The organism is Cellulosimicrobium sp. BMG9.23, from assembly GCF_059159985.1.
In genome coordinates this window covers 1-230686 of record NZ_JBZGBZ010000009.1, presented here as the reverse complement: position 1 = coordinate 230686, position 230686 = coordinate 1, and the positions used below count along the sequence as shown (strand labels likewise).

Genomic DNA, 230686 nt, shown 5'->3' with positions numbered 1-230686 from the left:
ACTTCTCGGCGGGTCGGGACCGCAGTGCTGCGCGGACCCGCCGCACCAGCCGTTCCGGGTGGAGGAAGACGTCGTCCGCCGTCACGACGATCACCCGCCACCCGAGCTCTTCGAGCCGCTGCTTGCGAGCGATGTCGCGGCGCCAGGTCCGCCGGTCGGTCCGGTGCACGTCGCCGTCGTACTCGATCGCAACCTTCGCGTCGGGGTACGTCATGTCCGGCATCGCGACGAACGCTCCCGCGGCGTCGTGGACCGGCACGTTGACGCGCGGGCACGGCAGGCCACCCGCGACCAGCAGGAGCCGAGTCCTCGACTCCATCGGGGAGTCCGTCCCGGGGCGGACCAGCTCGAGCGCGAGCCGCATCCGCGTGACGCCCCGGGTCCCGGCCGGCGCGTCGCGCACGGTCCGGCGCAGGGCGGCGACGGTGGTCGGCGGCCGCCGACGGCGCACGACGGCGTCACCGAGGACCGTGAGCTCGTCGCACGACAGCGTCGCCGCCAGCTGACGCCACGCGTGCTCCGGCGTCACGGCCGCGACCCCACGCACGATCCGCGTCGGGACGCCCGGCGCGTCGAAGGTGTGGCTGACGAGCCCGTCCCGTCGGGGGACGACAGCGCTCGACGGGACACTCACGTGGAGGCGTCCGTCGGTCGCGAGCGGGTGCGGCAGGTCGACGTCGTGCAGCAGCAGCGCGGTGGCGTGGCTGATCGCCGACCCAGGCGGTGAGACGCGCAGCATCGCGCGTGCACGGAGAGCGAGGTCGTCCGCGAGCGGCGCGGGGAGCCGGAGGCCGCGCGTCGGTGTCGCGAAGCGCGGATGGCGCATCGCCTTGTCGGAGAGGCCGACGACGCGACCCTCGGCGAGCGTGAACGGTGGTCGGGGTGGCAGGTGCATGGTCCGAGAGGGTGGCGTCTCGCGCCCTGCTCGAGCACGGGAGGCGTCGTCGCCTGGGGAAAGGGCCCCGCGGCGTCGGGCCTGTGGACGGCCACGAGACCTGGTGCACCCGCCGAGAAGTGACCTGCGGCCCTGGAATCACGGAGATCGAGGGCGGAAGGTCACTTCTCGGCGGTCGTGCTGTCGGACGGGGCCGCGGCCCGCTTCGCTCGTCGCCGTCGGACCGCCTCGACGGCGACGTAGGCGAGGAGGCCGTAGAGCATGCTCCGCGCGATCCACAGGAGGACGGGGTTCTCGACGGAGTAGCCCACCGGGAGGCCGAGCAGAGCGAGGACGGCCTTCCCCCAGGCCGCGCGTCCGCCGGTCCCGAGGTCGAGACCACCGGCGGTGGCGAGCACGAAAGTCGTGAGCGCCCCGATGTACAGCGCTCCCCGGAGATAGCCCTTCCCGTGCTCCCTGTCGGCGGGGCGGCGAGCCCGCACCAGCGTGACGAGACCGCGCACGAGCAGCTCGAGCGGGACGAGCACGGCCGGGACGGCGAGGAGTCCGAACCCCGCAGCCAGGACGAACAGGAGGAAGAGCATCCAGAGGTCCCCGGCCGCGCTCAGCCCGAGACCCAAGACGCCACCGAGGGCCCACGGCAGCGCGAGCACCACGGCGAGGAGCGGCGTGAACGGGGTGAACCACCAGCCGCGGAAGGGGGCCTTGCGCTCCAGGCGCCTGCTCGCCGGCCGAGTGATCTCGCGCCAGCCCAGCCGCAGCATGAGGGCCCACTGGAGGCCGATCGCGACCATGATCCCTGCGATCGCCCGGGTGACCTCGTCGGAGTGATCGTCCGCACCCGCGGGCACGGAGAGCAGGATCGCCAGGATCACGATCACGGTCAGCACGGCGACCAGAGCCTCGGTGCGCCGGAAGCGCCGCTGGCTGCGGAGCCGTGCCTGGAGCAGCTCGGCCTCCGTCGGGGCATCGGTGGTCGGCACCGCAGCAGTATGCCCGCACACACCTACGCCGACGCCGGTGTCTCGGAGTGTCGCGGTGCACGCTACTGCGGAGAGCGCGGTAGTGTGCACAGCACGGTCGCGCGGGCGCGGCTGACGGAGCGACAGGGGAGAGGATGCGGTGGACGCCACACAGCTGCTCAAGGGGGTGCTCGACGCCGCGGTCCTCGCGGCCGTCGCGGACGAGGACGGATACGGGTACGACGTCGTGCGCCGGCTGCGCGCCGCCGGCCTCGAGGACGTCGGCGACGCCTCGGTGTACGGGACGCTGCGCCGTCTGTACGCCAACGGCGCGCTGACCACGTACGTCGTCCCGTCCGACGCCGGCCCGCACCGCAAGTACTACGGGATCAACCCGCAGGGCCGGGCGATGCTCGACCTGCACCGCAAGGAGTGGCAGACGTTCGCGGGCACCGTCTCCGCGATCCTGCGCACACGAGAGGTGGCCGCCTGATGAGCACGACGACGCCCGCCGGGCCGCCCGCCGGCCTCGCCTTCTACGACCTCGTCAGTGCCTACGCCGACCAGGTCCGCGCACACCTCGGGGACCTGCGTCCCGACCAGGTCGAGGAGCTCGCCGACGGGCTCGAGGCCGACCTCGCCGAGGCCGTCGTCGACGCGCCCGGCGCCCTGCCCCGGACGACCCGCGCGCCTGGCGCGGTCGGCGTGACGGACGTGACCGGCGTGGCGGACGACGCCCGTTCCCGCCCGCACGACGGCGCGGAGCTCGACCTCGTGGCCCTCTTCGGGCCGCCGGAGGACTACGCGCACGAGCTGCGCACGGCAGCAGGTCTCCCGCCGCGCGCGGCGCCGCACGCGGCGAGGCCCCGGATCGGCCTGCGGGGTCGGATGATCGTGCTCGGCGGGATCTTCGAGTCCGGCTGGCGCTCGCTGTGGCGACCCGTCACGTCGACGCCGCAGTGGGCGACCGTGCGCGAGTTCTTCCGCGCGCTCACGCCGGTGTGGTGGGTGCTGCGCGGCTGGGTCGCGGCGACGGTCGTCCTCTGGGTGTTCGGCGGCTACGCCGTCGCCGTGCTGCCGCCCGACCTCTCGGCACGGCTGTTCGTGCTCGCCGCGGTCGTCGTCAGCGTCCAGTGGGGGCGGGGTCGCTGGCTCCCGCTCGCCTGGATGCCCCGCGCCGTGCGGTACGTCTCCGTCGCGGCGGCGGTCCTGGCGTTCCCGCTCGCCGCCACGGCGAGCGCCGGTCCCGCGAGCCTCTCGTACGAGCAGGGCTACCAGCAGGGCGTGCAGGCGGCGTCCGGGGGCTCGTGGGGCGGGCAGCCGGTGTCGTACGACGGCGGCGTCGTCCACGAGGGGTCGGACGGCGTGTGGGTCGACGGGGTCCAGGTCTCGAACCTGTTCGTCTACGACGCGGACGGGAACCCGGTGCGCGACGTCCAGGTGTTCGACGACCGCGGCCGTCCGGTGCGGACCGTCGGCGTCGACGCCGCGTACCAGTCCTGGGCCGTCCCCGACGTCGACGGGTCGTGGTACTTCCAGCCGACGCTGTCGACCGACGGTCGCGAGCGGTGGAACGTGTACCCGCTGCGTGCGGTCGCCGAGGAGGACGTCGAGTACGCCGAGGACGACGGGCGGCCGGTCCCCGCGACCGGTACCCGGACACGCGACATGCCGTGGCCGTTCCTCAAGGCGCCCACCGAGATCCCGGCGACCGAGTCGCCCGACGCACCGGGTACCGACGCCCCGGGGACCGAGGGCCCGGCGACCGACACCCCGGGGACCGACGCCCCGGGGACCGACGCCCCGGGGACCGAGGGCCCGGCGACCGACGCCCCGGCGGGCGTCGTCCTGCCCCCGACGGCGACGCCCACGCCGGTCGTCGAGGCCGTCGGCTGAGCCTGCCGAACCCCGGGTTGCGCGGCGATCAGCCGGCTGATGCCCGCGTAACCCGGGGTTCGGCACGTCAGGTTCCGCACGATTTCGACCGCGGCGACCGATCTGGGCGGTCCGGCGTGCGCGGGATCACGCCCGTCAGGCGGACGTCCGGGCTCGCGTGGTCCGGGAGCAGTAATACTCTGGAACCATGCCTCAGAATGACCTGACCTCGGTCAGCCGTGCCCAGACCGCTTCGCCGCGGCCCCGCAAGGTGCCGCGCGTCGTCGTGCTCGGTGGCGGATCCGTCGGTCTGTACGCCGCGCGGCGCCTGCGCAAGAAGCTCGGTCGCCGCGAGGCGGCGATCGTCGTCGTCGACCCGCGCCCGTACATGACCTACGCGCCCTTCCTCCCCGAGGCTGCGGCCGGGTCGATCGACGCGCGCGACGTCGTCGCACCGCACCGCCGCGCGCTCAAGGGCGTGGACGTCCTGCAGGGCAAGGTCGTCGGGATCGACCACGGGAACCGCAGCGTGACGATCCGCCCGGAGGAGGGCGACGACTACTCGGTCACGTACGACCACCTGATCGTCGGCCTCGGCTCCGTCTCGCGCACGCTGCCCATCCCGGGTCTCGCGGAGAACGCGATCGGCTTCAAGAACGTGGAGGAGGCCATCGCGGTCCGCAACCACGTCATCAACCGGATGGACGTCGCGTCGTCCACGTGGGACGCCGAGCTGCGTCGCCGCATGCTGACGTTCACGTTCGTCGGCGGTGGGTTCGCGGGCGTCGAGGCGATCGCGGAGATCGAGGACATGGCGCGGCACGCGACGCGCGGCTACGCGACGATCGAGGAGCGCGACCTGCGCTTCGTGATGATCGAGGGCGCGGGCCGCATCCTGCCGGAGCTGAGCGAGCCCATGGCGGAGTACGCGCTCGAGGAGATGAAGAAGCGCGGCATCGAGTTCCACCTCAACACGTTCCTGTCCTCGTGCGTCGACGGCCACGTCGTCACGTCGACGGGCGTGGAGTTCGACTCGGACACGATCGTGTGGACCGCGGGCGTCAAGGCGAACCCGGTCATCAAGGAGGCCTCGGACCTCCCCGTCGACAAGCTGGGCCGCGTCATGGTCCTCCCGACCCTGCAGGTCGCGGACGCCGAGGGCGAGGTCGTGCCGAACGCCTGGGCCGCGGGCGACTGCGCCGCGGTGCCCGACGTGCTCAACCCGGGCAAGTTCTGCCCCCCGAACGCCCAGCACGCGATCCGTGAGGCGACGCGCCTCGCGGACAACCTCGCGCTCGAGCTGCACAGCGAGCCGCCGGTCGAGTACCGCCACAAGAACGTCGGTACGGTCGCGTCGCTCGGCTTGTACAAGGGTGTCGCGGAGCTGTTCGGCGTGTTCAAGCTGCGCGGCGTGCTCGCGTGGCTCATGCACCGCGCGTACCACGTCATGGCGATGCCGACGGGCAACCGCAAGATCCGCATCTTTATCGGCTGGATGGGCCAGTTCCTCATGGGTCGCGAGCTCGTGTCGCTCGGCTCGCTGCACGACCCGCGCGCCGAGTTCCGCACCGCGTCCGTGCCGCCGAAGAAGGACGGCGAGCCCGTGAAGCAGTCCGCGCAGGGTTCCGCCGCCGCGGCCGAGTCGGGTGCGGGGACGATCGACTCGGACTCCAGGACGCCGGCGGCCAAGGCCTCCTGACCGGTCCCGGGCGAGCCCCGGCACCCTGCCCGACGACGAGGGGCGAGCCGCGCGTGCGGCTCGCCCCTCGTCGCGCACCGGGTAGATTCGGGGCGCGCCCCCATGGCCCAACTGGCAGAGGCGGCCGGCTTAAACCCGGCATGTTCCGGGTTCGAGTCCCGGTGGGGGCACCCTCAGGAGAGGCCAGTCGGCCCGTCCGGCTCCGCGGGCGGCGCGGCCTCCTGGCCGAGGACCACGACGTTGCCGTCGGGGTCCTGCACGCGTGCGACGCGCTCGCCCCAGGGCTGGTCCGCCGGCGGCTGCACGACCGTCACCCCCGCGGCGGCGAGGTGCTCGACGGCGCGGTCGCAGTCGTCGACGTACACCCACAGCGTCGCGCCGCCGCGGACGTCCGCCTCGTCGGCGAGGCCGATCCCGAGCGGGGACCCGCCCACGTGCACGTTCACGTACACGGGCGTGCCGTCGTCGGGGAACGCGTACTCCACCGTGCCCCGCAGGAGGTCGCGGTAGAAGCCGAGGGACCGCTCGACGTCGGCCACCGTGAGGATCGGGAAGAGGCTCCGGAACATGCGTCCATGGTCGACCCGGAGGGGCGCTCCCGCGCGGCGGGATGCTCCCGCGCCGCAGGCGAGGGGCCTGCTAGGGTGCCGACGAACCACGCGGGGTGTCCCGCCCGGGCGAGTCCCGGGTCGAGGGACTGAGACGAGCGGTGAGGCCGCCCGGACCCGTCGAACCTGATCTCGCTAGCACGAGCGGAGGAACGTGGGCATGACGACGTCTGCCATCACCACCCTGACCACCCCCACCATCGAGGGCGCCGGCGTTCTCGTCGCGGACGAGGAGGGCGGCTTCACCGCCGGCCTCGGCCGCCGGTACGCGCACCTGTTCGCCGAGTTCTACGACCACCCGTTCCTCGCCGGGCTCCGGGACGGCACGGTCGAGCCGGCCGCCATCCGGCACTACGTGGGCCAGGACCACCAGTACCTGACGGCCTACCTGCGCTGCTACGGGCTCGGCATGGCGCTCGCCCCCGACCGTGCGTGGGCGGCGTGGTTCCACGGCAAGGCGGGCTTCCTGCTCGACGACGAGTCCCACGCCCACCACGCGATGTGCGACTTCCTGGGCGTGCGCTACGAGGACGCGCAGGTCTCGCGGCTCGCGCCGAGCGCGCAGGCGTACGTCGACCACATGCTCGCCGCGGGTCGCGACTCCCTCGGCGTGCTGCTCGCCGCGCTGCTCCCGTGCCCGTGGACGTACATCTGGTCGGCGCGGCGCTTCTGGCTCGACGAGCGCGCGACGACGCCGGGTGCGATCGCCGCCGACCACCCGCTCGCGGGGTGGTGGGAGTTCTACGCGGCGGAGCGCACCGAGGACGTGCTCGCCGACCTGCGGGCGCGCCTCGACGCCCTGGCCGCCGACGCCGGGGAGGCAGAGCGCGCCCGCATGGAGCGCGCGTTCGAGCTGAGCTGCCGGCACGAGATCCGGTTCTGGCAGATGGCGCACACGCTCGAGGACTGGTGAGCCTTACGCCGACAGCAGATCCGCGCCCCGGCCCGGCGACGACCGGACCGGGGCGCGGGTAGCGTGACCGGCATGGACGGACAGGCGGTCGCGACCGGGCACGCAGCCACGTCACGGCCGGGGGCGACGCGGCGTGCCGAGCCGCTCCTGCGCCACGTGATGGGCGGGATCCTGCGTCGCGCGCGGCTCGCGCAGGGGCGCACGCTCGTCGACGTCGCCACCGCGGCGCGGGTCTCGACGGCGTACCTGTCGGAGGTCGAGCGCGGGCGCAAGGAGGCGTCGTCGGAGGTCCTCGCGGCCGTGTGCGCGGCGCTCGGCATCCGGCTCGTCGACCTCGTCGCGCGGACGGGAGAGGAGCTGCGTCCCGTCGGTCCGGTGCTGGTCCTGTCGTCCGCCGGGGCGAGACCGCCGGAGCGCGCCGTCCTGGCGACGCGAGCGCGCGGCGAGCGGCCCGGTCGCGCCGTGTCCGCACGCGTCGCGCGGCACCGGTCCCTCCTCGCGGCCTGACCCCGGCCGCCGAGGTCGGCGCGGCCCCGTGTCGCTGCCCCCCGGGGTGCACCGGACGGGGCTACGTTCGATCCATGACCGAGCCGCCCGTCCTCCAGGATCTCGTCGACGACGCCGCGTTCCTGTCCCACGAGCACCAGCTGCACCTCGCAGACCTCTACGGAGACGACGCGTGGCACGCCGACCTGTCGACGGGCACGTTCACCTTCACGTCGACCACCGGCGTCACCACCGAGTGCCGGCTGCAGCTCCTCGGGACGTCCGCCTCCGGACCCGGGACGTGGCTGTGGGCCTGGCAGAACGTCAACGGCTTCCCCGACGCGGTCCTCGTGGCCGCGGAGAAGACGCGGGGTACCGGCCTGCCGGAGACGACGACCGCCGAGCTCTCGCTGTCCGGGGAGCTGCCGCACCGGCTCACCCTCGCGGCCAAGACGACGACGGGGTCGTTCGCGCACTACAGCGCGCCGGTCCGGAGCGGCACGCGCGCCTGGTTCCTCCTCGAGCACCCGACGCTCGAGCTGCCCCCGCCGACCGTGCCGCGCGTCGTGCGCTCGCTGAGCGAGGGGCTGCTGACCGTGACGGTCGCCGACCACCGCCGGGCGGTGCTCGCCTACGCGGACGGCAGGGGGCTCGCCGTCGAGCCGGGCGACGACGGGTCGGTCGCGCTCGTCGTCCCGGGCGGTGCGGTGACCGTGGCGTTCGACGACTCCGCCCGGATCACGCAGATCCAGGCGACGGCGCGACCCGCCGGCGAGCCCGCTGCCGAGCCCACGGCCGCCGAGGCCGACGCCGCCGAGGAGCCCACGGCCGCCGAGGCCAGGGCAGTCCAGCCGGCTGCTGCGGAGCCCGCCGCCGTGGCCGAGACCTCGGCCGCGGCGGCGGGTTCCGGCACGCCGAGCGAGCCGCCGCGCCGGCGGTGGTTCCGCCGGCACGGCTGAGGGGATCAGCCCCAGGTCACGCTGCGCGAGTCGCCGAAGGCGCTGGTCTTGATCCAGACCTGGGCGCCCGGCATCCCGTAGTGGCACCACATGGGCGCGCGGGCGAAGTTGCCGTTCGCATCCGTCCGCAGCGGGTTGCCGTTGCGGTCGCGGTCGTAGGTGCGCGTCCCCTCGAACTGGTGCCCACCGCCCTCGCTCGTCCAGCACGACGCGGTGAACGACGTGTTGGGCTCGGCACCGGAGATCGACAGGTCGACGATCGCGCACGACGAGTGGATGCACGTGACGGAGGGGTAGTTCGATCCCTTGTACGCCTGGAGGACGGGCTCGGGCTTCTTGTCGGACGTCGCGCTCCGGCAGGTCTGGTTCGCCGCGCCCTCGGTCGGCGTGACGGTCACGCAGATCTCCCGGGTCTCCGAGTAGCCGACGCTCAGCGTCCCGGCCCCGGACGCGTTGTTGGAGCTCACGGCACCGGTGACCGACGTGGTGTACGGGCGACCGTTGTCCGACGTCGACCAGCTGTAGGTGATCGCACGGTCGCCACCGGTCACCGTCAGGGCCGGCGCGGGGATCGGTCCGTACGGGGTGGCCGAGGCGCTCGACGCGGGTCCCGGCTCGTTCGCGCCGTCGACACCGGCGACCGCGCGGACCTGGATCGTCGCCTCGCGGCCGTCGGTCAGGCCACCGACGACCTTGTCCCCGCCGAGGGCGGCCCAGCCGCCGCCCGCGTCGTACTGGTACCGGATCTCGTCGGCGCGCACGCCGCTGCCGGTCGCCGCGCCGAAGGAGAGCTGGACCTGCCCGTCCGACCCTGTGGCGCGTGCGCTGAGACCCGAGACGGCGCCGGGAGCGGCGAACGCGCGGACCGGGTTGGACGCGGGGGAGGACTCGGCGTCGCCGAACTTGTCGGTGGCCTTGTTGTGCGCCCGGACGCGGAACGTGTAGCCGGTGGTGTCGGCGGGCAGGCCGACGGTCGTGCTCGTCGCACCGCCGCCCGCGGTCACCTCCCGCACGACGGAACCGCCCTGGAGCACGTCGACCGTGTACTGCGAGATCGCGGCACCGTTCGGGTCGGGAGCGGTCCAGGAGACCTCCATCTGCGATGTCGCGCCGATCGACGCGCGTCGCGCGGTGGGCGCGGCGGGCGCGGCGGGCTTGCCCGCGGGGGTCTCGGACGCGGACGGCTCGCCCCACTCGGACGGGTCGGGGGCGCGGTTCTCGGCCTGGATCTGGACGGTGTAGGCCTGGCCGTTGGTCAGGCCCTCCCACGTGGTGGTGGTCTCGGTCAGGCACGTCTTGTCGGTCGCGCCGCCGGCGGGGGCCGGCGAGATGCGCAGGTTGACGCACTCGATCGCGGACCGGTCGGTGTAGGTCGCGTTCTTCCACGTGACGGTGAGGGACTCGTCGCCGAACTCGAGCGTGGGCGCGGCGGGCGGGTCGGGCTTCTCGTCGGGGCGCGCGACGGCCGAGGGTGGGGAGGCGGGTCCGTCGTCGACGGCGTTGGTCGCGAACACGGTGAACGTGTACTCGACGTCGTTCGTCAGCCCGTCCAGGGTGCAGGTGGTCGTCCCGCACTGCTTCTCGTACCCGTTCTGGGAGCGCACGGTGTAGCCGGTGATCTCGGCGCCGTTGTTGTTCGGCGGGTCCCAGGACAGCACGACGGTCTCGGAGCGGACCTCCTCGACCTGCGGGGTCGGCGGTGCCTCGGGCTTGCCGAGCACGGTGAGCTGGACGCGGCCCTCGACCTCGCGGTCGGGGTCCTTCGTCGCGTCCTGCACGCGGTAGCGCACGACCATGACCCCGACGAAGTCCTCGCGGGGCGTCACGACGACGGAGTCCCCACGGACGACGGGCGGAGTGCCCTGACCGGTCTCGATCACCGCGTCGAGCAGCGTGAGCGGGGTGTCGGGGAAGGGGTTGGAGTCGTTCGCCAGGACGTCGACCGTGGTCTCCTTGCCCTGGTGCGCGTCGGCGACGGCGTCGTCGTTCGCGCGCGCCAGCGGGCGGGTGGACGCCACCACCGTGAGACGCGCCCGCGTGGCGACGGGCGGGTTGTTCTCGTCGGACACGGTGATCGGGACCTCCACGACCGTGCCCTGGGGGACCTCGGGCGTGGCCTGGGCATGCAGCGTCGAACCCTCCACCGTGACGGTGATCCCCTGGCCCGGCGGCGACGCCTCGAACGACAGGGTGTCGCCGTCGGGGTCGGTCGCGAACCGGGCGAGGTCGGCGGACGCCTCCTCACCCGCCGCGACCTCGAGGGTCGCGTCGCGCAGCTCCGGCGGGAGGTTCTCCGGCGGCAGCACGGTGATCGGGAGCGTGAGCAGCGCGACGTTGCCGTCGGGGTCGTCCGGACCCGAACCGTCGGTGACCTCGAACGTGACCGACGCCGGGCCGTGGTACTCCGGGCTCGGGGTGTAGGTGATCTGCGTGACCGACGTGACCTCGCGCGAGCCCTCCGTGGCCTTGACCGTCTCCTCGGTCGTCAGGCGCGGCGTGCGGCCCTCGACCACCAGCACGTGCTCGGTGATGTCGATGTCGAGGGACTGACCGGCGACGACCTCGAGGGACGTACCCGGACGCAGCGTCGGGACCTGGTCGGTCAGGCCGGGGACCTTGACGAACGCCTTGGCGGTGAGACCGTCGACGTCGGTCACGGTGTAGGTGAGCACCTGCCGCTGCTCGGTGAGGGTCACGACGAGGTCGCCGTCCTCGCTCACGGTCGCGGTCTGCGCGTCGGTCGACACGTCGAGCTCCGTCGCGGCGCCGTCGGGGTCCTCGTCGTTGTCCAGCACGGGGACGACGACCTCGCTCTCGCCGAGGATCTCCTCGACCTGGACCGCGTCGTCGCGCGCGACGGGGGGCAGCAGGGGTGCGTCGGCGGCCACGTTCACGGTGATCGCGCCGGTGGCGCGCGCGCCGTAGGTGTCCTGGATGCCGTAGTAGAACGTGTAGGCGCCGTCGTCCGCCGGTGACGTGATGACGATGCGGTCGGCGACGACCTCGGCGTCCAGGCCGTGCTCGTCCTCGACGGCGGCCGGGACGAGGGCGACCTGGTCGCCGTCGGGGTCGGTGTCGTTGCGCAGCGCCGCGACCGAGACCGTCCGGTCGGGCCGGACCGTGATCTCGTCGTCGACGGCGACCGGGGCCTGGTTGGTCTCTGCCGGCCGGGAGATGCCGACGCGCACGGTCCCCGTCGCGGTCGCGCCGCGGGCGTCGAGCACCGAGTACGTGAACGTGTCGAGCCCGGTCGAGCTCTTCGACGCCGTGTACTCGAGGCTCCCGTCGACCACTCGTGCGGTGCCCTTGCTCGGCGCCGAGGCCACGCCCGTGACCTGGACCGAGTCGCCGTCGGGGTCGATCCCGAGGAGGGGGACGTCAACCCGCACGGCCGCGCCGGACAGGACGCGGGCCTCGATGTCGCGGGGCTGCGGCGGCTCGTTGTCCTCGTCGTCGCGGATGCGGATCGTGACCTGGGCGGAGTCCTCCTGGCCGTTGGCGTCGCGCACGCGGTAGATCGCGTGCGCGGTCCCGGCCTCGGACCCTGCCCGGAAGCGGAGGGTGTCCTCGGAGACGAACGCCTCGCCCAGCGTCGGGTCGACGTCCTGCTCGAGCTCGGGCTGTAGGAACAGCTCGAGACCGTCCGGGTGGGTGTCGTTCTTCAGCACGGGGATTGTCACGACGTCCCCCGTGTGCACCATGACCTCGTCGGCGACGGCGTTCGGCGGCTGCAGCTTCGTCGGCGCGGGCACGGCGACGACGCGCACCTGCCCGGTCGACGTCTGCGTCCCGTTCGAGACCGTGTACTCGACCGTCACCGGGCCGTCCAGGCGGCGGATCTCGGTGATCCGCAGCATCTGGTGGGCCAGCACGGCGACCGACACGCCCGCGTCGTCGGGCACCGTGACGGACTGCACCACGAGGACCCCGCCCGCCGGGTCGGTGTCGTTCGCGAGGACGTCGACGAGCGTCGTGCCGCCGGTGGGGAGCAGCGCGGTGTCGGCGACGACGATCGGCGGGCCGCTCGCGGCTTCCGAGGGCAGGACGTCGACGCGGACGAGGCCCGTCGTGACACCCGGACCGTCGGTCACCTGGTAGGTGAGGTCGTACGAGCCGGGCTCGTCCGCCACGAACGCGAAGGTCCCGGCGTCGAGGTTCGGCGTGACGAGCGCGCGGTCGTGCTCCGAGACGGTCGTCAGGCGGAGGGCGTCCGAGTTCGGGTCGCTGTCGTTGCGCAGCGGCTCGACGGTGACGGACTGCCCGGCCGGCACGACCACGTGGTCGTTCACCGCGATGGGCGGCTGCGGGCCCGCGACCACGTCGACGAGGAGCTTGCCCTCCGCGATGCCGCCCAGGCCGTCGGCGACCGCGAGCGTGACGATCTTTCGACCGGTCGACCCGCCGCCGTCGCGGAGCTCGACGGTCCCGTCGGGCCGCGAGCGGACGTCGTCGCCCGCCACCGTCGCGTCCGCCGAGGCGAGGTACAGGTCGTCGCCGTCGGGGTCCTTGAAGAAGGGCAGCACCTTGATCGTGGCGGTCCCGCCCTGCGCGACCTTGAGCACCGGGTCGCCGGTCTGCTCGGGGATCTCGTTCTCGTCCCAGGGGGAGACCCTCAGCGAGACCCCGGCCTCCGCCGTCCCGCCGCGACCGTCGGAGACCGCGTACCGGAAGCCGCGCGTGCCCTCGGCGTCCTCGGGCACGACCGCCTGCAGGGCGGCACCGCCGAGGATCTGCTCGACCGTCACACCGTCCGGTCCGTCGCCCGCCACGCTCGCCGTCATGACGTCGCCGTCCGGGTCGACGTCGTTCGCGAGCACCGGGAGGATCGTCGTGCGGCCGGGTCGGACCCCGAACACGTCGTCCTTCGGCTGCGGCGGCTTGTTCGGCTGCGACCGGTCCGCGATGAACTGGTCCACCTGCTCCGGGTTCGTGAGCTCGGCGTCGGACTCCTCGCCCTCGGCCTCCTCCGGGATCTGCACGTCCCAGTCGTCGACCTTCTCGTACTCGTCCGCCGCCATCCACAGCGTCCCGGCCGCCAGGTCGTTGAGCACCACGACGTGCCGGTTCACCCGGTACTCCAGGCGCGCCTGCGGATCCACGCCCTCGAGCCGCTTGTCGAGGTCGCGGTCCGTCCCGGCGCAGTCGCGGACCACCTGCCCGGTGGAGCCCCACGCGCCGTACGTGCAGCCGTCGAGCTGGACGGGAGCCGACGGCGATCCCTGCGCCGCGCGCGTCAGCGCGTCGCCACCGTCGAGCGGTTGGGTGACGAGCCCCGCCGCCGTCGCGACGACCACGTCGTCCGACGCCGCGGACGACTGCTGCAGCCGCGCGCCGTCGCCGCCCTCGACCGGGACGGTCTTCCCGCCCGGGAGCACGAGCGTCGACGCCGAGCGGTCGAGGACGACGGGCTGGTCGCCGACGGCGGTCACCGCGAGGTCCGCACCGTGGCTCACCGGGAGGGTCGCGGTGCCGGGCGCCCCCTCGACCACGCCCTTGCCGGACGTCTCCACGGTCCACAGCGTCCCGGTCGACGGGACCGCGACGAACACCGTGCCGTCGCCCGCGACCGTCAGCGCACCGTCACCCTCGAGCTCCGCGACCGGATCCATCTCCTCCGGGTCGAACGAGGACGCGCCGTCGAACGGCAGGACCCACAGCAGACCCTCCTCGCCGTCGAGGACCGCCGTCGTCGCCCCGCCCGACGCGACCTGGGCGCCCGCCGGCACGCGCACCTGCCCGGCGAGCGACAGGTGCGCGACGTCGACCGGAGACGCCGTGCCCGTCCCGTCGTCGTCCAGCAGCACCCGACCCTCGTCCTGCTGCACGTCGAACGACGCCGATCCCGCCACGAGCACGCCGTCGATCGCCTGCGACTCGGAGTTGAACCGGCCCAGCTGCCCGGACGACGTCTTCGTCACCCACACGCCCGAGTCGTTCAGCTCCACGTCGGCCGTGGCCTCGCCCTCGTACCACAGGGCCAGCCCCACGACGGCGGTCGAGAACACCGACACGGTGCTCACCGACGCCACGGCGCGGCGGTTCTCGTTGAGACGTGACAGGAAACCCACGGAACTCCCCCGGTCGGTACCTCGGCTCGGCCTGCACCGGCGGAGCGAGAGGCCGGAACGGCGCGAGCGGCCCGGACGAGCATAGCCGGGACGGGAGAGCGGATCACAGGCCTCGAGGGGGCAGAGGTACCCACCCGGCAGACCCGGGGACGGCTCAGCGCAGGAGCAGGGGGTGGCTCTGCGCGGCGTTGTCGTCGAGCCGCTCGAGGTGGCTGCGGGCGAGCGTGTCCCGGGCGGCGAGACCCTCGGCCCGGGCGCAGCGCGCCGCGAGCACCACGGCACGGGCGGCGGCGCGCCGTCGGCCCAGCGCGGTCAGGTGGGAACCGACCCGGACGAGGAGCCGGTCGACCCCGCGCAGGTCGGCGGTGCGAGGCAGGGTGGGGGAGTACGCGCTCATGAGGGGTTCTCCGTGCCGTCGACGAGGGGAAAGAGGTTGAAGTGGACCTGGACGGGCCGGGCGCCCGGCGTCTGTTCCTGATGGCTGTACCGCTCGAGCGTCTCGGAGAACTGGTCCCACGCGGCACCGACCTCGGCCATCTGCTCCGCGGTCAGCCAGGTGGCCGTCGTCGTGAGCCGGGTGACGTCGAGCCACGCACGGCCGAGCGTCTGCGAGTTCTCCAGGAGCGACTGGATCTTGCGTGCGCGCGCCTTCTCGAACTCGAGGGCGACCGTGAGGGACGTCGCGATCGCCGCGACGTCCTCCGGGTCCTCGGGGAGCCCCAGTCGGAACCCGCCGGGCCGGCGCTCCCACCAGCGTTCGCGGCCGGTGCCGCGGTCGGCGACCTCCTGGATGAAGCCGTGGCGCGCGAGCTGACGCAGGTGGTAGCTCGTCGACCCGCTCGACTCGCCGACGAGCTCGGCGATCCCGCTGGCCGTGAGCGCGGAGTGCGCGGAGAGCAGGTCGAGGATCTGGATCCGCAGCGGGTGGGCCAGCGCCTTGAGCTGGGCGGGCCCGAGGGACTGCTCGGTGTCCCCGGTGTCCGCTGCGGCCGTCACGGCGTCGTCTGTGCTCATGACGACGACGCTACCGATCCAAAGAACTCTTTGCAAGGGTTTCTTTGCAGCGAGTTCTTTGGACCGGTAGCACGCCGTGCGGAGCCCTGCGTCAGGGCGCCGGCCAGGTCGTCCTCTCGTAGTGCTTGCCGTCGATCACGACCCAGGCCTGCGCCAGCCCGCCGTTGATGTAGGCGTTGCCCAGCACGCACGGCAGGTCGACCCAGCCGTTGGCGTTGAGCGTCGCCGAGTAGGAACGGCCCGGGCGGACGATGTTGTGGTCGTACCCGTCCGCGTTGCTCCAGCACTCGAACGTGTGCGAGCCAGACGGGAAGTCCGCGTTCGCGTACACGCGGACCTGCGTGCACATGTACCCCGAGCAGCCCGCGACGTTGCTCTGCGGCCCGCGCCCCACCCACGCGCGCGGGTTCGGCGGCGGCGGTGGCGCGTCGGTCGCGCCGGACGCCGAGACGTACCCCGAGCAGCCGGCGGCGTTGCACGCGCGCGCCTGCACGGTGTAGCTCCGCGAGTACCCGCCCGCGAGGTCGATGCGTCCCGTCCCGGTGCCGCTGTTGCTCTCCGAGCCGGACAGCGACCACTCGACGCGCGCGGCGTTGCCGCCGTCCGAGCTCGGCCCGCTCACGGTGAACCAGCCGTCGGTCGCCGACGCCTTCGTCCACGAGACCCCGGGCGTGCTCGGTGTCGTGTACGGCGTCACCGAGCCGGACAGGCCTGTCCACGTCGAGCACCCGGCGGCGTTGCACGCCTGCACGTCGAACGTGTACGGCTGCCCGTTCGTCAGGCCGGTGAAGGTGTAGGTCGTGGCGGTCGACTGGATGCTGCGACCACCGGCGCCGTTCGCGCGCACGGTGTACGTCACCGCGTCGCCGTTGGCGTCCGCCGCCCCGAAGGTCACGCGCGCCTTCCCGTTCGTGTCGCCGGAGATGAGCGCGGCCGACGGCGCCCCGGGCGCGCCCGGCTTGCCGTAGGGGATCACCGCGGCGGACGCGGCGCTCGCCGCGCCCTTGCCGGCCTTGTTCTCCGCGGTGACCGTGAACGTGTACGACGACTCGTTGTCGAGCCCGGTCGCCGTGTACGAGTTGCCGGCGACGGGCACGGCGGCGCCGTCGCGGGAGCCGTTCCGGATGCGCTGCACGTGATAGGTCTTCACGGCGTCACCGTTCTCGAACGGCGTGCTCCACGTCAGGCCGATCACGCCGCCGTTGACGGCACTGTCCGAGCGCGTCGCGCTGGGCGCGGCGGGCGCGTCCGGCACGCCGGCGGGGACCTCGGGGGCCGACTCCGCGCCCCAGTCCGACGGTTCCGGCGCCTCGTTGACGGCCTGGACCGTGACTGTGTAGGGCACGCCGTTGTCGAGACCCGACCAGACGGTCTCGGTGCCCGCGACGCACGTCTTGCGGAAGACGCCGTCGTCCGGGGCCGGGACGATCTCGAGGTTGACGCACCGGATGGGGGAGCGGTCGGTGTAGGTCGCGTTCTCCCACGTCACCGTGAGCGAGCGGTCGCCGAAGGTCAGGGTCGGCGCCGCCGGCGGGTCCGGCTTCTCGTCCGGCCGTGCGGGCGGCGACGGGGGCGACGCGGGCGACGGGCCGACCGCGTTCTCGGCGACGACCGTGAACGTGTACTCGACGTCGTTCGTCAGCCCGTCGAGGGTGCAGGTCGTCGTCGCGCACGCCTTCTCGTACCCGTTCTGCGACGTCACCGTGTAGCCCGTGATCTCCGCACCGTTGTTGTTCGGCGGGTCCCACGTCAGCACGACGGTCTCGGAGCGGACCTCCTGGACCTGCGGCGCGGTCGGTGCCTCGGGCTTGCCGAGGACGGTGACCGTGACGCTGCCCTCGACCTGCCGCTCGACGTCCTGCGTCGCGTCCTGGACCCGGTACCGCACGACGAGCACGCCCACGAAGGACTCGTCCGGGGTCACGAGGACCTCGTCGCCGGCGATCTGGGCGGACCCGTCGCCGGTGTCGACCGCGGCGCCCAGGAGCTCCAGCGGCCCGACCTCCTCGAACGGGTTCTTGTCGTTGCGCAGCACGGGCACCGAGATCTCGACCCCCTGGTGCGCGTCCTCGACGACGTCGTCGACGAGCGTCGCGAGGGGACGGGTCGACGCGACCACGGTCACGGCGAGCTCGCCGTCGACCCCGGGGTTCTCGCCGTCGCCCACCTGCACGGGGACGGTGAGCGTCGTGCCGCGCTCGACGTCGGCCGAGGCGCGGACGGTGACGGTGGACCTCTCGACGGTCGTCGTCAGGCCCGGGGCGGACCCCGTGACGGTGAACGTCAGGGGGTCCTCGTCCGGGTCGGTCGCGAACCGGGCGAGGTCGATCGAGGTCTCCTCCCCGGCCGCGACCTCCACCGTCGGCGCACCCAGCTCGGGCGGCAGGTTCTCCGGCGGGAGCACGCGGATCGGGAGGGTCAGGACGGCGGTCGCGCCGTCGGGGTCGTCCGGCCCGGTGCCGTCGGTGACCTCGAAGGTCACACCCGCCGCCCCGGCGTACTCGGCGCGCGACGTGTAGACGATCGTCGTCGCGCCCGTGACCTCGCGCGTCCCCTCGAACGCGGTGACCGCCGACTCCTCCGTGAGGCGCGGGGTGCGGCCCTCGGCGACGACGACGTAGTCGGCGACGTCGATCGTCAGGGGCTCGCCGCTGAGCACCTCGAGCGGGGTGATCCCGGCGCGCAGGACGGGCTTGCGGACGGGTTCCTCCGCAGTGCCGAGCCCTGGCACGCGCACGAACGCGCGCGTGCTGAGCCCGTCGACGTCGGTCGCGGTGTACGTGATCACCTGGGCTTCGGTCGTCAGCGGGACCGTCAGCACGCCGTCCTCGTCGACGGCGACGTCCTCGTCCGCGACCTCCACCGTGAGCTCCTGCGCCGTCCCGTCGGGGTCGACGTCGTTGTCGAGCACGGCGACGTCGACGCTCTCGCGGCCGAGCACCGCCTCGAGCGGGACGACGTCGTCGTGGGCGACGGGGGGCAGCAGCGGTGCGTCCCGGCGCACGACGACCGTCACGGCGGCCGAGGCGCGCGCCCCGAACGCGTCCTGGACGGCGTAGTAGAACGTCGACGTCCCGTCGTCGGGCGGCGTCGTGACGACGACGCGGTCGCCCACGACCTCGGCGGGCAGCTCGAGCGCGCCCTCGACCTCCGACGCGACGAGCGACAGCTGGTCGCCGTCCGGGTCGCTGTCGTTGTCGAGCACGTCGACGGCGACCGTGCGCCCCGGCCGGACCGTGACCTCGTCGTCGACCGCGACGGGCGGCTGGTTCGTCGCGGGCGGGACCGAGATGCCGACGCGCACGGTGCCGGTCGCCGTCGCGCCGCGGGCGTCGACCACCGCGTACGTGAACGTGTCCGTGCCGACGGCCGTGGCCGTGGCGGTGTACTCGAGGTAGCCGTCGACGAGCTCGGCGGACCCCTTGCCCGGCGGGGACGCGACGCCGGAGAGGGTCACCCAGTCGCCGTCCGGGTCGACGCCGCCGAGCGGGACCGCGATGCGGACCGTCGTCCCGCTGAGCACGCGGGCGACGACCTCGGGCGGCCGCGGGGCGGCGTTGTCCTCGTCCGCCCGGACCCGGATCGTCACCTGGGCCGAGTCCTCCTGACCGTTGGAGTCGCGGACGCGGTAGATCGCGTACGTCGTCCCGGCCTTGCTTCCGGCGCGGAACCGGAGGAGGTCCTCGGAGACGAACGCTTCCCCGACGGCCGGGTCGACGTCCTGCTCGAGCTCCGTCTGGAGCGTCAGCTCGAGCTGGTCGGGGTGCACGTCGTTGCGCAGCACCGGGATGTCGACGACGTCGCCGGCCTGCACCGTGACCTCGTCGGGCAGCGCCGTGGGCGGCCGCAGCTCGACCGGCGGCGGGACGGGGACGACGCTGACCTCGCCGACCGCGGTGCGGGAGCCGTTGGACGCCGTGTAGCGGAACGTCACGGGCTCCGACTGGCGTCGCACCTCGGTGACGCGCAGCACCTGGTGCGCCAGGACGGCGACGGAGATCCCCGAGCCGTCCGGCACCTCGACCGACTGGACGACGAGGACGCCGCCCGAGGGGTCGGTGTCGTTCGCGAGCACGTCGACGAGGGTGGAGCCGTCGGCGGGGAGCAGAGCGCGGTCGGACACGACGACGGGCGGGGCGTCGTCGTCGGCCGGGGCGACGACGTCGACGCGCACCAGACCCGTCGTGACGGACTGGCCGTCGCTCACGTCGTAGGTCAGGTCGTAGGACCGCGCCTCGGTGGAGCGCACGTCGAACGTGCCGGCCTCGAAGCTCGGAGTGATCTCCGCGGGCGCCTGCTCGGCGACCCCGACGAGCCGCAGGGCGTCGCCGTCCGGGTCGGAGTCGTTGCGCAGGGGCGAGACCGTGACGGTCTCGCCGACCGGGACGACCACGTGGTCGTTGACCGCGGTCGGGGGCTGGTCGGCGGGGACGGAGTCGACGAGGAGGCGGCCCTCGGCGGTGACGCGACCGTCGGAGACGAGCAGCTCGACGATCTTGCGCCCCGGCGCGGCGCCCGCGTCGCGGTACTCGACGGTGCCGTCGGGAAGGGTGCGGACCTCGTCGCCCGCGCCCGACGTGCTCGCCGAGGACAGGAAGAGCTCGTCGCCCTCGGGGTCACGGAAGTAGGGGAGGACCTTGATCGTCGCCGTGCCGCCCTGCACCACCTTCAGCACCGGTTCACCGGTCTGCGCGGGCGGCTCGTTGACGTCCCAGCCGAAGACCTCGAGCGTGACGTCGGCCTCGGCGGTCCCGCCGGCCCGGCCGTCGCTCACCCGGTACGTGAACGACGAGCGCCCCTCGGCGTCCGCGGGGACCGTCGCCTGGAGTGCCGCACCGCCCAGCACGGGCTGCACGAGCACGTCGTCCGGGCCGGCGCCGGCGAGCTCCGCCGTCATCACGTCGCCGTCGGGGTCGACGTCGTTCGCGAGCACGGGCAGGATCGTCGTGCGACCGGGGCGCACGCCGAGGACGTCGTCGTTCGGCAGCGGCGGCCGGTTGGGCTTCGAGCGGTCGGTGAGGACCTGGTCGACCTGTTCCGGCGAGCTCTCCTCGCTCTCGGACTCCTCGCCCTCGGCGTCCTCGGGCTTGACCTGGTCCCAGTCGTCGACGACCTCGAACTCGTCCGCCGCCATCCACAGGGTGCCCGCCGCCAGGTCGTTGAGCACGATCGCGTGCCGGTTCACCCGGTACTGCAGGGTCGCGCGCGTGTCGACGCCGTCGAGCGTGCGCTGCAGGTCGCGCTCGGTCCCCTCGCAGTCGCGCACGACCTCCCCGGACGACGACCAGGCGCCGTACGTGCAGCCGTCGAGCTGTACGGGCGGCGCCGGGACGCCGCTCGCACGCCGGACCACGGCGTCACCCCCGCGCAGGGGCTGGGTGACGAGCCCGGTGGCCGTCGCGACGACGACCGAGCCCGACTCGGCGGACGGCTGCTGGAGCCGGGCCTCGGACCCGTCCGCCACGCTCACCACGCTGCCCGACGGCAGCACGACCGTGGAGGCGGTCCGGTCGAGGACGACGGGGAGCTCGCCGACCGTCGTCAGCTCGAGGTCCGCGCCGGCGGCGACCGCGAGGGCCGACGACGTCGGCTCCTCGGCCACGCCGTCGGGACCGGAGCGGACCTCGTGCAGCAGCCCTTCGGCAGGGTCGGCGACGAAGACCGTGCCGTCCGTGGAGACGGCGAGCGTGCCGCCCTCCCCGACGGTGGCGACCGGCTCGGTCTTCTCGGGGTCGAGGCCGGTGGCGGCGTCGAACGGCATGACCCAGAGCGTGCCCTCGTCGGTGTCGAGCACGGCGACGGTGCCGCCGCCCGAGCGGACCTGGGACCCCGCCGGCGCGCGCACGGAGCCGTCGAGCACGAGGTGGGCGACGTCCACGGGGCTCGCGGTGGACGTCGCGTGGTCCTCGACGAGCACCCGACCCGCCTGCTGCTGGACGTCGAAGGACGCGCTCCCGGAGAGCAGCGATCCGTCGAGCGCCTGCGACTCGGCGTTGAACCGGCCGACGAGGCCGGTGGACGTCTTCGTCACCCACACGCCGGAGTCGTTGAGCTCGACCTCCGCGGACGCCTCACCCTCCGACAGCGCGGCGACGGCGACGAGCATCGTCGCGAAGAGGGCCACGACGGTCGCCGAGGCGACGGTCCGGCGGTTCGCCGCGACACGCGACCTGATTCCCACGACGTCCTCCGAGCACGTCCCGGACGACCTGCCGGCCGGTCCGGAGGCGCGCCCACGGGGCGCCGCCCGCGAGCACAGGATAGAGCCGCGATCGGGCCGTGGGGCTGCGTGCTCGCGCCATGGTGGGACGATCAGGACATGCTGGACGCTCTTTCACCCGTACGGCGCTCCGCGGGCGCGGCGATCCTCGCGCGCGTCGCCGGGCCCGACGCCGCGGCGACCCGCGCGCGCATCCACCACTCGCCCGGCGTGCGCTGGTTCGAGGAGAGCTCGCCGGTCCGGCGCGTGCACGGCGACGCCTCGATGTTCGTCGGCGGTCTGCGCGCGCTGCTGCTGCAGAGCCTGCACCCGCTCGCGATGGCGGGCGTCGCCGCGCACTCGGGGTTTCGCGGGGACCCGTGGGGCCGGCTCCAGCGCACGTCGACGTTCATCGCGACGACGACGTTCGGCACGGCGGACGACGCGCAGCGGGCCGTCGACGCCGTCCGTGCGGTGCACCACCGCGTGCGCGGGACGGCCCCGGACGGGCGACCGTACTCCGCGGGGGACCCGCACCTGCTGCGCTGGGTGCACGTCGCCGAGACCGAGAGCTTCCTCGTCGCGCACCAGCTGTTCGGCGCGGACCCGCTCGACCGCGCGGGGTGCGACGAGTACGTGGACCGGGCGGGCGACGTCGGGCACCGCCTCGGGGTCGAGGACGTGCCGCGCTCGTGGGCCGAGCTGCAGGCGTCGGTCGCGGCCTACCGGTCCGAGCTCGCCGTCACGCCGGCGGCGCTCGACGCCGCACGCTTCCTCCTCGTCGAACCGCCGCTGCCGGCCGCGGTCCGGCCCGTCTACGCCGGCCTCGCGGCGGCGGCCCGCGCGTCGTTGCCGCCGTGGGCACGCGACGGGCTGCCGCCGGTGCGGCTCGTGCCGCCGGCGCTCGCCGGTCCTGCCGGTGCGGTCGTCACGCGCGCGATCCGGTGGGCGCTCCCCGCCCCGTGACGGCTCAGTCGCGCGCGTCCTTCTCGGCGCGCGCGGCGTCGACCAGCGCGGAGATCCCGCGCACGAGCGCCCGCAGGTCGTCGAGGTCGAGACGCGCCAGGAGGTGCTGCGTCGGCTCCTCGCGCGCCGCGAGACGCCGGACAGCCTCCGCCCCGCGCTCCGTCGCCGCGACGAGGCGCACGCGCCCGTCGCTCGGGTCCGGACGGCGTTCGGCCATCTCCGCGGCGACGAGACGGTCGACGATGCCGGAGACCGTCGCCGCCGTGACGCCGAGGACCTCGGCGAGGTGGTGCGCGCCGGACGGCCCGTCGAGCTGCAGGACCGCGAGGGCGCGCAGCTGCTGCACGGTGAGCGGGGTGGTGAGGATCGGCTCGAGCCGCTGCGCGAGGAAGATCTCGCTGAGCACGGCGCCGGCGTCCTCGACGCGGTCGACGAGTCGACGGCGCTCGTCTGCCTGGTCGTCGTTGCGCGGCTCCCGCCGCTCGTCGTGCTGCTCTCCCACGACGTGACCGTACCGGGAACCCGTCGTGGATGCTTAGCGTTAGGCTAACGATCGACGACGGCGTCGAAGTCCTTTCCGACGATTCTTCCTCGCTGCCAGGAGGCACCGTGTCCCGACTCGCCCGGACGTCGCTCGCGAACCGAGCCGTCGTCGCCCTCGTCACGGTCGCGGCAGCGATCTTCGGCGTGGTCAGTCTCGGCTCGCTCAAGCAGGAGCTCATCCCGTCGTTGCAGATCCCGGCGGCGGCCGTCGTCGCCGTCTACCCGGGGTCCGCACCGGAGATCGTCGAGGACCAGGTCACCGAGCCGCTCGAGGCGGCCGTCCAGGGTGTCGACGGCGTCGCCGGCGTCAGCTCGACCGCGTCGACGAGCCTGTCCGTCACCACCGTCGAGCTCGACTACGGCACCGACATGGACGCGGCGGCCCAGCAGCTCCAGACCGCGGTCACGCGCGTCCAGTCCCAGCTGCCGGCCGACGTCGAGCCGCAGGTCGTCACGGGCTCGATCGACGACCTCCCGGTCATCCAGCTCGCCGCCGCGGGGGCCGAGGGCGGCGACGAGCTCGACGCGGCCGAGCTGGGCTCCGTCGTCGAGTCGGTCCTCGTGCCGCGGCTCGAGGAGATCGACGAGGTCCGGTCCGTCGCCGTCACCGGCGTCGCGGACCGCGAGGTCCACGTCGACCTCGACCCGCAGGCGCTCGCCGTGGCCGGGGTGTCGTCCGCCGACGTCTCCACGCTCCTCGACGACAACGGCGTGCTGATCCCTGGTGGCACCGTGGCCGAGGGCGACACCGAGCTCACGGTCCAGATCGGCTCGCAGATCACGAGCGTCGACGAGCTCGCGGCGCTCCCGCTCCAGGGCACGGCGGGCGTCGTGCCGCTCGGTGACGTCGCCGAGGTCGCCGAGGTCGACGCCGACGCGACGTCGTACTCCCGGCTCGACGGCGAGCCGTCGCTCGCGATCGCCGTGACCAAGACCCCCGCCGGGAACACCGTCGAGATCTCCCACGCCGTCCAGGACGCGCTCACCGACCTGGACGAGGCGCTCGCCGACCAGGGCGTGCGCGTCGCCGTCGTCTTCGACCAGGCGCCGTTCATCGAGGAGTCGATCGAGGGCCTCGCGACCGAGGGCGGGCTGGGGCTGCTGTTCGCGGTCGTCGTCATCCTCCTGTTCCTCACGTCGCTGCGATCGACGATCGTCTCGGCGATCTCCATCCCGCTGTCGCTGTGCGTGACGTTCATCGTCATGAACGCGACGGGCTACACCCTCAACATCCTCACGCTCGGCGCCATGACCGTGGCGATCGGCCGCGTCGTCGACGACTCCATCGTCGTCATCGAGAACATCAAGCGACACCTGTCGTACGGCGAGCCGAAGCGCGAGGCCATCCTCACCGCCGTGCGCGAGGTCGGCGGGGCCATCACGTCCTCGACGATCTGCACGGTCGCCGTGTTCGCGCCCATCGCGCTCGTGGGCGGCATGGTCGGTGAGCTGTTCCGGCCCTTCGCGGTCACCGTCGCCATCGCGATGCTCGCGTCGCTCTTCGTCGCGCTGACCATCGTCCCGGTGCTCGCGTACTGGTTCATCAAGGCGCCGAAGGGCGTCGTCGAGCACGACGGCTCCGAGGAGTCCGTCGCCCGCGCGGCCGAGGTCGCGGAGCGCACGCGCGCCGAGGCCGAGGCGAAGGAGCGCCGCGGCATCTGGCAGCGCGCCTACATGCCGACACTGCGCGCCTCGCTGCGCCGCCCGGTCGTCACGCTCGCGGTCGCCGTGCTCGTGCTCGTCGGGACGCTCGCGCTCGTGCCGCGCCTCGAGACGAACTTCCTCGGCGACTCCGGCCAGGACACGCTCACGGTCACCGAGTCGTTCGAGCCGGGCACGACGCTCGCCGCGCAGGACGAGGCGGCGCGCACCGTCGAGGACGCGCTGCTCGGTCTCGACGAGGTCGAGACCGTCCAGACGACGGTCGGCCAGGGAGACGTCGCCGCGGCGGCGTTCTTCGGCGGCGGGTCGACGCCGCAGGCGAGCTTCGCCGTGACGCTCGCCGACGACGCCGACGGCACCGCGGCGCAGGACACGATCCGCGACGCCGTCGCCGACCTCGGCACCGACGCCACCACGGAGATCACCGTCGCGGGTGGCGAGGCGCTCATGGGCTCCTCGACCGTCGACCTCGTCGTGCGGACCACGGATCCGGACACGCTGGCGGACGCCGCGCAGCAGGTCCAGGAGGCGGCCGCCGCGACCGACGGCGCGATCGAGGTCACCAACAACCTCGCCGCCGAGCAGTCGACCGTCCAGGTGAGCGTCGACCGCGACGCCGCCACCGCGGCGGGCCTCACCGAGACCCAGCTCTCCGGGCTCGTCGCGTCGGTCATGTCGCCGATGCCGGTCGGGAGCGTCGACCTCGGCGACGGTCCCGTGGACGTCGTCGTGTCGCAGGGCGAGGGGCCGGCCACGGTCGCCGAGCTCGAGGCTCTCGTCGTCCCGAGCGCCACCGGCCCGGTGCCGCTCACGTCCGTCGCCACGATCGAGGAGGTCGCGGTCCCGACCTCGATCACGCGCCTGGACGGCGAGCGCAGCGCGACGGTCTCCGTGACGCCTGCGGGCCAGGACCTCGGCTCGCTCACGGCCGCGCTCACCACGACGGTCGACGAGCTCGACCTGCCCGCCGGCGCGTCGGTGGAGATCGGCGGCGTCGCGGCCCAGCAGGAGGACGCGTTCGCCGACCTCGGCCTCGCGCTCCTCGCCGCGATCCTCATCGTCTACGTCGTGATGGTCGCGACGTTCCGCTCCCTCGTGCAGCCGCTCATCCTGCTCGTCTCGGTGCCGTTCGCCGCGACCGGTGCGCTCCTCCTGCTGCTCGCGACGTCGACCCCGCTCGGCGTGCCGTCGCTCATCGGGATGCTCATGCTCATCGGCATCGTCGTGTCCAACGCGATCGTGCTCATCGACCTCATCAACCAGTACCGCGAACGCGGGCGCTCGCTCGACGACGCGGTCCTGGAAGGGTCGCGCAAGCGTCTGCGCCCCATCGTCATGACGGCGCTCGCGACGATCTTCGCTCTCACCCCGATGGCGTTCGGCATCACGGGCGGTGGCGCGTTCATCTCCCAGCCGCTCGCGCTCGTCGTCATCGGCGGCCTGATCAGCTCGACGCTGCTCACGCTCGTCGTCGTGCCCGTGCTCTACCTGCTCGTCGAGCGTCGCGGTGAGAAGCGTCGGGCTCGTCGGGCCGCGAAGCAGGGGGCGTCCGCGCAGGCCGAGGCCGACAAGCTGGTCCCCGCGCAGGCCTGACGGTCGGGTCCGGGGTCCGGTCGGTCTGGGGTCCGGTCGGGTCCGCGGGCGGTGCGTCGTCGGTGCTCGGGCTGTCCGCGCCGTCACCTCGCGCGGTCGGCTGTCCGTCTCAGGAGCGCGGCCTTGACGCCCTTCGCATCCGACGTCGCACCGCCCGCTCGTCCTGCCCCTCGCCCTGGCGCCGTCCCACCCCACCCGGCCGGAAGCACCCACGACCGCACGACCGCACGACCGCGCGACCGCAGCGTCAGGACGGGCGGGCGACGCCCGTCTCGTAGGCCAGGACGACGGCCTGGACGCGGTCGCGCAGGCCCAGCTTGCCGAGGACGCGGCCGACGTGGGTCTTGACCGTCGCCTCCGAGAGCACGAAGCGGCCCGCGATCTCGGCGTTCGTCAGGCCTTCGCCCAGCGCTTCGAACACCTCGAGCTCGCGGGCCGTGAGGTGGGACAGGCGCGGGTCGTCGCGGCCGGTCGCGGCTGTCGTGGGCGCTGCGCCGTCCTGCGGGAGCTGGCCCGAGAACATCTCGAGCATCCGCCGCGTGATGCGCGGGGACATGGCCGCGTCGCCGCTCGCGACGGCGCGGATCGCCCCGACGAGCTCGCCCGGCTTCGCGTCCTTGAGGAGGAAGCCGCTCGCGCCCGCGCGGAGCGCCGAGAACGCGTACTCGTCGAGGTCGAACGTCGTGAGGATGATGACGCGAGACGATGGCGTCTCGGCGACGATCCGTTCCGTCGCCTCGATCCCGTTCGTGCCGGGCATGCGCACGTCCATGAGCACGACGTCCGGGCGCAGGGCCGACGCCTGCGCGATCCCGGTCGCGCCGTCCCCGGCCTCTCCGACGACCTCGATGTCGTCCTCGGCCGCGAGGATCATACGGAACCCCATGCGCAGGAGCGCCTGGTCGTCGACGAGCAGCACGCGGATCCTGCTCGTGCTCGGCGTCCCGTCGTCGTGACCCACCGGTCCTCCCGTTCCCGTCATCGATGTCCTCCGTCAAGGCGCAGGCGCGCCACGACCTCCCAGCCGTCGCCGACCGGTCCGGCCGTCACGGTACCGCCGTGCACGGCGGCGCGTTCGCGCATCCCGATGATCCCGCGCCCGGTGCCGAGGGGCACGCCCTCGGGGTGTGCCTCCGCGACCGACGGCGGCAGGGCGCGGACGTCGACGCTGTCGCCCTCGCCGGGGCGCCGTCCGGCACGGTTCACGACGCGGAGCTCGAGCCAGTCGCCCTCGCCGAAGGCGGAGCGGTCCCACCGCACGACCTCGAGGAGGACGATCGGCGCGAGGGGCGCGTAGCGGAGCACGTTCGTCAGCGCCTCCTGGACGATGCGGTGGGCTGCCTGCCGCACGGTGGGCTCGAGGGCCGGTTGCGGCCCGCGCCGCACGAGACGGACGGGCAGGCCCGCGGTGCGGAACCGTTCGACGATGTCCTCGAGCTCCGCGACGTCGTCGGCGGGGGCGAACGGGACCGTCCGACCCTCCTGACCGGGTTCGCGCAGCACACCCAGGACCCGGCGCATGTCGGCGAGCGCCGCACGCCCGGTCGCCGTGAGCTCGTCGAGGGCGTGGGCGGCGAGCTCGGGGTCCTTCTCGCCCGAGGCCCGGGCACCGTCGGCCAGGGCGACCATGACGGTGATGGAGTGCGCGACCACGTCGTGCATCTCGCGCGCGATGCGTGTGCGCTCCGCGGCGGCCGCGAGCTGAGCCTGCTGGTCCCGGTCCCGCGCGAGCGAGTTCGCCCGGTCGACGAGGTCGGTGACGTGCTGTCGGCGTGCCCGCACGTTCGAGCCGATCGCCATCGCGACGAGGCACAGGATCGTGGTCACGAGGATGCTCATGACCCGTTCGGCGGTGACCTGCCCCGCGTCGGCCGCCTCGCGCACGAGCTCGCCGTCCGCGTCGAGGATGACGTCGTACCAGAGGAGCGTGGCCGTGGTGAAGGGCACCACGAGGGCCGCGAGCACGGGCCACGCGACGCGTGGTGGGCGGGCGGCGGCGACGGTGTAGATCGCGAACATCGACGCGACGTCGTACCCGACGGTGTCGCCCGTCGTGGCGATGGCGACGACGCCGAGCACGGCGACGGCGAGCGCGACGAGCACGGGACGTCGCCGCCGCCACAGGAGAGCGGTACCGCCGGCCAGGACGAGGAGGACCGCGACGACGTCGGGCAGGCTCGCCGTCTCCGGGGAGAGCAGGACGTAGAAGAGGCCGGGGACCACGAAGATCGCGCTGACCAGCCAGTCCATGACGACCGGATGGCGGGCGAAGTAGCGGCGCACGGGGCCGAGACGTCGCGCGTCGAGCTCCGTGAACGGCTGCGGGGCCGGCCGCATGGCCAACGTGCGTGGTGACGGCGAAGCCTGCGCAGGGGGAGAGACGTCGGGGCGTGCAGCGGCCGACGCCGGACGAGCGGTGGGCTCGTCCGGCGTCGGCGGGGTGGTGTGCGGGGTGCTCACGCGTCCCGACGCTTGAGCACGAACGCCGCGACAGCGAGCGAGACGACGGCCCACGCGGCCATCGCGAGGCTCGCCGCGCCGGGGGTGAGGATCTCGACGCCACCGGCGTCGGCCTCCGTCACGGCCATCATGGCGGTCGCGAGGTTCATCGGGAGGAACTTCGCGACGTCCTGCACCCACTCCTGCGAGAGGAAGCTCGCGACGAGCGGGAGGACGAACAGGAAGGCCACGAGGGTGAAGATCGACCCGGCCGAGTGACGCATGATCGTCCCGACGCCGACCGCGAGGAGCGCGACGAGCGCGAGGTAGCCGGCGCACGCGAGGATCACGCGCTGGACGACGGAGTCGCCGAGGTCGGGGACGAGGTCGTTCCCGGAGAGCATCGGCGCGGTCACGAGGTACGAGAGCCCGATGCCGACCAGTGCCACGACGAACGTCACGACGCCGATGATCCCGGCCTTGGCCCACAGGGCGGGCAGGCGGGTCGGGACGGCGGCGAGGGTGGAGCGGATCATGCCCGTCGAGTACTCGCCCGTGACGACGAGGGCGCCGAGGACGGCCACCGCGAGCTGGGCGAAGATGAACCCGAGGACGATCGCCTGGACGGTCGAGATGTTGCCCATGCCCTGAGCCATCTCGGGGTTGGTGGCCGCGAGGTTGAACGACGCCGCCATGGACATGCTGAACAGCACCATGACGACGATCGTCGTGCCGATCGTCCACCACGTGGAGCGCAGCGAGCGGAACTTGATCCACTCGGAGCTCAGGACGTGGCCGAAGGTGAGGCGGTAGGGGGTGCTGCGGGTCGCCGTCGGGCCGGCGGAGACTGCGGTGGCGGTCATCGGTGCGCTCCTTCGGGGGTCTGGACGGGCGCGTCCTGCGCGACGGCCGCCGGCGCGGCGCCCGTGGCGCCGTGCCCGACGTGGATCTGCGCGGACTCGGTCTGGTACTCGACGGAGTCGGCCGTGAGGGCCATGTAGGCGTCCTCGAGCGTGGACGCGACGGGCGTGAGCTCGTGCAGCACGAAGCCCTGCGCGGCGGCGAGCTCGCCGATGCCCGCGGCGTCGGCGCCGGAGACGACGAGCAGGCTGGGCTCGTCGCTCGTGACGGTCGAGCCGTCGCGGGTGAGGAGCTCCGCGAGCTGCGTCGCGTGCGGGGTGCGGACGCGGACGGTGCGCTGCTGGGACCCGTTGACGATGTCGCCGACCGGGGCGTCCGCGATGATGCGGCCCTTGCCGATGACGATGATGTGGTCCGCGGTGACGGCGACCTCGCTCATGAGGTGGCTCGACAGGAAGACCGTGCGGCCCTCCGACGCGAGGTACTTCGCCAGGTTGCGGACCCACAGGACGCCCTCGGGGTCGAGGCCGTTGACCGGCTCGTCGAGAATGAGCGTCTTCGGGTCGCCGAGCAGCGCGGAGGCGATGCCGAGGCGCTGCCCCATGCCGAGGGAGAAGCCACCGACGCGCTTCTTCGCGACGGACTGCAGGCCGGTCATCTCGATGACTTCGTCGACGCGCTTCGTCGGGATGCCGTGCGTCGCGGCCATCGCGCGGAGGTGGTTGTAGGCGGAGCGCCCGGTGTGGACGGCCTTCGCGTCGAGCAGGGCGCCCACCTCGGTGAGGGGGGAGCGGTGCTGCGCGTACGGGCGTCCGTTGACGGTGACGGTCCCGGCGGTGGGGCGGTCCAGACCCATGATCATGCGCATGGTCGTGGACTTGCCGGCGCCGTTCGGGCCGAGGAACCCGGTGACGGTCCCGGGGCGGACGGTGAACGAGATGCCGTCCACCGCCGTCTTGGGCCCGTACCGCTTGGTCAGGCCGCGTGCTTCGATCATGGCTCGCCCCTTCCAGGGTGCTGCGCGGGCCTCGGCCCGCTCGGAGGTGTGTCGTGGGGTCGTCGCCGAGCCTAGGTCCGGTGCCCGACGCCGGGCAGCCACCTTGCGGCGTATGTTCGGCGCCCGGGGGTCGTGCGGCGTACTCCGTGCGGGGTACGCCGGTCAGGGTCCGTGGTCCTCGCGGCGCAGCGGTCCCGCGACCGGATCGCCCGCGGGAACAGTGACCGGGGCTCGCACGTTCCGTAGGATGAACGTCAGGCCAGCGACACCCGACTCGAGGCAGGAACGCCGATGACGAGGCCCGCTGCAAGAGTGGACGCCGCGACCAGGAGGAGCTCATGAGCAACCCCGTCTTCAACAACAGCGCGGTCTTCGGTGATCCGAAGAACCGGCGCGGAGGGGCCGCCACCCAGGCGGGGCCCGCGTACGGCACGCCGCCGGCGCAGGGTCAGAACCCCGCCTACGGCACGCCGCCCCAGGCGGGCCAGTGGGGGCAGCACGGCGCCCAGACCGCCGACGCGGCCACGCTGAACCAGATGTACGACGCACCGGCCGCTACGACCGCGGACACCAAGCGCCTCACCTACGACGACGTCATCATGAAGACGGGCGGCCTGCTGGCCCTGCTCGTGGTCGTCGGTGCAGCGACGTGGTTCGTCGCGCCGGGCCTGTGGCCGGTCGGCGCGATCGCCGGCCTCGTGCTCGGTCTCGTCAACGCGTTCAAGCGCAACCCGAGCCCGCTGCTCATCACGCTGTACACCGTGGCCCAGGGTGTGTTCCTCGGCGGCATCAGCGCGTACTACGAGAGCTTCTACAGCGGTGTCGTGCCGTCGGCCGTCGTCGCGACGGTCGCGACCTTCGCCGCGGCGCTCCTCCTGTTCCGCTCGGGCAAGGTCCGGGTCACGCCGAAGTTCACGCGCTGGCTCCTCATCGCGATGGTCGGCTACCTCGCGTTCTCGCTCGTCAACGTGGTGCTGCTCATGTTCGGCGCGCTCGACGGGTGGGGCCTGCGCGGCGGCACACTCGGCATCGTCATCAGCCTCGTCGCCGTGGGGCTCGCGGCCGCGTCGCTCATCGTCGACTTCGACTCGATCAAGCGCGGTGTCGAGGGCGGCGTGCCCGCCAAGTTCGCGTGGTCGGCAGCCTTCGGTCTGCTCGTGACGCTGATCTGGCTCTACCTCGAGTTCCTGCGACTCTTCGCCATCCTGCAGAGCAGCGACTGACGGTGGCGCGAGACTCTCGTGGACCGGCACCCGCGGCGGAGACGCTCCCGCCGCGGGTGCCGGTCTTTGCGGCCGGGCTCGTCGTCGCCGCGGCGGCGATGCTCGGCGTCCAGGTCGTGTACATGGTGCTGTCCGGCGCGCCGCCCGCGTGGCTGGCGTTCGCCGCGCTCCTCATCCTGCTCAGCGTCCCGACCGCCGGCGCAGCCGTCGCGTGGCTGGGCTCACGGGTCACGAAGGACGCGACCGACGGGCGGGCCGCGCTCGTCTTCGCCGTGCTCGGTCTGGTCGCGGGCGGCCTGTGGGGATCGCTCCTCGCGGGCGGTCTCGCGAACCAGCTCGCCGACGCCGGCGCGAGCCGCGGGGGAGCGCTCATCGCCGGGGCCGCCGTCGTGGTGGGGATCACCGCGGCGGTCGGTGCGGGGCTCGGCCGGCTCACGGCGCGCGAGGCGTCGGACCGCCCGCTGCTCGTCGTCGTGCTCGGTGTCGTGGTCGTGCTCGTCGCCCTGCTGGGCTTCCTCGGCTGACGCTGAGTGCATGAAACAGTCGCAGCCGGAGCCCCCGGCCGCGACTGTTTCATGCACTCAGCGGGAGGGTCAGGCGGGGAGACCGCGGCGCAAGGTCGCGGAGGCGAAGCCGAGCCACGTGTGGCGGTTGCCGGCCCAGCACCAGCCGACTTTCGGCGCACCGCGGCGCTCGCGACCGTCGCGACCTGTGCCGTTCGAGATCCAGATCGCGGGCGTGCGGGTGTCGAGCGTGCCACCGGGCTTGCGCAGGCGAGAGCCGATCGTCATGTAGCAGTGGTTGCGCGCGACGACGTCCGGTACCTGGAGCGCCCAGTGGATCCCCTCGGCGAGCAGGAGGGGCGTGCGACCGCGGCGCGTGATCTCCGGCAGCGCCTCGTCGGGCGACCAGTTCGCCATCTCGTCGCCGCGCTCGACGGCGGTCACGGCGTACACCGCACCGTCGGGGACCTCGAGGCCCTCCAGGGGCTCGAACCGGTCGACGTCCTCCATGTCGACCACGACGAAGCCCTCCTTCTCGCCGCCGCGGACCGGCAGCCGGAGCAGCGGAGCCAGCGCCGACGGCGGTGCGAGCGCGGGGTCGACGACGAGCAGCGAGCCGGGCGGCGTCGTCGCCGCGAGCGCGGCGGCCGCGGCGCGCACGGCATCGTCGGTCAGCCCGGCGAGCGCGGGCACGCCGAGCGCGACGAGCCGCTCGGCCTGGTCGGCGAGCGACGGCAAGGACGGGACGGCGGGCGCCGTCACCGGCGCGGTGGTGGTCGCAGCGGCAGTGGCGGTGGTGGTCGCAGGAGCGGTGGTGGGGGCGGTCGCGGTCACGGTCACGGAGCACCTCTCGATCGTGGTCGGGCGGAGACGTCCAACGCTCTACACCGTACGGAAATTCCCGGTCGGCGGAGGGCGGAGCCGTCGCGACCTGTCTGCCGCCCGCCGATCGGGGATGATCGGGGGATGAGATACGCAGAGCACATCTCCGAGCTCGTCGGCGGCACCCCGCTCGTCAGGCTGACCCGCGTCACGGAAGGGCTGTCGGCGACGATCCTCGCCAAGGTCGAGTACGTGAACCCCGGCGGCTCCGTGAAGGACCGGATCGCCCTCAAGATGGTCGAGGCGGCGGAGGCGTCGGGCGAGCTGAGGCCGGGCGGCACGATCGTCGAGCCGACGTCGGGCAACACGGGGGTCGGGCTCGCGCTCGTCGCCCAGCGCAAGGGGTACGAGTGCGTCTTCGTGTGCCCCGACAAGGTGAGCCAGGACAAGCGCGACGTGCTCCGGGCGTACGGGGCGCGCGTCGTCGTGACGCCCACGGCCGTGGCGCCGGACCACCCCGACTCCTACTACTCCGTCTCCGACCGGCTGGCGCAGGAGATCCCGGGCGGGTGGAAGCCCAACCAGTACGCCAACCTGAACGGGCCGCTGTCGCACTACGAGTCCACCGGGCCCGAGGTCTGGGCCGACACCGACGGACGGGTCACACACTTCGTCACCGGTGTCGGCACCGGCGGCACGATCACCGGCACGGGCCGCTACCTCAAGGAGGTCTCGTCCGACCGCGCAGCCGACGACGGCGGACGCGTGCGGATCGTCGGCGCGGACCCGGCGGGGTCGGTGTACTCCGGCGGGGACGGACGGCCCTATCTCGTCGAGGGCGTGGGCGAGGACTTCTGGCCCGACGCGTACGACCCCACGGTGCCCGACGAGGTCATCCCGGTGTCCGACGCCGACTCCTTCGCCATGACGCGGCGTCTCGCGCGCGAGGAGGGCCTGCTCGTCGGCGGCTCGTGCGGCATGGCCGTCGAGGCGACGCTGCGGCTCGCGCGCCGGCTCCAGGACGAGGACCCCGAGGCAGCGGCCCGTGCGGTGATCGTCGTGCTCCTGCCCGACAGCGGCCGCGGCTACATGTCGAAGATCTTCAACGACGCGTGGATGCGGTCGTACGGGTTCCTGCCCGCGGAGGAGGGCATCACCGCGGGCGACGTCCTGCGCGCGAAGGACGGACGGATGCCCGACCTCGTGCACACGCACCCCAACGAGACCGTGCGCGACGCGATCGAGATCCTGCGCGAGTACGGCGTCTCGCAGATGCCGGTCGTCGGCGCGGAGCCGCCCGTGAAGATCGGCGAGGTCGCGGGGTCCGTGAGCGAGCGCGAGCTGCTCGACGCCGTCTTCTCGGGGCGTGCGTCGCTCGCCGACCGCGTGGACAAGCACATGGAACCGCGGTTCCCGCTCATCGGGGCCGGCGAGGGCGTCGAGGCGATCCGCGAGGCCCTGCACGACGCCGACGCACTGCTCGTCGTTGAGGACGGCGACCCTGCGGGCGTGCTCACGCGCCACGACCTCCTGGGCTTCCTCGCGACCTGACGCAGCGAGGACCACGGGGCTGTCCACCGTCGACCACGGGGTCTGCCACCGTTTCCCTCGGGAATCGGTGGCAGATCCCGTGCTCGACGGTTGCCCAGAGGGGTCAGGGGCGACGGCGCAGGTGGTCCAGGCCGGCGAGGATCATCGCGACGTGCGTCGTGAAGCTCTCGTCGAGGCCGTCGGGAAGGCGGTAGCCGCCGCCGAGCTCGAGCTGCACGAAGCCGTGCAGGCTCGCACGCAGCGAGCGGATCGCGTCGATCGTGCGGTCCGGGGGCAGGTCGAAGCCGCGCAGGACCGCGGCGACGACCTGCACGCTGCGCGCCGCCGCCTCCTGCAGGGTCGCCGCGGCGGGGTCGTCCGGGTCGGGCGCGACCTGCGACGCCGCGTACCGGCCCGGGCGTGACCGTGCGACGTCGCGGATCGCGTGCGCCAGCGCGGCGACGGCGTCGGGGCCGGAGAGCCCGACGGTCGCGTCGGTCATCGCCCGCGTGAGGTCCTCGACGCACACGACGGAGACCTCGCGCCGAAGCTCGGCCAGGGACGCGACGTGCTTGTACAGGCTGGGCGTCGCGACGCCGGCCTGTGCCGCGACCTTCGCGAGCGAGAGGTCGGCGAACCCGGTCGGGCCGCCGTCGTCGACGAGGTCGAGCGCGATCCGGACGACCGCGTCGCGCGACAGCCCGGCCCTACCCACGGTCACCGCCGTGCACCGCGCCCTGCCCGCCCGCCACGGGCACGGCGTCGGGCAGCGCGGCGAGGAACGGGAGGACCGCCGCCACGACGTCGTCCGGGGCCTGGAGCTGGGGGTAGTGGCCGACCTCGGGCAGGACGAGCGTCGCTGCCCCGAGAGCCTCCTCGGCCCATGCGGCCTCGGCGACGGGGTCGGCGTAGTCGGGGTCGAGCGCGCCGAAGATCGCGAGCGCAGGGGCCTGCACGCGCGAGACCCGGGGCTCGACGACCGAGTGGTCGAGCTGCACGGTCAGGTGCCGGAACGAGCGGAGCCGGCCCGGCTCGGAGAGATTCGCGCGGATCGCTGCCTGGTGCGCGGCGAGCCGCGCGGGACGTCGGCCCTTGACGAGCGTCCCGTAGAAGGAGGCCCAGGCCGCGGCGCCCCACGGCCGCACGAAGAGCGCGCGATACAGGAGCCGCATCGCGCGCTGCTTCGCGGGCGAGGCAGGCTCGCGCAGGAACCCGTCGAGGAGCACGAGCCCGCGCACCAGGTCCGGCCGCTCGGCGGCGGCGATCACGGCGGCGGAGGCCGCCAACGAGCTCCCCAGGAGGACGGCGGGCCCGGCGTCGAGGTGCTCGACGAGCGCGACGTAGTCCGACGCGGTGGCCTCGTCGCCGTGCGTCGCGAAGGTGGTGTCGCTGTCGCCGTGGCCGCGGAGGTCCATGACGACGACGCGGTGCCCGTCGGCGAGGAGGGCGGGGACGACGTCGTCGTAGGTGGCGCGCAGGTCGCCCATGCCGGGGACGGCGACGACGAGCGAGCCCGCCCCCTCGTCGGTGTAGGCGAGCCGCCCTGCGGGTCGCGACAGGTGGTGGACGACCGGAGGTGTCTGGCGCAGTGTCATAGCCCATAGGCTAATTGCATTAGCCGCCGGTGGCAAGACCTCGGCCGGCGGCATCCCGGGCCGCCCCGGGACCACGCCGCGTAAGGTGGACGGGCCGCGTGCACGCGGTACACCCAGCTCACCGACGAGAGGCATCCTCGTGACCGACCAGCCCGCCGAGCAGACCGCTCTGCCCTCCGCCTCGGGTTCCTTCGGCGACAAGCCGACCCTGACCTTCCCGGAGTCCGGAGCGCCGGACGGCCTGCAGGTCGTCGTGCTCTCCGAGGGCGACGGCCCCGCCGTCACCTCCGGGCGCAACATCGTCGTCCACTACCTCGGCCAGACGTGGGGCGGCCAGGTGTTCGACAACTCCTACGACCGCGGCGACACCATCGCGTTCCCGATCGGCGTCGGCGCCGTCATCGGCGGCTGGGACAAGGGCCTCGTCGGGCAGAACGTCGGCTCGCGCGTGCTCCTGTCCATCCCGCCGGAGCACGGCTACGGCCAGCGCGGCGTGCCGCAGGCCGGGATCGGCGGCACGGACACGCTCGTCTTCGTGGTCGACGTCGTCGACGTCCAGTAGTCCTCCGCGAGCGAGCGACGAACCTCGCGAGACAGCGACGTCCGGCGCCCTTCGGTGCCGGGCGTCGCTATCTCGCGGGGCTCCGGACCGACCGGGTCACGGTGAAGCGCCTGTCGCGCCCGATCTGGACGGTCGGGCCGACCGCGCGCTCGAGCGCCGGTCGGTAGCGCAGGTGCGAGTTGCCCACGCACCACAGCTCGCCGCCCGGCCGGAGCACGCGGCCCGCCGTCGCGAACATCCGGTGCGCCGCGTCCGTGCGCAGCGCCGCGCCCTCGTGGAACGGCGGGTTGAGCAGCACGACGTCGGCGCTCGCGTCCTCGAGGGACGTGCCCGCGTCGTCCCGGACGACGCGCACGCGGTCGGCCACGCCGTTGGTTTGCGCCGTGAGCGCGGCCGACCGCACCGCAGCGTCCGAGCGGTCGGCCGCGACGACGCGCGCGTCCGGCCAGCGCCGCGCGGCCCACGCCGCCAGGATCCCCGTCCCGCAGCCCAGGTCGACGACGTCGCGCGGCTCGCCCGTGCGGGTGCCCGCTGGGCCGCCCGCTGGGCCGCCTGCTAAGGCGTCCGACGAGCCGTCCGACGAGCCGTCCGACGAGGCGCCTGCCGTCGCGCCGCCCGAGAGCCACCCGTCGAGCTGCTCGAGGAGGAACCGCGTGCCGAGGTCGAGGCTCGCCCCGGCGAACGCCGCACCGTACGCGGCCACCGCGAGGCCGACGTCGGGCAGGTCGACGGTGACGGGGTAGGTGAAGGGGGCTGCGGCGTCGGGCACCCGGGGGTCGCGCGCGACCAGGACGCGGGACTTGCCGCGCGCGAGGCTCGCGCGCACGTCGGCGAAGGACTCGCCGAGCACGGCGTTCATCGCGGGCGTCATGTGCTTGACCCGACCGCCCGCGAGCAGGACCACGCCGGGGTCGGCCTCGCGTGCGACGTGCTCCGCGACGTCGCGCAGGGCGGCGAGCCCGCGGGGGAGACGCAGCAGGACGACGCGCGCCCCGGCGAGCAGCCCCGGTCCCAGGGCGTGCTGCGCGTAGGCGCCGTGCCTCCCGGTCGACGCCGCGTTCACCGCGAGCGCCGCCTCGGCCGTGCACGCGTCCTGGTGGACCCGGACGACGCCGCCGGCGCGTCCTGGGCCGTCCGGCGCGCCCGCGGACGACCCCCCGACCAGGGCCGCGGCACCGAGCGTGAGCGCTCCGTGGCGGTCGTCGACGACGGCGACCTCCCCCGCACCCACGGCCGCGAGCCACGGGGCCGCCTCGTCGAGCAGCAGGCGGTCCGCGGCGTCCACGGCGACGGGGGAGTCCTCGCGCCGAGGGCCGTCGTCGTCGGTGCGGAGCCGGGCGAGCAGGTCGTCGAGGTCGGGGGTCGTCACGCCCCCAGTCTCCCCGACGGACCGGCGCGCGCTGCCCGCGTGCGCGCGCTAGCCTGCGGTTCCCGGTCCGAGGAGGCCACCATGGACGTCCCGAGGACGCTCGACGAGTCACGCGCCGCCGGCCGCTCCCTGCGGGACCGCGCGCCGCGCCGGGCCCAGGGTGAGCTGGTCCTCCCGGAGCGGGACCCGGTCGCGATCATCGAGGAGCAGAACCGCGACCGGCTGCAGGAGCTCGTGCCGCTCCGCATCGGTCGCATGCTCGAGTCCCCGTTCGCGTTCTACCGCGGCACGGCGGCGACGATGGCGCACGACCTGCGCGACGGCCCCCGGTCGGGGGCCCACGTCGTGGCGTGCGGTGACGCGCACGTGTCCAACTTCGGTCTCTTCGCGTCGCCCGAGCGGCGGGTCGTGTTCGACCTCAACGACTTCGACGAGGCGTGCGACGCGCCGTGGGAGTGGGACGTCAAGCGGCTCGCAGCGAGCATGTACGTCGGCGGGCGGGACAAGGGTCTGTCGGAGGACGAGTGCGCGGACGCGGCGCGCCTCGCCGTCCGCGGCTACCGCGAGTCGCTCACGGAGCTGGTGACCGGCAGTGCGCTCGACCGGTTCTCGTTCCAGGTCGAGACGGAGTCGATCGAGCCGTCGATGCGCAAGGCGGGGCGTGAGGAGCTGCGCCGCACCGTGCGCAAGGCGCGTCGGCGCACGTCGGAGCAGGTGGTCGAGCGGATCACGACGCGCACGGCGGACGGGCGGGCGCGGATCGTCGACCAGCCTCCCGTCACGCAGCACGTCGACCGGGTGTCCCTCGACGAGCTGACGACGCTCTTCGAGCGCTACCGCGAACCGCTGCGGGCCGACGTCCGCCTCCTGCTCGGTCAGTTCACGCTCGTCGACTTCGTGCTGCGCGTCGTGGGTGTCGGGAGCGTCGGCACGCGCTGCTACATCCTGCTCTTCGAGGGGCCGGCCGGTGAGCCGCTCGTGCTGCAGGTCAAGGAAGCGGCGACGTCGGTCCTCGCACGGTACGGAGGGATGGCGGACGCCCTGCCGGGAGGCCTCAGGCCCGCGCGGGACGTGCTCTCCCAGGGCCGGCGCGTCGTCGCGGCGCAACGCATCCTCCAGGCGCACTCCGACCCGTTCCTCGGGTGGGTCGACGTCGAGGCGCCGGAGCACACCGGGCGCAGGCGGGTCGACTTCTTCTGGCGTCAGTTCCGTGACATGAAGGGGTCGGTCGAGCTCGACCGGCTCACGGCCGGCCAGCTCTCCCGGTACGGGGGGCTGTGCGGACGCGTCCTCGCCCGGGCGCACAGCCAGTCGCCCGGGGCGCGCCTGGCGCTCGGCTACCTGGGGGGCGCCGACACGTTCGACGACGCCGTGGCGCGCTGGTCGCGTGCGTACGCCGACGTCGTCGAGAAGGACTACGCCGCCCTCGAGGCCGCGGTCGCGTCCGGTCGCCTGCCCGCCGAGCGCGGCACCTGACGACACGTGACGACGCCTGACGACACCGCGGCGAGCCTAGGCTGGGCGGCATGACGGACGACGCCGACCAGCCCCTGCCCGCCGGCGAGCCCGTGGAACCTCCCGCGACGGTCGTGCCTCGCGGGACGGCGCGCGTCGCGGTCGAGTACTGCACGCAGTGCCGCTGGCTGCTGCGCGCCGCGTGGGTCGCGCAGGAGCTGCTCCAGACCTTCCGGACCCGGCTCGGCGAGGTCGCGCTCGTGCCCGGGACGGACGGGGTGTTCCGTGTCACGCTCGACGCCGGGGACGGGCCGGTCGTGCTGTGGGACCGGAAGGCCGACGGCGGGTTCCCGGAGATCCCCGACCTCAAGCGCCGCGTGCGGGACGCCGTGGCCCCCGACCTGTCGCTCGGCCACACGGACCGCGCGGCGGGGAGCGCCTGACGGTCGGGAGGATCGGCGCCTCCGCCGCGTGCGCGGTGGGAGTCCGGCGCCCGGCAGGCGTGCCGACCGGGCGCTGTGACGACCGGGGGCTGGGACGTCCCGGGCTCAGGCCTTGCGGGACTGCTGCGCGGCGAGACGCTCTTCCTCGGCGCGCACCTTCTTGAGGACCTCGCGCTCCTGGACGAGCCACGCGGGCGGCTCCTGGCGCAGCTCGTCGATCTGCTCGGTGGTCAAGGGCTCGGTCAGCCCGCCGCGCGTCAGGCCGGAGATCGAGACGCCGAGGCGCCCCGCGACGACGGGCCGAGGGTGCGGGCCGTTGCGGCGCAGGTCGTCGAGCCACTCCGGCGGGTTCTTCTCGAGCTCCTCCAGCTCGGCGCGCGAGATCTCCCTCGCCCGGAACTCCTCGGGCGTCGCGGGCAGGTACACCCCGAGCTTCTTGGCCGCCGTGGCGGGCTTCATCGACTGCGCGGAGTGCTTCGGGCTCATGCGCCCAGGGTAGTTCCTCCGGGCGGGTCGGACCGCCCGGTCGGAGGTCGTCGGCCCTGGTGCCGGGCCCGGTCCGGCCCCGCCGCCCGGCCCGGTCCGGTCGCGGGGCGCCGTCGGACCTAGGGTGGTCGGGTGGACGACGACACGGGCGCGACCCCCGAGGACGACAGCGACGCGCCCCGCGAGGGTGACACGGGCGCGACCCCCGCTCACGGAGCCGGCGAGCAGGGCGGGCCCCGCTTCCGGCTCGCGTACGTCCCGGGGGCGACCCCGGCGAAGTGGGTGCGCACGTGGCGCGAGCGGCACCCCGACGTGCCGCTGGACCTCGTCGCGGCCGACGCCGGCGACGCCGAGCGCGTGCTGCGCGACGGCGAGGCCGACGCCGCGCTCCTGCGCCCGCCGGTCGACAGGGACGTGCTCGCGGCGATCCCGCTCTACGAGGAGACGCCCGTCGTCGTCGTCTCGCGCGACCACCTGCTCGCCGCGCTCGAGCCCGACGAGACGGTCACGCTCGACGACCTCGCGGACGACGTCCTGCAGCGTCCGCTCGACGACGTCGTCCCGTGGGCGGGCGAGCCGGGGGCCGCCGTCGACGCGCCGTCGCCGCCGGGCGTCGCGGCGGTGGAGCGGCCCGCGACGACGGCCGACGCCGTGGTCCTCGTGGCGGCCGGGGTGGGTGTCCTCGTCGTCCCGCAGTCGCTCGCGCGGCTGCACCACCGCAAGGACGTCGTGCACCGGCGGCTCGACGGCGCGCCGTCCGCGCCCGTCGCGCTCGCCTGGCTGGCGGAGCGCGACGACGACCTCGTCGAGGAGATGGTGGGCATCGTCCGCGGCCGGACCGTCAACAGCTCGCGCGGCCGGTCCCCCGCGCCCGACGCCGCGACGTCGGATGATCGCGCGACGTCGCCGCGGTCGGCGGACCGGCGTCGGGAGACGCCCGGCGGCCGGGGCGGCCGGGTCACCTCTGCGGGCCGTCGCGGCGGCGGCAGCGGAGCGGGCAAGGGCGGCGGTCCCGGGAAGAGCGGTGTCGGAAAGGGCGGCTCCGGCAAGGGCAAGGGCAAGGGCGGCGCCGGGAAGCGCGGGGGTCGCGGGCAGGGCCGAGGTCGCTGAACCCTGGGTCGCGTCGCCTGGGCGGAGCGCTTCAATAGTCCTTGACTTATATAAGCACTCACTTCCATACTGACGAGGTGGAAGCGTTCGACGTCCTGGGCGACCCCGTCCGCCGTCGCATCCTCGAGCACCTGGCCGAGGGCGAGCGGTCCGCGGGCGAGGTCGTCGCGCTCGTGGGGGCGGAGTTCTCGATCAGCCAGCCGGCCGTGTCGCAGCACCTGCGCGTCCTGCGCACGAACGGGTTCGCGACCGTGCGGGCCGAGGGGACGAGGCGCCTCTACGCGCTCGACCCCGAACCGTTGGGCGAGGTCGAGGACTGGGCCGCGGGGCTCCGGCGCTTCTGGGAGCAGCGGCTCGACGCGCTCCGCACCGAGCTCGCGCGCGGCGCTCGCGAGCGGCGGGCCCCCGACGAGAAGCACGACACCGACACCATCTGGAGGGCACGATGAAGGACCTCATCGCCGAGCTGGAGACGGTGCGACGCACCGTCGGGAGCGGGACGCTCCCCGCGGGGGAGGCGCGCGTCGTCAGCCTCACGCGGTCGTACCGGGCCGCCGTCGACGACGTGTGGGACGCCGTGACGAACCCTGAGCGCGTCTCGCGCTGGTTCCTGCCCGTGAGCGGCGACCTGCGCGCCGGGGGCACCTACCAGACCGAGGGCAACGCGGGCGGGGAGATCCGCGTCTGCGACGCGCCGCGCCACCTGCAGCTCACCTGGGGCATGGGGCCGGCCGGCCCGGAGGACTCGTCGATCGTCGACGTGCACCTCGAGCCCGTGGACGACGGGACGCGGCTCACGCTCGAGCACACCGCGGTGACCCCGCCCGAGATGTGGGGCCAGTTCGGCCCGGGCGCGGTCGGCGTCGGCTGGGACGGCGCGCTCCTCGGTCTCGCGCTGCACCTCGCCGGAGTCGAGGGGGCGATCGACCCCGAGACCCTCGCGACCGACCCCGCCGTGCGGGCGTTCAACACCGCGAGCAGCGAGTCGTGGGGCGCCGCGCTCGCCGCGGCCGACGGCCTGGACGAGGAGACCGTCGCGGCACGCGTCGCGGCGACCACCGCGTTCTACGTGCCGCCGCTCGGCCCGCAGGAGTAGCGCGCAACGGTCCGCCCTCGGTCGTGCGGCGACCCGTCCGTCGTCCGACCGAGGGCTGATGTTCATCTGCTGTTCACCTGTCTACCCTCGACCGGTGAGCTCGCCCGATTCGTCCCGTCCCGCACCTGTCCTCGACCGGGTCGTGCGTGTCCCGCATGTCCCGCACCCGGACGACACGCCGCCCGACGCCGGCGCTCCCCGCCCGGCGCCCGTCGTCACCCGGGCGCTCGCGTGGCTGGGTGGCGGGGCGCTCGTCGTGGTCCTGGCCCTGCTGCTGCGCGGCCCGAGCGAGGCCCTGTACGTCGCGGTGACCGCCAGGACGGGCGACCTGCCGTGGACCGGGCTCGTCGCGGAGGGTGGCGTGCTCGTTCTCCTCGCGCTGTGCGGCGTCGTCCTCCTGCGCTCGCGGCACGACGGTCACGCCGCTGTCGCGACGACGCTCACGGCGGGCCTCGGTGCCGTCCTCGCCTACGGTGCGAGCGAGCTCGTGAAGTCCGTGGTGCGGCAGCCGCGCGGGTGCTGGGAGCTCGTCGACGTCGCGCACTGCCCGGCGGCGGGGGACTGGTCGTTCCCCAGCAACCACACCGCGATCGCGTTCGCGCTCGCGACGGCGGTCGTCGTCGCGGGGGCTCCTGCGCTGCGCTTCCTCGGCGACCGGGCACCTCGCCACGCGGTCCGCGCGCGGCCCGTCGACGTCGCGGTGTGGGTCGTGCTGCCGGTCGTGCTGGCCGTGCTCGTCGGCGGCGCGCGGGTGGCGCAGGGTGCGCACTACCCGCACGACGTCGTCGCGGGCGCTGCGCTGGGCACGGGCGTGGTGGTCGCCACCGTGCTGGTGCTGGCGGGCCCGGCGACGACCGCGGTGCACGTGGCGTGCCGGGTCGACGGCGTGCGGCGCGTCCTTCTCGCCCGGCCCTTCTGACGCCGGAGCACGCCCGCGGCCCGTGACCGTCAGCGCGGGGCGGTGACGAACACGTCGAAGAGCTCCGGGTGGTGGGCGTGCACGAGCACGGCGAACACCACGAGGTCGAACAGCAGGTGCACGGCGACGACGTACGTGAACGACTTGCTCCACGAGAAGATCCAGCCCTGGACGAGCGCGAACGGGATCGTCAGGAGCGGGCCCCACTCGCGATAGCCGAGCTCCCACAGGAACGAGACGAAGACGGCTGCCTGCAGCAGGTTCGCCGTCCACAGGCCGAAGTGCTTGCGCAGCAGCGCGAAGACGACGCACACGAAGAACAGCTCGTCCCAGATCCCGACCGCGTTGACCCCGACGAACAGCCGCGCGATCTCGGCGCCGCCCGTGATCTCCGGCCAGTTGCGGTACGCACCGGAGCCGATGAAGTAGAACGGCAGGATCAGGTACCCCGCGACGACGACCACCGCGAGGTACACGATCTGTCCTCGCGACCAGCGGCGGCCGGTCGCGACGGGGAACGTGATCGTCCGGTCACCGAAGACGAACCGCGACAGCGCCCACGGCACGAGCACCGCGAGCGACAGCGCGACGGTGAACCGCGCGATCCCCGCGTCCGACAGGTCCGCCTCGAGCGAGATGGCCGAGATGATCCCCAGGCCCACGCCGATCAGGGCGAGGTCGCGCCCGAGCACCCGGTCGACCGCCCAGCCGAGCGCGACGCCCAGCACGAGCGGGACGTAGCCGAGCGGGCGCACGTGCACCGCGAACAGCAGCACCGCGGACAGCGACACGAGCGCGGCGGCGAGCAGGCGGGCCGGCGAGCCGACCGCCCAGGGCGGCAGGGCGGCGTCGGGCACGACGACGGACCGGCGTGGCGCGGGCGCGGGGGAAGACGTCACGTGCACACGGTGCCATGATGCGACGTGTGGAGCGACGCCCCGTCCGGCGCGGCGAGCTCGACGCGGTGCGTGCCTTCGTCGTGGTGGGTCTCGTGCTCTTCCACGCGGCGCTCGTGTTCGACGCCTCCGACGACTTCTACGTGAAGAACGACGACACGACCAGCGTGACGACCTACCTCGCCGCGCCCGTCGTGGTCTGGGCGATGCCGCTCCTCTTCGCCGTGGCGGGGACCGGTGCGTGGTACTCCCTGCGCAGCCGGACGCCCGGGGCGTTCGCGCGCGAGCGCCTGCTGCGCCTCGGGGTCCCGCTGCTCGTGGCGCTCGTCCTGCTGGTCCCCGTGCCGCAGTGGCTGCGCCTGCGCGCCGACCCCGACGCGGATCCGGTCCTCGCCGACAGCTACCTCGCCTTCTGGCCGCACTTCTTCGCCGTCCGGTTCGAGCCCGGCGACGTCCCGTTCTTCCTCGACGGCGAGCACTTCGAGTCGGGGCACCTGTGGTTCGTCGTCCTGCTGCTGACCTGGTCGTTCGTGCTCGCGGCCGTCGTGCGCCTCGTGCCCGACGACGTCTCCCGCCGCGCGCGCGAACGGCTCGCCCGGGCGTCGGGCCGGCGGGGAGCGGTGCTCGTGCCGGGCGTGCTCGTCGCCGCGGTGTGCGCGGTGCACGAGCTCGAGAAGGGGTTCGCCGTGTGGAGCCGATGGGCGTACCTCGTCTTCTTCCTCGCCGGGTTCGCGATCTCGTCGGACGAGCGGCTTCGCGCCGCAGTGCGGCGCGACGCGGGGCTCGCCGGGCTGGTCGGCCTCGGCGCCTTCGCCGCCGGGATGGCGCTGTTCCTCGGACCTGCGGACGAGATCGCGGCGTTCACCGCGCCGGGCTGGCCGGGCGTCGTCTTCCGGGCGCTCTACGGTCTCGCGGGGTGGTGCTGGGTCGTGGCGACCCTGGGCCTGCTCGACCGGTGGGGGACACGCAGGCGCCTGGCCCGGGGCGCGGACGAGGGCGACCCGACCGGGGCGGACGGGTGGCGGCGTCGGGCCTGGGCGTACCTCGGCGCTGCGGTGCTGCCGCTGTACGTGCTCCACCAGCCGGTCGTCGTCGCCGTCGCGTACCCCGTCGTGGGCTGGCAGGCGCCCGCGGTCGTGAAGTTCGTCGTGATCGTCGTGGTGTCGCTCGGCCTGCTCCTGGTCGTGTACGACCTGGCCGTGCGTCGCGCGCGCGTCACGCGCGTGCTGTTCGGCATGCGTGCGTGAGCGGTTCGACGGCGTGAGAGCGTGAGCGGGTGGACCCGAGAGGGGAGATGCCGATGCGCGAACACCTGTCGGTCGCCGTGCTGTCCGACGTGCACGGGGTGCTGCCCGTGCTCGACGCCGTGCTCGCCGAGCCCGACGTCCGGGCGGCGGACCTCGTCGTCGTGACCGGCGACCACGCCGCCGGGCCCCAGCCCGTCGAGGTGCTCGACCGCCTCGCCTCGCTCGGCGACCGCGTGCTGCTCGTGCGAGGCAACGCGGACCGCGAGCTCGTGGCGTGGGTGCGCGACGGCGCGGGCGCGGTCCCCGACCCGGTCGTGCCCTGGGCGGCGGCACAGCTCCGACCGGACCAGGTCGAGCTGCTCGCCCGGCTGCCGCACCCGGTGGAGATCGTCGTGCGCGGGTTCGGGCGCGTCGTGTGCTGCCACGGCACGCCGCGCGACGACGAGGAGGTCGTGCTCGTCGACTCGTCGTTGGAGCGATGGGCCGACGTCCTCGGCGCCCTCGACCCCGAGGTGCGGACCGTCCTGTGCGGGCACACGCACATGCCGTTCGTGCGGCTCGTCGACCGGCGGCTCGTCGTGAACCCGGGGAGCGTCGGCATGCCGTACGGGCGCCCCGGCGGCGCCTGGGCGCTGCTCCACGACGGACAGGTGTCGCTGCGGCACACGGAGGTCGACGTCGACGCGGCCGTCGCCGCGGTGGTCGCGGGCAGCGACTACCCGGCCGTCGAGGAGTGGGCCGACTACTTCGTCCGGTCGGCGGCGAGCGACGCCGAGGCGCTGCGGCTGTTCGGCCCGCGGGACGGGCGCTCGTCGACCGGGCAGCCCGCCTCCGAGGGGCAGGGTCAGAGCTCCTCGTAGACCGCAGGGTCCTGGTCGTTCGTCCGCCCCTCGACGCGCGCGAGACCCGTGAGCGCGTTCATCTCGTGCGTCGACAGCTCGAACGAGAAGACGTCGAGGTTCTCGCGCTGGCGCTCGGGCGACGACGCCTTGGGGATCGGCACGACGCCCAGCTGCACGTGCCAGCGCAGGACCGCCTGCACCGGGGAGACCCCGTGGGCTGCCGCGACTGCCGTGACGACCGGGTCGGTGAGGAGCTCGCCCGCCCGCCCGATCGGGCTCCACGCCTCCGTGACGACGCCGCGCTCCGCGTCGGCGTGGCGCTGGTTCGGCTGCGGGAAGTAGGGGTGCAGCTCGACCTGGTTCACCACGGGCGTCACGCCCGTCGCCGCGATGACCGCGTCGAGGTGCTCGGGCAGGAAGTTGGAGACGCCGACGTGGCGGACGAGACCCCGCTCACGGCACGCGACGAGCGCCTCGTAGGCCTCGACGTAGCGCCCGACGGCGGGGTTCGGCCAGTGGACCAGGTAGAGGTCGAGGTGGTCGAGACCGGTGCGGAACAGCGACTCCTCGACCGCGCGGACGGCGTCGTCGTAGGCGTGGTACCGCCCGGGCAGCTTCGACGTCACGAGCACCTCGTCGCGCGGCACCGACGACTGGCGGACGGCGGCGCCCACGGCACCCTCGTTCTCGTAGCTGAACGCCGAGTCGATGAGCCGGTACCCCGCCTCGATCGCCCGCACGACCGTCTCCGCGCCGCCTGACCCGCGCAGCGAGTAGGTCCCGAAGCCGATCGCGGGGAGGGTCGTGCCGTCCTGGGCCGAGAGCGGGGGGAGGGAGGTCATGCCCCCCATCTAGTCACGCCTCCGGACAGCTGGCATCCGGTCGGCGGGTCTCGCCCGCGCGCCGTCGTCGTGGGCGTTGACCGGCCCTGCGCACGACGGTCACGCTGTCGAGATGTGAGAAACCGCCCCGGATCCGTACGGATCCGGGGCGGCTTCTCACTTCTCGGTGACGCGGCGTCGACTACGCGGCGTCGGGGAACGGGACACCGGTGGTCGCGTGGCAGCGGTAGCCGTTCGGGTTCTTGTCGAGGTACTGCTGGTGGTAGTCCTCGGCGTAGAAGAACGGGCCCGCCTCGGACGCGGGGCGCCTCTCGGTCGTGATCGGGTCGTAGCCCTTCGCGTCGAGGACCTTCCCGTAGCGCTCGGCCGTCTCGCGGACCGCGGCCTCCTGCTCGGGCGTCGTCCAGTACACCGCGGACCGGTACTGGGTGCCGACGTCGTTGCCCTGGCGGTGGCCCTGCGTCGGGTCGTGGCGCTCCCAGAAGATCTTGAGGAGCTCCTCCTCGGAGACCTTCGTCGGGTCGTACGCCACGAGCGCCGTCTCGGTGTGGCCCGTGCGGGCGCTGCACGCCTCCTCGTAGGTGGGGTTCGGCGTCGTGCCGCCCATGTACCCGACGGCGGTGCTCACCACGCCCGGCACCTGCCAGAAGATCTCCTCGGCACCCCAGAAGCAGCCCATCGCGAGGTAGAGCACGCGTGTGCCGTCGGGCCAGGGCCCGGTGATCGACGTGCCGAGCACCGTGTGCGGGCGCGGGGTCTGCAGGACGGGGGACTGGCGCCCGGGGAGCGTGTCCTCCGGGGCGACCATCGTCGTCTTGGCGGACGAGCCGAAGATCGCGTCGAAGATCGAGTTCATCGCTTACCTCCTGAAGAGCCGGGGACGACCGGGGCGCTGGCCCACGACGCATCGTCCTGGCACGGGATAGAACGCGGCGCGGGCGGCGTGTGTTCCTGCGCCGAGAACGCGCCCCGGGCGCTCCGCCGAGCGTCTCACGGGACGATCGCGTCGATGTACCCGCCGTCGACGCGCACGGCCGCGCCCGTCGTCGCGGACGCGAGCGGAGAGGCCAGGTACGCGACCATGTGCGCGATCTCCTCGGGCTCGATGAGCCGCTGCAGCAGCGACTGCGGCCGGTGCTCGCGCATGAACACGCGCTGGGCCTCGTCCCACGGCAGGTCGTCGCCGACGAGGCTCCGCGCGAACGTCTCGACGCCGCCCGTGTGCGTCGGGCCGGCGAGGACGCTGTTCACCGTCACGCCCGTGCCCGCGGCCGCCTTCGCGAACCCGCGCGAGACGCCGAGCAGCGCCGTCTTCGTCACGCCGTAGTGGATCATCTCCGCCGGGATCACGACCGCCGAATCGCTCCCGATGAACTGCACGCGACCCCAGCCGCGGTCGATCATCCCGGGCAGGTAGGCCCGTGTGAGGCGCACGCCCGCGAGGACGTTCACCTCGAGGAAGCGGCGCCACGTGTCGTCGTCGATCTCCAGCGGGTCAGCGCTCTCGAAGATGCCGAGATTGTTGACGAGCACGTCGACGCGCGGCACCGCCTCGAGCATCGCCGCGGTGCCCTGGTCGGTCGCGAGGTCGGCGGCGACGCCCAGGACGTGCGCACCGGGCACGCGCTCGCGCACGTCCTCGGCGGCGCGCTGCGACGTCTCCTCCGACCGCCCGTTCACGACGACGCTCGCCCCGCACGCCGCGAGCGTCCGGGCGATCGCCAGCCCGATACCCTGCGCCGAGCCCGTGACGAGCGCCGTCCTGCCGTCGAGGTCGATCCTCATCCATGCCTCCCTCCACGTCGCGGGCACCACCGGTCGCGACCGGTCGGTGCCCTGGAGCTCCCACCGTGCCGTGCGCCGTCGGGCCGCGCCACCGCGGGCGACGCCGCGGGCGACGTCGCGAGCGCCGCCGCGGGCTGCGCCGCCGCGCGGACGGGCCGGAGCGGCGACCGTAGTCTGGGACGGTGAGCACCCCGACCGAGCACCCCGACTGGACCACGACCGGTTTCTCCACCCGCGCCATCCACGCGGGCCAGGACCCGGACCCGACGACGGGCGCCGTCGTCCCGCCCATCCACCAGGTGTCCACGTACAAGCAGGACGGCGTGGGCGGCCTGCGCGGCGGATACGAGTACTCGCGCTCCGCCAACCCGACGCGCACGGCGCTCGAGGAGGCGCTCGCTGCGGCGGAGTCCGGAGGCCTGGGCCCGACGGCGGACGGGTCGCCCGCAGCGCGCGGCTTCGCCTTCGCGTCCGGCCTCGCCGCGGAGGACACGCTCCTGCGCGCGGTGCTGCGCCCGGGGGACCACGTCGTGTTCCCGAACGACGCGTACGGCGGCACGTACCGGCTCGTCCACCGGGTCTTCGGGCCCTGGGGGATCGAGCACACCCCGGTCGACCTCACCGACCTGGCGAACCTCGACGCGGTGCGTGCCGCCGTCCGACCCGGGTCGACCAAGGTCGTGTGGGTCGAGACGCCGACGAACCCGCTGCTCGGGATCTCGGACATCGCTGCGCTCGCGGAGATCGCCCACGAGGCGGGCGCGCTGCTCGTCGTCGACAACACGTTCGCGACGCCGTACCTCCAGCAGCCGCTCGCGCTCGGCGCGGACGTCGTCGTGCACTCGACGACCAAGTACGTCGGCGGGCACTCGGACGTGGTCGGCGGAGCGCTCGTCGTCGCGGCGGGCTCCCAGCTCCCGGGCGGCCTCGTGTCGCCCGCAGGCGGGACCGACGTCGCGGGCGCGGTGGGGTTCCACCAGAACGCCTCGGGCGCCGTCGCCGGTCCTTTCGACGCGTGGCTCACGCTGCGCGGGCTCAAGACGCTCGCGGTGCGCATGGACCGGCACCAGGCCAACGCCGCGGCCGTCGCGGCGTTCCTCGAGCAGCACCCGGCGGTGACGCACGTGATCTACCCGGGGCTCGCGTCGCACCCGGGCCACGAGGTCGCGGCCCGCCAGATGAGCGGGTTCGGCGGCATGGTGTCGTTCCGCGTGGGCAGCGAGGCGACGGCGCTCGACGTGTGCGGGCGCACGCAGGTGTTCACGCTCGCGGAGTCGCTGGGCGGGGTCGAGTCGCTCGTCGAGCACCCCGGGCGCATGACCCACGGGTCGGTCGCGGGCACGGCGCTCGAGGTCCCGGACGACCTCGTACGCCTCTCCGTCGGCATCGAGGACGTCGAGGACCTGATCGCCGACCTCGACCGCGCCCTGTCCTGACCCGCACCCGCTTTCGCACCCGCGCCCTCGAGCGGGAGCTTCGGCTGTCGAGGTAGAGCCCTGGTCGCCGAGGTAGAGCCTTGGTCCAATGACCAGTGCTCTACGTCGGCGGGGTTCGCCGGTGGGGATCGTGCCGACGCGCGGTGCGGTCGACGGCATCCGGCGGGGCGCTCACCTAGTGTTGCGCTGTGAGCGCGCAGACCGACCAGCACGACCGTCCGGCCGGACCCGACCCGGCGCCCCTCCCGCCCGGCCCCGTCGGCGCGACCGCCGTCCCCGGTTCCGTCCGCTCGGCCGCGGCCTGGTCCTGGCGCCTGCTGCTCATCGGCGCGCTCGTCGCGGCGAGCCTGTGGGTGATCACGCAGCTCAAGGTGATCGTCGTGCCGATCGCCGTCGCGCTCCTGCTCACCGTGCTGCTCACGCCCGTGCAGCGGTTCTGCCAGCGCCGGCTCGGCATGTCGCGCGGGCTCGCGTCCGGGGTCGCGCTGCTCGGGCTGCTGCTCGTCGTCGCGGGGCTCGTGACGGTCGCCGGGCAGCAGATCGTCAGCGGGTTCCAGGAGCTGCGCGACCAGGCGGTCGAGGGCTTCGAGCAGTTCACCGCGTGGCTCGCCGACGGGCCGCTGAAGCTCGACTCGGTGACGCTCAACTCCTACGTCGACCAGGCGCAGTCGGCCCTCTCCGAGAACCAGAGCAGCATCGTCTCCGGTGCGCTGGGTGCCGCGACCACGGTCGGTCACGTCCTCGCCGGCGCCCTCATCGCGCTGTTCTGCACGTTCTTCTTCCTGCTCGACGGCCGGACGATCTGGTCCTGGGCCGTCGGCCTCCTCCCGCTGCGCGCGCGGGACCGCGTGCACCAGGCGGGGCGCCGGGGCATCATCACGCTGTCCGCCTACACGCGCACGCAGATCCTCGTCGCCGCCGTCGACGCCGTCGGCATCGGCATCGGCGCGGCGTTCTTCGTGCCGTCGCTCGCGCTGCCGCTGGCGATCCTCGTGTTCGTCGGCTCCTTCATCCCGATCGTCGGTGCCATCGTCACGGGGTCGATCGCGGTGCTCGTCGTCCTCGTCGCGCAGGGCTGGCCGCAGGCGCTGATCATGCTCGCGATCGTGCTGCTCGTGCAGCAGATCGAGGGCCACATCCTCCAGCCGTTCCTCATGGGCCACGCCGTCTCGCTGCACCCCGTCGCGGTGCTGCTCGTCGTCGCGGCGGGCAGCTTCGCCGCCGGCATCCTGGGGGCGCTGTTCGCCGTACCGATCGCCGCCGTCCTCAACACCGTGATCCTCTACCTGCACGGGCACGACAAGTTCCCCGAGCTGGGGACCGACGACCGTGTCGTCGTGCGAGGAAGTCCGCAGCCTCCCGTGATCGCGCGCGCCGAGGCCGACCTCGACGAGCCGGCCCGTCGCCGTCGGGCCGGAGACCGTCGCGCGGACCTGCACCGGGACCGGCGGCCCGACGAGGACTCGCCCGTCGCGAGCACCGAGGACGCCGGCGGCGCGCCCGCATGAGCGGTCCGGTCCACGTCACGCTCGACGACGTCCGGGACGCGGCGCGCCTGCTCGACGGCGTCGCGACGGTCACCCCCGTCCAGACCTCGCGCGCCATCAGCGAGGCGGCCGGTGTCCGCGTGCTGCTCAAGTGCGAGAACCTCCAGCGCGCGGGGTCGTTCAAGGTCCGCGGCGCGTACGTGCGCATGGCCCGGCTCTCGGCGGAGGAGAAGGCGCGCGGCGTCGTCGCGGCGAGCGCCGGCAACCACGCGCAGGGCGTCGCGTTCGCCGCGGGCCTCCTGGGCATCCGGGCCGTCGTGTACATGCCGGTGGACGCCGCCCTGCCGAAGGTCGCGGCGACCCGGCAGTACGGGGCCGAGGTCCGGCTCGTAGGGGAGGACGTCGACGCGACGCTCGCCGCTGCCTGGGCGGAGGCGCAGCGCACGGGCGCGGTGCTCATCCACCCGTTCGACCACCCTGATGTCGTCGCCGGGCAGGGGACGATCGCGCTCGAGATCCTCGAGCAGGTGCCCGACGTGCGGACCGTCGTCGCACCGCTCGGCGGCGGCGGGCTCGTCGCGGGGCTCGCGGTGGCGCTCGCGGAGGCGGCTCCGCACGTCCGCGTCGTCGGCGTGCAGGCCGCCCGTGCCGCGGCCTACCCGGCCTCCCTGGCGGCGGGCGAGCCGACGACGGCGCGCGTCGCCGCGACGATGGCCGACGGCATCGCGGTCGGCACGCCGGGCGACGTCCCGTTCGAGATCCTCGCCCGGCACGGGGTCGAGGTGCGCACCGTGACCGAGGAGGAGATCTCCCGCTCGCTGCTCATGGTGGCCGAGCGCGCGAAGCTCCTCGTCGAGCCGGCCGGGGCCGCGGGCGTGGCCGCGCTGCTCGCGGCGTCGCGCGCGCTGGACGTCACGGACCCGGCCACGGGTGTTGCGCCCCTCGAGGGGCCCGTCGTCGTCGTGCTCTCCGGCGGGAACGTCGACCCGCTCGTCCTGCTGCGCGTCGTGCGCCACGGCCTCGCCGCGGCGGGCCGGTACATCCAGCTCCAGGTCCTGCTCGACGACCGGCCCGGCGCGCTCGCCGGTCTGCTCGAGGTCATCTCCACGCTGCGCGGGAACGTCATGCACATCGACCACGACCGCACCGACGTCGGGCTCGCGATCGGCGAGGCGTGGGTGCGCATGCAGGTCGAGACGAAGGGTCCCGAGCACTGCGACGAGCTCGTCGAACGGTTGCGCGCCGAGGGCTACCGCGTCGAGCGGTCGGAGCGGACGTCGCCCGCCTGAGCCTGGGGTTCTCGCACGGGCTCGGCGAGATGCGACTCGTGGTCGCTCCGGCACGCTCGACGCCGACCACGTCTCGCATCTCGCGCGGCCGGCGAGAGCCGCCAGCGGTTCACGACCGCGGCCAGGACGGCGTCACGACGCGCGGCCGAGCGGCCACGTCCGGTGCGTCGGGTAGCTCCTCCGGGCGGACGCCGCGGTCGAGAAACGCCTGGAGCACGCGACTCTCCGTGCTGGGCCAGCGCCGCAGGACGTCGTGCGCGAACAGCACGATCACGCGCCAGCCCAGACGCTCGAGCTCCTCCTGGCGGGCGACGTCGTTGAGGCGCTGCGTCGCGGAGACGAGGTGGTGCGCGCCGTCGTACTCGACCGCGACCCGCAGTGCCGGCCAGCACAGGTCCGGACGGGCGACCCACCGGCCGTCGTCGTCGAAGACGTCCGCGCCGACGACCGGGCACGGGAACCCCGAGTCGACGAGCCGCAGTCGGAGCCGCGTCTCCATCGGCGAGTCCACGAACCGGCGCGACCGCCCGAGCGCCACGGCCAGCGACGTGGATCCTCGATGCCCCGACCACGCCGCGAGCCGTGCCTCGAGCAGCTCACGAGGGTAGGGCCGGCGTTGCCCGCGACCTCCGAGCAAGGCGTCCGTGACGACGACGAGGTCGCCCGGCCCGAGCAAGGCTCCGGGCAGCCGGCCGGCGACGAGGGCGCCGAGGTCGGCCCAGGTGCGGTCGGGCCGCGTGACACGAACCCCGTGCCGCACCGCGACGTCGGCCGGCGCCAGCCCGGTGTGGGAGGCGACGTGCCGGGCGTCGACGGGGCGCCGGCCGGCGGGGCCGGTCACGTGGACGGGACCGGTTCCTGTGACACCTCGCGGGAGCGGCAGATCCCACAGGGCGGCTGCGGTGGTGTGAGAGAACGCAGCCTCCTTCGGGAGGGCCAGCTGCACTGCCGCCGTCACGCTGCGGACGTCGTCGGCGAGGCGCGCGTCCATGCGCACACCGCGGATCGGTGCGTGCAGACGGGGCGAGCGCAGCTGGCGGCGGGACGCGCCGCGGGCGAGCGCGGTGGCGACGAGGAACGGAGGCTCGGGGAGGGGCGGCAGCACGTCGGACAGTGTGGCGTCGCCCGCCGGGCCGTGGTGGTCCGGAGCCGAGACTGTGGACGACAACGGCACCGGCCCACCGGAGCAGGGATCGAGATGCGAGAAGCGGTCGTCCGACGAGCGGCGCGAGCGACAACGAGTCGCATCTCAGGACGCGCGGCGCGGCCCAGGGGTACGACGTCGGCCCGGTACCCGAACGGGTACCGGGCCGTCGTGGCACGCGTGGGTGAGGGAGGTCCTCAGCCCTCGAACGGCTTCGCGCCGGTGATCTTCACGGCGATCTCGTTGCCGTTGGGCGCGGTGTAGCTCGTCGAGTCGCCGATCGACTTGCCGTCGATCGCGGCGCCGAGCGGCGACGTCGGCGAGTACACGTCGAGGTCGGTGGTCCCGGCGATCTCGCGCGAGCCGAGGAGGAACGTCATCTCGTCGCCCGCGACGACGGCGGTCACGACCATGCCGGGCTCGACCTTGCCGTCGTCCGGCGGCGTGCCGATCTGGACGTTGCGCAGCTTCTCGGTGAGCTCGCGGATGCGGGCCTCGTTCTTGGCCTGCTCCTCGCGCGCGGCGTGGTAGCCGCCGTTCTCCTTGAGGTCGCCCTCGTCGCGCGCGGCGGCGATGCGCTCGGCGATCTCGGTGCGGCCCTCGCCGGACAGGTGGGCGAGCTCGGCCTGCAGCCTGTCGTGCGCCTCCTGGGTCAGCCAGGTGACGGTGGTGTTGGTCACGGTTCGCTCCTTCCTTTCCATGGTCGACGGCCGCACCTCGGCGGCCGTGCAGGTGCGGGCAGCCGAGGCGCGAGCTCTCGCGGTGCGCCTGCCTGCCCGGGTCGGTGACGCTGCCCGGGTGGCAGCGCATGTGGCTGGTCTTCCGCGCGGTGCTCCGGTGCCCGACGGCGGTCGGCGCGTCGGTCTCGACGGCACGGCTCGTCCGGGCGCAGTCCTGCGCAGGAATCCCTCAGGATAGCAAAGGGCACCGACGAGCCCATGACGACGCAGGTCACGACGGCCGGGCGGACGGTCCTGGCGCGCTGCGAGAGGGCTGAGGGGTGGGCGAGAAGGGTCACTCCACGACGCGGCACGACTCGACGACGCCCGACGTCGCGAGCTCGGAGGTGCCGACGCTCACGGTCCAGCGCGACTCCAGGGTCTCCACGGGGCCGACCGTCACGTCGAGCGCACCCACCTGCGCGTGGCTCTCCGCGAGCGCATCGACGGTGCACTCCGCGGTCGTGCCGGGCTCCATGGAGACCTCGAAGGTCACGTCGACGCGCTCGGAGTCCACGACGTCGAACCCGACGAGCTTGTGCCGGACGGGCTCGCTCGCGACCCGGATGCCGATGGCGACGACGATCGCGAGCCCCACGACGGCGAGCGCGGCGATCGCGGCGATCGCCAGGCGTCGACGGCGCACGGTCGGCTCCGGTCCGTACCGTCCCGCGGGCGGCCGCGCGGGCGTGCCGGGGGCGGGCTGCGGGGCGGTGGTCTCGTTCGTCACGTCGGGTGTCCTGGTTCGGTGGCGCGCCCGTCCGCTGCTGTCGCGGTCGTCCTGCTGACGGCCGGGCCTCGGCCGCGGCGGGGTTCGTCAGCGGTGGGCGGGGTGGGGGATCATGGTCCTCGACCATCTTCGCAGAGCCCGGCAGGTGCCGTGGCACGGCCGGGACCCGACCGTGGCGCGCGCCCGGGCGCCTGCGCGGAGACGCACGACGTATCCCGGGAGGACCAGTGGCCGATACCACGGCCGGACCGACGCCCCGCCGCGACCACGGCGAGCAGGAGCCGTTGCGGCTCCTCGCCGTGCACGCGCACCCGGACGACGAGTCGAGCAAGGGGGCCGCGACCACGGCCCGCTACGCGGCGGAGGGCGTGGAGGTGCTCGTCGCGACCTGCACGGGCGGCGAGCGCGGCGACATCCTCAACCCGAGCTTCGGGACGGGCCCCGCGGACGTCGAGGGCATGCGGGCGCTGCGCCGCGAGGAGATGGCGGCGGCAGCGCGGGCGCTCGGCGTCCGCCAGCAGTGGCTCGGCTTCGTGGACTCCGGCCTGCCCGAGGGCGACCCGCTGCCGCCCCTGCCGGAGGGCTGCTTCGGCCTCGTCCCGCTCGAGGAGGCGGCCGCGCCTCTCGTCGAGCTGGTGCGCGAGTTCCGCCCGCACGTCATCACCACGTACGACCCGTCGGGCGGCTATCCCCATCCCGACCACGTGATGTGCCACCGGGTCGCGTTCGAGGCCTTCCACGCTGCGGGCGACCCCGACCGCTACCTCCGCGAGGGCGGCGCCGCGCCGTGGGCGCCGTTCAAGCTGTACTACAACCACGACTTCTCGATGAACCGCATCCGGACGCTGCACGAGGCGATGCAGGGTGCGGGCCTCGAGTCGCCGTTCGGCGACTGGGTCGAGTCCCGGTCCGCGCGGGAGATCCCGGAGCGCCAGGTCACGACGCGCGTGCCGGTCGCGCGCTACTACGCGCAGCGCGACGCCGCGCTCATCGCGCACGCGTCGCAGATCGACCCCGACGGCTTCTTCTTCGCGATCCCGCGCGACCTCGAGGTCGACGTGTGGCCGTTCGAGGAGTACGAGCTCGCGGAGTCGCGCGTGCCCGTCGACCTTCCCGAGGACGACCTGTTCGCGGGCGTGCGCGAGCGCGTCGGTACGTCGGGGAGCGCGGCATGAGCGCGACGACCGGGTCCCTCGGCGCGGGACCGCTCGACGGGAGCGTCCTCGACGCCGGGTCCCTCGGCACCGGAGCGGTCGACGCCGGGCTGCTCGACGGCGGGCTGCTCGACCTGGGTGTGCCGGGTACGGCGGCGCACGCCGGCGCGGGCGGGCCCGGGTGGGCCGCGGAGGTCGTCACGGAGACGGCGACCCCGAGCCCGTCCGACGACCCGCTGCGCGAGGACCTCGAGCCCACCGACGTGTCGCCCGGGCTCGCGGGGTTCCTCGCGATCTTCGCCGTCGCGCTCGCCGCGGTCGGGCTGTTCTTCGCGCTCTCGCGGCAGCTCCGCCGCATGCGGCACAACGCCGAGGTGCAGAACATCGGCCCGGACGGCCCGATCACGGGCGCGCCCGGCAGCGCGGGGCCGGACGACGACGGACCCGCGCCTGACGACCGGCCCGCCCTCGGCGACGGACCGGCACCGGGCGACGGCCGCGCACCGGGCGACGGCCGCGCACCGGGTGACGGCCGCGCACCGGGAGACGACGCGACGTCGGGCACGCCGCGGCGGGACGTCTGACGGTGACCGACGGCCTGCGCGTCACCCTCGGCCAGCTCGAGGTGTCGACGGACCATGCGGCGAACCTCGTCGCGGTGCGCTCAGCGTTCCGCGAGGCTGCGCGCGTCCACGCCGACCTCCTCGTCCTGCCCGAGTACGCTGCGGCGTTCGACCCCGGCGGGACGGGACCGGAGCACGCGGAGCCGCTCGACGGAACCTTCGTGACGGATCTCCGACGCCTCGCGCGCAAGCACGGGGTGGCGGCGGTCGCCGGGACGCTCCTGCCCGCGACCGCTCCCGGGAAGGCCGCCAACGCCGTCGTCGCGGTCGACGCGCAGGGCGAGCTCGCGGGCGTCTACCGCAAGGTCCACCTGTACGACGCGTTCGGCCACCGCGAGTCCGACCGGCTCGAGGCGGGCGACCCGTCGGCCGAGCCGCTCGTGCTGCGCCTCGGCGGTCTCACGTTCGGCGTCATGACCTGCTACGACCTGCGGTTCCCGGAGAGCGCGCGTCGCCTCGTCGACGCGGGCGCGGACGTCCTCGTGGTCCCGGCCGCGTGGGCGGCGGGCCCGCTCAAGGCCGACCACTGGCGCACGCTCGCCCGGGCGCGCGCGATCGAGAACACGGCCGTCGTGCTCGCGGTCGGGCAGGCCGGCAAGGGCGTGACGGGCCGATCTCTTTTGGTTGGCCCGGACGGCCAGGTCGGCCTCGAGCTGGGCGAGCAGGCCGAGCTGCGCAGCGCTGACCTCGACCCCGCCGCCCTCGCGGCCGTGCGCGAACAAAACCCCTCCCTCGCCAACCGCCGCTACGCCGTCGTCCCGCGCCCCTGACCACCCTGTCGGCTGCCGGCCGTCGGGTGCTGGTCGTGGTCGCGGCCCTCGACGCGCTGCGCCTGCCGGGCGTACGCGCGAGGTGCGATGCAGGACGAGGGGTGGTGCCGGACGAGGGGCGGCGGCGGGTCGTGGTGGGTCTGGCGGGAGCGGTCCGAGGAACGAGGACCGCGGATGGTAGACCCGTCGCCGCCCCTCGGGAGGCACCACCCCGAACCCACGCCGCGACCGACCACGGAACCACACCCGACCGGCTCAGCGAGCGGCGACCGCCGCCAGCGTGATCGCCGCGTAGTGGCACCCGAACCCGACCACGGTGAGCACGTGGAAGATCTCGTGGAACCCGAACCAGCGCGGGCTGGGGTTCGGCTTCTTGATGCCGTAGACGACGGCGCCCAGGGTGTAGGCGAGGCCCCCGATCGCGACGAGCCAGACGATCGCGGGCCCGTTCGTGGTGGTCCAGAACTGCGGCATGTAGCCGACGGCGACCCAGCCGAGCGCGACGTAGATGGGGACGTAGACCCAGCGGGGCGCGTCGAGCCACAGGATCCGGGCGAGGAGTCCGAGGAGGGCGCCGCTCCACACGATGATCAGCAGGATCGTGGCCGTGCGCTGGGGCAGGAGGAGGACGGCGAGCGGCGTGTACGTGCCCGCGATGATGAGGAAGATGTTGGAGTGGTCGGCGCGGCGGAGGATGCCCGCGACGCGGGGTGACCACGTCCCGCGGTGGTAGACGGCGCTCGTCCCGAACAGCAGGCACGCGGAGAGCCCGAAGATCGCGCAGGACACCTTGCCCGCGACGGGCGGGGCGATGGCGACGAGCACGATGCTGGCGACGAGGACGAGCGGGAACGTTCCGGCGTGGATCCAGCCGCGCAGCCGGGGCTTGACCGCCTCGGCGACCTGCGCGACGGCGTCGGTCACGGAGTCGCGCGCGTTCTCCAGCGGGCCCGTGGCGTGGTCGTCGGGCTGCGCGCGGCGGGGCGCGGGCGCGCCGGGGTCGGGTGCGGGGTCGCGGTCGGACGTCGCTCGTGCCACCGGTCCTCCAATGGTGTCGGTCAGCAGTCGGTCGGGGTGGTGCGGACGTGCTCGCCGCAGACCTACGCCATCGTAAGTTACGCAAGCGTAGGTTGATGCGCCAGGCATCGACCGCCGGTGTGAAGATCCTGGGCAGGGGGCCGTCGCCGCGACCCCACGGCCGTGGCCGCGGTGCGCCGAGGAGTACCGTGTGGCAGTCCGGTCGGCCGGACCGTCGCTCCGCGGCACCCTGCTGCCGACCATGACCAGACCACCCACCGAGCCCACCGCCGAGGAACCGTCGTGCGACTGCCCCATCCCGTCTACGGACTCTACGAGCGTCGCCTGGCCGCGTCTCTCTCGCGCGAGGGATTCCCGCGCCACGTGGGCGTCATCCTCGACGGCAACCGGCGCTGGGCGCGCTCGTTCGGCGAGACGGCCGCCACGGGTCATCGCCGCGGTGCGGACAAGATCGACGAGTTCCTGGGGTGGAGCGAGGACCTCGGCATCGAGGTCGTCACGCTCTGGATGCTCTCCACGGACAACCTCTCCCGCTCGCAGGAGGAGCTGTCGGCGCTCCTCGACATCATCGAGGACGCCGTCCGCGACCTCGCGCAGAGCGGGCGGTGGCGCCTGCGCGTCATGGGTCGGCTCGACCTCCTGCCCGAGCGCCTCGCGGCGGCGCTGCGCGAGGCCCAGCTGCGGACCGCCGCGGTGGACGGGCTGCAGGTCAACGTGGCCATCGGCTACGGCGGGCGGCACGAGATCGCCGACGCGGTCCGGTCCTACCTCCGCGAGCAGGCGGACGCCGGGGCGAAGCTCGAGGACCTCGCGGAGAACCTCGACGTCGAGCACATCGAGGAGCACCTGTACACCAAGGGGCAGCCGGACCCGGAGCTCGTCATCCGCACGTCGGGCGAGCAGCGCCTCGGCGGGTTCCTCCTGTGGCAGAGCGCGCACTCGGAGTTCTACTTCTGCGAGGCGTACTGGCCCGACTTCCGGCGCGTCGACTACCTGCGTGCGCTGCGGTCCTACTCCCAGCGTGAGCGTCGCCTCGGCCGGTGAGCCCCCGGCCGTCCCGGTAGGGTCGATGCGGATGCATCGACCGGAGGTGTCATGAGCGAGTCGGCCCGCGACGTCGGCAGTGCACGCCTCGCCGTCGAGACGTGGGAGTCGCTGTTCCGCGCCCAGGTCGCGCTCATGCGCCGCCTGCAGTCCGACCCCGTCTGGGACGAGCTGACGATGCGCGAGTACGACGTGCTCTTCTCGCTCACGAAGGGACCGCCCGACGGGATGCGGCTGCGCGACCTCAACGCGCTCATCCTCCTCAGCCAGCCGTCGCTCAGCCGCATGGTCGAGCGGCTCGAGCGCCGAGGCCTCGTGGACCGCTCGGTCGACCCCGGCGACGCGCGCGGCACGCTCGTACGCCTCACGCCGCTCGGCGTCGAGCGGCAGCGGGCGATCGGCCGCGCCCATGCGCGCGCGATCGCGACCTACGTCGGCGGAGCGCTGGACGACGCCGAGCTCGAGATCCTCGGCGCCCTGCTCGAACGGCTCCGCGCGGCGCAGGCGTCCATCCCGGCGGTGGGCCCGGGGTCCGGACCCCAGGCCGCGGGTGTGGCGGGAAACACGGTGGGCGAGCGCGCCGCCGACCCGGCCGCGACCGACCCGCCCGCATAGGATCGCCGCGTGTCCTCAGCGCCGAGCACCGAACCCGTCCGTCCCGCCGCGCGCGGGGAGAGCCCGCTGCGCGTCGTCGTCGCGCCCGACTCGTTCAAGGGCAGCCTGAGCGCCGTCGAGGTCGCCGACGCGGTCGCCGCCGGGGTGCGCAGCGTGGTCCCCGACGCCCGCGTCGTCGAGCTGCCGATGGCCGACGGCGGCGAGGGCACCCTCGACACGCTCCTCGCCGTGTGGGGCGTGCCCGCGCGCGAGGTGCAGACCGTCGACGCGATCGGGCGCCCGCACACCGCGCGCTACGGCGTGTCGGCCGACGGCCGCGTCGGCGTCGTGGAGCTCGCGGAGGCGAGCGGGCTCCCGCAGGTCAGCGACGTCGCCCTCCAGCCGCTGCACGCTCACACGCTCGGGACGGGCGCCGTGGCCGCGGCCGTCCTCGACGCAGGTGTCGAGGAGGTGATCGTGTGCCTCGGCGGCTCGGCCTCGACCGACGGCGGCGCGGGTCTTCTCACGGGGCTCGGGGCGCGGCTCCTCGACGAGGCGGGCGAGCCGGTGCCCGACGGTGGCGAAGGGCTCGCGCAGGTCGCGCACCTCGACCTCGCCCGCCTGCACCCCCGGGCGCGTGCGGTGCGGTGGCGGCTCGCGGTGGACGTGACGAACCCCCTGCACGGCGAGCGAGGGGCTGCCCACGTCTTCGGCCCGCAGAAGGGGGCGAAGGACGCCGACGTCACGTTCCTCGACGACGCGCTGCGCCGCTGGGAGGCGGTGCTCTCGCGGGAGACCGGCGCGTCGGTCGGGGAGCTCCCCGGCGCCGGGGCGGCCGGGGGCGTGCCCGCCGGGCTGGTGGCCGTCGTGGGCGCGGAGCTCGAGCCCGGGGCCCGGCTCGTCGCCGAGGCGATCGGGCTGCCCGAGGAGATCGGCAGCGCGGACCTCGTCGTGACGGGGGAGGGGTCCTTCGACTCGCAGTCCGTCCACGGGAAGGTCGCCGACGCGATCGGTGCGCTCGCCGCGCAGGCGCCCGGGCGACCGCCGGTCGTCGTGCTCGCCGGACGCGTGCTGCTCCCGGCGGACCAGGCCAGGGCCGCGGGGATCGCCGCGGCGTTCAGCATCGCGCCCGGCCCCATCGCGCTCGACGACCTGCTCGACCGCACCGCGTCGCGGCTCACGGACCTCTCCGCGACGGTGACGAGCCTCGTCCTGGCCGCGCGCGCCTGATCGGCCAAGATCGTCCTCGACCGCTCGTGGGTCGAGCACGAGGTTGCGCGCCCTCGAGAACGCGATGGATGTCGTATCCCGCCGCACGACGACTCTGATGTCGTGCTCGGCGGAAGGGGGTGGCTCAGCGCTTCGGCCAGTGCCACGCCGGCTGGTCGAGCAGACCCTCGCGGCCCACGACGACCGTCTCCCCCGACGCCTTCTCGAGCGCGACCTCCTGGAGATCGTCCGCGCCGGGCAGGTCGGCGGCGCGTGACGCTGTGCCCGACGCGGTGCCGGACGCGGTGCCTGACGCGCCGCCCGACGCCGCGGCGCGCCGGAGCACGTCGACGAGCGGCGCCGAGTGGGTCACCACGACGACCTGCGTGTCCCGCGCGGCGGCGTGGACGAGAGCGCCGAGCGCGGGCAGGAGCTCGGGGTGCAGGCTCGTCTCCGGCTCGTTGAGGACGAGCAGCGCGGGCGGTCGAGGGCTGAGCAGGGCGGCGACCCACAGCAGGTAGCGCAGCGTGCCGTCGGAGAGCTCGGTTCCGCTCAGCGGGCGCAGGAGGCCGCGCTGGTGGAACGCGAGCTCGAACCGGCCGTCGTCGGCGCGGACCTCGACCCGGGCGCCGGGGAACGCGCCCGTGACCGCGGCGTCGAGCTCGTCGGCCCGGCCGAGGTCGCGGATCGTCTCGAGCGCGGCGGCGAGGTCGGCGCCGTCGTGCGCGAGCACGGGCGTGCGTGTGCCGACCTGGACGGCGCGCGCGGGTGCCAGGGCGTCCGTGCGGAACTGGTCGTAGAAGCGCCACGACCGCAGCGTCTCGCGCACGGCGACGACCTCGGGTGCGCCCACGGGGTCGACGTGCTCGGTGAGCATGCTGTCGAACGTGCGGAGGCGCGCGGGCGACGTGACCCACGCGCCGTCGTCGTCCCGCAGACGTACCGCCGGCCCGCGCCGTTCGGCCTGGAGGGTCGCGGGGCCCAGCGTCGGGCCGGACCAGACGGCCTCGACCTTGATCTCGGGGTCGAGCGCGAACGCCGATCCGCCGTCCTGCGGGAGCCCGAGGTCGACGGCGTAGCCCAGCTCCGTCGGACCTACGCCCGCGAAGCCCAGCCGCACCGCGACGGGACCGGTGCGGAGGCGGCCCTGCAGGTCCCCGTCGCGCGTGGCGCGGGCGCCGTGCTCGGGCCCGGCCCACAGCGTCGAGCGCAGCCCGCCCTCGCGCGCGAGCGCCCCGACGGCGCCGTCGAGCGCGCCCTCGGCGAGCAGGCGCAGCGCCCGGTAGAGGTTCGACTTGCCCGTCCCGTTCGCCCCCGTCACGACGGTGACCCGCCCGAGCGGCAGCACGACGTGCCGCAGCGAGCGGTACCCCTCGACGGCGACGGTCCCGATCATGCCGCTGCTCCGGTCATGCGCAGGACCCTAGGCGGCCCCACCCACCTCTCCTCCCGCTGAGTGCTGGGTATTTGTCGTCGTAGGAGGCCCGGGACGACAAATACCCAGCACTCAGCGGCCGGGGTGGTCAGTCCGTGATCGCGAAGGCGTCGATCTCGACGAGCATCTCCTCGCGCGGCAGGCCGGTGAACACCGTGGTGCGGCTCGGCAGGACGCCGTTCGTGGTGTGGGCGGAGACGAACGCGCCGTACGCCTCGTTCATGACGGGGAAGTCCTCGCGCTTCGTGAGGTAGACGCGCAGCATGACGACGTCGTCGAACGTCGCGCCCGCTGCCTCGACGATGGCCCGGACGTTCTCGAGCGTGCGCGTCGTCTGGGCCGCGACGTCGCCCGGGTACAGGTACTCGTTCGTCGCGGGGTCCACCGGGCCCTGGCCCGACACCTGGACGAACGGACCCTTGCGCACGCCCTGGTGGAACGTGTGCGCCGGGGCGGGGGCGTCGGGGGTCGAGACGGCGGTCTTCTGGGTGCTCATGCGGGTCCTCCGGATGTCATGGCTGTCGGGCGTGTGTCGTGGATGAGGGGCGCGACGGCCCGTGTGCCGGGCCGGCGACGGTCAGAAGTCCGTCGTGACGAGGTCGACGACCTCGTCGCCGCGCACGACGGCGGCGACGTGCCAGCGGTCGAGCGTCGTGCACGGGTGGGAGATGCCGAACCCGATCACGTCGCCCGGCCGCACGTGCGCCGTCAGGGGCGAGTCCACGGACGGGTCGAGCGTGAGGTACAGGTGCTGGTCGTTGAGGGCGGTGACCTGCGCGCCGGCGAGGTCGCGGGCGGGCCGCAGCTCGCCGTCGTCGCCGAGGGAGCGCAGCACGAGGGCGACGGGCAGGTCGATGTCGAACGACACGTCCCGACGCCCGACGCCGCAGATCACCAGCCCCGGCTCCGGCACGGAGAGCACCTGTCCCCAGACCGTCGCCGCGGCGTGCAGGGGCTCGGCCCCGGGGATGCGGCTCCACGGGTCCATGCGCGCGCAGAACCCGTGGTCGTGCGTGAGGTAGGCGCCCGAGCGCACGACGACGCGCACGTCGCGGTCCGGGACGCTCGCCTCGTCCGTCCCGCCGCCGGTCTCGGCGGACGAGAGCGGGCCGGGCAGCTCGGCGAGCACGACGTCGAGGAACGAGCTGCCGCCCGCCGACAGCACGAGCGGCTCCGTGACCCCTGCCAGCCCGGCCCGCACGAGCGAGCTCCCGACCTCCCGCAGGTGGCGGCACCACGCGGCGACGGCGGCCAGCTGCTCGGTGCTCGTGCCGCCGGCGACGGAGCCCTCGTAGCCCGCGGCGCCGAGCAGGCGCAGCCCGGTCGCGTGCACGGCCCGCGCCACGTCGAGCGCCTCGACGTCGTTGCGCACGCCGGTGCGGCCGCCGGCGACGCCGATCTCGACGAGCACGCCGAGACGCGACAGGACCTCGGCGTCCGCGCCCGCGAACGCCCGGGCGAGCAGATCGACGCCGCGGGTCGAGTCGACGTACAGCCACACCTCGAGCGGTCCGCGACCCACACCGGCCGCCTCGAGCTCGCGGCGCAGCCACGCGAGCTCGCGCGGGTCGACGAGCTCGTTAGCGAGGAAGATGCGCTCGCTGCCCCAGTCGCGCACGGTCCGGAGCTGGCCCGGCGTCGCCACCGTCGCACCCCAGGCGCCGACCGCGACCTGGCGTGCGTACAGCCCGCGGGACATCGCCGTCTTCACGTGGGGCGCGTGCTCGACGCCGCGCTCCGCGCACAGGCGCGCCACGAGGCCGACGTTGTGGTCGAGCGCCGCGTCGTCGAGCGTGAGGAGAGGCCACGAGAAGCGGTCGTCCGTGACGCGAGGGGCGCGCGGTGCGGTGCCGTCGGCGTGGTCGGCGGTCACGGGCGCGAGCACCTCCGCGACCGTCGCGGGCGCGTCGAGCCGCAGGCCCTTCGTCCGCGGCCCGACGACGTCGCCCGCCCACGCGCGCAGGTCGCCCGGTGCGTTTCCGGTGGTCATGCGGTGCTCCTCTGGTCGGCTTCACGGTCGGGGACGACCCGGCCCGGACGTGGACGCAAAGGTCGTCCCGGGGTCGCGTCCGCCAGGGCGCCACCCACCAGGACCGGCACGCCCGCCACGAGCACGTCGTCGATGCCCGACGCCGGCACGCGCGGCCGCTCGTACGTCGCCTCGTCCTGGACCCGGTCCGGGTCGACGAGCGCGACGTCGGCGACCGCTCCCGGCACCAGGGTCCCGCGGTCGGCGAGGCCGAAGCGTCGCGCCGGGGCGGTGGACAGGTGCGTCGTGGCGTCGTGCCACGTCCAGTCCCCGAGCGTACGCACGTGCTCGGCGAGGAAGCGCGCGAAGGCGCCCCAGCCGCGCGGGTGCGGGCGACCCCCTCCGCCGAGGGGCGCGTAGATCGCGTCCGACCCGCCGACGTGCGCGGGATGCCGGAGCAGCGCGCGCACCGACTCGGGGGAGTTCGTCGGGGGCTGGGCGAACACGCAGCTCGCGCGCAGCCGTGTGGCGACGAGGAGCCGGACCGCGGCGTCGGCGGGGGAGAGGCCGAGCCGGGCCGCGACCTCGGGCAGGGCGAGGCCCTCCGTCCAGGCGAGATCCTGTCCGGTCCCTGCCGGATCTGCTGACTTGTCGGTCCGCTCCGGTGCGCCGGCCGCGGCCCCGGTGGGGACGGCGGCCATCGTCACGCGCGACCAGAGGTCGGCGAGCCCCGGGAAGTGCTCGCGGTGGAGGCGGTCGAGGACGGCCGGGTCGCGCAGAGCCGCGACGGTCGCGTCGGGGTCGGCGATCGGGAGCCACGTCGGCAGCGACACCATGGACAGGATGGAGCAGCCCCGCAGGTAGGGGTAGGAGTCGAAGGTGACGTCGAGCCCGGCGGCGTGCGCGTCGTCGACGTAGCCGAGGAGCTCGGCGGCGGGGCCGTGGTAGTGCGACACGTGCGTCGCGACGCCCGCGGCGCGCGCGATCCGGACGAGCTCGGCGAAGGCCGGCCCCGCCCGGTCCTCGTACCCGCGCATGTGGGACACGTGCGGCAGGCCGCGCGCCGCGACGACACGGGCGAGCGCGACGAGCTCGCCCTCGTCGGCGTACGCGGCCGGGACGTACTCGAGGCCGGTCGACATCCCGAGCGCGCCGTCGTCGAGGGCCGCATCGAGGAGCGCGACCATGCGGTCGAGCCCGGCGGGCGTCGCGGCGCGCGCCTCGGCGCCCAGGACGGCGTACCGGATCGTGCCGTGCGGGGCGAGGTACCCGACGTTCACGCGCGTGGTGCCGTCGTACGTGGCGAGCAGGTCGCCGACCGACCCGCCGCGGAACGTCGGGTGCTCGCCGTCGATCGCCGCGAAGTACGCGCTCGCCCAGGCCTGGGCGTCGTGCGGAGCGTCCGCCGGAGAGGGTGCGTGGCCGACGCCGTCCTGGCCGACCACGATCCCCGTGATGCCCTGGCGCAGCATCGCGAGCTGGACGTCGTCGTCGAGGACGGCGGCCGCACCGTGTACGTGGGCGTCGAGGAACCCCGGGAGCGTGAGGCGACCGTCGGCGTCGAGGACGCACGCGCCGTCGGGCAGCGCTGTCGCGCGGCTGGCCGGGGAGACGGACGTGACGCGACCCGCGGACGCGAGGACGTCGACCGGGCCGGACAGCCCGCCGTCCGGCACCGGCAGGCGTGCGCCCCGCACGACGAGCGGCGCGCCGGGAGGGACGGCAGAGGACCGGGCCGTCGGGCTCACGCCGGACCCCCGGCGGTCTCGTCCCGGTCCTCGACCCAGCCGCCGACGCCGCGCAGCCCGCCCGCGGCGAGCTCGGTCGCGAGGTCTCGCGGCCAGCCGTGCACGCCCGGTCGCGTCTGCCACGGGTGCGGGCCGTCGAGCGGCCGGTGCTCCACGCCGTATGCGGCGAGGCGTGGCAGGTGGTGGGCCTCCAGGCGCTCGCGGAACTCGCGCGAGGCGTCCGACCCGACGGTCCGGTCGACGGCGGGGGACCACAAGACCTCGGCGAACGCCGCGAGCCGGGGGAACGCGGCGTAGTCGACCCGCCGCACGGAGTCCAGGTGCTCGCTCCACAGCTGCGCCTGCCCGCCCAGAAGCGTTCCGGGCGCCGCTCCGTCGGGACCCGCGGACGACGACGAGGGCGCGTCGAGACCCGACGGTAGCGGTTCGAACGCGTAGACGTCGTCGAGGGTGCGCAGGAAGCCCACGGGGATCGGCTCGTCGGGGCCGTCGCCCTCGCGGTGGTCGAGGTACACGACCTGCTCGGGCGCCATGACGACGTCGTGGCCGGCGGCGAGCGCGTCGGCACCCGCGGCCCAGCCGCGCCACGACGTCACGACGACGTCGCGCGGCAGCGCCGGCCCGAACCCCTCGTCCCACACGACCGCGCGGCGGCCCCGCGACGCGACGTGCTCCGCGAGGCGCGCGAGGAACCAGCCGTGCAGGTCGGCGACGTCGTCGAGCCCGAGGTCCGCGGCGCGCGCGACGATCGCCGGGTTCTCGCGCCACAGCGTCGTCGGGACCTCGTCCCCGCCGAGCGCGACGAACGGTGCGTCAAAGATCTCCAGCACCTCGTCGAGCACGTGCCGGAAGAACTCGAGCGACTCGTGGGACGGGTCGAGGACCTCGGTGCTCACGCCCCAGGTCGTGCGGACCTCGTGCGGCTGCTTGCGCGTGCCCAGCTCCGGGTACGCCGCGACGGCCGCCTCGACGTGACCGGGGACGTCGATCTCCGGGACGATTGTGACGCCGCGCTCGCGCGCGTACGCGACGATCTCGCGCAGGTCGTCCTGCGTGTAGCACCCGCCGTGCGGTCGACCGTCGAAGACCCCCGCCCGCCACGTCCCGACACCCGACTCGCGCCGCCACCCGCCGACCTCGGCGAGCCGCGGATAGCGCTCGATCTCCACGCGCCAGCCCTGGTCGTCCGTGAGGTGTAGCTGGACGACGTTGAGCTTGTGCGCCGCGGCGAGGTCGACGAAGCGCAGGACGTCGGCCTTTGGCAGGAAGTGCCGCGCGACGTCGAGCAGCACCCCGCGCCACGCGAACCGGGGGTGGTCGGTGATCGTGACGTGCGGCAGCGCGAGCTCTCCGGGGCGGACGACGGCGCGGCGGAAGGCCGCCGGGCCGGCGAGCTGACGCAGGGTCTGGGCGGCGGCGTGCGCGCCGTCGAGGTCGGCGGCGTCCACGCGCACACCGGTGTCGTCCACCGTGAGCCGGTAGCCCGACGGCGGCAGGTCACCGTCGACCGCGAACCGCACCGACGCGGCGGTGCCGGTCGGGCCCGGTGCGGCCGCGCCGTCGGGCAGGGGGACGAGATCGAGGCCGAACGCGTCCTCGGTGACGCGGCGCCACCACCGCGCCGCGGGCCACAGCGCGGGATCGTGGGCGACGACGCTGCCCGAGGGAAGGGCCACGACACCCGGGGAAGGCGAAGGCGTCACCGACGCCGGGCGGGGGACCAGCCCTTGCGACATTTGGAAGGACACCGAACGAGCCTAACGGCACCCTCCGGACGGGCGAAACCGGTGTCGCCGGACCGCGGTTCAGCCTCAGTCGCCGAACCCCGGGTCATCGGGCGCGCAGCGCGGTTCGTGCCGCACAACCCGGGGTTCGGCAACGGCAGCCGCAGCGACGGCGCCACACCTCTCGCCGACGGCCGCGCAAGAAGTTCGTCGCGGCGCGGTCGTTCACGCAAGTGGCTTGCGTGCGGGCGTATAGTCGGCGACATGTCGAGACGTCTGGCCGAGGTCGCCACGAAGGTCGGAGTCAGCGAGGCCACGGTGAGCCGCGTGCTCAACGGCAAACCGGGCGTCTCCCAGGCCACGCGCGACGCGGTGCTCACCGCGCTCGACGTCCTGGGCTACGAGCGCCCGACCAAGCTGCGCGGCGAGCGCGGACGCCTCGTCGGGCTGGTGCTCCCGGAGCTCGTCAACCCGATCTTCCCGGCGTTCGCCGAGGTCATCGGGGGTGCGCTGGCCCAGCAGGGCTTCACGCCCGTGCTCTGCACGCGCACCGCCGGCGGCGTCACCGAGGCCGAGTACATCGACCTGCTCCTGGGTCAGCACGTCTCGGGCGTCATCTTCGCCGGCGGGTTCTACGCCGAGCGCCAGGCGGACCACGCGCACTTCCGGCGCCTCGAGACGCTCGGTCTGCCCGTCGTCCTCATGAACGCGTCGATCGAGGACCTCGACTTCCCGCGCGTCTCGTGCGACGACCTCGTCGCCATGAACCAGGCGCTCGGCCACGTGTTCTCGCTCGGGCACGAGCGCGTCGGGCTGCTGCTCGGGCCCGCGGACCACGTGCCGTCGGAGCGCAAGCTCGCTGCGGCGCAGTCGTTCGCGGAGCGCAACGGGCTCCGGCTCGACCCGGCGCTCGTCGCGCACAGCCAGTACTCGCTCGAGAGCGGGCAGGCCGCGGCGAACCGGCTGCTCGAGGCCGGCGCGACGGCGATCGTGTGCGCGAGCGACCCGTTGGCGCTCGGCGCGATCCGTGCCGTGCGCCGCGCGGGGCTCGACGTGCCGACCGACGTGTCCGTCGTGGGCTACGACGACTCGAACCTCATGAACTCGACCGACCCGGCGCTGACCACGGTGCGCCAGCCCATCGAGCCGATGGGTCGCGCTGCGGTCGACCTGCTCGCGAGCATGATCGCCGGCGCCGACGTGTCGCGCGACGAGCTGCTGTTCGAGCCCGAGCTCGTCGTGCGGCGGTCGACGGCGGCGGCCCGCTCGACCGGGCGCGAGCCGATCGCGTCGTAGCGCCGCCCGCTCGCCGCACTCGCCGCACTCCGCTCCGCCTCAGGCGGCCGGTCCCCGGACCGGCCGCCTCGTCGTCGACCCACCGGGGTTCCCGCGCGAACCCCGGGTTGCGCGGCCATCGGCGCCGTGAGAGCGCAACAACCCGGGGTTCGGCACCGAGCCGGTCACCTCCTCTGCGGTCGTCGCAAGGGGCCGTAGTCCTCTCGACGTCAAGAGATCGCATTTCGATAACAGAGATGTCAGGTTCTTGCGCTGATCCTGTCGTCTAGTTACTGTCATCCTCGACGACGCAGTCACCGCCCCGCGGACGACGGTCGTCCCGACGCCAGGAGACCGGCGACGGCGGCACGCAGCACGGCACCCGCACAGCAGCGGGAGCGCCGACCAGGAGGAAGAGGACCCGGTGAGCATGGATCAGCCCGGCCAGGAGTGGTGGCGCAGCGCGGTCATCTACCAGGTCTACGTGCGCAGCTTCGCGGACGGGAACGGTGACGGGACGGGCGACCTCGCGGGCGTCCGGAGCCGCCTGCCCTACCTGCGCGACCTCGGCGTCGACGCCATCTGGTTCACGCCCTGGTACGTCTCGCCGCTCGCCGACGGCGGGTACGACGTCGCGGACTACCGCGCGATCGACCGGCAGTTCGGCACCCTCGCCGAGGCCGAGCAGCTCATCGCGGAGGCGCGCGAGCTCGGGATCCGCACGATCGTCGACGTCGTCCCCAACCACGTCTCCTCGGAGCACGAGTGGTTCCGCGCCGCACTGGCCGCAGGTCCCGGCTCGCCGGAGCGCGAACGGTTCTGGTTCCACCCCGGCACGGGCGAGGACGGGGCGGGGATCCCGACGCACTGGGTCTCCGAGTTCCAGGGCTCCACCTGGACCCGCACGACGAACCCCGACGGCACGCCCGGCGAGTGGTACCTGCACGTCTTCGCTCCCGAGCAGCCCGACCTCAACTGGAACCACCCCGACGTGCGGCGCGAGCACGAGGAGATCCTGCGCTTCTGGTTCGACCGGGGGGCCGCGGGCATCCGCATCGACTCGGCCGCGCAGCTCGTCAAGGACCCGGCGCTGCCCGACGTGGTCCCCGCCCACCCGGCGCCCGGCGAGCACCCGCACGTCGACCGCGACGAGCTCCACGACATCTACCGCGCGTGGCGCGCGGTCGCCCAGTCCTACGACGAGCCGCGAGTCCTCATCGGCGAGGTGTGGCTCGCGGACCGGGCCCGCTTCGCCCAGTACCTGCGCCCGGACGAGATGCACACGGCGTTCAACTTCGACTTCATGGCCCGCCCGTGGGACGCCAAGGCGCTGCGCGAGTCCGTCCAGACGACCCTCGACGCCCACGCCCCGGTCTCCGCGCCGGCCACGTGGGTCCTGTCCAACCACGACGTCACCCGTCCGGTGACGCGCTACGGGCGCGAGGACAGCTCGTTCGCCTTCCTCAGCAAGCGCTTCGGCACGCCGACGGACCTGGCCACCGGCCGCCGTCGGGCACGGGCCGCGGCCCTGCTCACCGCAGCGCTGCCGGGCTCGCTCTACGTGTACCAGGGCGACGAGCTCGGCCTGCCCGAGGTCGAGGACCTCCCGCTCGACACGATCCAGGACCCGATGCACTTCCGCTCGGACGGCGTCGACCCCGGCCGTGACGGCTGCCGGGTCCCGCTCCCGTGGACGCGGGGCGGGACCACGTTCGGGTTCGGGCCCGACGGCGGCGCCCCGGCCTGGCTGCCCCAGCCCGCCGGGTGGGGCGAGTCGTCCGTCGAGGCCCAGGAGCACGACGACGCGTCGATGCTCTCCCTCTACCGTCGCGTGCTCGCGGCCCGCCGGGCCGAGCGCGCGCTGCACGGCGAGACGTTCCGCTGGCTCGACACCCTCGGTGGCGTCGTGCTCGGCGACGACGTGCTCGCGTTCTCCCGGGGGGACGTCGCGTGCGTCGTCAACCTCGGCACCGAGGACGTGCCGCTGCCCGCCGGCTCGCACGTCCTCCTCCGCAGCGAGCCGGACGAGGGCGACGACGCACCCGCCCGGCTCGTGACCGACACCGCGGTGTGGCTCCGGCTCTGAGCACCCAGCCCCAGCAGACCGGCCCCACCGCACCAGCACCACCGCACCCCGCACGCACCCAGCACACCCAGCACACCCAGCACCACCGGACACAGGAGTGACGATGAAGTCCACACGTCAGGCGATCGCCCTCACCCTCGCAGGGGCGCTCGCGATCAGCACGCTCGCCGCGTGCTCGAGCAGCGGCTCGGGCGACGAAGACGGCGGTGAAGGCACGGACGGGGACGGGAAGGTCACCCTCAAGGTGGTCTCCCTCCTCCCGGGCTCGGAGCAGGAGGCGATCGACGCCTTCAACGCGCAGGTCGAGGAGTTCGAGGCCGCGAACCCGGACATCGACATCGTGCCGGAGGAGTACGAGTGGAAGGCGACGACGTTCGCCCCCCAGCTCGCCGGCGGCACGCTGCCGGACGTCTTCGAGATCCCGTTCACCGACGCCAAGACGCTCGTCGAGAACGGCCAGCTCGCGGACCTCGACGAGCAGTTCCGCACGCTGCCCTACGCGGACAAGTTCAACCCGGCCATCATCGAGGCGGGCACCGGCTCCGACGGCCACGTCTATGCGATCCCCGCGAAGAACGTGTACGGCGTCGGCCTGCACTACAACCGCCAGCTCTTCGAGTCGGCCGGTCTCGACCCCGACAAGCCGCCGACGACGTGGGACGAGGTCCGCGAGTACGCGAAGAAGATCTCGGACGCCAACGAGGGCGTCGCGGGCTACATGCAGATGTCGCAGAACAACACGGGCGGCTGGCAGCTCACGGTCAACTCGTACGCCCGCGGCGGTCGTGTCCAGGAGGTCGCCGACGACGGCACCGCGACGTCGACCCTCACGAACGACGGGACCAAGGACGCGCTCGAGTGGCTCCAGGCCATGCGCTGGGAGGACAACTCCCTCGGGAGCAACTTCCTCCTCGACTGGGGCACCATGAACCAGGCGTTCGCGGCGGGCCAGGTCGCGATGTACACGTCGGGCTCCGACGTCTACACCGCGCTCGTGCAGACGAACGCGATCGACCCGGCCATGTACGGCCTCGCCGCGCTCCCGCTCGAGGGCGACGACGCCGGTGTCCTCACGGGCGGCACGCTCGCCGCGATGCCGGCGGACGTCGAGGAGTCGAAGAAGGCGGCCGCGATCAAGTGGATCGACTTCTTCTACCTCGCCAAGCTCGTCGACGAGGACCGCGCCGTCGCGGACGCCGAGACGCTCGTCGCGAACGACCAGCCCGTGGGCACGCCCGTCCTGCCGATGTTCTCGCAGGAGCAGTACGAGCAGAACCAGGAGTGGATCGCCGACTTCGTCAACGTGCCGCTCGACCAGATGACGAGCTACACCGACACGATGTTCGACCTCCCGCTCGTCGGCGAGCCGTCGCAGAAGACGCAGGAGATCTACGCCCTGCTCGACCCCGTGGTCCAGGCCGTCCTCACCGACGAGAACGCCGACGTCGACGCGCTCCTCGAGGGCGTGAACGAGGAGGCTCAGGCCCTGCTCGACCAGGGCTGACCCGCCCGGTCGGCCACGGGCCGACCGACCCGGTCCGGCCGGTGGCGCCCCCCACCGGCCGGACCGTACCCCGCCGGTGCCCGACGACGGGACGCACCTCCCGTCGTCGGGCACCTCCACCGCACCCGAAGGACATTCCGTGACCGCCACCACCGCACCGCCGCCACGGTCCCGCGCGACGCACGCGCGGACCGAGAGCGCCCCACCCGCCGGCCCTGCCGGCCGGCGTCGCAGCCCCGTGACGTGGCTGCGCGGCGGCGGCCTGCACAACCTGGTCTTCCTGCTCCCGCTGCTCGTGATCTTCGGGCTCTTCTCGTGGTTCCCCATCGTGCGCGCGGTGGTCATGAGCGTCCAGGAGACGAACCTCGTGAGCGACCCGACGTTCGTCGGGCTGGACAACTTCCGCCAGGTGCTCGCCGACCCGCTGCTGTGGACGGCGGTGCGCAACACGCTGTACTTCGCGTTCCTCGCCCTGCTGTTCGGGTACCCGATCCCGCTCGTCGCGGCGGTCCTCATGCGCGAGGTGCGCCGCGCGCGCGGCCTGTACTCGGCGCTCGCGTACCTCCCGGTCGTCGTGCCGCCCGTCGTGGCGGTCCTGCTGTGGAAGTTCTTCTACAACGGCAGCCCGACGGGCGTGTTCAACACGATCCTCGGCTGGGTCGGACTCGGTCCCTACCCCTGGTTGCAGGACGCGTCGACGGCGATGCCGTCCCTCGTGCTCGCGGCCACGTGGGCCGGTGCAGGCGGGACGATCATCATCTACCTCGCCGCCCTCACGAGCGTGCCGCCCGAGCTCTACGACGCCTCCGAGGTCGACGGCGCGGGGCTGTGGCGCAAGATCTGGCACGTGACGCTCCCGCAGCTGCGCGGCGTCCTGTTCATCACCCTCATCCTGCAGATCATCGGCACCGCGCAGGTCTTCCTCGAGCCGTACCTCTTCACCGGCGGCGGGCCCAACAACGCGACGCTGACCGTGCTCCTGCTGATCTACCGCTACGCCTTCCAGAACAGCCTCGGCGGCGACTACGGCGCCGCGACGGCCCTCTCGCTCATGCTCGCGGCCGTCCTGGCCGTCTTCTCGCTGATCTACTTCCGGCTCACCCGGTCCTGGAGCACGTCATGACCCTCTCACCCACCGACAACCCGAGCGAGATCGGCGTGGTCTCCCAGGACTCCGCGGTCGCCGCCGCGGCATCCTCCGGAGCTGCCGCGACCGGCGCAGACCCCGACGACGCGGGGCGCCGCGCGGCCGACGCGAGCCGCTCCCGCCGCGAGGCGGAGCAGAGGCGCCTGCGCGTCCGACGCCGCAGGGCGCTCGACGGTGTCGAGGACCGCGGCGCGCTGTCCCAGGCGGACTGGCGCCGCCCGGGGATCCGGTGGGGGATGGGCTCGACCCACGTGCTCCTGCTCGTGGCCCTCGTGATCGCCGGCCTGGGGCCCATGCTGCTCCTCGCCAAGTTCGCGGTGACCCCGACGCAGGACATCCTCCGGACGCCGATGGCGATCTTCCCGAACGGCATCGCGTGGGACAACCTCGACAAGGCCTGGAACGACGTCCAGGTCAGCCGCTACTTCCTCAACACGATCTGGCTCGCCGTCGGGTCGTGGGCGGCGCAGATCCTCGTCGCGACCACGGGAGGGTACGCGCTGTCGGTCCTGCGGCCCCGGTACGGCAAGGTCGTCCAGGCGCTCGTGCTGTCGACGATGTTCGTGCCGGCGATCGTGCTGCTCGTGCCGCTGTACCTGACGATCCTCGACCCGCCGCTGCTCGGGCAGTCGCTCGTCAACAGCTTCTGGGCCGTCTGGCTGCCCGCCGGCGCGAGCGCGTTCAACGTGCTCCTCGTGCAGCGGTTCTTCGACAGCCTCCCGCGCGAGGTGTTCGAGGCGGCGCGCGTCGACGGCGCCGGGCCCTACCGGCTCTTCTGGTCGATCGTGCTGCCGATGTCGAGGCCGATCATCGGGGTCGTGTCGGTGTTCGCGGTCATCGCGGCGTGGAAGGACTTCCTCTGGCCGCTGCTCGTGCTCAAGGACCCAGCCATCCAGCCGCTGTCGGTGCGCCTGCCGTCCATCGAGGCGACGACGGACCTCGGGGTGTTCCTCGCCGCGCTCGCGATCTCGACGCTCATCCCGGTGGCGCTGTTCGTCGTCTTCCAGCGCATGTTCCTCCAGGGCGCCGGTCTCGGGGGAGCGGTCAAGGGCTGACCCGGGCGCCGAGCCGCGCCGGCCCTGCGCGGTGGTGTGCCGAACACGGGGTTGGCGACCGGATCTCCGAGATTCCGGTGGCCAACCCCGTGCTCGGCGGTCGCCAGGCCCGTGTTCGGCAGTTCCGTGCGCCGCGCCCGACGGCGGGGCTCGCCGACGCGGGCGGCTCACCTCACGGTCGGCCCGGCCGAGCAGGGGACGAGCCCCGGCCGTGGGCCCGGCCGAGCGGTGAGCAAGCTCAGCCGCGAGCCCGGCCGAGCGGTGGACGAGTCTCAGCCGCGGCCCCTGCCCTGCATCGCCCGCAGGACCGCGTCGTAGACGTCGGTGTTGCGCTGCGCACCAGTGAGGCGCTCGGCACCGGGACCTTGCGCCGTGAGCGGCGTCGCCTCGCCCGTGTGGCCGCCCGTCGTCCAGTCGACGGTGAACTGCAGGTCGGAGCCCGCGAGGTCGAACGGGCCGTCCTCGGCGGTCGCGCCCTCGCCGCCCTCGTCCGCGTCGTCGACGTTCTCGATGGCGAGCCCGCCGGTGGCGTGGTCGCCCACGACGAGCACGAGGGTCCCGCGGTTCCTCTCGGCGAAGTCGATCGCGAGCGCGACCGTCTCGTCGAGCGCCTGCCCCGCCTGGATCGTGCGTGTCGCGTTGCTGCGGTGCGCGAACTCGTCCACGGCCTCCTCCTCGACCACGAGGAAGAACCCGTCGCGGTCGCGGGAGAGGGTGTCGAGCGCCTTGGCGGTCATGTCGACGAGCGGCACCTCGGGCTCGTACAGGTCGCCCTCGCCCTCGTTGCGCTGCTCGAACATCTCCTCGTTGGCGAACAGGCCGAGGAGCTTGCCCCGACCCGCCGCGTCGAGGCCCTCCGCGTCGCTCACGTACGTGTAGCCGAGCTGCTGCGCGCGCTCGACGAGGTTGCCCTCCGTGCTCTTGCTCTGCTCGGTCGGGTCCTTGGGTGGGTTGTCGGGCCAGGCGCCGGGGTCGCCCGCGGGCAGCCACCAGTCCTCGCCGCCGCCGAGGATGACGTCCGGCCGGGAGCTCTCGAGGAACTGCCGGGCGATCTCGCTCTGGTCGCCGCGGTCGGGCACGTGCGCGCCGAACGCGGCGGGCGTCGCGTCGGTGACCTGCGCCGTCGTCACGAGGCCCGTCGCCTTGCCGCGCTCCCGGGCACGCTCGAGGAGCGTCGGCACGGGGTTGCCGTCGGCGTCGACCCCGACCGCGCCGTTGTAGGTCCGCACGCCCGACGCGAACGCCGTCGCGCCGGCGGCCGAGTCGGTCACGGCCTCCTCGGGGTCGGCTGAGTCGGTCGTCGTCCAGCCCGCGTGCTCGAGCGAGTCCATGGCGAGCTGCCCGTCCTTGCCGACCGTGGCGAGCCGGATCAGCTCACGGTGCGACAGCCCGAGGCCGTCGCCCTGGATGAAGATCACGTTGCGGGCCCGGTCGCTACCCCCGCGGTCGTCCGGGCGGCCGTGGCCACCGCCCCGGTCGCCGTCCCCGCCCAGGGGCAGGACCGCGGCGAGCGCGATGCCGGCGGCGATGCCTGCTGCGCCGGACCTGAACGTGGTGCGTCGTGCATCCATGAGCTCTCCCTCGAGACTCTCGGCGTCGTCGGCCCGTGCGCCGCCGGGGTCCCCGGCGGTCGCGCGGCGGTGGGAGGCACCGTCGCGGGCCGGCGCCGACGGCGTCGTCGCCGTCGGACCCGACCCACGGTAGGTCCGGCCGGCGCGCCCACAACTCGGGACGACCCCGGCTCGGGACGACCCACCCGGGACACCACGCCCGGGACGCAGGTGCCGGTGACTGGTGACCGGGCCGGCTCCGGGAAGGTGACACGGTGTCTGGTCAATGTCACGTCCGTCGCGTCCGCTTCCCGGCGGGCGGGCCCGGCTCCAGGTGCCATGATCGAGACCATGCCCCCGTTCTCCCCCCAGGACGCCGCTGCCGCCCCCGCCGACGTCCCGTCCCCCCGTGCCGATGCCGCCGCGACCGCGGCCCCCGATCTCCGCCCGTACGACGCGCTGCTCCTGTACTCCTTCGGCGGGCCGAACCAGCCCGAGGACGTGGTGCCGTTCCTGCGCAACGTCACCGCCGGCAAGGGGATCCCGGACGCCCGGCTCGAGGAGGTCGGCGAGCACTACTACGGCTTCGGCGGCAAGAGCCCGATCAACGAGCAGAACCTCGCGCTCAAGGCCGCGCTCGAGGCCGAGCTCGCGCGCCGCGGCGTCGACCTGCCCGTCGTGTGGGGCAACCGCAACTGGGCGCCGTACACGGACGACGCGATCACCGAGCTCGAGGCGCTCGGCGCGCAGCGTGCCGTCGCGCTCGTGACCTCGGCCTACTCGTCGTACTCGGGCTGCCGCCAGTACCGGGAGGACCTCGCGGTGGTGCTCGAGAAGCGCGGTCAGCTCGGGCCGGAGGGCTCGACGGGCGTCCAGTTCGACAAGATCCGCTCGTACTTCAACCACCCGGGCTTCGCGGAGGCCAACGTCGACGCGGTGCTCGACGGCTTCGCGGCGCTCGCGGAGAAGGGCGGCGACGGCGCGGCTGCGCGGCTCGTCTTCGTCACGCACTCGATCCCGGACACCATGGAGGCGGCGTCGCGCATCGCTTTCGCGACGTACTCCGAGCAGCACCTCGATCTCGCGCGCGTCATCGTCGCGCAGGTCTCGGAGCGTCTCGGCCACGACGTCGCCTGGGACCTCGCCTACTGCTCGCGTTCCGGCCCGCCCAGCCAGCCGTGGCTCGAGCCCGACGTCAACGACCACCTCGAGGCGATCGCGGCCGAGGGCGTGCGCGACGTCGTGCTCTCGCCGATCGGCTTCGTGTCGGACCACATGGAGGTCGCGTACGACCTCGACACCGAGGCCCTGGAGACGGCAGCGAACCGCGGCCTGACGGCCGTGCGCGCCGGGACCGTCGGCACGCGGGAGCCGTTCGTGCGCGGGCTCGTCGACCTGCTGCTCGAGCGCGCGGCGATCGCGCGCGGCGAGGACGTCGCGGAGGCGACCGTGGGTCTGCTGCCCGCGTTCCGCTCCGTGTGCGCGCCCGGCTGCTGCCTGCGCCGCGACGGCGAGCCGAGCGGTGTCCCGGCGCTGTGCAGCACCGACCTGTACTCCTGAGCGCGTCCCGTAGTCGTCTCTCCACCCCAGACGAGGAGCCTGGCATCCCATGAGCACCGTTCCCGCCGGCGGCGAGCCCGCCGCCCGCGTCCCCGCCGACCACGACGAGATCAACGCGACGATCCGCTACGCGATGTGGTCGGTCTTCGCCACGGCCGCACCGCTGCCGTCGCACCCCGAGGAGCGGGCGGGGCTCGTGACCCAGGCGCTGGACGCAGTCGGCGGCGGCGACGACCCGGCCGCGACGGACGGCGACCTCGTGGTGCGCGGCTGGTACGACGTCGCGGGCCTGCGCTCGGACGCGGACCTCATGGTCTGGTGGCACGGTCCGACCGTCGAGTCCGTGCAGGGCGCCTACCAGCGCCTGCGCCAGAGCGGGCTCGGCGCCCACCTCGAGCCGGTGTGGTCGAACGTGGCGCTGCACCGCCCGGCCGAGTTCAACCGCGGGCACGTCCCCGCGTTCCTCGCGGGTGAGGCCCCGCGCGACTACCTGAGCGTCTACCCGTTCGTGCGCTCCTACGACTGGTACCTGCTGCCCGACGCCGAGCGCCGCACCATGCTGCGCGACCACGGCCTCGCCGCGAAGGACTACCCGGACGTGCGCGCCAACACGGTCGCGTCGTTCGCGCTCGGCGACTACGAGTGGATCCTCGCGTTCGAGGCCGACGAGCTGCACCGCATCGTCGACCTCATGCGCGAGCTCCGCGCGACCGAGGCGCGCCGCCACGTGCGCGAGGAGGTCCCGTTCTTCACCGGACCCCGCACCGCGCTCACCGCGTGGGCGGACCGCCAGCCGCTGGCCTGAGCCGGGCCGGTTCCCGCCGACCACGACATGGTGGCCGTCATCCACGGGGATGGCGACCGCCATGTCGTTCTCGGCAGCGGGTGGTGGTGTGCTCGTGACGTGAGCGGTTCCCGAGATGCTCAGCATGCTGAGTGATGCCAGGCTGGAGTCATGACGACCGCAGCCGCCCACCCGTCCGCCGCCACCTCGCCCGCTCCCTCCGACCGCGTCCGCCAGGTGGTGGTGCTCGTCGGCTCGCTCGTCGCCGCGGGTGCCGCGGCCTACGGCTCCGGCGCGTTCGGCGGGCAGGCGATCCAGGACGCCGCCGGGGGAGCGCTCTCGGCCACCGCCACGCCCGTCGCGCCCGACAACCCCGCGTTCCGCATCTGGTCGGTGATCTACCTCGGGCTCTTCGTCTTCGCGGTCTACCAGGTCCTGCCGCGCCGCGCGACGAACGCGCGCCTGCGCGCGACGGCCTGGTGGGTCCTCGCGTCCATGGTGCTCAACGCGGCGTGGATCGGTGTGGTCCAGGCAGGGTCGCTCGCAGGCAGCGTCGTCGTCATCGCGGCTCTGCTCGCGGTGCTGAGCGTGCTCGTCGTCCGGCTCGTGCGGACCGCACCGGACAGCACGGGCCAGGCTGTCGTGCTGGACGGCACGATCGGCCTGTACACCGGTTGGGTGAGCGTCGCGACGCTCGCGAACGTGTGCGCCGCGCTCTCGGACGCCGGGGTGGGCGAGCTCGGCCTCGGCGCGACGGGCTGGTCCGTGGTCGTCGTCGCACTGGCGGCCGCTCTGTCCGTGGCGTGGGCGGCGTACACCGCCCGACGCCGCGCGCTCGCCCTCGGCATCGGCCTCGCCATGTCGTGGGGGCTCGCGTGGGTCGCCGTCGGGCGGTTCACGGGTCCGCTCGAGGACACGACCGTGGCGTGGGCCGCCGTCGTCGCGTCGGTGGTCGCGCTCGGCGCGGCGCTCGTGGCGGTTCTGGTTCGCCGCCGCGGTTGAGCCGAGACCGGCCACGTCGACAGGACCGTTCGCCGACCACGGGGTCGGCCACCGGATCGGCCGATTTCCGGTGGAGAACTCCGTGCTCGGCGGTGGAGAACCCCGTGCTCGAGAGCTACGGGTACAGACCGCGGATCTGGTGCGCCTCCGCGACGCGCTGCACGCCGATGACGAGCGCGGCGTCGCGCAGGCTCAGCTCCTCGCGCCGCGCGAACGACGACACCTCGTCGTACGCGTGCTGCATGCGGTGCTCGAGCTTCTCGCCGATCTCCTGCGCGGTCCACCAGTACGCCTGGTTGGCCTGCACCCACTCGAAGTAGGAGACGACGACGCCGCCCGCGTTCGCGAGCACGTCCGGCACCACGGTCACGCCGTTCTTCGCCAGGACGCGGTCGCCCTCGGCGGTCGTGGGGCCGTTGGCACCCTCGACCACCCACCGTGCCCGGACGCGCCCGGCGGCGTCCTCGTCCAGCACGCCACCCACCGCGGCCGGCACGAGGACGTCGACGTCGAGCTCCAGGAGCGCGTCGTTGTCGATCGGAGCTCCTCGCTCGAAGCCGACCACGCTGCCCGTCGCGGCCACGTGCTCGAGCAGGCCGCGCACGTCGAGGCCGTCCGGGTCGTGCACGCCGCCGTACTGGTCCGACACAGCGACGACGCGTGCCCCGCGGGCCGCGAAGATCGCCGCGGCGTGCGACCCGACCTTGCCGAAGCCCTGGATCGCGACGCCGACCTCCGACAGGTCGGCGTCCTCCTCGGCGAGCGCGGCGCTGGTGACGTGCACGACGCCGGCCGAGGTCGCCGTCGTGCGCCCGAGCGAGCCGCCGACCGTGATGGGTTTGCCCGTGACCACACCGGGGATCGTGTACCCCTGGTTGACCGAGTACGTGTCCATGACCCAGGCCATCGTCTGCTCGTTCGTACCCATGTCGGGCGCCATGATGTCCCGCTCCGGCCCGATCACCGGCATGATCTCCGACGTGTAGCGGCGCGTGACGCGCTCGAGCTCGGCGTCGGAGTGCTCGCGGGGGTCGATCGTCACGCCGCCCTTCGCCCCGCCGTACGGCAGGTCGACGAGCGCGCACTTCCACGTCATCCACATGGCGAGCGCACGCACCTCGTCGAGGTCGACGCCGGGGGAGTACCGCAGCCCGCCCTTGCCGGGCCCGCGCGACACGTTGTGCTGGACGCGGTAGCCGTGGAACAGGACCGTCCGGCCGTCGTCGCGGCGCAGGGGGACGGCCACGTTCACCTCGCGCCGCGGTGTCGCGAGCATCTGGTGCAGGCCGTCGTCGTAGCCGAGGAAGCCGACCGCTCCGGCGAGCTGCGCGTGTGCGGTCGCGAGGGGCGAACCCGCGCCGGGGACGCGTCCCGCGAGCGGTGCGTCCTCGCGAGGGCCGGGCGCGGGAGGGGCCGCGGTCTCGGTGGGCAGGGTCGTCTGGGGTGCTGACGTCGTCGTCACTGGTCCTCCGGTTCGAGGTGGTCCCGGGCCCGGCGGGGGTGTGCCGGACCCGGGGCCACGCTACCGCGACGCGGGGGACACGCAGCGCGTCGTGGTTGGGGACCCGCTCAGCCCCCGAGGGCGTCGACCGCCGCGAGCTCCTCGGGTGTGAGCGAGAACCCCGTGACCTGGAAGTTCGCCTCGATGCGCTCCGGCGTGACGGACTTCGGGATGACCACGAAGCCGTGGTCGAGGTGCCAGCGCAGCACGACCTGCGTCGGCGTGACGCCGTGCGCCTCCGCGACCTCGGCGAGGACCGGCGCGTCGAGGTCGGTCCGCTTGAACGGGCTGTAGCCCTCGAGCAGGACGCCGCGCGTCGCGAGCTCCGCCGCCGTCTTCCGGTCGTAGTCCGCGGGGCTCCAGGGGATCTGGTCGACGGCGGGCGTCTCGCCGACCTGGTCGGAGAGGATGTCGACCTGCTCGACGGAGTAGTTGCTCACCCCGATCGAGCGCACCTTGCCCTCGTTGCGCAGCTCGACGAACTGCTCCCACACCCACGGCGACGCCTCGCCGGACGGCGGCCAGTGGATGAGCCACAGGTCGACGTAGTCGGTGCCGAGGTCCCGCAGCGACGCCTCGAGCGTCTCGCGCTCCTTCCCGGCGGCGTCCGGCGGGAGCTTCGTCGTGACGAACACGTCGGCGCGGTCCACGGTCGACTCCGCGAGCGCACGACCGACCTGCGACTCGTTGCCGTAGCCGGTCGCGGTGTCCACGTGCCGGTAGCCCACGTAGAGCGCGTGCCGCACGGAGCGGTAGGCGTCGTCGCCCTCGGACTGCCACGTGCCGAGGCCGAGGAGCGGGATGTCCCCGCCGGGGAGCGCCGCGGTGGGGATGCCGGATGTGTCGGGTCGTGAGGTGTCGGGTCCTGTCGTCATGGGCACCAGTCTTCGTGCCCGACGCCGACTCTCGCCACCCGGGGTTGGTCGCGTCTCGGCTGCCGAACCCCGGGTTGTGCGTCGCTGACGCGTGCCGCGCCCCGCCTGTCGGGTCACCGTCGCCCGCCGAACCCCGGGTTGTGCGTCGCTGACGGCCTCATGAGCCCGATAAACCGGGGTTCGGCGGCTGGCGGTGGCCGGAGACGGCGGCTCAGCGCGCGGTGCGGCGGCGGTGCTGCGCGGGGGTCTCGCCGGTGAGGCGTGCGAACGTGCGCGTGAACGACGGCTGGTCGTAGAAACCCGACGCCGCCGCGACCTCCGCGATCGTGCCCTCGCGCGCGGCGAGGAGCCGGGTCGCCCGGTCGACGCGCGTCCGCAGCACGAGCTGACGCGGGGTCACGCCGTAGACGCGCCGCACCCGCCGCTCGAGCGTCGCAGGGGTGCACCCCGCGGCGTCGGCGAGCCGCGCCGTCGTCCAGCGCGCGCCGAGGTCCGCCTCGACCGCCGCCACGAGCGCGGACAGCGAGGCCATCGTCTCGTCGTCGGCCGCACCGGCCCGGAGGTCGTGCGAGACGGACACGAGCCCGACGAGCCGGCCCGCGCCGTCGTGCACGGGCAGCTTCGCGGTGAGGAACCATCCGGACGTCCCGCCGAGGCGCCGGATGCGCTCGAGCTCACCGCGGAGCGGGCGGCCGGTCCGCAGCACCTCGGCGTCCTGCTCCTCGTAGCGCTCCGCGAGCTGCGGCACGAACAGGTCTCCGGCCCGTCGACCGACGACGGCGCGGCGCGAGCGCTCGGTCGTGCGCGCGACGAACACGGGGTTGACCGCGACGTAGCGCCCGGTGACGTCCTTCGCGCAGAACATGGTGTCGGGCAGCTCGTCCATGAGCGCGACCATCGCCGGGCTGAGCGCCGCGAGGAGCGCGTCCGCGGTCGCCGTGCCGGCGGAGGGCCGGAGCGGGTCGGCGTTGTCAGAGTGGGGTGCCATGTCGTCCCGGATCGTACAAGACAGGTCGCGCGCGGCGAGGCACGCTGGAGGGATGAGCGACGACGCCACGACGCGGCCTCTCCCCACCCCCGGAGCCGCTGCCGACACGACCATCACCTCGCCCGAGGACCTCGTCGACGACGCCGTCGCGCTGGCCCGCCGCTGGCTCGCCGCGAGCGAGAGCCCGGGCGACGCGCGGGCGCAGTCCCGCGAGCGACGCACGGCCGAGCGTCTGGGCGCGCTCGTCTCGGACCCCGCCGGGCTCGAGCTCGCCGTCCGGTTCGTCGACGACGTCGCGCGCCCCCACGACGCGCGCGTCGCCGCCCGTGCGCTCGCCCGGCTCGGCGAGCTCGTGGGCAGCGCGGGCTCGTTCCTCGGCCCGGTCGACCGCACGCTCCTGCAGGTCGGGGCGGGGGTCGCGCCCGTGCTGCCTTCGGTCGTGGTGCCGGCCGCGCGGTTCCGCCTGCGCCAGCTCGTCGGACACCTCGTGGCCGACGCCGGGAAGGGCCTCGGCGCGCACCTCGCCCGGACGCGGGCCGAGGGCTACGCGCTCAACGTCAACCTCCTGGGCGAGGCGGTGCTGGGCGAGGACGAGGCGCGCGCACGTCTGGAGCGCACGATCGCGCTCGTCGAGCGGCCCGACGTGGACTACGTGTCGGTCAAGGTGTCGTCGGTCGCGTCGCAGCTCGTCACGTGGGACCTCGAGGGGTCCCGCGACCGCGTCGTCGAGCGCCTGCTGCCGCTGTACCGCGCGGCGCGCGACCACGGCGTCTTCCTCAACCTCGACATGGAGGAGTACCGCGACCTCGCGCTGACGACCGAGGTCTTCCAGGCGGTCCTCGGCCGGGCGGAGTTCCGCGACCTCGAGGCCGGGATCGTCCTGCAGGCCTACCTGCCCGACGCGCTCGACGCCCTCGACGGGCTCACTGCGTTCGCGGCCGAGCGCGTCGCCGCGGGCGGGGCCCCGGTCAAGGTGCGGCTCGTCAAGGGCGCGAACCTCGCGATGGAGCACGTCGAGGCCGAGCTCCACGGATGGGCCCTCGCTCCGTACCCGACCAAGCCCGACGTCGACGCCAACTATGTCCGCCTGCTCGACCACGCCCTGCGCGCACCCCGCACCGACGCCGTGCGGATCGGCGTCGCGAGCCACAACCTGTTCCACGTCGCGCTCGCCGTGCTGCTCGGCCGGGCGCGCGGCGTGAGCCACGCGCTCGACGTCGAGATGCTCCAGGGCATGGCGCCGGGGGAGGCGCGCGCGGTCCGCGACGAGGTCGGCCGCGACCGCGTGGAGGCCGGACCGCACGCCGGGAGGGGCGGACGGGTCGTGCTCTACACCCCGGCCGTGCGCGACGAGGACTTCGACGTCGCGATCTCCTACCTCGTGCGGCGCCTCGAGGAGAACGCCGCCGAGCAGAACTTCCTCCACGCGATGTTCGCCGGCGACACGTCGGCCGACGGCGCACCGGGCGGCGGGAGCGGCGGCGCGATGAGCCGCCAGGAGGACGCGTTCCGCGCGTCGGTGCGCCACGGGGTGCACCACACCGAGGCCGACGTGACGCCGCGCCGCCGCTCGCGCGCGGAGGCGCCGTCCGCCGTCGGGCACCCCGCGGCTGCCGAACCCCGGTTTGCGCGGCCATCGGAGGTCGGATCGGGCGACAACCCGGGGTTCGGCAACGCACCTGACACCGATCCTGCCGTCGCCGAGCACCGCGCGTGGGCGCGGCGGGTGACGGGTCCGGACAGCGGGTTCGTGCCCGTCCGGACGCCGGAGCTGGCGACGACGGCCGAGGTGGACGACGTCGTCGCCCGGGCCGGCCGCGCCACCGCCGCCTGGTCCCGGGTCGCCCCGGCGGCGCGCGCGACCGCCCTGCGCGCCGTCGCGCGGCGCCTCGAGGAGGCGCGCACCGACCTCGTCGCCGCCATGGTGCACGAGCCGGGCAAGACCGTCGCCGAGGCGGACCCCGAGGTGAGCGAGGCCGTCGACTTCGCCGCCTACTACGCGGACCGGGCCGCCGAGCTCGACCCCGCGTCCGGTGCCTACCCGGGGGCGCGGTTCACGCCCGACGGCGTCACGCTCGTCACGCCGCCGTGGAACTTCCCCGTCGCGATCCCCGTCGGGGGCGTCCTCGCGGCGCTCGCGGCCGGGTCCGCGGTGATCGCCAAGCCCGCACCGCCCACGCCGCGCTGCCTCGAGGTCGCGGTCGACGCGATCCACGCGGGCCTGCGCGACGCCGTCGCGGCCGACCCCGCGCCCTTCGCCGCAGCCGGGCTGGTCGACCGGGCGGGCACCGAACCGGACGGCGGACCCGGCGCGCCGACGACCGACGACGTCGTGCAGTACGTCCGCGTGCCCGACGACGAGCGTGGCACCCACCTCGTCACGCACGACGGCATGGCGCGCGTCGTGCTCACCGGCTCCATCGAGACCGCCCAGCTCTTCGCGCGGTGGAAGCCGGAGCGCCCGGTCCTCGCGGAGACGTCGGGCAAGAACGCGCTCGTCGTCACGCCCTCCGCGGACCTCGACCTCGCCGTCGCGGACGTCGTGCGCTCCGCGTTCGGCCACGCGGGCCAGAAGTGCTCGGCGGCGTCGCTCGCGATCCTCGTCGGCTCGGCCGGCGACCCGGGCACGGAGACGGGGCGGCGCGTGCGGCGCCAGCTCGTCGACGCGGTCCGCTCGCTCGCGGTCGGTCCGCCGACCGACCTGTCGACGACCATGGGCCCGCTCACCGAGCCGGCGTCCGGCAAGCTCCTGCGGGCTCTGACGACTCTCGAGGAGGGTGAGTCCTGGCTCGTCGAGCCGCGCTGCCTGGACGCGGGCGAGGACGGGACGGGCAGGCTCTGGACGCCCGGCCTCAAGGAGGGCGTGCGGCCCGGGTCCGCGTTCCACCTCACCGAGTACTTCGGGCCCGTCCTCGGCCTCATGACGGCCGCGACGCTCGACGAGGCGGTCGCGCTGCAGAACGCCGTGCCGTTCGGCCTCACCGGCGGCATCCACAGCCTCGACGACGACGAGGTCGCGCGCTGGCTCGACGCGGTCGAAGTGGGCAACGCGTACGTCAACCGCCACATCACCGGTGCGATCGTGCAGCGCCAGTCGTTCGGCGGCTGGAAGCAGTCGGCCGTCGGGCCGGGCGCCAAGGCGGGCGGGCCGAACTACGTGGCGCAGCTCGGCCGGTGGGACGACGAGGTCGCGGGCGACCCTGCGTCGTCGCAGGACGTGCCCGACGGCGGACTGCCGCCCGTGCGCGACGTCTCGCCCGAGCAGTGGCTCGCGTGGGCGAGGGCCGACGACGCGCGGTGGTGGGCCCGGGAGTTCTCGGTCGACCACGACCCCTCGCACCTGGAGGCCGAGTCGAACGTGTTCCGCTACCGGCCGGTCGACCTCCTCACCGTGCGCGTGGGCTCCGACGCCCGGGCCGTGGAGGTCGAGCGCGTGCTGCACGCCGCGCGCACCGTGGGCGTGCCCGCGGTGGTCGTCCCCGCGCCCGGCGCACCGGGGGCGGCACGTGCGACGGAGGTGAACGACGAGGACTTCGCCGCGCGCGTGGCGGACGGCCGCGTGCACGGGCGGGTCCGCGTCGTCGGCTCCGCGCCCGGGCTGCACGACGCCGCGGCGGGCCGCGTCGGCGACGTGACGGTCCTCGACCACCCCGTCGTCGCGAGCGGTCGGCGCGAGCTCCTCGCGCTGCTGCACGAGCAGGCCGTGAGCCGCACGACGCACCGGTACGGCCACGTGCGACGCTGACGACGCGCCCGGGCGCGACCCGGCGGAGCGACGGAGGACCGGGCTCGTCGGCGAGGGCGTCAGTCGGAACGCACGACGTCCACCGTCGACGCCCCGCGGAAGGCGGCGAGCCGCTCGGCCTGGGCCACGACGGCGGCGTCGAGCGGCGCGTCCCAGGCCGTCCAGGGGTCGATGACCACGGTGAGGCGCCGACCCGACGCCCGGGGCCGCCACGTCCCGACCACCTCGGAGCCGGCGAGCACCGCCCCGGGACGCCCGAGCGTGCGCCACAGGTCCTTGGCTCGGGACGCGTCGGGGACCAGCAGGTGGCGGTCCCGGAGCTGGAGGTAGACGTCGTACGGACCGAGGAGCCGGACCCGTGGGGTGCCGTCACGGTCGGAGAGCCGGTCCGCCGCACCGGCGAACGCGTCCGCGTCGTCGGCGAGAACCCACCGCTGCGCGCGCCGGCCCTCCCCGGAGGCGTCCTCGTCCACCACGTCGACGGCGACGGCGTCCTCGGGCCACGCGGCGCGCACGTCGCGGACGGGCGCGTCGAGGAAGGCCGCGACGTCCTGCACGCTCGCCGGGCCGAGCAGGCGCAGGTACGCGCGCACGACGTCGAACCGCGGGTCCGCCTCGTCGGCCAGCCGCCGGTAGAGCGGAGCGTCGAGCCCGGCCGCGCGGCGCAGGACCGGCGGCGAGGTCCCGGGCTCGAGCTCGAGCCCGGCCTGCAGGGCCGCGAGACGGAACGTCATCTCGTAGCTGTGCGTCGCCCCGCACGGGCGGCACCAGCGCAGGAAGGGCTCGTCGAGCCGCTCGGTGAGCCGGGTGGACAGGTCGCCCTTGACGGTCGGCGCCGCCACGATCGCGCGCTCGTTCTCGGCGACGGTGCGCAGCGCGTCCAGCACCGAGATCCCGGCCGCGCGCAGGGGCCGGCTCGCGTCGTACACGCGCTTCGCGGCGTCGGCCTCCGACAGCGGCGCCGTGGCGACGGCGACGGACGCGAGGTCGGCGCGACGGTACGCGTGCGGCGCGCCGCGCAGCGTCCAGGCGAGCGCGAGGTCGCCGGGGTCCGCCGGGGGAGCCCCGCGCACCTCGAGAGCCCAGCGCGCGCCGTCGGGCCCGGTGTCCTGGACGCCCAGGTCGAGGACCGCCGCGTCGAGCGGAGAACGGGCTGCCCCGGCGTCGCGGTCCAGCTCCTGCGCGCGCCGACGGAAGGCGAGGACGGCGGCACGCGTGACGCGCCGCGGCGTGCCCGCGCGCGAGGCCGGGTCGTTCGTGGTCACGACCCCACGCTACGACCGGATGTCAGACCGAGTCGCGCTCCACGAGCTCGGGCGAGAGCACGCACGAGCTCACCTCGTCCGAGCGGTGCGCGACGAGGTCCAGCAGCAGGTCCGTCGCGTTGCGCACCATCTCGACCATCGGGTTCTGGACCGTCGTCAGCGGCGGCGAGGTCGTCGCGGCGTTCGCGAGGTTGTCGAAGCCGACCACGGAGACGTCGCCGGGGACGCTGCGCCCGTGCTGGGCGAGGACGCGCATCGCGCCCTCGGCCATGAGGTCCGACGCGGCGAAGAGGCCGTCGACGTCCGGGTGGTCGGCGAGGATCCGCTCCATCGCCGCGGCTCCGCCCGAGGCGGCGAAGTCGCCCACCTCGACGGCGTCGTCGGGCAGGCCGGCGTCGCGCAGCACCTCGCGCCACCCCGTGAGCCGGTCGACGCCCGCGGTCATGTCCTGCGGGCCGGCGATCGTGGCGATCCTGCGGCACCCGGCCTCGACGAGGCGCCGCGCGGCGAGCCGCCCGCCCTCGACGTTGTCCACGTCCACGTAGACGAGGTCGGGCGTGGGGCGGAACGGACGACCGACGAACACGGCGGGCAGGCGCGTCGCGAGCAGCGCCTCCTCGAGCTCGTCGTCGCGGTGGTGCGACGCCACGATCGCGCCGTCGACGTGACCGCTGCGCAGGTAGCGCACGATCCGCCCGGGCTGCTCGTCCGGTCGGGCGAACAGGAGGACGAGCTGGAGGTCCGTCCCGCCGAGAGCCGCGCTCACGCCCCGCATCGTGCCGGCGAGGAACGGGTCGGTGAGGATGCGCTCGTCGGGCTCGGGCACCACGAGCGCGATCGAGTCGGTGCGGCGCGTCACGAGCGACCGCGCGGCGCGGTTCGGCATGTAGCCGAGCTCGGCGACGGCCGCGTCGACCGCCGCCTGCGCCTCGGGGGAGACGCGCAGACCACCGTTGATCGCGCGCGACGCCGTCGACCGGGAGACCCCTGCCGCCTGGGCCACCTCGTCCAGGGTCGGGGCGATGCTCGGAGTGCTCATCCGACCAGTATCCCGCGTCCCGCCCCGAACGGACCCGGGGGCGGGACGAGACGGCGTCACGGCGCTCATCAGGGCCTCGAGTCGCCCTGCGAGTCGTCCTGCGCGTCGTCCCGGGCGGGGACGACGTTCGCCTGCGCGACGCGCGCGTACCACCGGCCGCTGGCCTTGACCGTGCGCTCCTGCGTCTCGTAGTCGACGCGGACGATGCCGAAGCGCTTGGTGTAGCCGAGGGCCCACTCGAAGTTGTCCATGAGCGACCACGCGAAGTAGCCGCGCACGTCGGCGCCGGCGTCGATCGCGTCCTTCGTCGCGCGCAGGTGCGCGTCGAGGAAGCCGAGCCGGTCCTGGTCGTCGACCGAGCCGTCGGCCTCCACCGTGTCGGGGTAGGCGGCGCCGTTCTCGGTGACGTACATGCTCACGCCGAGCGGGCCGGTGTACTCCTCCTGCAGACGGGTGAGCAGGCGGGTCAGACCCTCCGGCTGCACCTCCCAGCCCATGTCCGTGAGGGGCAGGCCGCGCGAGTGGCCGTGGACGCCGTCCGCGGCGGGGTAGGGCGAGGACGTCTCGCGCACGGGGACGCCGTCCGACGCCTCTCCGTCCTCCGGGCGCACTCCCTCGGGACGCGTGCCGCCGTCCGCCGAGCCGGTCTCCTGCGGGCGGGCCGAGAACGCACCGCCGTTGTAGTAGTTCACGCCGAGCGTGTCGATCGGGGTGGAGACGATCTCGAGGTCGCCGTCCCGGACGTGGTCGAGCAGCCCGTAGGGCGCGACGTCGTCGAGCAGGTCCTGCGGGTAGGCGCCGCGGAACAGCGGGTCGAGGAAGACACGGTTGAACTGGCCGTCGATCCGGCGGGCGGCGTCGACGTCGGCGGGGTCGGTGGGGTCGACGGGGTCCGCGACCGTGAAGTTCAGGGTGATCCCCAGGTTCGCCTGCGGGGCGCGCTCGCGCAGCGCCTGCACCGCGAGGCCGTGGCCCAGCAGGAGGTGGTGCGCGGCGGCGAGCCCGTCCGGGCGCGACCGGCGGCCCGGGGCGTGCGCGCCGGCGGTGTACCCGAGGAACGCGGAGCACCACGGCTCGTTGAGCGTCGTCCACACCCCGACGCGGTCGCCGAGCGCCTCGTGCATCGTCACGGCGTACTCGGCGAAGAGGAACGCGGTGTCGCGGTTCGTCCACCCGCCCTTCTCCTCGAGCGCCTGCGGGAGGTCCCAGTGGTAGAGCGTGATCCACGGGAGGATCTCGGCGTCGAGGAGCTCGTCGACGAGGCGGTCGTAGAACGCGAGGCCCTGGGGGTTCACCGCGCCACCGTCCGGGCGGACGCGGGCCCACGAGCTCGAGAAGCGGTACGCGCCGAGGTTCAGCTCGCGCATCAGCGCGACGTCCTCGCGGTACCGGTGGTAGTGGTCGCACGCGACCAGGCCGTCGTCACCGTTCACCACGGCGCCGGGGACGCGTGCGAAGGCGTCCCACACCGAGTCCTTGCGGCCGTCGGTCTGCCCGGCGCCCTCGATCTGGAACGACGCGGTCGCGGCACCCCAGAGGAATCCGTGCGGCATCTCGACGCGGCCGGTGGCCGTTGCCGGGTTGGGCGCGAGCGGCGTGGACGGGACGAAGAGGCTCATGGGTCGATTGTCCTTCGAGTGGTACGGGTGGACCTCCGGGCGGGCTCCGGTCAGGAGCCCGCCCGGCGGTCGGGTACGGAGTCGGGCGAGGCGGTCAGCCCTTGACGGCGCCCTGCATGATGCCCGCGACGAGCTGGCGCCCCGTGAACATGAAGATCACGATGAGCGGCAGCGTCACGAGGAAGATGCCCGCCATGACGAGCGAGTAGTCGACGAAGAAGTTCGACTGCAGGGACCGGACGACGAGGGGCAGCGTCGGATTGCTCTGGTTGAGCACGATGGACGGCCAGAAGAAGTTGGTCCATTGCTGCACGAACGTGAACAGGCCGAGCATCGCAGCGGCGGGCCGAGCCGCCGGGAGGGCGATCGACCAGAACGTGCGGAACATCGACGCGCCGTCGACACGCGCGGCCTCGATGAGCTCGTACGGCAGCGCCTCACCGAGGTACTGGGTCATCCAGAAGACGCCGAACGCCGTGACGAGGGCCGGGACGATGACCGCCTGCAGCTTGCCGATCCACCCCAGGTCCGACATGAGGATGTACATCGGGATGACGCCGAGCTGGGTCGGGACCGCCATCGTGGCGATGACGAAGACCAGCAGCGGGCCGCGCCCCTTGAACCGGAGCTTGGAGAACGAGAACCCGGCGAGCGTCGAGAACAGCACGACGGACAGGGACGTGATCACCGCGATGACGACGGAGTTCCACGCCGCCTTCCAGAAGTTGATCGCGTCCGAGCTGATGACCGCGCCGAACTGGGTGAACAGACTCGCGTCCGGCAGGAGCTGCGGCAGGCCGCTGCGGGAGATCTCCTCGGGCGTCGACGACCCCAGGATGAGGGTGAAGTACAGCGGGAAGACCGAGATCAGGATGACGATCCCGAGCAGCGTGTAGGTGACCCAGCGGGGGCGGCGCTGGGTGCCGCCGACGTTCTTGCCTGCGGAACGGCGGCGGGCGGCGGCGCGTGCGGCGCCCGGCCCGGCGGTCTGGGCGACGACGGGGACGGAGCTCATCGCTTCCTCCGATCGGTGGTGCTGGGCGTGGAGCCGCCTGCGGACGGTCCGACGTGACGGGCGGGGGAGGACGGCTGCGCCGACGCGGCGAGCTCGGCTCGTGCGCGGGCGGCGCGTCGCCGGCGATCTCGGCGGGAGTCGCCCGTGGGCGCCCCCGAGGTCGAGATCCGTCGCGTCACGAGGAAGTTGACCATCCCGATGAGCAGGATGAGGAGGAAGAGCAACCAGGCGATCGCGGCCGCGCGGCCGAAGTTCTTCTGGTTCCCCCACGCGACGTCGTAGAGGTAGAGCACCGTGGTCATCCACTGCCGGTCGGCGCCGCCGAGGCCCTGCGCGTCGTACATGCGCGGCTCGTCGAAGATCTGCAGACCGCCGATGGTCGACGTGATGACCACGAAGATGATCGTCGCGCGGATCTGCGGGACCGTCACGGAGAAGAACTGGCGGACGCGGCCGGCGCCGTCGATGATCGCGGCCTCGTAGAGCTCGCGCGGCACGGCCTGCATCGCGGCGAGGAAGATCAGCGCGTTGTAGCCGGTCCAGCGGAAGTTGACCATCGAGGAGATGGCGACGTGGCTCGCGAAGGTGTCGGCGTGCCAGCGGACCGGGTCGACGCCGACGACGGCGAGGATCTCGTTGATGAGGCCGTACTGGTCGGCGAAGAGGCGGCCGAAGATCATCGACACGGCGACCGGTGCGACCACGTAGGGGAGCAGGACGCCCATGCGCCAGAACGTCGCCGTGCGCAGGTTCTGGTCGAGCAGCGCGGCGATCCCGATCGCGGCGATGACCTGCGGCACCGACGAGAGGATGAAGATCGACAGCGTGTTGCGCAGCGACTTCCAGAACGTGGGCTGCGCGAGGACGTCGGAGTAGTTCTGGAGACCGACGAAGTCGCCCTGGCCGCCCAGGAGGTTCCACTCGAACACCGACACGACGGCCGTGTAGACGAGCGGGAACAGGCCGGTGATCGCGAAGATCACGAAGAACGGCGAGATGTAGAGGTAGGGGGACACCTTGACGTCCCAGCGGCTCATGCGCTGGGAGAAGCCGAGGCGGCGCGGTGCGCGCTCTTTCGGCCCGCGGAGCCCTGGTGAGGGCTGGGTGGGGGTGAGGACGGCCATGTGAGTTCCTGTGCGGCGGGTGGCGTCGTCGGTCCGGAGGACGAGCGACGCGGTGCGGTGGGCGGGCGGGTGCGCCCGAGGACGCACGGCGGGGACCGGGCCGGCGCGTGCGCGCCGGCCCGGCCCCGTCAGATCACAGACCCAGGTCCTGGAAGGCCTGGAGCGTCTTGTCCCACGAGGACGCGGCGTCGTCGGTCTTCTCGACGTCGACGCGCTTGATGCCGTCCTGCACCGTCGTGTGGATCGCGAAGTAGTTCGCACCCTTGAACGGGGCGCCGTCGATCGCGAGCGCACGGTTCACGAAGACCTCACCGACCGGAGCGGCGTTGAAGAACTCGTTCGTGAAGGACTGGACCGCCTCGGACTCCTGCGCCTCGACCTGCGACGGGAACGTGCCCGCGTTCTCGAAGGCCGTGGTCTGCTGCGCCGGGTCGGTCAGCCACGCGGCGAGCTCCTTGGCCGCCTCGGCGTTCGGGCCCGTGGCCGGGACCGTGAGGAACGAGCCGCCCCAGTTGAGGCCGCCGCCGGGGAAGACGTCGGCGACGTTCCAGCCGGTGACGCCGCCCGAGCGCTCCTCGACCGGGCCGGTCATCCACGCGGGGCAGATCATCGTGGCGAAGCCGTTGTTCTGGAACGCGGCGTCCCAGTCGGCGGACCACTGCTCGAGACCGGCGGACAGGCCGTTCGTCGTGGACTGCTCGAGGACGATGTCGTAGATGTCCTTGATCTCGGCGTTGTCCGCGAGGTCCTTCGGCGTGCCGTCGGACTCCTCGTAGGCGTTGTCGATCTGGTTGACCATGCCCTGGGAGATCGACATCGCCGAGTCGTACCAGGCGGCGTCGCTCGCTGCGACGAACTGCTCGCCGGCCGCGAAGTAGTCGTCCCACGTCGCGTCCTCGCCACCGAGCAGCTCGGCGACGGCGGCCGGGTCGCTCTCGAGACCGGCGGCCTCGAAGAGGTCCTGGCGGTAGCAGATCGCGCTCGGGCCGATGTCGGTGCCGTAGCCGATGAGCTTGCCGTCGGTCGTGGTCGCCTGCTGGACCTTCCAGTCCACCCAGCGGCCCTCGAGCGCGTCGTCGCTCAGGTCCTCGAAGAGGTCGGGGTACTGCATGAGCTCGGGGAGCCAGTCGACCTCGATCGCCTCGATGTCGGCGAGACCCTCGCCACCGGCGGCGAGCTTCGTCGTGAGGTTGGTGCGCGCGTCCTCCGACTTGGCGGCCTTCGTCTGCTTGACCGTGACGTTGGGGTGCTCCTCCGTGTACGCCGCGAGCAGCTCGTCGGTGTAGCCGAAGTCGTTGAACGTCGCGACGGTGAGGGTGATCTCCTCGTCGCTCGATCCGGTCGTCTCGTCGTCCTCGGAACCCGAGCCGCTCGCGCACGCGGTGAGGGTGAGGGTGATGGCCGCGAGGCCCGCAGCGGCGGAGATCGCCTTGCGGGACCGGCGGGTCGTACGGGTGCTGCTCAGCACGGTGACTCCCTTGTCGGTGGGACGGGATGGCAGCGCTCCCACCTCAGAGTGGTAGCGCTTCCATGAACGTGGGTCGATGGTGCTCGGACCGGGTGGGGCGTGTCAAGCGCCACCCGGCGAGGGGATCGCGGTGGTCGCGCTCCCATCACCGCATCCTTGCAGGCCAGCGTCGTGGTGATGGCACGCGGGCCGGCGATCTGGCCAAAATTGTTACCGGTTCGAGACCGCTCGTCAGGCCGTCATCGGGCGAGCCACTCGCGGCCTGCACGCTCCTCGGCGGCGAGCGCGCCGCGCACCGCCTCCGCCGCGGCCTCCTCGATCGCACCGCCGAAGAGCGGGACCGAGGCCTTGATCTCCCCCGCGTACGTCTGCACGGTGCACGTCGGGTCCTGGGGATCCGCCGTGAGCCGGACGGTACCGGTCAGCCGGACGGGCGCACCGGTGATCTCGAGCGACACCGTGCCGACGCGTGCGCCGTCGCGCTCCGACTCCCACGCCTCGGCCTGACGGATCTCCAGCCGGCCCCCGACGAAGGTGCGCACGTGCGCCGGGATCTGGTCCGTCGGGAGCTCGCGGCGCACCGCGACGGTGAACCCTGCCGCGGCGCTCCCCGTGACGTCGACCTGCTCGACCGCCCCGCCCGGCCCGCCCGACCGCTCGGCGCGCCACCGGACGAACGGCTCGTCGGCGAGCATCGCGCCGACCACGTGGACGGGAGCGGGATAGCGCAGCTCGACGCTCAGGTGCACGGGACCTCCTCGGGGTGCGCCCGGGGCACGGGCGCTCATCGGGACTCTAACGGGCCGCGCGCAACTACGCTGGGGTCCGTGTCTGCCATGAGTGACCTCATCTCCCGCCACGCCGACCTCAGCGCCGGTGACAACGAGTGGCTCCATCTGCTCGTGGGGGACTGGCAGGTGATCTCCGACCTCGCCTTCGCCGACCTGGTGCTCTGGCTCCCCACGCAGGACGGCAACTTCGTCGCCGTGTCCCAGTGCCGCCCCTCGACCGGTGCGACCGTCCACTACGACGACATCGTCGGCTCGCTCGCCCCCGACGGGCAGCGCCCCCAGCTCGAGCGCGCCCTCACGGAGGCGCGCTCGCAGCGCTCGCGCGAGCCCCGCTGGTTCGGGGCGTACGCCGTGCGCGAGGAGGCCATCCCGGTCGTCCACGAGGGCCGGGCGATCGCCGTCGTCGCGCGCCAGACCAACCTCGGCAGCGGGCGCACCCCGAGCCGGCTCGAGCTCAACTACGTCGAGGCGGCCGACGACCTCATCGCGATGATCTCGCGCGGCGAGTTCCCGTTCCCCAACGCCGCCACGGGGCCGCGACGCGGCGCACCGCGCGTCGGCGACGGGCTGATCCGCCTCAACTCCGAGGGTGAGGTGCTCTACGCGAGCCCCAACGCCCTGAGCTGCTTCCACCGCCTCGGCGTCATCGGTCCGCTCGTCGGACGGTCGCTCGTCGAGGTGACGACGGACCTCATCGAGCAGAAGACGCTCGTCGACGAGTCGCTGCCCCTCGTCGTCATGGGCCGCGCGCCGTGGCGCACCGACCTCGAGGCGCACCGCGTCGCGCTGTCGCTGCGGGCGCTCCCGCTCACCGAGTCGGGCCAGCGCATCGGCGCGGTGCTCCTGTGCCGTGACGTGTCGGAGCTGCGTCGCCGTGAGCGCGAGCTCATCACGAAGGACGCGACGATCCGCGAGATCCACCACCGTGTGAAGAACAACCTCCAGACCGTCGCGGCGCTCCTGCGTCTCCAGGCCCGGCGCATGGACGTGCCGGAGGCGCGCGCCGCGCTCGAGGAGGCGATGCGTCGTGTCGCGACGATCGCCCTGGTCCACGAGGGCCTCTCGCAGACCCTGGACGAGGAGGTCGAGTTCGACGACATGGTCGGCCGGGCGCTGCGCCTCGCCGCCGACGTCGCGTCCGCCGACACGAGCGTGCGCACCGTGCGCACGGGCAGCTTCGGGCTCGTCCCCGCCGAGGACGCGACCCCGCTCGCGCTCGTCCTCACGGAGCTGGTCACCAACGCGGTGGAGCACGGCCTGGCGAAGCGGGAGACGGGGACGGTCGAGGTGGCGGTCGAGCGCGAGGGGTCCGCGGTGCGCATCGTCGTCGCCGACGACGGGGAGGGCATGCCGGACGGCGGCGTCGCCTACGCGGGCAGGGTGGCGAAGAGCGGCCTCGGTTCGCAGATCGTCCAGACCCTCGTGACGAACGAGCTCGGCGGGTCGATCGAGTGGGGCTCGCGCCCGGGCGGCGGGACGCAGGTCATCCTGCAGCTCGTCCTGCGCGACGGCGCGGGGTCGCGGCACGGCTGAGGGCGCACTCGGGCCCTCGCGTCGGGGGCCTGCGGTGCTCGCGCGAGCCCGATCGTCACGAAGGGCCGCCACCCGGTGGGGTGGCGGCCCTTCGTGGAGGTGCTGCGGGGCGCGGCGAGGGTGCGTCAGCCGGCGCGGCGGGCGCGGGCGGTGCGGCGCTTGAGCGCGCGACGCTCGTCCTCGGACAGGCCGCCCCAGACGCCGGCGTCCTGACCCGACTCGATCGCCCACTTGAGGCACGTGTCGACGACGTCGCAGCGACGGCACACGGCCTTCGCCTCCTCGATCTGCAGCAGGGCCGGGCCCGTGTTGCCGATCGGGAAGAACAGCTCGGGGTCTTCGTCCAGGCAGGCTGCGCGGTGGCGCCAGTCCATGGTGGTCTCCTTGGTACGGGGGGAACCTGGACGCAGGTGATGACGCTGCGCGGTGGGCGCCGCAAGGCCAGGTTCCGAGCGGGGGGTAATTGATGCTTGAACCAGGTTCACACCTCGTGAAGAGGAGCACAAGGGGTTACGAGGAAGTTTCCTCCGGATGAATCGTGAGGTGTGCGTCACACGGAAGTGAAGGTGCAGGTCGCGGCGTACGCTGGGTGATCGTGCCCCCTCGACCCGCCCCGCAAGCCCGTCCGGAGACCGGCCCCGGGGAGCGCCCGGCAGCCCTCGTCGCCCTCGTCGTCGGCGTCCTCGTCGAGGCCCTCGCTCTCGCCGCGGGCGGGGCGGTCGTGCTCGTCGAGCTCCTCGCCGGTGGCTCGCGGTCGGTCGGCGTGAGCCTGTTCCTCGTGGTGTTCGCCCTCGGTGTCGCGACCCTCCTCGTCCTGTGCGTCCGGGGCCTGCTGCAGGGCCGCCGCTGGGCGCGCTCCCCGGTCGCGACCTGGCAGATCCTCCAGGTCGTCGTCGCGATCAGCTCGTTCCAGTCGGGGGCGACGGCGTGGGTCGCGGCGGCCCTGGTGCTCGCCGTGGTCGTCTTCCTGCTGCTCATGCTCCGGCCGGTCGTCGAGGCGACGACGCGCGACGCCCGCCCGGCCGCCTGAGCCCGGCGGGCCGCGCCGTCGTCACGCTCCGTCCGGGAGCGCGACCTGCACCGGTGCGAGCCGCGCACCCTCGACGAGCACGCCGCGCCCCGGTCGCGGGCGGCCCGGGTCGGTGAGCCACGACAGGTCGTGACCGAAGACCTCGCCGCTCCCGCGCTCCGCGGGTGCGAGCACGATCCCCGAGCGCCGTGCGCGCAGCTCGGCGAGCGGGCCGCGCATCGCCATGACGGCCGACCCGGTGGCCGCGGACGCCACGAGGCGCACGTCGTCGCGGCACAGCGCCGCGACGCGGTCCGCCTCGAGCACGCACAGCTGGGCGAGCTGGTCGAGGTCGTCGACGACCAGGACGGGAGCCCCGGCATCTCCTGACGTCCGGCCCGACGCGGCGACCGCATCGAGGACGCGCCCGACCTCGGCCGGCGAGAAGCGTCCCGCGACCGCGACGCCCGGCCCCGCCAGGTCCTGCAGCGACGTGTCGCGCGCGAGCACCCCGCGCAGCACGCCCGTGGCCTGCGCGTGCCGGGCGAGCAGCGCGAGCGTGGTCGTGCGCCCGCTGCCGGGCGGACCGACGACCAGCGCGCCGCGGCACGTGTCGAGCGCGAGGACGGCCGCGTCGTCGCCACCGATCCCGACGGTCACCTCGCCGGGCAGCCCTCGGTCGCCGGGACGGGCGTCGACGTGCAGAGCGCTGTCACGGACCGCGGCCGGAAGTGCGGCGAGGCGCAGGGGCGCCGGACCCGACCCGCCCGCTCCCGGGGTGGTCCCGTCCGGGAGGACGACCTGGCAGACGAGGGGTTCCCCCGGCCCGACCCACACCGCCCGGCCAGGAGGTCCGCCCCTCCCCGCCAGAGGGGCGGGCACGCCGAGGGACACGTCGTCGTGACGGTCGCGCGACGACAGGACCGCGCGGACCCCGACGTGCGCGGCCAGACCGGCGACGGTCGGTCCGGAGCCGGCGACCGCGAAGGCCGCACCGGAGTCCGTGAGCGCCTCGGCGAGCAGGTCGGCCCCCGCGCCGCCCGCGAGCGCCGAGAGCGTCGTGCGGACCGCCTCGACGTCGTCGACGAGGACGAGCGTCGGCGTCGTGCCGGACGCCCCGGCCGGCCGGACCTGTCCGTCGTCGTGCCCGGCGAGGAGCCGGAGGAGGCGCGCGACGCGCCGCGCGTCGGAGCGGTCGACGACGGTCCCGGCCGCGGGGTGCGCCGCGATCGCCCCGAGCCGCGCACCGATCGCGTGGACGTGCCAGCCCCGCGCGAGGGCGGTGTGCGCGAGGGCGACCAGGGTCGTGGTGCGTCCGGAGCGCGCGCGTCCGAGGACGGCGAGATGACCGTCGCGCGGGTCCCACCGGACGACGACGCGGCGCTGGTGGTCGGGGTCGTCGCCGAGGGCGAGGGGCAGCGTGGCGCGCGCGTCCGCCCCGCGCCGGTCCCGCAGGGCGTCGAGGTCCCGCGCGCGGACGTGTTCCGGCAGCGCGGGCAGCCAGGGCGGGCTGGGCGTCGTGATCCCCGCACCGGCGGCGACGGTCCGGGCCGCGTCGACGAGCTGTGCGAGCGTGTCCGGCGACGGGGTGGCCTCGGCCCCGTCGCGCGCGCGGGAGTCGTCGCCCGGGAGCGTCGTCGCGCCCCAGCCCGGAGCGGCGCGGACCCCGTCCGTCGGCGCCGGGACCGGTGCCCCGGCCCGGGCGCACTGCAGCGCGACGGGCGGGGCGGCGCCGCGACGCAGCACGAGCCGGCCCGGGGTCCCGGCGGGGATCAGCGCCGCGTGCGGCGACTCGACGACGTCGCGCGAGTCCGCGACGTCGACGACGCGCAGCGCGAGCCGCAGCGTGATGTTGGCGCGCACGTCGGCGCTCACCGCGCCCGCGGGGCGCTGCGTCGCGAGCACGAGGTGGACGCCGAGCGAGCGGCCCTGGGCGGCGAGGCGCAGGAGACCCGGGAGGAAGTCGGGCAGCTCGTCGGCGAGCGCGCGGAACTCGTCGATGACGACGACCAGCCGGGGGAGGGTGCCCGCGGCGAGGTCGTCGATGCTCGCGGCGCGCGCCGCGGCGAGGACGTGCTCCCGGCGGCGGAGCTCGGCGCGCAGCCCCGCGAGCGCGCGCCCGGCGAGACCGGCGTCGAGGTCGGTCACCTGACCGACGACGTGCGGCAGCCTGCCGCACTCGCCGAAGCTCGCGCCGCCCTTGAAGTCGACGAGCGCGAACGTCAGCTCGGCCGGCGATCGTCCGAGCGCGAGGCCCGCGACCAGGGACTGGAGGAGCTCGGACTTGCCCGCCCCCGTCGTGCCTGCCACGAGCACGTGCGGACCGTCGGTGACGAGGTCGACGACCACCGGCGTCCCGCCCGGCCCGACGCCGAGCGGGACGGGCAGGCCCCGGCCGTCGCGCGTCGCGGCGTGGCGCCAGCGGTCGGCGACCCACGCGACGGTCGCCGCGCCGTCCGGACCCGGCGCCGCCGGCGCACCGAGGAGAGCTCCGAGGGAGACGTCGTCGGGGAGGGTCGACGCGGCGGGGTCGCAGCCGTCGAGCGCCGTCGCGGCCCCGGGTGGGCGGAGCCGGTCGAGGTGCTCGGCCGCCGCGAGGTGGCGGGCGAGCTCCTGGGCCCACGGGACGTCCACGCCGACGTACGGGGCCACGGTGCCGACACCGTCCGCGGCGGTGAGCACGGCGGCGTCGTCCCCGACCGCCAGGACGGTGCGGCACCACGCGGGCACCGCCCGCACGTCGTGCACGACGAGGACCAGGCGGGACCCTGCCGGGCCGAGCCGTTCCCACGCGGCGGCCAGCTCGCCGGGGGCGAGGTCGCCGTCGACGACGAGCAGGCTCGCCGCAGCGGGCGCGGCGTCGTCGAGGCTCCGCACGAGCATGCTCCGCGGCAGCCACCGGCACCAGGACCAGTCGGACGCCGCACCGACGGCGTGCCGGACCGTCAGCGCGGTCCCGGAGGTGAGCAGCTCGGCGAGCACGGCGCGCGCTGCCCCGAGGGCCGCGGCCCGCGGGCCGACCACCGCGATGCAGCCGTCCGGGAGCCGGACGCCGAGCCCGTCGTCCGGGGCGGCCGCCGGGGCCGATCCGGTGAGTGCGCCCGGAGGCGGGTCGACCGGTCGGCCCGCAGGTGTGCCGGCACCGACGACGGCACGGTCGGGAGCGCACTGCACGGCGTTGTCGGGGGCGAGGTGGGCGACCGCCGCCCAGGTGAGCACGTCGGCAGGGCGGGGCTGCAGGGGGTCGGGGGGTCGAGGACCCGCCGCCGCTCCGCCCGCGGCCGCAGTTCGCGCGCCACCCGACCCACGGCCCGGCGCGCCACCGGGACCCGACCCCGGTCCGCCGGTCGCGGCGCGCCCGGCCGTGCGACGGCGTCGGGCGTCCAGGAGCGCCGGCAGCAGCAGGGCGAGCGGACCGACGAGGGCGAGCAGCGCGTAAAGCGGCTGGCGGAACGTCACCGCGAGGGCGACGGACGCCACGGCCGGGGTGAGCGCCGTCGTGAGGTGCGTGGCCCACCGCCGCGGTGCCTCGGGGGCGCCGGACGCCGCGGTGCCCACGTCCGGCGAGAGCACCCGGGGCGCGTGCGCGAGGCGCGGGCGAGGGCGCAGCGCATAGGTCGCCGACCCGTGCACGACGACGTGCCCCTCGCGCCAGCGCGTCGCGCGTCGGGGGGACAGCCGCCGGCCCCGGCGTCGCGACGGTCCGGTGACGACGGCGGCGGCCCGGTCCGGGTCGGCGGCCCGCACCCGGAACGCGCCCCGCGGGCCCCGGACCCGCACCGCGGGTCCCCGCCGGCCCCGGGTCGACCACACCTCGAGCACGTCGACCGCGACGACGCCGTCCCGCGTCCGCGCCCCGGCCCGCGGGCCCGTCCCGGCCGGGACGGTGACCGGCACCAGCCGGCCGGCACGAGGCCCGCTCAGCACGGCGACGTGCCACGGCGCGGCGAGGACGTCGACGGCTCGCGGGCGCGCTGCGCCCTGGCGCGCGTCGTCCGTCGCGAGCGTGGCGCCCGGCAGCAGGGGTCGGGTGCCGCACCTCTGGTCGTCGTCGACGCGGACGCCGTCGACGCGCAGCGGTGCGGTGAGGAGCTCCGGCCGGCACGTCAGGTCGGCGAGGGCCTGCCGCGCGTCGCCGAGGCGGACGCCGACGTCGAGCAGCACGTCCGTGCCCGGCCGCAGCGTCACGCGCACCGCGGCGCCCGCCGCCCGGGGAGCCGGGAGAGCGGTCCGGGCAGGAGCGGGCTGCGGGAGGGCGGGAGCGGTCGGGGCGGACACGTGCCGATCCTGCCGCGTCGGACGCCTCCCGTGCCGGGACGACGGACGCCCCTGTGGACAACCGTCCGCTGGGGCGTCCGCCGGACCTCCCGTCCCGGTCACGGACCGGGACGTCCGTCGCGCGTCAGTCCACCGCGAGCGCCGCGACCGGCGACGTGCGGGCCGCCGTCCGGCCGGGGACCACGGACGCCACGAGACCCGCGACGAGCGCCACGACGAGGACGAGCGCGATGTCCCGCCACGGCACCGTGAGCGAAACGTCGCCCATGATGCTCAGCGCGGTCGCCGACCCCGCCCAGCCGTAGAGCACGCCGAGCACGATCCCGAGCAGCGCGCCGACGCCCGCGATGAGCATGCCCTCGAGCGCCAGCATCCAGCGCAGCTGCGAGCGGCTGAGCCCGATGGCGCGCAGCGTCGCGGACTCGCGGCGCCGTTCGATGACGGACAGCGAGAGCGTGTTCGCCACGCCGATGAGCGCGATGACGACCGCCACGGCGAGCAGCCCGACGATCACCGCGAGGATCGTGTCGATGACCTGCTGCATCGTGGCGCGCTCGACGGCGACACCGATCACCTCCACGGGAGCGTCCGTGCCGACGATCGCGTCCTGGATCGCGGGCACCACCTGCATCGCGTCGTCCGGCGAGTCCAGGCCGACCCACAGCCGCGAGACCACGGCCGACGGGTCGACGGCCAGGGCGTCGGCCGTGGTCACGAGCCACCGGTCGCCGACCGCGCCGAGGTGGACCGTGAGCTCGACCGTCTCGCCGTCCGGACCGGTGAGCGTGAGCTCGTCGCCGTCGGTGACGCCGTACGACTCGGCGTCCAGCTCCGGGACCATGACCGTGCCGTCGCCGAACCCCTCGAGCGCCTCCGGCGACCGGACGACGTCGAGCGCCTGCGCGGGCTCCACCCCGTGCACCGAGGCGTACCCGCCGTCGGGCAGCGTGACCTCGGTCCCGGTGAGCTCCACGACGCGCGCGACGCCGTCGACCTCGGACACCGCCCGCACGACCGTGTCGGGCACGGGCTCGCCCGTCGACCCGTAGCTGTCGGCCGCGACCATCACGTCCACGGGGTACTGGTCGTCGAGGGCGGAGTCGAGGCTCGAGCGGGCGCTCGCGGCCCCCGTGGACATCATCGCGACGAGCGTGACGCCGATGAGCAGCGCGGTGCTGGTCGCCGTGGTGCGCCGCGGGTTGCGCAGCGTGTTCGCGGCGGCGAGGCGCGCCGTCGACCCGGTGCCCGCGAGCAGCCGCCCGACGAGCGCGACGACCTTCGGGAGCCAGAACACGGCGCCGACGAGCACGCCGACGAACGACAGCGCGCCGCCCACGACACCGACGAGGATCCCCGCCTCGGGGCTCTCGGCGCCCAGCACGATCCCGCCCGCGAGGAGCGCCGCGCCGCCGAGCGTGAGCAGGGCCGCGAGCACGAGGCGCACCCGTCCGCCGCCGCGCACGGTCGGCGCGTCGGCCGGCCGCAGCGCCTCGAGCGGCGCGACGCGGGTCGCCGCGCGGGCCGGGGCCAGCGACGCGACGAGCGTGACGAGCGTGCCCACGAGGAGCGGCACGAGCACGACCACCGGGGTCACGGCGATGGTCGCGGGGATGGGCACGCCGAGGTCGGCACCCCGTGCGACGAGCAGCGCGACCTGCGTGAGCAGGGCGCCGAGCAGGACGCCGCCCACGGACGACGCGACGCCGAGGATCGTCGCCTCCGAGAGCACCGAGCGCGCGAGCTGCGCCTTGTTCGCGCCGACGGCGCGCAGCAGCGCGAGCGTGCGTGTGCGCTGCGCGACGAGGACCTGGAACGTGTTCGCGATGACGAGGGCGGCGACGATCAGCGCGACCGCGGCGAAGCCGAGGATGACGAACGTGAACACGTCGCGGTCGCCCGTCATGGTGCGCGCGGTGTCCTGCGCGTGCTCGTCCGGCGTGACGGCCTGCGCCCCGTCGGGTCCCTGCGCGACGAGGGCGGAACGGGTCGCCTCGAGGTCCGCGCCGGGCGCGAGCCCGACCATCGCGGCGGAGTACGTGCCGCCGGGGTCGTCCGGGGTCCGCTGCGCCTCCTCCCACGCGGACAGGTCGTCGGCCGACACGACCGCCGCGCCACCCATCTGCGCGTAGGCGCCGTACGGGTCGTCCGTCGTGCCGACGACCGTCAGCTCGTCGCGGACCTCCGAGAACTCGTTGCCCTCGGTCGCGGTGTCGTCCCACACGTTGCGCAGGCTCGTGACGGTGTCGCCCACCCCGACGTCGAGGCGTTCCGCCACGCTCTCCGGCAGCGCGAGCTGTCCGGCCGCGCTCGGGAGCGAGCCCTCGACGACCTCCAGCGCCTGGAAGCGCGGGTCCGACGGCGTCGGGACACCCATCTGGAAGACGCGCTTCGACCCGTGCGAGAGGTCGAGGTAGGTGAGCTGGACGGGGTCGACCGCGTCGACGCCCTCGACGTCGGCGATCGCGTCGACGTCGCTGGCGGAGAGGTCGGACGGTGCGGACACGACGAGGTCGGCGTCCGCGAACTGCGCCGCGATCGAGTCGTTCGTGGTCCGGGTGATGACGTCGCCCGCGATGAGCGTCGCCGTGACGAACGCCGTCCCGATGACGATCGCGACGCCGGCCGCGGTGAGGCGGCCCAGGCTGCGGCGCATCTGCGCCAGGGTCAGGCGGAGCATCAGGCGCGCACCGTCCCTGCGGCCGCACCGGCTGCCGTGACGTCGCCGCGCTCGTCCGGTCCGGAGACCTCGAGCGTGCGCAGCGCGTCGAGGCCGGCGAGCACCGACTCGGGCGTCGGGTCGGCGATGTCGCCCGCGATGCGGCCGTCGGCGATGAGCACGACCCGGTCCGCGTAGGCGGCGGCCGCCGGGTCGTGCGTGACCATGATGATCGTGCGGCCGAGCTCGCGGACGCTGCGGCGCAGGAAGCTCAGCACCTCCGCGCCGGAGCGGGAGTCGAGGTTGCCCGTCGGCTCGTCGGCGAACACGACCTCGGGCGCGGCGATGAGCGCGCGGGCGATCGCGACGCGCTGCTGCTGGCCGCCCGAGAGCTCGCTCGGCCGGTGCGTGAGACGCGCCTGGAGGCCGAGGGTCTGCACGAGCGTGTCGAACCAGGCGCGGTCCACCGTGCCGCCCGCGAGCTCGACCGGGAGCGTGATGTTCTGCTCCGCCGTGAACATCGGCAGGAGGTTGAACGACTGGAACACGAACCCGACGCGGTCGCGGCGCAGCTGCGTGAGCGCGTTGTCGTTGAGGCGCGTCACGTCGGTGTCACCGATGAACGCGTGCCCGTCCGTCGCGGTGTCGAGCCCCGCGAGCAGGTGCATGAGCGTCGACTTGCCGGAACCGGAGGGTCCCATGATCGCGGTGAAGTGTCCGCGCTCGAAGTCGACGTCGACGCCGTCGAGCGCACGCACGACGGCCTCGCCCGTGCCGTAGGTCTTGCGCAGCGCGCGGGCGCGCACCGCGGGGCCGGCCGCCCTCGCTCCGGGGCCGCCCTCGGGTGCGGGCTCGGCGGGTCGGTACACGGTCGTGTCCACGTCGTCTCCTGGTGTCAGTCTCGGTGCGGGTGTCTCGAGGAAGGTGCGCCCGGGCGTCACCCGGGACCGTCCTCGACGCTACGGACCGGCCCGCCGACGGCGCGTCCGGCGTCGGTCGGGACCTGGGGAGCGGGCTGTCATCCCGTGGTCGTACGCGACGCCCCGCGGTTGTCAGCGCTCAGGGGGTACGCAGACCCGTGGGCGGCTGACAGGTTCGCGGGCCAGCCCGCTGTCAGCGCCGAGCAGGTCTCTGGGCCTGCGAAGTGCTGACAGGCCCGGTGCCCGACGGCGCCCGCTCGACGGCGCTCGCGTCGCCGTGGGGTGACCGGCAGGTGGGCGGGATCTCGCGGACCGGCGCCGTCCACAGGAGAGGTCGGCGACCTTCCTCTCCACAGGGCCGCCAGCGGGGCGCGAGCGGGAACGTCGAGCACGGGCACGATCGCGCCCATGAGCGGACGAGCGAGCTTTCTCGACGACGTCACCGGGTTGCGCGGGATCGCCGCCCGGCAGCACGGGGTGGTGGCGCGGGCGCAGCTGACGCTTCTCGGCGTGACGTGCGACGAGATCGCCCACCAGGAGCGTGCCCGCAGGTGGCGACGCGTCAGCCGCGACGTGCTCGTGCTGCACCGAGGCCCTCTCGTCCCTGAGGCCCGGCTGTGGGCCGCCGTGCTCGGTGCGCCACCGCACGCGGCGATCGGTGCGTGGACCGCCCTGGCGCTGCGCGGCCTGACGGGATGGGACCGGGCACCTGTCCATCTCGTGATCGCGCGGGGTCAGCGGGCGGACCGCGCGCCGTGGCTCGTCGTGCACGAGTCGCGGCGGCCGGCGACAGCCGACGTCGGCGACCTCGACGGTCTGCCCGTCCACGTCGTCGAGCGGGCGGCGGTCGACGCCGCGGCGTGGCAGCCGTCGTGGCGGACCGCCGCGGGACTGATGGCGGCCGTCGTGCAGCAGCGCCTCGCGACGCCCGGCGCGTTGCTCGAGAAGCTCGACGAGGTGGGCGCGGTGCGGCACCGACGGACGATGCGGCACGCGCTGGGCGACGTCGCGGGCGGGGCGGACTCGCTCGCCGAGATCGACTTCGCACGGCTGTGCCGTCGGGCAGGGCTGCCCGAGCCGGTCCGCCAGTCGCGCAGGCGCGACGCGAGCGGCCGGTGGCGGTTCCTCGACGTCGAGTGGAGGCTGCCCGGTGGGCGGCGGCTCGTCGTGGAGATCGACGGCGTCGGGCACCTCGACCGCCGACGCTGGTACGACGACCTGTTGCGCGACGCCGAGCTCGGCGGCGACGCGCGCACGGTCCGTCTGCGCCTCCCGGCGATGGCCGCGCGACGCGAGCCCGAGCGCGTGCTCGCGATCGTCCGGCACCACCTCGCACGGCTCGCGCTCGCGGCGTAGCGAGCTCGTGAGGTCGTCAGCAGCCCACCGACGCGGGGACCGGTGGAGTGCTGACCACCGGATCGCGCCGGGACCTGTCAGCACCGGGCCGGTCGCGGGGCCCTCGGATCGCTGACAGGCGCGGGCGGCGTCAGGCCCCGGGGCGGACGAGCCCGGTCTCGTACGCCGTCACGACCGCCTGGACCCGGTCGCGCGCGCCGAGCTTGGCGAGGATCCGGCCGACGTGGGTCTTGACCGTGGCCTCGGCGACGAAGAGTTCGGCCGCGATCTCCGTGTTCGACCGGCCGCGCGCCATGAGCAGGAGCACCTCACGTTCGCGCTCCGTCAGGCCGGCCACGGCCGCGTGCGCGGGGGAGTCCGCTGCCTGCTCGGCGGGCAGCGCCGTGACGAGGTGCTCGAGGAGACGCCGCGTCGAGGAGGGCGCGATCACGGCGTCCCCCCGGTGCACGGTGCGGATCGCCGCGAGCATCTCCTCCGGCGGGGCGTCCTTGAGCAGGAAGCCGCTCGCACCGGTCCGGATCGCCTCGAGGACGTACTCGTCGAGGTCGAACGTCGTCAGGACGATGACGCGGGGGACGTGCGCGCCCTCGGCCGCCGTCGCGGTGAGCCGGGCAGTGGTCTGCAGGCCGTCGAGGTGCGGCATGCGCACGTCCATGAGCACGACGTCGACCGGATGGTCGGCGAGCAGCCGCAGCGCCTGCAGCCCGTCGCCCGCCTCGACCGTGACCTCGAGGTCGGGCTGGGAGTCGATGACCATGCGGAACCCGGCGCGCACGAGCTGCTGGTCGTCGACGAGGGCGACGCGCACGGGCGCGCCCGCGGGCTCGTCGGACGGGAGGAGGGCGGCGTCGGTCATGGTGTCCTGTCGGTCGTGGGGGTGGGCCGTGTGCTCGCCGGACCGGTCGCGGTCGGCATGGCCGGTGTGGTCGGCCCGGTGGGCGTGGTCGGCGCAGGAGGAGGGAGCCGCGGCCCGGGGAACGGCGTCGTGCCCGACGGCGCGGAGCCGGGGGCCGAGCGGGGTACGGGGGGCACGGGGAGGGTCAGGTGGACGCGGAAGCCGCCGCCGGGCCGCGGGCCGACCGTCACGCTCCCGCCGAAGAGCGCGGCGCGCTCGCGCATGCCGAGCAGGCCGTAGCCGCCCGCACGCCCGGGTGAGGCGCTCAGGGTCTCGGCGGCCGCACCACGGCCGTCGTCCTCGACCCGGAGATCGAGCGTCGTCGCGTCCCAGCGCACGACGACCGTGACGGTCGGGTCGGGCCCGGCGTGCTTGAGGACGTTCGTCAGTGCCTCCTGGCACACGCGGTAGACCGTCAGACCGGCGCCCGGGGGTAGTGGTCGCGCCTGGCCGACGCGGACGAGGGACACGCGCAGGCCGCTGTCGCGCACCTGCGCGACGAGGGTCTCGAGGTCGGCGGTGTCCGGCTGCGGCGTCGTCTCGAGGGTCGGGACGGCCGCGGGCGGCGTCCCGCCGGACGGAGTCGCGTCCAGGGTCGGGAGCGCGCCCGGCCCGGCGACGGGGGCGCCGGCCGGGCGCGGCGCCTCGGTCCGCAGCACGCCGAGCAGTCGGCGCATGTCGGCGAGCGCGGCCCGACCCGTCTCGGAGACGGTCGTCAGCGCGCGCTGGGCGGCAGCCGGGTCGGAGGCCGCGGCGTACCGGCCGCCGTCGGCCTGGGCGATGATCACGGACAGGGAGTGCGCCACGATGTCGTGCATCTCGCGCGCGATGCGCGCCCGCTCCGCGGAGGTGGCGATCCGTGCCTGCTGGTCGCGCTCGACCTCGAGCCGCTCCGCCCGGTCGACGAGCGCGGCGATGGTCTCGCGTCGCGAGCGGCGCACGAGTCCGAACGCCCACACGACGAGGAACGTCATGCCGCCGAAGGCGGACGTGAAGAAGACCATGGTCGCGAGATCCACGAGGCTGCCCGAGCGCAGCCCGAGAGCCAGACCGAGGGCGACCGCGCCCACGAGCGCCGAGGCGATCGCCGTGCGGTGGGCCCAGCGCGGCCCGTAGACCGTCACGGAGTACAGGGCGACGAGCACGGCGAAGTCCGCGGGGAGCAGGAGGAGGTAGCCGGCGAGCAGGTGCAGCAGCGCCACGGCGAACACCGCGACGGCCGACGCGACCGGGCGCACGCGTCGCCAGGGCAGCGGCGCGAGGAGCAGGGTGGCCCAGACGGCACCCCATCCACCGCTGAGGGACGCCCCGACGGCCCCGGCGTTCGGCGCGAAGGCGGCGGAGGACGGGATGAAGACGACCGCGACGAGCAGCGTGAGGGTGAGGTCGACCCCGAAGCGGTGCTCCTCGTTCCACTGCCCGAGCCGTGCGTACCATCCCATGCGACCAGCCTAGGCAGGGGGCGTCGGTGTGACGTCCGACCACGGTCGGACAGGAGCCGCGTCACGAGGGGACCGAAGTCGTACTGATGCCCTAGCATGAGCGAATGACCCACGTACTGCTAGCGGAGGACGACCCGGCGATTGCCGAACCTTTGGCGCGTGCGCTCACACGTGAGGGTTACAACGTCGTCGTCCAAGGAACTGGTCAAGGAGCGATCGACTCCGCGAGCGGCGCGGACATCGTGGTGCTCGACCTCGGCCTGCCGGACATGGACGGGCTCGACGTCGCACGCGAGATCCGGCACAAGGGTCTCAGCACTCCCGTCCTGGTGCTCACCGCGCGGGCCGACGAGGTGGACCTCGTCGTCGGCCTCGACGCCGGCGCGGACGACTACGTGACGAAGCCGTTCCGGCTCGCCGAGCTGCTCGCGCGCGTGCGGGCGCTGCTGCGCCGCAGCCACGGCGAGACGGGCGACGAGGAGGAGCTCGGCGCGCAGGACGTGCGGGTCGACGTCTCTGCGCACCGGGCGTTCCAGGGCGAGCGCGAGCTGCACCTGACGACGAAGGAGTTCGAGCTGCTGCGGGTGCTCGTCGCGAACGCCGGCTCGGTCGTCGTGCGCGACGCGCTCATGCGCGACGTGTGGGGTTCCGAGCCCGTCGGCTCGACCAAGACGCTCGACATGCACGTGTCCTGGCTGCGGCGCAAGCTCGGCGACGACGCCAACTCGCCCCGCTACATCTCGACGGTCCGCGGGCTCGGTTTCCGCTTCGAGACCGGCGAGAGCTGACCCGCACCGGATCGAGGAGGGCAAGGAGCAGCGTGCGGCGCCGGATGCTGCAGGCCACGGTGGCGGCGGTCGCCGTCGCCGTCATCCTGCTCGGCTTCCCTCTCGCGTTCTTCGGCGCGCAGTTCGTCCTGCAGGGCGAGGCCGACGACGTGCAGGCACGGGCCGACCGCCTCGCCACCCGGGTCGACCGGCGCGTCGGCGCGGGCGAGGAGATCCCCGACGTCACGATCGAGGAGGCCGTGCAGGGTGTCGGCAACGACATCCCGGCGTCCGTCTACGTCCAGCTTCCCGACGGGACCCTCCTGCGCGCCGGCGAGGAGGTGACGGGTCGTGCGATCCGCACGGCCACGACGTCGGAGTCCGGTGCGCTGGTCGTCGTCGAGATCTCCTACTGGGAGGCCTACTGGCGTGCCGCCCAGATCGTGATCCTGGTCGTCGCCGCGGCCGTCGTGGCGTTCGCCGCAGGGATCGTCATGGCCGTCTGGCAGGCGAACCGGCTCTCCGCGCCGCTCGTCTACCTCGCGGCCTCCGCGGAGCAGCTCGGCTCGGGACAGGTGCGCCCGCGGCTCGAACCCTCCGGGGTCGAGGAGATCGACCTCGTCGCGGCGGAGCTCGCCCGCAGCTCCGACCGGCTCGCCGGGCGCCTCGCGGCCGAACGGCAGTTCGCCGCCGACGCCTCGCACCAGCTCCGGACGCCGCTGACCGCGCTGAGCATGCGCCTCGAGGAGATCTCTCTCGCGTCCGACGACCCCGCCGTGCAGGAAGAGGCGAGGATCTCGCTCGAGCAGGTCGAGCGGCTCGTCGGCGTCGTCGACGACCTGCTGCAGTCGTCGCGCCAGGCCCAGGGCGGCACGACCGAGGCCGTCAACCTCCTCGAGGTCGTCCACCAGCAGGAGGAGGAGTGGGTCCCGACGTTCGAGAAGGCGGGACGCCGGCTCGTCGTCGACGTGCCCCCCGACTACCAGGTGCTCGCGACACCCGGGGCGCTCGCGCAGGTACTCGCGACCCTCATCGAGAACTCGCTCAAGCACGGCGGCGGCACGACGACGGTGCGGGCCCGCCCGTCCGGCACGAGCGGGGCGGTGGTGACCGAGGTGTCCGACGAGGGCGCGGGCGTCCCCGACGACCTCGCGCCGCGGATCTTCGAGCGCGAGGTCACGTCCGGGGCCGGCACCGGGCTCGGGCTCGCGCTCGCGCGCGACCTCGCGGCGTCGGACGGCGGGCGGCTCGAGCTCGCCCAGCGCCGCCCGCCAGTCTTCGCGCTGTTCCTCGCCGGCGTGCCGCGCCGGCTCGACCCGCGCATCGTGCTGCCGACGGGTACCGCCGTGCCGTCACGGCGTCGCCGGCGCCGGCGCTGAGGCCGGTCAGCCGACCCGGGCGGGCTCTGCGTCCTCGACGGGCTCGGCCGAGCCGGTGAAGACGAGGTGCCGGTAGGCCAGGTAGCGGAACGCCGTGCCGAGGGCCAGGCCGACGACGTTCGCGGACACGTTCTTCGCCAGCGGCGACGTGAGGCCCAGGACGTACGTGGAGAACGCGAGGCACCCCACGGCGATCAGCATCCCGCCCACGTTCACGACGACGAACGCCGTGAGCTCCCGGCCCCGTGTCTCCGTGCGACGCGCGGAGAAGGTCCAGTAACGGTTGCCCAGCCAGGAGACCAGCGTCGCGACGGCGACGGAGACGACCTTCGCCGTCAAGGGCTTGTGGCCGAGCACCTCGCCCGGCCCGAAGCTCAGCAGGTTGAACAGCCCGAGGTCCACGACGTACGCGAGCGCGCCGACGGAGCCGAACTTCGCGAGCTCGCGCACGCGGTCGGCGATCCGCTGACGCGGGGCGCGGGAACCGGGGGCCATGGACCGAGGCTACCGGGCGCGCCTGGGTGCGTGCGGTGCCTTCGGGATGGTGCGAGGGAGCCGACGGGGTGCGGGTGGGTGCCGGCGGGCGCAGGCACTAGGGTGGGTGCACGTGGCAGCACCAGTGATCGCCGTGGTCGGCGGCGGACAGCTCGCACGGATGATGGCCCCGGCGGCGGGGGAGCTCGGCGTGCACCTGCGGGTGCTCGTGGAGGCGCCCGACACGTCGGCGGCCCAGGTCGTGACCGACACCCCCGTGGGCGTGGCGTCGGACGAGGCGGCGATCCGCTCGCTCATCGCGCCCGCCGAGGGCGAGCCCGCGGCCGTGCTCACGTTCGAGCACGAGCACGTGCCGAACGCCCTGCTCACCGATCTCCTGGAGCACGGCACCCCCGTGCGTCCCGGGCCGGACGCGCTGGTGCACGCGCAGGACAAGATCGTCATGCGGCGCCGTCTCACCGAGCTCGGGGCCCCGTGCCCGCGCTGGGCCGCGCTGCCCACCGAGCCCGACGCCGCGCGGACCGCCCTCGCTACGTTCCTCGACGAGGTCGGGGGCGAGGCCGTGGTCAAGACGTCCCGCGGCGGGTACGACGGCAAGGGTGTACGGGTCGTGTCGACCGCCGGTGGGGGCGCCGAGCAGGTCGCCGAGTGGATCGACGCCGCCGCGGCAGGCGGGCCCGCGCTCCTCGTCGAGGAGAAGGTCCCGTTCGCGCGCGAGCTCGCCGTGCTCGTCGCCCGGCGCCCGTCCGGCGGCCTTGACGGCCGCGGCGAGGTCCGCACGTGGCCCGTCGTCGAGTCGATCCAGCGCGACGGCGTGTGCGCCGAGGTGATCTCCCCGGCGCCGGGCCTGTCGGCCGAGGACGCCGAGAGGGCGCGGGACGCCGCCGTGCGCATCGCCGAGGGGCTCGGCGTGACCGGCGTGCTCGCCGTCGAGATGTTCGAGGTGCCGGCCGGGGCCGGTGGGGCCGACGGTGCAGGCGACGCCGCGCCGTCGCGCATCCTCGTCAACGAGCTCGCGATGCGCCCCCACAACTCGGGCCACTGGACGATCGACGGCGCCGTGACGAGCCAGTTCGAGCAGCACCTGCGTGCCGTCCTCGACCTGCCGCTCGGTGACACCGCCCCGACCGCCCGGTGGACCGTCATGGCGAACGTCCTCGGCTCTGCGCTCGACGAGCTCACCGACGCGCTGCCCACCGTGCTGGGCACGTTCCCGGACGCGAAGGTGAACCTCTACGGCAAGGGCGTGCGGCCCGGCCGCAAGCTCGGGCACGTCAACGTGAGCGGCGACGACCTGGACGACGTGCGCCGTCGTGCCCTCGCCGCCGCCGCGATCCTGCGCGGCGAGGACCCCGCGTCGCAGACCGCGAACCCTTCGGACGAGGAGCACCGACCGTGAGCGAGAACCCGATCGTCGGCATCGTCATGGGGTCCGACTCCGACTGGCCCGTGATGCAGGCCGCCGCCGAGGCCCTGGCGGAGTTCGACGTGCCGGTCGAGGTCGACGTCGTCTCGGCACACCGCATGCCGGTCGAGATGATCGAGTACGGGCGCACCGCGTCCGAGCGCGGGCTGCGCGCGATCGTCGCCGGCGCCGGGGGAGCGGCCCACCTCCCGGGCATGCTCGCCGCCGTCACACCGTTGCCGGTGATCGGGGTCCCCGTGCCGCTCAAGCACCTCGACGGCATGGACTCGTTGCTGTCCATCGTGCAGATGCCCGCGGGCGTGCCCGTCGCCACCGTGTCGATCGGCGGGGCCCGCAACGCCGGCCTGCTCGCCGCGCGCATCCTCGCGTCGGGGACCGACGACGCCGCGGCGCGCCTGCGCGAGCGGATGGTCGCGTTCCAGGAGGACCTGGCCGACCAGGCGCGGGCCAAGGGTGCGCGGCTGCGCGAGTCGCGGGCACGATAGCCGGTCGTCCCGGACTCCACGGCGACCGACGGCAAGATCGAGCCGTCCGCCGACACAAGAGGGTATGAGCGTGCAGCAGGCCCTCCAGCTCTCCGCCACCCGAGCGCGCGCGCTCGCTGCCGTGGGTCTGGTCGTCGCCGTGGTCGTCGGCTGCGGGGGACCGGACGGTGCCGCGGGCGATGCGACCGAACCTCTCCCGTCGGTGTCGCAGGGCGGGACGTCGGCGCTCGAGGTCACGGTGGTCGACCGTGAGGATCCCCGCTACGAGGAGACCGTGGACCGGGCCGTGGCCACCACGACGGTGGACGACCCCCGTCCTGTCGTGCTGCGGTCCGACAGGGAGGGCGAGCTCCTCGTCGTCACGCGGGGCAGCTCGTCCTGTCCCGTCACCCCTCGTGGGGCCCGATGGGTCGGGGACACCTTCGTCGTCGAGGTGGCGTCGTTCACCGCCGAGGACGCCGAGCGCGACGGCCTCACGGACAGGGTCTGCACGGACGACCTGGCCCCGGCGGTCTTCCGGGTCTCGGTCGACGACCTGCCCGACGACGAGGTGCACGTCGTGGTGGAGCACGTCGATCTCGTCGCGTCGTACGAGCTGCCCGGCCGGGCCACGCCCCGCCCGGAGGGCTAGACGGAGCACGAGCCGTCGGCGTCGGGGAGCGTGCTCCCGGCTACTGAGGGAGCCCGCCGACCTGTCCGGGCGGGAGCGTGCCGTCGCGGACGTCCTCCCAGAACTGGGGGGCGAGCTCCGGGTCGAGCTGAACCGTGGAGCCGACGTTCCCGGGACGGTAGTCGGGGTTGCCGATGGGCGGGGTGCCCGTGACGCCGTCGGGTCCGTTCGCGGCGCGGAACGCGAGGGCCATCTTGCCCAGGTCGACGATGCCCGTGCTCTCGTCGACCGTGAGCGCCCCGATCCCGGCGTCGAGGAGCGAGACCTGGTCGGCCGGTCGGAAGAGGATGCTGGGGTTCGCCGCCTGCGAGGAGACCGCACCGATCACCTGCCGCTGGCGTTCCGCGCGACCGATGTCACCCTTCGGGTCGGAGTAGCGCATGCGCGAGAAGGCGATCGCCGTCGTCCCGTCGGCGACGTGGCAGCCCGCTGTCCAGACGAGGCCGCTGTTCGGGTCGTTGACGTCGTAGTCGAGGCACAGCTCCACGCCGCCCACGGCGTCCACGACACCCTGGACACCGCCGAACCCGATCTCCACGTAGTGGTCCACGGTGAGGCCGGTCAGCTGCTCGACGGTGCGCACCAGGAGCGGTGCCCCGCCCCAGGAGTACGCCGAGTTCAGCTTGCCGGCCCCGTTGTCCGGGATCTCGGCGTACGTGTCGCGCGGCAGGCTGATGAGAGCGGCCGGACCGCTCGACGGCGCGTGCAGGAGGAGGATCGTGTCCGTCCGGGCGCCCTCGGTGCCGTCCTCCCCGACGACCTCGCCGCGCGCGTCCGAGCCGGCGAGCAGGTAGGTGTTCCCGGGCGTCCCGGCCGCACCGGAGAGCGCCTCGACGTGCTCGATCTTGCCGTTCGCCCACACGAGCAGACCGATCGGCCAGGCGAGCAGTCCGACGAGCACGACGCAGGCCACGAGCGTGACGACCCGTCCCTTGCGGACGCGGAGGGTGCCGCGCCCGCGCGGCGCTCCGGCGGGCGACGTCGGACCAGGTCGGCCCGTGGGCGGGCGACCCGGCGGGGCAGGTGCCGTGCCCGGGCGCCGCGCGGGCACGGCACCGGCAGCACGGCTGGAGGCGTGCGGGGCGGACGAGACGCGGGACGCCGGCGCCTGTCGCTGAGGTGCACGAGCGGGGGCGACCGACGGCGGCGCGGCTGCCGGTCCTGCCGCCCCGCTCACCGGTCGCGCGGGCCGTGCGGACGGTGGGGTCCCGGCACGCGCCGGCGTGACGGGGATCTCCCGGGACGACTGGCGGCGGATGCGCGGCTCGGACCGCACGGCGTCGTCGGCGGCCGGTCGCCGACGGGGTGCAGGACGCTGGCCGCTGTTGCCGATCGTGATGGCGTCGTCGACCGAGGACGGACGTGGAGACCTACCGCCCTGCGGCGTGAAGCTCGGTGGTCGTCGCCCCGGATCAGTTCCGTCGTGCGTCATCGGCGCTCACCCACAGACCGACGTGACGTCCTGCGCGGAGAACGCTTCCTCGCCGGCGTCCTTCGTCTCGACGGGTGCCGGTGCCTCCTGGCCAGATCCCTCGGGGCCCGCAGGGTCCGTCGCCTCCTCGGGCGTGGCGCCGGTGGGGTCGGACGCGTCCGGGGCGTCGGCGGCCTGGCCGCCGCTGTCCTGCTCGGTCGCGCCCGCCGGCACGTCGTTCTTCAGGTTCTCCCACAGCCGGTCCGCGTCGGACGTCCACACCACGTTGTTGGGGTTGGTCGGGTCGGTGCCGTTCGGGACCGTCATGAAGGTGATGCTGCCAAGGTCGATGCCCTGGGCGCTGTAGGCCAGTCCGGCGAGTCCCGTCACGGACGAGAAGTTGTCGCTCATGGTGAGGGACCTGGTCACCGCGTCGAGGAACTGCACCAGGGCACCGGCGTCGGTCAGGAGGTTCTTGCTGAGCACGGTGCGCACGAGGGCCGCCATGAGCTCCTGCTGACGTCCGATCCGGCCGAGGTCCGAGCCGTCGCCGAGACCGTCCCCGGTGCGTGCGCGGGCGTAGCTCAGCGCGGTCCCGCCATCGAGCGTCTGCACCCCGGCGGGAAGCGTGAGGTTGTTGGCCTTCGGCGAGTGCACCGCCTCGGGGATGCACAGCTCGACACCACCGAGCGCATCGATCATCGCCTGGAACCCGGCGAAGTCGATGACGACGAAGCCGTCCATCCGGACGTCCGTGAGGCTCTCGATCGTGCGCATCGTGCAGAGCGCGCCGGACGCGACGTCACCGCCGAGGTCCGCGCCGGCCGCGAACGCGGAGTTGAACTTGGTGCCCGAGACCGGGTCCGTCGTCGTCCCGGCGGTCGTCGGGCACGAGGGCAGGTCGACGGTGGAGTCACGGGGGATCGACACGAGCTCCACGCGGGACCTGTCGGCGGAGATGTGCAGGATCATCGTCGTGTCCGAGCGCATGCCCTCGGTGTCGTCGGCCACGAGGCCCCCGTTGGCTCCCGACCGGTCGTCGCTGCCCATGAGGACGATGTTCAGCGGGGTCCCCGCGTTCGGGTCCTCGGGATCCGGGGTGCTCGCCTCCGGGCGGTCGTCGCCCAGCAGGCTGTCGGCGTCGACGTCGTCGATGTTGCCCGTGAACCGCGAGAGCGCGGTCGCGCCGCCGACGCCCGCGAACGCGACGCACGCCGTCACGCACAGCGCCAGCACGCGCAGGACGGACCTCGACGGGAGGCGTCGCGCGTGCGCCGGACCGGTTGCGGTCCGGGGTCGGTGCGGTGCGGACGACCCGCCATGCCGAGAGCTCACGACCGACGAGCATAGGCGGTGGAGGTCACCGTTCTGCGTCGCCGGAGGACCCGGTGGGTAGAGGAATCGTGGAGAACGACGACACCGACAGCTCCGGCGGGCCCGCCCTCGGCGGACCCGCCGGACGGCCTCACTGGCCGACGGCGGCGTACTTCGCCTCGGTCGCGGCCTTGGCCGGACGCCACCACGCCTCGTTCTCGCGGTACCAGGCGACGGTCGCCTCCAGCCCGTCGCGGAAGTCGGTGAAGCGCGGGGTCCACCCGAGCTCGTCCCGCAGCCTGGAGGCGTCGATCGCGTAGCGCAGGTCGTGCCCCGGGCGGTCGGTGACGTGCTCGAAGTCGTCCGCGGCGCGCCCGAAGATCTCGAGCAGCGTCTGCACGACCTCGAGGTTGTTCTTCTCCCCGTCCGCGCCGATGAGATAGGTCTCGCCCGCCCGGCCCTTGTCGATGATGGCCCACACGGCGGCGTTGTGGTCCTCCACGTGGATCCAGTCCCGCACGTTGAGGCCGGCGCCGTACAGCTTCGGGCGCACTCCGTCGATGAGGTTGGTGATCTGGCGCGGGATGAACTTCTCGATGTGCTGGTACGGCCCGTAGTTGTTGGAGCAGTTCGAGATCGTGGCCTGCACGCCGAACGACCGCGCCCACGCGCGGACGAGGAGGTCGCTGCCGGCCTTCGTCGAGGAGTAGGGGCTCGAGGGGTTGTACGGGGTGCTCGCCGTGAACTTCGCCGGGTCGTCGAGCTCGAGATCGCCGTAGACCTCGTCCGTCGAGATGTGGTGGAAGCGGGTGCCGTGCTTGCGCACCGCCTCGAGCAGCGTGAAGGTGCCGACGACGTTCGTCTGCACGAAGGGCGACGGGTCGTCCAGCGAGTTGTCGTTGTGCGACTCGGCCGCGAAGTGGACCACGAGGTCCGACTCGCCGACGAGGCGGTCGACCAGCGGCGCGTCCGTGATGCTGCCCTCGACGAGCGTGACTGCGTCGGCGACGGGGGCGAGCGACGTGCGGTCACCCGCGTAGGTCAGCGCGTCGAGGACGGTCACCTGGACGTCCGGGCGCTCCCGCACCGTCTGGTGGACGAAGTTCGAGCCGATGAAACCGGCTCCGCCGGTGACGAGCAGACGCATGATGACGGTCCTTCGAGAGGGGCTGCGGGCGGCACCTACTGTACTGAGGTTCGTCGGACAGGATCGCGCCGCGCCGCTCGCCCCACCTTGCCGAGGGTGGGGACAGGGCGTTGACTTCGTGTACAGACCGTTCCCGTCGAGGAGTGCCGATGGTGTCGCTTGCCGTGGTTCCCGCGTTCGTCGCCGTCGCGTCCCTGATCGTGCCCCTGGTCGGCGCGCCCACGGTCGCGCCTGCCGAGCGCCCGACCGCCTCTGCTCCGGCCCGGCCCGGCCCGGCCCTGTCCGGGTCGCGACCGGCGGCGGCCGTCCTCCCGACGGCGGACGCGTCGGTGGCGCCCCGGATCGACGAGTACCCGCTCGCAGTGGACGTCTCCGTCCCCGACGCGAAGGTGGGTGCGCGGAGCGCCCCGCCGGCGGGCGGGACCCCGGAGACGGCGGCCCCTGACGGTGAGGTCCCCGACGGCACCGCACCCTCGGACGCACCGGAGGAGGGCACCGCACCCTCGGACGCACCGGCGCTCGCTGATCCTCCGGTGGAGCCGGACGAGCCCGTCGCCCCGGGTGACGAGCTCTCGCTCGAGACCGTGGAGGACGTCGCCGCGGGACCCGTCGTGGAGAACGAGGGCTTCCAGACGGTCGCCGTCTCGTGGCCCGACGACCTGACGGTCGAGGTGCCCGAGCTCCAGGTGAGGACTCGGACGCAGGACGGGGACTGGACCGGTTGGCAGCATCTCAAGGTCGCCGACGAGCAGCCGGACGCGGGCACGGTCGACGCGGAGGTCGGGACCCGGTCCGGTACGGGGACGATGTACGTCGGTGAGTCGGACGCCGTCCAGGTGGCGACCGCCGACGCTGTGGAGGAGCTGCCGGCCGACCTCCGGCTGACGCTCATCTCCACTCCCGAGCCGACCCAGGTCCCCGAGGCCGAGGCGGCCGGCGCCGCGTCCACGGGCGAGGCGGTCACGACGAACGCCCTCTTCGTGGAGGGCGCAGGCACCACGGTCGCGACCGCTGCGGCCGGGCCGGCGGTCATCTCGCGGGCAGGGTGGGGAGCGGCACCGCAGGCATGCACCCCGGACACCGCCTCACGCCTGGTGGGAGCCGTCATCCACCACACGGCCAACCCCAACTCCTACACGACCGTCGCCCAGGCGATGCAGGTCATCCGCAACGACCAGGCGTACCACATCACCACGCGCGGGTGGTGCGACCTCGGGTACAACTTCGTCGTCGACAAGTGGGGAAACGTCTACGAGGGTCGCGCGAACAGCATGACGAAGCCGATCATCGGGGTGCACGCGGGCGGCTTCAACACGTCGACCGTGGGCGTCGCGTTCCTCGGCGACCACTCGAGCGTCGCCCCGAGCAACGCTGCGGTCCAGGCCGTGGCGCACGTCGTCGGGTTCCGGCTCGGAGCCTACGGGGTGCGACCCGACGTGTTCATGAGCTACACGACACGCGGCGGGGAGAACTCCCGCTACCCGGCAGGGTCGACGGTCACCCTGCCCACGACGTTCGGTCACCGCGACGTCGCCTACACGGCCTGCCCTGGTCAGGTGGGCTACTCCCACCTGCAGTCCATCCGGAACCGCGCGACCGCGTACGGCTACGGTGCGGCGTTCACCCAGGCACGGTCGGTGGTGCGGGCCTTGTACGACGACCTGCTCGGACGCGCGGCGGACTCGTCGGGGTTGTCGACGTGGACGTCGAAGCTCGCGTCCGGTACGAGCCGGGCGTCGGTGGTGCGGTCGTTGACGCGGTCGGAGGAGTACGTGCGGCTGCGGGTGCGCGAGGCGTACGTGGACGTGCTGGGTCGTCAGCCGGACGCCGCGGGGCTGAACAGCTGGACGCGGGGCGTGATGTCGGGGGACATCTCGGTGGACGCGGTCGCGCTGCTGTTCTACCGGACACCGGAGTTCTACCAGCGGTCGGGGGGCAACGACGACGCGTTCGTGCGGCGGTTGTACCAGGTGATGCTGGGTCGGTCGGCGTCGGCGTCGGAGGTGAGGCACTGGCGGGCGCGGATCACGTCGTCGGGTCGTGCTGCGGTGGCGTCGGGGGTGTGGTGGTCGCGGGAGGCGGCGAACAACCGGGCGGGCGGGTACTACGAGGTGTTCCTCGGGCGTGCGCCGGACCGTGCGGGCAAGGAGTCCTGGGGCGGTGTGCTGCTCACGCGTGGTGAGGGTGCGGTGCGGGAGGGGATCGCGGGCTCGGCCGAGTACCGCAACCTCGCGCTCCGCCGGTTCCCCTGACGGTCATGCGTACCCGGTCGGTCGTCCAGGCGCTGGTGCTCACGATGGTGGGCCTCCTCGCCGTGGTCGTGCCGTCCGCGCCACCGGCCGCTGCGGCCGACGGGACGTTCACGTTCGCCGGCCGTGGCTACGGGCACGGCCGAGGCATGGGCCAGTACGGGGCGCTCGGGTACGCCGTCGACCACGGGTGGTCCCACGCCCAGATCCTGCAGCACTTCTACGGCGGGACGAGCCTGCGGGGCGACGCCGGGAACGGTTCCCTCTCCGTCGAGCTCCTCCGCAAGACCGGGACGGACACGATCGTGAGGGGTCCGTCCCTGCGCGTGAACGGCGGTGCCGCCGGTGCCGCGGCGGTGCGGCTCGTGCGCGTGGCGGACGGTCGCCTGCGCTACTTCACGGGCCCGGGGTGCGCGGGTCCGTGGTCCGACCGTGGGGAGGTCGCGTCCGGGGCGGTCGTCTCGACGACGGCCGACCCGGCGAACGTCGCGAACCTGCTGCAGCTCTGCGAGGCCGGGGTCGACCACGGCTACCGGGGGACGTTGCGGGCCGTCGCGAGCGGGGGCACGCAGTTCACGGTCAACACGCTCCCGGTGAACTCGTACCTGCGCGGCGTCGTGCCACGCGAGATGCCGGCGTCGTGGGGTGCGGTCGGGAGCGGACGTGGCGCACAGGCGCTGCGGGCGCAGTCCGTGGCCGCGCGCTCCTACGCGCTCGCGCCGCGCGGCGTGCGGGCCTCGGGTGCCCAGACGTGCGACACGACGGCGTGCCAGGTCTACCTCGGCGCGACGACCGTCACCGACGCCGGAGCGCGCGCCTCGCTCGAGCACCCGTTGTCGGACGCAGCGGTCTCGGCGACGTCGGGGCAGGTCATGCGGCACGGCGACGGCAGGATCGCTCTCACCGAGTTCAGCAGCTCGACCGGGGGGTACTCCGCCGGCGGCACGTTCCCGGCCGTCGCGGACGCCGGCGACGCGACCGCGAGCAACCCCCACCGCTCGTGGGCGGTGACGTTCACGCCGGCGGAGCTCTCGGCACGGCTCGGCGTCGGAACCGTCGCGAGCATCCGGGTGGCCGCACGCAACGGCCTGGGCGAGCTCGGAGGCCGGGCGACGAGGGTCGACGTCACCATCACGGGCGGGCGGGTCGTGGCCCTCACGGGGAGTCAGGTCCGCACCCGGCTCGGGCTGAAGAGCGACTGGTTCACCATCTCCGGGGTCTCACCGGCGGAGGCCCGGTCCGTGGTACGGGCGTTGTACGAGGACCTCCTGGACCGGCCGGTGGACGCCGGGGGGTTGTCCACCTGGTCGTCCGCGCTGGTCTCGGGGACGAGCCGCGCCGCTCTGGTGCGGTCGCTGACGCAGTCGGAGGAGTACGTGCGGCTGCGGGTGCGTGGGGCGTACGTGGACGTGCTGGGTCGTCAGCCGGACGCCGCGGGGCTGAACAGCTGGACGCGAGGTGTGATGTCGGGGGAGATCTCGGTGGACGCGGTCGCGCTGTTGTTCTACCGCACGGCCGAGTTCTACCAGCGGTCGGGGGGCAACGACGACGCGTTCGTGCGGCGGTTGTACGAGGTGATGCTGGGCCGGTCGGCGTCTGCGTCGGAGGTGGCGCACTGGCGGGGGAAGATCGCGTCGTCGGGCCGGGCCGCGGTGGCGTCCGGGGTGTGGTGGTCGCGGGAGGCGGCGAACCACCGGGCGGGCGGGTACTACGAGGTGTTCCTCGGACGCGCGCCGGATCGTGCGGGCAAGGTGTCGTGGGGCGGTGTGCTGCTCACGCGTGGTGAGGGTGCGGTGCGCGAGGGGATCGCGGGCTCGGTCGAGTACCGCGACCTCGCGCTGCGCCGCTTCCCCTGAAAGGCTCGGCGGTCACTCAGGAGCCGGACGGCACGGGGACGACGGTGCCGTCGGGCTCGATGACGCCCATCCAGAGCCTCGACTCCGTCGTGCGCGCCTCCTGCGGCGGGCTCACGAGCGTGCGCTCCCAGATCGTCTCCGTCGTCGTCCGCAGGGGCGGAGGCACGACGCCGTCGGACCACGGGATGACCTCGCCGTGGAACGCGACGACGGCCACGTCGCCTCCCCACGCCTCGCGAAGCCGTGCGAGGGTCTCCGGTTCCGCGTTCGAGACGGCGACGGTCTCCGTCCCGCAGATGGCTCGTAGCGTCGCCTCGTACGGGATCACGGTCTCGAGCACGGCGACGGGACGGCCCGCTGCCGCGTCGCACGCCGCGGTCGCCTCACCGAAGCGCCCGTCCTGCTCGACCACCGTGAAGATGTTCGACCACGTGAGCAGGGGCCATCCCGCGACCGCGACCGCCCCGACGACGGCGACCACTCGTGCCCATCGACGCCTGGTCTCCCAGATCACGACGAGCGCCAGGGTCGCTGCGACGAGGAAGCCGGGAATCGTCACCGGGAGGAACCGTCGCATCGCCCAGACCTGGTCCGGTGTGATGCTCACCTGCCACAGGTAGAGTGCGCTCGGCGCGGCGACCACACCCACGAAGACGAGGAGACGAGGGTCGCGGCGGTCCACAGCGCGATAGGTCGCGATGGCCAGGCCCGCGAACGCGAGGACGACCATGGGCACGCCGAAGTACCACGACAACCAGTTCACGGACAGCTCGTCGTACGACCGCGTCCCGTCGAGCGGCAGCCCGTCGAGCTTCTGGATGTTCTCGATGAAGCCGGCATAGGGCGAGGCGCCGTCGATGTTGTGCTTCTCGGTCCACAAGGGCCTGGTGACCAGCACGAGGGCCACGACGACGACGGCGGCTGCGCACCCCCACGCGAGCAGGCGTCGCCCACGGAGCGTCACCCAGCCCAGGAGCCGCGCGAGGAGCGGGACGTTGACGAGGACCGCGACCACCACGGTTGCCGCGAGCGCGAGTCCGAGCATGTCCACCCGGGCCGAGAGGTCGGAGAGGTACTTCGGGCTGTGGACCGCGAGGTCGAGGTACCCGAGGGCGACGAGCGCGAGACCGCCGGCGGTCGCGGCCGCGAGCGCGACGACGAGACGCCGGCGCGCGGCGGGGAGCGTCGCGCACGCCGCGGCGAGGCCCAGCGCCGCGACGAGCCCGATCACCTGGGCGGCGCCGTCGACGCGGGCGAGCGCGGTCGCGCCGATGAACGCACCGGCTCCGGCGAACTGCCACCACGACCTCGCGGCGACGGCGCTCCAGGCCAGCGTCAGACCGGCGAACCCGAAGGCGACGGTGATCGGCTCGGTGTAGGCCGCCCGCGTGAAGGCTGCGAACGGCACGCTGCACGCCATGCCGACGAGCGGGACGAGCGCCCAGAGCGGCCCGACGAGCCGGCGCGCGAAGGCGTACACGGCGAGCAGCGCCACGGCGCCGAGCACGAGGTTGCCGACGAGAATCCCGAGATCTCCTCCGGCCCACCCTCCGACGGCGAGGATCCCGGGCAGGAGCTTGGCTCCCTGGACGTGGACGACGTCGCCGCTCGTCGAGTACGCCATCGACGCGATGCGGACCCCGTCGATCTGGGCGAGCAGGTCCGCACCGGCACCGAGCGGGATGTCGGGGGAGCTGTTGTCCTGGAGCCAGAAGCCCTCGAGCGTGAGAAAGCCGGGGTCACGTGTCACCACGACGAACCGGGCCGCGAAGGGCACGTTGACGGCGAGCCAGACGAGGACGACGCCCAGGGCTGCCGAGGTCCCGATCACGGCGCGCCGGGTGGCCGGCACCGGGTCGGGGACGAGGCGCCACATCAGGGCGACGAGCAGCGCTGTGAGCGGCAGGACGACGAGAGGTCGGAACACCTCCAGGAGGACCGTGACCGACACGGCGATGCTCAGGCTGAGCAGCAGCGTCTGGATGCGGTCGGGCGCCGCGACGAGGAGCGCCGCCGCGCGGAGGCGCGGGCGCGCCGGCCTCACGTCGAGACGGCTCATGCCGACGCCGCCACGCTTCCCGGCTCCAGCACGCGCACCTGGACCGGGCTCGTCGTGAAACCGACGGACCGGCCGTCCCCGGCCACGAGGAGCGTCGAGGCGTCACGGAGCCGGTCGAGCTCGACGCCGGCTTCGTTCGCGACAGCGCCGTGGACCGTGTAGGTGCCCTCGCCGAGCTGGAGGTTGCGGAAGTCGAAAGCGATCCGCACATCGCCCTCGAGGCGCGGCATCCTCCGGCTGAGCAGCTGGGTGTTCGTCCCGATCACCGCGACCCCGAGCCCGGAGTCGATTCCCGTTCCGACCACCGCGTCCTCGACCGGGGCGGAGGCGTGGACGGAGACCACCACGGTGACGTCCTCGCCCGGCGAGATCTCGGTGAGCGGTGCGCCGTCGGAGCGGACCACGTCGACCGCACGGACGGTCACGACGTCCTCCGCCTGCGCGTCCTCGACGTCCTCGACCGCGCGGGCCGCCTGCACGGTGCGCCGGTCCTCCCGGCGGATCTGGTCGAACTCCGATCGCAGCGTCCGGAGCGCTTCGCGCGGCTCGCCGTCGGCGATCACCCGGCCGCTCTCCAGGACCACGGCGCGGTCGCACAGGTCGGCCACCTGGTCGAGCGAGTGGCTCACGAAGACGATCGTCCGGCCGTCGTGCTGGAACTGGCGGATGCGGTCCATGCACTTGCGCTGGAACGGCTCGTCCCCGACGGCGAGCACCTCGTCGACGAGCAGGATGTCGGGGTCGACGTGCACGGCGACGGCGAAGGCGAGGCGGACGTACATGCCGGAGGAGTAGAACTTCACCTGCGTGTCGATGAACTTCTCGATGCCCGAGAAGTCCACGATCGCATCGAAGTAGCCGTCGGTCTGCTCTCGGGAAAGCCCGAGGATCGACGCGTTGAGGTAGACGTTCTCCCGACCCGTGAGGTCGGGGTGGAACCCGGCGCCGAGCTCCAGGAGCGCCGCGAGCCGGCCGCGCAGGCTGACGGTGCCCGTCGTGGGCTGCAGGATGCCGCCGATCATCTTCAGGAGCGTGCTCTTGCCGGACCCGTTGGGACCCACGAGGCCGACCGTCGAGCCGGACTCGATCTCCATCGACACGTCGCGCAGCGCCCAGAAGTCGTCCTTGTGCTTGTTGGACCGCCCGAAGTTGACGAGTCGCTCCTTGAGCGACTTCTCCTTGCGGATCACGAAGCGCTTGGACAGGTCGTCGATGCGGATGACGGGGGTGCTCATCACAGCTCCTGCGCGAAGTTGCTCTGGAGGCGGGCGAACGTGCGCTGACCCAGCCAGAGGAGGACGATCGAGACGCCCAGCATGATGAGGAGGTTCGTCCCGAGGTTCTCGGGCACGGGCTGTCCGTCACCGGCGACCCAGAAGGTCTGCTGGAAGGCCAGGATGACCTGCGTCATGGGGTTCGCCAGGTAGATGGTCCTGAGGATCCCGTCGAGGTACTGCGACACCTGGCTCCAGGAGTAGACGATCGGCGATGCCCAGAACAGCAGCATGAGCGAGATGTCGACGAGGTACTGCACGTCGCGCAGGTACACGTTCACCGCGGACAGGAAGAGGGCCACGGCGGTCGCGAAGGTGACGAGCACCGCGAGGGCGAGCACGAAGTAGAGCCATCGGGCGCCGACGGGGAACTGCCCGCGCACGACGGTGAACGCGATGAGGATCCCGAGCTGGATCACGAAGTTGAACAGCGCGGAGCCGACCGCCGAGAGTGGGTAGACCTCGCGCGGGACGTAGACCTTCTTGATGAGTCCTGAGTTCGCGACGATCGAGCCCGTACCGCTGAGGACGATGTCGGAGAACAGCTGCCAGGCCGTCAGGCCCGTGAAGATGTAGATCGCGAACTCGGGGATAGAGCGCTCCGCCCCGAGGAACTTGCCGATCGCGACCCAGTAGACCATGAGCATCGCGAGCGGGCGGGCGAGGCTCCAGAAGAAGCCGAGCACGCTGTCCTTGTACCGTGCCTTGATCTCGCGGCGGGTCAGCAGCCCGAGAAGTTCCCGGTGCGACCAGATGTCGCGGATCGACTGGACGGTGCCGCCGAGGAAGCCGGGGCGAGGCCCCGCAGGGCGGAAGGGTTCGGCCTCGAGAGTCGAGGCACGCGCGGAGCGCTGGTCGTTCATCGCCGTCCTGATCGGTCGGGGGGTTCCGTGAGGTCGCCCAAGAGTAGTCGTGCCGTCCGGCCTCACGGGGCCGGGGGGGCGCCCTCCACGAGGAAGCGCCACACATCCTCCGCATACTCGTCCCACGTGCGGATCGAGCGCGCGGCGGCCTCGGCACGGAGCCGGAGGAGCGTGGCGTCGTCGGCGAGCAGGGCACGCATGCCGTCTCGCAGCGAGACGTCGTCGCGAGGGTCGACCAGGAGGGCCCCGCCACCGTCGGCGATCTCGGCCATGCTACCGAACGCCGAGGTGACCACCGGCGTCCCGACGGCCAGCGACTCCGCGACGGGGAGCCCGTAGCCCTCGTTGAGCGAGGGGAACACCGTGAAGCGGGCGAGCCGGTAGGCGGCCCACAGGAGCCTGTCCGGAACGCGGGAGGCGGACTCCACGGGGCGGCCCTGGTCCTGGAGCCGTCGCAGCCGCTCGACGAACTCCTCGCTGTTCCACGCGTTTCCGCCCACGAAGGTCAGCGAGAACTCGTGGCCCTCGCGCCAGAGCACCTCGGCAGCGTGGAGGACCGCGCGGTGATTCTTGCGCGGCTCGTGGCTGCCCACCACGAGCACCAGGGGCATCTTCGCCACCAGGAACCGTTCCGCGGCGTCCCGGAGATCGTCCTCGGTCGAGGGCGGGGCCTCGGTGGGCAGGAGCACCGGCTCGATCTCCGGGCCCGTGAGCCCGGTCGCCCCCAGCATCGTGCGCCAGCCCCGGTACTCGACGGCCGCGGCGCGAGAGATGGGGGCGACGCGTGCGCCGTGCCGCATCGCGGTCATGGTGCCGGCGAAGGCACCCGGCATCCCCGGCGCCGTCGTCTCGCCGGTGGTCAGCGGGATGAGGTCGAAGCCGATGGCGGTGAAGCTGCTGCGCGAGAAGCGCGCGATCGCACGGAGACGCTCGGTCCGGGGCTGGTCGATCGCCAGCTCGGGCAGCACGTAGGTCGTGCGCCAGGGCACGACGACCGCGGCCTCGTCCAGGGCCTCGTCGCTCTCGTCGGCCGCGACGGCGCGTACGATCCGGTCGTGCTCGGCGGGCGTGAGCTCCCGGACGGCGTCGAGGGCGGTCGTCCAGGCGACCGGCACGACGTCCCGGGCGAGCCAGCGTCTGGTGGACTCGCGGGCGACGCGCTGGATCCCGGTCATGAGGGTCGTCGAGGCGGTGTGCGCGACGTCGACAACCGTGCTGCCCGACTCCACGCGGACGCGGCGGCGTGCGGACTCGGGCGTGGTCAGGAGGGTGAGCCGGTCCACGAGCGCGGCCGGGTCCGACTCGCTCGCCCGTGTCGTCTCGATGACGGTCGCGTCGTCGGGCAGGACCGCCGAGAGGACGGCGAGGGCCAGCCACACCTGTGCCGGGTCCTGGGCGTCGACGATCCTCCCGAGGGCGTCCCGGACGGCCGACGGGGTGGCCTCCGGGACCTCGGCAGCGGTGTCGAGGGCCGCCGCGAGGACGGGGACCCGGCGGCACCAGGCGGCGACGACGCCGGGATCGAGGTGCGGCGGGCCGGGTTCGGGCCGCCTCCGGGTCCACGGTCTCGTCGGCGTCATCAGTGCTCCCCCTTCGGCGGCTCCGCTCCTGTCAGGAAGTCCCACAGGTCGGCGGCGTAGTCGTCCCACGTCCGTTCCGGACGGTTCCGCGCCTCACCCTTGAGCCGCTCGCGCAGGGCATCGTCGGTCACGAGCCTGCGCAGTCCTTCGGTCACCTGGTCGTCGTCGCGCGGGTCGACCAGCAGGCATCCCCCGCCGGCGGCCACCTCGGCCTGGCTGCCGTACGCCGTCGTCAGCACGGGAGTGCCCACGGAGAGCGCCTCGGCGATCGGGAGCCCATACCCCTCGTGGAGCGAGACGAACGCGACCGCGTCGGCCGCCCGCAGCTCGTCCCACAGGACCTGCTCGCTGACGCGGCCCAGCTCGACAAGAGGTCTGCCCTCGGCCCGGAGCCGCGCGGTGGCGTCGCCGAGGGGTACGTCGGACCAGCCGAACCCGCCGACGAGGCGGAGCTCGAAGTCCACGCCCTCGCGCCACAGCCGTTCGGCGGCGTGGACGACGGCACGGTGGTTCTTGTGCGGCTCGCGCGTCCCGGTGCACAGCACGACGGGACGTGACGAGTCGGCGCGCGCGGGGACCGAACCGGACATCGGCGAGGAGATGGCCGGGAGCTGCACCTCGTCGACCAGCGGCCCGACGAGACCCTGTGCCGGGAGGGCCTCCACGAATCCCCGGAACTCCGCGGTCGCGGAACGGCTGATGCAGGCGACGCGCTCGGCGTGCTTGACCACGTGCAGGAGCCCCGCCGTGCCGTTCGCCTCGCCCCAGGGACGGAGGTCCGCGCTCGTGATGGGGATGAGGTCGTAGCCCACGAGCCCGACCGTGCTGCCCGACCACCGCGCGAGGGTCGCGAGGACGTCGCTCGCGGCGCCCACGGGCACGTCGGGCAGGAGGACGCGCGTGCGCCAGGGGACGATCATCGTGTGGGAGTACTCGGCGGCCTCGCCCTGGCCGTGGTCGTGACGGGCGTCGCTCGTCGCGCCGGTGCCGAAGGCCAGGACCCGCTGCGACTCGCGGGGCGCCAGGGTGCGCAGCGAGGAGTGGTCGTCGCTCCAGGCGGCGAGGACGAGGTCGTTCCCGACCGCCCACCGCGGCACGGTCTCGCGGACGACGCGCTGGATACCGGTGTGGTGGTCGTGCCGGGCGCTGTAGTCGGTCTCGACGACGGTCGACCGCACGACACGCATCGGCCGGTCGGCGTACATCGCCGGGCGACGGAGCGCGATCGTCAGGAGCTCGGTCTCGACCGCCTCCGGCGGGTCGAGCTCGAGCGAGCGTCGGAAGGACACGAGCTCGTCCGAGGACGGGTAGCGCCCCAGGGCCGCCACCAGGACGAGCCACCGGGCGTCGTCACCGACCTCGGGGTCACGGACCGCCTCGACGAGTCGGGGCAGCAGGGTCGCCGCCGTCGTCCCGGCCTCGGCGACCGCGACTCCCTCGCCCTCTCCCAGGACGATGTCTGCCGCCGTCGTCAGCCGGGAGTCCAGGGCGTCCAGGAACCGCTCGGCGGTGGCGGGGACGGCGGTCGACGTCACGAACCCTTCCTCGCAGCCAGACGGCGGACGGCGCGCAGCGGCTTCGTGACGCGCCACGAAAGGGTCCGGCGGATCGCCTCGAGCTCCCGGCGTGCCGAGTCGTCCGGGGCGGGCGGCTGCTGCTGGGCCTGCGCCTGGGCCTCGGCCCACTGGACGAGCGCCCGCGTCCGCCACTGCACGAGCTGGCGCTCGACCTCCTCCATCTCTTGGTCCTTGGTCTCCAGGGACCGGGATGCGGTGGTGCGGGCCTCGACCACCGCGTAGGGCACGAACTGGTCGAGGGGGCACGCCGGGTAGGACAGCGCGGTGCGGAGCTCGTCGGCACGCTCGCGGGCGACGTAGAACCGCGAGAGCCCGTCGAAGAGGCAGAACTCGTACCCGGCCTCGACGAGGAGCGGCTCCCACGACTCGTGCGACGGCTCCGTCGAGTTGGGCAGGGTCGACTCCACGACCAGGACCCACGGCCGCCACCGGTGGAGGTCGACGCTCCGCAGGACGGACTCCTCGGCGCCCTCCACGTCGACGAGCAGGAAGTGGATCTCCTGGCCCGACCACCCGCTCTCGTCGAGCACGGAGTCCAGCGAGCGGGCGGGGACGACCATGTCCTCGTGCTCGAAGCCGGCCAGGTCGTGCCGCTCGCTCACCGAGTCCACGAGCGTGGACAGGCCGGTGCCGGGGACGACGTGGAGCGTGATCGTGTCCACGGGCTCGTCGGTGACCGCCGCCTGGACGACCCGGTCGCGAGGCCGCTCGTCCCGGTACGTGGTGGCGAACGCCTCGACGGGCTCGACCGTGATCCCGCTCCACCCCCGGTCGTAGAAGGCGCGGCTCACCGAGTCGACGAGAGGGTGGTTCGCACCGACCTCGACGTAGCGCCCGTTGAGGACGTGACCGAGAGCGCGCCAGAGGACGACGTCCTCGCGGTTCTGCGCGTAGGAGATGAGGGGACCGTCGGGCATGGGCGCCAGCATATCCACGAGGAACGGCTCGCCGTGCACGCCTCGACGCGGGTCCCCGGCCCTCGGCTACGCTTGCTCGGTCCCCGAACCCGAACCTGACGAGGAACCATGGCACGCGCGCTCATCACCGGCATCACCGGCCAGGACGGTCTGTACCTCTCGGAGCTGCTGCTCTCGAAGGGTTACGAGGTCTACGGGCTCATCCGTGGACAGAACAACCCGAAGCTCGACCTGGTCCGTGAGACCGTGCCCGACGTCAAGCTCGTGACGGGTGACCTGACCGACCTCTCGTCCCTCCTCCGCGCGCTCCAGGTCGCCCAGCCCGACGAGGTCTACAACCTCGGAGCGATCTCGTTCGTGGCCTACTCCTGGGACAACGCGACGCTGACGAGCGACGTCACCGGCAAGGGCGTGCTCAACATCCTCGAGGCCGTGCGCCTCTACTCGAACGACGACCCGTCGAAGGTGCGCTTCTACCAGGCGTCCAGCTCGGAGATGTTCGGCAAGGTCCAGGAGGTCCCGCAGCGCGAGTCGACGCTCCTCTGGCCGCGCTCGCCCTACGGTGTCGCGAAGGTCTTCGGTCACTACATGACCATCAACTACCGCGAGTCGTACGGCATGCACGCCTCGAGCGGCATCCTCTTCAACCACGAGTCCCCGCGCCGCGGGCCGGAGTTCGTCACGCGCAAGGTGACGCAGGCCGTCGCCCGGATCAAGCTCGGTCTCCAGGACGATCTCGTACTCGGGAACCTCGACGCGAAGCGCGACTGGGGCTTCGCCGGGGACTACGTCGAGGCGATGTGGCGCATGCTCCAGCAGCCGGAGGCCGACGACTACGTCGTCGCCACGGGTGAGACGCACTCGATCCGCGACCTGCTCGACCACGCCTTCGCCCACGTCGGCATCGAGGACTGGTCCGGCTACGTGAAGCAGGACCCGCGGTTCATGCGTCCGGCCGAGGTGGAGCTGCTCATCGGCGACCCGGCCAAGGCGCACGAGAAGCTCGGCTGGGAGCGCAAGGTCGACTTCCCGGGGCTCGTGGCGATGATGGTCGAGAACGACCTCCGGGAGCAGTCCGAGCTCGCCGGTCGGTGACGGGGATGACGACAGCCCTCGTGACCGGCGTCACCGGTCAGGACGGCTCCTACCTCGCGGAACGTCTCGTGGCCGAGGGCGTCGAGGTCCACGGGATCGTGCACTCGGCGTCGACCCCGACCGGTGGCCCAGCGGTCGCCGAGGGTGTCGAGGTCCACGTCGGCGACCTCCGGGACGGTGAGGGGATCGCCCGGATCGTCGAGGACGTCCGGCCGGACGAGATCTACAACCTGGGCGGCATCAGCTCAGTAGCCTACTCGTGGGACCACCCCGTCGAGACCGGGGGGGTGAGCGGCCTCGGCGCGGTCGCGCTGTTCGAGGCCGCGCGCCGCACGCAGGACTCGACCGGCCGGGCGGTGCGCGTGGTGCAGGCGTCGAGCGCGGAGATCTTCGGGTCCCCCGACCGGACGCCCCAGGACGAGCGGACGTCGATCCGTCCGCTCTCGCCCTACGGCGCGGCCAAGGCCTACGCGCACCTGTCCGCAGGTGTCTACCGGAGCCGCGGGCTGGCCGTCTCGACCTGCGTGCTCTACAACCACGAGTCGCCGCGCCGACCGGAGTCCTTCGTGACCCGCAAGATCACCGCAGCCGCCGCGCGGATCGCCCGGGACGGCGGGGGAGTCGTGACCCTCGGGCGGCTCGACGTCCGCCGGGACTGGGGCTGGGCGCCCGACTACGTGGACGCCATGGTGCGCGCCGTCCGGCACGCGGAGGCCGACGACTACGTCGTCGCGACCGGTGCGACGCACTCGGTGGAGGACTTCGTCCGGGTCGCGCTCCAGCGCGCCGGGATCGAGGACTGGCGCTCGCACGTCGAGATCGACCAGCGCTTCGTCCGGCCCGCGGACGCCGCCGAGCAGGTGGGCGACGCCTCGAGGGCACGCACCGTCCTGGGCTGGAAGCCCACCGTAGGATTCGACGAGATCGTGGGGCGGATGGTCGACCACGACCTCGCCCTCGCAGGAAAGGGCTGACGACGACGTGAACGAGCCGACAGTGCGCGACGGTGTGGTCTCCGTCGTCCTGGTCAACTACAAGGGCGCGGACGACACGATCACGTGCCTCCGGGCGTTCGACGAGGTGGACTGGCCGCGCGAGCGGCTCGAGCTGATCGTCGTCGACAACGACTCGCAGGACGGGAGCGCCGAACGGATCCGCGCGGCCGTGCCGCACGTGAAGGTCGTGGAGTCGGGTGCCAACCTCGGCTTCGCCGGCGGGTGCAACACGGGCGTCGCGCACGCCACGGGGCAGTGGGTCGGCTTCATCAACAACGACGCTCGCCCCGGCCCGGGATGGATCGCCGCAGCGGTCGAGGCGATGAGCGCCGACCCGTCGATCGGCGCCGTCGCCTCGAAGGTCCTGGACTGGGAGGGCAAGCTCGTCGACTACGTCGACGGATCGCTCACCTGGTACGGCATGGGCTACAAGCGCGAGGCGGAGTGGCCCGACTCCCCGGAGTACGACGTGCCGAAGGACGTCCTCTTCGGGACCGGTGCGGCGATGTTCGTGCCCACGGCGCTGTACCGGGAGGTCGGCGGGTTCGACGAGCGGTTCTTCATGTTCTACGAGGACGTCGACCTGGGCTGGCGCCTGAACCTCCTCGGCTACCGCGTGCGGTACGTCCCGGGGTCCGTGGCGTACCACAAGCACCACGTCACGATGAAGAAGTTCGGGAACTACCGGGAGTCGTACCTCCTGGAACGCAACGCGCTGCTCTCGATGTACAAGAACCTCGACGACGAGTCGCTCGCGCGCGCCCTCCCTGCCGCGATGGCGCTCGCCGTCCGGCGGTCGGTCGCGCGCACCGGCACGGACGCCACGATGCTCGACCTGCAGCGGTCGCCCGGTGGCGACGACGTCGGCACCGTCGAGATCGAGAAGATGGCGCTCACCGGTCCGCTGGCCATCGACTACTTCGTCGAGCAGCTACCGTCGCTCGCGGAGTCGCGCCGCGAGCTGCAGGCGCGGCGCCGACGCTCGGACCGCGAGCTCTTCCCGCTCTTCCGGCACGCGATCGAGCCGGCCTACGCGATCGAGAGCTATCTGACGGCGCACTCCGACCTCGTCGAGGCCTTCGGGATCGACGAGCACTTCGTGTCGCGGCAGCGCGTTCTCGTCGTGACCGGTGAGCCCCTCCTGGAGCGGATGGCGGGACCGGCGATCCGTGCGTGGGAGATCGCGCACGCGCTCGCCCCGGTCGCCGAGGTCCGGCTCCTCTCGACAGCCGGCGTCAAGGTGGAGTCCCCGGAGTTCGACGTCGTGCACGCGCACGGCCGGGAGCTGCGCAAGCAGACCGACTGGGCCGACGTCATCGTCTTCCAGGGCTTCCTCCTCGAGGGTGCGCCCTGGCTCAAGGAGAGCTCGAAGATCCTCGTCGCCGACGTCTACGACCCGATGCACCTCGAGCAGCTCGAGCAGGCGAAGGACCTCGGTCCGAGCGGTCGGGACCGGTCGATCCGGGAGACGACCCGCGTGCTCAACGAGCAGCTCGCGCGCGCGGACTTCGTCCTGTGCGCGTCCGAGAAGCAGCGCGACTTCTGGCTCGGTCAGATGGCCGGCCAGGGCCGCGTGAACGCGGCGGTCTACGACGAGGACGAGAGCCTCGACTCGCTCATCGCCGTCGTCCCGTTCGGCATCGCCGACGCCAACCCGGTGCAGCGCCGCCATGCGATCAAGGGCACCGTCCCCGGCATCGGTCCCGACGACAAGGTCATCCTCTGGGGCGGCGGGGTCTACAACTGGTTCGACCCGCTGACGCTGGTGCGCGCGGTCGACCGCCTGCGTCGTCGCCACCCGGAGGTGCGCCTGTACTTCCTCGGGCTGAAGCACCCCAACCCCGGCGTGCCGGACATGCGGATCGCCTGGGAGCTCCAGCAGCTCTCCGACGAGCTGGGGCTGACCGGCAAGCACATCTTCTTCAACGAGGGATGGGTGCCGTACGGCGAGCGGGCCGACTACCTGCTCGACGCGGATCTGGGGGTCTCGACGCACTTCCACCACGTCGAGACGGCGTTCAGCTTCCGCACGCGCATCCTCGACTACCTCTGGGCCGAGCTGCCGATCGTGGCGACGAGCGGCGACACCTTCGGCGGTCTCATCACCGAGCACGGCCTGGGTGCCGCGGTGCCCCCGGAGGACGTCGAGGCGCTCGAGTCCGCACTCGAGACCTACCTCTTCGACGACGCGGCGATCGCGTCGGCGCGGGAGAACGTGAAGAGCTTCGCCGAGTCGTACCGCTGGACGGAGGTGCTGCGCCCGCTCGTCGACTTCTGCCGGTTCCCTCGCCGGGCGGCCGACCTCCACTACGACCTGGGCGAGCCGGAGACCGTGGCGCGTGGCTTCGAGCGACGCGGCGGGCTGCGTGCAGACCTCGCGCTGGCCCGGGACTACCTGCGCGCCGGCGGGATCGGCGAGGTCGCCCGACGTGCCGGCGGGCGCGTGCGCAGGGCCATCGGCCCCTCGTCCTGACCGGACGGAAGCCCGACGGGACGACGAGGGCGGGTGCGGCGCGCCGCACCCGCCCTCAGTGCGTGAAGGGGAGGGAGCCCCGCAAGGCTCGTCCGCGTCGCGCGACGACGTCGCGCAACGACGTGAGCCGCTGGTCGAGGTGCCTGCTCGCCCCGTGCAGACCGGCCAGGTGCTCGGCCATCCGGCGCCCCGCCACCTCGGGCGAGTGCACGGTCCGGATGTCCTCGGCCGCCCGTCGACCGACAGCTCGTGCCCGCTCCGGCTCGTCGACGACCGTCCGCATGTGCGCGGCGGCGGCGGCGACGTCCGGCTCGGCCCACGGGCTCCCCGCGGGGTACGGGTCGGCGCCCTCGGGGATCGGCGTGCTCGTCCACGGCACCAGGAACGAGTTCTCCTCGGTCATGAACTGCATGTTGCCCGAGTAGGCCGTCGCGATGACCGGTCGGCCCCACGCCATCGCCTCGGCGATGGTCAGACCCAGCCCCTCGGACCGGTGGAGAGAGACGTAGCACGCACAGCGTGCCGCGAGCGCGTCCCGTTCGGCGGCGGAGAGGTACCCCTCGAGCAGCACGACGTCCGGGTCCCCGGCCACGAGGAGCCGAAGTCGTTCCGCGTCGGCCGGACGCTTGTCGGCGTTGATCGTCTTGAGCACCAGCACCGGTCCCTCGCCCGGCGCGAAGGCGGTCCGGAACGCGTCGACGACCGCCCAGGGGTTCTTGCGCTCCACGGTGCTGAGGTAGTCGAACGCGAAGAGGAAGTAGGGGCGGTCGCCCGGGATGCCGAGACCCTCCGGCAGCAGCGGCCGCTCCGGCGACCGCTGCGGCAGGGGCGGCGGCATGGTGACGACCGGGACCGGTGAGACGGCGGCGATCGCGTCGCGCACGAAGTCCGTCGCCGTCCACACCTCGTCGACGTGGTCGAAGGCGGGCGCGTAGGCGGCCGGGAAGGACTCGACCTCCCAGTACCACATGCCGATGCGCTGGGACCCGGACGTGATGGCCGCGACCGCTGCCGCGATCTCCGGGGTCTGGTCGGCGTTGACGCACAGCAGCGTGACGTCGAAGACCTGGTTGTCCTGGGACGCCTCGTAGGCGGCCGAGGTACGGCTCTGGAGGTTTCGGGCCACCGGCACGGTGGAGTGCCGCACGCCGCCGGCCGTCAGCGCCTGCTCCACGAGGCGCGCCGACTCGCCGACCCCGAGCTCACCCGCGAGGTACCCGACGAGGTTGACGCCGTGCGGGTGCTGGCCCTGCTGACGCAGGGGGACGGCCCGCTGCGCACCGACGGTCGCCCTCGCGGCGGCCCGCATCAGGTTTGGGTCGTAGGACTCCTCGCCGACCCCGCTCGCCAGCGCCCAGTCGACGAGCGCGGCCGTGTCGGGTCCGGGGACGAGCGGGAACGCCGCACGGAGGTCGTCACGGTCGTCGTACGCGGCGGCGAGGTAGCGGGCGACGCCCGCGTCGTGACCGGCCGGCAGCACGTCGAGCAGCCACGCCGCCAGCGTCGATGAGGAGCCGTCGGCGAAGAGGTCCGGGAACGAGCCGCCCTCGGACGCGGTGCGCCGGAGGAGGTGGTGCAGGTGCCCGTGGAGCGGGATGCCCGACGCGGTCGTGGAGAACCGCCGGCTCGTCGGGTGGACGTCCCGCGCGCGCTCCACGGCCTCGGCGGCGCACCGGCGCGCGAGGGCAGGGTGCTCGCTGAGCAGGAGCATCGGCGGGTCGTCGCTCCGGACGTCGAAGAGCCAGGGCTGCGCGGGGTCGAGGCCGCCGAGGTCGATCGCCACGACGTCCCGCCCGTCACGGCGCAGGACGTCGCCGACCTCGTCGAAGCGTGCCGTGGGCGGCGTGTTCCAGCGGGTGACGAGCACGGCGTCGTCGCGGACGACGGTCACCGGCACCGCCATCGCGAAGAGGTCGAGGGCGGCGTCGTCCACCTCCCACGACTCGAGCAGGCGGACGAGCGTCGGGAGCGAGGGCAGGATCGCCGGCCCGAGCGCGAGCAGGTCGGTCACCAGACGGGGTCGTGGGACGAGCGACGGCGCGGTGTCCCGGACTCCGGGCGCGAGAGGGTCGGTCGTCCGGCTGAGGACGACGAACCCGGTCTCGCCGACGAGCCCCGTGAACTTCGCGGGGGAGGAGAGCAGGACGACGCCTGCCGCGACCAGGAGCACCTCACGACCCGCGCCGAGCAGCTCGGCAGCGAGGCGCACGCCGAGGAGCCGCACGAGCTGCTCCTCCTCGAGCAGCGCCGCCGACCGGTGCAGATCTGCGTCCGGCACGACGTCCCCCGGGCGCCGCACCTCCTCGCCGAGCACGGGCTCGTAGCCCTCGTCGACGGCGAGGACGACGACGGAGGTGCTCGGGTCGACGCGCCCGACGGACCGGACGGTCGCGCGAGCCGCGGCGAACGTGGGTGCGGTGGCGACGACGACGACGGTCACACGGCCTCCTGGTGCTGGACGGAAGGATCAGAGCCTAGTCGGGCGGGCGGGGAGCGGTCGGGCGGGGAGCGGTCGGGCGGGTGTCCCGTCCCGTCGCGACCCGGAACACCTCGGCGCGGGTGCGCGCCGCCCCCTGCCACAGGCTCCGCCGCTCGCGCCAGGTGGTCGGTACGCGGCGCGCGGCGTCGACCACGGCCCGTCGCCGCGCGGCCGTCACGGCGGGTCGCTCCGAGCGGCGGACGCTGTGCACGACCGCCGCGGCGACCTGCCGCGCGGTGGACCGCGCCACCACGGCCGGCGGCGCGTGCCGACCGAGGACGACGAGGGAGTTGCGCGTGTTGTAGTAGCGGAACAGCGGGCTCGTCGCGTCGCTGCTCGCCGCGTGGCGGTGGTGGGCGACCGCGGCCGCGCAGTAGCGCACGGTCCAGCCCCGGGCGCGCAGGCGCCACGAGAGGTCGGTGTCCTCGTAGTAGAGGAACAGCCAGGGGTCGAACGACCCGACGTCGCGGAGCGCAGCTGCCCGCAGGAGCGCCGCGCCACCGCAGAAGCCGAAGACCTCGGGGTCCGGGTCGATCGTGCCGTCCAGGGCCAGCCAGTCCCGGTCGCCGCCGGCGCCGTCGGGCCGCACGACGTTGCCCGTCGAGTTGACGACCGTCCGACCGAGCGTGTCGGGTTCCGTGAGGAGGATCCGCGCCGTCACGGCGCCGACGGCAGGCTCGGCGTCGGCGACCTCGACCATCCTCCGCACGGCGTCCGGCTCGAACCGGGCGTCGTTGTTGAGCAGCACGGCGTACTCGGCGTCGAGGTCCCGGAGGCCGAGCTCCGCCCCTCCGGCGAAGCCCAGGTTCGACGGGCTCGCGATCACCCGGACCGTCGGGAACTCGGCGGCGAGCATCGCGAGCGTCCCGTCCGACGAGCCGTTGTCGACCACGAGGAGGTCGAGCTCTCCGTCGGCGAGATCCTGGTCGAGCAGCGAGGGGAGCGACTCGCGCAGGAGGTCCGCGCCGTTCCAGGTGACGACGACGGCACGCACCCGGGGGGTCGTCGGGCCGGTCATGCGCCGACCTCCAGCGCGTCGCGGTACGCCTCGGCGTGCGCAGCGGCCGAGCGCTCCCACGTGTACAGCGCGGCGTTCTCGGTGGCCGCGCGAGCGAGCCCGTCGTGCGCCTCGCCGGCCGCGTGCTCGATCCCTGCGGCGACGGAGTCCGGGTCGGCCGGGTCGACGAGGACGACGCCGCCGCCGCCCACCTCCGCCATCGACGTGCCCTGCGAGGTGACGACGGGGGTGCCGTGCGCCTGCGCCTCGAGGACCGGCATGCCGAACCCTTCCCACCACGAGGGGAACGCGAAGACGCGCGCGGACGCGTACGCGAGGTGCAGCTCGTGCACGCTCAGCGGACCCAGTCGGTGCACCCGGCCGGACGGGAGGCCCTCGAGCCGGGACGCGACGTCGTGCTCGGCGTCCCCCCAGCCGGGCGGGCCGGCCAGGACGAGGTCGAGGCCCGTTCCCCGGGCGAGGAGGATCCGGTACGCGTCGACGAGACCGGCGACGTTCTTGCGCGGCTCGAGCGCGCCGCACCAGAGCACGAACGGACGGTCGAGACCGTGCCGCTGCCGGAAGGCGCGGGCCTGCGCCTCGGTGACTGCCGGCCCCTCCGCGCCGTGCGGGATCACGCGGACGCGAGCCGCGTCGATCCCCGCCTCGATGCAGTCCTGCCGCGTCGCCTCGGACGGCGCGACGACGACGTCGGCCTCCCGCCGCACGATGGCGAGACCGCGCTCGAAGAACTCGACACCGCGAGCGGTGAAGTGCTCCGGAGCGCGGCGGAACGCGAGGTCGTGCACGGTGACGACGAGAGGCGCGGTCCGCGGCGGGACGGCCCAGGTGGTCGCGTGGACCACGTCGGGTCGCGGACCCGGGACGCGAGGACGACGCCAGCGCGACCAGGACTCGTAGAGGACGGGACGCGGCAGGGCGGAGCGGTGCACGGGCATCGTCGGGGGCAGCCCGTGCGTGCCGGCCGCGCCTCCACGAGCACGAGCACCGGCGACGGACACGTCCTCGCGTGCCGCGAGGCCCTGCGCCAGCTCGCGCACGTAGGTCCCGGAGCCGCCCGGGACAGGCTGCCACAGCTGTTCGACGGTGAGCGTCACACGGAGCACGGGGCGGGAAGGCACGCGGCCCAGCCTAGATGCTCTCGCCGGCCTACCGGCCAGCCCGCGCACGCGGACCGAAGCGGACGGGAGCCGCCGCCACGTGCGGACCTACGCCCGCCCGTGCGCGATCTCCTTGATCAGCTCGACCTGCTCGAACGCCGTGCGGCGCACGTCGACGAGAGCGCTCGCGATCTCCTCGTGGATGACCGCACGGTCGGCCAGCAGGTCGGCCAGGAGGGAGCGGAACACGTCGTCCGTGAGCTCCTTGTGCCCGACCGCGAACCGGGACTGCCCGAACATGTCCAGGACCTCGCGGTACTTGTGGCTCCAGCCGATCACGAGCGTCGGCACCTCGGTGGACAGCGACGACACCATCGCGTGGAAGCGCGACGCGACGAAGACGTCGCACCGCGAGATGAGGTGCCGCAGGGACTGCGAGCTGAGCTCGTCGTCGACGAAGAGCACGCTCTCCGGGTCGGCGACCCGTGCGGCGATCTCCCGGCACAGCGGGAGGTCGTTGTTGTGCACCTTGTCCGTGTGCGCTCGAGCGCTGTGGGCGACGAGGAAGACCTTGCGGCCGAGGGTCTGCGTGATGTGGTCGATCTGCGCCACGACCTGGCCGACGTAGTCCTCGCCGCGTGCCGCGGCGGACTTGGCCAGCACGGCGCTGGGGGAGAAGCCGACGACGTCGCCGCCGGCGAAGAAGGCCGGGTCGACCGCGGACTCGGCCGCCGCGACGTCGTCGGGACCGACCTCGAGCGTGAACGCGAGGTCGGCGCCGGCGTGCACGTTCTTCAGGCCGAGGCCGGTCAGGTGCTCGTGGGTGATGGCGCCGCGCGAGACGATGGCCGCCATGCGGGGCAGGATCGCCCGCGCGGCCAGCTTGTTCAGCGCGCTCTCGAACGGTCCCATCGCCTGGGCGACCTTCACCACGGGCGTGCCGACGAACAGCGCGGGCAGGACGCTGGCGACGTTGTAGACGAGGAACTTCCCGCGGCCGTCGACGAAGGTGATACCACCCTCGTCGAGGAGGACGTCGCTCTCCGCGAGCGCGCGCACCTCGGGCACCGCCCGGCGGATCGCGGCGCGTGCCGGCGGGAGGAGACGGTGAAGGAGCGCCGCACCGTTGATCAGCACGCCGAGGCGCACGGGGTCCGCGCGCAGCACGCGCACGTTGCCGAACGGGTTCAGACGGCGATCGGAGTCCGGGTACATGCTGAGGAGGACGAACCGTGCCTCCGCGTCACGCGCACTCAGGTGCTGCACGGAGCTCTCGAGCATCGCCGAGGCGCCCTTGTTGCCCGAGAAGGCCGAACCGATGATCGCGATCCTCATGCTGTGTGTCCTTTGCGGTGGGAGAGCGCTCTGAGCGCGAGGTAGAGGGCTGCCACGACGGCGTCGGCGAGCGTCGCCAGGAGCCGCGCAGCCAGGGACAGGACGATCGCCTGCTCGACCGGGACGTACGGCGTGGCGAGGAGTACGAACACCGACTCGCGGACACCGATGCCGCTCGGCACGAACACGGCGAGGATCCCCACGGCACCCGCGATGATGTACGCGCACGCGAGGGGGAGGTAGGTGGACGCCGGGGCGTCGATCATCGAGATCGCGATCGCGACGACACCGACCCCGTTGACGATGCGCGGGAGCAGGTAGAGGACCTGGAAGCGCAGCGACTGCCTCGAGGTGAGGAAGTACTCGTGCGGGATCTCCCGCTTGAGGGTCCGTCGAGCGAGCAGGTTCGACGCCCAGCGGAAGAACCGACGGTTCGTGAGCGCGAGGAGCGGGACGAGCGACGCGAGAGCGAGGACGAGCATCCCGTTGCCGCTGACGTCGAACGTCCCCATCGCGAGGAGCACCACGGTCGGCGGGACGAGGGAACCGACGAGCAGGAAGACGTTCTCGTAGACGAACGTCAGGGTGACGAGAGTGCGTGAGATCCCGACGTCCTTGGCCCACGCCATCTTGTTGACCACCGACCCGACCTGGCCGGGGACGTACTTGAGCAGCCAGGACAACGAGTGGACGCGGATCGCCTCGAGCGCCCGGACGCGGTGCCCCGAGAGCTCGGAGGTCATCCTGCCCCAGAGCTGGCCGGAGACGACGACCGCCCAGGCGAAGAGGAGCACCGAGGCGACGATCCACCCGTCCAGGGCGAAGTCGATGTCCTGGACTGCGTCGATGTTGTCGAGCAGCGACCGGCCGAAGAAGTAGCCGACGACCGCGACGACGACGACCGTCAGCGCGATCCGGAGCGCTCTGCGCCGACCTCCCGGGACCGACGTCACCCGGTCACTCGGCCAGCGCATTGAACGAACGCATCACGTCCAAGGACTTCTTCGGGGAGGAGGCGACGAGCGCGTCGGGCCGTGGGTATCCGACGGCGATGAGAAAGACGACGCGCTCGTACGGAGCGAGGCCGAGGGTCTTCTGCATCTTCATCTCGAGCGGCTCGAAGTCCGGCCAGTTGATGACGCTGGAGGAGAGGCCGAGGGTCTCGAGAGCCAGCATGAAGCCCATCGCTGCCAGGGACGCGTCGACGTACGGCACGTGCCTGTCGCGGGGGGAGAAGTAGGAGTCGAAGCGCCCCTTCACGACGATGACGGTGGGGATCTGGTGCCCGTACCCGCCCGCGCCGAAGGGGATCGAGGCGACCTTCTGCACGGCGTCCGGGTCGTCGAAGACGAGGAACTCGTACGGCAGGCGGTTGCACGCGGTGGGCGCCTCGCGACCGACCACGAGCGCCTTGTCGATGAGCTCACGCGGCACCGGGCGGTCCTCGAACCACCGGACGGAGCGGCGCTGGTGAGCGAGCGACAGCAGGTCGTCGTACGAGACGTCGCTGCGCTTGATGTCGGACTGCGCGTAGGGGAAGAGCGGGCGGTCCACGACGACGCCGTCCGGCGTGGGCAACGCCTCGTAGGCGGCACGGGCGCGGTCCACCACCGAATCACCGGGCGCGACGACGGAGAAGTACTCCGCGAGCACGGCGTCGGCCCACTGCAGCTCGACGTCGTCGATCCCCGTGCCGGGGCCGCGGCCACGGACGGCGAGCCCGTAGAAGTCGACCGTCTCCTCGATGTAGTCGCGGGCGAACACCTCGCGACGGGGCTCCATGAGGATGCCCTTCTCCAGGCGGTGGACGTTGCGTCGCAGCTCCACGTGCGAGCGACGCGCGCGGCTGAGGTTGCGGTAGTACGCGCGCCGGCCGGCAAGGATGCCGTACTGCTCCCGGTTGAACGTCCCGAGCCCGAGGACCGAGTAGGCGGTCGCCGCGGGCCGGTTGCTGCCGAACACCTCGAGGACCCCGAGAGTGGTCCGCTCGTAGGTGCGGCGGACCGCCGGGACGGCCAGGGCGTCCTTCGCGAACTTCTTGAGCTTCTTCAGCACTGCGTGCACCTCAGGTCGTGGGGTCGCCCGCGGGCACGCGGGCCTGCGGTGGTCAGGACGGGCGGTCTCCGGCGCGGCCGAAGGCCGCGGGCCGAGAGAGTGGCGTCGGCCTGGTCGGGTGAGCCCGCCAGGAGCCGGTGGTCGCCGACGCAGGGCGCCGGGGACGGACGCGCCGTCGGGCATCCTCCCACGCCGCGGACACGGGAGGAAAACGCCCGCCCGGCCGCATCACCGGATCGCGGCCGGAGGAATCTCCTCCGGGACCCGCACCGGCTGTCCGTCCCGACCGGGCTCCGCGCGAGCTGGTGCTCCCGGCGCTGCCGTCCGGGACTCCGGCAGCTTCGGCCGCTCCGCACGGTCAGGGCGGCCGTACTGGATCTCCTTGAGCCGCTCGAGGGTGTCCTCCATGAGCGTGCGATTCGTCTTGAGCAGGTCGGCGATGACGAGGAGCGCGAAGCACAGGAGCGAGCCGAAGAGCATGGCTGCGCCGAAGATCAGGGACTGGATGTGGTCGCCCGCATCACCGAGCAGCGTCAGCACGAGGAAGCGGACGAACGGGACGAGCGCGACCACCAGGAACAGGAGCCCCAGGGTGACGAACACCGTGTGCGGCTTGAACATGACGTAGCTGCGCGAGATCGCCTGTCCTGACTTCACCATGTGCTGGCCGATGTTCTTGAACAGGCGGGACTCGCGGGTCTTGGCGTTGGTCGAGATCGGCACGCTCGCGATGCGCAGGCGCTTGTTGCCCGCCTGGATGATCGTCTCCATGCAGTAGCTGAACTGCGTGACCACGTTGAGGCGGATCAAGGACGACCGGGAGTAGGCCCGGAACCCGCTTGCCGCATCGGGCAGGTCGGTGCCGGCAGCAAAGTTGACGACCTTGCTCCCGATCCCCTGCATGAGCTTCTTGAACGGCGAGAAGTGCGCGATCGTGGCGGTCTGCCGGTCTCCGATCGCGATGTCGGCCTCGCCGCGGATCAGGGGTGCGACGAGGTCGCCGATGCGCTCCTGCGGGTACTGGTTGTCACCGTCCGTGTTGACGACGATGTCGGCACCGTGCTTGAGCGCGTAGTCGACGCCGTCGCGGAACGACCTGGCGAGACCCATGTTGCGGGTGTGTCGCACGAAGTGGACCACCCCGTGCTCGCGCGCCACCTCGACCGTACGATCGGTCGACCCGTCGTCGATCACGAGGACGTGGATCTCGTCGACCCCGTCGATCTCGCGGGGGATCGACGCGAGGACCGAGCCGAGGGTCGCCTCCTCGTTGAGGCAGGGGACCTGGACGAACAGCTTCATCTCACACTCACTGAGGACGGAGGCGGGCTCGACGGAGCGACGCTTGACGTCGAGCAGTCTAGTCGCCGTCCGACAGGGCTTCGGCGCACCGCTGGTGGCCGGGCGCGTCCGCCCATCGGACTCGGCGGCGTCGATCTCAGTGGTCGGGCGTCTCCGCGCTGGTCAGGGTACGACTGACGTCGCTGCCCGAGGTGGCGCGCAGCACCACGACGACGAGCGCGGCCCAGGCAGCGGCGTAGAGGGTCGCGAGCACGAGCGGGTGGGCGACGGGCGCCCACGAGTCGGCGTCCGTGCTGAACCATCCGCCGCCCGCCCCGTTGACGTAGCGGTGCATGTTGACGGCGAACGCGGCGACGTTCACCGTGACGAGGCCGACGCCGAGGGTCGCGAGCAGGTTGGTGTGCAGCCATCCCGGGAGCACGTGCGCCGCCCGCGAGACGACCAGGCCGGCGAGGAGCACGAACCCGACCGAGAGGGGGAAGATGTAGCGCCCCTGCCAGAAGAACCCGATCGACTGCGCTTGCACTGCCTGGAACACGATCGGGAGCGCGAGGACGACGAGGGCCAGGCCCGCCAGCAGGAGGCGGTCCCGCGAGCGGCCGAGGGCCCAGGCCAGGACGACCACGAAGCCGATGGTGGCCGCGGCGACCAGGTAGAGCCACACGGGCACGGCGACGTCCAGCCATCCCAGCGCAGAGATCAGCTGCTGCACGTAGGCGCTCGTGTTCCCGAGCGTGAAGATCACCGCGTCCCGGAGCGAGATCCCGGAACCGCCCCCGTCGGGCACCGCGCTCGCACCGAAGATCCAGGCGGTGCCGACCGCGCACGCGGCGACGCCGGCTGCCACGCCCCACCACAGACGGCGGTCGCGGAAGACCTCCCGCAGCGTCGACCAGGGCACGCTCGCGACGCACAGCACCACGATCAGTGCCGCGAAGAACGGGCCGAGGCTGCGTGCGTTGGCGAGGAGGAGCGCCGCGATCCCCACCCGCACGAGGCGTCGCGGCGTCAGCTCGTCGTCCGGTGAGTGCAGCAGGGCGAGGAGGGCGACCCACAGGAGCGCCGCGCCGGTGACCTCGATCGACTGGGGGTTGACCGACCCGAGGAGGTTCACGACCGTCGGCGTGACGGGGAGCAGGAGTGCGAGCCCGAGCCAGCGCCGCGTCCGGAACTCGACGACCGTGCGCACCGCGAGCGCCAGCACGAGGCTCGCGAGGGCGGCGTTGACCAGACGCATGAGGAGGACCGTGTGCTCGCCGCCTCCGGGCAGCAGGCTCGGCAGGCCCACGATCGCGTAGTACAGCGGGTTGTAGTTGATGGCCGAGGTCTGGACCGCGGTGGGGGCGTCCAGGTCGCCGCTGAGGTCGGGCTGGCACGCGGCGGACTGGTCGGGGTCGAAGGCGAAGCAGTTGGGGTAGAGCGAGAGCTGGAGGTACAGGTTCGGCAGCTCGACCACGCCGATCCCGTTCTCCGCGCCGTCCGGCGAGACGTCCTCGGCACCGCGCACCGTGGCCGCCGCCTTCACGACGTGCGCGGGCTCGTCGACGGACGCCATGAGCGGGTTGCTGACTGCCCACAGGGCGCTGACGGCGAACAGCGCCACGAACGCGGACCAGAACGCCGCGCGCGGCGTCGAGCGCCGCGCGGTGAGCACGCGCTCGACCCATGGGGGGGTGCCGGGTGTCGGCGGGGACGAGACCGAGGTCTGGGTCATGGTCGACCCTTTCGCGTCAGCAGTCGGCGGGCGGTCGACCAGTACGCGCGCAGCACGCCCTCGAGCGGCCGCGCCGCGGGAGGGAGGGGTGTCTGCGCCGGGTCGAACGTGTCGGTGAGGAGGGGGAGCAGGGCGCGGTCGGGAACGGTCCGGGCGTGCTGGACCACCGCACGGCGCCGACGGATCCACGACGCGTGGGTGAGGCACCACCACCACCCGGCGACCTTCTGCCGTCCCCAGCCCTGCAGGACGGCGACGAGCAGCAGCGCCAGGTCGAACGCGACGAGCGGGAGCGCGAGGGCGACGAGGGTGGCGCGCTCGTGGCACGTGAGCAGGAGCAGCCAGCGGTTGCGCTCGACGAGGTACATCTTGAGCGGGCTGCGGGAGAACTCGTAGTGGTGGAGCACGCGTGCGTGGCCGAGCACCTGGACGCGCAGACCCTGCTGCCAGCACCGCCAGCTCAGCTCCATGTCCTCCATGTACGCGAAGTACTCGTCGGGGAATCCCTGCAGGTGCTCCCAGAGGTCGCGACGCAGGACCATGCAGGCCCCGCTGGCGGAGGCGACGTCGCGGACGGCGGGGACGTCGGCCGCGGGCGTCCCCATGCGGCCCGCCCAGCTCAGACCCAGCACGTGCAGCGGGTTGCCCGCCGAGTTCACGGTGTCGGGCGAGTCGGCCAGGAGGACGGTGGCGCCCGTGACGCCCACGTCGGGCGCGCCGTCGAGATGGGTGACGAGACGCGACAGCGTCGACGCCTCGACGACGGCGTCGCTGTTGACGAGGGCCAGGAACCTCCCGCGCGCACGCCGGGCACCGAGGTTCACCCCACCCGTGAAGCCCAGGTTCCGGCCGGGGGTGAGGACCTCGAGGCGCTCGTCGGCGGGGAGCCGCCCGACGGCGTCGGAGGTGCAGCCGTTGTCGACGACGACGAGCTCGACGGTGACGCCCTCGGAGGCCAGGACCGCGCGCACCGCCTCGTGCAGGTACTCCTCGGCGCCGAAGGCGAGGAGGACGACGGAGACGTCGGGCTGAGTCACGAGATGACCTCTCGGCGGAGCTGGTCCCAGCGGCGGTCCGTCCGGCGCAGGGCGATCGTCAGGGCGAGGAACGAGACGGCCGACCCGATGGTCAGCGCGACCGCGACGCGGAGGTCGAGGGTGCCGGGCAGGGGCAGCGAGGCGATCGCGCCGACGACGCCGGCGGCCCACGCGAGCGCGACGACCCGCTCCTGCTCGTGGGCGAGGAGCGCCTGGGCCTGCACCTGCGCCAGCATGAACACGCCGCCGGAGACGGCCACGACCACGAGGGTGGAGAGCCCGACCTCGAACTCCGGACCGTAGATCAGTCCGAGAGCCCGCTCGCCGAGCAGCCAGACCCCCGCGACGCCGGCGACGGCGAGAGCCAGCGCCGCCAGGCGTGCCCGGCGGACCGCCGTCCGGTACCGGACGACGTCGTGCCGCGCGATGTAGCCCGCGAGCGAGGGCAGGAAGACCGCCTGGACCGCGGCGAAGAGGAAGAGCGGGATCCGGGCGACGGTCACGGCGGCGACGAAGCGACCGCTGAGGCCCTGCTGGGCGGGCGTGGCGAGCGCGGCCATGGCCACCGGGCCGAGGTTCGCGAGGATCTGGGCCGCGGTGGACGCGGCGACGAGGGCACCGATCCCGACCCCGCGGGGAAGGTGACGGTTCCCTCGGGCGACGTGCAGGAGCTCGCGCGGCGAGGCGGTGACGAGGGTGGCGACCACGGGCGCGAGGACGAGGACGAGCCCGTAGGACAGGCGGGACGGGTCCGGGAGGGCGAAGAGCGCGCCCGCCACGACGATCCGGAGCGCGCCGTCCACGCCCAGCTGAGCGCCGTAGCGGACGAAGCGTCCCTGACCCGCCAGCACGCCCCGGGCGTAGTAGGCGAGCGCCTGGCCGACGAGACCGAGGACCACGACGACGACGATGTCCCGGGCGGAGCCGAAGAAGACGTCGGCCAGCCACGGCATGAGGGAGAGGCCAACGACGACGACGACGGCCGACGCCACGACCCCGAAGCGGACCGCCGCGACGACGTTGGCGCCACGCCCGGTCGCGCGGGTCGAGGCCAGCCGTCGTCCGGTCTCCTGCTCCAGGGGCTGGAACAGACCGATCCCCAGGGCGTTGAGCACGGTCCACGCGACCGACACGGGCGCGGAGGCCGCAGGTCCGAGGTCGCGGCCGACGAGGGCGAGGAAGACGAAGTTGGACAGGCCGAAGAGGCCCAGCCCGCATGCCACCCAGATCGGTCCGAGGTCGGCACGCGTCGTGGAGGGATCAGCCCTCATCGCTGAGAGTCTCGACGTCGAGGTCGGTACCCGCGCGAGGACCGCCGCGGGTGAGGACGTCGACGTCGAAACGGAGCATGGCGACCTCCTCGACCAGGACGCGCGTCTCCTCCTCGAGCGCGGTGGTCTCGACGCTCAGCTGGATGCACACCCCGAGCAGGACGGCGAGGGCGAGAGCGAAGAGGAGGTTGCTCGGCGTCTCGACGCCGACCACGCCGGCAAGCGTCTCGACGACGCCGGGGAACGCGCCGACGACGCACACCGCCAGGGCGAGCACCAGCCAGGTCGCCGCGTACTTCTCGCGGAGGCGGCGTCGGCGGAGGAGGACGATCAGGAAGGCGACGAGGGCGACGCACGAGCCCAGGGCGAGGAAGTACCCGCTCAACGGAGGTCTCCTTCGGCCACGACGACGGGCCTGGTCAGCGCGATCGTGAGCGCCAGGACCGCACGACCGAGGAAGATCGCCGCCTTGGCGGGGTTGTGGGACGGGGTACCGCCGGCACGAGGGCGCATCGAGACGCCGACCTGCCGCACCCGGAGGCCTGAGCGCGCGGCGATGACGAGCGACTCGATGGTGTCGCCGAGGTATTCCGCGGGGTAGTCCCGCGCGAACAGCTCGATCGCCCGACGGTTCGAGGCCTTGAACCCCGATGTCGTGTCCGTCAGGCGCGTCTTCGTCACCTTCGACAACGTCACGGAGAGCAGCCGCATCGCCCATCGTCGGGGACCGCGCACGGCGTAGTTGCCCTCTCCGGCGAAGCGTGCGCCGATGACGACGTCCGCGCCCTGCGCCTCCAGCGCCGCGAGGAGCCCGGGCACCTCGGCGGGATCGTGCTGGCCGTCGGCGTCGAGCTGGACCGCGACGTCGTAGCCGTGGTTGCGGGCGAACTTGTACCCGGCGCGCATCGCCCCTCCGACACCGAGGTTCAGCGGGAGCTCGAGGACCATCGCCCCGCCGCGTCGCGCCGAGGCGACGGTGGAGTCGGTCGACCCGTCGTCGACGACGAGGACGTCTGCCCAGGGGATGGAGGCCTCGATGTCGGCGAGGACGCCGGGCAGGGCCTCCTCCTCGTTCCACGCGGGCACCACGACGAGCACGCGGGGAGGTGCGGGGGCGGTCACGGACGATGATGATACCGGTGCCCGGCGCCGGGGACGGCCTTGCTAGTGTCCCTGGTTTCCGGCCCATCTCTTCGCGACACAGGAACTGGAGCGCCCTCGTGCGAGTCCTCCTCGACGCCACCGCAGTCCCGGCCGACCGCGGGGGCGTCGGCCGCTACGTCGACGAGCTCGTCCCCGAGCTCGTCGCGGCAGGTGTGGACCTGGTCCTCGCCGTCCAGCAGCGCGACGTCGACCTCTTCGCACGGGTCGCGCCCGCTGCGGACCTCGTGCCGGCGCCGTACGCCGTCGCGCGTCGCGCGACCCGTATGGCCTGGGAGCAGTCCGGTCTGCCGGCGCTCGTGCGCTCCGTTCGACCCGACGTCGTGCACTCGCCGCACTACACGCTGCCGCTCGTCACGGGCGCACCGACCGTGGTCACCCTCCACGACGCGACGTTCTTCACGACGCCGGAGCTGCACCTGCGGTCCAAGGCCGTCTTCTTCCGCAACGCGATCAGGGTCGCGTCCCGTCGCGCGGACGCGCTCGTCGTGCCGTCCCGCGCGACGCGGGACGAGGTCGTCCGGCTCGTCGGCGCCGACGTCGAGAAGTTCTTCGTCGCCTACCACGGTGTGGACCACGGACGGTTCCACCCGACGAGCACCGACGAGCGCGAGCGGGTGCGCCGCACGCTCGACGTCGGCGACGCCCCGTACGTCGGCTTCCTGGGGACGCTCGAGCCCCGCAAGAACGTCCCTGCGCTCGTCCGGGGCTGGGTCGAGGCGTGCGCCGGGCTCGAGAACCCTCCGGCGCTCGTCCTCGCGGGCGGGCGCGGGTGGGACGACCGCATCGACGCCGAGGTCGCGCGCGTGCCCGACCACCTGACGGTGCGCCGGCCGGGGTACCTCCCGCTCGACGACCTGCCGGGCTTCCTCGGCGGGGCGAGCGTGCTCGCCTATCCGAGCCTCGGGGAGGGGTTCGGCCTGCCCGTGCTCGAGGCGATGGCCTGCCGCGCGACCGTGCTCACGACGCGCGAGCTCTCGCTGCCGGAGGTGGGCGGCGACGCCGTCGCGTACTGCGGGACGGCCGACGCCTCCATCGCGCGCGAGCTCGGCGCGCTGCTCGCCGACGACGAGCGCCGCGCGCTGCTCGCCGACGCCGCCGCCGCCCGCGCGCAGGAGTTCACGTGGGCCGCCGCGGCCCGCGTCCACGTCGAGGCGTACGAGGCCGCGATCAGGCGCGCAGGGAGGCGATGAACTCCTCGACGGCCGCCGCCGTCGGGAGCAGGCCCTGCTCGGCCGCCTCGTGCAGCCCGGGTGCGGCCTCGTCCTTCGCGGAGAGCTGGGGCGTGAGCGGCGAGCCGTCGCGTGCCGTCGTGGGCCACTCGATGCCGACCGCCGGGTCGAGCGGGTGGATCCCGTGCTCACGGCCGGGCGCGTAGCCCGTCGAGCACAGGTACAGGACCGTCGAGTCGTCCTCGAGCGAGAGGAAGGCATGCCCGAGCCCTTCGCCGAGGTAGATGGCCCGTCGGTCCACGTCGTCCAGCAGGACCGAGTCCCACTGCCCGAACGTCGGCGAGCCGACGCGGACGTCCACGACGACGTCGAGCACGGCGCCCTTGGCGCACGTCACGTACTTGGCCTGCCCCGGCGGGACGTCGGCGAAGTGGATCCCCCGCAGGACCCCCGCGGCGGAGACCGAGCAGTTCGCCTGCTGCAGGTCGAGCGGGTGGCCCACCGCCTCGGCGAACGCACCGGCCTTGAACCACTCGAGGAAGACTCCTCGCGGGTCGCCGTGCTGCTGCGGCGTGATCTCCCACGCACCGGGGACGGCGAGCTCGCGGAACTGCATCGATGTGCTCCTCTTCGGACGTCGTGGCGGACCGCGCCACGGACGTCACGCGGCGGGGCTCTAGGATCTTACGGTGCCCCGACCGGGGCGCGCGGCGCGGCCTCCTGCACGATGCGGGGCGGTCGCACCTCCGCACCGACCGCCGAGCGCGGTCGCTTCCAGGGACGGAGCGTCGTGGACGAGACGACGGACCACGGGACCACACGGACCGGATCCACCGGGCCGTCACGCCGATGGCTGGTGGTCGGAGCGGGCGGGATGCTGGGACAGGACGTCGTGGCGGCCGTCGCGGCCGCGGGGCACGAGGTCGTGCCGGTGGACCGCCGGTCGCTCGACGTCACGGACCCGGGCGCGACGGCCGCCGCCGCCCGCGGGTTCGACGTCGTCGTGAACTGTGCCGCGTGGACGGCGGTCGACGACGCCGAGTCGCAGGAGCCGGCCGCGTTCGCGGTGAACGGCACGGGCGCTGCGAACGTCGCGCGCGGGGCCGCCAGCGCCGGGGCTCGCGTCGTGCACGTCTCGACCGACTACGTCTTCGACGGCCACGCCTCGGACCCGTATGCGGAGGACGCCCCTCCCGCGCCGCGGTCGGCCTACGGGCGTACCAAGCTGGCCGGCGAGTGGGCGGTCCGGGCGGAGGCTCCGGACCACCTCCTCGTGCGGACCGCCTGGCTGTACGGGGCGCACGGCGCCTGCTTCCCGAAGACCATGGCCCGTCTGGCGGGCGAGCGCGACGAGCTCACCGTGGTCGACGACCAGGTCGGCCAGCCCACCTGGACCGTGGACCTCGCCGACCTCGTCGTGCGCCTCGTGGCGGCACGAGCCCCGAGCGGGACGTACCACGGCACGTCGTCCGGCTCCGCGTCCTGGTACGAGTTCGCGCGACAGGTGGTGGCGTCTGCGGGCGGGGGCGCCCGCGTGGTCCCGACGACGAGCGAGGGCTTCGTCCGTCCGGCACCGCGCCCGGCCTTCTCCGTGCTGGGTCACGACGCCCTGCGCGCCGTGGGCGTCGAGCCGATCGGGGCGTGGGAGGAGCGGTGGGCGAGGGCCGCGCCCACGGTCCTGGGTCAGGCCTGATCGCGCCGGCCTGATCGGCTGAACCGTGAGGTCCGATCGAGCTGCACGCGTCAGGCAGGCCTCAGGAGAGACGTCTGCTCGCCGTAGGGGAGCGTGGGCGTGAGCCCGGTGCAGCGGGTCTCGTGCAGCCCGCTGCCCTCGATCGCGGGCCGGTACCGGGCTCGGCGGCTGTTGTCGAACACCACGAGACCGTCCGGCGCGAGGCGGTGGACGGCGTGCGCGAGGCTCGCGCCACGCGCACGCCCGTCGACCACCACGAGGTCGAAGGTTCCCCCGGCGCGGTCGATCGCGGCGACGTAGTCGGCGAAGTCGAGCCCGGACTGGCCCTCCTTCTGGGACGGGACGACGGGGTGGTCCGAGACCTCCGGCTCGACGAGCTCGACGCTGAGGTTCGCCTGCGCCTCGAACGAGGGGCGCATGTACGCGTAGAAGCCCTCGTGGTGCTCGACCGAGTGCACCTCGCCCGCTCGGCGCGCGAGCCACAGCGAGCTCGCACCCGACCCGTACTCGAAGATCCGGGCCTGCTCGCGACCCTTGAGCCAGGTTTCCACCGCGTCGATCGCGTCGTACGTCCACCACGGGACGTCCATCTGGATCATGGCCTGGGGGTCGTACACGCGCGTGAGGCTGTAGAACCAGTGCTTGGTGCGCGCGGTACGGGGAGGAGGGGCGTCGTCGAGGACGTGCAGGGCCCGCAGTCCCGACCCGAGCGTCTTCATGCCTGACACGTAGGCGCTCTTCGACATGCGGAGGACGGTGTCTCTCATCGGGTCTGCTCCTCGGTGGTCACCGGACGACGCCGGCGACGAAGGTACGAGAACGCCACCAGGGCGGCGGCGCCGTCCACGAGAACATAGAGCAGTCGGGAGACCGTGGCAACGATCACACCGGGCGCCGCGCCGAGACCGCACAGCGCGGCGAAGACGATCTCCCGCAGGCCGGCGCCGGCGGGTACGGGAACCGCCACGATCCCCACGGTCCAGGCGGCCACGGCGGCCATGGACACGGCCGCGGGCGACTGCTCGTACCCGAGAGACGCCGTGACGAGGATCGAGGATCCGCCGACGAAGAGCCACGAGGGAAGGGTGAGCAGGGTCAGACGGGCCATCGCCGCCCAGCTCGGCACGGTGAGCATCCGGTCCCCGCGCAGCGCGACGTGCATCAGCCGCAGACCGAGACCGACGACCCGCGGGTGCAGGAGGGCCGCTCCCAGCGGGAGGGCGAACGCGAACCACGCCACCCAGGTGGGCGCGTCGCCCAGCCCGACGGCGAGCGGCCCGACGACCCCGCAGAACCAGCCCCCGGAGACGACGATCGCGCCGAGCGACAGGAGCGTCGAGGCGTAGCTGGTCCGGCGGTCGATGCCTCCGCGCACCGACAGCTCGCCGCGCCCCACGATCGCCCAGATCCCTCCGGGCAGGTACTTGCCGATCTCACCACCGAAGTACCAGGCGAAGACGTCCGTCACGGTGCGGCCGTGCCCGACGACGCGCAGGCAGTACCACCACGCCGTGGCGAGGACGAGACCCGCGAGGGCGCTCACGAGGAGAGCCACGACGAGGAGCGTCAGGTCGGCGGAGCGCAGGTCCGCCGAGATCCGGTCCCACTGGGTGACCACCGTCCACACGCACAGGGCGACGGCGACGACGGCCACCAGCCGGCCCGCGAGGCGGACCCATCGGGCTCGTGCGGTGGTGGGGCGGGCGTCGTCGTCCGGCGCGGCTCCGGGCTCCTCAGATGTCACGGCCCCACAGTACGGTGCGGTCCGACGAGGCCCCCAGGGCGTCGCGCCTGAAGCCCCGAGGTCGTGCGGGCTACTCGTCGAGGAGGCTGATGAGGTAGGAGCCGTACCCGGACTTGACGAGGGCCTCGCCGCGCCGGCGGAGCTCGTCGTCGGTGAGGAAGCCGCGGCGCCAGGCGACCTCCTCGGGCGAGCCGATCTTCAGGCCCTGGCGGTTCTCGATGGTGCGGACGTAGTCCGAGGCCTCGAGCAGCGAGTCGAACGTGCCGGTGTCCAGCCAGGCCGTGCCGCGAGGCAAGACCTCGACCTGGAGCCGGCCCTGGCGCAGGTACTCGCGGTTGACGTCGGTGATCTCGTACTCGCCGCGGGCGGACGGCTCGAGGTCGCGGGCGATGGCGACGACGTCGTTGTCGTAGAAGTACAGGCCGGGGACGGCGTAGCTGGAGCGGGGCTGGGCGGGCTTCTCCTCGAGCGACAGGGCGCGGCCCTGCGCGTCGAACTCGACCACGCCGTAGGCGGTGGGGTCCGAGACGCGGTAGGCGAAGACGGCGCCGCCGTCGATGTCCTCGAACCGGGTGAGCTGGGAGCCCAGGCCCGGTCCGTAGAAGATGTTGTCCCCCAGGACCAGGGCGGCGGAGTCGTCCCCGATGAAGTCCGCGCCGAGGACGAACGCCTGGGCGAGGCCGTTGGGCTCGGCCTGGACCGTGTAGCGGATCGAGACGCCGAACTGGGACCCGTCACCGAGCAGACGGCGGAACTGCTCGGCGTCGTGCGGGGTGGTGATGACGAGGATGTCCTGGATGCCCGCGAGGATCAGCGTGGACAGGGGGTAGTAGATCATCGGCTTGTCGTAGACCGGGACGAGCTGCTTGCTCACGCCGAGGGTGATCGGGTGCAGACGGGTGCCGGAGCCGCCGGCCAGGATGATTCCACGCATGGTCGCCATTGTGCCGCACGCCGGAACGGTCAGGACCCGGCGGTCCGGCGGGCGCCGGCGACCTCGAGCTGCTCGCGCAGCCGCAGGCCGAGGACGGCGACCCAGCGCACCGGCGCCTCGAACCAGCGTCGGTACCGGCGCCGCACGTACCGTCGCGCGCTGGCGTGGTGGGCGCGGATCATCGGCTCGGGCGTCCGCTTCCAGGACGCGCCCTGGATGTGGGTCACGGTCGCCGAGGGGACCACGACGTTCTCCCACCCTGCACGGCCGAGCCGTTCGCCCAGGTCGAGGTCCTCGAAGAACATGAAGTAGCCGCTGTCGAAGCCCGAGACGGCCTCGAACGCCTCGCGGCGCAGCAGGAGGAGCGCGCCCGAGAGCCAGCCGACGGCGCGCTCGGCGCCGGGGTCCTCGGGGTTCTCCCGGCGGTAGCGGCGCGACAGCGGGTTGGACGGCCAGATGCGCACGAGGAGCGCGTGCCCTGCCCCGAGCCACAACGAGGGGACCGCCCGCGCCGACGGGTACACCGTGCCGTCCTCGTTGAGGATCCGCGGTCCCAGGGAACCGGCCCCTGGGTGCCGGGCGCCGGCCGTGAGGAGGGCGTCCAGGGCCCCCGGCTCCCAGACGACGTCGGGGTTCGCGACCACCAGCCACGGAGAGGCGGAGCCGCGCGCGCCGATGTTCGCCGCGCGGCCGTAGCCGAGGTTGCCCCCGGACTCCAGGAGACGCGCCGCGCCCGCGTCGACGAGCCCCTGCACCACCGCGCTGGGCCCGCCGTTGTTCACCAGGACCAGCTCGTACGACTCGCTCGTCGCCGTGCGCAGCGAGCTCACGAAGGCCTCGAGCTCGGGACCGGGGTTGAACACGACGCAGACGACTCGGACGGCAGGGGGGACCGGCGGAGGGGCGGACGGCATGGCACGCGAGCCTAGCGGTCGACCGGCGTGCGGCAGGCACGCCGCCGGCGGTTGGGGCGTAGGGTCCCCATCGGATAGCCTCCTCGCGACATCGGCCCGAAGGACACGTCGTGAAAATCTCAGTCATCGGTTGCGGTTACCTCGGCGCCGTGCACGCGGCGTGCATGGCGAAGCTCGGCCACGAGGTGGTGGGCGTCGACGTCGACGAGGCGAAGATCGCTGCCCTCGCGGAGGGACGCGCCCCGTTCTTCGAGCCGGGCCTGCCCGAGCTGCTCACCGAGGTCTCGGGCACCGGGAGCCTGCGCTTCACGACGGACATGGCGGAGGTCGCGGGCTCACAGGTCCACTTCGTCTGCGTGGGGACCCCGCAGCGCCGTGGCGAGTACGCCGCCGACCTGCGGTACGTCGAGAGTGCCGTGACCGCGCTGATCCCTCGGCTGCGCGAGGGCGACCTCGTCGTCGGCAAGTCGACCGTCCCGGTCGGCACGGCCGCCGGGATCGCGGAACGGCTCGAGCGCGAGGTGCCGGGCGTGTCGCTCGCGTGGAACCCGGAGTTCCTCCGCGAGGGCTTCGCCGTCAAGGACACGCTCCACCCCGACAGGCTGGTCTACGGCGTCCCGGCCGCGGACGCGGGTGAGCGGGCGGTCGCGCTGCTCGACGAGGTGTACGCCGGGCCGCTGGCGGAGCACACGCCCCGCGTCGTGACGGACTACCCGACCGCGGAGCTCGTGAAGGTCGCCGCCAACTCGTTCCTCGCGACGAAGATCTCGTTCATCAACGCGATGGCCGAGCTGTGCGAGGAGACGGGGGCGGACGTCACGCGCCTCGCCGACGCGATCGGCTACGACGACCGCATCGGACGCAAGTTCCTCAACGCGGGCCTCGGCTTCGGCGGCGGCTGCCTCCCGAAGGACATCCGCGCCTTCATGGCGCGAGCGGGGGAGCTCGGCGCGGACCAGGCCGTGGCATTCCTCAAGGAGATCGACGCGATCAACACGCGACGCCGCGTCCGGATGGTCGACCTCGCGCGCGAGGTGCTCGACGGGTCCATCGTGGGCCGGCGCATCGCCGTGCTCGGCGCGGCGTTCAAGCCCAACAGCGACGACGTCCGGGACTCGCCGGCCCTCGACGTGGCGGTCCAGCTCGCGCGACAGGGCGCGGACGTCCGCGTGACGGACCCCGAGGCGGTACCCAACGCGCGTCGGGTGCACCCCGAGCTGCAGCTCGTGGAGTCGCTGGACGAGGCGGTCGTCGACGCCGACATCGTCCTGCTGCTCACGGAGTGGCAGGAGTACCGCGAGCTCGTCCCGGCCGAGCTCGCCGAGAAGGTCGCGGGGCGGCGGATCCTCGACGGGCGGAACGTCCTCGACCCGGTCGCCTGGCGCGGCGCCGGCTGGACGTACCGGGCCCTCGGCCGTCCCTGACCGCGTCGCCCGGCCGCGTACCGGACGCCGACCCTGACCGCGTCGCCCGGCCGGCTGCCCCGCGTCGGGCGGGTCAGGAGCTGACGCGCTCGTCCCGGGCGATGCGCTCGAGGCGGGTCGGGTCCTGCGTCCGCACGAGCACCGCCGAGCCGTCGGTCGCCCACAGGCGCAGGGCCGTCCGCAGGACGCCGTCCACGGGCTCCCCGGCCACGGCGAGGAGCTCCCGGCGGCCGGCGCCGGCCGTCTCGCCAGGCGTCGCGTCGAGGTCCACGGGGAGCACGAGGTCGGCGTGGACCCAGCGGGCGGTGCCGGCGACGGCCGGGAGGGCGAGGTCAGGATCCGGCACCCAGCCCAGCCGGTCGCCGTACGTCATCACCGCCGACGCCGCGTCGACCGCCCCGGCCGGCAGGTCGCCGTCGAACCGGCGGGCGAGCGCGGGCAGCGCGACCGCGACGAGCTCGGCCCCGGAGCCGGTCCACTCCGCGGGCCGCGTCGTCACGACGACGTCGGGCGCCTCCGTCGCGCCGGTCGCCCCGTCCTCCTCCACCAGGACGACGGTCGCGCCGACCCGCCACACCGCGAGGGCCCAGACGACGGTGCGCCAATGCACGGGAAGATCGATCACGACGCGTGTCCCCGGGGCTGCGTCGAATTCCTCGACGAGCAGGTTCGTCGTCTTGTTGATCCAGTTCTCAAGTACCGCGCCGGACAGCTCGACGCGTTCACCGTCGTTGCCGTACCACGTGAGCCGGGGGCGGCCGGGATCGCGCGTGATCAGACGCAGCAGGTCAGCGACGTGCGCCGGGAACGTGCCGGAAGAGCCGGGGCCCGCCGTGGAGGCATGGGGAGAGGTCACCATGGCAACCACCCTAAGCGGTGTGCTATGCGTCCGGACATGTCGGGATTTCACCCCGGCGCCTTCGCGGGGCTATCACATTTCGGCTTGACGCCTGCGGATGACACGCGTGTAATTTCTTCAATGCAGTTTCTCGTGAACGGCATGAAGGGGCGCACGATGTGGAACATGCTGGACGGAGCCGGCGGGGACATTCCCTCCGACGCAGGACGTGAGGTGGAGCGCGTAGCACCGGTGCTGCCGCTCTTCGGCGAGCCGGTCGACGACGGGCTCATGGGATGGCAGGAGCGCGCCCTGTGCGCGCAGACCGACCCGGAGGCCTTCTTCCCGGAGAAGGGCGGGTCCACGCGCGAGGCCAAGAAGGTCTGCACGGGCTGCGAGGTCCGCGCGGAGTGCCTCGAGTACGCGCTCGAGAACGACGAGCGCTTCGGCATCTGGGGCGGTCTGTCCGAGCGGGAGCGCCGCAAGCTCAAGCGCCGCGTCGTCTGACAAGCGCGTCAGTTCGACACCCCGCCACACCGAGGCGCGCAAATGCACGGTCCGGTGCCGTCCTCGTCGCATGATCGACGGGACATGACTTCCTCGGACCTGACGAGCAGCACGCGCGCGGCCCTCCCGGGCCCGGCGCAGACCGTGGTGCGCGCGCCCGTCGGCGCCGCGGCCCCGGCGTCGCCCCCGGCCGGTGTGCCGGTCTCGTCGCCCGACGTCGTCGCGACGGTGACAGGGTCCCTGCCCGTCCTCGTGACCGTCACCGCCGTGGTGGTCACGCGCGGCGAGTCCCCGTTCCTGCGCCGCACGCTCGCGGCGGTGCGCGACCAGACGAGCGGCCCGGACGCCGTCGTGGTCGTCGACGCGGCGAGCGCGGGGGCAGCCGGTCAGTACCCCGACCTCCACCTCGGTGACGCCCGGTTCGTCGCGGCGCCCCGGGCCCGCTCGTTCGGCGACGCCGTGGACGCCGCCCTGGCGAACGTCGACGCGGGCACCTGGCTCTGGCTCCTGCACGACGACTCCGCGCCGGCCCCCGACGCTCTCGCCGAGCTGCTGCGCGCCGTCGAGCACTCGAGCGCCGTGGCCGTCGCGGGGCCGAAGCAGGAGCGCTGGACGCTCGGCACGGCACCCGAGCCGGCGGACCCGTTCGAGCCCGGGACTCCGGGCCGCCTCCTCGAGGTCGGTTTCACGACGACCCCGCTCGGCCGTCGGATGACGGGCATCGACGACGACGAGATCGACCAGGGGCAGCACGACGCGCGCGACGACGTCCTCGCCGTCGGCCTCGCGGGCGCGCTCGTGCGCCGGTCCGCCTGGGAGGAGCTGGGCGGGACCGACCCGGAGCTCGGCCCGTTCGGCGACGCTCTCGACCTGTGCCGGCGCGCCCGGCTCGCGGGGCACCGCGTGATCGTCGTCCCGTCGGCCGTGGTGCGGCACGCGCAGGCGTCGCTCCTCGGGCTGCGGGACCGGTCCGCGCGCAGAGCCGGCGAGGCGCCGAGGCCCGACCCGGACACGTCGTACGTCCAGCGACGACGGGCGCACCTGCACGCGCGTCTCGTCGGCGTCGCGCTGCCGTGGCTGCCGTTCGTCGCGCTGGCCATGCTCGTCGCGGCGCCCTTCCACGCGATGTACCGCCTGCTCGTCAAGCAGCCCGGCCACGCGCGCGACGAGATCGTCGCGCCGCTCTGGGCGCTGGCCCGGTTCGGGCCGGTCGTGCGAGCGCGTCGGCGGGCCGCGCGGACCGCTCGGCTGCCGCGCAGCACGCTGCGCCCGCTCCGGGGGACGTGGCGCGAGGTCCTCGCCGAGCGCCGCGACCGTCGCCTCGCGCGGGCGGAGCTGCGGCGCACGGTGTGGGCACCCACGGACATCGAGCGGCGCGAGCTGCGCGTGCTCGCCGTGCGCCGCCGCGCGGGCCTGGGCGTGGTGGTCGCGGGACTCGCGGGACTCACCGCGCTCGTGTTCGGCCCGCTCGTCGGTCCGCTCGTGTCCGGGGGGCGGCTCGTCGGCGGGGGCCTCCTCCCGGCCGGCAGCACGCTCGGGGACGTGTGGCGGGCGGCGACGACGGGCTGGGTCACGACGGAGCTCGGGGCGTCGGCGCCCGCCGACCCGTTCGTCTCCGTGCTCGTCCCCGGGTCGCTCCTCGCGGGCGGTTCGGCGCAGACCGCCGTCGACGTCCTCGTCCCGGCCTGCTTCCTCCTGGCCGGTCTGGGCGCCTGGTTCGCGGCGGGTGCTCTCACGCGCTCGGTGGCCCTGCGCGGATGGGCCGCGCTCGTCTGGGTCGCGGCGCCGAGCCTGCTCGCGGCCGTCGCCTCGGGGCGCGTCGGTGCGGTCCTCGCGCACGCCGCGCTGCCGTGGGTGGCGCTGACCGTGGTGCGTGCCGTCGGCCTGCAGCGGGTCGACGTCGTCGCCCCCGCCACGCCCGACGCGCCCCACCGCCCCGCGCGCCCCGAGCCGGGGTCGCTCGCTGCCGCGGCGGCCGCCGGGTTCGCGTTCGCCGTGGCGGTCGCCGGGGCGCCTGTCCTGCTCCCCGCCGGGCTCCTCGCGCTCGGTGTCGCGGCGCTCGGTGTGCGTCGCCACCGCCGCTATCTCGCGCTCGTCCCCGTCCCCGCGGTCGTCGTCTTCGCCCCGTTCCTCGTGCAGGCGGCGCGCACGTGGTCCGACGGCGGGTGGCAGCTCCTGCTCGCCGATCCCGGGGCACCCGTCGCCTCCGACGCGGCCCCCGGGTGGCAGCAGGTGCTCGGGCTGCCCGTCGCCCCGCTGCCGTGGTTCGGTGCGCACGGGACGGACGCCGCCGACCTCCTCGCACGGTGGGCACCGTTCGTCGCGGGTGGCGTCGTCGTGGTGCTGGCCGCCGTGGCCGTCCTCCGGGGACGTCGTGTCGCCGTGGGGGCGTGGTTCGTCGCGGCCGTCGGGGTCGGTGCGGGCGTCCTCGCGGGGGCCACGACCGTCGCACCCGGTCCGTCGGCCGGTCCGGTCACGGGCTGGCCGGGCGCAGGGGTGTCACTGGCGCTCCTCGCGTTCCTCGGCGCGGCGCTCGCCGGGCTGCCCCGGCTCCCGGACCGGGACGCGGCCCCGTGGCGAACGGGCAGCGTCGTCGCGCTCGCGCTCGTCGTGACCCTGCTCCCGCTCGGGACGGCCGCGTCGTGGACCGCTCAGGTCCTCGACCGCTCCGACGCGAGCGTCGGGACGGTCCGCGCCACCACGCAGCCCGTCGTCCCACCGGTCGGCCGCCAGATGCAGACGTCTCCGCGCCAGGCCAGGGTGCTGACGCTCGAGCCGGGGGAGGACGGCGTCGTCGCGTACGCCGCGCTGCGCGGGGACGGACCCCAGGCCGTGGACTCGTCCGCCGTCGTGCGGTCGCGCCAGGAGGCCGCACCCGGGGTCGTCGAGGCCGACCTGCCCACGACGGTCGCCGAGCTCGCCGCGGGCACGTCCGACGACGCCGCGGCGCGCCTCGCCCGACTGGGCGTGGGGGCGGTCCTCGTCCCGGCGTCCGTGCCGGCGAACCAGGCGCGGGCCGAGCTCGTCGCCCGGCTCGACATGGTGCCGGGCCTCGAACGCATGACGGAGGGACAGTCGGAGGTGACGTGGCGGGTCGCGCCGCAGGGCCTCGAGCCCTCCTACGCCCGGCTGGAGACCGCAGACGGCGCGGTCGAGACGCTCGAGGCCGACCGGAGCGCGCTGCGGCCCGTCGACGCCAGGGTGGCCGCTGGGCCGGCGGACCGCACGGTCGTGCTCGCGGAGAACGCCGGTCCGGGCTGGCGCGCGACGCTCGACGGGCGGGCGCTCGAACCGGTCGACCCGGCGTCGACCGGCGGTCTGCAGGCGTTCGAGCTCGGTGCGGACGGCGGACGCCTCGCGGTCTTCCACGCCGCGGACCACCGGACGGCGTGGCTCACGGTCACGGGCGTCGTGCTGCTCGTGTTCGTCCTGCTCGCGGTCCCGGTGCGGCGACGTCGGCCGGTGGCGCGATGACGGCCCGGCGCTCCGTCGCCCGTCGGCTCGTGACGACCGGCGCGGGGGTGGTCGGCATCCTCGCCGTGGGCGCGGTCGCGGCGTTCGGCGGTGTCCTCACGGACCGCGTGCCCGAGCCGCAGGTCGCCGACCCCGTCGAGCACGTGACGGTGGCTCCCGCGCAGGACGTCCTCGTGTGCCCCGGACCCGCGCGGCTCACCGACCCCGAGGCGGTCGGGGACGCCCAGTTCGGGCCGGCGCCGGTCGGCACGACGAGCGTGCTGCGGGCCGCGGTCGGGGGCGACGCGACGTCGACGCTCACGCCGCTCGACGGCGGCGCGTCCACTGAGCTGGACGCCGCGGCAGACGGAGCCGGTCCCGCCGCGACGACGGTCGAGGACCCGACCGTCGGGTCCGTGCTCGCGGTCCGGCCGGGCGAGGGCGACGCGCCGCGCCCCGCAGCGTCCGTGGGCTCGGTGACCACCGCGGGAGACCTGAGAGGTCTCGCCGCGGCGAGCTGCGGCCGGCCCGGGATCAGCCACTGGCTCGTCGGCGGCAGCACCGAGGTCGGCAGCAGCGCCCAGCTCGTCCTCCAGAACCCCGGTCTGACGCCGGCGACGGTCCAGGTGAGCGCCTGGGGTCAGGGAGGTCAGGCGGTCCTCGCCGGTGGCGGGCAGCAGCTCGTCGGGCCGGGGGAGGAGGTCGTGACGCTCGTCGAGGCGGCCGCGCCCGAGCAGCGGCGCCTGGTCGTGCACGTGGAGGCGTCCGGCGGGCTCGTCTCCGCGTACCTGCAGCACACCACCCTCGACGGGCTCGTCCCGCTCGGGCTCGACGATGTGGTGCCGGGCGCGGAGCCCGCCCACGACGTCGCGCTGACGGGGTTCGAGAGCGTGGGGGAGGCCGTCGACGACCCGCACGCACCGCAGTTGCGCGTGCTCGCGCCCGGTGCGGAGCCGGGGACGGCGCGCGTCGTCGTCCACGGCGAGGACGGGGTCGTCCCGCTGCGCGGCGTCGAGGAGGTCGCGCTCACGCCGGGCGTCGTGACGGACGTCTCCCTGGGTGGTCTTCCGAAGGGCCGGTACACGGTCGCGGTCCGCGCCGACGTGCCGGTGGTCGCCGGTGGGTCGGTCGACCGGCGGGGCGAGCCGGACCCTGACCTGCTCCACGAGGAGCGGCAGTACGACCGCGCCTGGATCGCGGCGGTGCCGCTCGTGGAGCCCGACGCCGACGGGTCGGCCCGAGCGGGCCAGGTCGCGCTCGTGCCGGGCACGTCGTCGAGCCTGTCGCTGGCCGCGGTGCCGGTCGAGGCCGACGCCGACGCCGACGCCGACGCAGGGGATTCTCCTGCCGACAAGCTCGAGCTGGCGGTCCGTGCCTACGCCGTGGACGGGACGCTCCTCGGGGAGAAGACGGTCGCCGTGCCGGCCGGGGCGACGACCACGCTCGCCACGGGGTCGCTGCGACCGGAGGACTCGGACGACGCACCGGCGACCGTCACCGTCGACGTCGTCCAGGGTGTCGACGGAGTCGCCTCGCTGTGGTCGGTGCTCGCGAGCGCCGGCAGGCCGAGCGGGGACAAGGGCGACAGGACGCCGAGCCTGCTCTCCGTGCTGCTCCCGGTCGCGGACGGCTCCGCGCCGCGCGAGGTCGCCGTCCGCGCGTCGGGCACGGCCGGGCTCGGCCCGTAGTCCCGGGCCCGTCGTGGCCGGAAGTGCGGCCGGAAGGTCAGTGGTCGCCGGTGTAGCGCGGGTCGATCTCCTCGGGCGAGCGCGCCAGGAGGTGGGCGACCTGCTCGACGACCACGTCGCGCACGAGGTCCTCGAGATCCTCCGCGTCGAGCGCCCGCGCCTCGACCGGCCGGCGGTAGACGACGACCCGGGACGGCTGGCCCGACTCGGCCGGGAAGCACCGCCCGAGCGGCACGACGCCCTGCTCCCACGGCGCGGGGTCGGACGGCGGGACGTCCTCGACCGCGAACTCCGTCCCGCGCAGCTGCTTGGCCCACGTGCGCTCCACGCGTTCGACCACGTCGACCACGACGTCGTCGAACCGCTCGGCCCGCGTCCGGTTCGCCGGGGCGGACGGCGGGAGGAGGGGGCCGCGGAGGCCACGGCCCCGTCGGTCGCGACGTCGTGCCGCCGGTCCGTGCCCGCCGGGCCCGGGCGCGCGCAACGGGATGTCGAGGTCGTCGAACGACGGCTCGCCGGCCCCCTGCTCGACGGGCGCGGTGGGACGGCGACCGGCGGCCCGGTCGCGCGACCGGCGCCCGCGCCCCGCCGGCTCGGGCCGGGAACCGGGGAAGGAGGGGAAGCCACGCACACGACGACTGTAGACGCGCAGGCGGCCCGCTGTCCCGCTGCGGTCCTCGCCGTGCCGTGCCGGCCGGCGGCGCCGGGACCGCGACGGCGTGTGCCACACCCGCTGACCTCGCGAAAGGCGTAAGGTCACCCCGTGAGATCCGTCAGGCAGTGCTCGCGCACGGCGTGCGTCCGTGCCGCCGTCGCGACCCTCACGTACGTGTACGCCGACTCGACGGCCGTCCTGGGTCCTCTCGCGCACCTCGCCGAGCCGCACAGCTACGACCTGTGCGCCGAGCACGCCGAGCGCCTCACCGCCCCGCGCGGCTGGGAGGTCGTCCGGCTCTCCCCGGAGTTCGTCGAGACCGGCCCGAGCGACGACGACCTGTCGGCGCTCGCGGACGCCGTCCGTGAGGCGGGCAAGGTCCGGAGCGAGCCCGAGCCCGCGGCCGTCACCGAGGTCGGGCGGCGCGGCCACCTGCGCGTGCTGCGCGCCGAGGGCGACTGAGCCGGTGTCGTCGGCGCGGCGCACCTGAGTGCGCCTGAGCGCCGCGACTACGGGGTCCAGACGCAGACGACGTGGCCGTGCCCGCCGATGCGCAGGGACCCGGCGCCGTGCGGCACGAACGCGGACTCGCCCCGGGCGAGGACCAGCTCGTCGTCGTCGCCGTGCAGCACGGCCTTCCCGTCCAGGCACAGGACGATGCGAGGGCCCTCGGACGGGAACGTCAGGGTCTCCTGCTCGTCGACGTCGGCGACGACGAGGCCGAACTCCTCGACCGGGGCCCGGTACGTGTGGAGCTGTCCGCGGTCGCCGGAGGCGGTGACGGTGGGGACCGTGGGACCGCTCGGCTCGAAGACGGCGCACTCGACCAGCGCCGCCTCGTCGACCCGCTTCGACGTGAGGCCCGCGCGCAGCACGTTGTCGGAGCTCGCCATGACCTCGATGCCGAGGCCGCTGACGTAGGCGTGCACCACGCCGGCCGGGATGAACAACGACTCGCCGGGCTCGAGGGTCACCCGGTTGAGCAGGAGCGAGACGAGCGCTCCCGGGTCGCCGGGGTGCTGCTCGGCGAGGAGCATGACGGTGCGGTCCGCGCGCTCGTACGGAGAACCGGCGTCCAGGCGACGGCGCACGGACTCGAGGGACTGCTCGAGCGCGGCAGGCGTGCCCGGGTCGTGGCGCGCCGCGACGAGGCCCGTGAACGCGGCACGGATGCCGCGGGCCGACCTGTCGGAGACGAGCGCCTCGCGGACCGCCGCGACGAGCGGGCCGTCGAGGCCGTCGAGGAGGGACAGGATGGCCCGCGGGGTGCGGAAGCCGACGAGTCCCTCGAACTGCGAGAGCGCGACGACCATCTCGGGCTTGTGCTGGTCGTCGTGGAACGAGCGGTCGGGCGACCCGTGGGGGAGCCCGTCGAGGTTCTCGCGGTTGAAGCCGGCGCGGGCGTGGTGGGGCCGCGGGTGCACCTGGAGCGAGAGGGCTCGGTCCGCGGCGAGCACCTTGAGCAGGTAGGGCAGTCTCGGGCCGAAGGCGTCCGCCACGCGTCGTCCGAGCATCCCCTCGGGGTCGCCCTGGACGAGGTCGGCGAGCGAGAGGTTCCCGGCCGCGTCACCCGGTGCCGCGTCGAGCACCGTCGACGGCGCGCTCGGGTGCGCACCGAGCCAGAGCTCCGCGGCCGGCCGACCGTCCGGGGTCGAGCCGAGCAGCTCGTGGATCCGCGTGGGCGAACCCCAGTCGTAGTGCTGGACCGTGTTGTCGAGCCGGAGGTGCCGGTTGTGCATGCTGAGAGGTCTCGCGTCCGTCTGGCGGGGGCGCGTCCTGCCCACGCGGTCCGATGAGGTCTCCGGCCAGCGTAGCCGAGGGCTCTCGACCGCCGGGGGACCCCGTGCGTGCGGGGCCGGGGGGAGCTCGCGGCCGGTCCCCACTACTGTTGTCGGGTGACCACGAGCGATCTCTCCCACCTCATCAAGGCCTACGACGTCCGCGGTACCGTCCCGGACCAGCTGAACCCGGAGGTGACGCGGGCGATCGGCGCCGCGTTCGCCCGCGCGGTCGTGCTCCCGGAGGCTCCGGTCACGAGCGGTGACGTGGCGCCGCGGCCGAGCGTCGTCGTCGGGCACGACATGCGCGACTCGGGCCCGGAGCTCGTGGACGCGTTCGCCGCGGGGCTCGCGGACGCGGGCGTGGACGTGACCCGGATCGGGCTCTGCTCGACGGACGGGCTCTACCACGCGTCGGGCGTGCTCGGCGTGCCGGGCGCGATGTTCACGGCGAGCCACAACCCGGCCGCGTACAACGGCATCAAGCTGTGCCGCGCGGGCGCGCGCCCCGTCGGGCAGGACACTGGCCTCGCCGAGGTCCGCCGTCTCGCGGAGGGCTTCCTCGACGACGGGCTGCCGTCCGCCGTGGACGAGCGCGGCGCGGTCACCGACCGCGAGATGCTCGCCGACTACGCGGCGTTCCTCCGCGGCCTCGTCGACCTGTCCGGCATCCGCCCCCTCAAGGTGGTCGTGGACGCGGGGAACGGCATGGGCGGGTACACCGTCCCCGCCGTCCTCGGGACGGGCGCGGGTCTGCCCGCCCTGCCGCTCGACGTCGTCCCGCTGTACTTCGAGCTCGACGGGACGTTCCCGAACCACGAGGCCAACCCCCTCGACCCGAAGAACCTCGTCGACCTGCAGGCCGCGGTCGTCGAGCACGACGCCGACCTCGGGCTCGCGTTCGACGGCGACGCGGACCGCTGCTTCGTCGTCGACGAGCACGGCGACCCGGTCTCCCCCTCGGCGATCACGGCGCTCGTGGGGCTGCGCGAGGTCGGCAAGGAGCTCGAGGCGGGGCGCACGCCGACGGTCATCCACAACCTCATCACGTCGCGCGCGGTGCCCGACTTCCTCGGCGCGGCCGGCGCGAAGACCGTGCGCACGCGCGTCGGGCACTCGTTCATCAAGGCCCAGATGGCCGACAACGACGCGGTGTTCGGCGGCGAGCACAGCGCGCACTACTACTTCCGCGACTTCTTCTTCGCGGACACGGGCATGCTCGCCGCGATGCACGTGCTCGCGGCGCTCGGCACCCAGCCGCACCCGATGTCGGCGCTCGGCGAGATGTACGAGCCCTACGTCGCCTCGGGCGAGATCAACTCCACCGTGGCCGACGTCCCCGCGGCGCGGGCACGCGTCGTCGAGGCCTACGTGACGCAGCAGGGCGCCGGACCGGTCGACGTCGACGAGCTCGACGGCCTGACCGTCTCGCACTGGGACTCCCACCCCCAGTGGTGGTTCAACCTGCGCGCGTCGAACACGGAGCCGCTGCTGCGGCTCAACGTCGAGGCGGCGGACCAGGACATCCTGGAGAAGGTGCGCGACGACGTCCTGTCGCTCGTGCGCGCGTCCGACGCCGCGGCGTCGGGCACCACGACGAGCGAGGAGCGAGCATGAGCCGGCAGATCGACGCGTGGGTGCGCGAGGCCCTGCGCTGCCCCGTGACGGGCGCGACGCTCGTGGACGGCACCGCCCCCGACGGCGCACCGGAGCTGCACTCGACGGACCCCGAGCGACCGCTCGCGTACCCGGTGCGCGACGGCATCCCGGTGCTCCTGGAGGACGACGCCCGGGCGCTCTGAGCACCGACGTCACGCGCACGAAGGCCGGCTCCCCGGAGGGAGCCGGCCTTCGGTGTCGAGGTGCGGGTCAGACGCCCGCGGCCTCCTTGAGGTCGTCGACGAACGTCGGGTTGGCCTCGAGCCACGCCTCGACGGCCGCGTCCTCGTCGGAGTACTCCTCGGAGTTGAACATCATGTTCTCGAGCGAGAACAGCTGCTCGTCGTCCAGCTCGAACGCGCCGACGAGCTTCGTGAGCGTCGGGTAGCGCTCCTCGAAGTCGCTCGCACCGTAGGTGTGGATCTCCTCGGCGTCGCCGAGCGTGCCCTCGGGGTCCTCGAGGTCGCGGACGGGGAACTCGTCGTAGGCCCAGTGCGGGCGCCACAGCGTCACGGCGATGTTCTCGCCGGAGTCGGTCGCGCCCTTGAGCTCGGCGAGCATCGCCGGGGTCGAGGAGATGGTGTAGTCCATGCCCTCGAGCCCGTAGGTCGGGATGACCTCCTCCTGGGTGACCTTCGTCAGGCCCGCGCCCGCCTCGATGCCGACGAGCTTGTTCCCGTACTCGTCGGCCATGGCGGCGAGGTCCTCGAGGGACTGCGCGGGCGAGTCCTCGTTCACCGCGACGGTGAGCTTCGCGTCGTCGTACCAGACGCCGAGGTCGGTGACGTCGTCCCCGTACTCCTCGAGGTACGACGCGTGCGTGATGGGCAGCCACGTGTCGAACAGCAGGTCGAAGTCGCCGCCGGCGAGGCCCGTGAAGACGATGCCGATGTCGGCGGTCTGCGTCTCGACGTCATAGCCCTCGTCCTCGAGGATCGCCTTCCACAGGTGGGACACGGCGATGCCCTCGTCCCAGCCGGACGGGATGCCGATCGATACCTCGGTCTCGTCCTCGCCCGTGGAGGCGTCGCCGGAGCCTCCTGCCTCGGTGTCGGACGCGCAGGCGGACAGGCCGAGGCCGAGGACGGCGGCGGTGGCGACGGCCGCGGTGCGGCGGGCGGTGCGGTGGGTCGTGCGTGCGGGGGTCATGCGTTCCTTCCTGGGGCCCGTGCGGGCCCGGTCTGGTGGTGCCCGACGGCGCGGGGTGCTGCTGCGCCGTCGGGCGGGGCCGGGCCTCGGGCCCGGCGAGGGGCTCAGACGCGCGCGGCGGCGAGAGCCCGGGAGACGGGGGCGCGGTCGGCGAGGGCCGACGTCACGCGGTCGAGGAACATGGCGAGGATGACGACCGACAGGCCGGCCTCGAAGCCGAGCGCCACGTCGATGCTGCTCAGCGCCTGCACGACCGGCTGTCCCAGGCCGCCCGCGCCGACGAAGCCGGCGATGACGACCATCGACAGCGACAGCATGATCACCTGGTTGACGCCCGCCATGATCGTGGGCATCGCGAGGGGGAGCTGGATCTGACGCAGGATCCGCCCGGGGGTCGAGCCGAACGCGTGGCCGGCCTCGACCACCTCCTTGTCGACCTGGCGGATGCCGAGCTCGGTGAACCGCACGCCGGGCGCCATCGCGAAGACGATCGTCGCGATGATGCCGGGCACGGGGCCGGTGAGGAAGATGACGACGGTCGGGATGAGGTAGACGAACGCCGGCATGGTCTGCATGAAGTCGAGCACCGGTCGGACGGTGCGTGAGACTCGGTCGTCGCGCGCCGCCCAGATGCCGAGCGGGATCGCGATCGCGAGCGTGATCGCCGTGGCCAGCAGCACGAGCGCGAGCGTGTCCATCGCGTTGTCCCACTGGTCGACACCGGCGACGACGAGGAAGCCGACGAGCGAGCCGACGGCGAGCTTCCACCCCTTGGCCACCAGCGCGAGCGCGGCCAGCACGAGCGCGACGATCCAGAAGGGCGGCGTCGCCAGCACGGTCTCGAAGACGTCGTAGATGCCGGTGAGCACGTCCTTGACGACGTCGAAGACGGGGTCGAAGACATCGGTCACCCAGTCGACGAAGGCCTCGACCCACTCGCCGAGGGGCAGCCGGGGAACGATCGTGTCGCTCATCGGGCACCTCCCTCGGTCACGGGGCGGCCGTCCACGACGCCGTCCTCCACGGGGGTGTCGAGCACCGGGGCCTGCGCGGTGGGAGGGTCCTCGACGCGGTCGTGCGCGACGGCCTCCTGGACTGCGGGCACGGACACCTCGCCGGTCCGGGGCTGGTCGCCCGGGACCATGGCTTCGAGCAGCGTCACGCGCGGCACGACGCCGACCAGGCGGCCGGACTCGTCGGTGACGGCGACGGGCAGCGGGGACTCCGCGGCGGGGGCGAAGATCTCCGCGAGCGGGGTGTCGGGGGAGACGGGTGCGACGCCGTCCCGCACGATGCCGTCGAGCGACTCCTTGCCGGCCTTGATCGCGGCGACCGCGTCGGCGTCGCGCACGACGCCCTGGAGGCGGCGCTGGCGGTCGACGACGTACGCGGCCGACACCTGCGCGTCGCGCATGGTGCGGCTCGCCTGGCGCGGGCCGCCGCCCATCGGGACGACGACGGCCGGGCGCACCATGACCGACGAGGCCGTGAGCACGCGCGTGCGGTCCACGTCGGCGACGAACTGCGCGACGTAGTCGTTCGCGGGGTCGGAGAGGATCTGCTCGGCGGTGCCGATCTGCACGATGCGGCCGTCGCGCATGACGGCGATGCGGTCGCCGAGGTGCATGGCCTCGTTGAGGTCGTGCGTGATGAACACGATCGTCTTGCCGAGCGTCTGCTGGAGCTCGAGGAGCTGCTCCTGCATCTCGCGGCGGATCAGCGGGTCGAGCGCGCTGAACGCCTCGTCCATGAGCAGCACGTCGGTGTCGGCCGCGAGCGCGCGGGCGAGCCCGACGCGCTGGCGCATGCCGCCCGAGAGCTGCGACGGCAGCGAGTCCTGCCAGCCGCCGAGGCCCACGAGGTCGAGCGCCTGCTGCGCCTTCTCGCGGCGCTCGGCCTTGCCCATGCCCTGGATCTCGAGGGGGTAGGCCGCGTTGTCGAGCACGGTGCGGTGGGGGAGGAGCGCGAAGTGCTGGAAGACCATGGAGACGTGCTTGCGGCGCAGGGCGCGCATCTGCTGTGCGTCGGCCTGCGCGAGGTCGGTCCCGCCGAGCAGCACGTGGCCCGACGTCGGCTTCCACAGCCCGTTGAGCATGCGGATGAGCGTCGACTTCCCGGAGCCGGACAGGCCCATGACGACGAAGATCTCGCCCTGCTGCACGTCGAAGCTCGCGTCGATGACCGCGGCGGTCCCGAGGGGCTTGACGTCGTCGCGCGACGCGCCCTGCTCCAGCCGGCGCACGGCCTCGACGGGCTTGCGCCCGAAGACCTTGTAGACGTCGCGGACCGAGAGGGCGGTCTCGCGCTCGGCGGGGCTGCTGCCGTCACCGCCGGGACGACCGGCGGGTTGCGCCGGTCCGGGTGGTGCTGTGGTGCTGAGAGCTGTCATGCGGTGGTGTCGCCACCTTCCGTCCGTGGACCGGCGTTGCCCGGGCGCGCCGGACGGTCGCCCCGGAGCGGGGGACGTCGACGGTGGCACGGGACGAGGTCCCGGTGCGAGGACGGCCCCCTTCGGGCGGCTCGTCCGGCCGGCGCCCTGCTGGGCCGGCGCACACGGGACCTCACGCTGATCCGATGTCTATCGGTTCCCCAGCACCCTGCCTCAATCCAGGCCGAATTGAAACCGAGGTCCCGTGATTCCGGGACGATCGCAGGTGGTTTCTTGACCCGAGATCGTTGGCAGCCTGCGGATAGCGTCGGATCGCGGATCGTTACCTCTTCGTGATCTTGATTCGGTCAAGAGATCGTGCTACCGCGCGCGCCCGCGCACGCGCAGCGTTCTCGGCCGCCTCCGGACGGCCCCTGCCGACACTGCCGGCTCTGGCCGGCCCTGGGTAGGGTGGGGGAGTCCGTCGGCGAGGCCGACGGGCAGGCGCGGACGGGAGCCCCCAGCGCAGACCTCGACCGTGATCGTCCCCAAGGAGAATCATGTCCACGACGGCGCCAGCCCCCACCACGGCCCCCGGCTTCGACGAGCTCCCCGGCCGCTACAAGGTCCGCGACCTCTCGCTCGCCGAGGCCGGTCGCCACCAGCTCCGCCTCGCCGAGCACGAGATGCCCGGCCTCATGGCACTGCGCGCCGAGTACGGCGCGTCGCAGCCCCTCGCCGGTGCGCGCATCGCCGGGTCCCTGCACATGACGGTCCAGACCGCCGTGCTCATCGAGACGCTCGTGGCCCTCGGCGCCGAGGTGCGCTGGGCGAGCTGCAACATCTTCTCGACGCAGGACGAGGCCGCTGCCGCCGTCGTCGTCGGCCCCGACGGCACGCCGGAGGACCCGCGCGGCGTGCCCGTTTTCGCCTGGAAGGGCGAGAGCCTCGAGGAGTACTGGGACTGCACCGAGCAGATCCTCGTGTGGCCGGGCGACGGCTCCGATGCCGAGCGGCGCGGCCCGAACATGATCCTCGACGACGGCGGCGACGCGACGATGCTCGTCCACCTGGGTCTGCAGTACGAGCGCGCGGGCGTCGTCCCGCCCGACACGCTGCCGGGCGAGCCCGACCACACGCACGAGATGAACGTCGTGCGCTCCGTCCTGCGCCGTGCGCTGGAGCAGGACCCGCTGCGCTGGACGACGGTCGCGCAGGCGATCCAGGGAGTCACCGAGGAGACGACGACGGGCGTGCACCGCCTGTACCAGCTCGCCGAGGCCGGCGAGCTGCTCTTCCCGGCGATCAACGTCAACGACTCGGTGACGAAGTCGAAGTTCGACAACAAGTACGGCATCCGGCACTCGCTGCCCGACGGCATCAACCGCGCGACCGACGTCCTCATGGGCGGCAAGGTCGCGTTCGTCGCGGGCTACGGCGACGTCGGCAAGGGCGCCGCCGAGGCGTTCCGCGGACAGGGTGCGCGCGTCATCGTGTCCGAGGTCGACCCGATCTGCGCGCTGCAGGCCGCGATGGACGGCTACCAGGTCGCGCGCATCGAAGACGTCGTGGACGTCGCAGACTTCTTCATCTCTACGACCGGCAACAAGGACGTCATCCGCGCCGACCACATGGCCGCGATGAAGAACAAGGCCGTCGTCGGGAACATCGGGCACTTCGACAACGAGATCGACATGGCCGGGCTGGCCGACCTCCCGGGCGTCACGCGGACCGAGATCAAGCCGCAGGTCCACGAGTGGACCTTCCCTGCCGGCACGGGGGACGACGGCACCCCGCGCGCGGAGCGCTCGATCATCGTGCTCTCCGAGGGGCGCCTGCTCAACCTGGGCAACGCGACGGGCCACCCGTCGTTCGTCATGAGCAACTCGTTCTCCAATCAAGTGATCGGGCAGATCGAGCTGTACCGCGACGCGGTCGAGTCCGCCGAGGCGGGCCGCGAGCGCTCGTACGAGCACCAGGTGTACCGCCTGCCGAAGGTGCTCGACGAGAAGGTCGCGCGGCTGCACCTGGACGCGCTCGGGGTGCGCCTCACGGAGCTCACGCCGTCGCAGGCCGACTACCTCGGGGTGCCCGTCGCCGGGCCGTACAAGCCCGAGCACTACCGCTACTGACAGGCGCCGGGGCCTGCCCCGCGGCGACCTCCTCGGCGATCGTCGCCGACCAGGAGGCCGTCGCGGGGCCCCCGCGCCGCGCGCCGTGACCTGTGGGAACGTACTCCCAGGGCTCGGCAGTCAACGTGAGGGTGGTGCGCGGTGGAGTCTCGTCGATCGACGTCCGGTCCTGGAGGGTCCCGTCGCGTACCCGGGTGGGTGCGGTGGACCGCGAGCGGGCTGCTGCTCGCGCTGAGCGGGATCCTGGCCGTCGCGGCGCTCGTCGCGCGCTACGCCGACGGCACGCTGCTCGACACCGAGCGGTACGTCGCGATCGTGCGGCCCCTCGCTGACGAGGAGTCCGTGCAGAACCAGGTCGTCGAGACCGTGACGGACCAGGTCATGTCCCGCGTGGACATCGAGGCGATGACCGCGACCGTCCTCGACGGCCTCGCCGCGTCGATCGACCCGGACGCGAGACCGCGGCTCTCGGCCGCGGCCACCGAGCGCGCGGACGCCGCGGCGGCCGCGCTCGCCCCCGTCGTGTACGGGCAGGTCGAGCGCCTCGTCCACCAGGTCGTCGAGCGCGTCGTGACGTCCGACGCGTTCGCAGGGGTGTGGGAGAACGTCAACCGGGCGGGTCACCGGGCCGTCGTCTACGTCGTCACCGGCGAGGGCGACGTGGTCCGGGCCTCCGAGGACGGCGTCGTCCGGCTCAGCCTGGGGCCCGTCGTCCAGGACGTCCGTGCGGCGCTCCAGGAGCGCGGCTTCTCCTTCGCCGAGCGCATCCCGGACGTCGACCCGGAGCTCGTGCTCGGCCAGTTCCCGCAGGTGACGGTGATCCAGACGGGGGTGACGTGGCTCGGCCGCGCCGCAGCCTGGCTGCCCTGGGTCGTCGTCGGCCTCGCGGCGCTCGCCGTGTGGGTCTCCCCGGCCCGACGGCGCGGCGTCGGGCTGGTCGCGGGGACCTGGGCCGCGGCCGGGCTGCTCCTCGTCGGCGCCATCGCGTTCGGGCGCTCGGCGTACCTCGAGGCGCTGCCGGCCTCCGCGCGCGAGAACGCGACGGGCGTCGTGTACGACCGGCTCCTCGGACCGCTGCGCGACGACGGCATCGGGCTGGCTGTCGTCGGTGTCGTCCTGCTCGCGGCGGTGATCGGCTGGTCGGTCTGGTCCGGCGGGCGCAGTGCCGCCGGTGCGACGCCGGCGGAGTCGCTCGCCGAGACGCCGCGAGCCGATCCCTCGTGACCAGAGCGCCCTCCTGACCGGGGGCTGTCCCCCCTCCGGTCCGGCGGACCGCTCCCTGGTGGTGGCGTGGTCGGTGTCGCCAGACTGGCACCATGATCGCCGTGACCCCTGACCAGCCGAGCGTCCTTCCCCCGGGCGAGCCGTCGCCGTCGGGCACCCCCGCGACGGCGCCCGAGCCGGACGCACCGGTCCCCGCCGTCCCTGCCACCGTCGCCGGGACGCGTCCCGACCCCCGCTACGCGGACCACCGTCGGCAGGTCTCGTTCCTGCGCGCGCCGTTCGCGGGGCGGACGTGGCGCGAGTACGGGTACCTGTGGCTCGCGCTGCTGCTCGCACCGTTCGGGCTGGCGTACGCGCTGTTCACCGTGTCCTTCCTCGCCGCGATGCTCGTGACGGTGCTCGGGATCTTCCTCGCCGGGGGCGTCGTGCTCGGTGCGCGGGGCTGGGGGTCGATGTACCGGTCGATGGCGCGCACGATGCTCGACGTCGACGTCGCGGCCCCCGCGCACTACGTCCGGCCGCGCGGGTTCTGGCGGACGCTGTGGAGCGGCGCGGGCGACGGGACCGGCTGGCGCGCGCTGCTGTTCCTCCTCGTCACGTTCCCGCTCGCGCTCGTCTCCTTCGTCGTGAGCACGGTGTTCCTCGCGGTGGGCCTCGGGGCCCTGACGCACTGGGTCTGGTCGCGCTGGCTCCCGCTGCAGCAGGCGAGCGACGGGACGTGGCACCGGGGCGCCTCGTTCGGCACCGACTGGTTCGTGGACACGCCGGTGCGCCAGCTCGGGCTCGTGCTCGTGGGCGCCGTCTTCCTGTGGGTCTGGCCGCACCTCACGCGCGCGTTCGCGCACCTCTTCCGCGTGCTCACGGTCGCGCTGCTCGGCCCGACCCTCGCGAGCCTGCGCGTCGCGGACCTCGAGGAGTCCCGCGGCCGCACGGTGGAGGACGCCGACGCCAAGCTGCGGCGCATCGAGCGCGACCTGCACGACGGCACGCAGGCACGCCTCGTCGCGGTCGCGATGCAGCTCGGCGAGGCGAAGGAGCAGCTCGCGGCGGGCGGCGAGCCGCACGAGGCGCTCGACCTCGTCGACCTCGCGCACTCCTCGACGAAGGAGGCGCTCGTCGAGCTGCGCGAGCTCGCCCGCGGCATCCACCCGCCCGCGCTGGACAACGGCCTCGCCGTCGCCCTGGAGACGCTCGCCGCCCGGTCTCCGCTGCCGGTCACGGTCGACGTCGACCCGGTCGTCGAGGCGTCGGGCCGGCTCGCGCCCGCGGTCGAGTCGATCGCGTACTTCTGCGTCGCGGAGCTCGTGACGAACGCCGTCAAGCACGCCCGCGCCACGGGCGTCTACGTGCTCGTCGAGCGGCAGGGCACCGGCCGCGCCGCGCGCCTGCGGCTGCGCGTGCGCGACGACGGACAGGGCGGGGCGCGCGTCGTGCAGCCCGGCTCCGACGGCCAGCGGTCCGGTCTCGCCGGCCTCGCCGAGCGCGTGCGCTCGGTCGACGGCTCGTTCGAGCTGACGAGCCCCGTCGGCGGGCCGACCGTCGTGACGGTGCTCCTGCCCGCGCGCGTGTGAGGATGGCGGCGCATCCCGAGGGAAGGACACCCATGCGGCTCGTCATCGCCGAGGACTCGGCCATCCTGCGCGACGGTCTCGTCGCGCTCGTCACGCGACGCGGCCACGAGGTCGTGGCCGACGTGCCCGACGGCGACGCGCTCGTCGCGGCGGTGACGCGGCTCGCCGCCGAGGACGCGCTGCCGGACGTCGCGGTCGTGGACATCCGCATGCCTCCGACGTTCACGGACGAAGGCCTGCGGGCGGCCCTCACGCTGCGCGCCGCGCACCCGGGCCTCGGCGTCCTGCTGTTCTCCCAGTACGTCGAGACGCGCTTCGCGAGCGAGCTGCTCACGGGCGGGGCGCAGGGCGTCGGCTACCTGCTCAAGGACCGCGTGGCCGACGTGAGCGAGTTCGTCGACGCGCTCACGCGCATCGCGGCGGGACAGACGGTGCTCGACCCGGAGGTCGTCAGCCAGCTCATGGGGGCCTCGCGGTCCGACGACGGTCTCGCCCGCCTCACGCCGCGCGAGACCGAGGTGCTCGAGCTCATGGCCCAGGGCCGGTCGAACTCCGCGATCGCCGAGACGCTGTTCCTCTCCTATGGCGCCGTCGAGAAGAACGTGACGTCGATCTTCGGCAAGCTCGGCCTCCCGCAGGACGCGGGCGACCACCGCCGCGTCCTGGCGGTGCTGCGCTACCTCAAGATCTGAACCACGCCTCGCCCGACCTGTCAGCGCCCCACCGGTCCGTGCACCGGTGGGGCGCTGACATGTCGGGGCGGGGGAGAACCCCCGTGCGGTTCGGGCGGCTGTCCGCGCGGCGGCCGGGGGTGGGTCCCGTTCCAGGTCAGAGCGGGTTTCTCGAGACTGGTGGGAGCCGGATGACGCCGGCTCCCACCGACCGAGGAGCGTCCCGTGACCGCCCTGCTCGACCCACCCCGCTCGCCCCGTCAGACCCGCGCGGAGCACCCGCCCGCGGCGACCTCGACGACCGGGTCTCGCGTCGTCGTCGGGCAGCGCGCGGCCGCTGAGGGCGCTGACCGCGCCGGCAGACCACCGCGCGACGTCTTCGTCGACGCCGTCCGGGCGCTCGCGACGGTGTGCGTCGTGACGGTGCACTGGCTCATGGCCGACGCGTCGTGGGACGGCCGGGACCTCGAGCTCGGCAACGCGCTCGCCCACGGCCACGGCTGGGCCGTGACGTGGGTGCTCCAAGTGCTCGGGCTCCTGTTCTTCGCGGCGGGCGCGTCGGCCGCGTACGGGCTGCAGCGCACGCCCGACGGCACGACCCCCTCCGGCCTGCGGCTCGTCGCGCAGCGCGTGCCGAGGCTGCTGCGGCCGGTCGGCGTGCTCGTCGGGGCGTGGGTCGCCGTGGTGGGCTTCCTCCTCGCCCTCGGGCTGCCTGACGACGCGGTGCTGACCCTCGCGCGTCTCGCGCCACAGCTCCTGTGGTTCCTCGGGGTGTACGTCCTGCTCGTCGCCGCCACGCCGCTGCTGCGCCGGGCGCTCCACGCCGCGGGCTGGTGGGCCGTCGCCGGGCTCACGGCGGTGCCGCTCGCGGTCGAGGCCCTGCGCTTCGGGGCGGGCCTTGAACGGCTCGCGCTCGTGGACGTCGTGCTCGTGTGGGCCGTCCCGTACGTGGTCGGCATGCTCTACGCCGACGCGCGCGCCGGGCTGCACGTGGTGCGCCGCGGTCGCGTCGTCCCCGTCGCGGCCGTGCCGTCCCGGGCCGTGCTCGTCGCGGTCGGTGCCGGAGCGCTCGCGCTCGCGGCGCTCCTCGTCGCCGTCGGGCCGTACCCCGTGTCGCTCATCGGGATGCCGGGGGACGCGATGTCGAACCTCGGGCCGCCGACGGCGCCCGTCCTGCTGCACGCGATCGGCCTCGTCGCGCTCGTGCTCGCCGCCCGCGGCGCGCTCGTGCGCTGGGCGGACGGCCGGGGGCGCGGTGTCGTGGCGGCGCTCGCGGCCCGCTCGATGACGGTCTACCTGTGGCACGTCACCGCGATGATCGCGGTGGTGGCGTTCGTCCTGGTGGTCCTCGGGACGCCGCTCCCGGAGCCGGGGTCCGCCGACTGGTGGGCGAGCCGGCCGCTGTGGTTCGGGGCGTTCGCGCTCGTCCTCGCAGGGGTCGCGCGCGTCGTCGGGCGGTTCGAGGGGCCCGCGCGGAAGGATGCCGGCACCCGGCGCACGGCCGGTGCCGCCGGGCCGGTCACCGCGACGGGTCGGGCACCGAGTACGGCAGCCGGTGCAGCATCTCGGCCTGCTCGGCGGCGAGCGCCTGCTGGCGTCGCGCGGTGACCCAGTCGCGGTCCCGGCGCGCGGCGAGCACGGCCATCAGGAACGCCTCGGGGTGCGTCCCGGGCGGTGGCCCGGGGGCGACGTACCTCTCGATCTGCCCGGCGAGCTCCTGACCGAGGCGTGCCCGCGACGCCGGGTTGAGCCTGTCGACGCGCGCGAGGAACTGCCGGGCGGCGAGCGCCAGGCCGTCGGGGAGCCGACGCATGTCCGCGTGCGACGCCCAGGCCTGGAGGTACGGCGGCATCACCAGCGGTGCGAGCGTCGCCCTGCCTCCCCGCACCCGGATCGCGTACGTCCCCGCCGCCATGTCCCCGAGCCGCTTGCCGCGGTCGTTGGTCAGGGACGCGACGAGCGCGACGGTCCCGAACGTGAGCCACAGCTCGCCGACCCCCACGAGCGCCCGCAGGAAGGCGTGCCGGAAGCGGACGGGGCCGCCGTCGTCGCGCACCACGCGGATCCCGAGCGCGAGCTTGCCGAGCGAGCGCCCGCGCGTGAGGGTCTCCACGGTCGTGGGGATCACGACCATGACGAGCACGAAGAGGCTGATGAGGATCGCGGGCGCGAAGTCCGGGTCCACGAAGGTCAGCGAACGGGCCGCGACGAGCGAGAACGCGACGAGGACGACCCCGATCGCGACGAGGTCGAGGAAGAAGCCGAGGCCTCGGGAGAGGAAGGACGCGGGCCGTGCGTCGAGGACCACGCCCTCACCGATCAGGATGCCGTCGCGCACGTCGCTCCTCGTCTCATCTCGTCTCGTCCGTCCGTCCTGCCGGGCCGTCGCGCCACCGGGCGACCGTCCCGTGTGGCAGGGTATCGGTCGTGGACCTCGACGCCTTCACCGACGTGCACCGCGCACAGTGGGACCGCCTGGAGGCGCTGACGAAGCGGCGTTCGCTCGACGGCGCGGAGGCGGACGAGCTCGTGCGCCTGTACCAGGCCGTGGCCACGCACCTCTCGACGATCCGCTCCGTCGCGCCGGACCCCGTGCTCGTCACGCGGCTCTCCGACCTCCTGGGCCGCGCCCGCACCCGCATCGCGGGCGCGCACGAGCCGGCCTGGCGCGACGTCGTGCGCTTCCTCGTCGTCTCCCTCCCCGCGGCGCTGTACCGGATCCGCTGGTGGTCGGTCGGCGTGACGACGGCGTTCCTCGTCGTCGCGCTCGTCGCGGGCGTGTGGGTCGCGACGACGCCCGAGGGGCTCGCATCGATGGGGCCGCCGAGCGTCCAGGAGGAGTACGTCCAGAATGCGTTCGCGTCGTACTACGACCCGGGGCTCGACTTCGCGGCCGTCGTCTGGACGAACAACGCGTGGATCGCCGCGCAGTGCATCGGGCTCGGGATCACGGGCGTCTACCCGGCCTACGTGCTGTTCTCGAACGCCGTCGCCGTCGGGTCGACCGGCGGGATGATGGCCGCGCACGGCGAGCTCGACCTGTTCCTCACCCTCATCGCCCCGCACGGCCTGCTCGAGCTCATGTCGATCTTCGTCGCGGGGGCCGCGGGGCTGCGCATCTTCTGGGCGTGGGTCGATCCCGGGCCGCTGCCGCGATCGCGCTCGCTCGCGCAGGAGGGGCGCTCGCTCGTCACGGTCGCGATCGGCCTCACGATCGCGCTCGCGGTCTCGGGCCTCATCGAGGGCTTCGTCACCGGGTCCACCATGCCGTGGTGGCTGAAGATCGTCCTCGGGTCGATCGCGCTCGCGGCCTTCTGGGTCTACACGATCGTGCTCGGCCGTCGTGCGGTGCGCGCGGGCGAGACCGGCGACCTCTCGGCGGACCACGCGGGCGACGTCGCGCCGGTCGCGGCCTGACCGACGGCACCCTGCGCCCGGCGGCGAGGTGACCCTCCGTGGGCGCGCGGGCGACCGCCGTCCGGTTCAGGCGTGCACGACGACGCTCGCTCGCGCTCCGGGAGCCGCGACCCGCAGCCAGTCCTCGGCACGTGCGACGACCTCGTCCCGGACCTCGGCCTCGGCCAACCGGGCCGCAGGGTGCGGCGGGCCGAGCGTGCCCGTCAGGCTCCCCGTGCTGTCGCCGGCGGACCCCGCCGGCGCGAGCGGCCGCACGTCCACCCGCGCGACGGCCTCATCCGCCGTGGCGTCGACGGTCCACGTCCACGTGCCGGCCACGCGGCCGTCGACGAGCACCGTGGCGGCCACCTGCCCGTTGATGCTCACGACCTGCTTCACGGCGACCGCGCCGAGGACGCGGGTGCGGTCGTCGTGCGCGAGCACGAGGTTGTCGAAGTCCGCGGCGAGCACCACGGGGACGGGCTCGTGGCCGGGCGGGCGCGGGGCGTCGGGAAGGTCGAACAGCTCGACACCCCGCGGCGCACCGGTGCTCCCGACCGCTGTCGAGCCGGGTCCCGGCCGGCTCGTCCCTGGTCGCGCGGTCGCCGGTCGGGCCGGACCGGTGAACGTCACGAGCTCGGGCCGGAGCGCCTCGACCGCCGGGCGCAGCCGCGTGAGCCCGGACCACCGCTGGACGTCGGCGACCGCGGCGGGGCCGAACGCCGCGAGGTAACGGCGCACGAGTCGCACGCGCGCGGCGAGCACGGCGTCCGGGTCGCTCGCCGTCGCGACGGCGTCGAGCTCGTCGACGGACCGGTGCGTCGGACCGCCGAGCCACGCGTGCGCCGTCGTCCACGTCGTGGTGGTGCCCGGCCCGTTCGCGCCCCACAGGCCCCGCGGCGGGACCTGGACGAGCGGGAGGAGGCACCGCGCGCCGTACGCGAGGTGCTTCGGGTCGACGTCCCGCCAGCGCTCGGCGAGACAGCGCCCCAGCGCCACGGACGTGAGCGGCTCGGCGAGCAGGTCCGTGGCGACCTGCTCGAGCTCGCCGAGGTCGACGTCGCGCAGGGCGTCGCCGTGCTGGTTCTTCGCGCGCAGGTACGCGACGAGCGCGGGGCGTGCGTGAGCGGCGAGCTCGAACGCGTCGTCGGCGGTGACGAGATGGACCGTGCCCCGCAGCGTCGCGATCCGCACGACCGACCGGTCGAGCAGCCGCGCGCCGAGGTCGTCGGTCGCGAACCCCGGCAACCGCGACCACAGGCCGGGGTATGGCGACGACGGGACCTGCGACTGCAGCCCGACGAGATGGTCCACCTCGGCCACCACACCGACGGGCGCGGCGGACGCGGCGAGACCGGGTTCCGTGGTGGCGGGACCGGGATCAGTGGTGGCGAGACGGGGATCAGCCGGACGCCGGGGTGCCAGGTGCTGACGCGCGAGCAGAGCGCGGTTCAGCGCGTCGTGGTCCAGGCACGGGCCGTACCGCTCGTCGCTCACGTCGCGCTCCGCCGGCTCAGGACAGGACGATGGCGAGCGCGGGGATGACGAACGTCGCGAGGAGCGCGGCGACGACGATGATCGCGACGCGCCGGTTCCGCCGCTGGCGTTCGCGCGGGTCGATGGGCTGCCAGGCCACGGGCACTCCTGAGGTCGGGGATCGTGCGGCCACGACCCTACCCCGCACCCCCGACGCTCCGGCTCGCGGAGGTAGAGCCGTGGTTGCCGAGGTAGTGCCGTGGTCGTCTGACCAGGGATCTATCTCTCGAACCAGGGCTCTACGTCGGCGACCAGGGCTCTATCTCGCGGTGAGCACGTACCAGGGTGAGACGACGCCGGGAGGGGTGGGTGGGGGCGCCGCGTCGTGGCGGGTCTGGCGGGAGCCGCGAGGAACGAGCGGCGGATGGTAGACGCGGCGCCCCCGCCCACCCCGACACCCAGGACGACCATGCGCCGTCGGGCACGAGGACCGCGGTTCTACTTCGGCGGCGGGGGGCGTCAGAGGCGGCCGGCGGCCTTGAGGGCGAGGTAGGTGTCGGCGAGCCGTGGCGCGAGCTCGTCGGGCAGCGCGTCGACGACCTCGACGCCCTTCTGCCGTAGGACCGTCGTGACCGCGGCGCGCTCGATCTCGCCGCGTGCCGCGGCGGCGGCGTCGTAGACCTCCGCGGTGCCGCTCCGGTCCGCGCGCAGCTCCGCCACCTCCGGGTCGCCCGCCGCGGCGAGGACCACCTGGTGCTTCGACGTGAGCTGACCGACGACGGGCAGCAACCCCGTCTCGACCGCCGCGGCGTCGAGCGTCGACAGGAGCACGACGAGAGCGCGCTGGGACAGCCGCTCCTGGACGGCGCCGACGAGGCCTGGCCAGTCGGTCTCGAGGAGCGCGGGCTCGAGCGGGGCGAGGGCGTCGGCCATCGCGGGCATGAGGCGCGGACCCGCGGCCCCGGCGACCCGGGCCCGGACCGTGCGGTCGAAGGCGATCAGCTCGACCCGGTCGCCCGCGCGGCCCGCGAGCGCCGCGAGGAGCAGCGCCGCCTCGATGCTCGCGTCGAGCCGGGGCTCGTCGCCGAGGCGCGTGGCGGACGTCCGCGACGTGTCGACGACGATGAGCACGCGGCGGTCGCGCTCGGGGCGCCACGTGCGCACGACCATGTCGCGGCCCCGCGCGGACGCGCGCCAGTCGATGGAGCGCACGTCGTCGCCGATGACGTACTCGCGCAGCGAGTCGAACTCCGTGCCCTCGCCGCGCACCTGCACCGCGGCTCGGCCGTCCATCTCGCGCAGGCGCGCAAGACGGCTCGGCAGGTGCCGCCGGGACGCGAACTCGGGCAGGACCCGCAGGCGTCCGGGCACCGGGATCGACGCCTGACGTGCCGCGAGGCGCAGCGGCCCGAAGGAACGGATCGTCACGCGGTCGGCCACGCGCTCGCCGCGCCGTGTCGGGACCAGCACCGTCACCGCGCGCGTCGCCTCGCCGGGCGGCAGGTCGACCGCGTGGCGGTTGACCTGCGCGCCCGCGGACGGCGGCCACGCGTCGCGCACGAGCGCGCGCAGGCGTCGCGGCGCGAGGTTGGTCAGGGTCAGGGTCGACGCCGTGCGGTCGGTGAGGCGGACCGAGCCCGGCACGCGCCGCTCGATCGCGACGCGCCGCGGCGAGGCGGCGAGCGCGACGTCGACCGAGCACGCGGCGGCGACGAGCAGCGCCCACACGAGCACCGTGCCCGCCACGGGGAACAGCAGCACGGGCACGAGGCCGAGCGCCACCAGCACGACGGCGCGCCACGTCAGGGCCACGTCGCGCGCCTCAGCGGGGGACGGGCACGGACGCGAGGACCGTGTCGAGCACGCTCTCCGCGGTGACGCCCTCGAGCTCGGCCTCGGGCCGCAGCTGCACGCGGTGGCGCAGCGTGGGGTGCGCGAGGGCCTTGACGTCGTCGGGCGTCACGTAGGAGCGGCCGGACAGCCACGCCCACGCGCGCGACGTCGCGAGGAGCGCCGTGGCACCGCGCGGCGAGACGCCGAGCGACAACGACGGCGAGTGGCGCGTCGCGCGGCACACGTCGACCGCGTAGCCGAGCACCTCGCGCGCGACCTGCACGCGCGCGACCTCCGCACGTGCCTGGTCGAGGACTTCCCGCGCCGCGACGGGCCGCACGCCGGCACCGGCCAGGTCGCGCGGGTCGAAACCGGCGGCGTGCCGGGCGAGGACCTCGACCTCCTGCTCGCGCTCGGGCAGCGGCAGCACGACCTTGAGGAGGAAGCGGTCGAGCTGGGCCTCGGGCAGGGGGTACGTGCCCTCGTACTCGACGGGGTTCTGCGTCGCGATGACGAGGAACGGGTCGGGCAGGGGGCGCGGCGTCCCGTCGACGGAGACCTGACGCTCCTCCATCGCCTCGAGGAGCGACGCCTGGGTCTTCGGGGGCGTGCGGTTGATCTCGTCGGCGAGGAGCAGGTTCGTGAAGACGGGGCCCTCGCGGAACGAGAACTCGGCCGTGCGCGCGTCGTACACGAGCGAGCCCGTGACGTCGCCCGGCATGAGGTCGGGCGTGAACTGCACGCGCTTGGTGCCGAGGTCGAGCGACGCCGCGAGGGTGCGCACGAGCAGCGTCTTGGCGACGCCGGGCACGCCCTCGAGCAGGACGTGGCCTTTGCACAGCAGGGCGATGAGCAGGCTCGTCACGGCGCCGTCCTGCCCGACGACGGCCTTGCCCACCTCGGTGCGCACCGTGGCCAGGGCCTGGCGCAGCTCGAGCGACGGCGCGGGCGGCGCACCGTGCACGGCCGTGGGCGCCGGCGTGGGCGCGGGCGGCCGCGGTGCGGGCGTCTCCGGCGCGTACGGCTGCGAGGAGCCCGACGGCGCGGTGCCGTACGGGCCAGGCTGTGCGCCGGGGCCTGGTGCGGGGGCGTAGCGGTCGGGCTGGGGCGGCGTGCCGTCGTGGCCGTCGGGGTGCTGCGTCACGAGTGGTAGACCTCGCTCTCGATCTGGTCAAGGTGACGCGCGAGCTCGAGCAGCGCCGCGTCGTCGGCGGGTGGGGGTCCGTACAGCAGGTGGGTGAGCTGGTCGGGCGGTCGCCCGGTCGCGCGGGCGACGGCGTCGACGAGGGACGCCGCGTCGGCCGAGCGGGGCAGGCCGAGGCGCCCGGCGAGCCGGTCCGCCGCGCTCGCGCGCAGCCCTGCGGCGGCGTGCCCGCGGGACCCGGCGCGACGGTAGAGCCGTCCGCGCCCGCGCGTCGTCTCCGACGCGCGGACCACGACCGGGAGGTCCTCGGTGACGAGAGGGCCGAGCCGCCGCCCGCGCCACAGGGCGACGACGAGCACGAGGACGAGGAGCTGGAGCGCGACGACGCCCGTCCACGGGGGCAGCGCGAGGGCGGGCTGCTCGTCACCACCGGACAGCGTGGCGTCGAACGGGTCGGGGACCAGCCAGACGAGACGCTCGTCCGCGCCGAGCGTCCAGAGCGCGAGCGCCGCGTTGCCGTCCTCGGTCACCGTGTCGTTGCGCAGGACGGACGCGGTGTCCACGGCGCGCACGGTGCGGCCACCGGTCTCGTGGACGACGTAGGCGCCGGCGGTCGTGTCGGTGGGGGAGGGGAAGCACACGACCGTGCTCGCCCCGGCACCGGTCAGCGCGAAACCGACGCCGTCCGAGCGGATCCCCTCGGCGGCCTGCGCCGCGGGGTCCTCGCACCGCGGCTCGCGCACCGCGGAGCCGTCAGGCCAGTCGTACACGAGCTCTGCCGCCCCATCGGTCGCGCGCGAGAGGAGGTACTCGTTCGGCGCGATCAGCACGAGGTCCGCCGCGGTCGCGACGAGCGCGTCGGCCTGCTCGTCGAGGAGGAAGTCGCTCTGCGCGACGAGGAGCGTCGTGCCGTCGCCGGTCGCGGCGACGGCGTCGGCCACGGTCTGCACGTACGTCACGTCCACGCCGCGGTCGCGCAGGACCTCCGCGACGGCGCGACTGCCTCCCGGACCGGGGTTGTCGGGCGCGAGCGGGGTGCTCGACGTCGCCGGTCGGGCGAGGGCGGACAGGCCGGCGAGCGCCAGGAGCACGACGAGGACCGTGACGGGCCAGCGCACGCGCCGCCAGCGGCCGCGGACGCGAGAGCCCGCGGTGGTGCCGTCGCCCACGACGGGGACGTGCGCCGTCGTCACCGAGCGGGGCCCGCCGCCCGTCGCGGAGAACGTGCCCGTGCCCGCTGCGGCGGTGGGGGCGGCCGGGGGAGGGGGCGCTGCCGCGCTCACGCGTCGTCACCCGCGGGGTTCGCACCGGTCGTGGCGAGCCCCGACCGCAGCACGGGGCGCGTCGCGCGCGTCTCCTCGTCGAGTGCGCGCAGGAACGCGTCGGCCTCGGGCCCGACGATGGTCATGCCGTACACGACGTCGTCGAACAGGTCCGCGCCGCGCACCAGCGCGTCCGCGACGTCGGGCAGCCGCTCGCCCGCAGCCCTGGCGGCTTCCCAGGCGGTGCGGCCGGGCCGTACCTCGAGGATGGCTCGCTCCTCGAGCGAGCGCACGACGGCGCGAAAACGTTCGAGGACTGCTGTCGACCAGTCGCCCACGGCCGCGGCACGGTCGGCTGCGGCGTGCATCTCGGCCGCGGTCCGCACGTCGTCGTCCAGCACGACGGCGGATCCGGGCGCCTTGCGCGACAGGCGCACCGGCCCGGCGACCCGGTACGCGATCGCGGCGACGAGGAGGACGAGGGCGACGACGACGAGCGCCACCCAGGGTGTCGGGAGGTCGAGGGCCGGGGCGCCGTCGAAGAGGCCGGTCAGCCACTCGAGGAAGCGGGCCAGCAGGGACGGGTCCGTGCTGTACTCCGGCTTCGCGAGCTCCTCGACGACCCAGCGTCGCGCCTCGTCGGCGTCGGGCTCCACCGGGATGTCGGCGGCGAGCAGGCTGAGGGTCATGCCGCGGGCTGCTCGCTCGCTGCCGCGGCGAGCTCGACGTCGAGGCCCTCGCGCCGCATCCGCACGTCGATGTACAGCAGGGCGACGACGCTGCCCAGGAAGAGGGTCAGGGCGATCGTCGACACCGCGACCCCGAGGGTCATGACGAGGTTGCCGACGAACACCTGACCGGCGCCCAGCGCGATGCCACCCACGAGGCTGAACGGCGTGATGAGGATCTGCGTGACGACGTAGATCGCGACGTAGGCGAGCAGGTAGATGCCGAAGAGGCGCCAGAACGACCCGCGCGAGAGGCGCCACACGCGGGTCACCGTGGCCCAGAACGGCTGACCCTCGAGGGCGAGCGCGGGCGGCACCAGCCCGGTCCGCACCCCGACCCACACCACGAGCACGAGATAGGCGGGGATCGCGAGGAGGATCGAGATGCCGCCGAGCGCCGGGTCGACCGAGAACGCGAGGACCGCGAGCAGCACGAGCGTCGTGACGAGCAGGGTCGACGCCAGGGCGAGGAGCAGCGTGAAGCCGATGAGGAACCACGCGCGTCGCCCGACCTGCGACCAGACCTCCCCGACGCTCGCCCGGCGGCCGATGACGGACTGGCCGATGGAGACCGTGAGGAGGCCGCTGACGATCGGCGTCGCGAGCGCCGTGGTGATCGCCGTCCCGAAGAGCGTCGAGTAGAGGGTGGCGAACTGCGACTCCATCCCGCCGAGCCCGGCGTCGGACGGCAGGGCGAAGAACAGGTCCGCGACGTAGCCCGAGAACGCGTACCCGATCAGCGCCCCCAGGATCGTCGCCGCGACGACGACGATCGTCGTCATGCCGAGCATCACGCGCGGGTTGTGGCGGATCGCGCCGAACGACCCGTCGAAGATCTCGCCGAGCGTCAGGGGTCGGAGCGGGACGATCCCGGGCTTCGAGGCGGGCGGCACGTACGGGGCACCACCGAACCCGGCCGGCGGTCCGTACCCGGGCTGGCCGTACTGGCCCTGTCCGTACTGGGGCTGGCCGTACTGGCCTTGTCCGGACTGGGGCTGGCCGTACTGGCCTTGTCCGGACTGGGGCTGGCCGTACTGCGGCTGGCCGTACTGACCCTGCCCGTACTGGGGCTGGCCGTACTGGCCCGGCTGCCCGTACCGGGGCTGTTCGGGCGGTGAGCCGGCCGCAGGGCCGTATCCCGGCTGCCCGTACGAGGGCGTGCCCCAGCCGGACGACCCCGGCTGCGCGACGCCCGGGGCGGGGGTGGTTCCCCGCTCGACCGGCGCGTCCGGCGCGGCTCCGTCCGGTGTGCCGGGGGCGTCAGGTGTGCTCATCGGGGCTGTCGTCCTCGCTCGTCGTCTGAACGTCGTCTGCGCATCGTTCGCTGGTTGTCCCGCTCATGTCCTGCTCGAACGCCTCGGGGACGCGACGCGGCACCGCTGGCGAGGCCACCCTAGTACGGGCCCCCGACCCGTGGCGGGGCGCGCCCGCCGGTACCGACGCCCCGCGATGGCAAGATGTGCGCATGAAGGTTCGCGTGCTCGTGGTCGACGACGACACCGCCCTGGCGGAGATGATCGGCATCGTGCTGCGCTCGGAGGGTTTCGAGCCGGTGTTCTGCGCGGACGGAGACCTCGCGCTGGAGACGTTCCGCAACGCGCAGCCCGACCTCGTGCTGCTCGACCTCATGCTCCCGGGCAAGGACGGCACGGAGGTGTGCCGACTCATCCGGGCGGAGTCGGGCGTCCCCGTCATCATGCTCACGGCCAAGAGCGACACGGTCGACGTCGTGCTCGGTCTGGAGTCGGGCGCGGACGACTACATCTCGAAGCCGTTCAAGCCCAAGGAGCTCGTGGCCCGGATCCGGGCGCGCCTGCGCCGGACCGACGAGCCCGCGCCGGAGCATCTCGCGATCGGCGACGTCGAGATCGACGTCACCGGGCACCGCGTGCTGCGCGGCGGGGAGGCGATCGCGCTCACCCCGCTCGAGTTCGACCTGCTCGTCGCCCTCGCGCGCAAGCCGTGGCAGGTGTTCACGCGCGAGGTCCTGCTCGAGAAGGTCTGGGGCTACCGGCACGCCGCGGACACGCGGCTCGTCAACGTCCACGTCCAGCGCCTGCGGTCGAAGATCGAGCACGACCCGGAGAACCCCGAGATCGTGCTCACCGTCCGCGGCGTCGGGTACAAGGCGGGCGCGGCGCGCACGTGAGCACCACGGCCGGCACGGGCGCGCGGCGACGCGGTGCGTGGACCCGGCTGCGGGTCCGCCTGCGGGCCGCCGTGCGCCGGGCCGTGTGGCGGTGGCGCTCGTCGATGCAGCTGCGGGTGGTCACCTCGGCGCTCGTCGTCGGCGTCGTCGTGGTGGCGGCGCTCGGCGCGTACCTGTCGGACTCGATGCGCGACGGCCTGTTCGAGCGCCGTCTCGCCGAGATCGACGTAGAGAGCGCGCAGTCCACGGCGCAGGCACGGCGCACGCTCGACGCGTCGCCCGCCGCGAGCGTCTCCGAGGCCCAGTCGTTGCTGTACGACCTCTACTCGATGCTCCTGTACAGCGGCTCCGCGTCGCGCGAGGTCTTCCTGTGGCGTGCCGAGGACGACCCGTCCGCGCTGCTCGACCTCTCGTCGAACAACCAGCTCGACGGGCTCGTCTCGCCCGAGATGCGCGAGCAGACGCTCGCGGCGGACGGCGGGCAGAAGCGCCAGTCGGTGGCGATCCCGCTGGACCCGTCGGACCCAGGCTCGGCGGTGGTCCCGGGCGTCGTCGTCGGCTCGACGGTCGAGGTGCCGCTGGGCGGGACGTACGAGCTCTACTACCTCTACGACCTCGAGGCCGACCAGGAGACGCTGTCCTTCCTGCAGTCGGTGCTGCTCGTCGGGGCGCTGGTCCTGCTCGCCCTGCTCGTCGGCATCACCGCGCTCGTGACGCGCCAGGCCGTCGTCCCCGTGCGGCACGCCGCGCGCGTCGCGGAGCGGCTCGCGGACGGGCACCTCGACGAGCGTCTGCCCATCAAGGGGCACGACGAGATGGCCTCGCTGGCGCGCACCTTCAACGAGATGGCGCACAGCCTCCAGGAGCAGATCGAACGCATGGAGGAGCTCTCGATGCTCCAGCGTCGCTTCGTCTCCGACGTGTCGCACGAGCTGCGCACCCCTCTCACGACGATCCGCATGGCGTCGGAGGTGCTGCACTCCTCGCGCGAGGAGTTCGACCCGGTCTCGCGGCGCTCGACCGAGCTGCTGCAGGCCCAGCTCGACCGGTTCGAGGACCTGCTCGCGGACCTGCTGGAGATCAGCCGGTTCGACGCCGGGGCGGCCGTCCTCGACGCCGAGCGTCGGGACGTGCGCGACGTCGTCAACGCCGCCGTCGACCACGCCGCGCCGGTCGCGGAGCGCAAGGGCGTGTGGCTCTCGGTGCACCTCGGGGACGAGCGCCTGACGGCGGACGTCGACCCGCGGCGCGTCGAGCGCATCGTGCGCAACCTCGTCGTCAACGCGATCGAGCACGCGGAGGAGAAGCCGGTGGAGATCACCGTCGAGGGCGACGGGCACGCGATCGCGGTGGTCGTCCGCGACCACGGGGTGGGCATGACACCCGACGAGGTCCAGCACGTGTTCGACCGGTTCTGGAGGGCGGACCCCGCGCGCGCCCGGACGACCGGCGGCACCGGGCTCGGCCTCGCGATCTCGCTCGAGGACGCCCACCTGCACGGCGGCTGGCTCGAGGCATGGGGCCGGCCCGCGCGCGGGGCGAGCTTCCGCCTCACGCTGCCGCGGCGCGCCGGCATCCGGCTCCAGTCGTCGCCGCTCCCGCTGGTCTCCGAGGTGACCGGCGACCGGGGCCTCGGCAGCGGGTGGAGCGCGCACGCCGCCGTCGTCGAGGACGTCGACGGGACCGTCGGGCCTGCCGACCTCCCGTCGGTCACCGGGGGGATCCCCGTGGTGATCCCTGCGTCGGTCCCCAGCTCCGACGACCCCAGCTCCGACGACCGCAGCCCTGACGACCGCAGCCCTGACGACCGCAGCCCTGACGACCGCAGCCCTGACGACCGCGCCGCCCGCGCCCGCCGCGACGGCGTGGACGAACCGTCCGGACCGGCGGGCCACGACTCCACCGTGCGTGAGGGCGGGCGATGAACGGGGCCCGCGTGACGAGGCACCGGTCGCGGCGCGCGGCGCTCGCGGCCCTCGTCGTGGCGCTCGTGGCCGGGCCCGTCGCGGCGTGCGCGTCCATCCCGACGTCGGGTCCGGTGATGGACGGCGAGACGGTCCTGTCCCAGCGCGGCCCGGTCTTCGTGCGTGCGGACGCCCCGCGCCAGGACGCGCTGCCCGAGCAGATCGTGCGCGGCTTCCTCGCGGCCCAGGCCGAGGGCGCGTCCGGCTCGTTCGACGTGGCCACGCAGTACCTGACGCCGGAGACCGCCACGACGTGGTCCCCGCTCGCGCAGGTCGCGGTGCTGGGCGCCGAGCCGGAGCTGGTGGTCGACGACTCGCGCGCCGAGGAGGGGGTCGCGACCGTGCGCGCGACCGCCGACGTCGTCGGCACGGTCGACGCCCACGGCGTGTACACCGAGGAGGTCCCCGGGACGACGACGGACCTCGTGTACGGGCTCGTGCGCGACGACGAGGGGCAGTGGCGCGTCGACACGACGGACGACGGTCTCGCGGTCTCGGCGACGAACTTCGTGCAGACGTACCGTGCGACCGACCTGTACTTCCCGACGCCCGACCGTCGCTACCTCGTGCCCGACGCCCGGTGGTTCCCGAGCCGGAACTGGCAGACGCTCGCGGTGCGCGAGACGCTGGTCGGCCCCGTCCCGTGGCTCGCTGGGTCGGTGACGACGGTGGCCCCCGAGGGGACGGCGCTGAGCATCGACTCGGTCACCGCGCCCCCGTCCGGTCCCGTCGAGGTGCCGCTCACGGACGCCGTCTCCGGGACCTCCGCCGAGGACCGTGCCGTCCTCGTGGCACAGCTGGGCGCGTCGCTGGGCAACCCGTCGGCGCGCGAGGTGCAGATCACGGTCGAGGGCGTGCCCCTCGCCGCCGTGGACGAGACCACGGCGCGGCCGGCGACGACCCCGAACGACCCCGTCGTCCTCGCGGGCGACCAGGTGACCAGCATCGTCGGCCGGTCCACGCAGCCTTTGGAGTCCGTCGCCCCGCTCACCGGCCTGCAGCCGACGGCGCTGGCGTTCACCGGGTCGTCCTCCGACGCGACGTTCGTCGTGCGCGACGGGTCGCGCCGCCTCGTGACCGCGCCGACCGCGGACACCGAGCCCGTCCTTCTCATGGAGGGGCAGAACCTCCTCGCGCCGAGCGTCGACCGCTTCGGCCTCGTGTGGAGCGGGCCGCAGGAGCAGCCGGGGTCGCTCCGGGTCGCCGACCTCGAGGGGACCGTCTCGGAGGTGGCCGCACCGTGGCTCGACGGCCGGACCGTCATGTCCGTCCGGGTCGCGCCCGACGGCGCGCGGATCGCCGTCGTGAGCGCGACGGGGACGGGGCTCCAGGTCCACGTCGCGGGGGTCCTGCGGGACGAGGACGGCCTGCCGACCGAGCTCTCCGAGCCGGTGCGGGTCGGGCAGCCGATCGTCGCGGCGACCCAGGTGGTCTGGGTCGACCGGACGACGCTCGGCGTGCTCGGCCGGTCGAGCGGCGACACCGCGCCGGTGGTCCACCTCGTGCCCGTCGGCGGTCCGACGAGGCAGGCGTCCGAGCTCGAGGACGCCGTCTCGCTCGCTTCCGGGACCGGCGTCGGCACGATGCTCCTCGGGACGAGCGAGGGCAGTCTGTACGCGGCGGGGTCCTCCTCGCTGTGGACGCGGGTCGCGACCGAGGTGCGGCTCCCGACGTATCCGGGCTGAGGCGCCGTCGCGGGCCGTCCACAGGCCCGGCAGAGCGCGGCTCGTCCACAGGCGTCCGGGTGAGGCGCGCCCCGAAGCACCCGGCCGGCAAGGATGCGGCGATGAGCAGTCGACCCGACCGGGCGCGGACCGCCCGCGCCGTCGTGGTGCGCGGCGTGCGCGACCTCGCACGCCTCGCGCTCCCCGTGACGTGCCCTGCCTGCCGCACGCCGGACGTCCGCTGGTGCTCACCCTGTCTTGCCGTGCTGAGCGCCCCGCCGTGGCGGTGCGAGGCCACCGCGCCACGGCTCGACCGGCTCGACGACGTCGACCCGCTCCCGGTGTGGGCGCTCGCGGACTACGCGGGCGGGCTGCGCGACGTCGTCGTGGCGTGGAAGGACCGCGGCCGTGCGGACCTCGACGCGCCGCTGCGTGCGGCGGCCCGGCGTGCGGGCGAGCGTCTGCGCCCCGTCCTCGCTCCCGCCGGACCGGTCCTCGTCGCGGCCGCACCCACGAGCAGGACCGCGCGCCGGACGCGCGGTCGTGACCCGGTGGCAGGGCTCGCGGACGCGTTCGCCGCAGGGCTGGGTGCGCCGGCCCGCTCCGCGCACCTCCTCGTCCAGCACGGGCGTGCACGAGACCAGGTGGGGCTCGGGTCGCGCGCCCGCGGCGACCGGCTCCGTGCCGTGGAGCTCGCGCGCGGGCCACGGGTGCGACGCGTCCTGGGGGCCGCGCCGTCGGTCCTCGTGGTCGACGACGTGCTCACCACCGGCGCGACGCTCGCCGCGTGCGAGACGGCGCTCGCCGGAGCGGGGATCCCCGTCCTCGGGGCGTTCGTCCTCGCCGCGACACCGTCTCCGCGGCGGGCACCGTGACGGCTCGTGGCGCCGTCGTGCGGGTCCCGGGCCGACCGACGAATGTCCCGGTGTTCACCTTCCGTTGGGACTGCCGACACCCGGCAGCGGGGGTTACGCTGAGGGCCAGTCGCCGCGGGGACCGGGTGCACAGGACACCTGTGCTGGTCGCCGCGCGAGCCCGCCGAGCGGGGCGCCCCGGCGTCGCAAGGAGGTGGTAGACCACCGGCACCGATCACGGTGCCCTACCAGATCCGGACCGACGCTCGAGGAACGGGCGTCGCTACCCTCGTGGAGGCTCACATGGAGATCGTCGTCGTCGGCAGGCACACCGAGGTGGCCGACCGCTTCCGCCAGCACGCGGAGGACAAGCTCGCCAAGGTCCAGCAGCTCGCGCCCACGGCGCAGCGCGTGGACGTCGAGGTCACCCACGAGAACAACCCCAGGCTCTCCGGGGTCCGCGAACGCGTCGAGCTCACGGTCCGCGCCAAGGGGCCCGTCGTGCGTGCCGAGGCAGCGGCCGACGACCGGTTCGGCGCCCTCGACCTCGCGATGGAGAAGCTCGCCGAGCGCCTGCGCCGCGTGCGGGACCGTCGCAAGGACCACCGGAGCCACACCGTCGTGCCGCCCGTCGACGTCCGTCCCTACGACCCCGTGGCGCACTCCGCGCCGGCCGCACCCACGCCGACGGCCCCCACCGAGCCCGGCGAAGCGGTCGAGACGCCCCTGGGCGACGGCGACTCGCCGGTCGTGATCCGGCAGAAGCTGCACAGCGCCGAGCCCATGACCGTCGACGACGCGCTCTACGAGATGGAGATGGTCGGCCACGACTTCTTCCTCTTCGTCGACGTCGAGACCGCGCGCCCGTCGGTGGCGTACCGGCGACGCGGCTGGACCTACGGCGTCGTCGCGCTCGACACGTCGTGCGACTGCGCCGAGGCGAAGGTCGAGAAGTCCGCCTGACTCCTCGGAGGTGAGGGGGCGCTCGTCGCCTCCGGACGAGGTGAGGGTGGGCGCGCGCGACCTACCATCCGCCCGCTCGTTCCTCGCGGGCTCCCGCCAGACCCGCCACGGTCGCGCGCGCCCACCCTCACCTCGTCCTCTGCTGCCCACCCTCACCTCGTCGTCCGCCCGGCTTTCCGGTCGGCGAGCTGCGAGATAGAACCGCAGGTCTCGACGTAGAACTCCACGAGCTCTACGTCGAGACCTGCGGTTCTATCTTGGCGACCGTTCGGTCGCGGACCGAGAGGCGTGTGGGTGGGGGCGGGCAGGATCGGGGGGTGGTCACTGTCGAGACGATGTCGTTGTCCCAGGCCCGGCGGGTCGCGCTCGCGGCGCAAGGGCTGCACCGGCCGCGCCCCTTCGGAGGTGCCGGGGGAGAGGGACGCGCGGGAGCGCCGACGATGCGGCACGTGCAGGGTGTGGTCGACCGGCTCGGGCTGCTGCAGATCGACTCGGTGAACGTGCTCGCCCGGGCGCACCTCATGCCGCTGTACGCGCGGATCGGGCCGTACGACACGGCGCTGCTGGATCGCGCGGCCGGACGGGCGCCGCGCCGTCTCGTGGAGACGTGGGCGCACGTCGCGTCGTACGTGCCGCCGTCGACGTGGCCGTTGCTCGAGTGGCGCCGCCGTCGCTACCGCACGGAGGCGTGGGGGACGATCAGCGCCGTCGAGATGAGCCACTCGGAGACCGTGGAGGACGTGCGGCGTCTCGTGACCGAGCGAGGACCGGTCACGGCGAGCGAGGTGCACGCGATCCTCGAGGAGGAGGGGCGCGCCCACCCGCGGGACAGGTCGCAGTGGGGCTGGAACTGGACCGTCGCCAAGCGAGCGCTCGAGTTCCTCTTCTTCACGGGCGAGATCACGTCGGCCCGGCGGAACGGCGCGTTCGAGCGCTGCTACGACCTCACCGAACGCGTCCTGCCCCCCGAGGTGGTCTCGGCAGCGCCGATCCCGGACGCCGACGCCGTCCGGCAGCTCCTCGAGATCGGGGCCCGTGCCCACGGGGTCGGGACGCTGCGCTGCTTCAAGGACTACTTCCGGCTCGCGGGACCAGCGGTGGGTACGGCGCTCGCGGAGCTCGTCGAGGCCGGGACGCTGCGGCCCGTCACCGTGCGGGGGTGGGACGAGCCGACGTACCTGCACGCCGAGGCCGCGCTGCCGCGGCGCGCGACGGCGACGACGCTGCTCAACCCGTTCGACCCCCTGGTGTTCGAGCGCACGCGCCTCGAGCGGCTGTTCGACGTGCACTACCGCATCGAGATCTACGTCCCGGCAGCGAAGCGCGTGCACGGCTACTACGTGCTCCCGTTCCTCGAGGGTGAGGTCCTCACGGCGCGCGTCGACCTCAAGGCGGACCGCCGCTCGGGTGTGCTGCGCGTGCTGTCGGCGCACCGCGAACGAGCCGCGGGCCCCGAGACGGCCGCCCGGCTCGCGGCCGAGCTGCGGGTGCTCGGCGCGTGGCTCGGAGTGCCCCACGTCGAGGTCTCGCCCGTCGGCGACCTCGCCCCGGCGCTGTCCGTCGAGGTGGCGACGTCCGCCTGAGGTGAGGTCCTCTCCCTGGCGCGGGGCGACGTCGGCCCGTCCGCACGGACACGTGCCGACGGGCGAGGTTCGTCGTCGGCGAAACGAGGGCGGGACCACGAGGCCTCCGGCTCCCCTACGATGTTGTGTGACGTTGCCGACGCCCGACCCGCGCGCCCGCGGTGAGGAGCGGCGGCCTTCCCGCGCCGTCCGGCACGGGACGCGATCGATACGGGAGTTCTGCGTGCCTTCGATCCTCGACAAGGTCCTTCGCATCGGCGAGGGCCGGATCCTCAAGAAGCTGTCCGGCATCGCCGACCAGATCAACAAGCTGGAGCCCAGCTTCGAGGATCTCACCGACGAGGAGCTCCGGGAGGAGACGGACCGCTTCAAGGCCCGCCTCGCCGACGGCGCGACCCTGGACGAGATCCTGCCCGAGGCCTTCGCGACCGTGCGGGAGGCGGCGCGCCGCACGCTCGGGCAGCGGCACTTCGACGTCCAGCTCATGGGCGGGGCCGCGCTGCACCTCGGCAACATCGCCGAGATGAAGACCGGTGAGGGCAAGACGCTCGTCGCGACGACGGCCGCCTACCTCAACGCGCTCGAGGGCAAGGGCGTGCACGTCGTCACGGTCAACGACTACCTGGCGAAGTACCAGAGCGAGCTCATGGGTCGCGTCTACCGCTTCCTCGGCCTGACGACGGGTGTGATCCTCTCGGGCCAGACGCCCGCGCAGCGCCGCGAGGAGTACGCCGCGGACATCACGTACGGCACGAACAACGAGTTCGGCTTCGACTACCTGCGCGACAACATGGCCTGGTCCACCGACGACCTCGTCCAGCGCGGCCACAACTTCGCGATCGTCGACGAGGTCGACTCGATCCTCATCGACGAGGCACGCACGCCGCTCATCATCTCGGGGCCCGCCTCGGGCGACGCGAACCGCTGGTACGGCGAGTTCGCCAAGGTCGTCCGCCGCCTGAACGGCGGGACGGACTACGAGGTCGACGAGAAGAAGCGCACCGTCGGCGTGCTCGAGCCGGGCATCGAGAAGATCGAGGACTACCTCGGCATCGACAACCTCTACGAGTCGCTCAACACGCCCCTCATCGGGTTCCTCAACAACGCCATCAAGGCGAAGGAGCTCTTCAAGAAGGACAAGGACTACGTCGTCCTCAACGGCGAGGTCATGATCGTCGACGAGCACACGGGCCGCATCCTGCCGGGCCGCCGCTACAACGAGGGCATGCACCAGGCCATCGAGGCCAAGGAGGGCGTGCAGATCAAGGCTGAGAACCAGACGCTCGCCACGATCACGCTCCAGAACTACTTCCGCCTGTACGCCAAGCTCGCGGGCATGACGGGTACCGCCGACACCGAGGCCGCGGAGTTCCAGGGCACGTACAAGCTCGGTGTCGTCCCGATCCCGACGAACCGCCCGATGCAGCGCCTCGACCAGGCCGACCTCGTCTACAAGAACGAGGACGGCAAGTTCGACGCCGTCGTCGCGGACATCGTCGAGCGGCACGCGCACGGCCAGCCCGTGCTCGTGGGCACGACGAGCGTCGAGAAGTCCGAGCTGCTCTCGGCCAAGCTCAAGAAGCAGGGCGTCCCGCACGAGGTCCTCAACGCGAAGCAGCACGCGCGCGAGGCCGCGATCGTCGCGCAGGCCGGCCGCAAGGGCGCCGTCACGGTCGCGACGAACATGGCCGGTCGAGGCACCGACATCATGCTCGGCGGCAACGCCGAGTTCATGGCGGTCGCGGACCTCGCGGCCCGCGGGCTCGACGCCGCGGAGAACGCCGAGGAGTACGAGACCGCGTGGCCCGACGCGCTCGAGAAGGCCAAGGCGGCCGTCGCGGCCGAGCACGACGAGGTCAAGGATCTCGGCGGGCTCTACGTCCTCGGCACGGAGCGCCACGAGTCCCGCCGCATCGACAACCAGCTCCGTGGGCGTTCCGGCCGTCAGGGCGACCCGGGCGAGTCCCGGTTCTACCTGTCGATGCAGGACGACCTCATGCGCCTGTTCAACTCGGGTCTCGCCGAGTCGATGATGAACCGCGCCGGGTTCCCGGACGACGTGCCGCTCGAGTCGAAGATGGTCACGCGGGGCATCGCGAGCGCTCAGGGCCAGGTCGAGTCGCGCAACTTCGAGATCCGCAAGAACGTCCTCAAGTACGACGACGTCCTGTCCCGTCAGCGCACCGTCATCTACGACGAGCGTCGCCGCGTCCTCGAGGGCGAGGACCTGCACGAGCAGGTGCAGCACTTCCTCACCGACGTGATCACCGCCTACGTCGAGGCGGCGACGGCCGAGGGCAACCCCGAGAACTGGGACCTCGACGCGCTGTGGACGGCGGTCAAGGCCGTCTACCCGATCTCGATCGAGGTCGACGAGGTCGTCGAGCAGGCCGGGGGAGCGACGCGCCTCACGCAGGAGCTCCTGCTCGAGGAGATCCTGTCCGACGCCCGCATCGCCTACGAGAGCCGCGAGGAGCAGCTCGGCGAGGCGAACATGCGCCAGCTCGAGCGTCGCGTGACCCTGTCGGTGCTGGACCGCAAGTGGCGCGAGCACCTCTACGAGATGGACTACCTCAAGGAGGGCATCGGTCTGCGCGCGATGGCCCAGCGCGACCCGCTCGTCGAGTACCAGCGCGAGGGCTACCAGCTCTTCCAGGCGATGACCGAGGCGATCAAGGAGGAGACCGTCGCGTTCCTCTTCAACCTCGAGGTCAAGGTCGCCGAGCCGGGTGCGGCTCAGGGCCAGCCCGCGGTGATCGACGCCGCGCAAGCGGCCCAGGCGGCGCAGTCCGCCGCGGGGCAGGCGCTCGGTGGGGTGGCAGGCGCCGCGTCCGCCGGTGCGTCCGCCGGGCTCGCCGCCGCGGTGCAGACCGCTGCGGCACGGACCGCTCCTGCGCCGCAGGGCGCGCCCGTCGCCGACGTGCAGGACGCCCCGGTCGAGGACGTGCCCGCCGAGGCGCCGTCGGTCGAGAAGTCGTCGGTCGACGAGCCACCCGTGCAGGCGGCTGCCGCCGAGGGTGCACCCGTCGCGGCGCCGGCCGCGTCGGGCGACCGTGCCGGCACGCTCATCGCCAAGGGCCTCGACGGTCCCGACCGGCAGGTCCCGCTCTCGTACAGCGCCCCGAGCGAGGACGGCACGGGTGCCGCGGTCGTGACGGGCGACGCGGGCCGCCGGTCGCGCCGCGCGCTGCACGGCGAGGCGACCGCCGTCGAGAGCGACGGCCGGACGTTCCCCGGCACGCCGCGCAACGCGCAGTGCCCGTGCGGCTCGGGCAAGAAGTACAAGGTGTGCCACGGCCAGAACGAGGTGTGACGGGCCGGGGTCGCTGGACGCGCCCCGACCCGCGAGCACGAGGGGTGGTCGGTTCCCGACCGCCCCTCGTGGCGTCTCCGCAGACCCGTCATGTCGACGCCGAGGGACTGCTCACCCGATCTCGAGCGCGACGACGCGCCACGTCCCGCGGCGCACCTCGAGCCGGGCGGCCGCTGCCCGGACCCTGTCGCCGTCGTCGACGACCACCGTCGCCTCGGCGACGTCCGACCCCAGGCGCAGGACGCGGGCGCGGCGGACCGTCACGGGGCGAGTCGCGGCGTCGGGCACGAGACCCGCGTCGAGCACGACCCGGGCGCGGCGCGCGAGCGCCTCGTAGATCTCGGGAGTCACCCACCGGGCGAGCTGCTGGACCGTGCGGTCACCGCGGACCACCTCGACGGCAGCTCTCACCACGGCGCAGCACAGCGGCGTCGGGTCCGGGAGCGGCACCGAGGTCGTCGGGACCATCGGGCGGCCGCGGACCACGTGCCGCGGGACACCCGCCCGAGGGTCGCGGACGTCGACGGCCGCCGCAGGCGCCTCGCCGACGCACCGGAGCAGCCGGGCACCGCTCGCGTCGGTCGGGACGCTCGTGGATCGCGCCGTCACGGCGGACTGGGGGTCGAGCACGCTCGTCGTCGTCGTCGTCATCGTCGGCTCCTTCGGTCGTTCGGGACGGTGGTCACGCCGAGGGTGCGACGAGCACCTGGCCGGGTCGGATGAGGTCGGGGTCGTCGCCGATGACGGCGAGGTTCGCCGCGTGCCACCGCTGCACGGCCGCGGCGACGTCGGCGTCGGTGGCGTCGGCGGGGAGCGACCGGGCGGCGATCCCCCAGAGCGTGTCGCCACGCAGCACCACGACCTCGGGCGCGGTCGCGGGCAGCTCGCGGGTGACGGTGAGCGCGGCGTCCCGCTCCGCGGCCGGGAGCGACGAGCCCGGGTGGTCGGGGGTCGTCGGGGCGTCCTCCGCCCCGCCGGGACGAGGAGCAGCAGCGTCGGTCGCGGGAACGGGGTGGGTGGTCGGCTCGCTGGACGCGGCGGACACGGGTCGATCGGTCCCAGGCGTCTCTCGGGGAGTGTCGACGGGGAGCGACCGCGAGGCGGCAGCGTCGTCGGCGGTCGGCACGACGGGCGTGCTGCTCGTGCCGGGCGGCGCCCCGGGGTCGACCTCCGGGGTCGACGCGCGCCATCCGAGGTCGACGGCGACGACCGGTGCGGGGGCCTCGTCCGGCCCTTCGGCCGCGTGGGCGGTCCCCGCGCCGAGGACCAGCCCGGCGCCGACGGTCATGCTCACGCCGATGCGCGCCGCCCGGCGCACGACCGCAGGGGCATGGCGGGCGACGATCCGCTCGCCGGAGGACCAGGTCCGCCCAGCCGCCCGGACGGCCACGCAGCCGATCGCCAGCGCGCAGCTGAGGGCGACCCAGGCGGCCACGAGGGCGCCGACGGCGACCGCCGCGAGCTCGAGATAGGGCTCGAACCGCGGGGTGGGCAGTGTTCCGGCGACGTGGACGGCCCGCGCCGTGAGAGCGGCCGCCGCTCCCGACATGACGGCGAGCAGGATCAGGAGCGTCCAGCCTCCGTGGGCGCTGCCGGTACGTGCGGCCGGCTCGTCGGATGCCGGTCGCGGGTCGGTTCGCCGTTCCATGAGTCCCCCTGAGGCCCGCCGCTGCAAGAATGCGGGACGCATTGATGTCTAGTGATGTCGTTTGATGGAGTTTGACGCTGCTCACCACATCTAAGTGCAGCTTGTTGTCGGTGTCCAGGGGGTTCTCGTGATGTGGACGGAGCGGACCCGTCCCGGTGCCCCGCCCGCTACCGTGTGCGCGTGCGGTGGGACGCCCTCTTCGACGACCTCGCGGCGCAGCTGGCCGCCGCCGAGCGCGCCGAGCTGACCGACGCGGTGGCGGACCTGACGCGCGCCGAGCACGCCACCGTCTCGCTCGTCGAGCGACTTCGCGGGGCGGAGGGAACCGTCACGCTCGAGCTCCGGGACGGGTCTCGGGTGACCGGTGAGGTCCGTGACGTCGCCACGGACTGGGTGCTCGTCGAGGAGCAGCAGCGTCAGCACCTCGTGCCGTCGGGGGCCGTGGCGGCCGTCACCGGGCTCGGGAGGTTCGCGCGACCCGCGACCTCGGGACGCGCGGAGCGCCTCGGTCTGGGCCACGTCCTGCGAGCCCTCATGCGGGACCGTCGGCCGGTGCAGGTGCGTGTCGACACCGCCGCGTACCCGGGATGGATCTCGCGCGTGGGCACGGACCACGTCGACCTGGAGGTCTCTCCCGGGGTGCGGCACGGGACCCGGTCGGTCCCGTACGCGGCGCTGCTGTGCGTCAGCGAATCCTGGCCGGGTGGCGCCGCACGATGACCACGACGCAGGGGGGAGCGGTCGGAGAGGCCGGAGGGGTCGATGTCGTCCGGACCGACGGCACGACGGCAGGGAGACGGCGTGCGTCAGCCGTCGAACTCTCCGGCCTCGATCCGCATGCGGGTCTGCGCGTACATGCGCTGGATGTATCCCTCGAGCTCGCTGGCCTCGACGCGCCACTGGCCACGGCCGCCGACCTGGATGGCGGGCAGCTCGCCCGACCGCACGAGCGCGTACGCCTGCGCCGCGGAGATGTTGAGCTCTTCCGTGACGTCGGCGAGGGTGAGGAAGCGCTGAGCCATGCCGCAAGTCTGGCACGGGGCCGGCGAGGCCCCGACGTTGTCCACAGCCCCTCCCGCGACGCTGCGGCAGCGACGATCATGAACCAGCGGCCGCCGGCCGCGGGCTCGAGCAGGTGCAGCACCTCGGACACGACCACGGACGGGACTCGATGACGACGACCCTGGAACGCCCCTCGCGCGACACGACGGCGACGGTTCCCCCTCCCCGCACAGCGGCCCGGCTGCGGCGGCCGACCTGGCGCGACCCGAGGCTGCTCGTCGGCCTGGTCGTCGTCGCCGCGTCCGTCGCGCTCGGGTCCTGGGCGGTCGCCGCGGCGGGGCACACGGACGCCGTGTACGCGGCCGACGGCGTGCTGACGCCCGGTGACCGGGTCGCGGCGGAGGACCTGCGCGTCGTGGAGGTCCGGCTCGGGAGCGAGACGGACGGCTACCTCCTCGCTGCCGACGGCGTCCCCGAGGACGCCGTGGTGCTCCGGACCGTCGAACCGGGCGAGCTCGTGCCGGCGAGCGCGCTGGGCGCCGCCGATGATCTCGCCCTGCGCGCCGTCGCGGTGCCCGTCACGTCAGGGCTGTCGGACCGCATCGTGGCCGGGGCCGCGGTCGACCTGTGGCACGTGCCGCCCGCGCCGTCCGCGACCGGCACGCCGGACGCTCCGGTCCCGGGGGCCGAACCTGCGGTCCTGGTCGAGGGCGTGACCGTGGCGGAGGTCGACGAGGCCGGTGGGACGTTCGTCGCCGGCGGCCCGGTGACCATCCATGTCCTCGTCGCGGCCGAGGACCTCGCCACGGTGCTCGGCGCCGTGGCGGGAGAGGGAGCTATCGCCGTCGTCCCCGTGGGCGGTGCGGGATGAGCGGGGCGACGGCGGTCGCCACGGTGCTCTGCGCGGTCCGGGGACCCTCCGAGGCCGACGTCGTCACCGCGCTCGACGCGCCGGGCCTGCAGGTCACGCGACGGTGCGCCGACGTCGTCGAGCTGCGCGCCGCGGCCGCAGCGGGTGCGGGGCAGGTGGGGGTCGTCTCGGCCGATCTTCCTGCCTTCGACCGGGAGGCGGTCGGCGAGCTCCACGCGCACGGTGTCCGCGTCGTGGGACTGGCGCCTGCCGGGTCGTGGGAGGAGAGCAGGCTGCGGGCGCTCGGGGTCGACGTCGTCGTCGATCTGACCGCGTCGGCGGACGCGCTCCGGGACGCGGTCCGTGCCGTCGTCGCGCGCCCCGCGCCGGTCGCCGTCGACCCCGAGGGCCCGCACGGTCCACCGGTCCCGGTGCCGGTCGGCGTCGTGCCGGCGCACCGGGTCGGGCGGGTCGTCGCCGTCTGGGGGCCGACGGGCGCGCCCGGCCGCACGACGGTCGCGGTGAACCTCGCCGCCGAGCTCGCCGGTCCGTCGCCGTCCCCGCGACGCGGGTCGCGGCGCGACCGTCGTCCGTCGGAGGTCGACCTGCCCCCGGTCGCGCCGACGGGCCCCGAGTCCGGGGTCCTGCTGGTCGACGCGGACACGTACGGCGGGTCGGTGGCGCAGCACCTCGGGATGCTCGACGAGTCGCCGGGGCTCGCGGCGGCCGCCCGCAGCGCGGGGCACGGAGCTCTCGACGCCGCCGGCCTCCAGGTGCTCGCGCCGACCGTCGTCCCACGACTCCAGGTCCTCACCGGGCTGGCCCGGGCCGCGCGCTGGCCGGAGCTGCCCGGGCCGTCGCTGGACGTCGTGTGGGACGTGGCGCGGTCGGTCGCGGACTGGACCGTCGTCGACTGCGGGTTCGGCATCGAGAGCGACGAGCTCCTCACCTACGACACGCGGGCTCCTCAGCGCAACGCGGCCACGCTCAGCGCGCTGGGCGCCGCGGACACGGTCGTCGTGGTCGGGGGAGCAGACCCGGTCTCCCTCCAGCGGCTCGTGCGCGCGCTCGACGAGCTGAACGACACCGGTGCCGCGGCGGGAGCGCTGCGGGTCGTCGTGGTGAACCGCGTGCGCTCCGGGGTCGTCGGGCCACGGCCCGAGCGTGCCGTGCGCGAGGCGCTGGCACGCTACGCCGGTGTGGACGACCTCCAGGCCGTCCCGGAGGACCGGTCGCTGGACCTCGCGCTGCGCGAGGGCCGGGTCCTGGCCGAGGTCGCCCCCTCGGGCCCGGCGCGTCGCGCCCTCGCGCAGCTCGCCGCGCACGTGCGGTCCGCGACGCCCGCGCCCGTGGTCGGCACCGGCCACCTCCAGACGGCACACTGAGGCCATGCGCATCTACCTGCCTGCCACGCTCGACGAGCTCGACGCCGTGACCGTCACTGCCGAGGCCGCGCTCTGGACGGTCGCGCCGCGCGGCGCGCACGCCGTGACGTCGGCCCTCGTCCGGTCCCTGCCCGACGAGGACGAGGAAGGGCTCGAGTACGCGGCAGCGCTCGAGGCCGCGGACGACTCGCTCGCGCTCGTCGCGTCCCGGCCGGACGCGCCGCGGCAGCGGCTCGTCGTGACGCTCGAGGTGCCCGACGGCGCGGTGCAGGCCGTCGAGGCCGCGAGCGCCGCGGGCGACGACAGCGGCGACGAGGAGGACGCTCCCGCCCCGAGCGCGGTCCAGGTGGTGCGGACCGTGCCCGACGTCGCGATCGTGTGCGTGCACGTCGACGAGCCGGAGGCCGCCCCCGACGTCGAGGCCGTGCTCGCGGCGGCTGACGGCGACGGTCCGGAGGCCGACGCGGCGCTCGACTCCGCGCTCGACCGGGTCACCGAGCGTGACCTGCTCTGGTACGACTGGTCGGAGGTCCCCGACGTGCCGCGCGCCTGAGGCGGCGGCGAGCGGCACCCACCGGACGACCGGTACGCACGGACGACGGACCGGGCGCCGCCCAGCCCGTCGCGCGATCAGCCGAGGCGGCCGAGCACCTCGTCGTGCAGGAGGCCGTTCGTCGCGACGGCGTTGCCGCCCCACGGGCCGTGAGCGCCGTCGAGCGACGTGAACCGCCCGCCCGCCTCGGTGACGATCGGCACGAGCGCGGCCATGTCGTAGAGCTCGAGCTCGGGCTCGGCCGCGGCGTCGACGGCCCCCTCGGCGACGAGCATGTACGACCAGAAGTCGCCGTACCCCCGCGTGCGCCAGGCACCCCGCATGAGGTCGAGGAACGGGTCGAGGCGGCCGCGCTCCTCCCAGCCGGTGAGCGAGGAGTACGCGAGGGACGCGTCCTCCCAGCGCGAGACCGCGGAGACGTGCAGTCGCGACGCCGCGGCGAGCGACTTGCCGGTCCAGGCGCCGGTGCCCTTCGCGGCCCACCAGCGGCGTCCGAGCGCCGGTGCCGAGACGAGCCCGACGACGACCTCGTCGCCGTCGGCGAGGGCGATGAGCGTCGCCCAGACCGGGACGCCGCGCACGAAGTTCTTCGTCCCGTCGATCGGGTCGACGATCCAGCGGCGCGACCCGTGCCCCGTCTCGCCGTACTCCTCGCCGACGATCGCGTCCCGCCCGCGCGCTCGCCCGAGCCCGGCGCGGATGATCTCCTCCGCGGCGCGGTCGGCGTCGCTCACCGGCGTCGAGTCGGGCTTCGACTCGACGTGCAGGTCGATCGCCTTGAACCGGGACATCGTGTGACCGTCGACCTGGTCGGCGATCACGTGGGCGAGGCGCAGGTCGTCGTCGTAGCTCCGCGTCGAGGGGGGCGTCATGGCTCACACCGTAGCGGTGCGACCGTCCGCTCCGGGATCAGGCCGCGCCGGTGCGCGACGCGAGCACGCGGCGGAACGACTCGAGGCGTGCGGCGCGGGCCGCACGCGTCTCGTCGTCGGGCGACGCCTCGACCCACTCGTCGAGCGCGCAGTCGGGGGCGTCGTCGAGGTGCGTGCACCCCCGCGGGCACCCCTCCGCGACCTCGTCGAGGTCGTCGAACGCGCGCAGCAGGTTCCCGACCTCGACGTGCGCGAGCCCGAACGAGCGCACGCCCGGGGTGTCGATGACCCAGCCGCCCCCGGGCAGCCGCAGCGCGACCGCGGAGGTCGACGTGTGCCGGCCACGGCCCGTGTGGTCGTTCACCACGCCGGTCGCGCGTCTCGCGTCGGGCACGAGCGCGTTGACGAGCGTGGACTTGCCGACGCCCGAGTGCCCCACGAACACGGACGTGCGTCCCGCGAGCGCGCCGCGGACCGCGTCGAGCGGCTCGATCACCCAGCCCTCCGCGGCGAGTCCGTCCGGGACGCGACGCGTCTCGACGACCGACACCCCGAGCGGCTCGTAGAGCGCGCGCAGCGGCGCCGGGTCGGCGAGGTCCGCCTTGGTGAGGCACAGGAGCACGTCCATGCCGGCGTCGTATGCCGCGACGACGCACCGGTCGATCATGCGCGTACGTGGCTCGGGCTCGGCGAGCGCCGTGACGACGACGAGCTGGTCGGCGTTGGCGACGATCACGCGCTCGTAGGGGTCGGTGTCGTCGGCGGTGCGTCGGAGCACGGCGCTGCGCTCCTGGATGCGCACGATGCGCGCGAGGCTGCCGTCGTCGCCGGTCACGTCACCGACGAGGTCGACCCGGTCGCCGCACACGACACGCGTGCGCCCGATGTCCCGGGCCTTCATCGCGACGACCACTCGTTCGTCGGGCCCGTCCGCGTCCACGAGCAGCGTGTACCGCCCGCGGTCGACCCCGGTGACGAACCCGGTCACCGCGTCCGCGTGCTCGGGCCGCTGCTTGGTGCGCGGCCTGCTGCCCCGCTTGCCGGGGCGGGACCGGAAGTCCGACTCGTCGGGGACGCGTGCCATCAGCGGGCCGCCACCCCCTCGGCGGGGCCGGTGGGCAGGCCGGACACCTTCGGAACGCCCGGCACCGGCGGCATGGTCGTGCCCGCGGCCCCGCCGGCGAGCATCCGCTCCCACATGCCCGCGAAGCCGGGCAGCGTCTTGGCGGTCGTCTCCACGTTCTCCACCGTCACCCCGGGCACGCGCAGGCCGATCAGCGCGGCCGACGTCGCCATCCGGTGGTCGTGGTACGTGCGGAACGTCGCGCCGTGCAGGGGACGCGGCGTGATGACGAGCCCGTCGCGCGTCTCCTCCGCCCGCCCGCCCAGGCGCGTGATCTCGGTCGCGAGCGCGGCGAGGCGGTCGGTCTCGTGACCCCGCAGGTGCGCGATGCCGCGCAGACGGCTCGGGGAGTCGGCGAGCGCCGCGAGGGCGGCGATCGTCGGTGCGAGCTCGCCGGCGGCGTGGAGGTCGACGTCGACGCCGCGCACCTCGCCCGTGCCCGTCACGGACATGACGCCGTCCTCGAGCGTCGCGGTGCCGCCCATCGCCGTGAGGAGCTCGCCGAGCATGGCGCCGGGCTGGGTGGTCGTCGTCGGCCAGCCGGGGACGCGGACCGTGCCACCCGCGACGAGCGCGGCGGCGAGGAACGGGCCGGCGTTGGAGAGGTCGGGCTCGACCTGGACGTCACGCGCGGTGATCGGTCCGGGCTCGACGCGCCAGATGGCGGGTCGCGAGTCGTCGACCACGACGCCGACCTCGCGCAGGACCGCCACGGTCATGTCGATGTGCGGCATGCTCGGCAGCGTCGTGCCGACGTGACGCAGCGTGAGGCCCTGGTCGAACCGCGCGGCCGCGAGCAGCAGCCCCGAGACGAACTGGCTCGACGCCGACGCGTCCACGTCGACCGACCCGCCGCGCACCCTGCCGCGGCCACGGATCGTGAACGGAAGGGTCGTCGGGAGGCTCGCCGTCCCGCTGCCGCCGTCCGAGACGCTCACGTCGAGCGCACGGAGCGCCGTGAGGACCGGTCCCATCGGCCGCACGCGGGCACCCTCGTCGCCGTCGAACCGCACGGTCCCGTCGGCGAGCGCCGCGACGGGCGGGAGGAACCGCATGACCGTGCCGGCGAGGCCGCAGTCGATCTCTGCCGGGCCACGCAGCACGCCCGGGGTGACGTGCAGCTCGCCGGGGGACGACCCCTCGGTCACGTCCACGCCGAGCGCCCGCAGCCCGGCCGCCATGAGGTCGGCGTCGCGGCTGCGCAGCGCGCCGCGCAGGACACCCGGACCGTCCGCGAGGGCGGCGAGGACGAGGAGGCGGTTCGTCAGCGACTTCGAGCCCGGCACCTCGACGGTCGCGTCGAGCGGTCCGGCGACCGTCGGCGCGACCCAGCCCTCCGCGTCGGCGGGGACAGGGGCGGCGAGGTGCGCGTCGGTCATGACGTCCAGGCTAGTGGAGGCGCAGGGCCCGACGCCGGACCCTCCCAGGCCCTGGACGCGCGCCACGCGGGTCCACCTGCCCGAACCCGCACCGTCGAACCCTGGTCTGCGAAGCCGGTCGCCGCGCCCGACCCTGGTCTGTGTGCCTCGGGAGGCCCGGCGTGGCGCACAACCCCGGGTTCGGCAGGTTCAGGCGACCTCCGCTTCAGGCGACCTTCGAGCGGACGGCCGCACCGGCGTCGTGCACGGCTCCCGACGTGAGGCTCGCGGCGTGCTCGGCGGCCTCGCGAGCCGCCTTCGCGGCCCGGCGGGCGGCGCGCCCGGCGTCGGCGGAGGCCTGCTTCGCCGAGCCCGTGACACCCTTCGCCGAGCCCCTGACGCCCTTCGCCGCCCCCTTGACCTCCTTCGCCGTGCCCTTGGCGCTCGCGACGACCGCGTCCTGCTTCGCCTGCTTGGCCCGCACCAGGTCGTGGCGCGCCTTCTCGAGCCGCCACTGCACCCCGGGGCGACCCTCGTAGTCCGCCCCGGCGATGAGCGCGGCGCCGATCGCCCCGACGTTGGCCACGAACTTGCGCGTGCGCTCGGTACGGGTCGCCTCTCCGCCGGTGAAGGGCTGGTTGACGACGGCGAGCGGCACGGTGAGCGCCGCGAGCGTGAGTGCCGCGGTGCGGGGCGCCTTCCCGACGGCGAGGCACAGGCCGGCGACGGCCGTCGCGATCCCGTGGGCGCGGACCAGGGCGGTGACCTGCGCGTCGCTCAGCGGGGCCTCGACGCCCGCACCCTTCTCGACGAGCTCGACCCCGCTGCGCGCTGCGCGCACGTGCTCGGCCGGCTTGAGTGCGGCCTGGACGCCGTCGTAGACGAACCAGGAGGCCAGCATGGGCCTGGCGAGGGGACGCAGAAGCATCGGAACTCCTTCGGTTGCGGACGGTCCCAGCCTGCCGCGCCGACGGTTCGCGCGCCACCGGCGACGCGCTCGGCGGACGTCGGCGAGCGACGGGCAGGGGCGAGCTGAGGCGGGGACGCTGGTGAGGCATGGACGCGGGGAGAGGTGGGGGACTACGGCGAGGGTGAGGTGAGGGAGGGGGCGCGCGATCGTGGCGGGCCTGGCGGGAGCCCGCGAGGGACGAGCGGGCGGATGGTAGATCGCGCGCCCCCTCCCTCACTTCACCCGGTGGTGCGCACCGACCCGGTGGTGCGCACCGACCCGGTGGTGCGCACCGACCCGGTGGTGCGCACACGGCGTGCGGTCAGAGGGCCCCACCGGCGGCCTCGGGCGCGTCCGCGGACTCGCCGGAGTCGCCGATCGTCTCGCGCGCGACGTAGTTCTCGAGGTCGAACAGGTTGTCCCCGGCGCGCTGCGCGACGGTCAGGAGCGTCGTCGCCGACGCGACCTCCTCGACCTGCTCCTTGAGGAACCACAGGAGGAACTGCTCGCCGAGGGCGTCGCCCTCCTCGCGCGCGGCCCGGAAGATCGCCTCGATCTGGGCCGTGACCTGCTTCTCCTGGTCGAGGGCGAGCTGGAGCGGCTCGACGACGGACGAGAAGTCGTTGCGCACGTCGCCGGTGCCCGGGATGACGACGGGCAGGTCCCGGTCGAGGTGGTACTGCACGATCATCATCGCGTGGTTGCGCTCCTCGACCGACTGGCGGTAGAAGTGCGCGGCGAGCTGGGGCAGGTCGTGGGAGTCGAACCACACGGCGATGGCGATGTACTGCTGGTGCGCGTCGAGCTCGTGCGCGACCTGCTCGCGCAGGAGGGTGAGGAAGCGGGACGGGTTCTCGGTCGTGGTCATGGTCGCCACGCTAGCGACGTCCGGCCTGGAGCACATCAGGTGCCCGCCCGCGGGAATGGGCCACCGCGCACGGTGGTTGCACACCTCGTGACCATCCTCCTCGACGCCCGGTCGACCGCCGCCACGGCGGCTGCCCCGGCCTCCCCGGACGAGGCCCTCGCGGCGGCCTTCTCGGCCGGTACGGCCGCGAGGTCCGTCCCAGCGAACAACCTGACGAACAGGGGACTAGGCTCGTTGTCGATGACTGAGCGAATCCCCGGGAGCCCCGAGACGGTGCCGTCCGCGACGCCGAGTTCCGCGCTGCCCGAGGGGACGGAGAGCGACCTCTCCGCGACCACCGGTACGGACGACGACACCGACACGAACCGCGCTCCGGCCGCGGAGGACGACGCCGCGCGGGCTGCGCGGTTCGAGCGCGACGCGCTGCAGTACCTCGACCAGCTCTACTCGGCGGCGCTGCGCATGACGCGCAACCCGTCGGACGCCGAGGACCTCGTCCAGGAGACGTTCGCCAAGGCGTTCGCGGCGTTCCACCAGTACCGCCCGGGGACCAACCTCAAGGCGTGGCTGTACCGGATCCTCACGAACACGTTCATCAACACGTATCGCAAGAAGCAGCGTGAGCCGCAGCAGTCCCAGGCCGAGGACGTCGAGGACTGGCAGATCGCGCGCGCCGCGTCGCACACGTCGCAGGGGCTGCGCTCCGCGGAGGCCGAGGCGCTCGACCGGCTGCCGGACACGGACGTGAAGCGCGCGCTGCAGGAGCTGCCCGAGGACCGTCGCATGGTCGTGTACTACGCGGACGTCGAGGGCTTCCCGTACAAGGAGATCGCGGAGATCATGGGGACACCGATCGGTACGGTCATGTCCCGCCTGCACCGGGGCAGGCGCCAGCTGCGCGAGCTGCTGGCCGACTACGCCGCGAAGCGTGGACTGGTAGGGGCGAAAGCTCCTGGAGGTGAGTCGTGAGCACGTCAGAGAGCCGGACGCCGGGCCCGCGGGCGGCCGACGAGGCGGTCACGCCGATCCCGCACTCGACCGAGGGGGAGTCGGAGTGCGAGCACGCCCTCCTGCACCTCTACGAGTACCTGGACTCGGAGATGACGGCGGACGACGAGCTGCGGATGCGCGCGCACGTCGCGCACTGCTCGCCGTGCCTCGTCGAGCTGAGCGTCGAGGAGCTCGTCAAGCAGCTCGTGCGTCGCTCGTGCCACGAGCAGGCGCCGCCGAGCCTGCGAGCGCGCATCCACGCCCAGCTCGTGATCATGACGACCACCAAGACGGTGGTCGAGACGCGCTGAGACGCGCCGCGGCATCGCGGCACGCCTCCGCGCGTCGCGCCCGGCGGACGCTCCCGGACGCCCGGCGGACGCTCCCGGACGCCCGGCGGACGCTCCCGGACGACGAAGGGCCCGGACCGACGACGTCGGTCCGGGCCCTTCGTGCACGCGCCTGGGCTCAGGCGTTGGGGCGCTTGCCGTGGTTCGCGGCGTTGCCCTTGCGGCTGCGACGCTTGCGTCCGCGCTTGCTCATGATGTTCTCCTGATCGTCTGGGGGAGTGCCGTCCCGGGGGTTCTCGGCGGGAACGGCCGCCCGCGGCGGGCCCGGTCCGCCTCCCATGGTCCCACACGTCGCCCCTTGCCCTCCGCAACAACGCGATATATCGTGTCTCGGGAAACGCGATATATCGCAACCTGCCGGCGGAGCGGTCTCCGCGCGGGCAGCACCACGGGCCGCTTGCGGGCGGGACGCGCGGACAAGAGGACGGGGCGCAGGATGACGCACGAGAGCTGGACCGTCACCGGTCCGCGGACGATCGAGGTGGAGCACGTCGCACGGCTCGACGCGACGGTCATCGGCGGCCGTATCGACGTGGTCGCCCACGACGACCCTGCCCGGACCGACGTCCTCGTCGAGGTGCACTCCGTGACCGGACGGGCGCTCGAGGTGGCGGTGGACGGCACGGCCCTACGGATCGGCTCCGGCTCGTACGAGGCCGGGTGGAAGGGCGTCCTCGAGCGCTTCCGCACGTACACCGGCAAGGACGCGGCCGACGTGCACGTCGCGGTCCCGGCGACGACCTACGCCAAGGTCGTGACGGTGCAGGGCGAGGGCCTCGTCGCGGGGCTCCGGCACGGAGTGCGCGTGGGCACGGTCACGGGCTCCGTCGTGACCAGCCGGACGGCGGGCGAGCTGCGCGTCGACACCGTCTCGGGCGAGGTCTCCGTGAGCGAGCACGACGGCGCGGTCCGCATGGAGTCCGTCTCGGGTGGGATCACGGCGACGGGTTCGCTGCGTTCGCTGCGGCTCGAGTCCGTCTCCGGCGCGGTGACGGTCGACACCCGCACGACCCCGTCCGAGGTGAGCGTGAACGCCGTCTCCGCCGACGTGCTCGTCCGTCTCCCCGACCCCGACGCCATGTCCTACGCGATCCGGTGCCTGAGCGGCCGGCTCCTCGTCGACGGGACGGAGCAGCGGGGCGGGGCGGGCTCGTTCAGCCGACCGGCGCTGCACGGCCCGGCGGCGCCCCTCCGGGTGTCGGCCGTCTCCGGGAACGTGACCGTGCTGCGCGGCTCGTCCGAGGAGGACGCGGAGCGCCCCTCGGCCGCCGCACCCGGACGCGCGACCGCCGACGTCCCGGCCTGGGGGTCGCCCGGCCCCCGCACGGCGACGGCCACGACCGGTCCGGTGGACCGCTGATGGCCACCGTCTTCGCCCACGGTGAGCTGCGCCTGTACCTCCTCGCGCTGCTCGACGCCGGGCCCAAGCACGGGTACGAGCTCATCACCGAGCTCACGGACCGCTTCGGGGGCACGTACCGGCCGAGCGCCGGGACGATCTACCCGCGCCTCGGACGGCTCGAGGACGAGGGGCTCGTGCGGCGCAGCGTCGAGGGACGCAAGACGACGTACGCGCTCACGCCCGCCGGTCGCGCCGAGATCGAGGCGCGGCGCGGCGACGTCGCGCAGCTCGAGCACGGGATCGCCGAGACCGTCCGGCAGCGCGCGCAGGCGCTGCGCGCCGAGGTCCAGGGCTCGCTCCACGGGCTGCGCGCCGAGCTGGCCGCCGCCGCGCAGACGGCGCGCGCGCGTCCGCGCGAGGGCGAGCCCGACCCCCGCCGGCGCGAGTCCTACGCCTGGCGCATGGAGGCCGAGGCGCTCGTGCAGCGCTTTCGCGACGACGTGCGCGCCGACCTGCGACGCGCCGACGCGTCGAGCCTCGTCACCGAGCTCACCGTGGACACGCTGCGCACCGTCCTCGACAGCGCACGCAAGGCCGTGCGGGCGACCCTGCCGTGACGCACGGTGGAACAGGCGCACCCCTGCGGCACACACCCGCGCGTCGACCACGATCCGGCACCGGACCCCCGCACCAGGACCCCGCACATGAACCCCGCACCAGACCCCGAACGAGGAGAGAGATCGTATGAGCACCGAGACCTGGGTCATCACCACCCCGCAGACCGTCGACGTCGCAGAGGTCCGTCGCGTCGTCGTCCAGCTGACCGACGGCTCCGTCGACGTGGTCGCGGACCCGAACCGCGCCGACGGCGCCCACCTCGAGATCGGTGACGTCACCGAGCGTCCGCTCCAGGTGAGCGCGCACGACGGCGAGCTGCGCATCGGGTACGACTTCGCCGGCATCGAGGGCATCGTCGACCGTGCCAAAGGCCTTCGCGACAAGGACCGCGCCGTCGTGCGCCTCACCGTTCCGGCCGACGTGCCCGTCAAGGTCACGACGGCGCGCGCCGCCGCCACCGTCACGGGCACCACGGCCGACCTGTCGGTGACCACCGCGACCGGCCCCGTGCGCGTCCAGGGCACGACGGGTCCGGTCTCCGTGAAGACGGCCTCCGCGCCCGTGGACGTCGTCGAGCACGTCGGGGACGTCCGGGTGAGCACCGCCTCGGGCGCCGTCAACGTCGCGGGATCGCTGGGCCGCGTCTCGGTCACGACCGTGACGAGCGGCGTCGAGGTGGTCGCGCGCGAGAGCACGCCGCTCGTCGACGCCCGCACCGTCTCCGGTGACGTCGCCGTGCGCCTCGGCGCCGGGGCGCCCGTGAACCTCAAGGCGCGCAGCGTCACGGGCAAGGCCGTGCTCGACGGCGTGCGCCTCGAGAGCTCCGCGCAGCGCACGACGTCGGTCGACCACGTCGACCGCCCGGTCGAGAGCCCCACCGCCGGCGGCGCCTACGTCTCGGCGAGCACCGTGTCCGGCGACCTCACGGTCTCGCGCGGCTGAGGCACAGGCCTGCCCGGCCCCGGCCTGCCCGGCCCTGCTCGCTGACGCGGCTCAGGGCGCGTCGTCGGGCAGGCCGAGCCAGGCGTGCCAGCCCGTGTGCAGCACGAGCCACGCCATGAGGCCGTAGCCCGCCTGGCCCGGGAACCCGTTGCCGCTCTGGGCGAGGTCCGCGAGCCACTGCTCGTGCGTCACGAGCGGGCTGAACGTGTCGACGTACGGCACTCGACGACGGTTCGCGACGTCCGCGAACGCGTTCGAGAGCTCCGCGAGCCGGTCCGCGTCCTGCGGGTGCCCGGGCGGCGGGCCGACGACGAACGTCGGCAGACGCCGCGACTCCGCGACGTCCAGGACGTTCGCCAGGTTGAGACGGGACCGCGCGACGGACAGGCCGGAGTCGAGGTCGTGCCGACCGAGACCGACGACGAGCCGGTTGTCGACGTCGGGCTCGGGAGAGAACCGCCGCGCCGTCTCCGCCTCCCAGCGCTGGCTGAGGGCCGTCGTCGTCTCCCCGGGGATCGCGAGCGGGAAGACGTAGACGGGCTGCGGGAAGCGCGTGCGCGCGACGACGCGCCCCGACCACCCCAGGGCCTTGGCGTCCCCGACGCCGGCGCTCAGCTCGTCGCCGACGACGCAGATCCGGACTTCTCGACGTGCTACGTCCTCCACGAGGGTCATTCTCCCCGACGCCGGGAGCCGCGGTCGATCCCGGGCCGTCCGCCCGGCGTGTCGGAGCCCGGCACGCGCCTCGCGCACCGGGCCGCGGACCGCCCGATCAGAGGAGGTTGGCGCCCCACGTCACCTCGTGCGAGGCGCCCGGTGCGAGGCGTACGAGCCGGTCACCGGTGCGGAAGGCGTCCGCGATGCAGCTCATCGGCTCCGCCGCCACGCCCGAGCGGTGGAACGCCGGATCGCCCACGTGGTCGCCCGTGCAGATCTGCCAGGTGTCCATCGACGCGTCCATCCACACGGCGGCGGTGCGTCCGTCCGGGGCGCCGAGCCGGATCCACGACAGCCCGGCGTCGTCGCGCGTCACGTCCACGTACGCGTCGTCCAGGTCGACTCCCGCCAGGGAGCGCGTCTCCCGGAGATCGAAGGCGCCCGACGCGGGTTCCGTCCCGGTGGGCAGCAGGCGGTCGTCGGTCGTCACGCGCGAGACGGCGTCGAGACGGATCGTGCAGTCGTCGAGGTCCGCGCCGGCGGGGGAGAGCCACGGGTGGAAGCCGATGCCGTACGGCGCCGTGCCGCGGCCGGCGTTGGTCGTGCGCACGTGCACGCGCAGCCCGTCGTCGCTCAGCGAGTACGCGACGCGCGCCACGAGCGCGAACGGGTAGCCCGGGGTCGGGACGAGGCGCAGCTCGAGCGTGACGGCAGCCTCGGTGTGCTCCACGACCGTCCAGCGCTGCCAGCACGCGAGGCCGTGGAGCGCCGTCATCCGGGCAGGCTCGGTGACCGGGACCTGGAACGTCGTGCCGTCGATCTCGTACTGGCCGTCGCGCAGGCGGTTGGGCCACGGCAGGAGCACCGCGCCGTTGAACGCGGGCGAGACCTCGTCCTCGGCGAACGGGAGGAAGACGGGGCGGCCGGCGACGGCGTACTCGCGCACCGCCGCTCCGACCTCGGTGATCGTGGCGGCGTGGTCGCCGTGGGCGATGCGCAGCTGTGCGCCGGAAGGTGCGTCGGTGTTCACGCTCACATACGGTACTCGGCGTGCGCGGGTGCACGATGGGCCCTCGCCCGTCAGACTCGGTGCCCGGGCACGTGCGCCTGCGTGCCCGACGCAGCACGAGGAGGAACGATGGAACGACGTGTGCTCGGACGCACGGGACGGCTCGTCTCGGTGGTAGGGCTGGGGACATGGCAGCTCGGCGCCGACTGGGGCGACGTCGAGGAGGGCGACGCCCGCGCGGTGCTCGACGCCTCCGCCGAGGCCGGGGTGACGTTCTTCGACACCGCGGACGTCTACGGGGACGGTCGCAGCGAGCAGATCATCGGCTCCTACCTCGCCGACAACCCGGATCACGGGATCACCGTCGCGACGAAGATGGGCCGCCGCGAGGCCCAGGACCCCGACAACTTCACGCTCGCGAAGTTCCGCGAGTGGACCGACCGGTCGCGCACCAACCTGCGGACCGAGCGGCTCGACCTCGTCCAGCTCCACTGCCCGCCCACGGCGGTGTACTCCCGCGACGAGGCCTACGACGCCCTCGACACGCTCGTCGCCGAGGGCGCGATCGCCTCCTACGGCGTGAGCGTCGAGACGGTCGACGAGGCGCTCACCGCCATCGCGCGCCCCGGGGTCGCGACCGTGCAGATCATCCTCAACGCGTTCCGCCTCAAGCCGCTCGACGAGGTGCTGCCAGCGGCCTCCGCGGCCGGCGTGGGCGTCATCGCGCGCGTGCCGCTCGCCTCGGGACTGCTGTCCGGCAAGTACACGCGCGAGACGACGTTCGGGGACGACGACCACCGGACCTTCAACCGCGACGGCAGCGCGTTCGACGTCGGCGAGACGTTCTCCGGCGTCGACTTCGAGACCGGCGTCGAGGCCGCACGGCAGTTCTCCGACCTGGTCCGCGACACCGTCGCCCAGGACCTCACGCCCGCGCAGGCCGCGATCGCGTGGATCTGGCAGCAGCCGGGCGTCACGACGGTCATCCCCGGCGCGCGCAACGTCGATCAGGCGCGCTCCAACGCCGTCGCGGGGTCGGCCGAGGTCCTCGGCCCGCTCTTCGCGTCGGGCATCCGCGAGATCTACGACGAGCACATCAGGGCGGCGGTCCACGACCGCTGGTGAGGGTGGGGCGCGTCGGTCGCTTCGGTCGCGTCGTCGTGGTCGGGTCGGGCGCGACCGGAGGAGCGGCGGCGGGTCTACCATCCGCGGCGCTCGTCCCTCGCGCCGCTCCCGCCAGACCCACCACGACCCGCCGCCGCCCCTCCGGTCCCGCCCTGCGGTGACGTCGCCCTGGCCAGCGCCTGCCAAGCGGGGGGCGAGCGGCAGGTGAGCACTCGACCGGCGAGGCGCGATCGCTGGGGTGAGCGCCGGGGCGAGCGCCAGGTGAGGGGTCGGGCGAGGTGGTGGCTCAGGTGCGGGGGCGCGGGTCGTGGTGGGTCTGGCGGGAGCCCGCGAGGAACGAGCGGCGCGGATGGTAGACCCGCGCCCCCGCTCCTGAGCCGCCGCCGGACGTCACCCACGACCCACGACGCACGAGGACAAAGGCCCCCTCCCGAGGGAGGGGGCCTTCGTGGTGCTCAGGTCCGCGCGAGCGGGCCGGACGTCAGCGGGCGAACGCCTGCTCGAGCAGAACTGCCTGCTGGGCCTGGTGCTTCTTCGCCGTGCCGGTGGCCGTGGAGGCCGACGCCGGGCGCGAGACGACACTCACGCGCGGCAGGTCGTCCGGCAGGTTGATGTGGACGAACGACCAGGCGCCCTGGTTCTCCGGCTCGTCCTGGACCCACACGACCTCGGCGTCGCCGTACCGGGCGATCTCGGCGCGGATCGCGTCGACGTCGAGCGGGTAGAGCTGCTCGAGGCGGACGATCGCCGTGCTCTCGTCGCCGCGCTTGGTGCGCTCCGCGAGGAGGTCGTAGTAGACGCGACCGGTGCACAGGAGCACGCGGTCGACCTTGGCCGGGTCGACGGCGGTGTCCTCGATCACGGGCTTGAAGGTGCCCTGCGTGAACTCCTCGACCGGGGACGCGGCCGCCTTGAGGCGCAGGAGCTGCTTCGGCGTGAAGACGATGAGCGGACGGCGCGGGCGGTCGTACGCCTGGCGACGCAGCAGGTGGAAGTACGACGCGGGCGTCGACGGCTGCGCGATGGTGATGTTGTCCTCGGCGGCGAGCTGCAGGAAGCGCTCGATGCGCGCGGACGAGTGGTCCGGGCCCTGGCCCTCGTAGCCGTGGGGGAGCAGCATGACGACCGAGGAGTACTGGCCCCACTTCTGCTCCGCCGACGAGAGGAACTCGTCGATGACGGTCTGGGCGCCGTTGACGAAGTCGCCGAACTGCGCCTCCCACAGCACGAGGGCGTCGGGACGCTCGACGGAGTACCCGTACTCGAACCCGAGGGCCGCGTACTCGGACAGCGACGAGTCGTAGACCCAGAACTTCGCCTGGTCGGCGGAGAGGTAGAGCAGCGGCGTCCACTCGGCGCCCGTCTCGCGGTCGTGCAGGACGGCGTGGCGCTGCACGAACGTGCCGCGGCGCGAGTCCTGACCGGCGAGGCGCACGGGCGTGCCCTCGGCGAGGAGCGAGCCGAACGCGAGGAGCTCGCCGAAGCCCCAGTCGATGCCGCCCTCGACGGACATCTGCCGGCGCTTCTCGAGGAGCTGCGCGAGCTTGGGGTGCACGGTGAAGCCCTCGGGCGGCACGACGTGCACCTGGCCGATGCGCTCGACGACGTCCGGGTCGACGGCGGTGCGCCAACCCACCATCGTGCCGGCGTCCTCGAGCTGGGACTCGGGACGCTCGAGACCGGCCACGGGCTCCGACGAGGCGGACGGCGTGTAGCCGCCCTCCTTGGTCTCCGTGAAGACGCGCTCGAGCTGGGCCTGGTAGTCCTGCAGGACGTGCTCGGCCTCCTCGAGCGTGATGTCGCCGCGCGCGACGAGGTTCTCGGTGTAGAGCTTGCGGACCGAGCGCTTCGCCTCGATGAGGTTGTACATGAGCGGCTGCGTCATCGACGGGTCGTCGCCCTCGTTGTGACCGCGGCGGCGGTAGCAGATGAGGTCGATGATGACGTCGCGGTCGAACTGCTCGCGGAACGCGAAGGCCAGCTCGGCGACCCGCACGCACGCCTCCGGGTCGTCGCCGTTCACGTGGAAGATCGGCACCTGGTAGCCCTTGGCCACGTCGGTCGCGTATGTCGTCGAGCGCGACGACGACGGGCCCGTGGTGAAGCCGACCTGGTTGTTGACGACGACGTGGACCGTGCCGCCCGTGCGGTACCCGCGCAGCTGCGCGAGGTTGAGCACCTCCGGCACCACGCCCTGGCCCGCGAAGGCGGCGTCGCCGTGGATGAGGATCGGCAGCACGGAGAAGCCGTCGCCGCCGAGGTCGATGCGGTCCTGCTTGGCGCGCACGATGCCCTCGAGCACCGGGTCGACGGCCTCGAGGTGCGACGGGTTCGCCGCGAGGTAGACCTTCGTCGTCGCGCCGGACTCGGCCGTGAACGTGCCCTCGGTCCCGAGGTGGTACTTCACGTCGCCGGAGCCCTGGACGCTCTTCGGGTCGAGGTTGCCCTCGAACTCCGCGAAGATCTGCGCGTAGCTCTTGCCGGCGATGTTCGCGAGCACGTTGAGGCGCCCGCGGTGCGCCATGCCGATGCCGACCTCGTCGAGGCCGTTCTCGGCGGCCTTCGACAGGATCGCGTCGAGCAGCGGGATGAGGGACTCGCCGCCCTCGAGCGAGAAGCGCTTCTGCCCGACGAACTTCGTCTGCAGGAACGTCTCGAACGCCTCGGCGGAGTTGAGCCGGCGCAGGATGCGCAGCTGGTCCTCGCGCGGGGTGCGGGCGTACCCGGACTCGAGGCGCTCCTGCAGCCACTTGCGCTGCGTGCGGTCCGCGAGGTGCATGTACTCGACGCCGACGGTGCGGCAGTACGAGTCGCGCAGGAGGCCGAGGACGTCGCGCAGCGACGACTTCGACGTGCCGCCGAACCCGCCGGTGGGGAACGTGCGGTCGAGGTCCCAGAGCGTGAGCCCGTGGTTCTGGATGTCGAGGTCGCCGTGCTTGCGCTGGCGGTAGGCGAGCGGGTCGGTGTCCGCCATGAGGTGGCCGCGCGAGCGGTACGAGTGGACGAGCTCGGCGATCTTCGCGGGCTTGGCCGCCTCGACGTCGGCGTCCGTCGTGTTGTCCCGGACCCAGCGCACCGGCTCGTAGGGGATGCGCAGCGCGGCGAACACGCGGTCGTAGAAGCCGTCCTCGCCGAGGAGCTTCTGCGACAGGATGCGCAGGAACTCGCCGGACTGGGCGCCCTGGATGATGCGGTGGTCGTAGGTCGACGTGATCGTCAGGACCTTCGAGATGCCGAGGCGTGCGAGGCGCTCGGTCGAGGCCCCCGCGAACTCCGCCGGGTAGTCCATCGCGCCGACGCCGATGATCGTGCCCTGGCCCTGCATGAGGCGCGGCACCGAGTGCACCGTGCCGATGCCGCCCGGGTTCGTCAGCGAGATCGTCGTGCCGGCGAAGTCGTCGACGCCCAGCTTGCCGCCGCGCGCCCGGCGCACGAGGTCCTCGTAGGCCGCCCAGAACTGGGCGAAGTCCATCGTGTCGGCCTTCTTGACGCTCGGCACGAGGAGCTGGCGGGTGCCGTCCGGCTTGGCGAGGTCGATCGCGAGACCGAAGTTGACGTGCGCGGGCTGGTTGACGGCGGGCTTGCCGTCGAGCTCGGTGTAGCTCGAGTTCATGGCCGGCATGTCCGCCAGCGCTTCGACGAGCGCGAAGCCGATGAGGTGCGTGAACGAGATCTTGCCGCCCCGACCGCGCGCGAGGTGGTTGTTGATGACGATGCGGTTGTCGACCATGAGCTTGGCCGGGACCGCGCGCACCGAGGTGGCGGTCGGCACCTGCAGGCTCGACTCCATGTTCGTCACGACGCGCGCGGCGGGGCCGCGCAGCCTCTGGACGTCGTCGACCGCCTGGGTCTCCTGGTCCGGCGCTCCCGCGACCTTGCGGGCCGGGACCTGCGCGTACGGCGCGGTCGCGGGCTGCGCCGTCGCGACGGGCTTGTGCGCACGCACGGCCTCGACGGCGGCGTTGACCGCGGGGTCCGCGGGCAGCTTCGGCGGCTTGACGCGCTGCGCGGCCTCGGCCGCGGCGGAGCCGTCCGTCGCCGGTGCGGGCTTCGTGGGCTCCGCGGGACGGGCGGCCGGCGCCGGGGCGGCGGGCGCGGTCTGCGCGGGCGTGCCGTTCGTGGACGCCGACGCCGGTGCGGCGGACGGCGCGGACTCGTCGCCCGTGTCGTCGCGCTCCGTCGGACGGTAGTCCTCGAAGAAGTCCCACCACGCGGGGTCTACCGCGTTCTTGTCCTTGAGGTACTGCTCGTAGAGCTCGTCGACCAGCCACTCGTTCGCTCCGAACACGGAGCTTGCGTCGCTGATCGCCTCTGACTCAGCCTTCGGGGACACGCGAGGATCGCCCACTTTCACACACAGGTCGCTGTACGGTCACAGTCGTGTCGGCGCGTGACGGCGAGACGACGACGCGCCCCGGCACAGACTCGTCCGGCATCCGGACCACACCAGCCTAGGCCCTCGGGCCCCGCTCGCAGGGCCGCTGAAGGTGTTCCCGCGCGAGCCGTGCCCGGGTTCTTCACGCCGCGTCTGCCCGAGGCAAACGCGGTGCAACGCCCGGCTCGGCTCCGGGCAAGAGCGCGGAATTCCAGGCCATCACGGGGTATGGGGCGTCCGGCGTGTGACGCATCTCACCGGTTCCGCTGCGCCACGTGCGTCAGGGCACGTCGTCGTCGACCGGGGTCGGCGGGAGGTCGCCCGACCTCGCCGGGAGCGTCACCCGCATCGTCGCGCCCCGTCGCGAGTCGGCGACCTCGATCCGGCCGCCGTGCAGGTCGACCGCCCACCGGACGATCGCGAGGCCGATCCCGGTACCACCCGTCGACCCGCCACCCGTCGGGTGCGTCGCCGACGCGTGCGTCCCCGTCGCGCTCGCCCGCGCGAAGCGCTCGAAGATCCTCTCGCGGTCCTCCTTCGCGATCCCCGGCCCCTCGTCGACGACCTCGATCACGACCTCGTCGTCGACGGGGTACGCCTCGAGCCGGATCTCGCCGTTCGGGGGAGAGTGGCGGATCGCGTTCTGGAGCAGGTTCACGACCACCTGGTGGAGGCGCTCCCTGTCGGCCTCGAGCACGAGGTCCGGCGGGGTGACGTCCACGACGTATCGCAGGCCCTTGGCCGCCTCGACCATCGACACGGCCTCGGCGTTCTCCTCGAGGAAGTCGCCGACGTCGATCTCCGTGATGTTCAGCGCCGCTGCGCCGGCCTCGATGCGCGACAGGTCGAGCAGGTAGGCGACGAGGCGCGTGAGGCGTTCCGTCTGGGCCAGCGCCATCTCCATCGTCGCGGGCGTCGGCTGCGTCACGCCGTCCACGACGTTCTCGAGCTGCGCCTGCAGCGCGGCGATCGGTGTGCGCAGCTCGTGCGACACGTTGGCGATGAGCTCGCGGCGCACCTGGTCGCTCGTCGCGAGGTCCTCCGCCATGACGTTGAACGCGACGGCGAGCTGTCCGACCTCGTCGCGGCTCGTGGCCCGGACGCGGCGGGTGTAGTCGCCGTCGGCCATCGCGCGCGCCGCCGCGGTCATCTCGCGCAGGGGGGACGTCATGCCGCGCGCCAGGAGCTGGGTCAGCAGGAGCGACAGGACGATCGCGAGCGGGAACGTGCGCGACGGGCCGAGCTGGTTCTGCAGCCCGATCCACGTGATGAGCACGGCGAGCGTCACCGTCGCCGCGACGAGCACGCCCAGCTTGATCTTCAGCGAGCGGAACGAGTCGAGCGGCCGGACGTCGGGCAGGTGGGGCCGGATCGTGTGGGACCGGTGCGGCAGGTTGCGGGACGGGCTCGACCGGTCCTGCCCACCGGTGGGCGTCGTCATCCGGCGGGCGGCTCGAACGCGTAGCCCACGCCGTGCACCGTGCGGATGAGGTCCGCACCGAGCTTGCGGCGCAGCGCCTTGATGTGCGAGTCGACCGTGCGGGTCCCGCTCGCGTCGGCCCAGTCCCACACCTCGGCGAGCAGACGCTCGCGCGTGAGCACCGTCTTGGGCGAGCTCGCGAGCATGACGAGCAGCTCGAACTCCGTGGGCGTCAGGTGGACCTCCTCGCCGGCGCGGTACACGCGGCGCTGGGCCTTGTCGATCGTCACGTCACCCACCGCCATCGGGGGCTCCGCGGGTGTCGTGCTCGCCGCCTGCGCCGCGCGGTCCATGCGCCGCAGGAGGGCCTTGATGCGCGCGACGAGCTCGCGCATCGAGAACGGCTTCGTCATGTAGTCGTCCGCGCCCACGCCGAGCCCGATGAGCATGTCGGTCTCGTCGTCCCGCGCCGTGAGCATGAGGATCGGCACCGGTTGGTCGGCCTGGATGCGCCGCGTCACCTCGAGCCCGTCGATGCCCGGCAGCATGACGTCGAGCACGATGACGTCAGGACGCAGGCGGGTCGCGGCGTCGACGCCGGACAGCCCGTCGCGCGCGACCTCGACGCGCCACCCCTCGGCGCTCAGTCGCTGCGCGATGGCCGTCGCGATCGCCGGCTCGTCCTCGACGACGAGCACGGTCGCGGTCTGCTGGCCGGCCGGTCCGGTCGGGGGAGCGGGGGTGCGGCTCGTCGCCGGCCCTGCACCCGCTCCGGTGGGGAATGCTCTCGCTGCCCTCGGATCTGCCATGGGATACAGCGTGGCACACGTCGGCGCAGGTCGGCCGGATTTGCGGACGGTCGCGGGCCGTCCACGGGGACGCAGGCAGACCCGGGGACTAGCATGCTGCGCACGATGAAGAGCACCTCCCGATATCCGTGGAGCACCTCGTGGTAGGCGACTGGGTCATGGTCGCGCTCGGGGTGCTCCTCACCGCAGGAACCGCCGTCTTCGTGGCCGGGGAGTTCTCCCTGGTCACTCTCGACCCGGCCGTCGTCGGTGCCGGGGACGAGCCGGGCGACCAGGAGGGCGACAGACCCGACGGCCGTGACGACCGACGCGACCGCTCCGTCCGGGCCGCCCTCAAGCACCTGTCGACCGAGCTGAGCTCGGCGCAGGTCGGCATCACGCTCACCACGATCCTTCTGGGCTACACCGCCCAGCCCGCTCTGCTGTCGCTGATCGCGGGAGGGCTCGGGCGCACCCCGCTCAGCCAGGCCGTCGCCGGCGTGCTCGCGGGGATCCTCGCTCTCGTCGTGGTCAACGCCTTCTCGATGGTGGTCGGGGAGCTCATCCCCAAGAACTTCGCGCTGAGCGCCCCGTACGCGACGGCTCGCCAGGTCGTCCCCCTGCAGCGCCAGTTCACCAAGCTCTTCCGCCCCGTGATCGCCGTGCTCAACGGGTCGGCGAACGCGATCCTGCGGCGCGTGGGGGTCGAGCCGCGCGAGGAGCTGTCGGGAGCGCGGTCGGCCACGGAGCTCGCCGCGCTCGTGCGGCGCTCCGCGCAGGAGGGCACGCTCGACGTGTCCGTCGCCACGCTGCTCACGAACTCGATCGAGCTCGACACGCTCTCGGCCGTGGACGTCATGACCGACCGGATGCGCATGGTCGTCGTCGACCGCGACGCGACGGCCGCCGACGTGGTCGACGCCGCCCGCCGCACCGGGCACTCCCGGTTCCCGGTCATCGGCGACGACCGCGACGACGTCGTCGGCCTCGTCCACCTGCGCCGCGCGGTGGCCGTGCCGCACGAGCGCCGTCCCGAGGTGCCCGCCGCGGCGCTCATGGTCGACGCGCCGCGCGTCCCCGAGACGGTCCGCCTCGGGCCTCTGCTCGTCGAGCTGCGCGGTTTCGGGCTGCAGATGGCGGTCGTCGTCGACGAGTACGGGGGGACCGCCGGCGTCGTGACGCTCGAGGACGTCGTCGAGGAGCTCGTCGGCGACGTCGCGGACGAGCACGACCGTCGCCGCGCGGGCGCCGCGCGGCGTGCGGACGGTTCCTGGTTCGTGCCGGGCGTCCTGCGCCCGGACGAGCTCACGGAGGTGACCGGCCTTCGGGTCCCCGAGGACGCCGCGTACGAGACGCTCGGCGGCCTCGTGATGTCCCGCCTCGGACGCGTGCCCGTGACGGGCGACGAGGTCGTCGTGGGCGAGGGCGCGCAGCGCGTCGTCGTCCGCGTGGAGGCGATGGAGGGCCGACGGGTCGAGCGGGTCAACGTCCGGCCCGCGCCCGGGGAGGTCCCGGCATGAGCTCGACCACCGCCCTCCTCCTCGGCCTCGTGCTCCTCGGGGGCAACGCCTTCTTCGTCGGCGCGGAGTTCGCCGTCATCTCGGCCCGCCGCTCGGCGATCGAGCCCCTCGCCGCCCGGGGCGACCGGCGTGCCCAGACGGTGCTGTGGGCGATGGAGAACGTGTCGCTCATGCTCGCGTGCGCGCAGCTCGGCGTGACCGTGTGCTCCACCGGCCTCGGGGTCGTCGCGGAGCCTGCCCTCGCGCACCTCATCGAGGATCCTCTGCACGCCCTCGGAGTGAGCACGTCCCTCGCGCACCCGATCGCGTTCGTCGTCGCCCTGGCCGTCGTCGTCTACCTGCACGTGGTGCTCGGCGAGATGGTGCCGAAGAACCTCGCGGTGGCCGGTCCGGACCGGGCCGTGCTGTGGTTCGGGCCGCCCCTCGTCTGGATCGGGAGGGTGCTGCGCCCGGTCATCGTCGCGCTCAACTGGGTCGCGAACCACGTCGTGCGGTGGTCGGGCGTGGAGCCCCGGGACGAGGTGGCGTCCGCCTACACGGCGGAGGAGGTGCAGTCGATCGTCGAGCACTCCCAGGCCGAGGGCGTGCTGCGTGACGAGCAGGGCCTGCTGTCGGGCGCGATCGAGTTCTCGGAACGCACCGCGAGCGACGTGATGGTCCCCGTCGCCGACCTCGTGACCGTCGTCGAGGGGTGCACGCCCGACGAGCTCGAGCGCCTCGTCGCCCGCACGGGGTTCTCGCGGTTCCCCGTCGCGGACGCGTCGGGCGACCTCGTGGGGTACCTCCACGTCAAGGACGTCCTCTACGCCGACGACACGACACGTCACGACCCGGTCCCCGGCTGGCGCGTGCGGGCGCTCGCGGTGTCGGCCCCGGGCGACGAGGTGGAGGACGCGCTGCGTGCCATGCAGGGGTCGGGCGCCCACCTCGCCCGCGTGGACGGACCGCACGGCTCGCTGGGCGTGGTGTTCCTCGAGGACATCCTCGAGGAGCTCGTCGGCGAGGTGCGCGACGCCATGCAGCGGCGGCCGCACTGACGTTTTCGCAGCAGCGCTCCGGTCGCCGTCGCGGGGGCCGGGTGTGGGAACCTTCCCGCAGCGCTGACCAGGAGACTTGGCAACGCCGGAGGCCTTCGTTACTGTTCCGTGATTGACGCCGGTCGCCAGTGTGGTTCACCGGCCGGTCACAGTCGGTTCAACGATCGTTCCGAGTGCGGAAGGCAGGTGGCGGGTGCAGGCGCAGCAGACCGACGTCCCCGCCCTCGAGTCCCGCCGCGCACGTCGCGAGGCCGAGCACGGCCCGCGTCGCCCGCGCCGCAGCCAGGCCCAGGTGCCGGGCCAGCACCGGTGGGTCCCCCGGGTCGCCGTCCTCAGCACCCTCGCCATGGCGACGATCGCGATGCCGCTCTCCGCCGGAGCCGACGACGGTCTTGGCGCCAGGTCGCCGTTCGAGCCCGACGCCCGCCCGGCCGGCCCGAGCGCGCTCGACCTCGCGACCGCCGCCTCGACCGTCCCGGCGCTCTCGGAGAGCGTCGCGGCGGCGCCGCGGACCGCGGTGCGCACCGACGCCGCCTCCCGGTCGTTCGAGCGCGAGCCGCTGCCCGGGTGCGACCCGACCGTCCGCCCCACGGGGACCAACGGCAACCTCGACCAGCACGAGCTGTGCGAGCTGTGGCAGCCCGGCGACTTCCTCCGGCCCGACGCCGCGGTCGCGCTGTCCGCGCTCAACGAGGCGTTCCGCGCGAGCTTCGGCCGCGACCTGTGCCTCGTCTCGTCGTACCGGACCCTCTCCACGCAGGTCTCGCTCAAGTCGACGCGTGGCGGTTTCGCCGCCCGGCCCGGCACCTCGATGCACGGCTGGGGCCTCGCCATCGACCTGTGCTCGATCGAGACGGGGTCGCGCGAGGTGTACGCGTGGCTCAACGAGAACGGCACCACGTACGGCTGGGCGAACCCGCCGTGGGCCAAGCGCGGCGGCGGCGGCGCGTACGAGCCGTGGCACTTCGAGTTCACCGAGGGCGTCGAGGAGATGGGCGGCGCCTGACCCGCCGCGCGGACCCGTCCCGGCTATCGTCGGAGCATGGCGGACCTCCTGCTCGCCGCGGCCGTCCTGCGCCGCCCCGAGCACGCGCTCGCGGCGCAGCTCCTCGCCCTCGCGCTCCACGGCGTCGTGCGGGAGATCCATGGTCCGGTCGCGTCTCCGGCGCGACCCGAGGCGCCTGCCGACGCGAGCGGGGACGGCGTGCGGGTCCTCGAGGTCGTCGACCCGTCCCGGGCGACCGGTCACGAGCCCGACGTCCTCCGGACGCTGTTCGGCGACCCCACGCTCCCCGGGGCGCGCCTGCGGCTCGATCCCGACGATGCCGGCCTCCGCGACCGGCTGAGAGCCGCCGCGGCCCGCGTCGCCCGCGCGGCACGGCGGGACGGGTATCTGGCTGCGGGGCGCGGTGACCACCTGACCGAGAAGGGGCAGGCGCTGCGCGCCGACCTCGTCGCGCTCGAGGACACGGTGGAGCGGGAGGTCGCCAAGGCCCGACGGCGGGACGCGGGCCGGGCGCACGTGTCGCCGGGGCTGCTGCACTGGGCGGTGCTCTTCGGCCACGAGCCGGGATGGGTGCCGGTGGACCACCGGTCCGTCCGCATCGACGTCGCGGCCGTGTGCGCGGCGGCGGACGCGCTCTCCCGCTGAGCCCTCGCGTCCACGGCTCGCGGCCGGTTCCGGTGCGGCGCCCCTACGGGCCGGCGAGGCGCTCGTTGCGCCCGAAGTCCTGGAGGAAGCGCGGGCCCGACGCCGCGAGCTCGGCCGCGTAGGCCGTGCGCCACCCCGCGAAGGGCCGGCTGGCGAGCGCGTCGTTCGAGAACCGCGGGTCGTCCGTGAGCTCGGTGACGCAGAACGCGGGGATCTGCAGGTCCGTGACGGGTCCGGAGCGCTCGCACTCCGCGACGACGAGCGGGTGGTCCGCCCCGCCGAACACGTCGACGACCCAGCCGTCGTCGCCGAGCCACACGGACCAGCGGGTCTTCACGATGCGCGAGCCGCCGCGGCGGATCATCTGCAGCCCGACGGCGACGTCGATCTCGCGCTCCGCCTCGTACCGCGTGCCGCCCGCCATGGGGCCCTTCACGGTGAGCGTGCACAGGTCGACCTCGGAGACGTAGCGGTCGAGGAGCGTGATCGCGTCCGCGTCGGCGTCCATCGGGGCGTCGACACCGGGGGCCGTCGCGCGCAGGCGCAGCGCGAACCCCTCGTCGGCGAGGTAGTAGCTCTGCACGATCAGGGCGGGGGCGTCGCGCAGCTCCTCGGGGAGCTGGTGCACGAGGAAACGTCGTTCGAACTCGAAGTCCCCGTAGCCGCCGTCGGTCATGGTGACACCGTAGCGAAGTGCAGGGGATCGGCGTCCAGGAGATGCCCGACGCCCGTGGATCTGGAGGTGCCCTCGATAGTGTCCTGGCTCAGGACATCGGAATGGGGTGTCT

190 protein-coding genes, 1 tRNA gene and 1 riboswitch (1 of these 192 cut by a window edge) are annotated in these 230686 nt (G+C 73.8%); of the genes, 88 read left to right on the top strand and 103 right to left on the bottom strand.

Going from position 1 to position 230686, the window contains the following annotated elements; genetic code table 11:
* On the bottom strand, window positions 1-895 hold the 5' portion of the coding sequence (locus tag AC4H2G_RS17215) for an endonuclease domain-containing protein (protein WP_494366949.1). Its footprint begins 2 nt before the window's first position; 895 of the gene's 897 nt are visible here — the first part of the coding sequence; it begins with the start codon at window positions 893-895; only part of the stop codon is in view: it crosses the left edge, with 1 base visible at window position 1.
* Window positions 896-1056: 161 nt separating this feature from the next.
* Entirely contained in the window at window positions 1057-1878 is an 822-nt protein-coding gene (locus AC4H2G_RS17210) for a hypothetical protein (RefSeq protein ID WP_494366948.1), read from the bottom strand.
* A 139-nt stretch (window positions 1879-2017) separates the two neighbouring features.
* Between AC4H2G_RS17210 and AC4H2G_RS17205 the strand changes: the two genes are divergently transcribed.
* The 4 genes from AC4H2G_RS17205 to AC4H2G_RS17190 all read left to right on the top strand — a co-directional run bounded on the left by AC4H2G_RS17205 (window position 2018) and on the right by AC4H2G_RS17190 (window position 5601).
* Window positions 2018-2350: a PadR family transcriptional regulator gene (locus AC4H2G_RS17205; protein WP_435736816.1), complete on the top strand. Its 333-nt coding sequence runs from the start codon at window positions 2018-2020 to the stop codon at window positions 2348-2350.
* The gene (locus tag AC4H2G_RS17200) at window positions 2350-3753 is read left to right on the top strand and encodes a serine/threonine-protein kinase (protein ID WP_494366947.1); all 1404 of its coding nucleotides are present in this window, start codon (window positions 2350-2352) and stop codon (window positions 3751-3753) included. The genes AC4H2G_RS17205 and AC4H2G_RS17200 overlap by 1 nt, the downstream gene beginning before the upstream one ends.
* A 187-nt stretch (window positions 3754-3940) precedes the next feature.
* Entirely contained in the window at window positions 3941-5431 is a 1491-nt protein-coding gene (locus AC4H2G_RS17195) for an NAD(P)/FAD-dependent oxidoreductase (RefSeq protein ID WP_494366946.1), read from the top strand.
* Between the two features lie 96 nt (window positions 5432-5527).
* A tRNA-Leu gene (locus tag AC4H2G_RS17190) sits at window positions 5528-5601 on the top strand.
* A 3-nt stretch (window positions 5602-5604) separates the two neighbouring features.
* Here AC4H2G_RS17190 and AC4H2G_RS17185 read toward each other — a convergent pair.
* Complete coding sequence (locus AC4H2G_RS17185; protein ID WP_494366945.1) at window positions 5605-6000, bottom strand: VOC family protein; 396 nt, start codon at window positions 5998-6000, stop codon at window positions 5605-5607.
* Window positions 6001-6081: 81 nt separating this feature from the next.
* Window positions 6082-6209, top strand: a riboswitch (TPP riboswitch).
* Here AC4H2G_RS17185 and AC4H2G_RS17180 point away from each other — a divergent pair.
* The 3 genes from AC4H2G_RS17180 (at window position 6200) to AC4H2G_RS17170 (ending at window position 8397) form a co-directional block, all read left to right on the top strand.
* Window positions 6200-6952 carry a TenA family protein gene (locus AC4H2G_RS17180; protein ID WP_494366944.1) on the top strand — a complete coding sequence of 251 codons (753 nt, stop codon included), beginning with the start codon at window positions 6200-6202 and terminating at the stop codon, window positions 6950-6952. (Overlaps the previous riboswitch by 10 nt.)
* Before the next feature lie 72 nt (window positions 6953-7024).
* A complete protein-coding gene (locus tag AC4H2G_RS17175; RefSeq protein WP_494366943.1) occupies window positions 7025-7459 on the top strand; it encodes a helix-turn-helix domain-containing protein in 435 nt (144 codons plus the stop codon).
* A 74-nt stretch (window positions 7460-7533) separates the two neighbouring features.
* Window positions 7534-8397 (top strand): DUF6882 domain-containing protein, encoded by an 864-nt coding sequence (locus AC4H2G_RS17170; protein WP_494366942.1) that lies wholly within the window; start codon window positions 7534-7536, stop codon window positions 8395-8397.
* A 5-nt stretch (window positions 8398-8402) separates the two neighbouring features.
* Here the strand turns inward: AC4H2G_RS17170 and AC4H2G_RS17165 are convergent, their stop codons facing one another.
* From AC4H2G_RS17165 to AC4H2G_RS17150, 4 genes are all read right to left on the bottom strand, one after another.
* Window positions 8403-14465, bottom strand: coding sequence for an Ig-like domain-containing protein (locus AC4H2G_RS17165; protein ID WP_494366941.1), 6063 nt, complete (start codon window positions 14463-14465; stop codon window positions 8403-8405).
* A 154-nt stretch (window positions 14466-14619) separates the two neighbouring features.
* Window positions 14620-14862 (bottom strand): hypothetical protein, encoded by a 243-nt coding sequence (locus tag AC4H2G_RS17160; RefSeq protein ID WP_494366940.1) that lies wholly within the window; start codon window positions 14860-14862, stop codon window positions 14620-14622.
* The gene (locus tag AC4H2G_RS17155) at window positions 14859-15479 is read right to left on the bottom strand and encodes an ArsR/SmtB family transcription factor (RefSeq protein ID WP_494366939.1); all 621 of its coding nucleotides are present in this window, start codon (window positions 15477-15479) and stop codon (window positions 14859-14861) included. The genes AC4H2G_RS17160 and AC4H2G_RS17155 overlap by 4 nt, the downstream gene beginning before the upstream one ends.
* A gap of 91 nt (window positions 15480-15570) precedes the next feature.
* The gene (locus AC4H2G_RS17150; RefSeq protein ID WP_494366938.1) at window positions 15571-21660 is read right to left on the bottom strand and encodes an Ig-like domain-containing protein; all 6090 of its coding nucleotides are present in this window, start codon (window positions 21658-21660) and stop codon (window positions 15571-15573) included.
* A gap of 138 nt (window positions 21661-21798) precedes the next feature.
* On the opposite strand from AC4H2G_RS17150, the gene AC4H2G_RS17145 reads away from it, so the two are divergent.
* Window positions 21799-22644 (top strand): oxygenase MpaB family protein, encoded by an 846-nt coding sequence (locus tag AC4H2G_RS17145; protein ID WP_494366937.1) that lies wholly within the window; start codon window positions 21799-21801, stop codon window positions 22642-22644.
* Between the two features lie 4 nt (window positions 22645-22648).
* Here the strand turns inward: AC4H2G_RS17145 and AC4H2G_RS17140 are convergent, their stop codons facing one another.
* Window positions 22649-23146 carry a MarR family winged helix-turn-helix transcriptional regulator gene (locus AC4H2G_RS17140; protein ID WP_494366936.1) on the bottom strand — a complete coding sequence of 166 codons (498 nt, stop codon included), beginning with the start codon at window positions 23144-23146 and terminating at the stop codon, window positions 22649-22651.
* A gap of 107 nt (window positions 23147-23253) precedes the next feature.
* Here AC4H2G_RS17140 and AC4H2G_RS17135 point away from each other — a divergent pair, with 107 nt between their 5' ends.
* Entirely contained in the window at window positions 23254-26442 is a 3189-nt protein-coding gene (locus tag AC4H2G_RS17135; protein WP_494366935.1) for an efflux RND transporter permease subunit, read from the top strand.
* A gap of 247 nt (window positions 26443-26689) precedes the next feature.
* On the opposite strand, the gene AC4H2G_RS17130 is transcribed toward AC4H2G_RS17135, so the two are convergent.
* The 4 genes from AC4H2G_RS17130 to AC4H2G_RS17115 form a co-directional block, all read right to left on the bottom strand.
* Window positions 26690-27424 (bottom strand): response regulator, encoded by a 735-nt coding sequence (locus AC4H2G_RS17130; protein WP_494366934.1) that lies wholly within the window; start codon window positions 27422-27424, stop codon window positions 26690-26692.
* The gene (locus AC4H2G_RS17125; RefSeq protein ID WP_494366933.1) at window positions 27421-28779 is read right to left on the bottom strand and encodes a sensor histidine kinase; all 1359 of its coding nucleotides are present in this window, start codon (window positions 28777-28779) and stop codon (window positions 27421-27423) included. Before AC4H2G_RS17125 ends, AC4H2G_RS17130 begins: the two co-directional genes overlap by 4 nt.
* A 119-nt stretch (window positions 28780-28898) precedes the next feature.
* Window positions 28899-29744 (bottom strand): ABC transporter permease, encoded by an 846-nt coding sequence (locus tag AC4H2G_RS17120; protein WP_494366932.1) that lies wholly within the window; start codon window positions 29742-29744, stop codon window positions 28899-28901.
* Window positions 29741-30739: an ABC transporter ATP-binding protein gene (locus AC4H2G_RS17115; RefSeq protein WP_494366931.1), complete on the bottom strand. Its 999-nt coding sequence runs from the start codon at window positions 30737-30739 to the stop codon at window positions 29741-29743. Before AC4H2G_RS17115 ends, AC4H2G_RS17120 begins: the two co-directional genes overlap by 4 nt.
* A 338-nt stretch (window positions 30740-31077) precedes the next feature.
* Here AC4H2G_RS17115 and AC4H2G_RS17110 point away from each other — a divergent pair, with 338 nt between their 5' ends.
* Complete coding sequence (locus AC4H2G_RS17110) at window positions 31078-31962, top strand: Bax inhibitor-1/YccA family protein (protein ID WP_494366930.1); 885 nt, start codon at window positions 31078-31080, stop codon at window positions 31960-31962.
* A 56-nt stretch (window positions 31963-32018) separates the two neighbouring features.
* Window positions 32019-32486 carry a hypothetical protein gene (locus tag AC4H2G_RS17105; protein WP_494366929.1) on the top strand — a complete coding sequence of 156 codons (468 nt, stop codon included), beginning with the start codon at window positions 32019-32021 and terminating at the stop codon, window positions 32484-32486.
* 69 nt (window positions 32487-32555) lie between these two features.
* Here AC4H2G_RS17105 and AC4H2G_RS17100 read toward each other — a convergent pair whose 3' ends face one another.
* Complete coding sequence (locus tag AC4H2G_RS17100; protein WP_494366928.1) at window positions 32556-33305, bottom strand: DUF5701 family protein; 750 nt, start codon at window positions 33303-33305, stop codon at window positions 32556-32558.
* A 126-nt stretch (window positions 33306-33431) separates the two neighbouring features.
* Between AC4H2G_RS17100 and AC4H2G_RS17095 the strand changes: the two genes are divergently transcribed.
* Window positions 33432-34838 (top strand): cystathionine beta-synthase, encoded by a 1407-nt coding sequence (locus tag AC4H2G_RS17095; protein ID WP_494366927.1) that lies wholly within the window; start codon window positions 33432-33434, stop codon window positions 34836-34838.
* A gap of 103 nt (window positions 34839-34941) precedes the next feature.
* On the opposite strand, the gene AC4H2G_RS17090 is transcribed toward AC4H2G_RS17095, so the two are convergent.
* Window positions 34942-35538 carry a TetR/AcrR family transcriptional regulator gene (locus tag AC4H2G_RS17090; RefSeq protein WP_494366926.1) on the bottom strand — a complete coding sequence of 199 codons (597 nt, stop codon included), beginning with the start codon at window positions 35536-35538 and terminating at the stop codon, window positions 34942-34944.
* A complete protein-coding gene (locus AC4H2G_RS17085; protein ID WP_494366925.1) occupies window positions 35525-36412 on the bottom strand; it encodes an alpha/beta fold hydrolase in 888 nt (295 codons plus the stop codon). The genes AC4H2G_RS17090 and AC4H2G_RS17085 overlap by 14 nt, the downstream gene beginning before the upstream one ends.
* A gap of 139 nt (window positions 36413-36551) precedes the next feature.
* On the opposite strand from AC4H2G_RS17085, the gene AC4H2G_RS17080 reads away from it, so the two are divergent.
* Window positions 36552-36974, top strand: a complete 423-nt coding sequence (locus tag AC4H2G_RS17080) for an FKBP-type peptidyl-prolyl cis-trans isomerase (RefSeq protein WP_494366924.1) — start codon at window positions 36552-36554, stop codon at window positions 36972-36974.
* A 67-nt stretch (window positions 36975-37041) separates the two neighbouring features.
* On the opposite strand, the gene AC4H2G_RS17075 is transcribed toward AC4H2G_RS17080, so the two are convergent.
* Window positions 37042-38343 carry a class I SAM-dependent methyltransferase gene (locus AC4H2G_RS17075; protein WP_494366923.1) on the bottom strand — a complete coding sequence of 434 codons (1302 nt, stop codon included), beginning with the start codon at window positions 38341-38343 and terminating at the stop codon, window positions 37042-37044.
* An 81-nt stretch (window positions 38344-38424) separates the two neighbouring features.
* Between AC4H2G_RS17075 and AC4H2G_RS17070 the strand changes: the two genes are divergently transcribed.
* Together AC4H2G_RS17070 and AC4H2G_RS17065 are read left to right on the top strand one after the other, a co-directional pair.
* Window positions 38425-39819, top strand: coding sequence for a DUF2252 domain-containing protein (locus AC4H2G_RS17070; RefSeq protein ID WP_494366922.1), 1395 nt, complete (start codon window positions 38425-38427; stop codon window positions 39817-39819).
* A gap of 50 nt (window positions 39820-39869) precedes the next feature.
* Window positions 39870-40241, top strand: a complete 372-nt coding sequence (locus tag AC4H2G_RS17065) for an Rdx family protein (protein WP_494366921.1) — start codon at window positions 39870-39872, stop codon at window positions 40239-40241.
* Between the two features lie 105 nt (window positions 40242-40346).
* Here AC4H2G_RS17065 and AC4H2G_RS17060 read toward each other — a convergent pair whose 3' ends face one another.
* The gene (locus AC4H2G_RS17060) at window positions 40347-40727 is read right to left on the bottom strand and encodes a DUF5997 family protein (RefSeq protein WP_494366920.1); all 381 of its coding nucleotides are present in this window, start codon (window positions 40725-40727) and stop codon (window positions 40347-40349) included.
* A gap of 132 nt (window positions 40728-40859) precedes the next feature.
* Between AC4H2G_RS17060 and AC4H2G_RS17055 the strand changes: the two genes are divergently transcribed.
* From AC4H2G_RS17055 to AC4H2G_RS17040, 4 genes are all read left to right on the top strand, one after another.
* A complete protein-coding gene (locus AC4H2G_RS17055) occupies window positions 40860-41837 on the top strand; it encodes a LysR substrate-binding domain-containing protein (RefSeq protein WP_494366919.1) in 978 nt (325 codons plus the stop codon).
* A gap of 77 nt (window positions 41838-41914) precedes the next feature.
* On the top strand, window positions 41915-42286 hold the full coding sequence (locus AC4H2G_RS17050) for an ArsR/SmtB family transcription factor (RefSeq protein ID WP_494366918.1): 372 nt from the start codon (window positions 41915-41917) through the stop codon (window positions 42284-42286).
* Window positions 42283-42933, top strand: coding sequence for an SRPBCC family protein (locus AC4H2G_RS17045; RefSeq protein WP_494366917.1), 651 nt, complete (start codon window positions 42283-42285; stop codon window positions 42931-42933). The genes AC4H2G_RS17050 and AC4H2G_RS17045 overlap by 4 nt, the downstream gene beginning before the upstream one ends.
* Window positions 42934-43027: 94 nt before the next feature.
* Complete coding sequence (locus AC4H2G_RS17040; RefSeq protein WP_494366916.1) at window positions 43028-43852, top strand: phosphatase PAP2 family protein; 825 nt, start codon at window positions 43028-43030, stop codon at window positions 43850-43852.
* A 29-nt stretch (window positions 43853-43881) separates the two neighbouring features.
* On the opposite strand, the gene AC4H2G_RS17035 is transcribed toward AC4H2G_RS17040, so the two are convergent.
* On the bottom strand, window positions 43882-44709 hold the full coding sequence (locus tag AC4H2G_RS17035; RefSeq protein ID WP_494367043.1) for a CPBP family glutamic-type intramembrane protease: 828 nt from the start codon (window positions 44707-44709) through the stop codon (window positions 43882-43884).
* Window positions 44710-44777: 68 nt separating this feature from the next.
* On the opposite strand from AC4H2G_RS17035, the gene AC4H2G_RS17030 reads away from it, so the two are divergent.
* Window positions 44778-45995 carry an acyltransferase family protein gene (locus AC4H2G_RS17030; RefSeq protein ID WP_494366915.1) on the top strand — a complete coding sequence of 406 codons (1218 nt, stop codon included), beginning with the start codon at window positions 44778-44780 and terminating at the stop codon, window positions 45993-45995.
* 53 nt (window positions 45996-46048) lie between these two features.
* Window positions 46049-46855 carry a metallophosphoesterase family protein gene (locus tag AC4H2G_RS17025; protein WP_494366914.1) on the top strand — a complete coding sequence of 269 codons (807 nt, stop codon included), beginning with the start codon at window positions 46049-46051 and terminating at the stop codon, window positions 46853-46855.
* On the opposite strand, the gene AC4H2G_RS17020 is transcribed toward AC4H2G_RS17025, so the two are convergent.
* The 3 genes from AC4H2G_RS17020 to AC4H2G_RS17010 all read right to left on the bottom strand — a co-directional run bounded on the left by AC4H2G_RS17020 (window position 46840) and on the right by AC4H2G_RS17010 (window position 49464).
* Window positions 46840-47679, bottom strand: coding sequence for an aldo/keto reductase (locus AC4H2G_RS17020; protein ID WP_494366913.1), 840 nt, complete (start codon window positions 47677-47679; stop codon window positions 46840-46842). The two genes, AC4H2G_RS17025 and AC4H2G_RS17020, sit on opposite strands and share 16 nt — an antisense overlap.
* A gap of 181 nt (window positions 47680-47860) precedes the next feature.
* Window positions 47861-48535, bottom strand: a complete 675-nt coding sequence (gene msrA, locus AC4H2G_RS17015) for a peptide-methionine (S)-S-oxide reductase MsrA (RefSeq protein ID WP_494366912.1) — start codon at window positions 48533-48535, stop codon at window positions 47861-47863.
* A 134-nt stretch (window positions 48536-48669) separates the two neighbouring features.
* Window positions 48670-49464, bottom strand: coding sequence for an SDR family NAD(P)-dependent oxidoreductase (locus AC4H2G_RS17010; protein ID WP_494366911.1), 795 nt, complete (start codon window positions 49462-49464; stop codon window positions 48670-48672).
* A 182-nt stretch (window positions 49465-49646) separates the two neighbouring features.
* On the opposite strand from AC4H2G_RS17010, the gene AC4H2G_RS17005 reads away from it, so the two are divergent.
* The 3 genes from AC4H2G_RS17005 to ilvA all read left to right on the top strand — a co-directional run bounded on the left by AC4H2G_RS17005 (window position 49647) and on the right by ilvA (window position 53676).
* Entirely contained in the window at window positions 49647-50900 is a 1254-nt protein-coding gene (locus AC4H2G_RS17005) for a cystathionine gamma-synthase (RefSeq protein ID WP_494366910.1), read from the top strand.
* Between the two features lie 188 nt (window positions 50901-51088).
* Window positions 51089-52408, top strand: coding sequence for an AI-2E family transporter (locus tag AC4H2G_RS17000; protein ID WP_494366909.1), 1320 nt, complete (start codon window positions 51089-51091; stop codon window positions 52406-52408).
* On the top strand, window positions 52405-53676 hold the full coding sequence (gene ilvA, locus AC4H2G_RS16995) for a threonine ammonia-lyase (protein ID WP_494366908.1): 1272 nt from the start codon (window positions 52405-52407) through the stop codon (window positions 53674-53676). Before AC4H2G_RS17000 ends, ilvA begins: the two co-directional genes overlap by 4 nt.
* A gap of 109 nt (window positions 53677-53785) precedes the next feature.
* Here the strand turns inward: ilvA and AC4H2G_RS16990 are convergent, their stop codons facing one another.
* The 3 genes from AC4H2G_RS16990 to AC4H2G_RS16980 form a co-directional block, all read right to left on the bottom strand.
* Entirely contained in the window at window positions 53786-54781 is a 996-nt protein-coding gene (locus AC4H2G_RS16990) for an endonuclease domain-containing protein (RefSeq protein WP_494366907.1), read from the bottom strand.
* 236 nt (window positions 54782-55017) lie between these two features.
* On the bottom strand, window positions 55018-55500 hold the full coding sequence (gene greA / locus AC4H2G_RS16985; RefSeq protein WP_494366906.1) for a transcription elongation factor GreA: 483 nt from the start codon (window positions 55498-55500) through the stop codon (window positions 55018-55020).
* Between the two features lie 334 nt (window positions 55501-55834).
* Complete coding sequence (locus AC4H2G_RS16980; RefSeq protein ID WP_494366905.1) at window positions 55835-56269, bottom strand: DUF4307 domain-containing protein; 435 nt, start codon at window positions 56267-56269, stop codon at window positions 55835-55837.
* 227 nt (window positions 56270-56496) lie between these two features.
* On the opposite strand from AC4H2G_RS16980, the gene mca reads away from it, so the two are divergent.
* From mca to AC4H2G_RS16965, 3 genes are read left to right on the top strand one after another with little or no spacing between them, the layout of a single operon-like run.
* Window positions 56497-57444 carry a mycothiol conjugate amidase Mca gene (gene mca / locus AC4H2G_RS16975; RefSeq protein WP_494366904.1) on the top strand — a complete coding sequence of 316 codons (948 nt, stop codon included), beginning with the start codon at window positions 56497-56499 and terminating at the stop codon, window positions 57442-57444.
* Window positions 57441-58007, top strand: a complete 567-nt coding sequence (locus AC4H2G_RS16970; protein WP_494366903.1) for a hypothetical protein — start codon at window positions 57441-57443, stop codon at window positions 58005-58007. Before mca ends, AC4H2G_RS16970 begins: the two co-directional genes overlap by 4 nt.
* A 2-nt stretch (window positions 58008-58009) precedes the next feature.
* A complete protein-coding gene (locus tag AC4H2G_RS16965) occupies window positions 58010-58816 on the top strand; it encodes a carbon-nitrogen hydrolase family protein (RefSeq protein WP_494366902.1) in 807 nt (268 codons plus the stop codon).
* Between the two features lie 255 nt (window positions 58817-59071).
* Here AC4H2G_RS16965 and trhA read toward each other — a convergent pair whose 3' ends face one another.
* Complete coding sequence (trhA, locus tag AC4H2G_RS16960) at window positions 59072-59854, bottom strand: PAQR family membrane homeostasis protein TrhA (RefSeq protein ID WP_494366901.1); 783 nt, start codon at window positions 59852-59854, stop codon at window positions 59072-59074.
* Window positions 59855-60136: 282 nt separating this feature from the next.
* On the opposite strand from trhA, the gene AC4H2G_RS16955 reads away from it, so the two are divergent.
* Genes AC4H2G_RS16955 through AC4H2G_RS16945 form a run of 3 tightly spaced genes read left to right on the top strand, consistent with a single transcriptional unit; the run spans window position 60137 to window position 62722 of the window.
* Entirely contained in the window at window positions 60137-60898 is a 762-nt protein-coding gene (locus tag AC4H2G_RS16955; protein ID WP_494366900.1) for an isoprenyl transferase, read from the top strand.
* A 51-nt stretch (window positions 60899-60949) separates the two neighbouring features.
* A complete protein-coding gene (locus AC4H2G_RS16950; RefSeq protein ID WP_494366899.1) occupies window positions 60950-61513 on the top strand; it encodes a MarR family winged helix-turn-helix transcriptional regulator in 564 nt (187 codons plus the stop codon).
* Window positions 61514-61522: 9 nt separating this feature from the next.
* Window positions 61523-62722: a glycerate kinase gene (locus AC4H2G_RS16945; RefSeq protein WP_494366898.1), complete on the top strand. Its 1200-nt coding sequence runs from the start codon at window positions 61523-61525 to the stop codon at window positions 62720-62722.
* A 124-nt stretch (window positions 62723-62846) separates the two neighbouring features.
* Here the strand turns inward: AC4H2G_RS16945 and AC4H2G_RS16940 are convergent, their stop codons facing one another.
* The 5 genes from AC4H2G_RS16940 to AC4H2G_RS16920 form a co-directional block, all read right to left on the bottom strand.
* Window positions 62847-64097 carry an AAA family ATPase gene (locus AC4H2G_RS16940; protein WP_494366897.1) on the bottom strand — a complete coding sequence of 417 codons (1251 nt, stop codon included), beginning with the start codon at window positions 64095-64097 and terminating at the stop codon, window positions 62847-62849.
* 127 nt (window positions 64098-64224) lie between these two features.
* Window positions 64225-64632 (bottom strand): RidA family protein, encoded by a 408-nt coding sequence (locus AC4H2G_RS16935; RefSeq protein WP_494366896.1) that lies wholly within the window; start codon window positions 64630-64632, stop codon window positions 64225-64227.
* Window positions 64633-64713: 81 nt separating this feature from the next.
* On the bottom strand, window positions 64714-66126 hold the full coding sequence (locus AC4H2G_RS16930) for an alanine racemase (protein ID WP_494366895.1): 1413 nt from the start codon (window positions 66124-66126) through the stop codon (window positions 64714-64716).
* The gene (locus AC4H2G_RS16925; RefSeq protein ID WP_494366894.1) at window positions 66123-67853 is read right to left on the bottom strand and encodes an N-acyl-D-amino-acid deacylase family protein; all 1731 of its coding nucleotides are present in this window, start codon (window positions 67851-67853) and stop codon (window positions 66123-66125) included. Before AC4H2G_RS16925 ends, AC4H2G_RS16930 begins: the two co-directional genes overlap by 4 nt.
* Complete coding sequence (locus AC4H2G_RS16920; RefSeq protein ID WP_494367042.1) at window positions 67850-69589, bottom strand: beta-N-acetylhexosaminidase; 1740 nt, start codon at window positions 69587-69589, stop codon at window positions 67850-67852. The genes AC4H2G_RS16925 and AC4H2G_RS16920 overlap by 4 nt, the downstream gene beginning before the upstream one ends.
* A 252-nt stretch (window positions 69590-69841) precedes the next feature.
* Here AC4H2G_RS16920 and AC4H2G_RS16915 point away from each other — a divergent pair, with 252 nt between their 5' ends.
* The 5 genes from AC4H2G_RS16915 (at window position 69842) to AC4H2G_RS16895 (ending at window position 76644) form a co-directional block, all read left to right on the top strand.
* Complete coding sequence (locus tag AC4H2G_RS16915) at window positions 69842-70873, top strand: LacI family DNA-binding transcriptional regulator (protein ID WP_494366893.1); 1032 nt, start codon at window positions 69842-69844, stop codon at window positions 70871-70873.
* Window positions 70874-71282: 409 nt separating this feature from the next.
* Window positions 71283-72938, top strand: coding sequence for a glycoside hydrolase family 13 protein (locus AC4H2G_RS16910; RefSeq protein ID WP_494367041.1), 1656 nt, complete (start codon window positions 71283-71285; stop codon window positions 72936-72938).
* A 103-nt stretch (window positions 72939-73041) separates the two neighbouring features.
* Window positions 73042-74442, top strand: a complete 1401-nt coding sequence (locus AC4H2G_RS16905) for an ABC transporter substrate-binding protein (RefSeq protein WP_494366892.1) — start codon at window positions 73042-73044, stop codon at window positions 74440-74442.
* 247 nt (window positions 74443-74689) lie between these two features.
* Complete coding sequence (locus tag AC4H2G_RS16900; protein WP_494367040.1) at window positions 74690-75565, top strand: carbohydrate ABC transporter permease; 876 nt, start codon at window positions 74690-74692, stop codon at window positions 75563-75565.
* Complete coding sequence (locus AC4H2G_RS16895) at window positions 75562-76644, top strand: carbohydrate ABC transporter permease (protein ID WP_494366891.1); 1083 nt, start codon at window positions 75562-75564, stop codon at window positions 76642-76644. The genes AC4H2G_RS16900 and AC4H2G_RS16895 overlap by 4 nt, the downstream gene beginning before the upstream one ends.
* Before the next feature lie 272 nt (window positions 76645-76916).
* Here the strand turns inward: AC4H2G_RS16895 and AC4H2G_RS16890 are convergent, their stop codons facing one another.
* Window positions 76917-78215, bottom strand: coding sequence for an alkaline phosphatase (locus AC4H2G_RS16890; protein ID WP_494366890.1), 1299 nt, complete (start codon window positions 78213-78215; stop codon window positions 76917-76919).
* A gap of 330 nt (window positions 78216-78545) precedes the next feature.
* Here AC4H2G_RS16890 and AC4H2G_RS16885 point away from each other — a divergent pair, with 330 nt between their 5' ends.
* From AC4H2G_RS16885 to AC4H2G_RS16875, 3 genes are all read left to right on the top strand, one after another.
* Window positions 78546-79754, top strand: a complete 1209-nt coding sequence (locus AC4H2G_RS16885) for a ferrochelatase (RefSeq protein WP_494366889.1) — start codon at window positions 78546-78548, stop codon at window positions 79752-79754.
* Between the two features lie 49 nt (window positions 79755-79803).
* Window positions 79804-80559 carry a hydrogen peroxide-dependent heme synthase gene (gene hemQ, locus AC4H2G_RS16880; protein WP_494366888.1) on the top strand — a complete coding sequence of 252 codons (756 nt, stop codon included), beginning with the start codon at window positions 79804-79806 and terminating at the stop codon, window positions 80557-80559.
* Between the two features lie 150 nt (window positions 80560-80709).
* A complete protein-coding gene (locus AC4H2G_RS16875) occupies window positions 80710-81540 on the top strand; it encodes a TspO-related membrane protein (RefSeq protein WP_494366887.1) in 831 nt (276 codons plus the stop codon).
* A gap of 115 nt (window positions 81541-81655) precedes the next feature.
* Here AC4H2G_RS16875 and AC4H2G_RS16870 read toward each other — a convergent pair whose 3' ends face one another.
* The 3 genes from AC4H2G_RS16870 to AC4H2G_RS16860 all read right to left on the bottom strand — a co-directional run bounded on the left by AC4H2G_RS16870 (window position 81656) and on the right by AC4H2G_RS16860 (window position 84904).
* Window positions 81656-83002 (bottom strand): Glu/Leu/Phe/Val family dehydrogenase, encoded by a 1347-nt coding sequence (locus AC4H2G_RS16870; protein ID WP_494366886.1) that lies wholly within the window; start codon window positions 83000-83002, stop codon window positions 81656-81658.
* Between the two features lie 107 nt (window positions 83003-83109).
* Complete coding sequence (locus AC4H2G_RS16865) at window positions 83110-83916, bottom strand: aldo/keto reductase (RefSeq protein ID WP_494366885.1); 807 nt, start codon at window positions 83914-83916, stop codon at window positions 83110-83112.
* 211 nt (window positions 83917-84127) lie between these two features.
* A complete protein-coding gene (locus AC4H2G_RS16860; protein WP_494366884.1) occupies window positions 84128-84904 on the bottom strand; it encodes a helix-turn-helix transcriptional regulator in 777 nt (258 codons plus the stop codon).
* Between the two features lie 52 nt (window positions 84905-84956).
* Between AC4H2G_RS16860 and AC4H2G_RS16855 the strand changes: the two genes are divergently transcribed.
* On the top strand, window positions 84957-88649 hold the full coding sequence (locus tag AC4H2G_RS16855) for a proline dehydrogenase family protein (protein ID WP_494366883.1): 3693 nt from the start codon (window positions 84957-84959) through the stop codon (window positions 88647-88649).
* Window positions 88650-88708: 59 nt separating this feature from the next.
* Here AC4H2G_RS16855 and AC4H2G_RS16850 read toward each other — a convergent pair whose 3' ends face one another.
* The 7 genes from AC4H2G_RS16850 to AC4H2G_RS16820 form a co-directional block, all read right to left on the bottom strand.
* The gene (locus AC4H2G_RS16850; protein WP_494366882.1) at window positions 88709-89914 is read right to left on the bottom strand and encodes a DNA glycosylase AlkZ-like family protein; all 1206 of its coding nucleotides are present in this window, start codon (window positions 89912-89914) and stop codon (window positions 88709-88711) included.
* A gap of 22 nt (window positions 89915-89936) precedes the next feature.
* Window positions 89937-90953 (bottom strand): LacI family DNA-binding transcriptional regulator, encoded by a 1017-nt coding sequence (locus AC4H2G_RS16845; protein WP_494366881.1) that lies wholly within the window; start codon window positions 90951-90953, stop codon window positions 89937-89939.
* A gap of 68 nt (window positions 90954-91021) precedes the next feature.
* Window positions 91022-92572, bottom strand: a complete 1551-nt coding sequence (locus tag AC4H2G_RS16840; RefSeq protein WP_494366880.1) for a glycoside hydrolase family 1 protein — start codon at window positions 92570-92572, stop codon at window positions 91022-91024.
* Window positions 92573-92666: 94 nt separating this feature from the next.
* Window positions 92667-93587: a carbohydrate ABC transporter permease gene (locus tag AC4H2G_RS16835; RefSeq protein WP_435736744.1), complete on the bottom strand. Its 921-nt coding sequence runs from the start codon at window positions 93585-93587 to the stop codon at window positions 92667-92669.
* Window positions 93584-94711, bottom strand: a complete 1128-nt coding sequence (locus AC4H2G_RS16830) for a carbohydrate ABC transporter permease (protein WP_494366879.1) — start codon at window positions 94709-94711, stop codon at window positions 93584-93586. The genes AC4H2G_RS16835 and AC4H2G_RS16830 overlap by 4 nt, the downstream gene beginning before the upstream one ends.
* A 133-nt stretch (window positions 94712-94844) precedes the next feature.
* Window positions 94845-96179 (bottom strand): ABC transporter substrate-binding protein, encoded by a 1335-nt coding sequence (locus AC4H2G_RS16825; RefSeq protein WP_494366878.1) that lies wholly within the window; start codon window positions 96177-96179, stop codon window positions 94845-94847.
* A 239-nt stretch (window positions 96180-96418) separates the two neighbouring features.
* Complete coding sequence (locus AC4H2G_RS16820) at window positions 96419-96928, bottom strand: DUF2505 domain-containing protein (protein ID WP_494366877.1); 510 nt, start codon at window positions 96926-96928, stop codon at window positions 96419-96421.
* Between the two features lie 87 nt (window positions 96929-97015).
* On the opposite strand from AC4H2G_RS16820, the gene AC4H2G_RS16815 reads away from it, so the two are divergent.
* Window positions 97016-98503 (top strand): sensor histidine kinase, encoded by a 1488-nt coding sequence (locus AC4H2G_RS16815; RefSeq protein ID WP_494367039.1) that lies wholly within the window; start codon window positions 97016-97018, stop codon window positions 98501-98503.
* 125 nt (window positions 98504-98628) lie between these two features.
* Here the strand turns inward: AC4H2G_RS16815 and AC4H2G_RS16810 are convergent, their stop codons facing one another.
* Window positions 98629-98877, bottom strand: coding sequence for a WhiB family transcriptional regulator (locus AC4H2G_RS16810; RefSeq protein ID WP_021481972.1), 249 nt, complete (start codon window positions 98875-98877; stop codon window positions 98629-98631).
* A 221-nt stretch (window positions 98878-99098) separates the two neighbouring features.
* Here AC4H2G_RS16810 and AC4H2G_RS16805 point away from each other — a divergent pair, with 221 nt between their 5' ends.
* A complete protein-coding gene (locus AC4H2G_RS16805; protein WP_494366876.1) occupies window positions 99099-99533 on the top strand; it encodes a hypothetical protein in 435 nt (144 codons plus the stop codon).
* A 21-nt stretch (window positions 99534-99554) separates the two neighbouring features.
* Here the strand turns inward: AC4H2G_RS16805 and AC4H2G_RS16800 are convergent, their stop codons facing one another.
* From AC4H2G_RS16800 to AC4H2G_RS16790, 3 genes are all read right to left on the bottom strand, one after another.
* Window positions 99555-103790, bottom strand: a complete 4236-nt coding sequence (locus AC4H2G_RS16800; protein WP_494366875.1) for an FtsK/SpoIIIE domain-containing protein — start codon at window positions 103788-103790, stop codon at window positions 99555-99557.
* A 124-nt stretch (window positions 103791-103914) separates the two neighbouring features.
* A complete protein-coding gene (locus AC4H2G_RS16795) occupies window positions 103915-106467 on the bottom strand; it encodes an ABC transporter permease (protein ID WP_494366874.1) in 2553 nt (850 codons plus the stop codon).
* Window positions 106467-107327 carry an ABC transporter ATP-binding protein gene (locus AC4H2G_RS16790; protein ID WP_494366873.1) on the bottom strand — a complete coding sequence of 287 codons (861 nt, stop codon included), beginning with the start codon at window positions 107325-107327 and terminating at the stop codon, window positions 106467-106469. Before AC4H2G_RS16790 ends, AC4H2G_RS16795 begins: the two co-directional genes overlap by 1 nt.
* Window positions 107328-107774: 447 nt before the next feature.
* On the opposite strand from AC4H2G_RS16790, the gene AC4H2G_RS16785 reads away from it, so the two are divergent.
* Entirely contained in the window at window positions 107775-108722 is a 948-nt protein-coding gene (locus tag AC4H2G_RS16785) for a PDDEXK family nuclease (protein ID WP_494366872.1), read from the top strand.
* A 130-nt stretch (window positions 108723-108852) separates the two neighbouring features.
* Here AC4H2G_RS16785 and AC4H2G_RS16780 read toward each other — a convergent pair whose 3' ends face one another.
* The gene (locus AC4H2G_RS16780; RefSeq protein ID WP_494366871.1) at window positions 108853-109578 is read right to left on the bottom strand and encodes a response regulator; all 726 of its coding nucleotides are present in this window, start codon (window positions 109576-109578) and stop codon (window positions 108853-108855) included.
* A complete protein-coding gene (locus tag AC4H2G_RS16775; RefSeq protein ID WP_494366870.1) occupies window positions 109575-111059 on the bottom strand; it encodes a sensor histidine kinase in 1485 nt (494 codons plus the stop codon). The genes AC4H2G_RS16780 and AC4H2G_RS16775 overlap by 4 nt, the downstream gene beginning before the upstream one ends.
* 104 nt (window positions 111060-111163) lie before the next feature.
* Here AC4H2G_RS16775 and AC4H2G_RS16770 point away from each other — a divergent pair, with 104 nt between their 5' ends.
* Together AC4H2G_RS16770 and AC4H2G_RS16765 are read left to right on the top strand one after the other, a co-directional pair.
* Window positions 111164-111847, top strand: a complete 684-nt coding sequence (locus AC4H2G_RS16770) for a response regulator transcription factor (RefSeq protein ID WP_251150375.1) — start codon at window positions 111164-111166, stop codon at window positions 111845-111847.
* Between the two features lie 32 nt (window positions 111848-111879).
* Window positions 111880-113205, top strand: coding sequence for a sensor histidine kinase (locus AC4H2G_RS16765; protein ID WP_494366869.1), 1326 nt, complete (start codon window positions 111880-111882; stop codon window positions 113203-113205).
* 6 nt (window positions 113206-113211) lie between these two features.
* Here AC4H2G_RS16765 and AC4H2G_RS16760 read toward each other — a convergent pair whose 3' ends face one another.
* Complete coding sequence (locus AC4H2G_RS16760; RefSeq protein ID WP_494366868.1) at window positions 113212-113700, bottom strand: GtrA family protein; 489 nt, start codon at window positions 113698-113700, stop codon at window positions 113212-113214.
* 112 nt (window positions 113701-113812) lie between these two features.
* Between AC4H2G_RS16760 and AC4H2G_RS16755 the strand changes: the two genes are divergently transcribed.
* The 3 genes from AC4H2G_RS16755 to AC4H2G_RS16745 all read left to right on the top strand — a co-directional run bounded on the left by AC4H2G_RS16755 (window position 113813) and on the right by AC4H2G_RS16745 (window position 116242).
* The gene (locus AC4H2G_RS16755) at window positions 113813-115099 is read left to right on the top strand and encodes a 5-(carboxyamino)imidazole ribonucleotide synthase (protein WP_494366867.1); all 1287 of its coding nucleotides are present in this window, start codon (window positions 113813-113815) and stop codon (window positions 115097-115099) included.
* 26 nt (window positions 115100-115125) lie between these two features.
* Window positions 115126-115611, top strand: coding sequence for a 5-(carboxyamino)imidazole ribonucleotide mutase (gene purE, locus AC4H2G_RS16750; RefSeq protein ID WP_494367038.1), 486 nt, complete (start codon window positions 115126-115128; stop codon window positions 115609-115611).
* Between the two features lie 64 nt (window positions 115612-115675).
* Entirely contained in the window at window positions 115676-116242 is a 567-nt protein-coding gene (locus AC4H2G_RS16745; protein ID WP_494366866.1) for a hypothetical protein, read from the top strand.
* A 40-nt stretch (window positions 116243-116282) separates the two neighbouring features.
* Here the strand turns inward: AC4H2G_RS16745 and AC4H2G_RS16740 are convergent, their stop codons facing one another.
* From AC4H2G_RS16740 to rfbB, 3 genes are all read right to left on the bottom strand, one after another.
* Complete coding sequence (locus tag AC4H2G_RS16740) at window positions 116283-117194, bottom strand: LCP family protein (protein WP_494366865.1); 912 nt, start codon at window positions 117192-117194, stop codon at window positions 116283-116285.
* A gap of 525 nt (window positions 117195-117719) precedes the next feature.
* Window positions 117720-119027 carry an LCP family protein gene (locus AC4H2G_RS16735; protein ID WP_494366864.1) on the bottom strand — a complete coding sequence of 436 codons (1308 nt, stop codon included), beginning with the start codon at window positions 119025-119027 and terminating at the stop codon, window positions 117720-117722.
* Window positions 119028-119157: 130 nt separating this feature from the next.
* Entirely contained in the window at window positions 119158-120153 is a 996-nt protein-coding gene (rfbB, locus tag AC4H2G_RS16730) for a dTDP-glucose 4,6-dehydratase (RefSeq protein ID WP_494366863.1), read from the bottom strand.
* A 149-nt stretch (window positions 120154-120302) separates the two neighbouring features.
* Between rfbB and AC4H2G_RS16725 the strand changes: the two genes are divergently transcribed.
* Both AC4H2G_RS16725 and AC4H2G_RS16720 read left to right on the top strand, forming a co-directional pair.
* Window positions 120303-122405 carry a DUF4214 domain-containing protein gene (locus AC4H2G_RS16725; RefSeq protein ID WP_494366862.1) on the top strand — a complete coding sequence of 701 codons (2103 nt, stop codon included), beginning with the start codon at window positions 120303-120305 and terminating at the stop codon, window positions 122403-122405.
* A 5-nt stretch (window positions 122406-122410) separates the two neighbouring features.
* Entirely contained in the window at window positions 122411-124258 is a 1848-nt protein-coding gene (locus AC4H2G_RS16720) for a DUF4214 domain-containing protein (protein WP_494366861.1), read from the top strand.
* 16 nt (window positions 124259-124274) lie between these two features.
* Here AC4H2G_RS16720 and AC4H2G_RS16715 read toward each other — a convergent pair whose 3' ends face one another.
* The 6 genes from AC4H2G_RS16715 to AC4H2G_RS16690 all read right to left on the bottom strand — a co-directional run bounded on the left by AC4H2G_RS16715 (window position 124275) and on the right by AC4H2G_RS16690 (window position 132528).
* Window positions 124275-126317, bottom strand: coding sequence for an ArnT family glycosyltransferase (locus AC4H2G_RS16715; protein ID WP_494366860.1), 2043 nt, complete (start codon window positions 126315-126317; stop codon window positions 124275-124277).
* Complete coding sequence (locus AC4H2G_RS16710; RefSeq protein WP_494366859.1) at window positions 126314-127552, bottom strand: ABC transporter ATP-binding protein; 1239 nt, start codon at window positions 127550-127552, stop codon at window positions 126314-126316. Before AC4H2G_RS16710 ends, AC4H2G_RS16715 begins: the two co-directional genes overlap by 4 nt.
* Window positions 127552-128454: an ABC transporter permease gene (locus AC4H2G_RS16705; RefSeq protein ID WP_494366858.1), complete on the bottom strand. Its 903-nt coding sequence runs from the start codon at window positions 128452-128454 to the stop codon at window positions 127552-127554. Before AC4H2G_RS16705 ends, AC4H2G_RS16710 begins: the two co-directional genes overlap by 1 nt.
* Window positions 128455-128516: 62 nt before the next feature.
* On the bottom strand, window positions 128517-130034 hold the full coding sequence (locus AC4H2G_RS16700) for a glycosyltransferase family 4 protein (protein WP_494366857.1): 1518 nt from the start codon (window positions 130032-130034) through the stop codon (window positions 128517-128519).
* The gene (locus AC4H2G_RS16695; protein WP_494366856.1) at window positions 130034-131569 is read right to left on the bottom strand and encodes a glycosyltransferase family 4 protein; all 1536 of its coding nucleotides are present in this window, start codon (window positions 131567-131569) and stop codon (window positions 130034-130036) included. Before AC4H2G_RS16695 ends, AC4H2G_RS16700 begins: the two co-directional genes overlap by 1 nt.
* A complete protein-coding gene (locus AC4H2G_RS16690; protein WP_494366855.1) occupies window positions 131566-132528 on the bottom strand; it encodes an FkbM family methyltransferase in 963 nt (320 codons plus the stop codon). The genes AC4H2G_RS16695 and AC4H2G_RS16690 overlap by 4 nt, the downstream gene beginning before the upstream one ends.
* A 108-nt stretch (window positions 132529-132636) precedes the next feature.
* Here AC4H2G_RS16690 and AC4H2G_RS16685 point away from each other — a divergent pair, with 108 nt between their 5' ends.
* From AC4H2G_RS16685 to AC4H2G_RS16675, 3 genes are read left to right on the top strand one after another with little or no spacing between them, the layout of a single operon-like run.
* Window positions 132637-133623 (top strand): GDP-mannose 4,6-dehydratase, encoded by a 987-nt coding sequence (locus AC4H2G_RS16685; protein WP_494366854.1) that lies wholly within the window; start codon window positions 132637-132639, stop codon window positions 133621-133623.
* A gap of 5 nt (window positions 133624-133628) precedes the next feature.
* Window positions 133629-134597, top strand: coding sequence for a GDP-mannose 4,6-dehydratase (locus tag AC4H2G_RS16680; RefSeq protein WP_494366853.1), 969 nt, complete (start codon window positions 133629-133631; stop codon window positions 134595-134597).
* A gap of 7 nt (window positions 134598-134604) precedes the next feature.
* Window positions 134605-137091 carry a glycosyltransferase gene (locus AC4H2G_RS16675; RefSeq protein ID WP_494366852.1) on the top strand — a complete coding sequence of 829 codons (2487 nt, stop codon included), beginning with the start codon at window positions 134605-134607 and terminating at the stop codon, window positions 137089-137091.
* A 55-nt stretch (window positions 137092-137146) separates the two neighbouring features.
* Here AC4H2G_RS16675 and AC4H2G_RS16670 read toward each other — a convergent pair whose 3' ends face one another.
* The 12 genes from AC4H2G_RS16670 to AC4H2G_RS16615 form a co-directional block, all read right to left on the bottom strand.
* Window positions 137147-139531, bottom strand: coding sequence for a glycosyltransferase (locus AC4H2G_RS16670; protein WP_494366851.1), 2385 nt, complete (start codon window positions 139529-139531; stop codon window positions 137147-137149).
* Window positions 139532-139565: 34 nt separating this feature from the next.
* Window positions 139566-140588, bottom strand: a complete 1023-nt coding sequence (locus AC4H2G_RS16665) for a glycosyltransferase family 2 protein (protein WP_494366850.1) — start codon at window positions 140586-140588, stop codon at window positions 139566-139568.
* Window positions 140585-141709 (bottom strand): glycosyltransferase family 4 protein, encoded by a 1125-nt coding sequence (locus tag AC4H2G_RS16660; protein ID WP_494366849.1) that lies wholly within the window; start codon window positions 141707-141709, stop codon window positions 140585-140587. Before AC4H2G_RS16660 ends, AC4H2G_RS16665 begins: the two co-directional genes overlap by 4 nt.
* An 87-nt stretch (window positions 141710-141796) precedes the next feature.
* A complete protein-coding gene (locus AC4H2G_RS16655; protein ID WP_494366848.1) occupies window positions 141797-143023 on the bottom strand; it encodes a polysaccharide pyruvyl transferase family protein in 1227 nt (408 codons plus the stop codon).
* Window positions 143020-143997: a lysylphosphatidylglycerol synthase domain-containing protein gene (locus AC4H2G_RS16650; protein ID WP_494366847.1), complete on the bottom strand. Its 978-nt coding sequence runs from the start codon at window positions 143995-143997 to the stop codon at window positions 143020-143022. The genes AC4H2G_RS16655 and AC4H2G_RS16650 overlap by 4 nt, the downstream gene beginning before the upstream one ends.
* Complete coding sequence (locus AC4H2G_RS16645) at window positions 143981-145078, bottom strand: nitroreductase family protein (protein ID WP_494366846.1); 1098 nt, start codon at window positions 145076-145078, stop codon at window positions 143981-143983. The genes AC4H2G_RS16650 and AC4H2G_RS16645 overlap by 17 nt, the downstream gene beginning before the upstream one ends.
* Window positions 145079-145306: 228 nt before the next feature.
* Entirely contained in the window at window positions 145307-146380 is a 1074-nt protein-coding gene (locus AC4H2G_RS16640) for a glycosyltransferase family 2 protein (RefSeq protein ID WP_494366845.1), read from the bottom strand.
* 136 nt (window positions 146381-146516) lie between these two features.
* Window positions 146517-148094, bottom strand: a complete 1578-nt coding sequence (locus AC4H2G_RS16635; RefSeq protein WP_494366844.1) for a DUF2142 domain-containing protein — start codon at window positions 148092-148094, stop codon at window positions 146517-146519.
* Window positions 148091-149131 carry a glycosyltransferase family 2 protein gene (locus AC4H2G_RS16630; protein ID WP_494366843.1) on the bottom strand — a complete coding sequence of 347 codons (1041 nt, stop codon included), beginning with the start codon at window positions 149129-149131 and terminating at the stop codon, window positions 148091-148093. Before AC4H2G_RS16630 ends, AC4H2G_RS16635 begins: the two co-directional genes overlap by 4 nt.
* A complete protein-coding gene (locus tag AC4H2G_RS16625) occupies window positions 149128-150402 on the bottom strand; it encodes a lipopolysaccharide biosynthesis protein (RefSeq protein WP_494366842.1) in 1275 nt (424 codons plus the stop codon). The genes AC4H2G_RS16630 and AC4H2G_RS16625 overlap by 4 nt, the downstream gene beginning before the upstream one ends.
* Entirely contained in the window at window positions 150392-150787 is a 396-nt protein-coding gene (locus AC4H2G_RS16620) for a DUF2304 domain-containing protein (RefSeq protein WP_494366841.1), read from the bottom strand. Before AC4H2G_RS16620 ends, AC4H2G_RS16625 begins: the two co-directional genes overlap by 11 nt.
* A complete protein-coding gene (locus AC4H2G_RS16615) occupies window positions 150784-151524 on the bottom strand; it encodes a glycosyltransferase family 2 protein (protein ID WP_494366840.1) in 741 nt (246 codons plus the stop codon). Before AC4H2G_RS16615 ends, AC4H2G_RS16620 begins: the two co-directional genes overlap by 4 nt.
* 98 nt (window positions 151525-151622) lie before the next feature.
* On the opposite strand from AC4H2G_RS16615, the gene AC4H2G_RS16610 reads away from it, so the two are divergent.
* Window positions 151623-152756, top strand: a complete 1134-nt coding sequence (locus tag AC4H2G_RS16610; RefSeq protein WP_494366839.1) for a glycosyltransferase family 4 protein — start codon at window positions 151623-151625, stop codon at window positions 152754-152756.
* Here the strand turns inward: AC4H2G_RS16610 and AC4H2G_RS16605 are convergent.
* Window positions 152734-153351 carry a dTDP-4-dehydrorhamnose 3,5-epimerase family protein gene (locus AC4H2G_RS16605; RefSeq protein ID WP_494366838.1) on the bottom strand — a complete coding sequence of 206 codons (618 nt, stop codon included), beginning with the start codon at window positions 153349-153351 and terminating at the stop codon, window positions 152734-152736. The genes AC4H2G_RS16610 and AC4H2G_RS16605 overlap by 23 nt on opposite strands.
* A gap of 174 nt (window positions 153352-153525) precedes the next feature.
* On the opposite strand from AC4H2G_RS16605, the gene rfbD reads away from it, so the two are divergent.
* On the top strand, window positions 153526-154428 hold the full coding sequence (gene rfbD, locus AC4H2G_RS16600) for a dTDP-4-dehydrorhamnose reductase (RefSeq protein WP_494366837.1): 903 nt from the start codon (window positions 153526-153528) through the stop codon (window positions 154426-154428).
* A gap of 50 nt (window positions 154429-154478) precedes the next feature.
* Here rfbD and AC4H2G_RS16595 read toward each other — a convergent pair whose 3' ends face one another.
* The 4 genes from AC4H2G_RS16595 to AC4H2G_RS16580 all read right to left on the bottom strand — a co-directional run bounded on the left by AC4H2G_RS16595 (window position 154479) and on the right by AC4H2G_RS16580 (window position 158020).
* Entirely contained in the window at window positions 154479-155195 is a 717-nt protein-coding gene (locus tag AC4H2G_RS16595; protein WP_494366836.1) for a class I SAM-dependent methyltransferase, read from the bottom strand.
* A complete protein-coding gene (locus AC4H2G_RS16590) occupies window positions 155192-156172 on the bottom strand; it encodes a lysylphosphatidylglycerol synthase domain-containing protein (protein ID WP_494366835.1) in 981 nt (326 codons plus the stop codon). The genes AC4H2G_RS16595 and AC4H2G_RS16590 overlap by 4 nt, the downstream gene beginning before the upstream one ends.
* 70 nt (window positions 156173-156242) lie before the next feature.
* Window positions 156243-157106 (bottom strand): glucose-1-phosphate thymidylyltransferase RfbA, encoded by an 864-nt coding sequence (gene rfbA, locus AC4H2G_RS16585; RefSeq protein ID WP_494366834.1) that lies wholly within the window; start codon window positions 157104-157106, stop codon window positions 156243-156245.
* A 29-nt stretch (window positions 157107-157135) separates the two neighbouring features.
* Window positions 157136-158020: a glycosyltransferase family 2 protein gene (locus AC4H2G_RS16580; RefSeq protein WP_494366833.1), complete on the bottom strand. Its 885-nt coding sequence runs from the start codon at window positions 158018-158020 to the stop codon at window positions 157136-157138.
* A gap of 110 nt (window positions 158021-158130) precedes the next feature.
* On the opposite strand from AC4H2G_RS16580, the gene AC4H2G_RS16575 reads away from it, so the two are divergent.
* Entirely contained in the window at window positions 158131-159444 is a 1314-nt protein-coding gene (locus AC4H2G_RS16575; protein WP_494366832.1) for a UDP-glucose dehydrogenase family protein, read from the top strand.
* A 73-nt stretch (window positions 159445-159517) separates the two neighbouring features.
* Here AC4H2G_RS16575 and AC4H2G_RS16570 read toward each other — a convergent pair whose 3' ends face one another.
* The gene (locus tag AC4H2G_RS16570) at window positions 159518-160303 is read right to left on the bottom strand and encodes a TIGR03089 family protein (protein ID WP_494366831.1); all 786 of its coding nucleotides are present in this window, start codon (window positions 160301-160303) and stop codon (window positions 159518-159520) included.
* A 156-nt stretch (window positions 160304-160459) separates the two neighbouring features.
* Here AC4H2G_RS16570 and AC4H2G_RS16565 point away from each other — a divergent pair, with 156 nt between their 5' ends.
* The 3 genes from AC4H2G_RS16565 (at window position 160460) to AC4H2G_RS16555 (ending at window position 165930) form a co-directional block, all read left to right on the top strand.
* Window positions 160460-160789: a WhiB family transcriptional regulator gene (locus AC4H2G_RS16565; RefSeq protein WP_494367037.1), complete on the top strand. Its 330-nt coding sequence runs from the start codon at window positions 160460-160462 to the stop codon at window positions 160787-160789.
* Between the two features lie 84 nt (window positions 160790-160873).
* Window positions 160874-164263, top strand: coding sequence for a glycosyltransferase (locus AC4H2G_RS16560; RefSeq protein ID WP_494366830.1), 3390 nt, complete (start codon window positions 160874-160876; stop codon window positions 164261-164263).
* The gene (locus AC4H2G_RS16555; RefSeq protein ID WP_494366829.1) at window positions 164260-165930 is read left to right on the top strand and encodes a DUF5719 family protein; all 1671 of its coding nucleotides are present in this window, start codon (window positions 164260-164262) and stop codon (window positions 165928-165930) included. Before AC4H2G_RS16560 ends, AC4H2G_RS16555 begins: the two co-directional genes overlap by 4 nt.
* Window positions 165931-165967: 37 nt before the next feature.
* Here AC4H2G_RS16555 and AC4H2G_RS16550 read toward each other — a convergent pair whose 3' ends face one another.
* Window positions 165968-166561 carry a metallopeptidase family protein gene (locus AC4H2G_RS16550; protein WP_494366828.1) on the bottom strand — a complete coding sequence of 198 codons (594 nt, stop codon included), beginning with the start codon at window positions 166559-166561 and terminating at the stop codon, window positions 165968-165970.
* A 132-nt stretch (window positions 166562-166693) separates the two neighbouring features.
* Between AC4H2G_RS16550 and AC4H2G_RS16545 the strand changes: the two genes are divergently transcribed.
* The gene (locus AC4H2G_RS16545) at window positions 166694-167047 is read left to right on the top strand and encodes a DUF3499 domain-containing protein (RefSeq protein ID WP_251150333.1); all 354 of its coding nucleotides are present in this window, start codon (window positions 166694-166696) and stop codon (window positions 167045-167047) included.
* A 47-nt stretch (window positions 167048-167094) separates the two neighbouring features.
* Here AC4H2G_RS16545 and manA read toward each other — a convergent pair whose 3' ends face one another.
* On the bottom strand, window positions 167095-168324 hold the full coding sequence (gene manA / locus AC4H2G_RS16540; protein WP_494366827.1) for a mannose-6-phosphate isomerase, class I: 1230 nt from the start codon (window positions 168322-168324) through the stop codon (window positions 167095-167097).
* A gap of 156 nt (window positions 168325-168480) precedes the next feature.
* On the opposite strand from manA, the gene AC4H2G_RS16535 reads away from it, so the two are divergent.
* Window positions 168481-169980 (top strand): phosphomannomutase/phosphoglucomutase, encoded by a 1500-nt coding sequence (locus tag AC4H2G_RS16535; protein WP_494366826.1) that lies wholly within the window; start codon window positions 168481-168483, stop codon window positions 169978-169980.
* Window positions 169977-170165: a Trm112 family protein gene (locus AC4H2G_RS16530; protein ID WP_494366825.1), complete on the top strand. Its 189-nt coding sequence runs from the start codon at window positions 169977-169979 to the stop codon at window positions 170163-170165. Before AC4H2G_RS16535 ends, AC4H2G_RS16530 begins: the two co-directional genes overlap by 4 nt.
* 67 nt (window positions 170166-170232) lie before the next feature.
* Here the strand turns inward: AC4H2G_RS16530 and AC4H2G_RS16525 are convergent, their stop codons facing one another.
* From AC4H2G_RS16525 to AC4H2G_RS16515, 3 genes are all read right to left on the bottom strand, one after another.
* The gene (locus tag AC4H2G_RS16525; RefSeq protein WP_494366824.1) at window positions 170233-171171 is read right to left on the bottom strand and encodes a glycine betaine ABC transporter substrate-binding protein; all 939 of its coding nucleotides are present in this window, start codon (window positions 171169-171171) and stop codon (window positions 170233-170235) included.
* Window positions 171172-171275: 104 nt separating this feature from the next.
* Window positions 171276-172145, bottom strand: coding sequence for an ABC transporter permease (locus AC4H2G_RS16520; protein ID WP_494366823.1), 870 nt, complete (start codon window positions 172143-172145; stop codon window positions 171276-171278).
* Window positions 172142-173560: a quaternary amine ABC transporter ATP-binding protein gene (locus AC4H2G_RS16515; protein WP_494366822.1), complete on the bottom strand. Its 1419-nt coding sequence runs from the start codon at window positions 173558-173560 to the stop codon at window positions 172142-172144. Before AC4H2G_RS16515 ends, AC4H2G_RS16520 begins: the two co-directional genes overlap by 4 nt.
* A 539-nt stretch (window positions 173561-174099) precedes the next feature.
* Between AC4H2G_RS16515 and ahcY the strand changes: the two genes are divergently transcribed.
* The 5 genes from ahcY to AC4H2G_RS16490 all read left to right on the top strand — a co-directional run bounded on the left by ahcY (window position 174100) and on the right by AC4H2G_RS16490 (window position 180745).
* Window positions 174100-175671, top strand: a complete 1572-nt coding sequence (gene ahcY, locus AC4H2G_RS16510) for an adenosylhomocysteinase (RefSeq protein WP_494366821.1) — start codon at window positions 174100-174102, stop codon at window positions 175669-175671.
* A 198-nt stretch (window positions 175672-175869) separates the two neighbouring features.
* Window positions 175870-176895: a hypothetical protein gene (locus tag AC4H2G_RS16505; RefSeq protein ID WP_494366820.1), complete on the top strand. Its 1026-nt coding sequence runs from the start codon at window positions 175870-175872 to the stop codon at window positions 176893-176895.
* 92 nt (window positions 176896-176987) lie between these two features.
* A complete protein-coding gene (locus tag AC4H2G_RS16500) occupies window positions 176988-178466 on the top strand; it encodes a sensor histidine kinase (protein ID WP_494366819.1) in 1479 nt (492 codons plus the stop codon).
* A gap of 32 nt (window positions 178467-178498) precedes the next feature.
* Window positions 178499-179158: a response regulator transcription factor gene (locus AC4H2G_RS16495; RefSeq protein WP_494366818.1), complete on the top strand. Its 660-nt coding sequence runs from the start codon at window positions 178499-178501 to the stop codon at window positions 179156-179158.
* Window positions 179159-179362: 204 nt separating this feature from the next.
* The gene (locus AC4H2G_RS16490; protein WP_494366817.1) at window positions 179363-180745 is read left to right on the top strand and encodes an acyltransferase family protein; all 1383 of its coding nucleotides are present in this window, start codon (window positions 179363-179365) and stop codon (window positions 180743-180745) included.
* On the opposite strand, the gene AC4H2G_RS16485 is transcribed toward AC4H2G_RS16490, so the two are convergent.
* Window positions 180657-181475: an RDD family protein gene (locus AC4H2G_RS16485; RefSeq protein WP_494366816.1), complete on the bottom strand. Its 819-nt coding sequence runs from the start codon at window positions 181473-181475 to the stop codon at window positions 180657-180659. The two genes, AC4H2G_RS16490 and AC4H2G_RS16485, sit on opposite strands and share 89 nt — an antisense overlap.
* A gap of 89 nt (window positions 181476-181564) precedes the next feature.
* Here AC4H2G_RS16485 and AC4H2G_RS16480 point away from each other — a divergent pair, with 89 nt between their 5' ends.
* On the top strand, window positions 181565-182554 hold the full coding sequence (locus AC4H2G_RS16480) for a stage II sporulation protein M (RefSeq protein WP_494366815.1): 990 nt from the start codon (window positions 181565-181567) through the stop codon (window positions 182552-182554).
* A gap of 66 nt (window positions 182555-182620) precedes the next feature.
* Here AC4H2G_RS16480 and AC4H2G_RS16475 read toward each other — a convergent pair whose 3' ends face one another.
* The 7 genes from AC4H2G_RS16475 to AC4H2G_RS16445 form a co-directional block, all read right to left on the bottom strand.
* The gene (locus AC4H2G_RS16475) at window positions 182621-184030 is read right to left on the bottom strand and encodes a winged helix DNA-binding domain-containing protein (RefSeq protein WP_494366814.1); all 1410 of its coding nucleotides are present in this window, start codon (window positions 184028-184030) and stop codon (window positions 182621-182623) included.
* Window positions 184031-184046: 16 nt separating this feature from the next.
* Window positions 184047-184169: a hypothetical protein gene (locus AC4H2G_RS16470; RefSeq protein ID WP_494366813.1), complete on the bottom strand. Its 123-nt coding sequence runs from the start codon at window positions 184167-184169 to the stop codon at window positions 184047-184049.
* Between the two features lie 359 nt (window positions 184170-184528).
* Window positions 184529-185821, bottom strand: coding sequence for a DUF58 domain-containing protein (locus AC4H2G_RS16465; protein ID WP_494366812.1), 1293 nt, complete (start codon window positions 185819-185821; stop codon window positions 184529-184531).
* A 10-nt stretch (window positions 185822-185831) separates the two neighbouring features.
* A complete protein-coding gene (locus AC4H2G_RS16460; protein WP_494367036.1) occupies window positions 185832-186806 on the bottom strand; it encodes an AAA family ATPase in 975 nt (324 codons plus the stop codon).
* Window positions 186807-186982: 176 nt separating this feature from the next.
* The gene (locus AC4H2G_RS16455; protein WP_494366811.1) at window positions 186983-188269 is read right to left on the bottom strand and encodes a DUF4350 domain-containing protein; all 1287 of its coding nucleotides are present in this window, start codon (window positions 188267-188269) and stop codon (window positions 186983-186985) included.
* On the bottom strand, window positions 188266-188937 hold the full coding sequence (locus AC4H2G_RS16450) for a DUF4129 domain-containing protein (RefSeq protein WP_494366810.1): 672 nt from the start codon (window positions 188935-188937) through the stop codon (window positions 188266-188268). The genes AC4H2G_RS16455 and AC4H2G_RS16450 overlap by 4 nt, the downstream gene beginning before the upstream one ends.
* Window positions 188934-190250, bottom strand: a complete 1317-nt coding sequence (locus AC4H2G_RS16445; RefSeq protein WP_494366809.1) for a glycerophosphoryl diester phosphodiesterase membrane domain-containing protein — start codon at window positions 190248-190250, stop codon at window positions 188934-188936. Before AC4H2G_RS16445 ends, AC4H2G_RS16450 begins: the two co-directional genes overlap by 4 nt.
* 191 nt (window positions 190251-190441) lie before the next feature.
* On the opposite strand from AC4H2G_RS16445, the gene mtrA reads away from it, so the two are divergent.
* The 7 genes from mtrA to secA all read left to right on the top strand — a co-directional run bounded on the left by mtrA (window position 190442) and on the right by secA (window position 201466).
* Entirely contained in the window at window positions 190442-191125 is a 684-nt protein-coding gene (mtrA, locus tag AC4H2G_RS16440; protein ID WP_435736671.1) for an MtrAB system response regulator MtrA, read from the top strand.
* Window positions 191122-193050, top strand: coding sequence for an MtrAB system histidine kinase MtrB (gene mtrB, locus AC4H2G_RS16435; RefSeq protein ID WP_494366808.1), 1929 nt, complete (start codon window positions 191122-191124; stop codon window positions 193048-193050). Before mtrA ends, mtrB begins: the two co-directional genes overlap by 4 nt.
* Window positions 193051-193061: 11 nt before the next feature.
* Window positions 193062-194774, top strand: a complete 1713-nt coding sequence (locus AC4H2G_RS16430) for an LpqB family beta-propeller domain-containing protein (protein WP_494366807.1) — start codon at window positions 193062-193064, stop codon at window positions 194772-194774.
* 101 nt (window positions 194775-194875) lie between these two features.
* Window positions 194876-195628 carry a ComF family protein gene (locus AC4H2G_RS16425; RefSeq protein ID WP_494366806.1) on the top strand — a complete coding sequence of 251 codons (753 nt, stop codon included), beginning with the start codon at window positions 194876-194878 and terminating at the stop codon, window positions 195626-195628.
* A gap of 282 nt (window positions 195629-195910) precedes the next feature.
* Window positions 195911-196570 (top strand): ribosome hibernation-promoting factor, HPF/YfiA family, encoded by a 660-nt coding sequence (hpf, locus tag AC4H2G_RS16420; RefSeq protein ID WP_494366805.1) that lies wholly within the window; start codon window positions 195911-195913, stop codon window positions 196568-196570.
* A 335-nt stretch (window positions 196571-196905) separates the two neighbouring features.
* Window positions 196906-198153: a winged helix-turn-helix domain-containing protein gene (locus AC4H2G_RS16415; protein ID WP_494367035.1), complete on the top strand. Its 1248-nt coding sequence runs from the start codon at window positions 196906-196908 to the stop codon at window positions 198151-198153.
* A gap of 223 nt (window positions 198154-198376) precedes the next feature.
* Complete coding sequence (gene secA, locus AC4H2G_RS16410; protein WP_494366804.1) at window positions 198377-201466, top strand: preprotein translocase subunit SecA; 3090 nt, start codon at window positions 198377-198379, stop codon at window positions 201464-201466.
* A gap of 111 nt (window positions 201467-201577) precedes the next feature.
* Here secA and AC4H2G_RS16405 read toward each other — a convergent pair whose 3' ends face one another.
* Together AC4H2G_RS16405 and AC4H2G_RS16400 are read right to left on the bottom strand one after the other, a co-directional pair.
* A complete protein-coding gene (locus AC4H2G_RS16405; RefSeq protein ID WP_494366803.1) occupies window positions 201578-202117 on the bottom strand; it encodes an Rv3235 family protein in 540 nt (179 codons plus the stop codon).
* Window positions 202118-202148: 31 nt separating this feature from the next.
* Window positions 202149-203114 carry a LysM peptidoglycan-binding domain-containing protein gene (locus tag AC4H2G_RS16400; RefSeq protein ID WP_494366802.1) on the bottom strand — a complete coding sequence of 322 codons (966 nt, stop codon included), beginning with the start codon at window positions 203112-203114 and terminating at the stop codon, window positions 202149-202151.
* A gap of 180 nt (window positions 203115-203294) precedes the next feature.
* On the opposite strand from AC4H2G_RS16400, the gene AC4H2G_RS16395 reads away from it, so the two are divergent.
* Window positions 203295-203834 carry a hypothetical protein gene (locus tag AC4H2G_RS16395; RefSeq protein ID WP_494366801.1) on the top strand — a complete coding sequence of 180 codons (540 nt, stop codon included), beginning with the start codon at window positions 203295-203297 and terminating at the stop codon, window positions 203832-203834.
* Between the two features lie 86 nt (window positions 203835-203920).
* Here AC4H2G_RS16395 and AC4H2G_RS16390 read toward each other — a convergent pair whose 3' ends face one another.
* On the bottom strand, window positions 203921-204136 hold the full coding sequence (locus AC4H2G_RS16390) for a helix-turn-helix domain-containing protein (protein WP_494366800.1): 216 nt from the start codon (window positions 204134-204136) through the stop codon (window positions 203921-203923).
* A gap of 149 nt (window positions 204137-204285) precedes the next feature.
* Here AC4H2G_RS16390 and AC4H2G_RS16385 point away from each other — a divergent pair, with 149 nt between their 5' ends.
* The 3 genes from AC4H2G_RS16385 to AC4H2G_RS16375 are packed head-to-tail and all read left to right on the top strand — an operon-like array spanning window position 204286 to window position 206904.
* Window positions 204286-204987 (top strand): CpaB family protein, encoded by a 702-nt coding sequence (locus AC4H2G_RS16385; RefSeq protein ID WP_494366799.1) that lies wholly within the window; start codon window positions 204286-204288, stop codon window positions 204985-204987.
* The gene (locus tag AC4H2G_RS16380; RefSeq protein WP_494366798.1) at window positions 204984-206351 is read left to right on the top strand and encodes a CpaE/TadZ family protein; all 1368 of its coding nucleotides are present in this window, start codon (window positions 204984-204986) and stop codon (window positions 206349-206351) included. The genes AC4H2G_RS16385 and AC4H2G_RS16380 overlap by 4 nt, the downstream gene beginning before the upstream one ends.
* Before the next feature lie 4 nt (window positions 206352-206355).
* A complete protein-coding gene (locus AC4H2G_RS16375) occupies window positions 206356-206904 on the top strand; it encodes a DUF6912 family protein (protein ID WP_494366797.1) in 549 nt (182 codons plus the stop codon).
* A gap of 77 nt (window positions 206905-206981) precedes the next feature.
* On the opposite strand, the gene hisN is transcribed toward AC4H2G_RS16375, so the two are convergent.
* The 5 genes from hisN to AC4H2G_RS16350 form a co-directional block, all read right to left on the bottom strand.
* Complete coding sequence (hisN, locus tag AC4H2G_RS16370; RefSeq protein ID WP_494366796.1) at window positions 206982-207776, bottom strand: histidinol-phosphatase; 795 nt, start codon at window positions 207774-207776, stop codon at window positions 206982-206984.
* A 37-nt stretch (window positions 207777-207813) separates the two neighbouring features.
* A complete protein-coding gene (gene rsgA / locus AC4H2G_RS16365) occupies window positions 207814-208860 on the bottom strand; it encodes a ribosome small subunit-dependent GTPase A (RefSeq protein ID WP_494366795.1) in 1047 nt (348 codons plus the stop codon).
* Window positions 208860-210278 carry a 3-phosphoshikimate 1-carboxyvinyltransferase gene (gene aroA, locus AC4H2G_RS16360; RefSeq protein WP_494366794.1) on the bottom strand — a complete coding sequence of 473 codons (1419 nt, stop codon included), beginning with the start codon at window positions 210276-210278 and terminating at the stop codon, window positions 208860-208862. The genes rsgA and aroA overlap by 1 nt, the downstream gene beginning before the upstream one ends.
* 205 nt (window positions 210279-210483) lie before the next feature.
* A complete protein-coding gene (locus tag AC4H2G_RS16355; RefSeq protein WP_494366793.1) occupies window positions 210484-211185 on the bottom strand; it encodes a DoxX family membrane protein in 702 nt (233 codons plus the stop codon).
* A 343-nt stretch (window positions 211186-211528) separates the two neighbouring features.
* Window positions 211529-212074 (bottom strand): ferritin, encoded by a 546-nt coding sequence (locus AC4H2G_RS16350; protein ID WP_494366792.1) that lies wholly within the window; start codon window positions 212072-212074, stop codon window positions 211529-211531.
* A gap of 240 nt (window positions 212075-212314) precedes the next feature.
* On the opposite strand from AC4H2G_RS16350, the gene AC4H2G_RS16345 reads away from it, so the two are divergent.
* Complete coding sequence (locus AC4H2G_RS16345; protein WP_494366791.1) at window positions 212315-213043, top strand: sigma-70 family RNA polymerase sigma factor; 729 nt, start codon at window positions 212315-212317, stop codon at window positions 213041-213043.
* A complete protein-coding gene (gene rsrA, locus AC4H2G_RS16340; protein ID WP_494366790.1) occupies window positions 213040-213375 on the top strand; it encodes a mycothiol system anti-sigma-R factor in 336 nt (111 codons plus the stop codon). Before AC4H2G_RS16345 ends, rsrA begins: the two co-directional genes overlap by 4 nt.
* A 157-nt stretch (window positions 213376-213532) precedes the next feature.
* Here rsrA and AC4H2G_RS16335 read toward each other — a convergent pair whose 3' ends face one another.
* Window positions 213533-213607, bottom strand: a complete 75-nt coding sequence (locus AC4H2G_RS16335; RefSeq protein WP_099052597.1) for a 50S ribosomal protein bL37 — start codon at window positions 213605-213607, stop codon at window positions 213533-213535.
* A 243-nt stretch (window positions 213608-213850) separates the two neighbouring features.
* Here AC4H2G_RS16335 and AC4H2G_RS16330 point away from each other — a divergent pair, with 243 nt between their 5' ends.
* The 3 genes from AC4H2G_RS16330 (at window position 213851) to AC4H2G_RS16320 (ending at window position 216316) form a co-directional block, all read left to right on the top strand.
* Window positions 213851-214774 carry a DUF4097 family beta strand repeat-containing protein gene (locus AC4H2G_RS16330; RefSeq protein WP_494366789.1) on the top strand — a complete coding sequence of 308 codons (924 nt, stop codon included), beginning with the start codon at window positions 213851-213853 and terminating at the stop codon, window positions 214772-214774.
* Window positions 214774-215373: a PadR family transcriptional regulator gene (locus AC4H2G_RS16325; RefSeq protein ID WP_494366788.1), complete on the top strand. Its 600-nt coding sequence runs from the start codon at window positions 214774-214776 to the stop codon at window positions 215371-215373. The genes AC4H2G_RS16330 and AC4H2G_RS16325 overlap by 1 nt, the downstream gene beginning before the upstream one ends.
* Window positions 215374-215500: 127 nt before the next feature.
* On the top strand, window positions 215501-216316 hold the full coding sequence (locus AC4H2G_RS16320; protein ID WP_494366787.1) for a DUF4097 family beta strand repeat-containing protein: 816 nt from the start codon (window positions 215501-215503) through the stop codon (window positions 216314-216316).
* Window positions 216317-216367: 51 nt separating this feature from the next.
* Here the strand turns inward: AC4H2G_RS16320 and AC4H2G_RS16315 are convergent, their stop codons facing one another.
* Together AC4H2G_RS16315 and AC4H2G_RS16310 are read right to left on the bottom strand one after the other, a co-directional pair.
* Window positions 216368-216982, bottom strand: a complete 615-nt coding sequence (locus tag AC4H2G_RS16315) for a GDSL-type esterase/lipase family protein (RefSeq protein ID WP_494366786.1) — start codon at window positions 216980-216982, stop codon at window positions 216368-216370.
* 106 nt (window positions 216983-217088) lie between these two features.
* Window positions 217089-218003 carry an aldose 1-epimerase family protein gene (locus AC4H2G_RS16310; protein WP_494366785.1) on the bottom strand — a complete coding sequence of 305 codons (915 nt, stop codon included), beginning with the start codon at window positions 218001-218003 and terminating at the stop codon, window positions 217089-217091.
* A 108-nt stretch (window positions 218004-218111) separates the two neighbouring features.
* Here AC4H2G_RS16310 and AC4H2G_RS16305 point away from each other — a divergent pair, with 108 nt between their 5' ends.
* Window positions 218112-219107, top strand: a complete 996-nt coding sequence (locus tag AC4H2G_RS16305) for an aldo/keto reductase (RefSeq protein WP_494366784.1) — start codon at window positions 218112-218114, stop codon at window positions 219105-219107.
* A 481-nt stretch (window positions 219108-219588) separates the two neighbouring features.
* Here AC4H2G_RS16305 and AC4H2G_RS16300 read toward each other — a convergent pair whose 3' ends face one another.
* From AC4H2G_RS16300 to AC4H2G_RS16290, 3 genes are all read right to left on the bottom strand, one after another.
* Window positions 219589-223395 carry a multifunctional oxoglutarate decarboxylase/oxoglutarate dehydrogenase thiamine pyrophosphate-binding subunit/dihydrolipoyllysine-residue succinyltransferase subunit gene (locus AC4H2G_RS16300; protein ID WP_494366783.1) on the bottom strand — a complete coding sequence of 1269 codons (3807 nt, stop codon included), beginning with the start codon at window positions 223393-223395 and terminating at the stop codon, window positions 219589-219591.
* Between the two features lie 367 nt (window positions 223396-223762).
* Window positions 223763-224923 (bottom strand): HAMP domain-containing sensor histidine kinase, encoded by a 1161-nt coding sequence (locus AC4H2G_RS16295; protein WP_494366782.1) that lies wholly within the window; start codon window positions 224921-224923, stop codon window positions 223763-223765.
* On the bottom strand, window positions 224920-225711 hold the full coding sequence (locus AC4H2G_RS16290; RefSeq protein ID WP_494366781.1) for a response regulator transcription factor: 792 nt from the start codon (window positions 225709-225711) through the stop codon (window positions 224920-224922). Before AC4H2G_RS16290 ends, AC4H2G_RS16295 begins: the two co-directional genes overlap by 4 nt.
* Window positions 225712-225851: 140 nt before the next feature.
* Between AC4H2G_RS16290 and AC4H2G_RS16285 the strand changes: the two genes are divergently transcribed.
* The 4 genes from AC4H2G_RS16285 (at window position 225852) to AC4H2G_RS16270 (ending at window position 229898) form a co-directional block, all read left to right on the top strand.
* Window positions 225852-227210 (top strand): hemolysin family protein, encoded by a 1359-nt coding sequence (locus AC4H2G_RS16285; protein WP_494366780.1) that lies wholly within the window; start codon window positions 225852-225854, stop codon window positions 227208-227210.
* Complete coding sequence (locus AC4H2G_RS16280) at window positions 227207-228247, top strand: hemolysin family protein (RefSeq protein WP_494366779.1); 1041 nt, start codon at window positions 227207-227209, stop codon at window positions 228245-228247. Before AC4H2G_RS16285 ends, AC4H2G_RS16280 begins: the two co-directional genes overlap by 4 nt.
* 193 nt (window positions 228248-228440) lie before the next feature.
* Window positions 228441-229253 carry a M15 family metallopeptidase gene (locus tag AC4H2G_RS16275; protein WP_494366778.1) on the top strand — a complete coding sequence of 271 codons (813 nt, stop codon included), beginning with the start codon at window positions 228441-228443 and terminating at the stop codon, window positions 229251-229253.
* A gap of 36 nt (window positions 229254-229289) precedes the next feature.
* Window positions 229290-229898 carry a hypothetical protein gene (locus AC4H2G_RS16270; RefSeq protein WP_494366777.1) on the top strand — a complete coding sequence of 203 codons (609 nt, stop codon included), beginning with the start codon at window positions 229290-229292 and terminating at the stop codon, window positions 229896-229898.
* 43 nt (window positions 229899-229941) lie between these two features.
* Here AC4H2G_RS16270 and AC4H2G_RS16265 read toward each other — a convergent pair whose 3' ends face one another.
* The gene (locus tag AC4H2G_RS16265; RefSeq protein WP_494366776.1) at window positions 229942-230574 is read right to left on the bottom strand and encodes a CYTH domain-containing protein; all 633 of its coding nucleotides are present in this window, start codon (window positions 230572-230574) and stop codon (window positions 229942-229944) included.
* Between the last annotated feature and the right edge of the window lie 112 nt (window positions 230575-230686).

Bases quoted from the DNA above. Each gene is read 5' to 3' on its own strand.
- AC4H2G_RS17130 (WP_494366934.1), bottom strand. From the start codon at position 27,424: ATGACGGGAACGGGAGGACCGGTGGGTCACGACGACGGGACGCCGAGC.
- AC4H2G_RS17195 (WP_494366946.1), top strand. From the start codon at position 3,941: ATGCCTCAGAATGACCTGACCTCGGTCAGCCGTGCCCAGACCGCTTCG.
- AC4H2G_RS16970 (WP_494366903.1), top strand. From the start codon at position 57,441: ATGAGCGCGACGACCGGGTCCCTCGGCGCGGGACCGCTCGACGGGAGC.
- AC4H2G_RS16795 (WP_494366874.1), bottom strand. From the start codon at position 106,467: ATGCTCCGCCTGACCCTGGCGCAGATGCGCCGCAGCCTGGGCCGCCTC.
- AC4H2G_RS16385 (WP_494366799.1), top strand. From the start codon at position 204,286: ATGACGACGACCCTGGAACGCCCCTCGCGCGACACGACGGCGACGGTT.
- AC4H2G_RS16715 (WP_494366860.1), bottom strand. From the start codon at position 126,317: ATGAGCCGTCTCGACGTGAGGCCGGCGCGCCCGCGCCTCCGCGCGGCG.
- purE (WP_494367038.1), top strand. From the start codon at position 115,126: ATGGGGTCCGACTCCGACTGGCCCGTGATGCAGGCCGCCGCCGAGGCC.
- AC4H2G_RS16895 (WP_494366891.1), top strand. From the start codon at position 75,562: ATGACCCTCTCACCCACCGACAACCCGAGCGAGATCGGCGTGGTCTCC.
- AC4H2G_RS16380 (WP_494366798.1), top strand. From the start codon at position 204,984: ATGAGCGGGGCGACGGCGGTCGCCACGGTGCTCTGCGCGGTCCGGGGA.
- ahcY (WP_494366821.1), top strand. From the start codon at position 174,100: ATGTCCACGACGGCGCCAGCCCCCACCACGGCCCCCGGCTTCGACGAG.
- AC4H2G_RS16350 (WP_494366792.1), bottom strand. From the start codon at position 212,074: ATGACCACGACCGAGAACCCGTCCCGCTTCCTCACCCTCCTGCGCGAG.
- AC4H2G_RS16445 (WP_494366809.1), bottom strand. From the start codon at position 190,250: ATGAGCACACCTGACGCCCCCGGCACACCGGACGGAGCCGCGCCGGAC.
- hisN (WP_494366796.1), bottom strand. From the start codon at position 207,776: ATGACGCCCCCCTCGACGCGGAGCTACGACGACGACCTGCGCCTCGCC.
- AC4H2G_RS16775 (WP_494366870.1), bottom strand. From the start codon at position 111,059: ATGGGATGGTACGCACGGCTCGGGCAGTGGAACGAGGAGCACCGCTTC.
- AC4H2G_RS16680 (WP_494366853.1), top strand. From the start codon at position 133,629: ATGACGACAGCCCTCGTGACCGGCGTCACCGGTCAGGACGGCTCCTAC.
- AC4H2G_RS16520 (WP_494366823.1), bottom strand. From the start codon at position 172,145: ATGAGCGACACGATCGTTCCCCGGCTGCCCCTCGGCGAGTGGGTCGAG.
- AC4H2G_RS16650 (WP_494366847.1), bottom strand. From the start codon at position 143,997: ATGCGCTGGCCGAGTGACCGGGTGACGTCGGTCCCGGGAGGTCGGCGC.
- AC4H2G_RS16295 (WP_494366782.1), bottom strand. From the start codon at position 224,923: ATGACGACGCCCACCGGTGGGCAGGACCGGTCGAGCCCGTCCCGCAAC.
- ilvA (WP_494366908.1), top strand. From the start codon at position 52,405: ATGAGCGGTCCGGTCCACGTCACGCTCGACGACGTCCGGGACGCGGCG.
- AC4H2G_RS17085 (WP_494366925.1), bottom strand. From the start codon at position 36,412: ATGACACTGCGCCAGACACCTCCGGTCGTCCACCACCTGTCGCGACCC.
- AC4H2G_RS16725 (WP_494366862.1), top strand. From the start codon at position 120,303: ATGGTGTCGCTTGCCGTGGTTCCCGCGTTCGTCGCCGTCGCGTCCCTG.
- AC4H2G_RS16920 (WP_494367042.1), bottom strand. From the start codon at position 69,589: ATGTCGCAAGGGCTGGTCCCCCGCCCGGCGTCGGTGACGCCTTCGCCT.
- AC4H2G_RS16405 (WP_494366803.1), bottom strand. From the start codon at position 202,117: ATGACGACGACGACGACGAGCGTGCTCGACCCCCAGTCCGCCGTGACG.
- AC4H2G_RS16530 (WP_494366825.1), top strand. From the start codon at position 169,977: ATGAGCCGGCAGATCGACGCGTGGGTGCGCGAGGCCCTGCGCTGCCCC.
- AC4H2G_RS16560 (WP_494366830.1), top strand. From the start codon at position 160,874: ATGACTTCCTCGGACCTGACGAGCAGCACGCGCGCGGCCCTCCCGGGC.
- AC4H2G_RS16785 (WP_494366872.1), top strand. From the start codon at position 107,775: ATGAGCGGACGAGCGAGCTTTCTCGACGACGTCACCGGGTTGCGCGGG.
- AC4H2G_RS16570 (WP_494366831.1), bottom strand. From the start codon at position 160,303: ATGGTGACCTCTCCCCATGCCTCCACGGCGGGCCCCGGCTCTTCCGGC.
- AC4H2G_RS16525 (WP_494366824.1), bottom strand. From the start codon at position 171,171: ATGACCCCCGCACGCACGACCCACCGCACCGCCCGCCGCACCGCGGCC.
- AC4H2G_RS16425 (WP_494366806.1), top strand. From the start codon at position 194,876: ATGAGCAGTCGACCCGACCGGGCGCGGACCGCCCGCGCCGTCGTGGTG.
- AC4H2G_RS16700 (WP_494366857.1), bottom strand. From the start codon at position 130,034: ATGACGCCGACGAGACCGTGGACCCGGAGGCGGCCCGAACCCGGCCCG.
- AC4H2G_RS17020 (WP_494366913.1), bottom strand. From the start codon at position 47,679: ATGACCTCCCTCCCCCCGCTCTCGGCCCAGGACGGCACGACCCTCCCC.
- AC4H2G_RS17160 (WP_494366940.1), bottom strand. From the start codon at position 14,862: ATGAGCGCGTACTCCCCCACCCTGCCTCGCACCGCCGACCTGCGCGGG.
- AC4H2G_RS16810 (WP_021481972.1), bottom strand. From the start codon at position 98,877: ATGGACTGGCGCCACCGCGCAGCCTGCCTGGACGAAGACCCCGAGCTG.
- AC4H2G_RS16555 (WP_494366829.1), top strand. From the start codon at position 164,260: ATGACGGCCCGGCGCTCCGTCGCCCGTCGGCTCGTGACGACCGGCGCG.
- AC4H2G_RS16320 (WP_494366787.1), top strand. From the start codon at position 215,501: ATGAGCACCGAGACCTGGGTCATCACCACCCCGCAGACCGTCGACGTC.
- AC4H2G_RS16415 (WP_494367035.1), top strand. From the start codon at position 196,906: ATGTCGTTGTCCCAGGCCCGGCGGGTCGCGCTCGCGGCGCAAGGGCTG.
- AC4H2G_RS17095 (WP_494366927.1), top strand. From the start codon at position 33,432: ATGAGATACGCAGAGCACATCTCCGAGCTCGTCGGCGGCACCCCGCTC.
- rfbA (WP_494366834.1), bottom strand. From the start codon at position 157,106: ATGCGTGGAATCATCCTGGCCGGCGGCTCCGGCACCCGTCTGCACCCG.
- mtrA (WP_435736671.1), top strand. From the start codon at position 190,442: ATGAAGGTTCGCGTGCTCGTGGTCGACGACGACACCGCCCTGGCGGAG.
- rfbB (WP_494366863.1), bottom strand. From the start codon at position 120,153: ATGCGTCTGCTCGTCACCGGCGGAGCCGGTTTCATCGGCTCGAACTTC.
- AC4H2G_RS16515 (WP_494366822.1), bottom strand. From the start codon at position 173,560: ATGACAGCTCTCAGCACCACAGCACCACCCGGACCGGCGCAACCCGCC.
- AC4H2G_RS17110 (WP_494366930.1), top strand. From the start codon at position 31,078: ATGAGCAACCCCGTCTTCAACAACAGCGCGGTCTTCGGTGATCCGAAG.
- AC4H2G_RS16305 (WP_494366784.1), top strand. From the start codon at position 218,112: ATGGAACGACGTGTGCTCGGACGCACGGGACGGCTCGTCTCGGTGGTA.
- AC4H2G_RS16635 (WP_494366844.1), bottom strand. From the start codon at position 148,094: ATGACCCAGACCTCGGTCTCGTCCCCGCCGACACCCGGCACCCCCCCA.
- AC4H2G_RS16720 (WP_494366861.1), top strand. From the start codon at position 122,411: ATGCGTACCCGGTCGGTCGTCCAGGCGCTGGTGCTCACGATGGTGGGC.
- AC4H2G_RS16495 (WP_494366818.1), top strand. From the start codon at position 178,499: ATGCGGCTCGTCATCGCCGAGGACTCGGCCATCCTGCGCGACGGTCTC.
- AC4H2G_RS16890 (WP_494366890.1), bottom strand. From the start codon at position 78,215: ATGGATGCACGACGCACCACGTTCAGGTCCGGCGCAGCAGGCATCGCC.
- AC4H2G_RS16875 (WP_494366887.1), top strand. From the start codon at position 80,710: ATGACGACCGCAGCCGCCCACCCGTCCGCCGCCACCTCGCCCGCTCCC.
- AC4H2G_RS16685 (WP_494366854.1), top strand. From the start codon at position 132,637: ATGGCACGCGCGCTCATCACCGGCATCACCGGCCAGGACGGTCTGTAC.
- AC4H2G_RS16270 (WP_494366777.1), top strand. From the start codon at position 229,290: ATGGCGGACCTCCTGCTCGCCGCGGCCGTCCTGCGCCGCCCCGAGCAC.
- AC4H2G_RS16845 (WP_494366881.1), bottom strand. From the start codon at position 90,953: ATGAGCACTCCGAGCATCGCCCCGACCCTGGACGAGGTGGCCCAGGCG.
- AC4H2G_RS16605 (WP_494366838.1), bottom strand. From the start codon at position 153,351: ATGCAGTTCCGCGAGCTCGCCGTCCCCGGTGCGTGGGAGATCACGCCG.
- AC4H2G_RS16625 (WP_494366842.1), bottom strand. From the start codon at position 150,402: ATGAGGGCTGATCCCTCCACGACGCGTGCCGACCTCGGACCGATCTGG.
- AC4H2G_RS17175 (WP_494366943.1), top strand. From the start codon at position 7,025: ATGGACGGACAGGCGGTCGCGACCGGGCACGCAGCCACGTCACGGCCG.
- AC4H2G_RS17065 (WP_494366921.1), top strand. From the start codon at position 39,870: ATGACGGACGACGCCGACCAGCCCCTGCCCGCCGGCGAGCCCGTGGAA.
- AC4H2G_RS16375 (WP_494366797.1), top strand. From the start codon at position 206,356: ATGCGCATCTACCTGCCTGCCACGCTCGACGAGCTCGACGCCGTGACC.
- AC4H2G_RS16935 (WP_494366896.1), bottom strand. From the start codon at position 64,632: ATGAGCACCCAGAAGACCGCCGTCTCGACCCCCGACGCCCCCGCCCCG.
- AC4H2G_RS16855 (WP_494366883.1), top strand. From the start codon at position 84,957: ATGAGCGACGACGCCACGACGCGGCCTCTCCCCACCCCCGGAGCCGCT.
- AC4H2G_RS16815 (WP_494367039.1), top strand. From the start codon at position 97,016: ATGAGTGACCTCATCTCCCGCCACGCCGACCTCAGCGCCGGTGACAAC.
- AC4H2G_RS17185 (WP_494366945.1), bottom strand. From the start codon at position 6,000: ATGTTCCGGAGCCTCTTCCCGATCCTCACGGTGGCCGACGTCGAGCGG.
- AC4H2G_RS16665 (WP_494366850.1), bottom strand. From the start codon at position 140,588: ATGACCGGCCCGACGACCCCCCGGGTGCGTGCCGTCGTCGTCACCTGG.
- AC4H2G_RS16400 (WP_494366802.1), bottom strand. From the start codon at position 203,114: ATGGAACGGCGAACCGACCCGCGACCGGCATCCGACGAGCCGGCCGCA.
- AC4H2G_RS17200 (WP_494366947.1), top strand. From the start codon at position 2,350: ATGAGCACGACGACGCCCGCCGGGCCGCCCGCCGGCCTCGCCTTCTAC.
- AC4H2G_RS17155 (WP_494366939.1), bottom strand. From the start codon at position 15,479: ATGAGCACAGACGACGCCGTGACGGCCGCAGCGGACACCGGGGACACC.
- AC4H2G_RS16940 (WP_494366897.1), bottom strand. From the start codon at position 64,097: ATGATCGGGACCGTCGCCGTCGAGGGGTACCGCTCGCTGCGGCACGTC.
- AC4H2G_RS16905 (WP_494366892.1), top strand. From the start codon at position 73,042: ATGAAGTCCACACGTCAGGCGATCGCCCTCACCCTCGCAGGGGCGCTC.
- AC4H2G_RS16830 (WP_494366879.1), bottom strand. From the start codon at position 94,711: ATGGCCGTCCTCACCCCCACCCAGCCCTCACCAGGGCTCCGCGGGCCG.
- AC4H2G_RS16640 (WP_494366845.1), bottom strand. From the start codon at position 146,380: ATGAAGCTGTTCGTCCAGGTCCCCTGCCTCAACGAGGAGGCGACCCTC.
- AC4H2G_RS16915 (WP_494366893.1), top strand. From the start codon at position 69,842: ATGTCGAGACGTCTGGCCGAGGTCGCCACGAAGGTCGGAGTCAGCGAG.
- AC4H2G_RS16690 (WP_494366855.1), bottom strand. From the start codon at position 132,528: ATGCCCGACGGTCCCCTCATCTCCTACGCGCAGAACCGCGAGGACGTC.
- AC4H2G_RS16885 (WP_494366889.1), top strand. From the start codon at position 78,546: ATGCCCCCGTTCTCCCCCCAGGACGCCGCTGCCGCCCCCGCCGACGTC.
- AC4H2G_RS17010 (WP_494366911.1), bottom strand. From the start codon at position 49,464: ATGAGGATCGACCTCGACGGCAGGACGGCGCTCGTCACGGGCTCGGCG.
- AC4H2G_RS16355 (WP_494366793.1), bottom strand. From the start codon at position 211,185: ATGCTTCTGCGTCCCCTCGCCAGGCCCATGCTGGCCTCCTGGTTCGTC.
- AC4H2G_RS16265 (WP_494366776.1), bottom strand. From the start codon at position 230,574: ATGACCGACGGCGGCTACGGGGACTTCGAGTTCGAACGACGTTTCCTC.
- AC4H2G_RS16655 (WP_494366848.1), bottom strand. From the start codon at position 143,023: ATGAGGATCGCGATCATCGGTTCGGCCTTCTCGGGCAACAAGGGCGCC.
- AC4H2G_RS16705 (WP_494366858.1), bottom strand. From the start codon at position 128,454: ATGAACGACCAGCGCTCCGCGCGTGCCTCGACTCTCGAGGCCGAACCC.
- manA (WP_494366827.1), bottom strand. From the start codon at position 168,324: ATGCACAACCGGCACCTCCGGCTCGACAACACGGTCCAGCACTACGAC.
- AC4H2G_RS16760 (WP_494366868.1), bottom strand. From the start codon at position 113,700: ATGGCCCCCGGTTCCCGCGCCCCGCGTCAGCGGATCGCCGACCGCGTG.
- AC4H2G_RS17070 (WP_494366922.1), top strand. From the start codon at position 38,425: ATGGACGTCCCGAGGACGCTCGACGAGTCACGCGCCGCCGGCCGCTCC.
- AC4H2G_RS16950 (WP_494366899.1), top strand. From the start codon at position 60,950: ATGAGCGAGTCGGCCCGCGACGTCGGCAGTGCACGCCTCGCCGTCGAG.
- AC4H2G_RS16325 (WP_494366788.1), top strand. From the start codon at position 214,774: ATGGCCACCGTCTTCGCCCACGGTGAGCTGCGCCTGTACCTCCTCGCG.
- AC4H2G_RS16910 (WP_494367041.1), top strand. From the start codon at position 71,283: ATGGATCAGCCCGGCCAGGAGTGGTGGCGCAGCGCGGTCATCTACCAG.
- AC4H2G_RS16580 (WP_494366833.1), bottom strand. From the start codon at position 158,020: ATGCCGTCCGCCCCTCCGCCGGTCCCCCCTGCCGTCCGAGTCGTCTGC.
- AC4H2G_RS17045 (WP_494366917.1), top strand. From the start codon at position 42,283: ATGAAGGACCTCATCGCCGAGCTGGAGACGGTGCGACGCACCGTCGGG.
- AC4H2G_RS16865 (WP_494366885.1), bottom strand. From the start codon at position 83,916: ATGACGACAGGACCCGACACCTCACGACCCGACACATCCGGCATCCCC.
- AC4H2G_RS17060 (WP_494366920.1), bottom strand. From the start codon at position 40,727: ATGAGCCCGAAGCACTCCGCGCAGTCGATGAAGCCCGCCACGGCGGCC.
- AC4H2G_RS17115 (WP_494366931.1), bottom strand. From the start codon at position 30,739: ATGATCGAAGCACGCGGCCTGACCAAGCGGTACGGGCCCAAGACGGCG.
- AC4H2G_RS16390 (WP_494366800.1), bottom strand. From the start codon at position 204,136: ATGGCTCAGCGCTTCCTCACCCTCGCCGACGTCACGGAAGAGCTCAAC.
- rsgA (WP_494366795.1), bottom strand. From the start codon at position 208,860: ATGGCACGCGTCCCCGACGAGTCGGACTTCCGGTCCCGCCCCGGCAAG.
- AC4H2G_RS16280 (WP_494366779.1), top strand. From the start codon at position 227,207: ATGAGCTCGACCACCGCCCTCCTCCTCGGCCTCGTGCTCCTCGGGGGC.
- msrA (WP_494366912.1), bottom strand. From the start codon at position 48,535: ATGAACTCGATCTTCGACGCGATCTTCGGCTCGTCCGCCAAGACGACG.
- AC4H2G_RS16595 (WP_494366836.1), bottom strand. From the start codon at position 155,195: ATGAGAGACACCGTCCTCCGCATGTCGAAGAGCGCCTACGTGTCAGGC.
- hemQ (WP_494366888.1), top strand. From the start codon at position 79,804: ATGAGCACCGTTCCCGCCGGCGGCGAGCCCGCCGCCCGCGTCCCCGCC.
- AC4H2G_RS16930 (WP_494366895.1), bottom strand. From the start codon at position 66,126: ATGACCACCGGAAACGCACCGGGCGACCTGCGCGCGTGGGCGGGCGAC.
- AC4H2G_RS16450 (WP_494366810.1), bottom strand. From the start codon at position 188,937: ATGACCCTCAGCCTGCTCGCCGCCGACATCCCGGTGGAGCCCGACGCC.
- AC4H2G_RS17170 (WP_494366942.1), top strand. From the start codon at position 7,534: ATGACCGAGCCGCCCGTCCTCCAGGATCTCGTCGACGACGCCGCGTTC.
- AC4H2G_RS16860 (WP_494366884.1), bottom strand. From the start codon at position 84,904: ATGGCACCCCACTCTGACAACGCCGACCCGCTCCGGCCCTCCGCCGGC.
- AC4H2G_RS16330 (WP_494366789.1), top strand. From the start codon at position 213,851: ATGACGCACGAGAGCTGGACCGTCACCGGTCCGCGGACGATCGAGGTG.
- AC4H2G_RS16710 (WP_494366859.1), bottom strand. From the start codon at position 127,552: ATGAGCACCCCCGTCATCCGCATCGACGACCTGTCCAAGCGCTTCGTG.
- AC4H2G_RS16565 (WP_494367037.1), top strand. From the start codon at position 160,460: ATGTGGAACATGCTGGACGGAGCCGGCGGGGACATTCCCTCCGACGCA.
- AC4H2G_RS17125 (WP_494366933.1), bottom strand. From the start codon at position 28,779: ATGCGGCCGGCCCCGCAGCCGTTCACGGAGCTCGACGCGCGACGTCTC.
- AC4H2G_RS16290 (WP_494366781.1), bottom strand. From the start codon at position 225,711: ATGGCAGATCCGAGGGCAGCGAGAGCATTCCCCACCGGAGCGGGTGCA.
- AC4H2G_RS16840 (WP_494366880.1), bottom strand. From the start codon at position 92,572: ATGAGCCTCTTCGTCCCGTCCACGCCGCTCGCGCCCAACCCGGCAACG.
- aroA (WP_494366794.1), bottom strand. From the start codon at position 210,278: ATGACCGACGCGCACCTCGCCGCCCCTGTCCCCGCCGACGCGGAGGGC.
- AC4H2G_RS16780 (WP_494366871.1), bottom strand. From the start codon at position 109,578: ATGACCGACGCCGCCCTCCTCCCGTCCGACGAGCCCGCGGGCGCGCCC.
- AC4H2G_RS16500 (WP_494366819.1), top strand. From the start codon at position 176,988: ATGATCGCCGTGACCCCTGACCAGCCGAGCGTCCTTCCCCCGGGCGAG.
- AC4H2G_RS16745 (WP_494366866.1), top strand. From the start codon at position 115,676: ATGAGCGTGCAGCAGGCCCTCCAGCTCTCCGCCACCCGAGCGCGCGCG.
- hpf (WP_494366805.1), top strand. From the start codon at position 195,911: ATGGAGATCGTCGTCGTCGGCAGGCACACCGAGGTGGCCGACCGCTTC.
- AC4H2G_RS16835 (WP_435736744.1), bottom strand. From the start codon at position 93,587: ATGAGCTCCGTCCCCGTCGTCGCCCAGACCGCCGGGCCGGGCGCCGCA.
- AC4H2G_RS16345 (WP_494366791.1), top strand. From the start codon at position 212,315: ATGACTGAGCGAATCCCCGGGAGCCCCGAGACGGTGCCGTCCGCGACG.
- AC4H2G_RS17025 (WP_494366914.1), top strand. From the start codon at position 46,049: ATGCGCGAACACCTGTCGGTCGCCGTGCTGTCCGACGTGCACGGGGTG.
- AC4H2G_RS17180 (WP_494366944.1), top strand. From the start codon at position 6,200: ATGACGACGTCTGCCATCACCACCCTGACCACCCCCACCATCGAGGGC.
- AC4H2G_RS17145 (WP_494366937.1), top strand. From the start codon at position 21,799: ATGCTGGACGCTCTTTCACCCGTACGGCGCTCCGCGGGCGCGGCGATC.
- AC4H2G_RS17120 (WP_494366932.1), bottom strand. From the start codon at position 29,744: ATGACCGCCACCGCAGTCTCCGCCGGCCCGACGGCGACCCGCAGCACC.
- AC4H2G_RS16770 (WP_251150375.1), top strand. From the start codon at position 111,164: ATGACCCACGTACTGCTAGCGGAGGACGACCCGGCGATTGCCGAACCT.